This is a genomic window from Kitasatospora sp. NBC_01302 (assembly GCF_035976515.1).
Taxonomy (GTDB): domain Bacteria; phylum Actinomycetota; class Actinomycetes; order Streptomycetales; family Streptomycetaceae; genus Kitasatospora.
Genome location: NZ_CP108404.1, coordinates 7,995,633 through 8,222,622, shown reverse-complemented (window position 1 = coordinate 8,222,622; position 226,990 = coordinate 7,995,633). Strand labels below are relative to the sequence as shown.

The window sequence follows — 226,990 nt, the reverse complement described above, 5'->3', positions numbered from 1 at the left end:
GACCGGCATGGCCTGGTACGCGGCCGAGTACCGCACCATCCTGACGCTGCTCCGCTCGGTCCACGACGAGGGTCAGCTGCGCCGGATCTGGAGCCTGGCGTACGCCAGCTACCTCTACACCTACCAGCAGGGCTGGTCGCAGGACGAGATCGAGATCCTGCGGATCGCTCTCGGCGCACCCGCCACCGTGAGCCCGGTCCGCGAGGTCCTCGAGGGGCGGCTCGGCCTGGCCCGCGCCTACGCCCAGACCGGCCGCTTCGCCCAGGCCGACGAGCTGCTGATCCCGCTCCTGGCCGAGGTACCCGCCCTTCCGGCGACACCGCGGGCCACCGTCCTGCGCAGCGCCGGCTGGGTGCGGGGCCGTCAGGGACGCCACCGGGAAGCCCTGGAGTATGCCCAGCAGGCGCTGGCCGTCTACCGGGTCCTGGGCAGCGACAACCACATCGCCCGGGAACTCAACGCCGTCGGCTGGTACCACGCGCTGCTCGGCGAGTACGAGCAGGCCATCCAGAGCTGCGAGCAGGCCCTGCCACTCCTCCAGGCGACCGCCAACCACCGCGCCGAGGCCGCCACCTGGGACAGCATCGGCTACGCGCACCACCACCTCGGCCACTTCCCGCGGGCCGTCGAATGCTTCGAGCACGCACTCGACGGCTACCGCGAGGCGAGCGACCAGGTGAACGAGGCCGAAGTACTCGACCATCTCGCCGACACCCGGCTCGCCCTCGGCGACCCGGCCGGCGCCCGAGCCGCCTGGCAGCGCGCCGCGGACCTGCTGACCGGCCTCGGCCACCCCGAAGCCACCACCCTGCGGGCCAAGGCGGCGGCGCACGGTCCCGGCGGACGCTAACCTACGTGGTGCCCGGTGACGGGCGATTGCTGGGCGAACGAGCTCCGACGAGCACCGTGTGACAGCGTCCGGAGAGCGGGTGCGGACCGCTTCCGGGAAGGTGGCTGACCCGGAGGACGAGGATGCAGCGCGAGACGCAGGGGTCGGCCCTGCTCGGGCGGCAGCGGGAGACAGATCTGCTGGAGGCGGCCATCGAGCGGGCCGCCGACGGCGGGGGCGGCTCGGCCGTCCTGTTGCGCGGCGAGGCCGGCATCGGCAAGAGCGCTCTGCTGGAGTGGGCCGGGCACCGGGCGCGCGAGCACGGCTTCGCCGTGCTGCGGGCGGTCGGCGCCGAAGCGGAGACGGAGTTCGCCTTCGGCGCCCTGCACCAGGCCCTCTGGCCGCTGCTGCAACGTTCCACAGCCCTGACCTCCCACCAGCGGGACGCGCTGGAGAGCGCTTTCGGCGGCCGCGCCGGAACCCCGCCGAGCGGATTCGCCGTCGGGGCCGCCTCGCTCGCGCTGCTCGCCGAGGCCGCGCGCACCAGCCCGCTGCTGCTCGTCCTGGACGATCTGCACTGGATCGACTCGTCGAGCGCAACCGTGTTCGCCTTCCTCCGACGGCGCTGCGCGGAGCTGCCGCTGGTGATCATCGGCGCGAGTCGTCCGGAGGGTGCGGCGGCAGAGGCGTGGCCGACGGAGCCTGTCGAGCTACAGGCACTGTCCCGCCCGGACGCGGCGGCACTGTTGCTGCACCGCTTCCCGGAGCTGGCCACCACGGCAGCGGAGCGGCTCCTCGACGAGGCGGCGGGCAACCCGCTGGCACTCGTGGAACTGCCGCGCCAGCTGCCCGGTGAGCAGCAGCGGGGCATCGTCCCGCTGCCCGATCGGCTTCCGCTGGGGCGGCGGTTGGAGCGGATGTTCGCCGAACGACTGGAATCACTGACTCCCGCCGCCAGTCGCCTCCTCCTTCTGGCGGCGCTCGCCACGGGCACCGACGGCGGCAGCGGGGCATGGCTGTGCGAAGCGGTCGGCGATGGGGCGGAGGAGGCCCTGGACAGGATCGAGGCCGACGGCCTCGCCCGGCTGGACCCGGCCGGACGGCTGGTCTTCCGGCACCCGCTGGTTCGCACAGCCGTGATCTCGTGCGCGTCGGAGTCCGCGCGGCGTGAGGCCCACCGCGTGCTGGCCGGGTTCCTCGCACCGGACGACGCCCGTCGCCTGGTCCATGAGGCATCGGCTGCGCTGCTGCTGGACGAGGCGCTCGCGGGCCGCTTGCAGGAGGCCGGCAGCCGGCTCGCCCGGCGTGGCGGCGACGCGGAAGGAGCGCTCCTGCTCGACCGGGCCGCCGCGCTCAGCGCCGACCCCGCCGAGCGGGCCCGCAGGCTCACCTGGGCCGCCGTGATGGCGGCCCGCGGCGGCCAACTGCGCCACACCGCGGCCTTGGTGGAGGAGCTGAAGAGCTCCCCGGTGCCGCCGGACATCACCCCGCTGTTCGCGTACGCGGTGGTGTACGTCGACCAGAGCCACCGGATCGGCTTCGAGTCCTCGGCCACGCTGCTGCCGGCGGCCCTCGACGCCCTGACAGCGCCCGGCGCCCCGTCCTTCGGCGGACTGGCCGAGCAGGTCTACTTCAAACTCCTGCTCGCCGCCACCTACACCGACGACCCCCGTGCGTGGGCGGCCCTGGAGCGGCACCGGGAGCGCACGTCCGACGCCGGTCGGCTCTGCTACCGGGCCTGGACCGATCCGGCCGCCGGCCTGGCCGAGGAGCTGCGCGCCGTGGTCGACGGGATGAACGAGGAGCAGGAGGCGGGAGCTGCCTGGCTCCTGCTGTGGACCACCTCGGCGATCGACAGTGCCGACGACGACCTGTGGCGACGCTTCACCGGGCTGCACGGCTATGCCACCCAGGGCTCGGTGGCGAAGGCCAAGTGCCATCAGGACTTCCTCCGCGGCCGCTGGGACCTGGCATCCGTCTGCCTGCGGGAGGCCGAGACCGCGGAGGACCTCGGCTACCACTGCAACGCGCTGGTCTTCCGCCACTACTACGCCCACTTCCTGGCCGGCCGCGGCGACGAGGCGCGGTTCCGCGAGATAGAGCGGCTCATCAGGCCGGTGGCCGCGCAGGCCCGGATGCGGTTCGTGCTGGAGCGGCTGACCCATCTGCGGGGCCTGATCGCCCTGGCCCACGGGCACCACGAGCAGGCATACGCGCACTTCGCCGACATCACACCACCCGGCCGTCCGCCCAAGGGCCTTCCCTGGCTCCACACCCTGGTCTTCGACCTGGCCGAGGCCGCCGTGCACACGGGTCGGTGCCGGGAGGCTCGGGCGCACGTCGCCGCCGTACGGGCCGAAGGGTCCGCGGAGATATCCGGCCGCCACGCCTTCCTGCTGGCCGCGGCCGCCGCCCTGACCGCGGACGAGGACGAGGCCGATGCCGCCTACCGCGCGGCGTACGCCGTGCCGGGCGCCGAGCGGTGGGTCTTCGAACTCGCGCGCCTGCGGCTGGCCCACGGCTCGTGGCTCCGCCGCCGGCATCGCGCCGAAGCCCGGGACCTCCTGCGTGCGGCGCACCACGCCTTCCGCGGGCTCCAGGCCGACCCCTGGGCGCAGCGCGCCGAGGAGGAACTGCGGGCCGCGGGAAACCCGGTGGCCCCGGCACCGCGCAGTTCGCCCGCGGAGCTGACCGCCCAGGAGCTGCGCATCGCCAGGCTCGCCGCCACCGGCCTGAGCAACAAGGAGATCGGCCAAGCCCTCCGCCTGTCGCCGCGCACCGTCGCGGCGCACCTCTACAAGATCTTCCCCAAGCTCGGCATCACCTCGCGGGCTGCTGTCGCCCATGCCCTCGACGCCTGCTGAAACCGAAGGCGGCCGGCGATTCCTGTCCTGCCCGTGCACTGCGTCCGGTCCGACAGCGCACACCGCCCTCATCCTGCCGACCGACAGTCAGATGACTTAGAGCGCCGGACGACCCGCAGACCAGGCTGACTCCGCAGGGGTACAGCCGAGAGGGGCAGTCAGGTGAGCTTGCTGGTAACGACCGATGCGGTCCCGGATGCGGAAAAGGCGGGGTTCTGGGGAGCGGCGGTGTCGCGGACGCTGGTACCGGTGGAGGTGGTGCCGCTGGCCGACCGGCCGTTCGAGGGCCGCCTGGTGTCGCACCGGCTGGGATACCTGCGGGTGTCCACGCTGGAAGCGGACGCGACCCGGGTGAGCCGCAGCGCCTCGTTGATCGCACGGTCCCCGCAGGCCGAGGCGCAGGTCGGGGTGGCGGTACAGGTGTCCGGCCGCGCCGTACTGGCGCAGGAAGGGCGCCGGGCACCGGTACCGGCGGGCAGTCTCGTGCTGTACGACACCACTCGGCCGTACGCCTTCGACTACCCGGAGCGCTTCAGCACCCACCTGCTCCAAGTACCGCGCAGGCTGCTGGGGGTGGCGGAGCAGGACATCCGGCAGGTGGCGGGGACGGCCGTCACCTCCGCCGAGGGGCTCGGAGCCGTCCTGCTGCCCTTCCTCGACACCCTCGCCGCCTGCGCGCACTCCTACCCGGCCTCCGTCGGCGATCGGCTGGCCGGCAGCGTCACCGACCTGCTCGGCACGCTCGTCGCCCAGCTCACCGGGGCGGCCACCGACCCGCACACCCGGGACGGCCATCTCGTCCAACGGGTACAGGAGCACATCGACCACCACCTGGGCGACCCGGAACTCTCACCGGAGACCATCGCCGGCGCCCATCACATCTCGGTGCGCTACCTGCACCGCCTCTTCGAAGGCGAGAGCACCACGGTGAGCCGGCTCATCCAGCAACGCCGCTTGGAGGCCTGCGCCCGCGACCTGGCCCGGCGCAGCCGCACCGCACCGACGGTGTCAGCGGTCGCCCAGCGCTGGGGGTTCGTCAACCCGGCCCACTTCAGCCGCGCCTTCCGCGCCGCCTACGGGGTGCCCCCGCGGGCGTGGCGCGCGCTCCGAACAGCCGAAGGAGCTGACGACCCGCCGGCCCGATGGTCCAGGCCTCCACCCATCCAGGTCAACTCACCCGTCCGCCTGATCCGACCGTGCCAGCAGGATCCCTACACCCGGATGTGTCCAGCACGCTCCCCCAGCTGGTGCGGCATCTGCCAGCCCTCCGCCAGGCGCGAGGGGCGCAGGTTCGCTCCGCCGCCGAAGAACTCGCAGAACTTCATGATGAGCGGGTCCCAGCCCACCGGATCCACGTACTGCGTGCCCGGGATCACCAACTCCTCCTCGACGTGGGCGCGCAGGACCTCCACCTGGAACGCGGAGACGTTGGGCCCGACCTCGCCGAAGGGGTGCACGGCCACGACGCGGCACTCCAGTTGGATCGGGCACTGCGCCACCCGTGGCGCCCGTACCAGCTCGGCCGCCTGCTCGGTCAGGCCTGCCAGTGCGAACTTGTCGCGCACGTGGCGGTAGCCCTGCTGCACCCGGTACTCCTCCACCACCGGGTTCCCCGTGGTGAGCGCGATCCGGTCGACCGCGTCGACCATCGAAGCGGACGGCAGGTTGAGCACGCACTCGCGCTCGCGCAGCAGATTCGCCACCGTCTGGCTCCCGTTGCCCATCCCGATCATGCCGGACTGCCCCAGCCAGAACGCGGACGAGATCGGCGCGAGGTTCGCCGACCCGTCCTCGTTGCGGGTACCGACCAGCACCACGGGAGTCCCGAAGTACAGCACCTTCAGTCCTGGGACCACATGCATGTCTCTTGCCTTCCACCGGAGATGATCCAACGACCCCACTCTCCGCGAACCGCCACCCCCGGCGCTGGCGGCAATCGGACACCGCGTTCCCCGCTCTGGGCCGCTCTGGGGCACGAAAGACCCCGGGCCCGGTGCGCCGTGGCGCGCCGGGCCCGGGGTGGGGGTGGGGCGGGTCAGGAGAGGTCGCCGTGGGGGTGGGGCGGGCGCGGGGGCCAGGGGCGGCGGCCGCGGGGGTGGCGGGTGAGGGTGTAGCCGCCGACGCCGGCCAGGGAGGCGAGGGCGGCGCCGCCCAGGGTCCAGAACCAGCGGGTGTTCCAGCCGGAGAAGAGGCCGGAGTACCAGTGGCTCTTCGGCGCGGTCGGTGCCGCGACCAGGGCGCCGCCGGGCGTGGCGGCGGCGGTGGCCGCCGGGGTCGGGCTCGGGGCGTTCGTGGCGCCCGGGGCGGCGGTCGCACCGGGGTTGACCGGGGGCACCAGCGGTGCCTTCAGGTCGCCGCCCTCCGGCTGGGCGTCGTCCGCCCCGCCTTCCGAGCCGACCTGGAGGTTCACCTGGGCGGCCAGCCCGAGGTCCGGCTGCTGCACGTCGGAGACGGAGAGCCGGACGTAGTAGGTGCCGGGCAGCGGGTCACCGGACCAGGGCTCGGCCCAGGAGCGGATCTGCCGCAGCGTGCAACTCATCGAGACCGAGCCGGTGTTCTGGTCAGCGGTGCCGTTCTGCGGTCCGGCGGTGCAGGCCTGGCGACGGCGCAGGCCGTCGAAGAGGTCCACCGTCCAGGTCTGCGAGCCGTGCCGCTGGGCGGACGGCGGCAGGGTGACGTCGACCTTGACGGTGTCGGTCTGGCCGGCCGAGGCGGCGAACGCCCAGTACAGGTAGTCGCCGGTGGAGGCGGTGACCTGGGCCGACTGGCCCGCGGCCAGCGTGGTGGCGGTCAGGAAGGAGGTGCCGGAGCTGGTCACCGCCGCCGCACCGCCCGCCGAGGAGGACGGCTGCGCCGAGGGCGAGGCCGCCCGGGCCGCGGGCGCGCCGAGTGCCAGGGCGGCGACAGCGGCCACCGCGGTACCCCGCGCAACGACCCGAGCAGCGGACAGGGTGGTCAAGTAGGTGCCACGCATCGTCAGTTCTCCCGCCAGACAGAGATCCGCCACCGGGCGATCCAGCCCCAGAGCAGGCCGGTGACCAGCCCCGCCCCGGTGAGCACCAGCAGCATGATCCAGCCGCGGCCCAGGCCCAGTGCCGGGCCGGCCGGCGCGGGCGAGGCCTTCACGACGTCCACCGTCAGCTCCAGCGGCAGACCGGGGTCGGTCTGCACGCCGGGCTGCGCGGCGAAGGAGTTGCTCACGGTCAGGCAGACGATCTGACCGGCGCTCGCGTCGGCCGTGCTCCCCGTGCTCCCCGTGGAGCCGCCGGTCGGCGTGGCGGTGGCGCTGGGCGAGTCACCGGCGGACCAGCGCACCCCGGTGGAGGCGACGTCGGTGCGCCCGCTGCCCGCGTCCGAACCGCGCACGAGTTCCTGGCCGGAGGCGTCGCTGGCCTGCAGCAGTACGCCGTAGTCGCGGGCCACCGCGCGGTCGGGGGTGACGCTCACCGAGGCGCGCAGCTCCTGGCCGGGCTTGACCGAGACGCGGTAGTAGCGGTGCTCGGAGAACTTCTCCCGGTCGGCGTAGACGCCGGGGGTGAGCAGCGGGGCGCCGGCGCAGCTGTCGGAGCCCGAGACGTTGGCGGGTGTCGCCCGGTAACTGGTGTCCGACTTCTGGACCAGTTGCTGGACCCGCTGGGTGAGCTGCTGCTGGGTGCGCACGTCGGTGTAGGTGCCGCCGGTGGCGTTGGCGATGCAGAGCAACTGCTGGCGGACCTGGTCGTCGTGGGCCAGGCCCAGCGTGTCCACCACCAGGTGGGTGCCCTGGGCGGCCAGCTGGCGGGCCACGTCGCACGGGTCCGGCGGGGCGCAGTCGTCCTCGCCGTCGGTGATCAGCACCACGCGGCGGGTGGCCTGCCCGGTGCCCAGGTCCTGTGCCGCGCCCTGCAGGGCCAGGCCGATCGGGGTCCAGCCGGTGGGGCGCAGGGTGGCGACGGCGGTCTTGGCCTCGACCTTGTCGGTCCTGCCGACCGGGTAGAGGACCTTGGTGTCCTTGCAGCCGTCCGTCTTGTCGCTCACCGGGTAGGTCGCGCCCAGCGTCCGGATGCCGAACTCGGCCTCGGGCGGCAGCGCGTCGATCACCTCGTCGATGGACTGCTGGGCCACCGAGATCCGGCTCCGGCCCTCGATGTCGGCGGTCCCCATGGAGCCGCTGACGTCGAGGATGAGGTCGACCTTGGGCGCTTCGGTGGTGGTCGGCGCACTGGCGGTGGGCGTCGGGGCGTCGGCCTGGGCGGGCAGGCCGCCGCCCAGGACCGAGAAGGCCACCGTCAGCAGGGCTGCCGACAGGGCGGCCGGACGGGCCGGCCATCGTCGTTTGGTGATCGTCACAGGGCGCATCTTATGGATCATCAGTTTTTAATACGAATCGCCCCCGGTGTCCCGAGATCCCGGGCGGCCACGGTGCCCCACCGGGCCGGTGCGAGCGGTGTTGGCAGCACGGCTAGGGTGTCCGCCATGATGCGCACCCGGCTGTACCGCAACGGCACCCTGAAACTGGAGGGCTTCCCCGCCGAGGAGATCTCCGACTACATAGGGGACCCCGAATCCACGGTCTGGCTGGACGTGCACGACCCGGAGTCCGCCGACTTCGAGACGATCATCGAGGAGTTCGGCCTGCACGCCCTCGCCGTCGAGGACGCCCGCAACGACCACCAGCGCCCCAAGCTCGACCGCTACCGCACGCACCTCTTCCTCTCCGCCTACGCGGTCTGCCTTGACCCCGACACCGCCGCCTTCAGCGTCGGCGAGGTCGCCGCCTTCATCACGCCCAACGCCCTGATCACCATCCGCAAGGGTCGGCACTGCGACATGGACCACGTCGTCGAGCGCTGGGACAACACCCCGGAGCTGGCCGAACACGGCGTGGGCTTCCTGGTGCACGGGCTGCTGGACTACCTGGTCGACAGCCACTTCAAGGCCGTCCAGGTGCTGGACGAGCGGATCGAGAACCTGGAGGACCTGCTCTTCGAGGACAGCCCCGAGCAGATCCAGGAGGTCCAGCGCACCTCCTACGAGCTGCGCAAGAGCCTGGTCAAGCTGCGCCGCGTGGTGCTGCCGATGCGCGAGGTGGTCAACTCCCTGCTGCGGCGCGACGTCCACGTGGTCAACGAGCCGATGATGCCGTACTACCAGGACGTCTACGACCACGTGCTGCGCGCCACCGAGTGGACCGAGTCCCTGCGCGACCTGGTCACCACGGTGATGGAGACCAACCTGACGGTCCAGGGCAACCGGATGAACATGATCATGAAGAAGGTCACCAGCTGGGCCGCGATCATCGCCGTGCCCACCGCCGTCACCGGCTTCTACGGCCAGAACGTCCCCTACCCGGGCTTCGGCACCCAGGCCGGCTTCTGGGCCTCCACCGTCATCATGATCGTGCTCTCGGTGGTGCTCTACGTGACCTTCAAGCGCCGCGACTGGGTCTGACGGCGCAGGGCGACAGCGCAGGGCGACAGCGCGGAAGGACGGCGCCGCTACGCGCGTGGGCCACGACCGCGCGATCGCGCGACCGTGGCCCACGCCGGCCGCCGGACTAGAGCGTACGCTCCAGGCGGTCGGCCATCAGCTTGACGAACCGCGACGGGTCGCTCAGCTCGCCGCCCTCGGCCAGCAGGGCCATGCCGTAGACGAGTTCGGCCGCCTCGGCGAGCGAAGCCTCCTCGGTGCCCTCCGCGCGACCGGCGTGCGCCCGGTTGAGGCCGCTGACCAGCGCGTGCGTCGGGTTGAGTTCGAGGATCCGCTTGCTCTCGGGGATCGGCTGCCCCATCGCGCGGTACATGTTCGCCAGCGCCGGGGCGACGTCGCCCGCGTCCGAGACGATGCAGGCCGGCGAGACGGTCAGGCGCGAGGAGAGGCGCACCTCCTTGACCGTGTCGCCCAGCTGCTGCGACATCCAGGAGAGCAGACCCGCGTACTCCTCCTGCTGCTTGCCGCGCTCGGTCTCGGCCTCCTTCTTCTCCTCCTCGGTGCCGAGGTCGACCTCGCCCTTGGCCACCGAGCGGAACTCCTTGCCGTCGAACGCCGGCACCGCCTCGACCCACACCTCGTCGACCGGGTCGGTGAGCAGCAGCACCTCGATGCCCTTGGCCCGGAACGCCTCCATGTGCGGGGAGTTCTCGATGGCCTGCCGGGACTCGCCGGTGAGGTAGAAGATGTGCTCCTGGCCCTCCTTCATCCGCTCGACGTACTGGGCCAGCGTGGTGGGCTGCTCCTTGCCGTCCTCGCCGTCGGCGGCGTGCGTCGTGGCGAAGGAGGAGACGCCGAGGATCGCGTCGCGGTTGTCGAAGTCGCTGAGCAGGCCCTCCTTGACGACCCGGCCGAACTCCTGCCAGAAGGTGGCGTAGCGCTCCGGGTGGGCGGACATCAGGTCCTTGACCGTGGAGAGCACCTTCTTGGCCAGGCGGCGGTGCATCAGCTGGATCTGCCGGTCCTGCTGCAGGATCTCGCGCGAGACGTTGAGCGACAGGTCCTGCGCGTCCACCACGCCCTTGACGAAGCGCAGGTAGGGCGGCATCAGCGCCTCGCAGTCGTCCATGATGAAGACGCGCTTCACATAGAGCTGGATGCCGCGCTGGTAGCCCTGCATGAACAGGTCCTGCGGCGCGTGCGCCGGGATGAACAGCAGCGCCTGGTACTCGAAGGTGCCCTCGGCCTGGAGCCGGATGACCTCCAGCGGGTCGTTCCAGTCGTGGCTGATGTGCTTGTACAGCTCGTGGTACTCGTCGTCGGTGACCTCGTCGCGCGAACGCGCCCACAGCGCCTTCATCGAGTTCAGCGTCTCGGGCTCGGCCGGGGCCTGCGCCTGGTCGGCCGACGCCTCGCCGTCCTCGCCCTGCGCGTCGGCGGCGGGCGCCGCCGGCTGCTCCACGGCCATCCGGATCGGCCAGGTGATGAAGTCCGAGTAGCGCTTGACGAGTTCCCGGATCTTCCAGGGCGAGGTGTAGTCGTAGAGCTTGTCCTCGGTGTCCTCCGGCTTGAGCCGCAGGGTGACCGAGGTGCCCTGCGGGGCGTCCTCGACGGTCTCGACGGTGTAGGTGCCCTCGCCGGTCGACGACCAGCGGGTGCCCTGGCCCTCGCCCGCGCGCCGGGTCACCAGCGTGACCTCGTCGGCCACCATGAAGCTGGAGTAGAAGCCGACGCCGAACTGCCCGATCAGGCCCTCGGCGGTGGCGGCGTTCTCGGCCTCCTTGAGCTCCTTGAGGAACTTCGCGGTACCGGAGTTGGCGATCGTGCCGATGAGCTGGACCACCTCATCGTGCGACATGCCGATGCCGTTGTCCCGCACGGTCAGCGTCCGGTCCTGCTTGTCGGCCTCGATCTCGATGTGCAGATCGGACACGTCCGCGTCGAGCGAGCCGTCCCGCAGGGCCTCCAGCCGCAGCTTGTCGAGCGCGTCGGAGGAGTTGGAGACGAGTTCACGCAGGAACACGTCCTTGTTCGAGTAGATCGAGTGGATCATCATCTGCAGAAGCTGGCGCGCTTCCACCTGAAACTCGAACGTCTCAGTCGGCATATCCGTTATTCCTTCTCAGGTCACCTGGTGTCGGGATCTGACCTGAGTACTTTAGACGAACGGGTTGTCGGGCAAACCCCTCTTCAGCAGGGAAGACGGGCAGACCGCGAGCCGACCGGGCGCGAAGTCCCGGTCGGCTCACAGCCGGTGATGGACCGCCGGGCGGCGACTACTGCGCGTACAGCCGGCCGGCGAAGCGGCGGGCGAAGCCGTCGCCGGTGTTGGCGGTGACCGTGTAGTCGTAACGGCCCGCCGCGGTGGCGGACAGCGTGCGGGTCACCGAGCCGCCCGCCGCGACGGTCACCTGCGTCGCCGAGCCGGAGCCGGCCAGGTAGGCGGCGTTGGCGTTGACGGTGAAGACGGCGGCGACGGAGCCCGCGTTGGTCAGCGTCAGGGTCAGCGTGGCGCCGTCCCGCCCGTCCACCACGGCCGCCTCGGGGTGCGCCTTGGCACTGTTCGACCAGGTCAGCACATTGCCCTGGAAGCCGCGCAGGTAGCCGTCGGGGCCGTGCAGGTCGATGTCGTAGGGGCCGCCGCCGTAGGTCTTGGCGGAGAAGTAGTCGGAGATCGAGCCGCCGGCCGCGCAGGTGTAGGGCCAGGCGGCGTAGGTCCGGTCGTTGACGGTGTAGGCCGTGAAGGCGCCGCCCAGCGGACCGCCGGAGACGGTCTTGAACCAGATCCGGCCGGTCGAGGTGTCGGTCCAGGAGGTGGTGTCGAAGACGTAGCCGAGCGCCTGCGCGGGCCGGTCGCCGGACTCCTGGCCGGGCAGCGCGCCCGCGCTGGGCACCTTGGGCGCGGGCAGGCTCTCCTCGTTGTTCGCGGCGGTGACCAGCGCGGCGGTGTTCGGCAGGTTGGTGGGAAACGCGACCGGGCTCGCCCCGAAGCTGAACGCGCTGGTCAGGTCGCCGCTCACCGAGCGCCGCCAGGCGGAGATGTTGCTGCAGGTCACACCCGTGACCAGCTCGGCGAAGCGCAGCGGCGAGGTGTGGTCGAAGGTCTGCGAGCAGACCCGTCCGCCGGTGGACCAGGGCGAGATCACCGTCATCGGCACCCGCGGGCCCATGCCGATCGGCAGGCCGCTGATGTACTCGTCGGCGGTGCCGGAGGGCGCGGTGGGCGGGGCGACGTGGTCGAAGAAGCCGTCGTTCTCGTCGAAGTTGTAGAAGACGACGGTGGAGTCCCAGGTGGCCTGGTCGCCCGCGATGGCCGACAGCACGCCGTTGACGAAGTCCGCGCCGTCGGCCGGGCGGTTGGCCGGGTGCTCGCACTGCGCGGTCGGCGCCACCACCCACGAGACGGTCGGGAAGGTGCCGGCCGCGATGTCCGCACTGATCGCCGAGGCGATGTTCGCCACCCGGGCCATGCCGTTGACGTACAGCGGGTCGTTGGTCGCGGCGTTCTTGAACTGGGTGAACCAGGCGAGCGGGTTGTCGTCGTAGTTGTCGGCCTCCTGGTAGACCCGCCAGGAGACGCCGGCGTCCTGCAGCATCTCGGGGTAGGTGGTCCAGGAGTAGCCGGCCTCGCTGTTGTCGGTGACCGGCCCGCCGCCGGTGCCGTTCGGGTCGACCATGCCGGTCCACTGGTAGAGCCGGTTCGGGTTGGTCGGGCCCTGGACCGAGCAGAAGTACTGGTCGCAGATGGTGAAGGCGTCGGCCAGCGCGTAGTGGTACGGCAGGTCGGTGCGGGTGTAGTAGCCCATGGTGTACCCGGTCTTCTCCGGGATCCAGTTGTTGTTCAGACCGCCGTTCCAGGCACCGTGGGTGCCGCTCCACGAGTGGTCGAGGTCCTCCACCTGCTGGGCGTCCGTCAGTGCGGTGTTCAGGTGCCAGGGCAGCAGGATGCTGCCGCCGCCGGCCGAGCCCTTGGTGTTCTGGCTCCAGACGTTGGAGCCCTTCGGGAAACGCAGCAGCGAGGTGTCGGCGTAGCCGCGCACCCCCGACAGGGTGCCGTAGTAGTGGTCGAAGGAGCGGTTCTCCTGCATCAGGATCACGACGTGCTTGACCGAGGAGAGCGAACCGCTCCCGGTGCTCGCGGCCATGGCTCGGCGCACCGACCCTGGGAGCACGCCGAGCGCGCTGCCCGCACCGATGGCGGCGGCTGAACCGAGCAGGGCGCGGCGGGAGATCGGGGACATCCGGGGACCTTTCTTCGCGGTGGAGGACTACCGAGAAAGGTCGTGCAGCGGCAGGGAACTTGGCTGGACAACTTCCCTGTACGGCAGATGAATCGGAGGCGACGAACCACCATGACGATCTTTCATCTTCAGGCCGCGGCAGGCCGGAACGGCCGTTACTCTGTCCCGACACGACCACGAGAAGAGGCCGAGGATGTCGGACACGGACTGGATGAGGCACAAGCCGGAGGATGACGACCGACCGGCCGTCGATCTGCGGATGGAGGTCCCGCATTCGGCCCGGGTCTACGACTACCTCATCGGCGGCAAGACCAACTTCGAGGCGGACCGGGTGGCCGCCCACGCCTCGGTCGAGGCCTGGCCGGCCCTGCCCGTCTCGATGCGGACCACCCGCACCTTCATGCAGCGCGCCGTGCGCCACCTGACCGAGCAGTACGGGGTCCGCCAGTTCCTGGACATCGGCACCGGCATCCCCACCTCGCCCAACGTGCACGAGATCGCCCAGGCCATCGCCCCCGAGACGCGGGTCGCCTACGTCGACAACGACCCGATCGTGCTGACCCACGCGCGGGCCCTGATGTCGAGCACCCCGCAGGGCCGCACCTGCTACCTGGACGCCGACCTGCGCGACGTCGACTCGATCATCGGCTCGGCGCAGCTGCGCGAGGTGCTGGACCTGAGCCGCCCGGTGGCACTGTCACTGATCGCGATCGTGCACTTCGTGCTCGACCGGGACGACCCGCAGGGCATCGTGCGCCGGCTCATGGACCAGCTCGCCCCGGGCAGCTTCCTCGCCCTGACCGTCTTCACCGGCGACACCGACCCGGTGGGCGTGGGCGGGGTCAGCCGCGAGTACAACGCGCGCGGCATCCCGCTCCAGGTCCGGGACAAGGCGGAGGCGACCGCCTTCTTCGACGGCTACGAGCTGCTCGACCCCGGGGTGGCCCTGGTCCACCAGTGGCGGCCGGACCCGGGCGCGGCCCCGGTGCGCGACCAGGACATCGCGATGTACGGCGGCGTGGCCGTCAAACGCGGCTGACGTCAAACGCGGCTGACGTCAAACGCGGCTGACCTGCTCGTCACCGGAGCGCTTCGCCTTCTCACGACGGCGCCGCGCACGCCCGTCCCGGCCCACCCGCTCGCCGCGGATCAGCCGACGCAGCCGGCCGAACCGGGAGAACCGCTCCCGGTCGGCCGCCGAGGCCCGGTCCAGCTCCTCCATCAGGCGCCGCGAGCGGTGGTCCAGGTCCAGCTCGTCGAGGATCCGGTCGACCTCGGCCAGCAGCGAGCCGTGCAGCTGCCAGGCCTTGGGGTGCTCCTGGACGCGCCGCAGCAGCAGCTGGGCGACCCGGTCCCGGCTGGCCCAGGCCGCGGTCAGCTCCTCGGCCAGCCGGTTCTCGGCCTGCTGCGCGTCACTGCTGACCTGCGTGGTCACCAGGACCGCGAAGCTGACCAGGGCGTTGCCGATGTGCTCCAGCAGCTCCTCCAGCTCCACGGCGACCTCGGGCGGGAAGAGGCGTTCGCCCACCTCGCGCCGCTTGGCCAGGTCGGTCAGCGAGCGGGCCAGCACCCGGACCACGACCACGCAGATCTCCAGGGTGTCCAGCCCGGTGCGCAGCACTATCCGCGAGAGCCGGCCCTCGGTGATCCGCGGGTTCAGCCGCAGGCTGTCCTCGGCCTGGCGCAGCGCCGCGTCCACGTCCGCGATCGCCTGGTCGAGCCGGCGGGCCTCGTGCAGCCGCTCGGCGGCGCGCGCGACCGGGATCGGCTCGCCGAGTTCCTCACCGATCCGCAGCAGCAGGTGGCGGGCGCGGCGGGCCAGGTCCTCGATCGACTCGCCGGCCGTGTCCACCCACACCGGCGGGGCGAACACCAGGTTGAAGAGCAGCCCGACCACCGCCCCGACCAGCGTCTCCAGCACCCGGTCCCAGGCCTGGGAGGCCAGCCTGGTCACCCCGAGCACCAGCATCGCGCTGATCGCGACCTCGTTGACGAACTCGTCCACCCGCACGAAACGCCCGATGGTCAGCGCGGCCAGGATGATCAGCCCCAGGCTCCACCAGCTCAGCCCCATCACCGAGCTGAACCCGATGGCGATCACCACGCCCACCACGACCGAGTTCACCCGGCGGACGCCGGTGGTGAGGGTGGCGTACAGGGTGACCTGCACGACGAGCAGGGCGGTGAGCGGCGCGGTCAGCGGTGCCGGCTCGCTGCTCACCTGCAGCGCGACGACATAGGCGAGGGTCGCCGCCACCGTCGCACGCACCGTCTGCACCACCGCCGGATCGCGCAGCCCGCGCCGGACGATCCCTGTCACTTCCTCACTCACACCGGGCATCCCCTCCTTCTTCCACCGGGAAGCGACGCCGACACCGGCGAAAACCGCAGGTGCCACCATTGGGGGGCGCGGGCGGGTGTACCGGGGAGCCCCGGGCGTCACGTCTCGCGCAGCGGCCGGTACTCCTCCTCCGTCACCCCGAAGGTCCAGGCCACCCCGGCACGCGCCGTGCGGATGCGCGGCGGCACCCGCAGCCAGTAGGTCCGGCTGCTGCCATCGGGCTCGGGCGTCGAATTGACCACTTCCACCATCACCACCGGTTCGTCGCCCGGCAGTTGGATCCGCCAGAGCACCCCGGTCCCGTCCCGGTGCAGCGGCTCGGCGCCGGTCTCGGCCAGGTAGCGGTCATAGCCGTAGTGCTCCAGCATCACGCGGCGCAGCTCGGCGTTCTCCTCGGCCTGGATCCGGGCGAGGGTCAGCCCGCCGAGCCCGGCCAGGAAGTCGGCGGGCACCGGCATGCCCCGCCAGACGTGCAGGGCGAAGCCGTCCGGATAGGCGAGCGCGGGGCCGTCCACGCGGTCCAGCCGCCCGGCCTCGTCGCGGTGCAGCTCGGTGGGGCGCTCGGTGAGCAGCACCACCTGGGCGTAGGGCCACCACCAGCCGGCGGCCCGGGCCACCCCGGCCAGCGCGGACAGGGCGCCGTCACGCTCGCCGTCGAGCTGGCCGGCCGCCTCCTGGGCGGCCAGCCAGGCCGCGTCGTGCTGGCCGAGGACCGCGTCGAGCAGCGCGAGCCGGACGGCCGCCACGGCCGCCGGGACCCGCTCGCGCAGCAGCTCGGCGGCGTCGTGCTCCCCCGCCGCGCGCAGCGCCTCGTCCTCGGCCTCCTGCGCGCTGGATCCGTCCAGCAGGTCGGCCACCGCGCCCTTGATCCGTGCGGTCAACGCCTGCGTCTGCGGCCAGAGTTCAGCACCGGTCAGCGACCAGAGCGAGGCCCAGCCCGGACCGCCGAGCCGCTCGTGCGTCCGGGCCCGGCCGCGCTCCCACGGCCGGGTGCGCACCGCCTCCCGCACGCTCTCCCCCGCGCCGCCCGGCTCGGGACGCACGCCGGCCGCCGCGAGCCGCGCCGCGACCGGGGCGAAGAGCACCCCGGCCCGCTCCTCGCCCAGCCGGGCCCGCACCGCCGCGCTGCCGCCGGTGAGCAGCAGGGCGGCCGTGGTGGCCTGGAGCGGAGAGTCGAACCACAGCAGGGCCCGCGGGGCGGCCAGGCCCGCCGCCCGGTAGGCGGCCAGCACCCCCTGCTCGGCCGCCGCCCGGTCGGCCGGCCCGGTAAGGGCGGCCACCTCGCGCCAGCCGGCCGTCAGCACGGCCGGATCGGTCTCGGCGGTGCCCTGCTGAACCGTCGTCATCGCTCTTCTCCCTGGTCGGTCTCCGGCCGGTCACCGGATCGGTATCTGGGCATTCGCCGGACCGGTCTCCGGCCGGTCGCCGTGTCGGCCGCCGGATCGGCGTCCGGCCGGTCACTGGTCGCCGGCCGCTCCGGTCGGGCTGCCGCGGCGTCAGTCCGCCACCACGCGGACGGCCCCCGGCGCGTACTCGCGCTGGCGCACCACCCGGTACCAGCCCCTGGGCAGGGCGATCGCCGCGTGCTCCTCGTGCACCACCCGGCCGCCCTCGGGCAGGTGCAGCCACGCGGCCCCGAACGCCCCCGGCTCGCGCAGCAGCTCGCCCGGGCCGACCACCGCGTGCGCGTGGCCGGTCACCTCGCCGAGCGCGAGCACCAGCCGGCCGCGCGCGTCCCGCTGCTGCTTCGTCAGCCCCGCCCGGCTCACCCGCTCCACCTGCTCCGCCCGCCCGGCCTCGGCCGGTGCCGCGCCCGGGGCCACCGGAACGAGCAGCACATCGCCCTGTCGGTACATGTCACGCCTCCCCGGCCGGCCGTACGGACGCCACTCGCCCGCCGTCGCACCGACCGCACCGACGCTACGGCGGGGGTCCGACAACCGGGCTGTCCTGGGCTGCTGATAGGAATGCCCTCGATCACGACGACGGACGCGCAGGGCCCTGTCCGGCACCCCACCGTCGCCCTGGTACCTCAACCACCCGACAGGAGAAGTGCCTTGTCCACGATCAGCGGCCACCTCACCGCCTTCCACGGCCTGCCCGTCTTCGACCACACCGCGACCCTGTCCGAGGAGTCCGAGGCGGCCGAGCTGCCCGCCGCCGCGGACGCGGCCTGGAAGATCGGGCTCGACTACGACTCCGAGCTGTCCTTCGAGGAGGCCTGGCAGGCCTTCCTGGACAGCGTCGACACCACCGGGGTGCGGGCCGTCGTGATCGGCAACTGGTGGGGCGACGACTACGACCCGCTCACCCGCCCGCTCGCCGCCATCGTGGCCGCCGCCGGTCAACTGCCCGCGCTCCAGGCGCTGTTCATCGGCGACGTGGTCGGCGAGGAGTGCGAGCTGTCCTGGCTGCAGATGACCGACATCACGCCCGTGCTGGAGTCCTTCGCGCAGCTGGAGGAGCTGGTGGTGCGCGGCGCCTCGGCCGGCTACGGCCCCTCGGACCCGCCGCTGTCGCTGCGCCCACTGCGGCACGAACGACTGCGCGCGCTGCGCTTCGAGGCCGGCGGCCTGCCCGGCTCGGTGGTCCGCTCCGTGACCGCCTGCGAGTTCCCCGCCCTGGAGCGGCTCGAACTCTGGCTCGGCGTCGAAGAGTACGGCGGCGACGCGACCATCGCCGACCTCGCACCGCTGCTGGCCGGCGCCGGGCTGCCCGCGCTGCGCCATCTCGGCCTGGAGAACAGCGAGTTGCAGGACGAGATCGCCGCCGCCGTGGCCGGCGCACCGGTGGTCGCCCAACTCGACGGGCTGAGCCTGGCGATGGGCACGCTCACCGACGAAGGTGCCACCGCCCTGCTCGAAGGCCAGCCGCTCACCCACCTGAGCACCCTCGACCTGCACCACCACTTCCTGACGGAGGCGATGGTCGAGCGGCTGCGCACCGAACTGGAGCCGGCCGGGGTGGCCGTCGACCTCTCCGAGCAGGAGACGCCGGACGAGTACAACGGCGAGACCTGGCGCTACACCGCCAACGCCGAGTAACGGAAGCGACCATGGCACCCCCGCACCTGACCGTCCTGGGCGTCCCCGGCCACCGGCGCGTCGAGCTGTTCCGCACCGCCGCCCTGGCCGCCGGCCTGCCCGAGCCCGCCGTGCTGCCCTGGGCGGACGTGCTGCGCGGCGAGTTCCGGCTCACCCCGGGCACGCTGCTGCGCATCGACTCGCCCGGCGAGGACGAGGCCGTCGACCGGCTGCTGCGCGGCCCGGCGCTCGGCCCCGGCTTCGCCGCCACCCGGGTGGAGGGCACCGCGGCCTGGTACCGGGGGTTCACCGCCGCACTGGAGCAGGTGGCACTGGCCGTCCAACGGACGCCCGGCGCCGCCCTGCTGGGCGATCCGGAGGAGATCGCCACGATGTTCGACAAGCGCCGCACGCACCGGCTGCTGGAAGCGCACGGGGTGCCGGTCCCCGCCGCGCTGGACCAGTCGGCGGGGCCCCTGCAGGGTTGGGCGGACCTCAAGGAGCGGCTGGCGGCGGCCGGGCTGCGCCGGGTGTTCGTCAAACCCGCGCACGCCTCCTCGGCCTCCGGGGTGCTCGCCCTGGAGTTCGGCCCGCGCGGGCGGTTGCAGGCCACCACCTCGGCGCAGCTCGCCGACGGCGAGCTGCACAACTCGCTGCGGGTGCGCCGCTACACCGCCGAGCGGGAGATCGCCGCCGTCGTCGACCTGCTGGTCCCCGACGGGCTGCAGGTCGAGCGGTGGATCCCCAAGGCGACCCAGCGGGGCCGGGCGGCGGACCTGCGGGTGGTGGTGGTCGCCGGGCGGGCCACCCACGCCGTGGTCCGCACCAGCGGCAGCCCGATGACCAACCTCCACCTAGGCGGCGCCCGCGGCGACCTGCCGGAGGCCCGCGCGGCGGCCGGCCGCCGCTGGCCGGAGCTGCTAGCGGTCTGCGAGCGCGCCGCCGCCTGCTTCCCGCACGCCCCCATGGTCGGTGTCGACCTGCTGCCCGCCACCGGCTGGCAGCGCCACTTCGTCGGCGAGGTCAACGCCTTCGGCGACCTGCTGCCGCGGCTGACCGGCCTGACCGAGGGGCCCGCCGTGGGGCTCGACACCTACGGCGCCCAGGTCGCCGCGCTGCTCGCCCGCTGACTCCCCTGCCCGTCCTCCCCTTCCATCGAACGTCCCGGCCCCGGAGCTCCCCATGCACCATCAGATACCCGACATGAACGCCGTCCTGCCCGGTCATGACCTGCTCCTGGTCACCCTGGACACCCTGCGCTTCGACGTGGCGCAGGAGTTGGCCGCCGCGGGCCGGATCCCCAATCTCGCCGCCGTGCTGCCCGGTGGCCGGTGGGAACAGCGACACTCCCCCGGCAGCTTCACCTACGCGTCCCACCAGGCCATCCTGGCCGGCTTCCTGCCCACCCCGGCGTCGCCCGACGGCCCGCATCCGCGCCTGTTCGCCGCCCGGTTCGCCGGCTCGGAGACCACCGAGTCGCGCACCTGGGTCTTCGACGCGCCCGACCTGCCCGCCGCACTGGCCGGGGCCGGCTACCGCACGGTCTGCATCGGCGGGGTCGGCTTCTTCAACCGGCAGGGGCCGCTCGGCTCGGTGCTGCCGAACCTGTTCCAGGAGGCCTACTGGGAGCCGGAGTTCGGCGTTCCGTCGGCCACCTCCTTCGAGGCCCAGGTCGCCTGCGCCGAGCGGGTCTGCGCCGAACAGCCCTCCGGGCAGCCGCTCTTCCTCTTCCTCAACGTCTCGGCCCTGCACCAGCCCAACTGGTTCCACCTGCCCGGCGCCACCCGCGAGCACGGCGACAGCCGGGCCAGCCACGCGGCTGCGCTGGAGTACGTCGACCGGCACATCGGGCGGCTGTTCGCGGCGATGAGCCGGCAGCGGCCGTGCTTCGCGATCGTCTGCTCCGACCACGGCACCGCCTACGGCGAGGACGGCTACACCGGCCACCGGATCGGCCACGAGGTGGTCTGGACCGTCCCCTACGCGCACTTCACCCTCCCCGCCGCCCAGGAGGCCACAGCCCGATGACCACACCGCTCACCCTCCTCCCGCCAAGTACTCCTGACGTTCCGTCAGCCGATTCCCCCTACCAGTCCTACGTCTACGCCTACCCGCACAAGACCGCCTACCGGAAGCTGGACCCGCGCCCGGCGCTGCGCGAGCTCTGGGCCGGCGAACCGCAGCACGCGCTCTCGCTCTACCTGCACATCCCGTTCTGCGAGGTGCGCTGCGGCTTCTGCAACCTGTTCACCCGGATCGGCAGCCCGGACGGCCTGACCACCGCCTACCTGGACGCGCTGGACCGGCAGGCCGCCACCGTGCGCGAAGCACTGGACGCCGACGCGAACTTCGCACTGGCCGCCTTCGGCGGCGGCACGCCCACCTATCTCACCGCTGCCGAGCTAGAGCGCCTCTTCGACCTCACCGAGCGGCGGATGGGCGTGGACCTGCGCGCGGTGCCGCTCTCGGTCGAGGCCTCGCCGGACACCGCGACCGCCGACCGCCTCGACGTGCTGGCCGCGCGCGGCACCACCCGGCTCAGCCTGGGCGTGCAGTCGTTCCTGGACGAGGAGGCGAAGTCCGCCGTCCGCCCGCAGAAGCGGGCCGCCGTGGAGGCGGCACTGGAGCGGATCCGCGCGGCGGGCTTCCCGGTGCTGAACATCGACCTGATCTACGGCATCGACGGTCAGACGACGGCCAGTTGGCTGCGCTCGCTGGATGCCGCGCTGGCCTGGCAGCCGGAGGAGCTCTACCTCTACCCCCTCTACGTGCGCCCGCTGACCGGCCTGGGACGGCGCGCCGCCGAGGCCGCCACCTCGGCCGGCTGGGACGCCCAGCGGCTCGCGCTCTACCGGGCCGGCCGCGACCATCTGCTCGCCTACGGCTACCAGCAGGTCTCGATGCGGATGTTCCGCCGACTGGACTCGCCCGACGCGGGCAGCAGCGAGTACAGCTGCCAGACCGACGGCATGGTGGGCCTGGGCTGCGGCGCCCGCTCCTACACCTCGAAGCTGCACTACTCCTTCGACTACGCGGTGGGGGCGAGCGAAGTCCGCGGCATCATCGACGACTTCGTGTCGACCACCGACTTCGCGCACGCCGAGGTAGGCCGGCCCATGACCCTCGCCGAGTCCCGGCGCCGCCATCTGATCCGGTCGCTGCTGCAGGCCCAGGGCATGGAGATCGCCGACTACCGGCGCCGGTTCGGCAGCACTCCGGCCGAGGATTTCGCCGCCGAGCTGGCCGCCCTGGACGGACACGGACACCTTGCCGACGTGCCGGGGTGGTTGCGGCTGACCCCCGAGGGCCTGGCACACTCCGACGCGATCGGCCCCGCGCTCTTCTCGGCCGAGGTGCGCGCCGACATGGCCTCGTACCAGGCGAAGTGATGGGCCGTCAGCCGATTGACCTCGGCCTGCCCCGGCGCCCCGGGGCCGTCGAGCCCCTGGACCTGACCATCCTCTACCGCGGCCCGCTCGCCTCCTGCGACTACGACTGCCCGTACTGCCCGTTCGCCAAGCGGCGCGACACCCCCGAGCAGCTGCGCGCCGACCGGGCGGCCCTGGCGCGCTTCGCCGGCTGGGCAGCCGCGGCCGGGCAGCAGGGCGACACCCTCGCCCTGCTCTTCACCCCCTGGGGCGAGGGCCTGGTGCGCTCCTGGTACCGCGACACGCTCGCCCGGCTGAGCCGGCTGCCGCACATCCGGCGGGTGGCCATCCAGACCAACCTGAGCTGCCGCACCGACTGGCTGGCCGAGGCCGACCTGGACACCCTGGCACTGTGGACCACCTACCACCCGGGGCAGGTCGACCACGACCGCTTCCTGACCAAGTGCCGGGAGCTGACCGCGCGCGGCGTGCGGTACAGCGTGGGCGTGGTCGGCGAGCCCGAACACCTCGCGGCGGCCCGGCGGTTGCGCACCGAGCTGCCGGGCGGGGTCTACCTGTGGATCAACGCCGCCGAGGGCCGCACCTACACCGACGCCGAGGCCGGGCAGTGGACGGAGCTGGACCCGCTGTTCGGCTACAGCCGCGAGCCGCACGCCAGCGCCGGCCTGCCCTGCCGCACCGGCGCCTCGGTGGTCTCGGTGGACGGTGACGGCACGGTGCGGCGCTGCCACTTCGTCCGCGAGGAGCTGGGCAACCTCTACGACGGCTCCTACCGCACCGCGCTGCGGCCCCGCCCCTGCCCGCTGGCGGTCTGCGACTGCCACATCGGCTATGTGCACCTGGAGTCGCTGCCGCTGTACGACGTCTTCGCGGGCGGCGTGCTGGAGCGGATCCCGGCCCGGGAGGAGCATGGTGAATAAGCGCTTGCTTAGCTCTGGACAAGCGGCCCGCGGCGGTGTTGGCTGAGCGGCGAGGAGCTACCCGCGAGTAAGGAGTGCGAGTGCGCGCGATCCAGATCACCGAGTTCGGCGGCCCGGAGGTCCTGCAGGTCGTCGACCTGCCGGATCCCGGGGCACAGCCGGGGCACCTGCTGCTCGACGTCTCGGCGGCCGGGGTGAACTACGCGGACACGCACGCCGTCGAGGACTCCTACCTGTCCCGGAGCACGCTGCCGATGGTGCCCGGCGCCGAGGTGGTGGGGCGCACCGCCGAGGGGCGGCGGGTGGTCGCGCTCGCCGACGGCGGCGGGTACGCGCAGCGGGCGCTGGTGGCGAAGGCGATGGCGCACGACGTGCCCGAGGAGGTCACCGACGGGCAGGCGCTGGCGCTGGTGGTGCAGGGACTCACCGCCTGGCACCTGCTGCGGACCAGTGCCCGGATCGCGCCGGGCGAGTCGGTGGTGGTGCACGCCGCCGCCGGCGGCACCGGGTCGCTGGCCGTCCAGCTCGCCAAGGAGTTCGGTGCGGGGCGGGTGATCGCCACCGCCTCGTCCAAGGAGAAGCGGGAGCTGGCGCTGGAGTTGGGCGCCGACGTGGCGATCGAGGCCCCCTCCGACGGAGCGGGCCTCAAGGAGGCGCTGATCGAGGCGAACGGCGGCGCCAAGGTCGACATCGTCCTCGAAATGACCGGCGGCCCGGTCTTCGACGCCTCGCTCGCCGCGCTCGCCCCGTTCGGCCGACTGGTCAGCTACGGCATGGCCTCGCGGGTGGCGCCCACCCCGGTGACGGCGGCGGCGCTGATGGGCCGCTCCCGGGCGGTGGTCGGCTTCTGGCTGATGCACTGTGTCGGGCGCCCCGGCATGTTCCGCGAGCCGATGGCCGAGCTGTTCGCGATGACCGCCGACGGCCGCCTCAAGCCGCAGGTCGGCGGCGTCTACCCGCTGACCGAGGCAGCCCGCGCCCACACCGACCTGCGGGCCCGCCGCACCTTCGGCAAGCTCCTGCTGGACCCGAGCCGCTAGCCGCTGGCCGCTGCCGTTTCACGGCCCCCGCCCTACTGCCCCCCGCCTCACGGCCCGCCGTCGGCCGCGTACTCGTCGAGGCGGCGGGCCAGGGCGCGGACCAGATCGCGCAGGGCGGCGGGGTGTTCGACGACGAACGGGCGGTCCAGGGCGGCGAGCAGCGGTGGGATCCAGTCCAGCCGCTCGGCCCGCAGCCGGACCCGGACCCAACCGGTGTCCCCGTCACTGCCACTGCCACTGCCACCGTCCCCGTCACCGCCGCCATCAGCGAGCGGCGTCACGGTGGCGAGGCCGGCCGGCAGCCGGGTGCGCAGGTGGGCGAGGTCGGCGCGGACCCGCAGAGACACCTCGTGGGTCCAGGGTGTCCGTGCGAGGCCCTCCAGCACGGTGGCCACCGGGTCGAACCCGGCCGGGACGACGAACGCACCCGGCTGCACGGCCAGAGCGGTGATCCGGTCCAGCCGGAAGGTGCGCACCTCGCCGCTCACCGAGTCGGCGCCGGTCAGGTACCACCGTCCGGCGTGCGCGACCAAGCCGTACGGCCGGACCGTGCGGTCACCGGCCCGCCCCTGCCGATCGGTGTAGCCGATCGCCACCGGCCGCTGATCGCGTGCCGCCTCGGCCAGTTCGAGCAGCACCCGCGCCTCGGGAGCGGTGCGGGTGTCCGGCCGCGCCGTGAAGTCGACCGTCTCCAGCAGCGCGTCCAGCCGCCGCGCCAGGGGCTTGGGCAGGACCCGGCGCAGCTTCGCCGCGGCGCTCTCGCCCGCCGCGGCAGACCCGACCGACGACCCCCGGCCGCCGGCCAGCAGCCCGAGCAGCACGGCCAGCGCCTCCTCGTCGGTGAGCATCAGCGGGGGCATCCGGTAGCCGGCGGCGAGCCGGTAGCCCCCGTGCCGACCGCGCACCGAGTCGACGGGCACGCCGAGGTCCAGCAGGTGGCCGACGTAGCGGCGCACGGTGCGTTCGTCCACGCCCAGGCGCGTGGCCAGGTCGGGGACGGTGCGCAGGCCGCCGCCCTGCAGGATCTCCAGCAGGGCGAGCACCCGGGCGGTCGAGGTGGTCACCCGGGAAAGTCTGCCGCAGATACCGGGCGGATCCTGTCCGGTATTGCTCCTAGCGTGGGGAAGGCGCCGACATCCGGCGTGCGTCCCGCGACAGGAAGCCCGTCATGAACTTCGTCTCGATCCGCATCATCACCCACGACGTCGCCCGCCTGGTCGGGTTCTACGAACAGGTCACCGCCGTCCCGGCGCGCTGGTCGACCCCCGACTTCGCGGAGCTCGTCACGCCGGTCTGCACCCTGGCGATCGCGAGCAACCGCACGGTGGCCCTGTTCGGCGCCGGCTCCGCCGAGCCCGCCGCCAACCGCACGGTGATCACCGAGTTCCGCGTCGCCGACGTCGACGCGCAGTACGAACGCCTGGTGCGCCTGGACTGCGCGTTCGTCCAGCAGCCGACCACGATGCCCTGGGGCAACCGTTCGCTGCTCTTCCGGGACCCCGACGGGAACCTGATCAACTTCTTCACGCCCGTCACCGCCGAGGCCGTGCAGCGCCAGGAGCGACCGGAGCGATAGGGCGCCCGGTGGCTCCGTCAGTCGGACGTGCCACCGGTGTCGGGGACCGGGTCGGGGACCGGGTCGGGGACGGTCTCCAGGACCGCCTCGACATCGACCTCGACGTCGACCAGGTTGCTCACCACCACCCCGCCCCGGTCCACCACGTCGTTCCAACTCACGCCGAAGTCCTGGCGGTTGATCCGGGTGGTGGCCGCGAATCCGGCGCGCCGCCGGGGGCCGAGGTCGCGCCCGCCCTCCCACCACGGGGTGTCCCACTGCCCCAGGTAGGCCACGTCGAAGGTGACCGGACGCGTCACCCCGCGGATGGTGAGCTCGCCCGTGACCTCGAACCCGCTCGCGCTCACCTGGTGGACCCGCGAGCCGACGAAGGTCCAGGTCGGGAAGTGCTCGACGTCGAAGAAGTCGGCGCTGCGCAGATGCGCGTCCCGCTCGGGCGCGCCGGTGTACACCTGGGTGGCGTCGATCGTCGCCTCGATCCGCGCCTGCTCCGGATCGTCCGGGTCGACCTCCAGGAAACCCCGTACGTTCTTCAGCTGACCGCGTACGTAGGTGACCATCATGTGTCTGGCGCGGAACTCCGCACCGGTGTGGCTGGGCTCGAAGAACCAGGTCGTGGTGGCCATGGCAGCTCCCTGAACAGCGGTGCCGGTGTCCCCCTCAGCCAGCCTAGGACGAAGCCGGCGCGCGGTCGTCCGCACGGGCCGCCGCCCACCCGGCAGAGTCCGCGGGAGGGGCCCTGGCCGCCCGCCGGACTGGCAGCACCGCCACGGCCGGGCCAGGCTGGTGGGGACAGGCCAGAGCCGAGGAGGCAGCCATGACCGGCGCATCGATCCCGGGAATCGACCCCACCGCCGTGCCCAGCGGCGACGGCTGCGCGGAGTGCCTGGCCGGTGGCGGCTGGTGGTTCCACCTGCGGCGGTGCGCGGCCTGCGGCCACATCGGCTGCTGCGACTCCTCGCCCGCCCAGCACGCGACGAAGCACGCGCGCCAGGCCGGCCACCCGTTCCTGGCCAGCTTCGAACCCGGGGAGGAGTGGTTCTGGAACCTGGAGACCAACGAGTACTACGAGGGCCCGGCACTCGCCTCCCCCACCGCCCACCCGGCCACCCAGCCGACCCCGGGCCCGGCCGGCAAGGTCCCCGCCAACTGGCAGGAACTCCTGCACTAGAGCTGCACCAGAGCATCACCGGCGCACTGCGCGCGGGTGACGGACTTCGGCCCTCACACCACCAGCGGCCGGTCCGCCGGCGTGATCGGCGCCGGCAGGGCGGTGGCACCGGTCAGGTAGCGGTCCACGGCGGCTGCCGCCGCGCGGCCCTCGGCGATCGCCCAGACGATCAGCGACTGTCCGCGCCCCGCGTCACCGGCCACGAAGACGCCGTCCACCTGGGTGGCGAACCCGTGGTCCCGGGCGAAGGTCCCCTCGGGGGTGAGGTCCAGCGCCAGTTCGCCGAGCAGCGGGCTGTCCGGCTCCGGGCCGCAGAAGCCGAGCGCGATCAGCACCAGGTCGGCCGGGATCGCCTGGTGGGTGCCGGGGCGCGGCCGGCGGTCGGCCGGTTCGGCCTCGGCCAGGTGCAGTGCGGCGACGTGGCCCTGCGGGTCGCCCGACAGGCGCAGCGTGGCGGCGGAGAAGATCCGCGCATCCGCCCCCGCCACCGGCGAGGCTCCGGGCGCGTCGGCCACCGGTGCGTCCCAGGCCTGCCGGGAGCCGTCGCGGGAGCTGTCACGAGGACCGTCGGAGCCGTCGCAGCCGCAGGTCAGGGCCTGGGCCTCCTCGTGCGAGGCGGTCAGCCGGTAGGTCTTGGGGTGGACGGGCCAGGGCTGCTCGGCGGTGCGCCGCTCGCCCGGGCGCGGGTTGATGTCGAGCTGGGTGACCCCGGCGGCGCCCTGGCGCAGCGCGGTGCCCAGGCAGTCGGCGGCGGTGTCGCCGCCGCCGACGATCACGACCCGCTTGTCCCGGGCGCTGATCGCGGGGGCGGCGAAGTCGCCCTCCAACACCCGGTTGGCCAGCGGCAGGTACTCCATCGCCTGGTGGACGCCGCGCAACTCGCGCCCAGGCACCGCCAGTTCGCGCCAGCAGGTAGCACCGACCGCGACCACCAGAGCGTCGTGGCGGGCCCGCAGCTCGGCGGCCGAGAGGTCGGCGCCGACCGTGACGCCGGGGTGGAACTCGGTTCCCTCCAGGCACATTTGGTTCAGCCGCCGGTCCAGCAGTCGCTTCTCCAGCCGGAAGCCGGGGATGCCGTAGCGCAGCAGTCCGCCGATCCGGTCGGCCCGCTCGTACACCGCCACCCGGTGTCCGGCCCGGGTCAGCTGCTGGGCGCAGGCGAGGCCGGCCGGCCCGGAGCCGACGATCGCCACGCTGCGGCCGGAGGGCCCGGGCGGGGCCAGCGGGCGCTCGCAACCCAGCTGCCAGGCCTGCTCGGCGATGGCGGCCTCGATGCTCTTGATGGTGACCGGCTCGGAGTCGATGGCCAGCACGCAGGCGCTCTCGCAGGGCGCCGGACACAGGCGCCCGGTGAACTCCGGGAAGTTGTTGGTCGCGAGCAGCCGTTCCGCCGCGGCCTGCCAGTTGTCGCGGTAGACCAGGTCGCTCCAGTCCGGGATGAGGTTGCCCAGCGGGCAGGCGTCGTGACAGAAGGGGATGCCGCAGTCCATGCAGCGTCCGGCCTGGCGGCCGACGAGCGGCAGCAGGCGCTGACCCGCGTAGACCTCGTTGACCTCGTTCCAGTCGGCGACCCGCTCGGCGGCCGAACGACGGGGCCAGGTCTGGCGCGGGGTGGTCAGGAAGCCCTTCGGATCGGCCATCGGCCGCCTCCGTCACATCCGCCGCATCGGTCGCGCCCGGCATCGGCGCGCGCCCTCGTCTGGCCACTTTATGCCCGTTTCGCCGGATGTAAAAGCGGCAGCAGAACCGCGTGCACCCCCGTCCAGCGGCGCGCTGCACGCGCTGCAGGCGCTTGACGAACGCGGGTGGCGCGATGGCCTTCTCCTCCGCTCTACGCTCCGCCTCGCACGACCGTGGGGCCCGCCGGTGCGACAGCACCGACGGGCCCACCACGTCGTGTCAGCCGACGCGCAGGGTCAGCGCCGCTGTGTGCAATTTGCCCGGCGGTCCCGATCGGTGCTCGCCGCGAGGATACCCCTGCGGGGTTCCGGTATCCCGTCGGGCAAACGCGCGCCGTCGCCGAGGCCTGCCGACGACGGAGCCCGCCGTCAGCGAGCCGCGTGCGCGGGCCGGGCCGCGGTCAGCACCGGCGCCAGCGCCCCGTCACGCAGCCGCCCCACCAGCGGAACGGCGACGCGCCCCAGGAACCAGCTCGCCAGGAAGGCCACCGGCAGGGCGAGCAGCGCCGCGCCGATGACATCGTGCGGGTAGTGGTCGCCGAGGTAGACCCGGGTGAAGCCCTCGAAGAAGGCGAAGCCGGTGGCGATCGCCGCGAGCCGCCGGTCGAGCAGCCACAGGGCCGCGACGGTGGCGAAGGCGGTGGTGCTGTGGCCGCTGGGGAAGGCGTAGTCGGTGCGCACCGGGCAGGAGTCGACGAAGTAGGCGTGCGGCAGCGAGTAGCACGGCCGCACCTCGGCGACCAGCTTCTTGGCCACCTCGGCCACCGCGAAGGCGAAGCCGACCGCGATCGGCGCGGCCAGGGCGAGGGTCATGGTGCGGTCGTCCCGGCGGCGGGCGTTCCACCAGCCCAGCAGCATCAGGACGGCGAACACTGCCAGGCCCGCGTTGGTCCACAGGTCGAGCGGGGTGTTGAGCCACTTGGTGTCGCGCGCGAAGCCGGTGACGGAGGTGAACAGCGAGCCGTCGATACCGGAGCCGTCGAAGGCGAGGTGGGCCGCGGGGTGGACTGTCGTCAAGGTGGGGCTCTCTCCGGGTCGGTGCGGCGCGCCGTCGGATTCGCCGAGCCCGCTGGCCTGGCAGACTCGGCAGCGAGCCTCCTTCTACACTGCCGTAGAAGTACTACAGGACTGTAGACACTATACGAGAAGGTGACCACCGGGTGAACTCCAGGCAAGCGGCGGGGGCTTCGGGCGAGCGAAGACCGGTGGGCGCCCTGGAGGCCGAGGTCCTGGCCCAGCTCCAGTCGGCCGGTGCGCCGCTCACCGCGGGCGAGGTCCTGACCCGCCTCGGCAGCGCCCTGGCGTACTCCACCGTGGTCACCGTGCTGACCAGGATGCGCGACAAGGGGCTGCTCACCCGCACCAAGCAGGGCCGCGCCTACGCCTACGCCCCCGTCACCGACACCCACGGCCTCACCGCCCGCCGGATGCGCCGGGCCATGGAGTCCGACCCCGACCGCAAGGCCGTGCTCAGCCGCTTCGTCGACGACCTGTCACCGGACGACGAGGCACTGCTGCGCCGGCTCCTCGGCGTCGAAGAGCCGCCCGGGCAGTGAGCCCGGCGCCCGGCCCCGCGCGCTGATCCGACACGAACCGCCGGCCAGGGCCTACCGTGGTCCGGTGCCGGCCGGACGCGCTCTCTGACGTGCCGACGTGCCGACGTTCCGACGTGCACCGACGTGCCGACGTACCGAGGAGAGGGCCGCCCATGGAGTTCCTGGTCGACATGGTCACCACCGTCCCCGCGGGGACGTCCGAGGAGACGGTGACCCGGATCCGGGCCGAGGAGTCCGCCCGGTCAGAAGAACTCGCCGCCCAGGGCAGCCTGTTGCGGCTGTGGCGGCCACCGCTCGCCCCCGGCGAGTGGCGCACCTGGGGCCTGTTCAGCGCGCCGGACGAGGAGCGGCTGGAGGAGCTGCTCGCCTCGATGCCGCTGCGGGTGTGGCGCCAGGACACCGTGACGCCGCTCTCCCCGCACCCGAGCGACCCGGCCGCCTCCTACGGGAGCCCCCGATGACCACCACTCCGGCCGCCGAGGCGGTCCTGCGCGGCGTGCTCGACCGCTGGAAGGCAGCCGTCGACGCGCACGAACCGCACCAGGTCGCCGCCCTCTTCACCCCGGACGCGGTCTTCCAGGGCCTGCACCCCTACAGCGTCGGTCCACAGGGCGTCGCCGAGTACTACGCCTCCCAGCCCCTCGGCATGACGGCCGCCTACCGGATCCTGGAGACCAGGCAGCTCACCGAGGACCTCGTACTCGGCTACCTGAGCGTCGACTTCGCCTTCACCGACCGCCCCACCCTGGGCATCTGGCTCAGCGTGCTGGCCCAGCGCGCGGAGGACGGCACCTGGCGCCTGGCCCACTACCAGGTCTCCCGGCTCGACTGAGCCACCCGGCCGCGCCTTCCGGCGCATCACCCCAGCTGCTCCCGCAGGCCGTCCAGGGCCGCGAGCAGGGCGGGCCAGGCGGGGGTGTGCGGGTCGATCAGGGTGAAGTGGCCGGCGCCGGGCAGCTCGACCAGGGTCGGTGCCGGGCCGGCCGCCCGGGCGCGCTCGGCGAAGATCCGGCTCAGCTCGACCGGGACCCGCTCGTCGGCGGCGCCGTGGAGCAGGGTGGTCGGGACGGTGAGCGGGAGCAGCTGCGCGGGGTCGGCGAGGGCGTAGCGGCCGGGCAGTTCGGCCGCCCGGCCGCCCATCATCGCGGTGGTGGCGTCCTCGCCCAGCTTCCATGCGTCGCACTCGGTCAGGCAGGAGCAGGCGGCCAGTGCCAGGACGGCGTCCGGGGTGCGGTCGGTGTGCCACGGGGAGTCGGCGGGCAGGTGCGGGCGGGCGGCGGTCCACAGCGCGAAGTGGCCGCCGGCCGAGTGGCCGACCAGGACGACGGGCAGGCCCGCCCACTCCGGCTGCGCCGGCTCGCCCGCGCCGGTGGCCAGCAGGTCGATGGCGGCGGCGATGTCGTCGAAGATCTCCGGGAACCCGGCGCGCCGGTACTCGGGCACCGCCACCAGGTACCCGGCTGCGGCCAGCGCGGCGGCCAGCGGGGCCGCGTGGGCGCGGTCGATCGCGGGGCGCCAGAAGCCGCCGTGCAGCAGCACCAGCAGGGCGCGGGGCCGGCCGGGCGGGCGGCGCAGGTCGATCACCTGGTCGGGATGCGGGCCGTAGCAGAGGGTCCGGTCGGGCTGTGGCGCGTCGTCGCCGGTCGGCAGCGCGGCGAGCACGGTGGGGTCGACGGACATCGGGTCACCTCCGGGTCGATCACACGGTATCCGGTCGGGCCCGGCCCGAACAGGGGCCGGTCGGAGCGCCCGCCAACCGGTCAGCTGCCGCCCAGCACGCCGGCCCGCAGTGCCGCGAGCAGGCGCAGCACGTCCTCCTCGCCGGCCGCGGTGAAGGTGTGCACGGCGTCCACCACCGCGCGGGCCACGTCGCCCGAGGCGCTGTCGGGGGCGGTGGCGGCCCAGCTCTTGAGCGTCCGGCCGAGCGCCGCGCACATCCGCACGGTCACGTCGGCCTCCTTGCGCTCCATCGCGGCGTCGAACTCCGCCTCGTCCATCCCGCCGTGGATGCCGCAGGCCAGCGAGAGCATGGAATCGAGGACCAGGTCACCGTAGTCGGCGACCAGGACCGGCAGCCGCGTCTCGCCCGGCCCGCACTCCGCCAGCGCCTCCAGGGCGCGGCTGTCCTGCCGCCAGGCGGCCTCCAGGGCGGCCAACGCACGCAGCGTATCGTCCGGTGTCACCCCGTCACCGTACCGCTCCCACGCCGCCCACCGTGCCGCCCACAGATGTTCCTAAGAGCAGCTCTTATGACCAGTCAGCATCCTTTCTCCGCATGACAACCACGATCCCCCGCCGACCGGCCACCCGCACCCGACGCCGGGCCGCGCTGGCGGCGCTCGCCCTGGTGAGCGCCTGCACCCTGACCGGCACCACCTGGTCCACCGCCTACGGCGCGAGTGCCCGGCCCGCGGGCGCGGCACACGGCGACGCCGCGATCCGCCTGCACGGCACCCTGCTGGAGATCCCGGTCAACGGCGGTCTCGCGCAGTTGCGGACCGACACGCTCGCGCTGACCGCGCGCGGCCGTGACGGGCGCACCCTGACGCTCTCGGCCCCCGCGGCGCAGCCGCTGGGGCAGCCCGGCCGGGTCACCGTGCGGGGCGGCAGCGCGAGTTGGACGCTGCCGGAGCACGGCCTGAGCGTCACCGCCGCCGCGGTGCGCGGTCGGCTGCAGGTGACCGTCCACAACGAGCAGGACGGCGCCACCCTGCCCTGGCCGGTCACCGGCACCGATCCGGCCGTCACCCAGCTGCAGCTGCCGAGCGGCGAGGGGCTGGGCCTGCCGGTCGGCGACCCGTTCTGGAACTCCGCCGACACCGGGGTGGCCGGAAAGAGCTACGACCTCGAAGCCGACCTCAGCATGCCGTTGTGGGGCTACACGCTGGGCGGCCAGGGCGTCAGCTACCTGGTCCCGCAGCCGATCGGCACCTCGCTCGGCCTCGCCTCCCAGGACGGCCGGCTGCGCGGCACCGCCGTGCACACCTTCTCCCGGCGCGCGGGCACCCAGGACTACACCGTCACCTTCGCCCTCACCGACCCCTCCCCCGTCGCCCCCGCGCAGGACTACCGCCGCTGGCTGGACGAGCACGGCCAACTGGTCACCCTGCAGAGCAAGATCGCCGCCAACCCGGAGGTCGGCAAGCTGCTCGGCGCCTTCCACGCCTACACCTGGGGCAGCGCCCGCACCGCGCAGGGCGTGCAGCAGATGCAGGCGCTGGGCCTGTCCCGGCTCTGGCTCGGCTACGACGCCGACGACCAGCCGATGGACGCCGCCGCGGTGGCCGCCGCCAAGCAGGCGGGCTATCTGGTCGGCCCCTACGACTCGTTCGCCAACGGGCAGGACCCGAGCACCGCCGACGCGCCCACCTCCGTCTGGCCGACCCCGGTCTACCCGGACTACTGCGTGCACCAGCAGGACGGCTCGGTGCTCGCGGGCTTCCACGACCGCGGCTGCTACCTCAGCTCGCAGGCCTTCGCGCAGCACGGTGACGTCCTCGCCCAGCGCACCGCGCAGATGACCGCCAACGGGTCGAACAGCTACTTCCTGGACGTCGACGCGGCGGGCGAGCTGTACGACGACTACAGCGCCGACCACCCGATGAACCAGCAGCAGGACGAGGCCAACCGGATCGCCCGGATGCGCCAACTGTCCGGCCCGGACAAGCTGGTGCTCGGCTCGGAGGCCGCGCACAGCTGGGCGAGCCCGGTCATCGCCTTCAGCCACGGCTCGCTGACCCCGCCGGCGGACGGGCTGTGGCCGCTGGAGAAGAACAAGGACGTCTGGGGCGGCTACGCACCGGCCGGCGGGCCGGGCATCTTCTTCAAGCCGGCCGACCTGCCGGCCGACCTGGCCAAGGAGATGTTCGACCCCGCCTACCGGATCCCGCTGCTGGAGACCGCGCTGCACGACGTCCAGGTCAACCTGGACCGCTGGGAGCTGTCCTACACCAAGCTCCCCGCCCTGGAGACCACCCGGGCGCTCCAGGCGGTCCTGCAGAACACCCCGCTCAACCTGGTCCTCAACGGCCCGACGCTGAACACCGACGGCAAGCAACTGGCCGCACTGCAGCAGTACTTCGCACCACTGCACGAAGCCGCCGGAACGCAGCCGATGACCGGCTTCCGCTACCTGAGCGCCGACCACCAGGTGCAGCAGACCGCCTTCGGCGACGGCGTGCTCCAGGTCACCGCCAACTTCGGTACCAGCGCGTACGGTTCGGGCGCGGACGCGCTGCCGGGCGGCTGCGTGGACGCCAAGCTCAAGGGCGACCGGCAGCCGCGCCGGCTCTGCCCGACCACGCTGCCGCAGGCACCGCTGAAGTAGCGCGGCGCCGGACGGACGGCAGCGGACGGACGGCGGCGGACGGACGGCGGCGGCCCGAGGGGCCCCCGCGGCAGCGGACTCCGGCGGCACGGGCTCAGCGCACGTCCAGCCGGTACCCCACCCCGTGCACGGTGTGCACCAGGCGCGGCTCGCCCCCCGCCTCCAGCTTGCGGCGCAGGTAACCGATGTACACCGCCAGCGAGTTGGAGGCGGGGCCGAAGTCGGTGCCCCAGACCCGCTCCATGATCGTCTCCCGGGCGAGCACCTGCCCGGGGTGGCGCAGCAACAGCTCCAGCAGGGCGAACTCGGTGCGCGAGAAGGACAGCGGGCGCCCGCGGCGGCTGCCGGTGCGGGCGACGGGGTCCACCGTCAGGTCCTCGCAGCCCCCGCCGTCCCGGCCGTGCCGCCCCTCGCGCTCCCCTGCGTCGGGCGCGGTGCGGCGCAGCACCGCGCGCAGCCGGGCGGTGAGTTCGTCCAGTGCGAACGGCTTGACCAGGTAGTCGTCGGCCCCCGCGTCCAGCCCGTCCACCCGGTCGCTGACCGAGTCCCGCGCGGTGAGCACGATGATCGGCAGCTGGTCCCCGAGCCCGCGCAGCCGGCGGCAGACCGCCAGCCCGTCCAGCACCGGCATCATCACGTCCAGCACCAGCGCGTCCGGCTGCCAGGCGGCGACCTCGGTCAGCGCGGTCAGCCCGTCGGCGGCGCCGCGCACCTGGTAACCCTCGACCGCGAGGCCGGTCTCCACCGCCTCGCGCACCTCGGGATCGTCGTCGACGACCAGCACCCGCAGCCCGCCACTCACACCGTCCACCCTCTCCACCCGGGAACGCGGCCACCGACCGAGCAACCAGCGGACAAGGACGCCGGAAGCAGCACCTCCGGTTCCACCGGGCGGCACTACACGACAGGCACCGCGCGACAGGCGCCACACGGCGAGGTGCCGCGCGACAGGCACCGCACGAAAGCCACCGTGCCCGAAAGGGAAGCGCCGTGCACGAAGTCAAAGTTGTACCGATGCTCACGTGGCCGCCCCCTGCCCGCCCCCTCCTGGTCCCCCGTCAACTGAAGGGTTTTAGTTGTCCAGCCAAGTCCGCTCAGAAATGGCAGATCCATGGGTTCCTCCGAGACCTCCCCCCAGCTCGGCCGTCGCAGGTTCCTCCAGCTCGGCGGCGCGGGTGCCGCCGCGGCCGGCCTGTCGATGTTCCCGCCGGCCATCGCCAAGGCGATGGCGCTGCCCGCCATCTCCCGCACCAGGTCCATCAAGGACGTCCAGCACGTGGTGATCCTGATGCAGGAGAACCGCTCCTTCGACCACTACTTCGGCACCCTGCGCGGCGTGCGCGGCTTCGCCGACCCGCGGCCGGCGCTGCTGCCCAACGGCAAGCCGGTCTTCCACCAGCCGGTCAGCACCATCAGGACCGCCCGCTACCAGGGCCGCAACCTGCCGGCGAGCGAGAGCGAGGTGCTGCCCTGGTACATCGACCCGCGCAGCACCACCGAGCACACCGCGGGCACCGACCACGGCTGGCCCAGCGGCCACCAGGCCTGGAACGAGGGGCGCTGGGACTCCTGGGTCACCCAGAAGCAGGACGTCCTGACGATGGGCCACCTCAAGCGGCAGGACCTGCTCTACCACTACGCGCTGGCCGAGGCGTTCACCATCGGCGACGCCTACCACTGCTCCGTGCACGCCGACACCGCGCCCAACCGGATCTACCTGTGGACCGGCACGATGGACCCGCGCAACGTCTACGGCAAGACCAAGCTCAACGGCCCGGCCACCGGCGAGCGGGACGACACCAACGGCTACACCTGGACCACCTACCCCGAGCTGCTGGAGCAGGCGGGCGTCAGCTGGAAGCTGTACCAGGGCGGCAGCGGGATCCCCGGCCAGCCCACGGACAACTTCACCGACAACTCGCTGATGTTCTTCCACAACTTCCAGCCCGCCGACGGCGCCGATCCCAACAGCCCGCTGGTCCAGAAGGGCGCCAGCGACCACACGCTGGTCGAGTTCGCCCAGGACGTGAAGAACGGCACGCTCCCCCAGGTGACCTGGATCGTCCCGCCGGCCCAGTACTCCGAGCACCCGTCCTCCTCGCCCACGGACGGCGCCTACTACATCAACCTGGTGATGGAGGCGCTGACCGCCGACCCGGAGGTGTGGGGCAGCACCGTGCTGCTGCTCGACTACGACGAGAACGACGGCCTCTTCGACCACGTGCTGCCCCCGGTGCCGCCACTGCACAGCGCGCCCGGCGGCGAGGGCATGGTCTCCGAGAGCCTGGCGGCCAGTCTGCAGGACGAGTTCCTGGACATGACGAGCCGTCCGTGGACCAGCCCGGCCGGCACCGTGGGCCCCACCGGGCTGCAGCCCATCGGCCTCGGCCCGCGGGTGCCGATGATCGCCATCTCGCCCTGGTCGCGCGGTGGTTACGTCTGCTCGGAGACCTTCGACCACACCTCGGTGCTGCGCTTCCTGGAGCAGCGCTTCGGCATCGCCTCGCCGTACATCAGCGACTGGCGCCGGGCCGTCTGCGGCGACCTCACCTCGATGTTCGACTTCAAGGGCAAGGCCGACCCGACCCCGGTGCACTTCCAGGTGCCGGCGCCGATCGCGGGCCAGGGCAAGCCCTACAGCGTGGCGGTGCCGCAGACGATGCCCGCCCAGGAGCCCGGCACCCGCCCGGCCCGCCCGCTGGGCTACCGGGCGCTGGTCAACGAGGGCCCGCGGGAGAGCGGCAAGGTCCAGCTCAAGCTGCGCAACCACGGCAGGATCGGCGCCGCCTTCCAGGTCCAGGACCGGCAGCACCCCACCGCGGCGCCGCGGCGCTACACCGTCGCCGCGCACGACACGCTGCAGGACTTCTGGACGGTGGCCGCCGGCGAGCCCTACCAGCTGGCCGCCCACGGACCCAACGGCAGCCTCTTCGAGTTCCAGGGCCAGGGCGGCGAGGACCTGTCGGTGACGTTCTCGGAGAGCGGCCGGGACGAGGTCCGGGTGCGCATCCGCAACCACGGCAAGGACCGGCGCACGGTACGGGTGGCCAACTCCTACCAGCGCGACGGCAAGGCACAGGTCACCCGGGTGCTGAAGGCGCACGACACCCTGGAGTACAGCTGGCACACCGGCGGCCAGGGCAACTGGTACGACGTGCGGGTGAGCGCGGTGGACGGCGCGCTCTTCGAGCGCCGCTACGCCGGCCACCTGGAGAACGGTGACCACAGCACCAGCGACCCGGGGCCGGCAGCCGGCTGAGCCGGCGGGCCGAGCCGCCACACGGTGTGGGCCCCGATGCGGAGTCCTCTCTCCGGTTCTGCTAGCTTCCTTGAGCCTGCTTATCCGGAGTTGAATCTCCGCTTCCTACCCACCTGGGGCCCACACCTATGGCTCGGACTTCCACGGCGGCCACGGCTCAGACCAAGGCCCGCCCGCACTACAACGTCACCTTCGCCGTGCTGCTCCTCGGGGTCGCGGCCTACTCGCTGCTGCAGTCGCTGATCATCCCGGTGCTCGCGACCCTGATGCAGCACCTGCACACCAGCCAGGACACCGCCACCTGGCTGATGACCGGCTATCTGCTGTCGGCCTCCGTCGCCACGCCGATCCTGGGCCGGATCGGCGACAAGGCCGGCAAGGAGCGGATGCTCGTGGTCACGCTGGTGGCGCTGACCGCGGGCTCCGCGCTGGCCGGCCTGTCGAACTCGATCGGCCTGATGATCGTCGCCCGGGTCATCCAGGGCCTGGGCGGCGGCGTGCTGCCGCTGGCCTTCGGCATCATCCGCGACGAGTTCCCGGCTGCCCGGGTGCGCGGTGCGGTGGGCGTCACCGCCGCGCTCACCGCGGTGGGCGGCGGCCTGGGCCTGCTGCTGGCCGGTCCGATCGTCGACCACCTGGACTACCACTGGCTCTTCTGGTTCCCGATGATCATGACGGCCATCGCCACCGTCGCCACCCTGCTGTTCGTCCCCGAGTCCCCGGTGCGCACCCCCGGGCGGATCAGCTGGGGCGCGGCACTGCTGCTCTCCGTGTGGCTGGTCGCCCTGCTGCTCGCGGTCAGCGAGGGTCCGAGCTGGGGCTGGGGATCGGGCCGGATCCTCGGCCTGTTCGCCGCCGCCGTGGTCTTCGCCGCGCTCTGGATCGTGGTCGAGCTGCGCTCCGAGGCACCGCTGATCGACATGCGGATGATGCGGATACCCGCCGTCTGGACCGCGAACCTGGTCGCGCTGCTGTTCGGCGTCGTGATGTACACCGCGATGACCTTCCTGCCGCAGCTGGTGCAGACCCCCGCCAAGCTGGCCGGCTACGGCTTCAGCGCGAGCATCACCCAGTCGGGCGTCTACATGCTGCCGATGACCATCGGCATGTTCGTGCTCGGCGTGCTGACCGGGCCGCTGGCCGCGCGGTTCGGCTCCAAGCTGGTGCTGGTCGTCGGCGGCACGTTCACCATCCTGCCGTTCGCGCTGCTCTCGCTGGCCCATGACCGGGGCTGGCAGATCTACCTGGCCTCCAGCCTGATGGGCATCGGCATGGGGCTGGCCTTCTCCTCGATGTCCTCGATCGTGGTCGAGGCGGTGCCGCCGGCGCAGACCGGCGTGGCCAGCGGCATGAACGCCAACATCCGCACCATCGGTGGCGCGATCGGCAGCAGCGTGGCGGCCAGTATCCTGGCCTCCGGGGTGACCGCCACCCACCCGTTCCCCCCGGACTCGGGATACACCGGCACGTTCTGGTTCCTCACCGGGGCCGCGGTGCTCGCGGCGGTCGCCGCGCTGCTCATCCCGACCCGGCGCACGGGCACGGCGGACGCCGGGCCGGAGCTCCGGGCCGTACCGAACCAGGCACCCGGACCCGAGGAATCGACCGTCGCATGACCACCAGCCCCCCAGGCGGACCCGCCGCAGCCGGACCCGCACCGGCCGGCACCACACCGACCGGCGCCAAGGCGCTGCGCCGTGACGCGGCGCAGAACCGGGAGCGGCTGCTGCGGGCCGCCTGGGAGGTCTTCGCCGAACTCGGCCCCGACGCCGGGGTCGAGGAGATCGCCCGGCGGGCCGGGGTCGGCATGGGCACCCTCTACCGGCGCTTCCCCACCAAAGACGCGCTGATCACCGCGCTGAACGACGAGTTCCTCGACCACCTGCTCGACAGCACCCGCCAGGTGCTGGCCGAGGAACCGCCCGGCCAGGCCCTGGAGGCCGCGCTGTGGAACATGGGCCGGGCGATGGCCGCACACTGCGGCTGCCTCTCACGCCTGTGGCAGATCGCCCCGCCGGCCGCCGACACCCGCCGCACCGAGCTGTGGGCGGCGGCCGACGCGCTGCTGAAGCAGGCTCAGCAGGCCGGCACCGTCCGCACCGACCTGACCCTGACCGACGTCTACCTCTGCGTGCTGTCGATGCGCAGCCTGATCGAGGACACCGTCGGCCAGGCCCCCGACGCCTGGCGCCGCTACCTCGCCGTGCACCTGGCCGGCTTCCGCCCCGCCGACCAGGCGCTGCCGTACCGGCCCGCGGACGACTCTCTGGTCGCCACCGGTGTGCCGCTGCGCCCGGCGCGCCGCTGAGCCGGCGATCCGCTGAACCGATAGTCCGAACGGTCGCCTTCTGGCGCCACGGGTGGTCTGCCGAGCGCCGCGGGGGATGCTTCGCGCCGGTGACAACCCGTCGGAAGGATCTTCATGTCGGAGTACGTGTTCACAAGGCTGGCCCGGGCGGCGACGGTCTCGGCCCTCGCCCTGACGGCCAGCCTCGGCGCGAGCGGGGTGGCCGGCGCCGCCTCCCCCGAGGACCACCCCATCGAGGTGAGCATCGGCGCCTCGGGCCTGCAGGCGCCGGACAGCGCCAAGGGCGGCCTGGTCAGCTTCCGGGTCAAGACGGACGACCCGAACGGCCGGCAGCTCCAGCTGCTGCGCCCGCACGACGGCGTGACGCCCGAACAGGTCTACCAGGACCTCGCCAAGGCCGTCAGCTCCGCACCGCACACCGCGGCCCAGGGCATCCGGGCCGTGAACCAGGAGGCGGACCTGCTGGGCGGAGCGCTGGTCACCCCGCAGGTGCACGAGCAGTTCACCGAGGAGATCGCACCCGGCCCGGTCTACCTGCTCGACCTCACCGCGCTGCGCGACGACCCGGCGCACCCGGTCGCCAAGCTGCTGACCCTGGCCGGCACCAACGGGCAGAGCGCCAACCAGGCCCGCTTCGACGACGGCATCGTGATCGAGCACGATCAGCGCTTCCAGACCGAGGACGTCGACCACGCCCACCTGGCCTACCTGGTGCACGACGCGTCCGACCAGATCCACGAGATGGAGCTGCGGCCGATCGGCGCGGACACCACCGAGGAGCAGATCGGGCAGTACCTGCGGAACGTGCAGCTCGGCCGCCCGGCCCAGTCGCCGTTCACCGGGCCGGCCACCGGACTCGGCGCCCTGTCCAGCGACCACACCGCCTCGGTGCAGGCGCACGGCCTGCAGCCCGGGCGCTACGTGCTGCTCTGCATGGTGCCCGACGAGCGCACCGGCGTCCCGCACGCGGTGCTGGGGATGCACACGATCGTCACCCTGCAGTGACCTGACCTCCCGGCCAGCGGCCGAACTCCGCTGCCGCAGCGGATGGCTGACTCTCTGTCAAGCCATTGGCGGAGTAAGGACATTGTCCCCCTGACCGGTTGACTGGGCAGGCCGACAGCGATTGGCTGATCCGGTCACCGGCCGCGGGGACGGCCGCTTCGGGAGGGGACCCCATGCTCGGACTGCGTCGTGCCGGAATCCTGACCGCCGCGGGCGCCTGCGGCGCCGCGGCCGTCCTCGTGGCCGGCGGCGCCGCGCCCGCCGTCGCCGCCGCGCCGCCCGCCCCCACCCAGGTCTGCCTGGCGCCCGGGGGCGCCCAGCCCGACCAGCGCGTCGACCCGGACGCACTGAGCGCGGACGGCCGCTACGCGCTGGTCGACTCGCTCGCCGGCAACCTCACGCCCCTGGGCGGCAACGGCAACCAGGGCGTCTTCGTCTGCGACCTGCGCAGCGGGCGGGTCGAGGAGGTCGACCTGAGCAGCTCGGGCGGCCTGCCCGACTCCTACGGGAGCGGCGGGGGGATCAGCGCCGACGGGCGCTACGCCGTCTTCAGCTCGACGGCCGACAACCTGACCCCGGGGGCCACCAAGGGCGTCGCCAACGTCTACCTGCGCGACCTGCGCACCCACCGCACCACGCTGGTCAGTACGGGCGACGGCCGGCTGCCGCAGGTCGGCGACAGCGACCAGCCGACCATCAGCGCGGACGGGCGCTACATCGCCTACCGCTCGACCCGCACCGACCTGGTGCCCGGCGACACCGACAACGCCGTCGACGTCTTCGTCTTCGACCGCCGGACCGGCGGCACCGTGCGGGTCTCGGTGCACAGCGACGGCAGCCAGGCGGGCAACGGCTCGGTCGAACCGTCGATCAGCGCGGACGGCTCCCGGGTGTCGTTCATCTCGCTGGACCCGACCCTGGCCGACCCCGCCGGCGGGGCCCTGGTGCCGCACCGCGCCCGGTTCTACCCGCTCTACGTGCACGACCTGCGCACCGGACGCACCAGCGTGGCCAGCGTGGAGCCCGACGGCAGCACCGCCGCCGTCGGCCAGGGAGCGATCAGCGCCGACGGCCGCTACGCGGTGTTCACCTCGCTCGACAACGACTACCTCGCGCCGAGCCAGGTGATGGTGCGCGACCTGGACCACGGCACCACCACCGTGGTCAGCACGGCCCCGGGCGGCGCCCAGGGCGACCGGAACTCCGCCATGCTCGGGATGAGCGCGGACGACCGCCGGGTCCTCTTCACCTCCACCGCGGACAACCTGCTGCCCGGCGCCGCGCCGGGAAGCTACGGCTACTACCGCTACGACCTGCGCACCCACGCCACCGAGCGCCTGCTGCAGGTCTCCGACTCGTCGGGCCTGCCCGAGGGCCTGCCCGCGGCCACCGACGCCTGCGGGAGCACCCTGCTCTTCGGTGCGGACGGCAGCACGCTGCTGCCGGGCGACACCAACCAGACGCCCGAGGCCTTCACGCTGCGCCTGCCCTAGGACGGGCCCGCGCACTGTCGGGCCGACCGGCGCCCTGTGACCGGCATCACTCCCCCGCCCGTCACATCCGGCGGCGCCACCTCGTCGAGTTGGCATCGGACACGACGAAGGGATCACCACGATGACTCGGCGACTCGCCTGGGCCCAGCTCGAACCGGCCGCCTACCAGGCCATGGTCGAACTCGACAGGTTCTCCGCCACCCGGCTCGACCCCCTGCTCTTCGAGCTCGTGAAGATGCGCGCCAGCTACCTCAACAACTGTGCGTTCTGCCTCGACATGCACGTCCACGACGCCCTCAAGCTGGGCGAGAGCACCCAGCGCCTGGTGGTCGTCGCGGCCTGGCAGGAGGCCCCGCACCTGTTCACCGAGCGCGAGCAGGCCGCCCTCGCGCTCACCGACGCCGTCACCCGGCTCGGCGAGCACGGCGTCCCGGACGAGGTGTGGGCGCGGGCCGCCGAGCAGTACGCGGAGAAGGAGCTGATCCACCTGCTGATGGCGATCGTTACGATCAACGCGTGGAACCGGATCGCCGTCTCCACCCGCGCGGTCGTGGCCCCGCGCGGGTGAGCACCGCCGCACCCGCGGCCCCGCCGGTGCGTGAGGAGAGCTTCCTCGCGCACCGGCCGATGCTGCTGTCCCTCGCCTACCGACTGCTGGGCTCGGTGCACGACGCCGAGGACACCGTGCAGGACGCCTATCTGCGCTGGACCGCGACCGACCGCGCGGACGTCGACAACCCGGCGGCCTTCCTGACCACCACGGTCACCCGTCTCGCCCTGGACCGGTTGCGCTCGGCCGCCGTGCGCCGCGAGAGCTACGTCGGCGCCTGGCTGCCCGAGCCGCTGCCCACCTTCGGCCCGCAGGACCCGGCGGAGACGGCGGCGCTGCGCGACTCGGCCTCGATGGCGGTGCTGGTGCTGCTGGAGAAGCTCAGCCCGGCCGAGCGCGCCGTCTTCGTGCTGCGCGAGGCCTTCGCGCTGCCCTACGACGAGGTCGCCGCGATCCTGGAGCGCCCGGCCGCCTCCTGCCGCCAGCTGCACCGCCGCGCCCTGCTGCACGTGGCCGCCGCCCCGCGCCCGGCACCGCCCCCGGACCCGGCCCGGGGGCGGGAGTTGGTGCTGTCCTTCCTGTCCGCCGCGCAGAGCGGTGACCTGGAGCGGCTGAAGGCGGTGCTGCGCGAGGACGTGGTGCTGACCACCGACGGCGGCGGCAAGGTGAGCGCCGGGTTGCGGCCGGTGCTGGGCGCCGTGAAGTCCGCCCGGGTGTTCGCCGCGGTCTTCGCCCGCCGCTACCAGGGGGCCGACTTCCGCGCCGTCCGGTTCAACCACGCGCCCGCGCTGCTGATCGAGCTCGGACACCGCAGGGTGCTCTACGTCTTCGACGTCGCCGCCGACGGGCTGATCAGCCACGTCTACGGCATCGTCAACCCGGACAAGCTCGCGCATCTGGCCAGCTGATCCCCTGGCGATCCCCCGGCGGTGCGCCACCGGTCAGAACGCGACGGTGCCCGCCCCGATCGCGGACTTCACGAACCCCGGCGCCCCGACGCCGAAGGCCGCGGCCAGCAGGTAGCCGAGGGCCGCCTCCAGCGGGGCGATCTGCGACTCGACGTCCCAGTCCGCACCGGCCACCGCGTCGGGCGACAGGACGAACTCGCCGATCCGGTGGTCGTCGCGGAGCAGCGTGCTGCGGTCGTCCGCGGTCGGGGTGAGCCGGTAGTGCCGGCCGTCGTGGCGGACGTCGACGCGGCGCGAGCGCCGGCTGACGAAGCCGAGGCCGGGGTCGACCGCCACCACCGTGCCGTCGATCTCGAGCTCCAGCAGCGCGGGGGCCCGGGTGCCGATCGGGGAGCGGCGGTCGGAGTCGGTCCCGGGGCTGCGCCGCAGGGCGACCGGCGGGAGCTTCGGGCCGGTCACCGTGATGTGGCCCGCCTCGGGGTCCACGGTCAGTTCGACGATCCCGAAGCGGATGTCGTCGATGCGGCTCTCCTGGCTGACGCGGCTCTCGGGGCTGCCGGCGCGGTGCTCATCGTTCATGCCGCCAGTCTGCCAGCCGCCGGCGGCCGCGATCCGCGCAGGTCAGTGCCACGCAGGTCAGGCCCCGCCACGCAGCGGGGCGCCGACCCCGTGCATGTGGCGGAACGCCTGGCGGTAGGAGTCGACGAGCGAGGTCTCGGTGTAGGCGATGCCCACCGCCGCGCAGTGCGCGCGCACCAGCGGCTGGGCCCGTCGCAGGTGGGGGCGCGGCATGTTGGGGAACAGGTGGTGCTCGATCTGGTAGTTCAGACCGCCGAGGATCCAGTCGGTGAGCAGGCCGCCGCGCACATTGCGCGAGGTGAGCACCTGGCGGCGCAGGTGGCCCCAGCCCGCGTCCTGCCCGTCGGGCATCTCCATCCCCTTGTGGTTGGGGGCGAAGGCCAGGCCGAGGTGCAGGCCGAACAGGGCGTGGTGGAGCAGCGCGAAGGCCAGCGCCCGGCCCGGGGAGAAGACGGTCAGCAGCAGGCCCGCGTAGCCGGCCAGGTGGAGCAGCAGGAGCAGGCCCTCGACGGCGCGCTCGCGCGGTGCCTGGCGCTTGAGGTCCTGCAGGCCCGAGATCTTGAGCGCGATCCCCTCCAGCGTCAGCATGGGCAGGAAGAGCCAGGCCTGGTTGCGGGTCAGCCAGCGGGCCAGGCCCACCCGCTGCTCGGCCTGGCGCTGGGTCCAGACCATGGCGCCGACGCCGACGTCCGGATCCTTGTCGAGGTGGTTGGGATTGGCGTGGTGGCGGTTGTGCTTGTCGTTCCACCACCCGTAGCTCATGCCGAGCAACAGGTTGGCGTGCACCAGGCCGAGCACCCGCCCCGACCGCCGGCCACTGGTGATCTGGGCGTGGCCCGCGTCGTGGCCGAGGAAGGCGGTGCGGGCCCAGACGAGCGAGAGCGGCAGCGCCAGCAGCAGCCCCCACCAGCTGTTCCCGACCAGCAGCAGGCCGGTGAGGGTGGCGGCCAGCGTGAGCGCGTTGACAGCGATGCAGCGCGCGTACCAACCGGTCCGGCGCTCCAGCAGCCCCGCGCCCCGGACCGCCCGCAGCAGCGGCGCGAACTCGCTGCCGGCGCGCGGCGGCGCGGTCGCCGTGGCCGTGGCCGTGGCCGTGGCGCCGCTGAGGGTGGTGCTGATCGGTGGCATGGCGTCTCCCCTGGGTCGTCGACGGGACCCACGGCCCTGCGCTGGATCGCCGGTGAGCCCCCGCCCCCGCAGTGACCTGCGCTGACACCATGAAACGTACGGATCCGCCACCCACCGCGGCCATGCGGCCACCACCCGAAGCCGCAGGGGGGTTACCGCGCTCGCAGGGTGGGGTTAACCACCCCCCGGGAGTGGAGGGAAGGCCCCGCGCACACGACTGCGGCGGCACCGGGGAGACCTCGGTACCGCCGCAGTCGTCACGCTGCTCAGCTCTCGGCCGGGACTTCGGCCTTGGGGAGCAGGGTGTAGGTGGGGTTGGCGATGGTCAGCCGGCCGTCCGTGTTGCCCACCATGCCTTCGGCGCGCAGCCGCACACCGGGGCTGATGCCCGGCACGTCGCGGCGGCCGTAGAAGATCAGGGTGATGCCGCCGGTCTCGTCGTAGAGCCGGCACTCCAGGCGCGGCACGCCCGAGACCGGGGTGAGGTTGACCGAGCGCACCTGGCCCTCGACGCCGGCCCGCTCGCGCCAGACCAGGTCGCGCATGTGGGTGAGGCCGTCGGTGCGCGGCGCGGGCACGGTGGCCGGGTCGGGCGAGGAGCACTCGGCGGGCGCCTGGACGCCCTTGCCGGTGCGCGGTGCGGCGGAGCCCTGGGCCGGCACCGCGGAGCCCTCCCGGGTCACGGTGCCCATGTCGTCGATGGCCTGGCTGACGTCGAACGGCACGATGGTGGCGGCCACGTTGGGCAGGCGGCTGGCCGCGCCGGCGATCCGGTCGCCGACCCGGGCGTGCAGCAGCCGGCCTATGAAGGTGCCGTAGGCGCGGCGCGGGATCACCAGGGTGACCCGGGTGCGGCCGTCGGCGGTGGCCCGGGCCGCCAGTTCGGCGGTGGAGCGGCGCAGCCGGCGGTCCGGGCAGTCGACGATCTCCAGCGGGACGTCCGCGGCCCGGCTCTGCTCCCACTCGGTGCGCAGCCGCTCGGCGTGCCGGTCGTCGACCATGAAGTGCACCGCACGCAGCTCGGTGGGCCGCAGGCTGCGGCCGTGGTGCAGCGCCCGGATCGCGGCCAGGTCGAGCCGGTCGACGAGCACGAAGACCGCGCTGCGGTCGCGGTTGGGCAGGCTGGCGGAGGCCGGTGCGGCGGCCAGCGCGGAGCTCTCGGCGCGGTAGCGGGAGTTGGTGCGGATCAGCGCCCACACGCCGATCGGGAAGATCACCACGACCGTCCAGGCGCCCTCGGTGAACTTGGTGACCGCGAAGATCACCACGACCGCGGCGGAGGCCACCGCCGCGGCGGCGTTGACCGCGACCTTCGCCGTGCGGCCCTTCTCCTGGCGGGTCCAGTGGTACTTCACCAGGCCGCTCGCGGCCATCACGAAGCCGGTGAAGACGCCGATCGCGTAGAGCGAGACCAGCCGGCTGAGGTCGCCGTCGGTGACCAGCAGCAGGATCAGCGACACGCCGGTGAGCACGATGATGCCGTTGGAGAAGGCGAGGCGGTGGCCGCGGATGGTCAGCTGCCGGGGCAGGAAGGAGTCCTCGGCGACGAAGCTGGCCAGGAACGGGAAGCCGTTGAACGAGGTGTTGCCGCCGGTGTAGAGGATCAGCGCGGTGGCCACCTGGACGAAGGCGAACATCACCGAGCCGAAGCCGCTCTGCCCGAACACCAGGTGCGCCTCCTGGGCGAGCACGGTCGGGCTCCCCGAGCTGAACGGCACGGCGTGGGTCTTCCAGGCCAGCACGGAGACGCCGAGCACCAGGGCGCCGAGCGTGGCGCTCATGATCACCAGGGTGCGGCGGGCGTTGTTGCCCTGCGGCTCGCGGAAGGCGCTGACGCCGTTGGAGATGGCCTCCAGACCGGTCAGCGAGGAGCCGCCGTTGGCGAAGGCGCGCGCCAGGACGAACATCGAGGCGAAGGTCATCAGGCTGCCGGAGGAGTGGCCGATGTCGATCACGCCGGGGGCGTGCAGGTCGGCGTCGCTCAGGTGCGGCAGGGTGCCGGTGAACAGCCGGAAGAGGCCGAAGACCACGGTCAGGCCGGTGGCCAGGATGAACAGGTAGGTGGGCAGCGAGAACGCCTTGCCCGCCTCGCGGATGCCGCGCAGGTTGCCGTAGCAGAGCAGGCAGACCACGCCGAGGGTGATGTAGAGCTTCTCGCCGTTGATGTCCGTGTGGAACAGCAGCTGGAGCAGCGAGGCCACCGCGTCGGTGCCGGCCGCCGTCTGCACGGCGACCGTGACGATGTAGTCGATCAGCAGCGCCACCGCGGCGACCTGCGCCACCCGCGGGCCGAAGTTCTCCCGGGCCACCACGTAGGAGCCGCCGGCCCGGGTGTACGTCATGACGACGTCGCGGTAGGAGAGCGTGAGCAGGAGCAGCAGCGCGAGGATGACGCCGGTCACCGGCATCACCAGCGCGAAGCCCAGCACGCCGAAGGTGGGCACCAGCACGGTGAGCATCTGCTCGGTGCCGTAGGCGCTGGAGCTGATGCAGTCCGGGGCCAGCACACCGAGCGCGATCGGCTTCGAGAGCTTCTCGTTGTGCAGCTCCGAGGTCACCAGGGGCGGCCCCAGCAGGACCTTCTTCACCCGGTAGCCAAGGGTCTCGGGCAGGTCGACCTCGGGAGGCAGGACCTCGGGTCCAGCCGCCACGCCGACAGGGCGCTGCGGCGCCGCGGTAGTGACATCGTCAATTTGCACCTGAACTGCTTAGCGCCTTCTTGACGGCCGTGGCGAACTCTGGAGCGCTCTCAGCCCGTTCTTGACGAGTTCTTATCGGGTTCTTGTCGCCTGTGCGGACCGGCACCGCCCTGCGCCCCCTACGGGCGGCGCCGGGGCCACGATGGCGACCTCTTTGATTGCACAGAGTTATGAAGCTTGACTCTCACAATTCCTGAGAGGATGCTCTCAGATTATGGAAGACGGCAGGCCCACGAACCACCTGGGCGACCTCGAGATCACCGATCCGCAGACCATGCGAGCGCTGGCACACCCCGTGCGCCTGGCGATCCTGGAGCGCCTGCAGCGCCACGGCCCGGCGACCGCGACCCAGCTGGCCCCCGAGGTGGGCGCGACCCCGACGGTGACCAGCTGGCACCTGCGCCACCTGGCGGGCTTCGGCCTGGTCCGCGACGCCGAGCCCGGTCCCGACCGCAGGCAGCGGCGCTGGCAGGCGGTGGCGCGCGGCTTCCGCTTCGAGGTGGGCGGAGACGGCGAGGGGACGGCGGCGGCCCGCGCGCTGTCCCGGCAGATGTTCCTGCGCTCCGGCGACCTGCCGAACCGCTGGCTCGCCGAGGTCGAGCCCGGGCTCGACCCCGAGTGGCGCAAGCACGCCGGCCTGGCCAACACCCGCGTGGTGCTCAGCACCGAGGAGCTCGCCGAGCTCTGGGACGGGATCGAGCAGCTGCTCGCGCCGTACGTGATGCGCGAGCCCGCCGACCGGCCGGCGGGCAGTCGCGGGGTGCGGTTGATGCGGTACGCCCTGCCGGAGGCCACGGACGAGCGGGTGCGGGGCACGGACGAGCAGGCGCGGGACGCGGACGAGCAGGTGCGGGGCTCGGACGAGCGGGCGGACGGCGCAGCCGAGCGGGTGCAGGGCACGGACGAGCCCGGTGCGGCCGCGGGCGAGCGGGCGGACGGCGGTGACGCTTCGTGAGCAGCGCCACCCGCCCCGCACCGCCGGAGACCGCCACGGCCCCGTTACCGGCCCCGCTCTGGCACGACCGACGCTTCCGCCGCTTCTGGGCCGGCCAGTCGATCTCGCAATTCGGGGACCGGATATCGGAGTTGGCGCTGCCGCTGATCGCCGTCGGTGCGCTGCACGCCTCGGCCGGACAGGTCGCCGCGCTGACCGCGGTGATCTGGACCCCGAACCTGCTGGCGGTCTTCCTGGGCGCCTGGGTGGACCAGCAGCGCCGCAAACGCCGGCTGCTGGTGCTGGCCGACCTGATCCGCGCGGCGACCCTGGCCACGCTCCCGATCGCCTCCCTGGCAGGTCATGTGACGATGGCTCAGCTCTACGCGGTGGCCGCGCTGACCGGCGCCGCGGGCGTGCTCTTCAACAACGCCTACCCGCCCTTCTTCACCCGTCTGGTGCCGCCCTCCCGCTATCTCGACGCCAACAGCAGGCTCAGCGCGAGCCGTTCCGCCTCCTACGTCGCCGGCCCGGCGATCGGCGGCGCCCTGGTCCAGGCCCTGACCGCCCCGGTCGCCGTCCTCGCCGACGCCCTGTCGTTCCTGGCCTCGGCCGTCCTGCTCGGACGGATCCCGGTCGAGGAGGCGCCCACCGGGGCCGGGCGGACGGATGGGACGGCGGAGCCGTCGATGCTCGCACGCGCCCGGCAGGGACTGCTCTTCATCGCCCGTCATCCCGTGCTGCGCGCCTGTCTCGGCTGCTGTGCGACCGTCAACTTCTTCACTTTCGTGTCGAGCGGGCTGCTGGTGCTGTTCGCCGGCCGCACCCTCGGTCTCCCCGCCGGCACGATCGGGCTGGCCCTCGGAGTCGGCGCCACCGGTGGCCTGCTCGGTGCGGTGCTCGCCCCGCGGCTCTCGCGGCGGCTGGGCGTGGGGCGCGGCGTCGCCCTGGGCGCGGTGCTGTTCCCGGCGCCGATCGCCCTCGCGGCCCTCGCGAGCGGCCCGCCGACGGCTCGGGCCGGCGCACTGGCGGCGGCGGAGTTCCTCTCCGGCGCGGGGTTGATGCTCTTTGACATCAACCTCAACTCCCTGCAGGCCGCCATCATCCCCGACGGCCTGCGCAGCCGCGTCTCGGGCGCCTTCAGCACCGTCAACTACGGCATCCGCCCGCTCGGCGCCCTGCTCGGCGGCCTGTTGGCCACCACCGTCGGCGTCCGGGCGGCGCTGATCGTCGCGGCGGTGGGCGGCAGCCTCTCGCTGTTGTGGGTGCTGGCCTCGCCGATCCCGGGCATCCGGGAGCTGCCCGCACCGGCCCCGGCACGGGAGGTGCAGGGGGCACAGGGGGCACAGGGGGCACAGGAAAGCTGAGGGGCCGCCCGGCGCGGGATCGCCGGAAGCGACGGACGGCCCGGGTCCGACTCGTTCGGCGAGTCGGCCACGGGCCGTCGGATCTCTGTGTGTGGTGCGGCAGTTGGTCTCGGCCGTCAGAAGTTGAATATCTGGCCGGTGGCTCGGATCAGGTCGCACTGGTTGGTGAACGTCTGCTGGTAGGAGAGCGGTTGGCCGTTCCAGAAGCCCTGGGCGGCGGCCGTGACCGGCAGGAAGAGGTCCGGGCACGCCATGTGGGCGACCGGGAGGGCGGCGAAGTCGCCCTGGACGCCGGCCAGTCCGGCACAGGCCGCGGCGGCGTCGGGGTGGTCGCCACCGGTGGTCGGCTGACAGCTGAGCATCACGGTGCGCTCCCACTGGGCCACGTTCTGCCCGTTGGCACCCGTCAGGGTGAGCACCAGGGCATCGGGGGCGGGGGTGGCGACGTCGGGCGATGTCGCCTGGGCGCGAACAGCGGGAGCCGCGGTCGCGGGGGCGGCGGTCGCCGCACCCAGCACGAGGGCGGCGGTGGCCGCGAGGGCGGCGGCGAGGACGTTCTTGGTACGCATGTCGAACTCCCTTGGTCGACTGAACGGACAGTGACCGCAGTATCACCACATGGAGTTGACATGCCCATAATCGATCATGACGAGGCAGCCAGTGCCCGCCTGACCAGATCGACCGAAACTCGTCGCCACAGCCGCCACGGCCGACTCGTCGAGCCCCCTCCGACACCGGCCCCTGCGGTGCGGTCGGCCGCACGCGCACCGTCACCCCCCGAACCAAAGCCACCCCCGAACGGCCGAGACGGCCCCCTTGCGGGGCCGAAATGCGGTGATCAAGGACCGGACATCACGGGTGGCAACGAGACGGAAACCCAGCGTTCACCTCGCGACCGGCGCCACGGCGGTCGCCGGCCCCCTGCCCCGGGACGCCCTCGGGGCTCCCCGGTTGCGTGGCGCGGGCCGGGACGGGTACGCGTGGGACATGGGCATTCTTCGCAGGAACCACCGCCACGGTCCGCACGCCGGCCGCACCGAGGGTGCCGCGGACCGGCTCGCCGAGAGCTCCACGGGCAGCCCCGCGCACAGCCCGACCCACGGCCCCACCAGCGGCCCCACCAGCGCCGGCGACGGCGCCGAGGCCGAGCGGCGGCTCGCCGAACTGACCGCCGAGCTGGCGGAACTGGACACGGCCACCGCGCCGCAGGCTCCCGACCGCACGGCGCGGGCCCGGGTCGCACTGGGCCGGATCAGCCGTTCCCTAGCCGGCCGCACCAGCACCGCCTCCCGCCGGGCCAACGCCGGCCGGCGGTCACTGGCCGGCCACCTGCTCGCCACCGCCCCGCGGATCCCGGTCCGCGACCTGGCCACCCTGCGCCGCCAGTACCCGCGGGCCGACAGCCCCGAGGAACTGGCCGACCGGTTGGCCACCGGCGCCTGCCGTGCCACCACCGCGATCGGGGCGGGCGTCGGCGCGGCAGCCGTGGTGCCGACCGTCGCGGTCACCGCCGAGCTGGCGGCGGAGCTGCTGGCGGTGGCAGCCGTGGAGGTCAAGCTGATCGCCGAACTGCACGAGGCCTACGGGCAGCCGGCCGTCGGCAGCCGCACCGAGCGGGCCACCGCCTACCTCGGCGCCTGGGCCGACCGGCGCGGCATCGACAGCATCCGCCTGTTGCAGCCGAGCGGGCTGCTGGCCATGGGCGCGGGTGCCCGGGTGCGCAGACAGGTCAGCCGCCGGCTGACCCGCGGTTCGCTGCGCAAGCTGCCCTCGCTCACGCCGCTGCTGATCGGCTCCGCGCTCGGCGCGCAGCTGAACCGCCGCGACACCCGACGCCTGGCCGAGCAGGTCCGGGCCGACCTGCGCGGCCGGGCACCACGCGCGCCGGGATACTGGGAGGCCGCCGGCGCACCCTGACCCGACCCGCACGCCGACCGTGCCGCAACCGCGCCCCGGACCGCGTCCCGACCGGTGCGGACGCTGTCCTGGCCCGGCCCTGACCAGCGCGGATACCGGACGGACACGGAGGATATGACAGAGATCACAGCGATCCGTTGAACCCTCTGGGGCGGGCGGCGGAGATCGCCGAGTGCCCGATGGGGCACAACAGTTCCTGATCACAGCCATTCAGCATCGATCAGAGTGCGTAACAAGACATCAACAAGACGAGCAAGCACGGTCTTTTTCCTTCTCCGGCCATGGTTAGACTGCTCGCCCGGTTGGCAACTCCAACCGTTGCGCGTGCGGGTCGGAGCTAAGGGGACTCATGGGGATTCGGCTGCTGGGCCCGGTGGAACTGCGCGCCGAGGACGGCAGGCTCCTGGAGGTGGCCGGCTCCCAGCGGCGGGCGGTTCTGGCCCTGCTCGCGCTGCAGTTGGGCCGTCCGGTGGCAGTCGAGCGCTTCTTCGAACTGCTCTGGGGCGACCACCCGCCCGCCCACGCCCGGGCCGCACTGCAGGGACACATCGCGGCGCTGCGCAAGGTGCTGGTGGACAGCACCTTCACGCTGCACACCCGGACGCCCGGCTACCTGCTGACCGGCGCGCCGGAGCAGGTGGACCTCGGAGGCTTCGACGATCTGGTCGCCCGCGCCGAAGCAGCACCGGCCTCCGGGGACCCCGTCCCCGACACCGAGGCCGCCACGCTGCTCCAGCAGGCGCTGGACCTGTGGCACGGCGCCCCGCTGGCCGACCTGCCCGACACCGAGCTGCGCCGGGCACTGGCCGGGCGGCTCCAGGAGTCCTGGACCCAGGTGCTGATCAGCTGGTCCGAACTGCAGCTGCGCCTCGGCACCGGGGCCGCCGCCGTCCCCGCACTGGAACAGAGCGTGCGCGCGGACGGCCTGCGCGAACCGGTGGCCGCCCTGCTGATCCGCTGCCTCCACCAGGCGGGCCGGACCGCGGACGCGCTGAGCGCCTACCACCAGGCCCGCGAGCGCCTGGACAGCCAGCTGGGCGTCGCCCCCGGCCCCGTGCTCCGGGCCGCCTTCGCCGCCGCCCTGAGCGACGAGGCGCTGCCGGCCCCGGAGAGCCACCGCACCCCCCGCCCGCCGCACCGGCCCGCCACCGAGCAGCCCGTGACGGAGCAGCCCGCCACCGGCGAGCAGCCGACCGTGAGCGGGCCGCCGACCGCGGGCGCCGTCACCGGGCCGCCCATGCCCCGGCGTGACGCCAACGCCCCCGCCGAGGCCGGCCCCGTCGTCGGGCTCCCGGCCGAACCCGCCGCCCCCGGGGCCACACCGCCCACCACCATCAGCAGGCAACTGCCGCGCCAGATCGCCGGGTTCGTCGGGCGCAGCCTGGAGTCGCACTGGCTGGACCGCGAGTGCGGCGCGGACCGGGTCGGCGACGGGCTGGCCGTGGTGGTCGGCCCGGCCGGCGTCGGCAAGAGCGCCACCGTCATCCGCTGGGCCCACAGCGCCGCCGAGGCCTTCCCGGACGGCCAGCTCTTCGTGGACCTGCGCGGCTTCGATCCGGCCGGCCCGGTCGCCCAGAGCGAGGTGCTCGGGCAGTTCCTGATCGCGCTGGGCGTGGCCGAGGGCGACATTCCCGAGGGTGCCGCCGCCCGCGGCGCCCTCTACCGGTCCCGGACCGAGCGGCGCCGGCTGCTCGTGGTGCTCGACAACGCCCGCAGCGCGGCCGACGTGGTGGGCCTGCTGCCGATCGGCCCGGCCTGCGCGACGGTGGTCACCAGCCGCAACTCGCTGGAGGACCTGGTGGTCACCGAGGGCGCCGCGCTGCTGCGGCTGGAGGCACTGCCCGACGACGACGCGCTGGTGCTGCTGGAGCGGGTGCTCACTCCCCTGCGGGTCCAGGCCGAACCGCAGGCCGCGCAGCGCCTGATCGCCCTGTGCGACCGCCTTCCGCTGGCGCTGCGGATCGCCGCCTCCCGGCTGGCCTCCCGGCCGAGCTGGGCGATCGGCGACGTGGTCGCCGAACTCACCGACGAACGCACCCGGTTGAACACCCTGGACACCCAGGGCGCCACCAGCGTGCGGGCCGCACTGACCCTGACCTACCGTCACCTCTCGTCCACCGCAGCCAGATTGGTGACCCTGCTGGCGGCCCACCCGGGGCGCGAGGTGGACGGCTACGCGGCGGCGGCGCTGCTCGGCTGCCAACTGCACGACGCGCGCCGCACCCTGGGCGAGCTGGCCGCCTACCACCTGCTCACCGAGAACATCCCCGGCCGCTACACCCGGCACGACCTGATCCGCCTGTTCAGCATGGAGCTGTACGCGGAGCAGCCGGCCGAGGAGCGCAGGCTCAGCTCCGACCGCCTGCTCGACTACTACCTGACGGCCCTGCGACTGGCCTCCGACCACCTGGACCCGGGCATCGAGAGCTACGGCGAGCGCAGCCACCCGCCGCTGTCGTGTCCGCAGCCGGCCGACGCCCGCGCCGCGCTGGCCTGGTTCCGCCCGGAGGAGCCGACCATCCGCGCCCTGGTCACCGCCGCGAGCACCGACGGCCGCCACGAGCACGCCTGGCGGATGGCCCGCATCTCGGAGAGCCTCTACTACGGGACGGGCCGCCTCACCGACGAGCTGGTCTGCCTGCGCGCGGGCCTGCGGGCCGCCGAACGCACCGGGTCGCCCCAGGCCGTGGCCGTCCTCGAAGGCGCCCTGGCCAACGCACTGTTCGGCGTCTCCTTCCAGGCCGAGGCGCTGGGCCTGGCCGAGCAGGCGGTGGCGCGCACCGTGCCCGCGGACGGGAACACCCATCTGCGCGCGGTCTACTCGCTGGGGCTGATCAGCACCGAGTGCGGCGACCTGACCCGGGGCCGGGAGCTGGCCGACCGCGCGGTCGAGCTGAGCCGCTCCGCCGAGGTCGGCGCGCTACCCGAGCACCAGGGCGCCGCGGAGGGCTACGCCGCCACGATCAAGCTGATGACGGGCGACCCCGTCGCCGCCCTGACCCACGCCCGCGAGGCCCGCCGGCTGCTCACCGACTACCCGGCCGCCACCCTCAACCTGCTGGCCACCCTGAACGAGGCGCAGATCCTGCACCTGCTGGGCGACTCGGCCGCCACCGAACCCCTGTGGGCCACCATCCTGTCCACCACCCGGGAGTCCGGCTTCCTGCACCTGCAGGCCGTGGCGGAGAAGTGGTACGCCTCCTTCCTGGTGGACCTGGGCCGCCTGGACGAGGCCGCCGAGCACCTGCGCATGGCGATCAACCTGCACCAACTGCACGGCCACGTCGCCACCGCACTCACCGAACAGCTGGCCGACATCGAGGCGACCCTGACGCATTGAACCCGGCGCACTGAACGCGACGCACTGAGCCCGGCGCACCGGCCGGAGAGCTCCGCCCAGCAGTTCACCAGCAGGGGTAGTTACATCTGATTGATTAATCTATTGTTACTACATGGACGAGACGACACCCCCCTCGAACGAGGCGGTCGAGACCGGAGCCGCTCTGCGGCTCGTCGTGGGCCGCATCGCGCGCCGTGTGCGGCAGGCCCACACCGTGGGCGACCTCACCCACTCCGAGGTCTCGGTGCTGAACCGGCTGGACCGGGACGGCGCGGACTCCCCCGGCTCGCTCGCCGAGCTGGAGCGGGTGCGCCCGCAGGCCATGGCGACCACGCTGGCCGGGCTGGAGGAGCGCGGCCTGGTGCTGCGCCGTCCCGACGCCGGTGACGGGCGCCGCTCGGTGCTGAGCGTCACCGAGGCGGGCCGGGAGCTGCTGACCGACCGGCGCTCGGAGTCCGTCCAGCTGCTGGCCGGCGCCATCGAGCGGGAGTTCGACCCCGCCGAGCGGCAGGAGCTGCTGCGCCTGCTGCCGCTGCTCGACCGCCTCGCGGAGCGGTTGTGAAGGGCCCCGCCGGCCGCGCGGCCGGAGCCGGGAGCGGGGCCGCGCAGGGCAGCACCGCCAGCGGCGCGGGGCGGGAGGCGGGCGAGCGGTACAAGTGGGTGGCGCTCTCCAACACCACCATGGGCGTGATGATCGCGACCATCGACAGCTCGATCGTGATCATCTCGCTGCCCGCGATCTTCCGCGGCATCGGCCTGGACCCGCTGGCCCCCGCCAACATCGGCTACCTGCTCTGGATGATCCTCGGCTACACGCTGGTCTCCGCCGTGCTGGTGGTCGTGCTCGGCCGGCTCGGCGACATGTTCGGCCGGGTCCGGATGTACAACCTCGGCTTCGCCATCTTCGCCTGCGCCTCGCTCGCCCTCTCGCTCGACCCGTTCCGGGGCGGCCCGGGCGCGCTGTGGCTGATCGGCTTCCGGGTGGTGCAGGCCGTCGGCGGGTCGATGCTGACCGCCAACTCGGCCGCCATCCTCACCGACGCCTTCCCGGCCCGCCAGCGCGGGATGGCGCTGGGCATCAACCAGATCACCGCGCTGGCGGGCATGTTCCTCGGCCTGCTCGTGGGCGGCGTGCTGGCCACCATCGACTGGCGCGCGGTGTTCTGGGTCAGCGTGCCGATCGGCGTGATCGGCACCTTCTGGTCCTACCGCAGCCTGCGCGAGACCGGCACCCGCAGGCCCGGGCGGATCGACTGGGTCGGCAACCTCACCTTCACCGCCGGCGCCGGCACCCTGCTGGCCGCCGTCACCTACGGCATCCAGCCCTACGGCGGCAACTCCACCGGCTGGACCAACCCCTGGGTGATCGGCGGGCTGAGCACCGGCGTGCTGCTGCTCCTCACGTTCTGCGTGGCGGAGACCCGGATCGCCGAACCGATGTTCCAGCTGCGCCTGTTCCGGATCCGCGCCTTCGCCGCCGGGAACCTGGCCGCGCTGCTGATCGCGATCGCCCGCGGCGGCATGCAGTTCATGCTGATCATCTGGCTGCAGGGCATCTGGCTCCCGCTGCACGGCTACGACTTCGAGCGCACCCCGCTGTGGGCGGGCATCTTCATGCTGCCGCTGACCGTCGGGTTCCTGATCGGCGGCCCGGCCTCCGGCTACCTCTCGGACCGCTTCGGCGCGCGCTTCTTCGCCACCACCGGGCTGCTGCTGGTGGCGGCCTCGTTCCTCGGCCTGCTCGCCCTGCCGGTGAACTTCTCCTACCCCGCCTTCGCCGCCCTGCTGCTGCTCAGCGGGCTCGGCCAGGGCATGTTCTCGGCGCCGAACACCTCCGCGATCATGGGCAGCGTGCCGGCCGAGCAGCGCGGGGTGGCCTCCGGCATGCGCTCGACCTTCCAGAACTCCGGGACGGCGCTGTCGATCGGGCTCTTCTTCTCGCTCATGGTGGTGGGCCTGGCCGGCACGCTGCCGCACACGCTGAGCGCCGGCCTGCAGGCCCAGCAGGTCCCCGCGGCCACCGCACAGCAGGTGGCCGCACTGCCGCCGGTGAGCACGCTGTTCGCCACCTTCCTGGGCAACAACCCGGTGGGCCATCTGCTCGGCCCCAGCGGCGTGCTGCACACGCTGCCGGCGCAGAACGCACACGTGCTGACCGGTACGCGGTTCTTCCCCGAGCTGGTCTCCGGGCCGTTCCACCACGGGCTCGTCACGGTCTTCGGGGCGGCGGCGGTGATGGCGCTGATCGGCGCGCTCGCCTCGGCGCTGCGCGGGCGCTCCGGGGGCACCGGGCAGGCCGCGGCGAGCGAGGCCAAGCAGCCTGCGCGATCGTCGGCCTGACGCTGCGTCAGGGCTGACAAGCCCCGGCCGGTCGGCCCTAGGCCGGCCCCGCCGCCAGGATGCCGCTGAGCACGCGGGCGAGGATGTCGTCCGCCGTGTCGTCGGCACCTGGCGGCGCCGGGGCCAGCCGGCCCAACAGCTCGGCCAGGTGCGGGTGTTCGCCCTGCTGCGCCAGGTGCCACAGGTAGCCGGCCTGGCGGCGCCGGGCCTCCTCGCCGCCGCCGAGCTCGTGCTGCACCAGCGCGGTGGTGACGGCGTTGAGCATGGCGAACGCCTCCAGCTTGGTGGCCGCCGCGGCCGGGTGGTCGGCGAGCACCGCGAGGACGTGCTCCAGCAGTGCGGCGCCGTTGGGCCCCAGCGTCGGCCGGGTGGCCACCAGGGCGGGCAGCCAGGGGTGGCGCCGCATGATGGCGCGCGCCTGCCGTCCGACCGCCACGAGGTCGGCGAGCCAGTCACCGCTGGGCGGGGCCAGGGCGTACTCGGCGCCGGTGGCGTCGGTCATCAGGTCGAGCAGGTCGTCACGGGTGGCGAGGTAGCGGTAGAGCGAGGCCGCGCCGGTGCCCAGCTCCCCCGCCAGGCGGCGCATCGAGACGGCGTCCAGGCCCTCCCGGTCCGCCAGCGCGACGGCGGCGGCGGTGATCTCGGCACGGCTGCGCTCGGCGGGCCGGCCGACCGACGCCTGCTCGGGGCGCAGCCAGATGACGTCCTCGGTCCGCCCGGTCGACATCCGTACCTCCGTGCTCAAGCCCTGCTGACCCGTGTTTGCGAACAGTGTACGCGAGGCGTTACCGTTATTCGCGTACACCGTTCGCAAATACGCGTCAGCCGTCCCCGAGGAGCTCCCGATGATGACCCAGCTCGCCCCCGGGGTGACCCGTGTCGCCACCACGAAGCGCGACAACGCCTTCCTCGTCGCCGGCGACGACGGCCTCACCCTGGTCGACGTCGGCTGGGAGAGCGCGGCCGGCGCGCTGCTCGCGGCCGTCGCCGAGCTCGGCCACAAGCCCGGCGACGTCAAGCGCGTGGTCCTCACCCACGCCCACCCCGACCACGTCCAGGGCGCCGCCACACTGCGCCGCCTGACCGGCGCCCAGTTGCTCATCCACCGGGCCGACCAGCCCTGGCTGGCGGCCGGGCGGGTCCCGGCGGCCGGACGCTCCGGCGCGTTCGGGCGCCTGATCGACCGCCTGCCCAAGCTCCACTGGACCCCGACCGATGCGGACGCGACGCTCGACGACGGCGAACTCGTGGAGAACTCCGGCGGTCTGCGCGTCCTCCACACGCCCGGCCACACCCCCGGCCACGTCGTCCTGCTGCACGAGCCCACGCACACCGTGCTGCTCGGCGACGCGGCCTTCAACCGCGGCCGGCCCGCGCTCGGGCCCGCCGCCCTGGCCGCCGACCCCGCCCTGCGCGCGGGCAGCCTGGCGCGGATCCCCGAGGACGTGCGAGCCGTCGGCTTCGCCCACGGCGCCCCGCTCGCCGGGCGCGAGGCCGAGACCTTCCACGCCTTCCTCGCGCGGCAGCGGGCGGTGGTGGCAGGCGACGCGGCCCACTGAGCCCGCAGGTCTGACGCCGCGCCAGGGGCGCCCAGCTACGCCGGCGAACCGGCGGGTAGCCTTCCACTCCGGCCGTCCCCTCCTTGCGGACGGCCCACCGAGCGGAGGCTGCACACCGATGACGTCCGATGAGCGCTGGCTGGTGGTCGGCCTGGGCAACCCGGGGCCGTGGTTCCGCGCCACCCGGCACAACGCCGGCTTCCTGGCCGTCGACCGGCTGGCCGAGCGGCACGGCGCGCGGTTCCGGCTCCGCAAGGGCCGCTGCCGGGTCGCCGAGATCGAGATCGACGGCCGGTGCGTGGTGCTGGCGAAGCCGCAGTGGTTCATCAACCTGTCCGGCAATCCCGTCGCCACGGTCATGCGCGGCTACGGCGTCCCGGTGGAGCGGCTGGTGGTCCTCCAGGACGAGCTGGACTTCCCGTTCGGCGTCATCCGGCTGAAGCGCGGCGGCAGCCCCGGCGGGCACAACGGGCCGCGCTCGGTGAACAAGTCGCTGAACACCAGCGACTACGTCCGGCTGCGCTTCGGCCTCGGCCGCCCGCCGAAAGGGCAGTCGATCGGCTCGTTCGTGATGGGCGCGTTCTCGCCCACCGAGCAGGCCGAGCTGCCCGCGCTGCTGGACCGCTGCGCGGACTCCGTCGAGACCCTCGTCACCCGCGGCCTGAACGCGGCACAGAACGAACTGCACACCGCCAACGCCTGACCGGGCCTGTGCCAGGCTGTCGTCGGTCGACCCGATCGTGGACTGCCAAGAGATCGTGGACTACCAAGGTGGACTAACAAGGTGGACTACCAGGAGGGAGAGAGCTCATGGCGCAGCGCGCACTGATCGCGGCGGTGGGGGGCCAACGGCCGGTGGTGGACGAGGAGTGCTTCGTCGCGCCGATGGCGGTGGTGGTCGGCGAGGTGACGCTGCACCCCGGGGCGAGCGTCTGGTACGGGGCGGTGCTGCGGGCCGACTGCGGGCCGATCGTGGTCGGCGCGGGCAGCAACGTGCAGGACAACTGCTCGGTCCACGTCGACTTCGGGTTCCCGATGATGATCGGCGAGCGGGTCTCGATCGGGCACAACGCCGTGCTGCACGGCTGCACCATCGAGGACGGCAGCCTGGTCGGCATGGGCGCCACCGTGCTCAACGGCGCGGTGATCGGCGCCGGTTCGATCGTCGCGGCGCAGGCCCTGGTGCCGCAGGGCATGCAGGTCCCACCGGGCTCCCTGGTCGCCGGAGTGCCCGCCAAGGTCAAGCGCCCGCTCAGCGACGAGGAGCGCGAGGCGATCAGCGTCAACGCCGTGCTCTACGTCGACCTCGCCAAGGCCCACCGGGCAGCCCTCGCCGAGCAGCAGGACGAAGGCTGAGTCCAGGCCCGCGCCGGGCGGGCGGGCGGCCGGTCGGGCGGGCGGGCGGGCGGTCGAGCGGGCGGGCGGCCGGTCGAGCGGGCGGGCGGCCGGTCGAGCGGGCGGGCGGCCGGTCGAGCGGGCGGGCGGCCGGTCGAGCGGGCGGGCGGTCAGCGGCTGGTGAGCTCCGCGAAGAGCGGCCAGCCGTCGATCTCCCGCGAGGCGCGTGTCGCCAGGTCCGCCAGCGCGCCGCGGGCTGCCGCGGCGTCCAGCAGGCCCCGGACCACGCCCGGCTGGTGCAGGTTGAGCACGGCGCCGGTGTCGCTGCTGCCGACGGCACCCGTCTGCCACAGGGCGTCGGAGAAGAGCCGGCCCGGACCCGCCCGGAAGACGACGCGCAGGGTCCCCCCGGCCGCCTCCCGGTGCAGGGTCAGCACCTCGCCGCCACCACCGCGCCGATGGTGCACCGACCAGCGCCAGGTCACCGCACCGACCACGAGCCGGCGCAGCCGGCGCGGGTTTCCCATGCCCTCTCCCCCTCCCGTCCGATCCGATTCTGTTCGCGCTCTCAGAATGCACTCAGTCTTCCCTCAGGAAAGTCCCTGAGGTTGACTCCAGGTCAGCACGCGCGACCGACCGGGGAGCAGTCGGGCCATGGCGGATGCCGATCAGGTCCGAGTCTGCAGGATGACGGGGAGTGGCATGGTCGATCAAGGGGCAGGCGTCCAGCCGGCACAGGGGCCGGCGACGAACGACCAGGAGCGGGCGACGGACGGCCGCGGGCAGGCGACGGACCGCCGGGAGCGGGCGGCTGACCGCCGGGCGGCCGGGCGCCGGCTCGCCCGGGTGTCGCTGCGCGGGCGGCTGGTGCTGCTGACGGTGGTGGCGATCTCGCTGGCCGTGGTGGTCTGTTCGACGGCGAGCTGGTTCCTCGCCCGCGACCGCATGACCAGTCAGGTCGACGAGACGCTGCGGCAGTCCGTCGGGCCGGTCAGCAAGACCGCGGTGCACCACCTGGCCGGTCTGTGCAGCGGCACCGAGCAGTACGACACCGGGCTCGCCATCCCCACCGTGGTCTTCGCCGACGGCCACGCCTGCCCGCCGGACGGCGGCAAGACGGTCGTCGTGACCCCGGGTGACGTGGCCATCGCCGCCAGCCGGACCTCGGGGGCCCACGCGGACAGCCGGATCCGGACCGGCCGCACCAAGGACGGCACCTCGGTGCGGGTCTACGTGATCAGCATGCCGGTGAACCAGCCCGGCGGCGCCACCCTGCCGATGGCGGTGCTCGTCTCCCAGCCGCTCGCCCCGGTCCAGCAGGCACTGCGCGAACTCGCCCTCTTCCTGGCCGCGTTGGCCGCCGTGGTGATCACCGGCACCGCCCTGGGCGCCCGGTGGATCGCCCGCACCGCGCTGCGGCCGGTGAACCAGCTCACCGAGGCCGTCGAGCAGATCGCCCGCACCCAGGAGCCCGGCACCACCATCACCGTCTTCGGCCACGACGAAATCGCCCGGCTGAGCGGGTCGTTCAACGCGATGAGCACCGCGCTGGCCCACTCCCGGGAGCGCCAGTCGCAGCTGATCGCCGACGCCGGGCACGAGTTGCGCACCCCGCTGACCTCGCTGCGCACCAACGTCGACCTGCTCGTGCGCAGCCAGGAGACCGGCCGGGCACTGCCGGAACCGACCCGCACCCGCATGGTCGCCGCCATGAAGGCACAGCTGGTGGAGCTGTCCACGCTCATCAACGACCTGCTGGAACTCTCCCGCCCCACCCATGCCGCGGGCACCAAGCCACTGGACGTGGTGCCGCTGCACGAGGTCGCGGCGCGCGCCCTGGACCGGGCCCGGCTGCGCGGCCCCGGGCTGACCTTCACCGTGGAGCTCGACCCCTGGTACGTCCGGGCGGACGCGCACACCATGGAGCGGGCCGTGATCAACCTGCTGGACAATGCGGTGAAGTTCAGCCCGCCCGGGGGCGCGATCGAGGTGCGGCTGCGGGCCGGGACACTGACCGTCCGCGACCACGGTCCCGGGATACCGGCCGAGGACCTGCCGCACGTCTTCGACCGCTTCTGGCGCTCCCCCTCGGCACGGCAGATGCCGGGTTCGGGCCTGGGGCTGGCGATCGTGGCGCAGGCGATCCGGGAGGCGGGCGGCGAGGTGTCGCTGGGTCCCGCGGAAGGGGCCACGGCCGGGGCGGGCGACGGGGCGGTCGCGACGATCCGGCTGCCCGGAGCGCCGGCCGCACCCGCCGGACCGGCTGGACCCGCCGCCCGGCCGGACCGGCCGGCCCAGCCGGACCGGCGCTAGCCGAGCTGGACCGGGGCGGGGACGGAGCCGCTCACCGGCTGCTCCGTCGCCCCGGGCGCCGCCGCCTCGTGCGCCGCTGCCCCGGGCGCCACTGCCCGTGCGGTGCGGCGCTCCAGCGCGGCCGAGAGCACCGCCAGCAGCAGGGCGGAGCCGGTCAGCAGCGCGCCGACCCAGTTGGGCGCGGTGTAGCCGAGGCCCGCCGAGATGACCAGCCCGCCGAGCCACGCGGCCAGCGCGTTGCCGAGGTTGAAGGCGCCGATGTTGACGGCGGAGGCCAGCGTCGGGGCCTGCGCGGTCTGGTCCAGCACCCGCTTCTGCAGCGGCGGCACCGTGGCGAAGCCGAACGCGCCGAGCAGCGGCACCGTGATCGCGGCGGCCAGCTGGTGGTGGGCGGTGACCGTGAAGAGGGCCAGCGTCACCGCCAGCGCGCCGAGCGAGACGTAGAGCATCGGCATCAGCGCGCGGTCGGCGTACCGTCCGCCGACCAGGTTGCCAATCACCATGCCCACGCCGAAGAGCGCCAGCAGCCAGCCGACGGCGGACTGCGGGAATCCGGCCGGGCCGGTCATCATCGGCGTGATGTAGGTGATCGCGGCGAACACGCCGCCGAAGCCGAGCACGGTCATCGCCATCGCCAGCGCCACCTGGACGTTGCGGAAGGCCGCCAGCTCGCGCCGCAGCCCGCCGCCACCGGCCGGCCGCGGCAGCTGCGGGACCAGCGCCGCGACTCCGGCCAGGCCCACCAGGCCGATCACCGTGACCACCGCGAAGGTCGCCCGCCAGCCGTAGTGCTGGCCGATCAGGGTGCCGAGCGGCACGCCCACCACGTTGGCCACGGTCAGGCCGGTGAACATCAATGCGATCGCCCCGGCCCGGCGCCGGGGCTCGACCAGGCCGGCCACGACCACCGAGCCGATGCCGAAGAAGGCACCGTGCGCGAGGGAGGCGACGACCCGGCCGACCAGCAGCAGCGTGAAGTTCGGCGCGACGGCGCTCAGCGCGTTGCCCAGCACGAAGACGCCCATCAGCAGCATCAGCATCTGCTTGCGCGGGATCCGGGTGCCCAGCGCGGTCAGCAGCGGGGCGCCCAGCACCACCCCGAGCGCATAGCCGGTGACCAGGAAGCCCGCGGTGGGGATCGAGAGGCCGAAGTCCGCGGCCACCTGGGGCAGCAGCCCCGCCGCGACGAATTCGGTGGTGCCGATGCCGAAGGCGCCGATCGCCAGGGCCAGCAGTGCGAGGGGCATGGGAAGCCACCCTCCATGGTTGTTGCGTTCGAGCATTACAAGCTTCGACAATAATTGCAGACGCCGGATACTTGCAAGCGCGGGCTATTTCGATCTGGAGCTATCCTGGTGCACGGCGTGACATAGGACGGCACGGCATCGCATGGCGCAGCAGGGCAAGGCGTGGCGGGGCATGGCGCGGAGGAGCGGAACGTGAGTGAGCAGGTCGGACAGGGCCTCGCACAGGGCTGGTGTGCGCTCTCCGCCCTGCACAGCCGGATCGAGGCCCACATCGAGCGGGCCCTGCAGGCCGGCCACGAGCTGAGCGTGCGCGAGTATTCCCTGCTGAACGTGCTGAGCGGCCAGCACTCCGGCGAGGGCGGCCACCTGCGGATGAGCCAGGTCGCCGAGTCGGTGCTGCTCAGCCAGAGCGCCACCACCCGCCTGGTCTCCCGGCTGGAGGACCGCGGCCTGCTCTCCCGCTACCTCTGCCCCGACGACCGGCGCGGCATCTACACCGAGGTCACCGACGCGGGCCGGTCCCTGCTCGCCGAAGCCCGTCCGACCAACGACACCGCCCTCGCCGAGGCCCTCACCGACGCCGCCGCCCGCCCCGAACTCGCCCCCCTGGTGGCCGCCGTCCGAGCCCTGCCGGCTCGGACGACCTGAGGACGGGGGCGGGCAACGTGCCGGACGACCACCCGTCGACCGAGCAGGTCCTCACCGGTGGCGGCGTCAACCACGTGGTCCGCAGCGGCTCGACCGTCCGGCGGCCCACCGGCGACTGGACGCCCACCGTCCACGCGCTGCTGGATCACCTGCGGGCGGCCGGCTTCACCGGCTCGCCCCGCGCCCACGGCCTCGACGCCGAGGGCCGGGAGATCCTCGACTTCCTCCCCGGCCAGGTGCCCGGGTACCCGCTGCCGGCCCACGCCCGCTCGGACGCCACCCTGCGGGCCGTGGGCAGGCTGCTGCGCGAGTACCACGACGCGACGGCCGGGTTCGCCCCGCCCGCCGACGCCCGCTGGTACCGGCCGGCGAGCGAGCCGGCCGAGGTGGTCTGCCACGGGGACATCGCCCCGTACAACTGCGTCTTCCGTGACGGCGAGCCGGTGGCGTTCATCGACTTCGACACCGCACACCCCGGCCCCCGGATCCACGACGTCGGCTACGCCGCCTACCGCTTCGTCCCGCTGACCGCCCCGGACAACCCCGACTTCACCCTGTCGGTCGGCGAACAGGCCCGCCGGCTGCGCCTGTTCGCCGATGCCTACCGCCTGGCCGCCGGCGACCGCGCAGCCCTGGTCCGCACCGCCGCCGAGCGCCTGGACCAGCTCGTGCGGCACCTCCACCAGCAGGCCGCCCAGGGCAACGCCGCCTTCGCCGGCCACCTGGCCGCCGGCCACGACTCCCTGTACCGCCGCGACGCGGCGCACCTGCGCCGCCACGCGGCCCGCTTGACGGCGGCGCTCGCCTGAGGCGGCGGGCGGCCCGCCCCGGACCCAGCGGATGCCGGGCCGGTGGGTGACGGCTTAGCCTTTGAGAGGCGTTCCCGCACGGCGGCGACCGCCGTCCGGGCGCGGCCCGAGCGCCCGCGCTCCACCAGGGGCCTGCTGTTCCACCGGAGGCGTCATGTTCCAGATCGTGTGGATCCTCATCATCGGTCTCGTCCTCGGCCTGCTGGCCCGGCTGCTGCTGCGCGGCCCGCAGGCCATCCCGCTCTGGCTCACCGTCGTACTCGGCGCCGTGGGCGCCCTGCTCGGCAACGCCGTGGCCGGCTGGATCGGCGTGCGGCACACCTCCGGGATCGACTGGATCCGGCACCTGCTGCAGATCGGCTTCGCGGTCGTGCTGGTCGGCCTGGTCAGCCCGGCCTGGAGCAGACGCAAGGTGAGCCGCTAGGAGCCTGTCGGGCTGGCCGGAGAAGAATTTCAGAAACCTGCCTGGGCGAAGCCCTGAACGTGCCCTTCACGGCCTTCGGGCCGGGGCTGGCCGGTCCGCCCCGGGCGGGTGCGGGTAAGGGGCCCGGCGAGGTCGGGGCGGCGGCCCGGTCATGGCTCCGGCCACGTCGGGCACCTGCGCCGAGCTGGGCATCTGCGGGTTCCGGTCCTAGCATCTCCCCCTCAGGGAAGGGGATTTGATGGACCGGAACATCCGCACCGTGGACGATGTGCTGAAACTGCTCGACGGGCTGTTCGCGCCGGGGGCCGACCGCTGGACGGGCGGGGCGGCCGACTGGTGGGACCGCTTCTACGCCGACCGCGACCGGGCGGTGCCGTTCTTCGTGGCGAAGCCGGACGAGACGCTGGTCGACTACCTGGAGCGCGGACTGCTCACCCCCGGGCGGGCGCTGGAGCTGGGGTGCGGTCCGGGGCGCAACGCGCTGCACCTGGCCGCGCTGGGGTTCCGGGTGGACGCCGTGGACCTCTCACCGACAGCGATCGCCTGGGCCGAGGAACGCGCCCGCGAGACGCCCGGCGGGGAGCGCGTCCGGTTCGTCCAAGGTGACGCGTTCGCACTGCCCGAGGGCGAGTTGCCCGGCCCGTACGACCTGGTCTACGACTCGGGCTGCTTCCACCACCTGCCGCCGCACCGCCGGATCAGCTACCTCGCGCTGATCGATCGCGTCCTGGCCCCCGGCGGCCGGCTGGCGCTCACCTGCTTTGCGGCGGGGGCGATGGGCTCCGAGCTGCCGGATGCCGCCCTGTACCACGAAGCCGGCCTGCAGGGCGGGCTCGGTTACACCCCGCAGGCGCTGCGCTGGATCTTCGCCGGCCTGACGGAAGTCTCGCTGCGCCGGATGCGCGACGAGCCGGCCGAGTCCGCCTGCTTCGGCGAACCGTTCCTCTGGGCAGCCCTGTTCCGCCGCCCGGTGGAATCGCCGTTCACCGACTGCACGGCGCCCGGCCGCTGAGCTGCCCCTTCGCCGGCGTCGGCGCAGGTCCAGACCTGGGGGCATGCCTGAGCATTGGCAGGAAGTTCACTCAAATGCCTGTCGAAGTCGTTGACTTGATCGACTTTCGGCCAGTAGCTTCCGGCGGACGGAAACGGGCAGAACTGGCACCGGCCGGTCGACGACCGTGACCACAGGGGGTGAGCCGTGAGCGGGAGCACAGGAACGCAGCAGGACGGCGACGGAGCCACCCGGTTCACCGTGCTCGGCCTGCTGGCCATCGCGGACCGGCGGGAGACCGCCGTGCTCCAGCCCTCCAAACCCGCCACCCTGCTGGCCGCGTTGCTGGTCCGCCCGAACGCGGTGGTCTCCGTCGAGTGGCTGCAACGGGCGATCTGGGGCGAGGAGACCCCGGCCACCGCCAAGGCCGCCCTGCACTCCTGCGTGCTGCGCCTGCGCCGGCTGTTCGCCAAGTACGGCATCGCCGGACACGCCATCGAGGCGCTGCCCGGCGGCTACCGGATGGCCGTCGACACCGGCACCCTCGACCTGCTCGAATTTCGCGAGTTACTCCGGCGGGCCGACCAAGCAGCCGATCAGAAAGCCGAGTTGGGCCTGTTACGGGAGGCGCTGGCACTGTGGCAACTACCGGTGCTGGGCAATGTGCCGTCCGACGCGCTGCACCGCGAGGAGGTCCCCCGGCTCACCGAGGAGTGGCTGCGGACCGCCGAACGGGCCTATGACATCGAACTCGCCCTCGGACGATGTCGCGAGGTGCTCGCTGAACTCTGGTCGGCGGCCAGATCGCACCCGGTGCACGAGCGGTTCTGGGAGCAGCTGATCGAGGCGCTCTACCGCACCGGCCGCCGCGCGGACGCACTCGCCGAGTACCGCCGGGTCCGCGACCACCTCCTGGAGGAGCTCGGCGTCGATCCGGGGCCGGCCCTGCGGCGCCTCGAACTCTCCATCCTGCGCGGCGAGTCGGTGACCACTACGACCACCGCCGCGACCACCGCCACGGCCACCGGCGCGGCCACTACCGCGACCACGGCCCGAGCGGGCGCACCTGACGGGCTCCATGGACCGGACGAGCGGGCGCTCTCCGCCCCGGCGACCGCCCGCACCGCGATACCCGCGATACCCGCAGCACCCGCCGCCGCGACCGGCCCGGATCCACAGCCCGGTCCGGCGGACCGGGCAGGCGTCCTGGCCACGCCGAGCGGCCCGGTCAGCGGCGAACTCGTCCTGGCCGGGCTGGTGCAGGCCGGACTGCTGCGCGAAGGCCCGCCCGGCCGCTACCAGGTCCACGACCTCCTCTTGGCCTTCACCCGTGCCGCCACCGGGAGTTGGACCCACGCACCGGCCACCGGACCGCCCGCCGACGGCGTGGGGCGCACCGAGCGCGCCACCGAGCACCCCCGACCCACGCGGCTTCCGGCCGCCCCGCTGCGCAGAACCTGAAGGGTGAGGGACATGGCCCGGTACGAGGAGATCGCCGACACGCGCCCGCGGATCCGGCGCGACGTGCTGTACACCCGCACGCCCACCGGTGTGCTCTTCCACAACGCACACGGCGGCTTCAGCCTCACCACGAAGAACGCCTACCGCTTCGCCTCGCTGCTCGTCCCGCACCTGGACGGCGGGCACAGCGTGGCCGACCTCTGCAGCGGGCTCGGCGACCAGCAGCGCGCCATGATCACCCAGCTGGTGGCCGCACTGTACGGCCGCGGCTTCGCCCGCGACGCCGGCCCGGCCCCGGAGGCGGACGCGGAGGCCGTCTCCCCCGAGGTCGCCGCCCGCTTCGGCGCCCAGCTGGAGTACATCGACCACTACGTGGGCGGCGCCGCCGAGCGGTTCGCCCGCTACCGGCGTACCAGGGTCGCCGTCCTGGGCGACAACGAGCTCGCGCGCTGGTGTGCGCTGAGCCTGATCCGCAACGGCTGCGCGACCCTTGGCCTGCTGCCCGGCGTCCTGGCGGACGAGACCGGTGCGCTGGCCGCCGAGACGGCCGCTCTCGCCGAGGCGGGCTGTGAACTGACGCTCCATCAGATAGCCGACGACAAAGGCCCGGTGGACTGGGATGCGCTCGACGGCTACGACCTCGTCGTGGTCACCGCGGGAGCCCGGCAGACCGCGCGGCTGCTGGAGGCGGGCATCCCCGCGGGGCGGCGGCTGCTGCCGGCCTGGACGATCGGCGACCGCGCGGTGCTCGGGCCGGTGATGGCCGAGGGCCGCCCCGGTTGCTGGGTGTGCGCCGCTCTGCGCCTGGGCGCGGGCGCCGACCCCGCCGACAGCGCCGAGTTGTGGAGCCGCGTGGCGCCGCTCGCGCCGCTCTCGGCCGGGGACCGGCAGCCGAGCGGGCCGCTGGCCGCGATGCTCGGCAACCTGCTCGGCTACGAGGTGTTCCGGCTCACCACCGAGGCGCTGCCGGCCGAGACCGACGGGCAGTTTGTCGTGCAGCACCTGGACTCGCTGGACGTGGCCGCCGAACCACTGCTGCCGCATCCGCGCTGCCCGCGCTGCGCCACGCTCGACGAGCAGGCGGCGGGCCGGCCCGAGGGCCAGTGGCCGAGCACCGGCGAGCTGGACGCGGCGGACCGGCCGCGCACCGAGCCGGCCGACGGTGCGGCCGAGGAGGCCGCGGCCCAGCAGGCGCTGGCCGAACTCGACGCGCGGGCCGTGCTGGTGCGAGCGCACGCCGGGCTCTGCACCGAGTTCGCCGACGACAGCTGGCAGCAGACGCCGCTCAAGGTCGGCACGGTGCGCCTGAACCTGGCCCCCGGAGCGCGCCGGGAGATCTCCGCCTTCGACGTGCACCACGTGGCGGGCGCCCGGCTGCGCGCCCTCTACCGCGCGGCCGAGGTCTACGCGGACCGGGTGATCCCGGCGGCGGACCCGCACGGCCGGGCGGCGACGGAAGACTGCGCGCGCATCGACCCGGCCGGGCTGGCGACCGCCAGCGGCGTGCTGCCGACCGGCGAGCGGCCCTGGCGTCCGGCCCGCTCGCTGCTCACCGGCGAGCGGCTGCTGGTGCCGGCCGCCGCCCTGCGTCCGCTGGCGGCCGACAACGCCGGCCACGTCTTCGAGGCCACCAGCGCGGGCACCGGCGCGGGCGGCACGCTCGCCGGGGCGATCACCCGGGCGCTGCGCTCGGCGCTGGCGTACGACGCGCTGCGGCGGGCGCTGCGCGGCGCCGCCACAGTCCGGACCCTCCCACTGGACCTGCTGGAAGCCGATGTCGAGCTCACCTTCCTGGCCCGCTCGGCCAAGAACCTCGGCCTGGAGCTGGAGCTGCTGCTTCTGGGCGGCGACCCGGGTGAACCGCTGCCGGTGGTGCTGGCCCGGGCCACCGAACCGGGGGCGGAGCGCGGGCGCTGGGCGCTGGGGGGCGCCCTGAGCCTGCGGGAGGCGGTGCTGGCGGCGGCCCGGGACCTGCTCGGCCTGGTCCAGCTCGGACGCGACCTGGGTGCGCCCGGCTCCGGCGACGCCGGAGACCCGCTGGTGCGGGACCTCGATCCGGCCGTGCTGGTCGCCGGTGCCAACGCGACCGGTGCCGGCCCGGGGGCGCCGGCCGACCGGCTCGACTGGGCGCAGGTCCTGGAGCGGCTGCGGGAGGCCGGACGCGACGTGCTGGTCGCACCGGCGGGCGCACCCGATCTGCGGGCCGGCCGGATCGAGGTGGTCAAGGTGCTTCTCACCCACGGGACCCACGGGACTTCGGGTGCGCACTGAGGCCGCCGGGGTCGTCGAGCGACCGCGCGGCGGGGCTGCGGATGCACGGTGCGAGCCGGCGGACGGCTGCTGGGCGCGCACCCGCGAGGCGCTGGCCGAGTTGCTGACGCAAGCCCTCGGCGCACCGCAGAGACCCCCGCGACTGCTGGGCGTGCAGGACGAGTTGGGCATCGCCGAGGCCGCCTCGGACGCCGGACCGGCCGATCCCGTGCACCTGTACGGCCACCACGTGATCGTCGGGCCCGGCCCCTCCCCCGCCGGTTCGCCCTGTCCGCGCTGCCTGGCCCGGCGCTGGCAGGCCGTGCGCTCCGGGCCACTGCGCGAGGCGCTCGAACGCGGCGGCGACACCGTGGCGGTGGGCGCCCCGCCGTGGGCGGTGCCGTTCCTCGCCGACGCGCTGGCCGCGCTGCTGGCGGCCCGCCGCGAGCGGCCCCCGGCCGCTCTGGTACACCTGCTGGATCTGGAGACGCTGCGGGTCAGCGGCTTCCCGCTGCTCCCCGACGCCGAGTGCCCGCACTGCGACCCGCGCACCGAGGACCGCGCCGAGCAGGCCCGGATCACGCTGACCAGCCGGCCGAAGTCGGCACCGGACGACTTCCGGCTGCGCGGGATCGAGGAGTACCGGCTGTCGCTGCCCGCCCTGGTGAACCCGGTGGCCGGGATGCTCGGCCCCTCGGTGATTCCCGACCTGGTGTCGGCCATCACCTCCTCGACCGTCGGCTGCTTCACCATGCGCTCCGGCAGCTACCTGCGCGAGTCGTTCTGGGGCGGCCACACCGCCGCCTACCGCACCAGCACCCAGGTCGGCCTGTTGGAAGGCCTGGAGCGGTTCGCCGGGATGCGCCCGCGCGGCCGGCGCGGCACCGTGCTGGCGGCCCTCGACGAGCTGGGCGAACAGGCGCTCGATCCCAGGGAGTGCGGCCTCTACAGCCCCGAGTTCCACCAACTCAAGCCGGACGTCCTGCCGTTCTCGCCGAGCCGGGCGATCCCCTGGGTCTGGGGCTGGTCGCTGCGCGAGGACCGGGCGGTGCTGGTTCCCGAGGTGCTGACCTACTACCACGCGCCGGGCGGGCTGCGGAACCGCTTCGTCCAGGAGAGCTCCAACGGCTGCGCCTCCGGCGGTTGCCTGGAGGAGGCGGTCTACTTCGGGCTGATGGAGGTGGTGGAGCGCGACGCCTTCCTGCTCAGCTGGTACGGCGGGATCGCACTGCCCGAACTCGATCCGCAGCGGAGCACCCGGGCCGAAACCCGGGCGATGGTGGACCGGTTGGCGATGTACGGCTACCGGGCGCGCTTCTTCGACACCCGGATGGGCTTCCCGATCCCGGTGGTGACCGCGGTCGCCGAACGGATCGACGGCGGGCTCGGCCGGCTCGCCTTCGGGGCGGGCGCGAGCCTCGATCCGGAGGCGGCGCTCTGGGCCGGTCTGTGCGAGATCGCCACCGACGCGGTCAACCTGCGCCGCCGCACGGTGCGCGAGGAGCACCGACTGCGGGCGATGGCCGCCGACTTCGACCAGGTCCGGGTGCTGCACGACCATCCGCTGCTCTACGGGCTGCCCGAGATGGCCCGGCACGCCGACTTCCTGCTCAGATCTGACGGAGCGTCACCACGGGCTTCGTCGCCACCGACTACGTCACCACGGGCTTCGTCGCCACCGACTACGTCACCACCGGCTTCGTCACCACGGGCTTCGTCGCCACCGACTACGTCACCACCGGCTTCGTCACCACGGGCTTCGTCGCCGCTGGCCGACCCCGCTTCGCTGGCCCGCGGTCCGGGCGCGATCCGGCCGGGCGACGACCTGCGGGAGGACCTGGAGCAGTGCGTGGCGGCGGTGACCGGAGCGGGCTTCGACGTCATCGTGGTCGACCAGACCATGCCCGAGCAGCGCGCGTTGGGCCTGTGCACCGCGAGCGTGCTGGTCCCCGGCCTGCTGCCGATCGACTTCGGCTGGCGCCGGCAACGGGCCCTGACCATGCCCCGGCTGCGCACCGCGCCGCTCAGGGCCGGCCTGCGCGACCGAGAGCTGTCGGACGCCGACCTCAACTGGGCACCCCACCCCTTCCCTTGAGCCGACAGCCGACCAGCAGCACGGACCCCGGGCCCCGGGCGCCGACGAAGCAGCGAGAGACGAAGCAGCGAGACCTGAGAGAGGAGTCAGCATGGGCTACGCCCACGAGTACGCCGCCGCGGTGATGCGGCGCGGCCGGGTGCCGATGGAGCCGGCCGACTTCGTGCCCGACTGGGCCGACCGGCCGCGCAAGGGCAAGTACTACCCCGGCGCCGAGCGCCTGCCGCTGCCGGACGGGCCGGCGGCACCGGGCGCCAGCGTCCAGCGCGGCCTGTTCGGGCCGCGCGGGCAGGGCGGGTTCACCCTGCCGCTGCTCGGCGGGATGCTCCGCGACTCCTACGGCCTGACCGGGCGGCGGCTGGCCGTGCAGGCCAACTCGGACCTGGGCTCGCTGCCGTTCGCCACCCACGCCAACTTCTCCCGCGGCACCGCCTCCGGCGGCGGGCTGTACCCGATCGGCATCCACTGGGTCTGCGGGCCCAGCGGCCCGTTCACGCCCGGCGTCTACCACTACGCCACCGGCCACCACGCGATGGAGCGCCTGCTGACCGGCGACGTCTCGGGCGAGGTGCGCGCGGCGCTGGGCCGGGCGCCGAGCCAGGAGGGGGACGGCTGGGAGACCGACCAGTTCCTCGTGCTCGGGGTCAAGTTCTGGCAGAACGCCTTCAAGTACAACAGCTTCTCGTACCACGTGGTCGCCATGGACATCGGTGCGCTGCTGGAGACCTGGCGGATCTGGGCCCGCGCGCACGGCCTGCACATCGGTGCCGCACTCTGGTTCGACGAGCCGAGGCTGACCCGGCTGCTCGGCATGGCGCCCGAGGAGGAGGGCGTCTTCGCCGTCGTTCCGCTGCGCTGGCAGCACGGCCGGCCGGCCGCCGCGGCCCGTGCCGGGGCCGTCCCCGCCGAAGTGCGGGTGCACGCCGTGGACCAGGAACGCTCGCGCACGGTCCTGGACTTCGAGACCGTGCGGCGCGTGCACGCCGCCACCCTGGCGGGTGCGAGCGACCGACCGGCTCCCGGCGTGCTCGCGCAGGGACTGGGCCGTGTCCCACCATTCCCACCGGACGCGGCAGCGGGTAGCGCCGACCTCCGGCTGCCCGCCCCGCAGCCGCTCACCGCCGGGGTGCGCACCGCCCTGCGGGCCCGGCGCAGCAGCTTCGGCCGGTTCACCGCCGAGCCGCCGATGAGCGCGGCCCAGCTGGCCACCGCACTGGCCGCCGCCGCGACCGCCGCCCGCCTGGACACCGATGCGGAGGGCGGCACGCCCCAGGGCCCCGACGGACCGCCGCTGACCCGGCTCTACGTCTTCGTCAATCACGTCACCGGCATCGCGCCGGGCGCCTACGCCTACCTCCCGGGCGGCGACCGTGCCGCGCTGCGACAGGTCGGGAGCGGGGCACCGGGCGCGTTCCTGCAGCGCACCTACTTCCTGGCCAACTACAACCTGGAGCAGGCCGCTGCGGTGATCGCGGTGGCGGCACCGGCCGGCGCCGTGCTGGACGCGGTGGGCGACCGGGGTCTGCGGCTGGTCAACGCGGCCGTCGGCGCCTGCTCCCAGGCGCTCTACACCGCCACCGCCGCGGCCCGGCTGGCCTGCGGCGTGGCGCTGGGCTTCGACTGCGTCTCCTACGCCGAGGAGTTGGGGCTGACGGAGCGCGGCGAGGTGCCGATGCTGATCATGATGGTCGGCCAGGAGCACCGCAGCCCCGCCGACTTCGACCACCGGATCGCCTGATGTGCGGGGGGACGAGTTGACCACCGAAACGCCGGACCCGGCTCCCGAGAGCCTGGGACACCACTTCATGCTGCGGGTCGGCGGACTTCCCGTCGAGACGGTGCACGCCCTGCGCGCACCCGAATCCCTCGACTGGGCCGAGCGGTTGCTGGCCGAGGAGGAGCGACTGGCCGACCTGGGTGCCCGGCTCAGCGAACCGCTCTCCGCGCTGGTGCGGACGGCCGGGGACGCCGGCCGGCGACGCGAACTGCTGGCGGTGCGGCGGCAGGTGTTCAACAACCGGCTGCCCGACCGGCCGGCCGAACTCGGCGCGCTGGCGGCCGAACTGGGCGGCAGCACCGGCGAGCTGCTGGCCCAGTGGCTGCGCGCCCGCCACCACCTGGCGCGGCTCGCCGAGCGCGGCGAACCGCTGCTCGCCGCCGAACTCCTGTCCACTCGTGAAGAGTTGCGCCGGATCGCCGGGAGCGAGGAGCTGCGCCTGGGCCTGCTGCTCGCCTCCCCCTCCCTGGTGGACGGGCTGGACCGCCGGCAACGCGCCGACCCCGCCGCCCCCTTGGACAAGCGCGCCCGCAAGCTGGAACGATCGCTGCTCTCCTACCTGTACCGGACCGCCTGCAAGACCAGCCCGTTCAGCACCTTCACCGCGGTCGCCGCGGGCACCTTCAGCCCCGCCGCGACGGGCACCGCTGCGGAACAGACCGGCACCACTCCCGAGCAGGCGGAGCTGCAACTCGGCCCCGGGCGGACCAGCCACCCCCGACTGAACGTGGTCGTCCTCGCCCGGCTGGCCGAGCTGATCGCCGCCGACCCCGGGCGCCGTCGCGACCTGCCCCTGACGCCCGCCTCCGGCTGGGAGCTGACCGAGGACCGGGTCCGCTACGTGCGCCGCTCGGTCACCGCCGGGGACGCCGCCGCGGCGGTGAGCTTCGACGCCGCCCACGACCGGCTCTTCTTCCTGCGGCTGAGCGGCGTACTGGAGCACCTGCTGGAGTTCTTCGGCGAGCGCCCGCTGATCCGCTTCGGCGAGCTGGCCGCGCTGCTGAGCGCCCGCACCGGCGGCAGCACCGTGGACGCCGAGCGCTACCTGACCGCGCTGCTCGACGTCGGCATGCTCCAACTGCCCGCGCTCGGAACCGATGTGCACGCCGCCGACCCGCTGCGCGCCTTCCAGGCGGCGCTGCACTCGCTGGACCGGCCGTGGGCCGAGGCCGCCGCGGCACGCCTGGCGGGCCCGGCCGCCGCGATCGACCGCTACCCGGCGGCGGACCCGCCGACCCGGCGCGCCCTGCTCACCGAACTGCGCCGGGAACTCACCGCCCTGCAGAGCGAGCTGGCGGGCGGAGAGGCGCCCGCACTCCCCCAGACCCTGCTCTACGAGGACGTGGCGGCGGGCGAGGTGGCCGCGGACCGCGCCGAGTGGCGCGAGCCCGCCGCCCGCCTGCGCGAACTCGCCCGGATCCTGCCCGTCTTCGACCTGGGCCTGGCCCGCCGGCTCACCCTGAAGGGCTTCTTCCTGGCCCGCTTCGGCCACGGCGGCAGCTGCCCGGACCTGCTCCAGCTGGTGCACGACTTCCACGAGGACATCTTCAACCAGTACCTGCAGTTCACCGCGCTCAAGCCGGAGCAGGGCGAGGACGGCGGCTACCTGCCCGAGGAGAACTGGCTGGGCCGCCCCGAGCTCACCGCCCTCGACCGGGCCCGCACCGAACTCTCCCGGCGGATGGCCGAGTTGTTCGCCAAGCTGCCCGACGGCAGCGAGGAGCTGCTGTTGGAGGACGCCGACCTGTCCGCCGTCGCCGCCGAACTCGCACCGCTCGGCGAGGAGTTCGCGCCGCACAGCCACTTCGTCCAGCTGGCCCGCCGCGCACGCGGGCCGCTGGCCGTGCTCAACCACTCGTACGGCGGCCTGGCCTTCCCCTTCACCCGCTTCACCCACTGCTTCGACCAGCCGGACGGCGCCGGCCTGCCCGCCCGACTGCGCGAGGCACTGCTGGCCGCCCAGCCCGAGGGCGCGGTGTTCGCCGAGGTGACCGCGGGATCGGCCACCACCAACCTCAACCTGCACGCCCGGCTGACGGAGTACGAGATCGTCTGCCCCGGGGAGCGCAGCACCGCCCCGGAGGCCGCCCAACTGCGGCTCGACGACCTGTCCGTGGCGCACGACCCGGTCGCCGACCGGCTGCACCTGCGCTCGCGCCGGCTGGGCCGGGAGGTGATCCCGCTCTATCTGGGCTACCTGGTGCCGATGGTGCTGCCCGAGGTGCCGCGCAGCCTGCTGCTCTTCTCGCCCACCTCACGGGTCACCCCGCAGCTGTGGCGCGGGGTGCCCGCCGGCCCGGCCACCGACGGGGTGACCCGGCGCCCCCGGGTGCGGTACGGCAACCTGGTTCTCCAGCGCCTTAGTTGGACGGTGGCAGCACAGGGGCTGCCGGTCGCCCGGACGGGCGGCGGCGAGGCCGGGCGGTTCCTTGCCTGGCAGCGCTGGCGCCGCCGGCTCGGGCTCCCCCTGCAGCTCTTCGTCCAGGTGCATCCACAGGGCGGCGCCGGCCCGCGGCTGGGCTCCGTCAAGCCGCAGTACCTGGACTTCGCCAGCCCGCTCTCGCTGCTCGCCCTGGAGGGCCTGCTCACCGGCGGCCCGGCCGAGCTGGTCCTGACCGAGATGCTGCCCGGCGAACAGGAGCTGCACGTGCGCTCCGCCCGGGGCCGGCACGTCGCCGAACTGGCCCTGGAGATCGTCCCCCGCACCACGGCCGCCGCCACCGGGCAGCGGGAAGGAGAGCCCAGCCATGGCTGACCACCCCGCCGGAGGCGCCCCCGGCGACTGGCAGGCCTTCCACATCTTCTACGCCGCCAGCCCGCGCCCGCTGCTGCTCCAGTGCGTGCGCCCGCTGGTCGAGGAGCTGACCGAACAGGGCCTGCTCGCCGGGTACTTCTTCATCAACTACTGGCTGGAGGGTCCGCACCTGCGGCTGCGGCTGCGCCCTGCCACCCCCGCGGCGGCCGGCGAGGTGACCGAGCGCGCCGAGGCGGCGATCGCAGCCTTCCTGCGCCGCCGCCCCGCCCTCTACGAGGTGAAGGACAGCTTCTTCGCCGAGCTCTACAACACCCTCTTCGAGCTGGAGTACCGCGAGGAGGACCGCGAACGCCTGCTCGGTCCGGACGGGCGGATGCGGCTGCGCGAGAACAACACCTTCAGCGCCGAACCGTACGAGCCGGAGTACGGCAAGTACGGCGGCCCGGCCGGAGTGGCGCTCGCCGAGTGGCACTTCCAGCGCTCCAGCGACCTGGTCATCGAGGCCGCCCGCACCATGAACCTGCACCTGCGCACCGTGGTGCTGGGGCTGGCCGCGCAGCTGATGATGACCATGTCGGCCTGCTTCCTGCCCGACCAGGAGCAGCTGCTGGCCTTCCTGGACCGCTACCACGCCTTCTGGAACGGGGCGTTCGAGGGCACCAACTTCACCGCGCAGCAGGGCTACGACCGCGCCTACGGCAGCACCGGCGAGGCGCTGGCGGACCGGTTCCACACCATCCGCGCGGCCATCGGCGCCGGCGTGCCCGAGCGCCTGCCCACCCTGCTGCGCGACTGGGCGGAGCACTGCCTCCAACTGCGCGCCCGGGCCGCGGCCCTGGCCGAGCGCGGCGAGCTGGTCTTCCGCTCCTGGGACGGCACCCGCGACCTGCCGGTGACCGATCTCGCCCAGGCGCTGCCGATGCTGCTCTCCCCCTACGCCCACATGACCAACAACCGGCTCTCGGTGACCGTGCGCGACGAGGCCTACCTCTCCTACGTGCTGGCCCGCGCGCTGCGCGAACCGCGGGCCGCGGTGAGTTCATGACGGAGCGTCAACTGCTCGACCTGCGACCGCGGATCCGCCCGGAGATCCGGATCAGCCGCCCGCTGCTGCGCGGCACCACGCCGGTGCACCTGCTCAAGGACCCGGTCAGCGGCCGTCGTCTGACGGTCGGCACCAAGGAGCACTTCATCATCAGCCGGCTGGACGGCAGCCGGTCGCTGGCCGAGGTCGGCGAGGAGTACGCGCGGCAGTTCCGGGCGCGGCTCGGCGAGCCGCAGTGGCAGCAGCTGCTGGGCCTGCTGCACAGCCGCGGCCTGCTCGGCACCGCCCCGGCGCCGGGCCCCGAGGCCGCCGGGCGGCCGTCCGAGCCGGCCCGCTCCACCGTGCTGGCGGGCCGGGTGCGGATGGTCGCCGACGCGCCTGCGCTGCTCGACCGGCTGCACGCGGCCACCGGCCTGCTGCGCCGGCGCTGGTTCCTAACCGCCCTGTTCACCCTGGTGGCCGCGCTGCTGACCGGCCTGGCCGCACAGTCCGGCGCGCTGCTGCGGGACACCGGGCAGCTGTTCCACCAGCCGGTGGCGCTGTTCGCCGTCGGCACCCTGCTCTGGGTGAGCCTGGCCCTGCACGAGCTCGGGCACGGCCTGGTCGGCCGGGCGTTCGGCGGCCGGATCACCGAGATCGGCCTGCGCTGGCGGCTGCCGGCGACCTACCTGTACTGCGAGGTGGAGGACGTCCAGTTCTTCGCCCGGCGCCGCCAGCAGATCGCCACCGCCTGCGCCGGCGCGCTGGTCAACCTGGTCTTCCTGCTGCCCTGGTACCTCGCCTGGAACCTGCTGCCCGCGCACGCCCAGGCCCGGCCGTTCATCGGCGGCCTGCTGCTGCTCGGCGCGGTGCTGGCCTTCGCCAACCTGGTCCCGCTGCCGCCGCTGGACGGCTACCAGGCCCTCGGCTACGCCCTGGACTGCCTCCAACTCGCCACCGAGAGCCGCCGGTTCGTCGCCCTGCTGGCCCGCTCGGCGGTGCGCCGCGGTCCGGGGACCAGCGGCTACCCCCGGCGCCTGCGACTGGTCTACGGCGGCTACGCGCTCGGCTGCGCCGCGCTGGCGGCCACCGCGCTCGCCGCGCTGGGGCCACTGGCCCGCCGGCTGCTGCCGGCCGGCTGGGCGCCGGTGGCCGGCCTCGCACCGCTGCTGGTGGTGGCCCTCGCGCTGGCGCTGTGGGCCGGCGGCCTGGTCCTGCGCACCCACCGCAAGCGGCAGGCGACCTGATGCCGGCGGACGAGCAAGCACGACAGCGAGCGACAGCACGACGGCAAGCGACAGCACGACAGCGAGCAGCAGCACCACGGCGAGCAACAGAGAGAGTGACGATGAGTCCAGCCGCAAGCCCCTCGGCCCCCGCCGTCGAACTGGCCGGGGTGACCAAACGGTACGGCAGCGTGCAGGCGCTCGACGGGGTCTCGCTGACCGTGGCGCGCGGCGAGTTCTTCGGTCTGCTCGGCCCCAACGGCGCCGGCAAGACCACCCTGGTGGAGATCGTGGAGGGCCTGCGCACCCCGGACGCGGGCCGGGTGGCGGTGCTCGGCGAGCAGCCCTGGCCGCGCAACACCGCGCTGCTGCGCCGCCTCGGCATCCAGACCCAGAGCTCGGCCTTCTTCACCCGGCTCACCGCGCGCGAGCACCTGGAGACCGTCGCGGCGCTCTACCGCCTGGACCGGGGCGCCGCGCTGCGCGCTCTCGACCTGGTCGACCTGCGGGAGAAGGCCGACAGCCGGGTCCACGAGCTCTCCGGTGGCCAGCGCCAGCGCCTGGCGCTGGCCACCGCGCTGGTCCACGAGCCCGAGCTGATCTTCCTGGACGAGCCGACCGCCGCGCTCGACCCGGCCGCCCGGCGCTCGCTCTGGGAGGTGCTGGGCACGCTGCGCGGAGCCGGTCGGACCATCGTCTGCACCACCCACCACCTGGACGAGGCGCAGGCGCTGTGCGACCGGGTGGCGATCATCGCGCACGGCTCGATCCTGGCCCAGGACACCCCCGGCAACCTGATCCGCTCGCTCGCCGCCCCCACCCGGCTCAGCCTGCCGCTGCACCGGCTGACCGCCGCCGAGGCCGAGCGCCTGCCCGGGGTGGAGCGGGTCGCCGTCGAGGGCGGCGAGCTGGTGATCTGGACCAGGTCGGCCAACCGGGTGCTGGTCGCGCTCGGCGAACTGGTCGACCTGGAGGAGATCCAGACCCGCAGCGCGACCCTGGAGGACGCCTACCTGGAGCTGACCGGATCGGAGCACCGCGCGTGAACGCCTACCTCGCCGTCACCCGGGCCAGCTACCTGGCCTACCTGCGGGACCGCACCTCGGTGATCTTCACCTTCGCCTTCCCGCTGCTCTTCCTGGTCGTCTTCGGGCTGATCTTCCACGGGCAGTCGGTCAACGGCGGCCTGTCGTACATCAACTACATCGCGCCCGGGGTGCTCTCCTGGGGGATCGGCAACGCCGCCCTGTTCGGCGTCGCCTTCACCCTGATGCACTGGCGGCGCGACGACCTGCTGCGCCTGATCTGGCGCACCCCCACCCCGCTGGGCTCGGTGCTCGGCGCCCGCTACCTGGTGGCGGTGGGCACCGGGCTGATCCAGGCGGCCCTGTTCGCGGCCGTCGCGCTGGCCGCCTTCGGCCTGCGCGTCACCGGCCACTGGCCGCTGGCGCTGCCGGTGCTGCTCTTCGGCATCACGGCCTTCGCCGCGCTCGGCCTGGTGGTGGGCACCCTCGCCAGCACGCCGGAGGCGGTGGCCGCGGTCGCCAACTGCGTGATGGTGCCGATGGCGTTCCTGTCCGGCGCGTTCTACCCGATCGACCTGATGCCGAGCTGGCTGCGCACGCTCTCCCGGGCGCTGCCGCTGCGCTACTTCGACGAGGGCGTCACCGACGCCTTCGCCGGGCGCGGCGGGTCGGGCGTCCCGGCGCTGGACTGCCTGGCGCTGCTGGGCTTCGCGCTGCTCTTCGCGCTGGCGGCCGGGCGCTTCTTCCGCTGGAGCAACCAGTCATGACCATCCATCAGCCTCACGACGGCCTGCCCTTCGAGGCGGCCCGCGCCCTGCTGGAGCGCCGGCTGGCCGAGCGGGCCGCGGCCGAGGACCGGCCCGCCCCGCGGGTGGCCGCGCTGGGCGGCGTCGACCTGCTGCGCCCCGAGCCGGGCGAGGCGGCCCGGCACTGGGCCGGCGCCACCGTGCACCTGGGCTCGGGGGCCGTGCTGATCGGGCCCTGGGGCGGCTCGCCCGCGGCACCGAGCGCCTGCGGCTGCTGCCTGGCGATGCGCTGGCAGCGGCTGCGCAGCCGCACCGAGCGGGAGGCGCTGGAGAGCGGATCGGCGCTCACCGTGGTGGACCCCGGCTGGCCGCGGCTGACCGAGCACGCGCTGGACGCCGTCTGGGCGCTCCACCGGCTCACGGACGGCGCACGGCCGCCGGGCACCGGTCCGGACGGCGAGCTGCCGCAGGTCAGCCGGCTCGACCTGGAGACCCTGCGGGTGCAGACGGTGCCGCTGCTGGCCGAACCGCTCTGCCCGGCCTGCGCGGCCACCGGCGCCGGGCAGACCGGGGAGGAGCCGGTGCTGCCGCTGGTCGCGCGTCCCAAGCCTGCGCAGCAGGAGTACCGGCTGCGCCCGGCGGGCGGCTACCCGCTGCCCGCCCTGGCGCTGGCCAACCCGGTCTGCGGCGTGCTCGGCGCGGGCACCTGGTCCGACGTCACCTCGCCGACCACCGCGCCGGTGGCGGGCAGCGTCTTCATGCGCGGCTACGCCGGGCTCACCGACGTCACCTGGAGCGGCCAGGCCAACTCCTTCGCCGCCAGCCGCGACCTCGCCTTCCTGGAGGGCCTGGAGCGGTACGCGGGCACCCATCGCCGCCGCACCGCGCCGCCGCTGACCGAGGCCTACCGCAACCTGGTGGGCGCCGCGCTCGACCCGCGCGACTGCGGGCTCTACGCCGAGCGGACCTACCGGGACGACCCGATGCTCAGCCCCTTCGACCCCGACCGGCCGATCCCCTGGGTCCAGGGCTATTCACTGCGCGACGAGCGCCCGATCCTGGTCCCGGCCCGGCTCTGCTACTACAGCGCCGGGGTGGCCGCCGACAACTTCGTCTTCGAGTGCTCCAACGGCTGCGCGATCGGCAGCTGCCTGGAGGAGGCGATCCTCTTCGGCCTGCTCGAACTCGTCGAGCGGGACGCCTTCCTGCTCGGCTGGTACGGCAACGCCGCGCTGCCCGAGATCGACCTGGACCGGCACCCGGGCGCGACGCTGCGGGCGATGGTGGACCGGGCCGCGCTGCAAGGCTACCGGGTGCGCGCCTTCGACAACCGGGTGGACCTGAGCGTCCCGGTGGTCACCGCACTCGCGGTCCGCGAGGACGGCGGCCCCGGCACGCTGGCGTTCGCGGCCTCGGCCGGGTTCGACCCGGCGGCCACCGTGGAGTCCGCCGTCTGCGAGATCCTCACCTACATCCCGCACCTGCCGGGCCAGGTGAGCGCGCGGCCGGCGGAACTCGCCGCGATGGCCGAGGACTTCGAGCTGGTGCGCCGACTGCCCGACCACGCCGCCCTGTTCGGGCTGCCCGAGATGGCCGAGCACGCCGGGAGCTACCTGCGCCCCAGCGCGCTGCTCGACCCGGAACAGACCTACCAGGGCTGGCTGAAGCAGCGCCCGGACTCCGGTGATCTGCTGGACGACCTGCTGCACTGCCGCGACGAACTGGTCCGGGCCGGCTTCGACGTGATCGCGGTCGACCAGACCACGCCCGAGCAGCGGCGGCTGGGCCTGCGCACCGTCTGCACCCTGGTGCCCGGCCTGCTGCCGATCGACTTCGGCTGGTCGCGCCAGCGCGCCCTGCGGCTGCCCCGGCTGCGCACCGCGCTGCGGCGCGGCGGGCTGCGGGAGCGGGACCTCACCGAGGACGAACTGCGCCTGGTGCCGCACCCGTTCCCATGACGAGCGGGTGCGCGGACGCCGACGGCCCCCCGGCCGCTGCTCGTACCGGGGGGCCGCCGGGGCGGTGGCGCTGGATCAGGCGGTGCAGCTGGTGGTGCTGGTGGTGCTGGAGCAGGTGCTGGTGCTGGAGCAGCTGGTCGACGAGCCGAGCATGACCTCGCTGGTGTCCGAGTAGTCGCTGATCTCGAAGGTCTCCGACTCCAGGTTCAGGATCTCCTCGGCCAGGGAGGCGAGGGAGTTTTTCTGCGGGGCAGCCATGGGGACTCCTTCGTACGGCAGTTGGGACGGGCCGGGATCGCGGTCCCCTCGAACAGGTACCCACCATCCCGCACCACCCTTTCTACGCCGCGCCGCTGGCACCTCCGGCTGCCATCCGCTGGCACTCCACTGACCACCCACCGCCGACCCGTTCACCCCGAGGACAGGAGAGACCTCATGACGACGACCAGCGCCCTCACCCGGGCCGCCGAGCTCTACCTCGAACTGCACCGCGATCCCGAGCTGTCCGGCGCCGAGCAGCGCACCGCCGCCCGGTTCGCCGACTGGCTGACCGGCACCGGCTACCAGGTCGTCCAGGGGGTCGGCGGCCACGGCGTGGTCGCCGCCCTGCGCAACGGCCCCGGCCCGGTGGTGCTGCTGCGCGCCGAACTCGACGCGCTGCCCGTCGAGGAGCGCACCGGCCTGCCGTACGCCAGCACCGCCACCGCCCGCACCGCCGACGGGCGCACGGTCCCGGTGATGCACGCCTGCGGCCATGACGTGCACCTCGCCTGCGCGGCCGGTGCGGCAGCCGCGCTGGCCCGGGCCCGCGACCGGTGGCGCGGCACCGTCCTGGTGGTCGGCCAGCCGGCCGAGGAGACCCTGCGGGGCGCGGCGGCAATGCTGAGCGACGGCCTCTACCAGCGCTTCGAGCCGCCCCAGGTGGTCCTCGCCCAGCACACCGCCCCGCTGCCGGCCGGCCTGGTGGCCCACGCGTTCGGCCCGGTCACGGCGGGCAGCCGGACCCTGCGGCTGGTGATCCACGGCCGGGGCGGCCACGCGGCCGCCCCGCACCTGGCGGTGGACCCGGTGGTCGCGGCAGCCGCCGTGGTGCTGCGGCTGCAGGCCGTCGTGGCGCAGGAGACCAGCCCCGCGGAGCAGGTGGTGGTGACGGTCGGCTCGCTGGAGGCGGGCAGCGGGGGCAACGTGATCCCCGACCGGGCCACCCTGACGGTGACCGTGCGGGGCTTCTCCGAGCAGGTGCTGGACCGGGTCGGCGCGGCCGTGGTCCGGGTGGCGCGCGGCGAGGCGGCGGCCTCCGGCTGCCCGCGCGAGCCCAGCGTCGAGGAGATCTCCCGCTCCGGGGTCAACCTGCCCGACCCCGCTCTGACCGAGGCGGTGCGGGCCGCGCACCAGAACGCCTTCGGCACCGCCCGGGTGGCCCAGTGGCCGCCGGCGCTGGCCACCGAGGACTTCCCGCTCTTCGGCGAGGCCGGCGTCGACCTGCACGGGGTGCGCGGCATCCGGACCGCCTACTGGATGCTCGGCATGGTCGGCGCGCGCCAGTGGGCCCAAGCCCCGGGCAGCGGCCCGGCGGAGAAGATGGCCGCCCTGCCGCCCAACCACTCCCCCGAGTTCCGCCCCAGCGTCCGGCTCACCCTGCAGACCGGCATCACCGCCCTGGTCAGCGCGGCCACCGCCGCGCTGGGGCCGGGCGACTGAGCGGGAGCTGACGCTGCGTCAGCGCGCGGTCGTGCCGGGGTGCGGGCGGCGCAGCAGCCAGGCCCAGAAACCGCGGCGCGCCGGCCGCGCCACGATGTGGCCGCTGCGCACCGACCCGGAGATCTCCACCCGCAGGGTGGTGGGCCCCTGGTCGCCCGGGGCGCGCTTGACCTGGACGGCGCCGCTGGCCACGCTCACCTCGTCGACGTCCACCATCATCCCGGGCCGGGTGATGATGACCAGCGACCCGCTGCGCACCTCGGCCTCGATCCGCAGCACCGGCTGGGTGATCACCGCCTCGGTGAAGTCCAGCTTCACGCTGCCGCTGGCCACCGTGACGTCGAAGGCCCGCGGCACCACCCAGCGGCCGACCCGCTCGGTGTGGCCGCTGTCGCAGTCGATCCGCACCAGGTCCTTGACCTCCGGCGCCGTCGAACCCACCACCACGGGCAGGTCGTCGACCAGCACCGCGAGCTCGCTGCCGGTACGCGCGGTCAGCGCGCGCTCCAGTCGCTCGTCCAGCTCCGCGGCCGTCAGCCGACCGTCCCCGGCAGCGACCCGCAGCAGCTCCGCCACCCGGTCGCGCTCCTCGTACGACACCCGCAGTTCCGGCCGGCGCTGCCCGCCCGGCGACATCTCACCCGTCATGGCAGGTACCTTATGCGCTCGCCTCGGAGGCGGTGTACTACCAGCGGGTAGCCGATCGGCACCCCGGCGCGGCAGCCCCACCCGCGGGCCCCTAGGCTTGGCGCGATCATGCCCCGCCCGCCGGTCGGCAGCAGCCACGTCAGAAGGAGAGTTGATGCACGCTCAGGGCTCGCAGCCCCCGCAGGCCGACGCCGACCGGGACGCCGAGGGCGGGCTGCGCCGCCGGCGCTTCCTCGGCTACGTGGTCGCGGCGCCGACGCTGCTGGTGGCCGCGCCGCTGGAGGAGGCGGTGCTGGCGCCGACGCCGGCCGCCGCGGCCGTCCCCTCGCTGCCCGAGCCGGCCGACATCCTCGACCTCACCGACCTGCTCACCACCGCGGCGCTGCCGACCTCCGGCCTGATCGGCATCCAGCTGAACGCCGACGGCACCGCGACCTTCGCCCTGCCCCGCGCCGAGGTCGGCCAGGGCATCACCACCTCCACCGCGATGCTGATCGCCGAGGAGCTGGACATCCCGCTCTCCCAGGTGCGGATCACCCTCGCCGACGCCCGCCCCGAGCTGCTCTTCAACCAGCTCACCGGGGCCTCGAACACCACCGTCTCCACCTACACCCCGGTCCGGGTGGCCGCGGCGATCGCCCGCCAGCGGCTGCTGGCCGCCGCCGCCGACCGGTTCGGCGTCCCCGCCACGACGCTGACCACGGCCGCCGGCGTGGTCAGCTCGCCGAGCGGGCAGCGCGCCGACTACGGCTCGCTGGCGGTGCAGGCGGCCAGCGAGGTCACCATCCAGGTCGGCGTCCCGCTCAAGCAGCGCTCGGACTTCACGGTGATCGGCACCGATCAGCAGCGGATCGACGCGCTGGACATCGTCACCGGCCGCAAGCAGTTCGCCATGGACCTCGCGGTGCCGGGCGCGCTGCCGACCATGGTCTGCCGGCCGCCGACGGTCAACGGCACCCCGCTCTCGGTGCAGAACCTGGCGGCGGTGAAGGCGATGCCGGGCGTCACCGACGTGGTCGTCGTCCCGACCGGCCTGGCGGTGCGCGCCACGACCTTCGGGCAGTGCATCGACGCGGTCCGCGCCCTGCAGGTGACCTGGGGCCCGGGCACCGAGGACGACTCCTCCGACAGCACCGTGCTCCAGGAGCTCCGAGCGGCCGAACTGCCCTTCGCCGTCCCGCCGGTGAACCTGCTGGCGAAGACCATCGAGGCCGAGTTCACCTTCGCCTTCGCCAGCAACTCGGCACTGGAGCCCAACTGCGCGATCGCCGACGTGCGCCCGGGGCGGGCGGAGGTGTGGGGCTCGCTGAAGTCGCCGATCGTGGCGCAGGGCGCGATCGCCGCCAAGCTGGGGCTGCTGCCGAGCGCCGTCACCGTCCACGTCACCCAGGGCGGCGGCTCCTTCGGCCGCAAGCTGTTCTTCGACGCGGCTCTGGAGGCCGCCGAGATCTCGCAGCTGATGGGCAAGCCGGTGAAGCTGATGTGGCACCGTACCGACGAGTTCCGCCAGGGCCGCACCCACCCGATGTCCGTCTCCCGGGTGCGGGCGGTGCACGCGCTGGGCCAGGTGCTCAGCTTCGAGCAGCGGCACACCTCGGTGGCCACCGACTTCAGCCACGGCCTCGGCGAGATCATCACCGCACTGGTGGCCAAACTGCCGGTCGGCGACATCGGCTTCTCCGAGACCATCTTCGAGCTGAGCCAGGAGACGCCCTACAACTTCGGCCTCACCACCCAGCTGCTCAGCGAAGTGGACAAGGGCTTCAACACCGGCAGCATGCGCGGCATCTACTCCCCCAATGTGCGCTGTGCGCAGGAGTTGATGGTCGATCAGCTGGCCGCCGCGCTGGGGCAGGACCCGTACCAGTTCCGCCGCCAGTCGCTGAAGGACGAGCGGGCCGTCGCGGTGCTCGACCAGGTCGCCCAACTCGGCTCCTGGGGCCGCACGATGGCGCCCGGCACGGCGCAGGGCATCGCGCTGCACCCCGAGTACCACAGCGTCGCCGCCGTCCTGGTCGAGATCGACTGCACGCCGCAGACCACCGGGCGCCGGATCCCGGACGCCTGGACCGGGCCGCGGGTCACCAAGGTGGTCTGCGCGGTGGACGCCGGGATCGCGGTCAACCCGCTGGGGCTCAAGGCGCAGATGATGGGCGGCATCATGGACGGCATCGCGCTCGCCCTCTCCTCCGGCCTGCACCTGGAGAACGGCGTGTTCCAGGAAGGCAGTTGGGACAACTACTTCTACACCAGGCAGTGGAACACCCCGCCGGACCTGGAGATCGTGGTGATGCCGCCGAGCAGCGACACCCCCGGCGGGGCCGGCGAACTGGCGGTCGGCTCGGCGATGGCCGCGGTCGCCTGCGCCTACGCCCGCGCCACCGGGACCATGCCGACCAGCTTCCCGATCAACCACGCGGCACCGCTCGCCTTCGATCCGCTGCCGACCTCGCCGCCCGTCCCGCAGTCCCCCGTCGACGGCCTGACCCGCGCCTACTGAGCCACGCGTACCGTCCCGCGCCTACTAGGAGTTTCGAGAACCGTGCCCCAACACACCTTCATCCTCAACGGCGCGCCGGTCACGGTGGACGTGGAGGACGACGTCCGGCTGCTCTGGGTGCTGCGCGACGTCCTCGGCGTCACCGGCCCCAAGTACGGCTGCGGGCTGGGCGTGTGCCAGGCCTGCACCAGCCACATCAACGGCAAGGCGTTCAACCCGTGCTCGGTGCCGGTCAGCGCGGTGCAGCCGACCGACCGGATCACCACCATCGAGGGCCTGCCCGCCACCGTCGGCAAGGACCTGCACCCCATGCAGGAGGCCTGGCTGGAGTTCGACGTGGCGCAGTGCGGCTACTGCCAGCCCGGACAGATCATGGCCGCCGTGGCCAAGGTCCAGCAGGCCAGGGCGGCCGGCCGCGAGATCGGTGACGCCGACTTCGACGAGATCCGCAACATCTGCCGCTGCGGCACCTACGTGCGGATCCGCGAGGCGATCGCGGCCGGTGCGAAGAACTTCTAGGCCGGGTCCCGGAAGAAAGCCACCATGCCCGCCCGGCCGGCTCCCGGCCCGCGGACATGCCCGCCGGGCCGGCCCGGCGGGCATGTCACGCGAAAACCGCGGTATTCCTAGTACCAGCGCTGATTCTGGTTGTTGTAGTCGGTGCCGTTCACGTAGACGCTGCCCAGGCTGTACGCGCCGGTCCAGTCCAGGAAACCGCCGCTCTGGACGTTCTGCAGCTTGAATCCGGAGCCGGTGTAGATCTCCCGCCAGCGCTCGTAGGAGTTCGTGCCGTCCCGGCCCGAGTTGCAGTTCTCCGTGTACGCCTGGCTCCCGTAGCCCGTCAGGCAGCGCCCGAACCGGTCGACCTCGTTCCAGGTGCCGTCACTGTTCTGGACGTCGTGCCACTCCCAGCCCACGGTGCTGGCGCCCACGGCACCACCACCGGGCTGCGAGCCGAGGAAACAGCACTGATCGTTCGTGCCGTTCTTCCAGGTGATGGTCCCGTCCGCGTGGGCGGCGCCGGTGAAGCCGATCAGCAGGGCGGGAACGGCAGCAGCCGTCGCGAGTGCCTTTACGGCATGCTTCTTGAACATAGTGATTCCCCCTGGAAAAGTCGATTCATTTTGTCGGCTCGAAAAGAATGGGTACACCGTCTTCAAGGTGCACCTTGAGCGAACTTGCCGAACGCTAGCACAGCTCCATATCTGTCAATATCCGACTGTTCGCACATTGACTGGGTTTGCCCCCCGCTCCGCATACCGGACGCGCACCGCCGCCGGACATGCGAAAACCAGCCATTCACACGGCTGGTCTGCGCACACCAAAACACCGGGCGGATCAGCCCACCACGACGGTGACCTTCCAGCGGACCACGACGTGTGAGCAGACGACGCCCGGGGTGGGCACGCAGCGGCGCTCGGCGGTGATCTGGCCGCTGCCGCCGCCCTGCGCGGTGAACGCGGCCCAGGCGCTGCCGTCCGGTGCGGTGCCGCCCGCGGTGCGCTGCAGCACGGCGCTGTCACCGGCGGTCGGCTCGGTCCAGGCCAGGGCGGCCTCGCCCGCGGTGGAGCCGGTGAGCCGGACGTCGATCCGGTCCCCGACCGCCACCCGCACGGTCTGACCGTTGCTGTCATTGGTGAGCACGACCTCGTCGGTCACGCCCTGCGGCGCGGCGTGCAGCGCGCCGGGAACGGCGGCGGGGGCGGCGACCGCGGCGGGGGCGACCGCGCTCAGCGCCAGCGCTGCGCCGAGGGTCACCGCGGCGAGCGGGGTGGTCAGGTACTTCGTGGCGTTCATCGGGCGCTCCGGGTACGGGGAGAGGGGACGGGGCACGGGCAGCACGGACGGCTGCCATCCGTATACCGGCCCCGACCCCGGCCCGGCCCGCCGCGCCCGCCGGTTCACCGGATCGCGTGAACGACCGCGTGAGAGACGAAGCCGACCGGAAGAGCCCGCTCCACCATTGGGTCTAATAGACTCGCCCCTTGGGCCTGCGGACCAGACGTCGGGCTCACAGGTGCGGGGAGGCTTCCGCCGGGCCTGCTGCCTATCCGCGTCCGAGGGAACACGTTGAGCAACGAACAGTCCATCTCCGTCCGTCAGGTCCTGGACGAGGCCGGCCGCCGCCGGACCTTCGCCGTGATCAGTCACCCGGACGCGGGCAAGTCCACCCTCACCGAGGCGCTGGCCCTGCACGCGCGGGCGATCACCTCGGCCGGCGCCGTGCACGCCAAGGGCGGCCGGCGCGGCGTGACCAGTGACTGGATGGAGCTGGAGCGCGAGCGCGGCATCTCGGTGACCTCGGCGGCGCTCCAGTTCGAGCACCGCGGCCACATGATGAACCTGGTCGACACCCCCGGCCACGCCGACTTCTCCGAGGACACCTACCGGGTGCTCTCCGCCGTCGACTGCGCGATCATGCTGGTCGACGCGGCCAAGGGCCTGGAGGAGCAGACCCGCAAGCTGTTCGCGGTCTGCCGCCACCGCGGTGTCCCGGTCATCACCTTCATCAACAAGTGGGACCGCCGCGGTCGCAACGCGCTCACCCTCCTCGAGGACATCGAGACCGTCCTGGGCATCACCCCGGTGCCGGTGGTCTGGCCGGTCGGCGACGCGGGCAACCTGCGCGGCCTGGTCGAGGCCGGCAACACCGACGAGATGCTGCGCTACACCAAGGTGCCGGCCGGCACCCACGCCGCCCTGGAGGAGACGCTCAGCGCCGAGCAGGCGATGGCGGAGGAGGGCGAGGACTGGACGAACGCCCTGGAGGAGCTGGAGCTGGTGCTCTCCTCCGGTCCCGGCTACGACCAGGAGGCCTTCGAGAGCGGCAAGATCAGCCCGGTCTTCTTCGGCGCCGCGCTGACCAACATCGGCGTCAAGCTGCTGCTGGACGCCGTGGTCGACCTGGCCCCGGCGCCGGGCCCGCGCCCGATGGTCAACGGCAGCGCGCGCGAGGTGGCCGAGGACTTCTCCGGCGTGGTCTTCAAGATCCAGGCCAACATGGACCCGGCGCACCGCGACCGGATCGCCTTCGTCCGGGTCTGCTCCGGTGTCTTCGAGCGCGGCATGAACGTCACCCGCGCGGCCAGCGGCCGCTCGCTGACCACCAAGTACGCGCACACCGTCTTCGGCGCCGAGCGCACCGTGGTCGACACCGCCTTCCCCGGTGACGTGGTGGGCCTGATCAACGCGGCCGCGCTGCGCGTCGGCGACACCCTCTACGTCGGCAAGAAGGCGGAGTTCCCGCCGCTGCCGGCCTTCGCTCCCGAGTACTTCGCGGTGGCCCGGCCCAAGGACATCAGCCGCTCCAAGCAGTTCCGCCGCGGCGTCTCGCAGCTGGACGAGGAGGGCGTGGTCCAGGTGCTGGTCTCGGACCGCCGTGGTGACCAGGCGCCGGTGATGGCCGCCGTCGGCCCGATGCAGTTCGACGTGGTGCTGCACCGGATGGAGCACGAGTTCTCCTCGCCCATCACGCTGGACCACCTCAGCTACCGGCTGGCCCGGGTCACCGACCCGGCCGGCGCCGCCGAGGTGGGCAAGTCCCGGCTGACCGACGCCGAGGTGCTCACCCGCCGCTCGGACAACGTGCTGCTCGCGCTGTTCGGCGACAAGTGGCACCTGAACGCCTTCCAGCGGGCCAAGCCGGACGTGCTGCTGGAGCCGCTGATCGCCACCGCGGACTGACCTGCCCGCACAACGCCCTGCCCCGGTCCGGTGAGCGCCCGCCCACCCGGCCGGGGCATCGTCGCACTCGCGTCCACACAATGTCTACAAACTTGTAGACGCTCACCTTGGTGTGCCATCCTGCCGCCCATGACGACCACCCATCCGCACGTCAGCACCCCGGCCGGGGCGGGCCTGCGTGTGATGAACAAGGTGCCAGAGGCGACCGCGACCTTCTGGACCATCAAGGTGCTGACCACGGGCATGGGCGAGACCGCCTCCGACTTCCTGGCCCACCTGCTGAACCCGATCATCGCCGTCGGCATCGGCGGCCTCGGCCTGCTGATCTGCCTGGCGCTGCAGTTCACCGTGCGGCGCTACATCGCCGCGGTGTACTGGGCCGCCGTCGTCATGGTCAGCGTCTTCGGCACCATGGCGGCCGACACCCTGCACGTCGCGCTGCACGTGCCGTACGCCGCCTCGGCACCGGCCTTCCTGATCGCCCTGGTGGCCGTCTTCGCCACCTGGTACCGCACCGAGGGCACGCTCTCCATCCGCAGCATCCGCACCCGGCGGCAGGAGACCTTCTACTGGGCCACCGTGCTGGCCACCTTCGCGCTCGGCACCGCCGTCGGCGACCTGACCGCCACCACCTTCGGCTGGGGCTACCTCACCTCGGGCATCGCCTTCGCCGTGCTGATCGCGCTGCCGGCGCTGGCGCACCGGCTGGTGGGCCTGGGCGCCGTGCCGGCCTTCTGGATCGCCTACGTGCTGACCCGACCGCTGGGCGCCTCGTTCGCGGACTGGATGGCGGTCTCGCACGACCGCGGCGGCCTGGACCTGGGCCTCGGCCCGGTGACGCTGGGCTGGACGGTGGCGATCCTCGCCCTGGTCCCGTTCGTCGCCGGCCGCCGCGGCGAGGCCCGTCGCTGAGCTGCCGAACCCCTCGTGACACCGCGTGCGGTGCGGGCGCCGACCGGGCCCGCACCGCACGCGGTGGCGTTTCAGGAGCGGTGCGGGCGCAGGGTGACGCTGAGGATGGTGCGGTACTCCGCGGGCGCCGCGGCCGCGACGGTGTAGCGGGCCGCCGGATCGGTGCCGTAGACGCTGCCGGTGGTGGGCAGCGGCTTGGGGGTGGAGTAGCCGGCGAAGACCATGGTCAGGCTCCCGTTGTCGTTCTGCACCACGGTCGGGTCGTAGACCCGGCCCGCGTAGTAGCCGGCCACCTCCAGGGCACCGCCGGTGGCCGCCTGCCGGGCCAGCGGGGCGAAGGTGTAGTCGGTGCCGAGCAGCTTCTGCGGCGCGGACCAGTTCTTCCCGTCCTTGGAGGAGGAGTAGAAGATCTGGTTGAACGCGTCGCTGTCGCCGTCCGAGGCGTAGGCACCGGACAGGAAGAGGCCGTAGCTGCCGTCCGGGTTGGTGACCACGGTGCCGCGCGAGCCGATCCAGCGCAGCACGCTGTCGCTGGTGCTGGTCGGGTCGCCCAGGCCGGCGACCTGGCCGAGGTCGGTGAAGTGCAGGCCGTCGGTGGTCCAGGCGGCGCGCACCACGGTGTAGTCCTCGTTGTTGCCGAAGAGCGACTTGGGCTTGTCCTTGCCCTCGCCGATCGCAGCGAGCTGCGCGTAGGGCACGGTCGCCGCGCCGGGGGCCCCGACGCTGCTGCCCTTGGCCACCGCGCCGCTGCCGCCGGTGCAGCCGGTCAGCGCGGTGGGCGCGGTGCCGGTGCAGGTGACCTGGACGATGCCGGCGGCGGTGCCCAGGCTCACGGTGACCGACCCGCCGGCGGGCTTCAACTGCGAGCTGTCGGCGACCGGGATGCTGGCGGCGGGCAGCGTGACGGCGGCCGTGGTGGTGGTCGGCGTGAAGTAGTCGACGATCTTCTCGGTGTACAGCACCGCCACGCTGCCCTTGGGCGCGCCCGGGTAGTGCGGCAGGGTGCTGATGATGCCGTCGGGGGCGATCAGGCCCGAGGTCTGCTGCGCGGTCGCCGGGATCACCGCGTCGGCCTTGACCGCGTCACCGGCGGCGATGCGCACGCCGCCCGGGGTGCGGGTGGTGCAGCCGGTGAAGGCGGTGGCGGTGGCCGCGTTGTCGTTGCAGTCGACCGTGACCCCGTCCACCGAGAAGTGACCCGGCTGCTCGAAGTCCGCGGTGCTGCCGACGTCGATCGTCACACCGTCGCCGCCGGGGCCGGCCGGCACGCTGACGGCCGCCGTGGCGCTGGTGGCGCCGCCCATGCCGACCGGCTCCGCGGCGGGCAGGCCGGCCAGCGGGTCGCCGTCCTTCGGCGTGAGGTGGTGGACGATCAGGTTGGTGCCCAGGGTGTCGCCCGAGGGGCGGGAGAGCGTGTACAGCACCTGGCCGCGGTGGCCGGTGCCGGCGTAGTCCGGCACGTTCAGCACGAAGGCGTGGCCCTGGCCGTCGTCGTTGGTGTTGCCGTCGGGGCACAGCCCGGCGTTCTGCTCCAGCGCCTCGCCGGCGTACTTCCAGGTCTTGCCGTGGTCGGTGGAGGTGGCGGCGACCACCGCCTCGTCACCGTCCTTGGGGCGGTAGTCGAACAGGCCGTCGAGGGTGCGGCCGCCGTCCTGGCTGGTGACGAAGGGGAAGTAGTACGGCTGCATCGGCAGCGTGCTGCCCTGGGGCTGGCGCAGCACCGCGCCGGTCTCGGGGGCCGATCCGCCGCTCGCGCAGTAGCCGGTCAGCGGGCCGGGGCTGCCGGTCACGCCGCTGGCGGCCGGCACCGCGCCGGAGCCGGCCGGGTCGACGGCCAGGTTGGGGTAGCTCACCCCGCCCGCGGTCACCGTGCCGGTGCCGCCGCCGGAGTAGACCGGCAGGCTGTTGCTGTACGAGGTGCCGAGCGTGAGGTCGCCCTGGGCGAGCGTCCAGGGGCCGCCCTTGACCCGGTCGACCGACGGCGCGCCGACGGTGTAGCTCACCGGACCCCGGTGGTGGCCGCCCCACCAGCCGTCGTCCGGGCCGGCGGCCAGGGCGGGGCTGGTGGTGGCGGCGAGTGCGGCAATGGCGGTCGCGCCGACGGTGATGGCCGTCCTGGCCTGGCGACGAGGCATCGGTGTTCCTCCCGGTTGCGCCCGTGCCGGGCCCGGGGGTGGGCAAGCCGTACGAGGTCAGCCGTGATCCTGGCCGCTCGCGGCGCCGGGTGGCAGGGGATGGCGGCAATGTTCACCAGGCGTTCGCCGCAGGGCCCATGACCGGTCGTCGGGCCCACAGCCGACATCCAGCGGGCCCGGAAAATCCGGCTACCCGGCGGCACCTTGATCGGGTAGAACGTCACGATGACCACTCAACCGACCTCCGCCGCACCGGCCTCCCCCGCTCCCGCGCCGCGGGCCCTGACCCCCCGCACCCTGACGGCGGGTGAGCTGCTGCTGCGGCCCCTTGCCGAGGGCGACGAGCCCGCCGTGGCCGAGGCGCTGCGGGATGCGGAGATCCTGCGCTGGGCCGCGGGCCGGGCCGTCACCGGGGCGCCGCAGGCCGAGCGGGGCCGGCGCTGGCTGGAGCCGCGGCTGGCGGGGTGGGCGTCGGGCAACGCGTGGTTCGCCGTCACCGAGGCCGAACAGGGCCTGCTGCTCGGCGCGTTGAGCGTTCGCGAGGTGGACCGGCTGCCCGACCAGGCGGTGGTCACCTACTGGGTGGCACCCTCGGCCCGCGGACGCGGCATCGCCGCCAAGGCGCTGGAGGCGGCGGCCGGTTGGGCGTTCACCGGGGTGGCGCAGGGCGGGCTCGGGCTGCACCGGATCACCCTGGACCACGCGCTGCTCAACACCGCCTCGTGCGCCGTCGCCACCCGCGCCGGGTTCCGCACCGAGGGCACCATGCGGGACTACTACGTGGACACCACCGGCCTGCGGCACGACTCGCACCTGCACGCCCGGCTCGCCACCGACGCGCTCACCCCCGCTGCCTGAGCCGCCACTTGACCCGCTCGACGGCCCCGGCGGTCAGACCCTGGGGCGCAGCCCCTCCAGGACGCGCTCGACCGTGGCGCGGGCGTCGAAGCCGTCGAGCGGCTCGGTGCCGAGCAGGAAGCGGTAGTAGACCGGCGCGTAGAGCTGCTCGACCACCAACCGGGTGGGGACGTCCGCGCGCAACTGCCCGGCCGCCACGGCCCGCTCCAGGCGGGCCTGGCACTGGCGGGTGCGCGGCTCGGTGATGGTCTCGCGCACGGCCGCAGCGACCCGCGGGTCCCCCTGGGCCTCGGCGATCACCCCGCGGTAGACGGCGCCGACGTCGCTGCCGAAGAGCCGCACCACGTTCTCGATCTGACCGGCCAGGTCGGCCACGATGTCGCCGGTGTCGGGGAAGTCGGTGGCGGCGCCCATCCGCTCGTTGATGCTCTCCAGCGCCACCGCGCCCTTGGACGGCCACCAGCGGTAGATGGTCGGCTTGCCGACACCCGCGGCAGCGGCGATGGCCTCGATGGTGAGCTTCGGATAGCCGTTGCGGACGGCCAGTTCGAAGGTCGCGTCGAGGATCGCGCGGTGCGAGCGGGCGCTGCGGCGGGCGGGGCTGGGCTGTGGAGTCATGGCCTCACTCTACCCCCACAACGTGACGATACGTTTCGTTTCAAAAAGCCTTGCAGGACGGCTTGAACTGGTTGTACGTTACGGAACGTTCCGTCACTCGGGGAGTCGCGCCGGAAGCCGCTCCTCCCCCGTCGCCTGGAGGGTCGACCACCATGTCCGCCACCGCCACCACCTCGCGCTACGACCGCGGCCTCGCCCTGCTCCAGGAGGTCAGCGGCACCCCCGTGCCCGGCGTGCTCAGCAGCCTTGCCGACATCGCCCCCGACCTGGCCCGCTACACCATCGAGTTCGGCTACGGCGACATCTACCACCGCGCCGGACTGACCATCCGGCAGCGGCAGTTGATCAACATCGCCGCTCTCACGGCGCTCGGCACCGCCGCCCCGCAGCTGCGCTTCCACATCGACGGCGCGCTCAACGTCGGCGTCACGCACCGCGAGATCGTCGAGACGATCATCCACATGCTGGTCTACGCGGGCCTGCCCGCCGCGCTCAACGGCCTGACCGTCGCCCGCCAGGCCTTCGCCGACCGGCCCGACCCCGAGCAGGCCGGACTCGGCGACCCCGCACAGAGCCGGATCCGCCCGACGGAGACCTCCGAGCGCTACCAGCGCGGCCTCGCGGCCCTCAAGGAGATCGACGGCCACGCGGGCGAGCAGGTGGTGGCCGCCCTTGAGCACATCGCACCCGATCTGGGCCGCTACACCGTCGAGTTCTGCTTCGGCGACATCTACAGCCGCAGCGGACTCAGCCTCAAGGAGCGCGAGTTGGCGTCGGTGGCGGCCTGCACCGCGCTCGGCACCGCGGCCCCGCAGCTGCGCGTCCACCTGCACGGGCTGCTCAACGTCGGGGGCAGCCGGGAGGAGGCGGTCGAGACGATCACGCAGCTGGCCGGCTACGCGGGCTTCCCGGCCGCGCTCAACGGCATCACCGCGGCCCGCGAGGTCTTCACCGAGCGCGACGCCGACCCGCGGACCGCCGGGCGCTGACGGATCACCCGGCCCCGGCAGCCCGGCCTCAACGCCGTTGGCGCCGACGGCCGATGGCGGTGCCGACGACGGCCACGGCCAGGCCGATCAGTGCGGCCGAGACATGGCCGATGGCGACGAAGTCCGGCAGCCGCCCGTACCAGTCGGCCGAGCTGAGCGGATACAGCACCGCAGCCGCCGCCCACCACGGCCGGGCCCAGCGCGGCAGCAGCACGGTGGCCGCACCGACGGCGGCGATCGACACGTAACTGACGCCGTAGTCCAGGGTGTGCCGCACCTCCTGCGGATACGTCCCGTTGCGCGTCGCCACGGTGATGACGGCCGTGGTGACCAGGGTGGCGCCCACGTGGCCCGCCAGCACCGTGCCGACCGCACGCAGCGAGCCGAACCGGCGCTCCAGCAGGGCCAGGCAGCCGGCCAGGCCGACGCCGATGATCAGCAGGTAGTCCAGCCAGCTGCCGTCGTCGACCACCAGCATGCTGCCGAGCAGCGAACCCACCGGGTGCCGGCCCATGTTGTCCACATTGGTGCTGATCGCGAGCAGCACCTTGTCGGCGGTCGCGGCCGACAGCAGCTGCTTGACCACCAGCGTGTCCACCAGGAGCAGGACGAGGTAGCCGAAGGTCGCCGGACTGCGGCGCGGACAGCCGGTCAAGGCACGCCCGAGCCGCTGCGGAAAGCCGGCCAGGGCGCGCCCGAGCCGATCCGGGCGGCCGGCGGGCCGCCCGTCGGTGGCGTTGCTCATGCGGGACCCTCGGCGGGGAAGAGGACCGGGCTGATCAGGTGCCGGGTGCGCCCGGGCGTCGGCCCGTTCGCCATCCGGGACACGATCGCCCGGCGCACGTCGTCGATCAGTTCGGCGCGTTCGTCCTCGCTGAGCCAGATCGCATGCTGGCGGTAGCCCACCTGGTCGGTGCCGGGGTCGGCTCCCTCGCGGTCCAGGTAGGCGTTGAACTCGGCCAGCAGCGCGGCCATCGCCGCCGCGAACGCGCGGCGGTGCAGGTTCGGCGAGGCCGCAGCGGCGTCCGCGTCGATCACCGCCCGCGCCCGTTGCAGCCGGTAGCACCGCTCGACGGCGCCGCGCACCCGCTGCTCGCTCGCCACGTCGAGCAGCCCGCCCTCGGCGAGCAGACCCACGTGCCGGTACACGGTCGCCTTCGACACATCCGGCAGCAGGGCGCAGAGCTGAGAGGTGGTCAGCGCCCGTCCGCCCGACATGGCGTGCACGATGCGCAGCCGCACGGGGTGCAGCAGCAGGTCGACGGTGTCCATGGACAAAAGGTCTCACATCCCATACCTTTCTCAAAGTTGAGAATATGTCGTCGGACCGCCGAGGGAGCGCACCCGTGCCACACCGGTCACCCGCCGGACTGAACACCAACGCCTTCCCGAACACCCCGCCGCGGGGACGCCACTTCACGGCCGGGGGCCGGCAGCTGCTGCTGCACCGCTCCGGCAGCGGCGGCCCCACCGTGGTCTTCCTCGCCGGATCCGGGGCCGTGAGCCTCGACTACCTCAACCTGCACGACCGGGTCGCCGAGTCGAGCGGCGGCGGGCTTCGCCGCTGCCCGGCATCCCGCTGATCGTGCTGACCGCGATGGCCCTCCACCCCACCCAGGTCCACCTCTGGTCCGCGGAGACCGCCCGCGAGATCAACGAGGGCAAGCGCCTCCTGCACACCGAACCGGCCGCCGAGCCGGACGCCGGGACCGCTCAACCCGCCGCGAGCGCCCGCTCGGTGATGTTGCGCGCCATCCCGCCGAACACCGTCGCGTGGAAGGGCGCCACCGCCCACCAGTACGCGTGTCCGGCCAGGCCGTGCGGCTGGAACAGGGCCCGCTGGCGGTAGCAGGCGCCGCCGCGGCCGTCCGCGCGGACCGACAGCTCCAGCCAGGCCAGCCCCGGCAGGCGCATCTCGGCGCGCAGGCGCAGCAGCCGGCCCGGCTCGATCTCCTCCACCCGCCAGAAGTCGAGCGAGTCGCCGATCCGCAGCCGCGCCGGATCGCGGCGGCCCCGGCGCAGCCCCACCCCGCCCGCCAGCCGGTCCAGCCAGCCGCGCACCGCCCAGGCGAGCGGGAAGGAGTACCAGCCGTTCTCCCCGCCGATCCCCTCCACCACCCGCCACACGGCCTCCGGCGTGGCGGCCACGTCCCGCTCCTTGACGTCCTGGTAGAGGCTGCCGCCGCTCCACTGCGGATCGGTGGGCAGCGGGTCGCTGGGCGCACCGGGCAGCGAGGCGGAGGACCAGCGGGTGCTGACCTCCGCGTCGCGGGTGCGCCGCAGGGCGAGCCGGACGGCCTCGTCGAAGCCGATCAGTCCGGCGCCCGCGGCCCGCGACCCGCCGGCCGAGAGCGCGGGCGGGTCCGGCAGGTAACGGGCGATGTCGTGCTCGCCGCAGACCACCTCGTGGCGCAGCGAGGCCACCAGCGGCCGGGCGATGGAGCCGGGCACCGGTGTGACCAGCCCGACCCAGTGGCTGGACAGCCGGGGCGTGAGCACCGGCACCGGGACGATCAGCCGGTGCGGCAGTCCGGCCACCCGGGCGTAGCGCCGCATCATCTGACGGTACGTCAGGATCTCGGGGCCACCGATGTCGAAGGTCCGGTTGAGCCCGGGCGGCAGGGTCGCGGCGCCGATCAGGTAGCGCAGCACGTCGCGGACGGCGATCGGCTGGATCCGCACGCCCACCCAGTTGGGAGTGACCATCACGGGCAGGCGCTCGGTGAGGTAGCGGAGCATCTCGAAGGAGGCCGAGCCGGAGCCGAGGATCACGGCGGCGCGCAGTTCGATCGTCGGGACGCCGCTCTCGCGCAGGACGCGCCCCACCTCGGCGCGCGAGCGCAGGTGCGCGGAGAGCCGGTCGTCGGGCACCCCGGCCGGGATCAGCCCGCCGAGGTAGACGATCCGCCGCACCCCCGCCCGGGCCGCCGCGGCGCCGAAGTTGCGGGCCGCCGCGCGGTCGCGCTCCTCGAAGCCGGCTCCGGTGCCGAGCGCGTGCACCAGGTAGTAGGCGACCTCGACACCGTCGAAGGCGTCGGTCAGCGACTCGGCCCTGGTGACGTCCCCGCGGACGATCTCGACCCGCTCGCGCCACGGGTGGTCGCGCAGCCGCCCGGGGTCGCGGACCAGGCAGCGGACCGGGTAGCCGGCGGCCAGCAGCTCGGGCACCAGCCGGCCGCCGAGGTAGCCGGTGGCCCCGGTCACCAGACAGCGCGGTGCGGTGGGCGGCGGCTGCTCGGACATCACGGCTCCTCTCGACGCCCCGGTCGGGCCGCGACGGCGGCCTCCCCTCCACCGTACGAGCCGCGCGGCCCGTCGGCCCGGCACACCCCCCGGCGCGGCGCGGCCCCGAGCAGCCGGAGCCGCCGCGGCGCAGCGCGGCGCCAGGGCTGCCCGACGCGTCCGGGCCGGGCACCGCCCCACGGTGCCCGGCCCGGACCGGTCGTCAGTCCCGCGCGCTCAGCGGGCCGGCCAGGTGGGCAGGACCGGCCGCTTGAAGGCATAGGCCGTCACGCCGGCGAACGAGGCGTACCAGGCCAGCACCGCGGTGAGCAGGCCCAGCCAGCCGCCGGCCTTGGTGACGCTCTCGTACGGCCCGAAGGCACCGGCCGTGAGCAGCGCGAAGGTGATGGTCAGCGAGACGAAGACGGCCAGCACGGCCCCGTTGACCCGCAGCGCCGCCACCGTCATATAGGCGGTGAAGATCGTCCAGCCGAGCAGGAAGAGCCCGACCCCTTGGTGCGTATGCGGATTGCTGTCGAGCCCCGGCAGGACGTCCTTCGCCAGGAAGTAGTAGGAGAGCCAGAACGCGCCGAAGGAGCTGAACGCGGTGGCACCGAAGGTGTTCCCCTTGCGGAACTCCCACATCCCGGCCAGCAGCTGGGCCAGGCCGCCGTAGGCGAGGGCGAGCGGCAGCACCACGGCGCCCACCTTCGCGTCCAGCAGGTTGGCGTTGAAGCAGCTCAGGACGAAGGTCGTCATGGCGAAGCCGGCCAGACCCAGCGGGGCGGGGTCGGCGATCTCGGCTGGGGCGGGGGACGCGGCGGACTGCTCGGTTGCCACGGGCGTCTTCCTTTCGGAGCATGGGACGAATGCGCGACAGGACAAGTATGTTGACGTGAATAGACGTTTTGAAACAACCGGCGCGCGGGGTTTTTCTGAGTCCGATGAACCGTTACCTGAAGATCTGGTCATCGTGTTACTCAAGAGGCCCATGTGACAGGCGAGAAAAGGATTAACCGCTCTTCCGTCGGCGCCTCCGTGCGTAATCAATCGAACAGGAAGGGCGCATGGGAACATCTGCACGCATCTGCCGGCTCACCCGAAACGCCCGCCACCCACCGGGCGCCGCCTCCACCGAGCCGTCTCCCACTGTTGGCATCCCGTTCGGGCACAGGCCTACGCAGGTCACGCTACCTGCGAGTAGCATCCGCTCGCGGTCGCCGCCCGGAGGCTGCCGCACCGTCAGGAGGGGTTCTCATGTCACCGTTCAGTCGACGCCGGTTCATCAGCGGTGCCGGTGCCGCCACCGCCGGAGCCGCGCTCTCGCTGGCCGGCGGAGCCTTCGCCTCGGCAGCCGAGGTGGACCGCGCACTGGCGAGCACCGCGGCCCGTGCCGTCACCGTGGCCGGCACCACCCTGGAGCAGGTGGCCACGCCCGACGGCAGCACCGGCTACCGGCGCCTGCAGGCCGGCCCCGGCTGGCCGCTGGCCGTGCGCGCCGACCTCGCCGCCGCCCAGAGCGGGCGCGACGACCGGAGAACTCCGCTGGCCAGCTTCGTCCAGTTCACCGACCTGCACCTGGCGGACACCGAGTCCCCGATGCGGTTCGAGTACCTGGCCCGTTGGAACGACGCCGCCTACCGGCCGCAGGAGGCGCTCACCGTGCGCGGCGCCTCCTCGCTGGTCGAGCGGGTCAACTCGCTCGGCACGGGCCCGTACACCGGCCTGCCGTTCAGCCTGGTGATGGCCACCGGTGACAACACGGACAACCACGAGCAGATCGAACTCGACTGGTACCTCTCGGTCATGAGCGGCGGCCAGGTGACCCCCAACAGCGGTGACCCGACCCGCTACGAAGGCGTGCAGAACTCCGGCAGCAGCATCTACTGGAACCCCGAACTCTCCTACCGGGACTCCTACAAGACGGCCGGCTTCCCCGAGGTCCCCGGCTTCCTCGGTGCGGCGGGCCGGCCGTTCTCGGCACCCGGCCTGAAGGTCCCGTGGTACACCACGGTAGGCAACCACGACGACAGCATCGAGGGCACGCTGCCCGACCTCGGCCTGCTCAACTCCCTCTACACCGGCGACCGCAAGATCGAGGGCTGCAACGACGCGGACGCCGCCAAGCTGGCCGGCCTGCTCCAGCACGACCCGGCCCAGGCCGTCCTGCTGCTGGGCCGCCTGCTGACGGACGCCGACGCGGTGCGCGAGATCACCCCGGACAGCCGTCGGAAGCCCTTCAGCACCAAGGAGTTCGCGCAGGCGCACCTCAACCCCGCCTACACCGGCGCCGGTCCGGTCGGCCACGGCTTCACCGCGGCAGCCGCCGCCAGCGGCAACCTCTACTACACCTGCCGGATCGCCGACGGCGTGGTCGGCATCAGCCTGGACACCACCAACGCCGCCGGCTTCGCCGACGGCTCCATCGGCACCGCGCAGTTGAGCTGGCTCGAGCAGCAGCTGCAGGCGCACAGCGACCACTGGTACAACACCGACGGCAGCACGGTGCGCGGCGGCCACGGCAACGACCTGGTCGTGGTCTTCAGCCACCACACCAGCACCACCATGGGCAACCTGCTGCCCGACCCCCGCCACCTCTTCGAGAAGCGGCACAACGGCGACGAGCTGGTCGCGCTGCTCCAGCGCTACCCGAACGTGGTGGCCTGGGTGAACGGCCACAGCCACGAGAACCGGATCACCGCCCACGGCCACGCCGTGCCCGAGCGCGCGTTCTGGGAGGTCAACACCGCCTCGCACATCGACTACCCGCAGCAGGCCCGGATCATCGAGCTCACCGACAACGGCGACGGCACCATCTCGCTCTTCACCACGCTGATCGAGTCGGCCGCCCGCTACGACACCGACTTCTCGGACACCTCCGACGAGGGCCTCGCCGCGCTCTACCGCGAGCTGGCCTTCAACGACCCCTACGCCACGCCCTCGGTCAAGCTCGGCACCTCGCTGGACCACAACACCGAGCTGCTGCTGGCCAAGCCGGGCCACTGATCCCGCGCGCCCGCCGCCGAGCGCGCGGTGCGGCACCCGCCCGGGGTACCGCACCGCCTAGGCTCACTCCATGACCGACGACCCCACCGCCGCTCCCGCTCCCGCCCACGAGGGCCTGCCCACGGCCGAGTTCGCCTTCCCCGGACCGCTGCGCGACCAGCTCGTCGCCGCGATCCTCGACGGCTCCAAGACCTCCACCACCGGCCTGGTCGCCGACTTCGAGCACGAGAACGAGGCGCTGCCGCAGGTCGGCGAGCGCTCCGTGGTGATCGACTCCGCCGCGCGCCCGGTCGCCGTCATCGAGCTGACGGAGGTGCGCGTGGTGCCGCTGCGCGAGGTGGACCTGGCGCACGCGCTGGACGAGGGCGAGGGCTGCCGCACGGTGGCCGAATGGCGGGCGGTCCACGAGGAGTTCTGGCACGGCGCGGAGGTCCGCGAGGCGCTCGGTGACCCGCACTTCACCGTGGCCGACGACACCCTGGTGGTGCTCCAGCGCTTCCGCCTGCTCACCCGGCTGCCCGCGTCCTGCTAGGCCGTGTCTCACAATTCCCGCCAGGCGCGGGCCTGTCCTGGAAGCTGTTCGAGGACAGGACCGCGAGCAAGGTGTCGAGGGCGGCCGGGTAGGCGCGTTCGGACGGGGCGGCGAAGCCGACCAGCAGGCCCTGCGGGCGGCCGGTGGGGTCGTGGTGGAGTTCGGTGAGGCCGCGCAGGGCGAGGCCGTGATCGGCGCACCCGGCCAGCAGCCGGCGCTCGGTGGGGCCCTCGGGCGGCAGGGTGAGCAGCGTGTGCAGGCCGGCCGGGACACCGTGGGCGTCGAGGCCGGGGACGGCGGCGATCCGATCGAGCAGCAGCCGGCGGCGACGGCGGTAGCGCAGGCGGGCGGCGCGGATGTGGCGGTCGTAGGCGTGCGTGGTGATCAGCTCGGCGAGGACGAGCTGGCCCAGGGTCTCGGTGTACAGGTCGGCGTCCTGCTTGGCCCGCACCACCGGTCGCACCAGGTGCTGCGGCAGCGCCATCCAGGCCAGGCGCAGCGCGGGGCCGAGCGTCTTGGAGGCGGTGCCGCAGTAGACGGTCCGGTCGGGAGCGATGCCCTGGAGGGCGCCGACGGGTTGGCGGTCGTAGCGGTACTCGCCGTCGTAGTCGTCCTCGACGATCAGGCCGCCCGTGGCGCGTGCCCACCCGCGCAGTGTCCGGCGGCGGCCGGGATGCAGCGGGACGCCGGTCGGGTACTGGTGCGAGGGGGTGAGGAACACGGCACCGGTGTCCCGGGTCAGGGCCTCCACCCGCGCGCCGAGGGCGTCGACGGGCAGGGCGACGGTGGTGAGCCCGGCGCGCTGGACCACCGCGCGGAAGACGTTGTGCCCCGGGTCCTCCACGGCTGCCCGGCCGGTGCCGGCCGCGGCCAGCACGCCGCTGAGCAGGCCCAGGCCCTGGTAGTAGCCGGAGGTGATCACGATGCGGTCCGGGGTCGTGAGCACGCCCCGGGTACGCCCCAGGTAGTCGGCGAGCGCGCTGCGCAGCTCGATCCGGCCCTGCGGGTCCCCGGCGCCGAAGACCTCGGGGCGGGCGCGGTCCAGGACCCTGCGCGTGGCGGCGAGCCAGGCCCGGGAGGGGAAGGCGCTGACGTCGGGGAGCCCGGGGCGCAGGTCGTGGCGGGGAGCCGGCGGCGCGGGTGCGGGGCGGGCGGGGACCGGGGCGGGCTGCGGCACCTCGGCCACGGTGGTGCCCGATCCCGGCCGGGTGGTCAGGTGCCCCTCCTCGACCAGTTGGTCGTAGGCGGCGGTGACCGTGCCGCGCGAGAGTCCGAGGTCCCGGGCCAGCCCGCGGGTGGACGGCAGGAGCGTTCCGGCCGGCAGGCGTCCCTCCCGGATCGCCGCCCGGAGCGCGGCTTCCAGGCCGGCGCGCCGCCCGCCCGTGGCGTCGAGGTCGATGTGCAGGTCGACCCGGGAACCGGACCAATCATTCGGCATGCGACTGGATCTTATTCCTGGTCCGGTGGGCCCCTAGGTTCGAGGTCGAAACCGCAACGGAAGGGACCCCGGCCGTGATCGTGATCGCCCACCTCAGCGACCTCCACATCGACAGCGGGCAGCGCAGCACCGAGCGCGCCAAGGCCGTCATGGACCACCTCGAAGGCCTCCCCTACGACCTGGACGCGGTCCTGGTCACCGGGGACATCGCCGACCACGCGCTGCCCGCCGAGTACGAGCGGGCCCGCCGGCTGCTCACCTCCCGGCACCCGGTCATGGTCTGCCCCGGCAACCACGACGAGCGCACCGCCTTCCGGCAGCACCTGCTCGGCCTGCCGGGTTCGACGGCACCGGTCAACCAGGTCCGCCACACCGCCGGCGCCGTCATCGCGCTGTGCGACTCCTCGGTGCCGGGCAAGGACGAGGGTCACCTGGAGGACGGGACGCTGGCCTGGCTGGAGTCCGTCCTGGCCCAGGCCCCGCCCGGGGTGCCCGTCCTGGTCGGCTTCCACCACCCGCCGGCCGCGCTGAACACCCCCTTCGTCGACGGCATCCGCCAGTTCGGCGCGGAACGGCTCGGCGCACTGGTGGAGCGCCACCCCGACCTCACGGCCTTCCTGTGCGGACACGCCCACACCCCCGCGGCCACCACCTTCGCCGGTCGCCCGCTGCTGGTGGCACCGGGCGTGGTGTCCACCCTCCGGCTCCCCTGGGAGCACCGGGCCCACGCCGAGGACCACGTCCACCTCGACCAGCCGCCCGCGCTCGCCTTCCACGTCCTGGACGACGGGGGACGGCTGACCACCCATTACCGATGGATCGACGCCTGACCGGCTCGCGGTGGAAAACCGGATGCCCCGGGGCACTGCGCTCTGGCAGCCTCACCGGGAGACCGCCGAACGGCACCGTCCTGTGCAGGGAGAGACCGATGTACGAACCGCCCGCGAGCCTGGCCCCCCTCTTCCAGCACGGCCGGCTGACGACGATCCCGCGCAAGGCGGCCCGCCGCGACGCGCTGCTCGACCACCTCGCCGGCACCTTCTTCGACCCGTCGCGCGAGTACAGCGAGCCCGAGGTCAACGAGGCGCTGCGCACCGTGCACGACGACTGCTCGGCGCTGCGCCGCTACCTGGTGGAGAGCGGCCGGCTCACCCGCACCCGGGACGGCCGCAGCTACCGGCGCCCGGCCGCCGGCGGGTGAGCGTGGGGCAGGACGGTACCCGCACCGTCCTGCCGCACGCTCATGACGCCCGGCCGCGCACCCGGCGCCTCACTGCTCCGCCGGCCACGGGCTCCCGGCGGCCACCTGCGCGCGCAGGGTGCGCAGCGCCCGCGCGGCACCGATCCCGACCGCCCCGCGGACCAGCCCGTCCCGCACGCAGGCGGCGGCGAACTTCCGTTCCGCCAGGCTGCCGTCGACCACCGCGAAGCTGTCGGCGCCGGCCGGCCTGCCGAAGGCCTGCACCCGCAGGCCGTACTGGTCGGTCCACAGGTACGGGACCGGCTCGTACGGCCGGCGGTCACCGTCGGGGCCCGCCAGCAGGTTGTGGACGGCGGCAACGGCCTGTTCGGTGGCGTTGGTGCGCTGCTCGACCCGCCGGCGCCGGCCGCTGCCCGGATCGGGCCAGGCGGCGGCGTCGCCGGCCGCCCAGACGCCGGGACCGGCGGCGCAGTACGCGTCGCAGGCCACACCGTCCTCCAGCGGCACGCCGCTGCCCGCCAGCCAGCCGGTCTCCGGTTCCGAGCCGATCGCCATCAGCACGACGTCGGCCGCCAGTTCGCAGCCGTCGGCCAGGCGCACCCCGGTGGCCCGGTCCTGCTGCCGGGTGACCTGCTCGGCGACCCCCTGGCGGATCCGCACCCCGTGTTCGCGGTGCAGATCGGCCAGCAGCGCGGCCGTCTCGGTGCCCAGCACGCCGGCCAGCGGCGTGGCGGTGGAGACCAGCCAGGTCACCTCCGCGCCGAGGCCGACCGCGGTGGCCGCCGCCTCGGCCCCGAGCAGTCCGCCGCCGACCACCAGCAGCCGTACCCCCGGCCGCAGTTCCTCGCGCAGCGCGAGCGCGTCGGCGAGGGTGCGCAGCACGTGGGCGCCGGCCAGCGGCCCAGTGGCGCCGGGCAGGCGCCGCGCCCTGACCCCGGTGGCCAGGATGACGGCCTCGGCGCGCACCCGCCCGCCGTCCGCCAGGTGCACGGTGCGCTCGTGCCGGTCCAGGCGTTCGGCACGTGCCCCGAGGCGCAGGTCGAGGTCGAGCTCGCTCAGTGCCTCCGGGCCGCGCAGTGCCAGCCGGTCCGGCTGCCAGGCGCCGCTCAGCAGGTGCTTGGAGAGCGGCGGGCGGTCGTAGGGCGCCTCGGGCTCGGCGCCGATCAGGGTGAGGCGGCCGTCGTAGCCGGCCCGGCGCAGCTCCTCGGCGGCGTGCAGCCCCGCCGCGCCGGCGCCGACCACGGCCACCTCGCGCAGTGCGGTCACACCAGTTCCAGGCGGATCGCGGCGGCGGGGCAGACACCGGCGGCCTCGCGGACGGCCTGGTGGAGTTCGGCCGGCGGCTCGGCGTCGAGCAGGACGACGATGCCGTCCTCGTCCCGCTGGTCGAAGACCTCCGGCGCCGCGAGCACGCAGTGTCCGGCTCCGCAGCACTTGTCCTGGTCGATGTGGACGCGCATGGCTTTCCCTTCGGAACGTGACGTTGTTCGTAACTTGACTGTTTCGGCTGGTACTTGATGATGCTACTGAGGCGGCCCCGGGAAGATCCAGAGCTGTTGACGGCCCGTCACCAGGCGAGCGGCAGCTCGTGCAGGCCGTAGACGAGCATCTCGTGGCGGAACCGCAGCTCCTCGAAGGGCACCGCCAGCCGCAGTTCGGGCAGCCGGCGCAGGATGCTGGTGAGCGCGACCTGCAGCTCCAGCCGGGCCAGCGGCTGGCCCAGGCACTGGTGGACGCCGAAGCCGAACGCCACGTGCCGGCGGGCGTCGCGGGTCAGGTCCAGGTCGTCGCCCGCCGGGAACTCCTGCTCGTCCCGGTTCGCCGTGTTCAGCAGCAGGAGCACGCCCTCGCCGGCCCGCATCTCGACGCCGCCGAGCGTCAGGTCCTCGGCGACCACCCGGCTCAGCCCGGAGTGCACGATGGTCAGGTAGCGCAGCAGCTCCTCGATCGCGTGCGGGGCCTGCTCCGGGTGGTCGCGCAGCAGGGCCAGCTGCTCGGGGTTGCGCAGCAGGGCCAGCACCGAGAGCGCGGTCATGTTCGCCGTGGTCTCGTGCCCGGCGATCAGCAACAGGCGTGCGGTGGTGGCGATCTCGTCGACCGTCAGCTCGCCGCGGGCGAGCAGGCGGCTGAGGATGCCGTCGTCGGGCGCGGTGCGCTTGGTCTCGGTGAGCTTGGTCAGGTAGTCGGCCAGCTCGTCCTGGGCGGTGCGCACCAGCCCGGGGTCCGAGTCGCGGCGCAGCAGGATCCGGCTGCGCTGCTGGAAGAAGTCGTGGTCCTCGTAGGGGACGCCGAGCAGCAGGCAGATGACCAGGGACGGCAGCGGCAGCGCGAACTCGGCCACCAGGTCGGCGGTCGACTGGTCGGCGGTCATCCGGTCGAGCAGGTCGTCGGTGATCCGCTGGATCTCGGGACGGAGCGTCTCGACCTTCTTGATCATGAAGTCGCCGGTGAGCATCCGGCGCAGCCGGGAGTGCTCCGGGTCGTCCATCCGGATCAGGGTGGGCCGGCCGGTGCTCAGTTCCTTCGCGCCGGCGCTGAGGAACGGGAAGCCGGGGCGGGTGGCGTCGGCGCTGAAGCGGGTGTCGCCGAGCGCCGTCCTGATGTCCTCGTGGCGGGTGACCAGCCAGGGGGTGGAGCCGTCCCAGAGCGAGATGCGGCTGATCGGCTCCTCGCGGTGGGCCTGCTGGTAGGCGGGCGGCGGGGCGAAGGGACAGGCTCCCCGGGGTTCGGGGGCGGTGAGGTGGGGGGTGGAGGCGGCGGTGGCCATCGTGGGCTCCCTTCTCGGAGCGGATAACGCCCAGGACAGTTACATGCCCTAAGCAACTAACCCACCGTCACGCTAACTCGCGGTCCGTGGTGGCGAAAGAGCCATTCGAGTGCGACCGGAATCTGTCCGAAAACCGGTCAAGAGCTAGGCTGGTTCGGACCGTACGAACCGCATCTGGGGGAAGCATGAGCACGCTCACCGACCGACCGAACAGCGCCGTGATCGTCATCGACGTGCAGAACGGCGTCGTGGACCAGGCGCACGACCGCGACCGCGTCATCGGCAACATCGCCGCACTGGTCGACAAGGCCCGCGCGGCCGGTGTCGACGTCGTCTGGGTCCAGCACACCAGCGACGAGCTGCCGACGGGCAGTGAGACCTGGCAGTACGTGCCCGAGCTGGTGCGACTCGACACCGAGGCGCTGGTGCAGAAGGCCTACGGCGACTCCTTCGAGGAGACCGACCTGGAGGCGGTGCTCGCTGCCCGCGGCATCGGCCGGCTCTTCGTCTCGGGGGCGCAGACCGACGCGTGCATCCGCTCGACGCTGCACGGCGCGATCACCCGCGGCTACGACGCGACGCTGGTCGGCGACGCCCACACCACCGAGGACCTGACGCGGTTCGGCGCACCCTCCCCCGACCAGGTCATCGCCCACACCAACCTGTACTGGCAGTACCACGCGGCCCCCGGCCGGACCGCGGGCACCGTCAACACCGCCGACGTCGACTTCACCGCCGGCTCCCCCGCCTGAGCCCCCACGCCGGGCCGGAACCCGGCCAGTGGCGACCGGGCACGGGGCGGGCTCGCTAAAGTTCCCCCATGCCGGACGCGACAGACAATCAGGCCGCCACCTCGGAACTGGAGGCGGTGCTGGCCTCGATGGCCTACCTGCTGACCCGTTCGCAGACGCACGAGCACCAGACCGCGCGGGCCGGCATCACCGCCGCCCGCTCGGACATCTACCTGCTGCGCGCGCTCGCCGAGGCCACCGAGGCCAGCCGGGTGGGTGACCTGGCCGCCTGGATGATGGTCGAGCCCTCCCACGTCACCCGCCAGATCGACCGGCTGCAGGCCCAGCGGCTGGTGGAGCGCACACCCGACGCGCTCGACCGCCGGGCCCGCCAGGTGGCCCTCACGGACGAGGGGCAGGACATGCTCGACCGTCTGAAACAGGCCAACATCACCAGCCTGGTGAACGCACTCGACGGCATCCCCGCGCCGGACGTGGCCACCACGGTGACCGTGCTGCGGCACCTGGTGGAGCGCTACGCACGCAAGTGGCGCAGCGAACTGCTGCCCGGGACGGCGCCCCCCGACGCCGCCGAGCCCGGCGCCTGAGCGCCGGTGAGGTGCGGTGGCCGCCCCGGCACGATGCCGGGCGGCCACGCTGCCGGGGATCGGGATCAGCCGCGCTGCGGCGGCACGTGGTGGCGGTGACCGGGCTCCTGGCGCGGGAACTGCTGGGCGGCACCAGGCAGCGTCGGCTTCGGGTTGGTGGCCACCTCCTGCTCGGCCAGCGCGAGCTGGGCGGCGGTGCCGGGCAGCTTGGGCGCCCGCGAGGTGCCGGTACGGAACTGGAAGGCGGAGGTGAGGTCGCCGAAGGTCTGCCGCCGCCAGTCGGTGACGTTGGCCGCGGTGACCCCGGTGAACCGCTCCAGGAACTGCAGCACCGAGGTGTGGTCGAAGGCCTCCGAGGCGACCCAGCCGCCCACCGTCCACGGCGAGACGATGATGCACGGGACCCGGAAACCGCCGCCGATCGGCAGCCCCTGGATGAACTCGCCCTCGGTGTCCGGGTCGTCCGGCACCGGCGGGGCCACATGGTCGAACAGGCCGTCGTTCTCGTCGTAGTTGAGGATGAAGACGGTCTTCGCCCAGAGCTCCGGGTTGCTGGCGATCGCCTCGATCTTCGAGGCGACGAAGTCGGCGCCGGCGGCGGGCAGGTAGTCCGGGTGCTCGGACTGGTAGCTGGTCGGCAGGATCCAGGAGACCGCCGGCAGCCGGCCGTTGCGGGCGTCGTCCTCGAAGGTCCCGGTCGGCTGCGCCGTCATGCCCTTGTCGTACAGCGGGTCGCCCGGCTTGGCGTTCTGGAAGCTGGCGAACAGCGAGAGCACGTCGGTGCCGTAGTTGTCGGCCTCCTGGTAGACCTTCCAGCTCACCCCCGCCGCCTCCAGTTGCTCGGCGTAGGTGGTCCAGGTCAGCGGCGTGGGCGCGGAGTTCTGGATGATCGGGCCGCCGCCGGTGCCGTCCGGGTCGATCGAACCCGTCATCCAGTACAGGCGGTTGGGCCAGGTCGGGCCCTGCACCGAGCAGAAGTAGTGGTCGCAGATGGTGAAGGACTCCGCCAGCGCGAACTGGAACGGGATGTCGTCGCGGGTGTAATAGCCCATCACGTAGGGCCCGTTGACGCCGTCCGCGGCCCGGTGGGCCGGCAGCCACTGGTCCATCCTGCCGCCGTTCCAGGCCTGGTGCTGCACCGCCCAGGCGTGGCTGGTGGACGGGATCGCCTGGGCACTGGTGGTGCGGGTGTCCAGGTGGAACGGCAGCAGGTAGCCGTCCGGGTTGACGCTGTCCGGCTGGTAGAAGACCGAGCGGCCGTTGTCCAGGCGCAGCGCGTTCCGGTCGTTGAAGCCGCGGACACCGGACAGGGTGCCGAAGTAGTGGTCGAACGAACGGTTCTCCTGCATCAGCAGGACCACGTGCTCCACGTCGCGCAGTGAGCCGCGCCGGGGCACCCCGGCCGCCACCGCCTGCTGCACACTCGGCGGCAGCAGCGTCATCGCCGCCGCGCCCCCGGCCACACCGGCCGCCGCACCGAGCAGCCTGCGTCGGGTCAATCCGGACATGGGGTTCCTGCCTCTCCGTCAGTTCCTCGCTGTGCCACGGAAGATGGTTCGACCGGTCCGGGACGACTCTGCCGCACATGTCAGGCGTTGCGTCGCCGGCATACGGTGAACAGGCTGCGAACGTCCGGTGCCCGGCCGGACAGGAACGGTACGGAGTGTTCCGGACAGCGTGCTCCGGGGAGAGTGCTCCGGACAGCGTCTTCCGGACAGCACGACGGTGGGCCGCGGGGCCCGGGCGTTCCTCGTGAAACGCCCGGGCCCACGCGGCCCACCGTCGGCCGGGTCAGCCCCTCACTCTCAGTGACCTACTCCCGGCCTCCTGTTCTCAGTGCGCCATGCGACGCGGCCCGTGGTGGCTCCCCCGCTCCACCAGACTGCGGGCCACCAGGAGCAGGATCGCCAGCACCGTCACACCCCAGAACACGGAGAAGAGCGCCAGCAGCCACGGGGTGGTCACCTGCGCGCCGACCAGGCCCAGTCCCATCGAGAAACCCACCAGGATCCAGACCGTCATCGGGCGCATCTCGTACAGCCCGTGCAGCAGATCACGTATCGGATGCACCACGGCCGAGGATCCCGACGCCCTCGGCGACTCACCAGTGCCCGCTGCCACCGCAACCACCTCCGTGCCTGTTGGAACCAGGCCGCCGGCCGGACGGCCTCGTTCCATCGTGCCTCCGGCCGCACCGAACCGCCGCTCCGGCCGTCCGCCGCCTCCCGCTTCCCGCCCCTCGCCTCCCGTCCCTCGCCTCCCGCCTCCCGCCTCCCGCCAGCCATCAGTCCCCGAGCACGGCCAGCTCGAGCCGGGCCAGCCGCGCCGGGTCCGCGATCACCTCGTAGGCCGCGATCCGCTCCCCCACGACCGTGACGGCGAGGGCGAGCACCAGCCGGCCGCCCGGCGCGACCACCACGCCCACCGCCCCGTCGACCAGGGCCGGCGCGGCCCACCGGGCCCGGCGCCCGAAGACCAGCGTCTCGGCGGCCACCGCCCGCGCCCCGCGCGACTGCAGCGCCACTCCCGCCGGCAGGGCGGCCGGGTCCGCCCGGCGCACCACATCGGGGGCCAGCACCGCGAGCAGCCCCGCCAGGTCGCCGCCGCGCGAGGCGGCCAGGAACGCCTCGACCACCCGCCGGTGCCCGGCCAGCTCCCCGGCGGGCCGCACGGGCACGCCGTGCACCCGGTGGCGCGCCCGGCTGGCCAGCTTCTTGGTGGCGACCGGGGTGCGCTCCACGATCGGCGCGATCTGCTCGAACGGGACGGCGAACATGTCGTGCAGCACGAAGGCGACCCGCTCGGCCGGGCCCAGCCGGTCCAGCACCACGAGCAGGGCGCGGCCCACCGACTCCACCAGCAGCGCCTCCTGCTCCGGGTCCGCGGCCTGCCCGGCACCGTCCTCCCAGGGCTGGTCCGGCGGCTGCTGCCCGACCAGCTCCTCGCGGCGCGCCACGCGCGAGCGCAGCAGGTCCAGGCAGATCCGCGAGACCACCGTCCGCAGCCAGGCAGGCAGGTTCTCCACCTGGGACCCGTCCACCCGGCCCAGCCGCAGCCAGGCCTCCTGGACGGCGTCCTCCGCCTCGCTCGCCGACCCCAGCAGCCGGTGGGCGACCGCACGCAGCCGGTCGCGCTGCTCCTCGAACCGCCTGGCCAGCTCCTCGTGCTCGCCGTACCCGCCACGCGTGCCGTGCATCGGTCACCTTTCCTCGGCCCACTCCGTCTACCCGTATGACGTGCGCTATCGCGCCGAAGTGACAGGAGAGAGCCATGAACCACACCCCGTCCCTGCTGCACCTGGACGCAACCGCCGGCCCCAACGGCCCCTCGGTCAGCCGACAGCTGACCTCGTTGTTCGCGGACACCTGGCGCGAGCAGCACGGCACGGCCGGCTACCGCTACCGCGACCTGGCCGCGGACCCCGTGCCGCTGCTGGGCCCCGGCTTCGTCACCCTCGGCCGGCGCCTGGCCGAGCAGGGCACCGTGCCGCCGGCCGAGGTGGCGGCGCAGGCCCAGGACGCCTCGGAGCAGCAGGAGTGGGCCCTGACCCTGCCGCTCGTCGAGGAGGTGCTGGCCGCGGACACCCTGCTGCTCGGCGTCCCGATGTACAACTTCACGGTGCCCGCCGCCCTCAAGGCCTGGATCGAACGGATCTCCTTCCCCGGCGCCTACACCGCCCCCCGGACCGGCGAACACCTGCTGCGCGACACCCGCGTGGTCATCGCCACCGCCCGCGGCGGCGGCTACGGCCCCGGCACCCCCCGCGAGCCCTTCGACCACCAGGCGCCCTACCTGCGGATGTACTTCGGCGACCTCGGCATCCGCGAGGAGAACCTGTACTTCGTCCACGCCGAACTCACCCGCGCCGCAGCCATGCCCGACCTCGCCCGGTTCACCGACCTCGCGACAGACTCCCTGACCGCCGCCCGCGACCAACTCCTGTCCCTCGCCACCGCCACCGCCACCCCACGCCGGCCGGCGACAGCGCTCGCCTGACCGACCGGCACGACCCGCACGAGGCCCTATGGCGTCGGCCGTCCTTCGCCAGGATCTGCTCCGCTCCTATCCAGGCGAAGGCCGGCCACCCTCCGGCTGGACATCCAGGGTCAGTCCCCGATGGCCAGCTTCACGCCGAAGCCAATGATGACCGTGCCGGTGAGCCGGTCGAGGACCCGCTGCGCCACCGGCCGCCTCAACCAGCTGCGGAGCACATGGGCGAAGGCCACCAGGACTGACGACCAGATCAGCCCCTCTGCGACGTGCACGCAGGTCAGGGCCACGCCCATGGCCAGGTGCGGCGCGCCGGCCGGGATGAACTGCGGCAGGACGGCGACGTAGAACACGCCCATCTTGGGGTTGAGCACGTTTGTCAGTGCCCCGCGCCGCCAGCCCGACAGCAGCCCGGCAGCCGGGCCCGCCGGCTTCTCCTCGGCGGGGTCGGGCTCGACCGCGCCATGGCGTCGGCGCAGGCTGTTCCACAGCATCAGCGCGCCCATCCACAGCAGGTACGCGGCACCGGCCAGGCGTACGGCGTCGTAGGCGGTGCGCGAGGCCGCGAGCAGGGCCGTGACGCCGAGGGAACTCAAGGTTCCCCAAGCCAGGGTTCCCGTCTGGATACCGAGCACGACTCCCCATGCCTCACGGCGTCGCCCCAGCGCGGCTGTGCGGAGGATCAGCGCGGTATCGAGACCGGGAGTCAGGGTCAGCAGACCCACGACCACGGCGAAGGACCAGAAAGTTGTCACGGTTCCCATGTGCGGTCAGCGTAGATCAACGGATGCGGGGGTTACGAGGGCGGGTGTCCCAGCGGTAGCCGAACCAGGCCCCCGGTGAGCAGCGACCTGCCGTGGCCGTCACTCAACTACGAGCATTACGAGGCGAGTTCATCCAGGTCACGGGACTCGTACTGGCGCACTCTCCGCCGCACGGAGACCTGGCGAGGCAGCCGTCGGCGGCAGGCGAGCGCAGCGAAGCAGGCGTGGTGGCCGCGTCCCGGTCGGTTGCGTCCCGCTGTGCCTGCGCCGGGCGGAGCGTGCGCAGTGTCATGATCGCCATCACGTTCGGTGACTGATCCACGACACGAGGTGCGTGCAATGCGACGTCGGGCCACCGCCCTGCTGGCAGCGGCGCTGCTGGGCTGCTGCCTCCCCCCGGCGGCCGGCGCCGCGCCGCCGGCCGCCGCAGTCACCGCCGGGCCCGCAGCCGTCGTGCCCTTCGACGCCGCGCCCGCCCAGGCGAGTCTGCGACGCCTGCTGCCCGGCCGGGCCGACCGGTTCCGGCTGGTGCCCGTGGCCAGGGGAACCGCGGGCGACTCCTTCGCGGTCAGCGGCGGCGGCCCGGAGCCCGTCGAGGTCCGGGGTACCTCGGGGGCGACCCTGCTGAGCGGCGTCGGGTGGTACCTGGAACAGGTCGCCAAGGTGGACCTCGGCTGGCCCGGTGACAGTCTCGGCCGGCTGCCCGCCACGCTGCCCGCCGTGGGCGGCACCGTCAGCCGGGCGGCGACGGTGCCGCACCGGTACGCGCTCAATGACACCGACGCCGGCTATTCGGGCCCGTATCGCGACTTCGCCGCCTACCAGCACGAGATCGACCTGCTGGCCCTGCACGGGGTCAACGAGGTGTTCGTGCAGACCGGCGCGGAGTGGGCCTACCACCGGGCGCTGCAGCAGTTCGGTTACGGCGAGGAGGAGTTGCGCGCCTGGATCCCGGCGCCCGCGCACCAGAGCTGGTGGCTGTTGCAGAACATGGCGGCCTTCGGCGGTCCGGAGTCGGCCCGGCTGCTCGACGCCCGAGCCGCGCTTGGCCGCGAAATCGCGGACCAGTTGCGGGCGTTGGGCATGACGCCGGTGCTGCCCGGTTTCTTCGGCACCGTGCCGCCGGGCTTCGCCGAGCGCAATCCGGGGGCGCGGGTGGTACCGCAGGGCTCGTGGGTGGGGTTCGCGCGCGCCGACTGGCTCGACCCGACCGGCCCGGTCTTCGACCGGCTCGCCGCGGCCTACTACCGCGCCCAGCGCGAGCGGTTCGGCGACAGCACGATGTACAAGATGGACCTGCTGCACGAGGGCGGCGTGCTCGGCCCGGTCGACGCGAGCCGGGCCGCCGGCGCGGTGCAGGACGCCCTGCGGGCGGCGCACCCGGGCGCGACCTGGGTGATCCTCGGCTGGCAGGACAACCCGAGTGCCGCCCTGCTGGACGGCGTCGACCGGAGCGGTCTGCTGATCCTGGACGGTCTGGCCGACCGCTACCCGCAGGGGCAGCTCGACCGCGACCGGCAGTGGCGCGGCACACCGTACGCCTTCGGAACGATCGACAACTTCGGCGGCCACACCAGCATCGGCGCCAACACCGCCGCCTGGGTGAGCCGGTTCCAGCAGCAGCTGACCGCTGCCGGCAGCGCCCTGCGCGGCATCGCCTACCTGCCCGAGGCCACCGGCGGCGATCCGGCCGCCTTCGAGCTCTTCACCGAACTGGCCTGGCAGCAGGGGCCGATCGACCAGCGCGCCTGGTTCGCCGACTACGCCGCCCGGCGCTACGGCGGTCCGGATCCGCATGCCGCGGCGGCCTGGGAGCTGCTGCGCCAGGGTCCGTACAGCATGCCCGCCGACGGTTGGAGCGAGCCGCAGGACGGCCTGTTCGCCGCCCGCCCGAGCCTGACGGCCGCCACCGCCGCGACCTGGAGCCCCACCGCGATGCGCTACCCCGCCGACTCGGTGCGCGCGGCGCTGGACCAGCTGCTCCAGGTCGCGCCCGCCCAACAGGGCTGCGACGCCTACCGGTTCGACCTGGTGAACGTCGCCCGCCAGGCGCTCGGCAACCAGGCCAGGGAGCTGCTGCCGCGGATCGCCGCGGCGTACGCGACCGGGGACCGGGCCGCCTTCGGGGCGCTGACCGGGCGGTGGCACGACGACGAGCTCCTGCTGGACCGACTCCTCGCCAGTGATGCCCGCTTCCTGCTCGGGCGCTGGCTGGCCGAGGCCCGCTCCTGGGGCGCCGACGCCAGCGAGCGCGGGCAACTGGAGTACGACGCCCGGTCGATCCTCACCACCTGGGGCGACCACGGCCCGAGCGAGGACGGCCAGTTGCACGACTACGCCAACCGCGAGTGGTCCGGACTGCTCACGGGCCTCTACGCGCAGCGCTGGAGCGCCTACTTCGCCTCCCTGGACGCCGCGTTGGCGAACGGCGGCGAGCCGGCAGCGCTCGACTGGTACGCGCTCGACGACGCCTGGGCGCACCGGAGCACGGACGACGCCACCGCCACCGCCACCATCGGCACCGGCACCGGCACCGGCACCACCGAGCCGACCGAGCCGACCGCCACCGAGCCGACCGGCGACCCGGTCGCGCTCGCCCGGACGGTGGCCGCGACTCTGGCCGACTCCGCCGCAGCGGAGCGGATCAGCCGTCCCGGCGCGACCCCGGCTCCGGGCGCGGTGCCGCGGCCTGGCGCAGCAGGCCGTGGGCCCAGCGCTCGTTGAGCCCGGCCAGGAAACCGATGCCGCCCCAGTAGAACCACGCCTTGATCAGCGCGTCGTGCCCGGCCGCCGAGAGCGGTCCGGGGGCGCACAGGTCGACCGGGGCGGCGGGCGGGGTCAGGATGCTGAGGATGCCGCCGTTGATCAGCAGGAAGAGCGAGGTGGCCAGGAACCAGCCCACCACCACCCGGTACCAGCCCTCCTGACGCAGCGTCCGGGACCACTGCACCGGATCGGCCAGCAGATCGCCGTGCCCGGGCCGGCGCCGGCTCAGGTGGGCGGAGTCGCGCAGCCGGATGATCACGCTGAAGACGGCGCCCATCGCCCCGCCCGCGAAGCAGACCAGCGCGTGCAGCAGCGCCTGCTGCTCGGGGCAGCCGAGGGTGGCGCCGAAGAGCCGGGGCGCCCACCGGCCGAGGAGCAGCACCACCAGCAGCACCACCGGGCTGATCATGAACCCGCAGGCCACCCCGGTGTTCAGGCCCCGCGCCCCGGCGATCGCGCTGTCGACCGCGAGACGGGCGTCGGCCGAGGCCGCCGCCGCGTCCAGCCGGTCGGTGCCCGCCCCGCCGGCGACGGCGGCCAGCGCGCGCAGCAGGTCCTCGGCGACGGCCTCGCGGGTGCGGCGCTCGAAGGCGCGCTGCGCGGCGACGTAGAGCTGCTCGACGCTGAGCATCAACGCGGGTTCGGTGTACCGCAGTTCCTGGAGCCGTTCGGGCTCGATCCCGGGTGCCTGGTCGAGCGCCCGCACCTCCTGGTCGGCCGCGCCGAGCAACCACTCACGAAACCCCCGCCACATCCGCGGGCCCTCCCCCGTACGCGTCCGCCCCAACTCCCCCACCACCAGAGCCTACCGGCTGACCGAGGCCGGTCTCAGGGGTTCGGCTCAGCAGTCCGGTTCAGGGTTCCGGTTCAGCGGTCCGGCAAAGCGAATCGGCTCAGCGGTCAGGCTCAGACGGGCACTTCGGGGACGGCCTCGCTCGGGCGCGCCTGGGCGAGCAGGGCGGCCAGTCCGTCGATGAGGCGTTCCAGGCCGAAGGCGAAGCGCTCGTCCATGTTCGGGGTGGTGAGGTCGTCGGCGAGGGCGACCAGGTTGGGGAAGGTCTCCTCGGGCAGGCCGCGCAACTGTGCGCTGACGGCGGTGGCGACCTCGGCGCGACTGGTGCCCATGGCCTCGGAGGCGGAGATCGGGGTCTGCTCCTGGAGGACGAAGCCCTGGACGTAGGCGCCCAGCAGGTAGGTGCAGAGCGCCGCGTCGGCATCGGCGAAGCCGGCGGCCCGCAGCCGGTCCAGCTGGTCCTCCATCAGGCCCAGCAGGTGCGGCCCCAGGGCGAAGCGGCCGGCCACGACCTTGGCGGCGTCGCGCCGGGAGAGCAGCAGCCGGCGGTGGCGCAGGCAGTACTCGCGCAGCTGCTCGCGCCAGTCGCCCTGGCGCAGCGGCGGCTCGGCGTCGGCCATCAGCGCGTCGGTGAGCAGGTCGAGCAGCTCCTCCTTGTTGCGGACGTGCCAGTAGAGGGAGGCCGCCTTGACCCCCAGCTCGGTGGCGACCTTGCGCATGGACAGCCCGTTGATGCCCTCGCGCTCCAGGACGCACAGGGCCGCCTGGGCCAGCGCATCCCGGGTCAGCCCCGGCTGCGGGGGGTGTTCGTCTGTTCTTTCGCCCGCCACCAGCAACCTCCGTCGGAAAAGGTTCTTGCAATCTAACACCGTTAGGGGCATTCTGGCCCACAGCAACGCCCCGTCTAACACTGTTAGGGATGCCATGATGGACCCGGCTGCCCGGCGTAAGAAGCTCGCCCTTGGCACGCTGTGCATCACCATGTTCATGTCGATGCTCGACAACGTCATCGTCAACAACGCGTTGCCCCGCATCGGGGAGCAACTGCACACCGGCGTCAGCGGCCTGCAATGGGTGGTCGAGGGCTACAGCCTCATCTACGCCGGCCTGCTGCTCACCGGCGGTTCGCTCGGCGACCGCTACGGCCGTACCCGGGTCTTCAAGATCGGCCTGGCCCTGTTCACGCTCGGCTCGGCGGCGGCCGCGCTCTCCAACTCGATCGGCCTGCTGGTCGCGGCCCGGATGCTGCAGGGCGTCGGCGCCGCGCTCCTCGCGCCGGGCAGCCTGTCGATCCTGCGGCACGTCTTCACCGACGACACCGAGCGGGCCAAGGCGATCGGCACCTGGTCCGCCTTCTCCTCGCTGGGCCTGGCCGTCGGCCCGGTCCTCGGCGGGCCGATGGTCCAGCACCTCGGCTGGGCCAGCGTCTTCTGGATCAACGTGCCGATCGGCGTGCTGGGCCTGGTGATGGCCTCCCGGGTCCTGCCCGAGCTCGCGACCTGGGCCAAGCGCCTGGACCTGCCCGGTCAGGCCCTCTCCGCGGTGGGGCTCGGCGCCCTGGTCTACACGCTGGTCGAAGGCCCGGCCCGCGGCTGGACCGACGGCGTCGTGCTGGGCTGCGCGGCCGGCGCGGTGGTGGCCCTGACGGCCTTCGTCGTGGTCGAGCTGCGCACCACCGACCCGATGCTCGACCTGCACTTCTTCAAGGACCGGGTGCTCACCGGCGCGGTGGTCAGTGGCTTCATGATCAGCTTCGGCGTCTTCGGCACCTCGTTCTTCCTGCCGCTGCTCATGCAGGGCATCATGGGCTGGACCCCGTCGAGCGCTGGGCTGGCGGGCCTGCCGATGACCGCGATGCTGATCGTCGCCGCACCGCTGTCGGGCCGGATGACGGCCCGCAAGGGCCCCCGGATCCCCATCGTGGCCGGGCTCGCGCTGTGCGCGGTGGCGCTCGGCGGCCTGTCGCTCTACGACGGCCACGCCCACTACGTCGCGTACCTGTGGGTGCTGTTCGTGCTGGGCTTCGGGATGGGCATGACCTTCACACCGGTCTCCATCGCGGTCATGATGCGCGTCCCCCCGACCAAGGCGGGCATGGCCTCCGCGACCGTCAACACGCTGCGCGAACTCGGCGGCGTGGTCGGCGTCGCAGTGCTGGGCGCCATCCTCACCAGCCGCCTCAGCGCGGTGCTGGCCGCACCGCTGGGCCGGCTCGGGGTGCCCTCCGGTGCCCGGCACGACATCGCCAACGCGGTCACCAACTCCGGTGCGGGCCAGGCCTCCGCCCTGCCGCCGGCGATCCACACGGTGGTCGACAACGGATTCGTGGAGGCACTCCACCTCTCGCTGCGCTGCGGCGCCGCCGGGCTGGCGGTCGCGACCCTGGTGGTCGCGTACCTGCTGCGCCCGGCGCCGTTCCCCGCCGCGCCCCCGGCCGCCGAGCCGACGCAACAGGACGCCCCGGCGCACACCTGACGTCGACTCGGCTCCGCGCCGCGGTCGTTGCCGACTCGGACCGGCAACGGCCGCGGCGCCCCCTTGCTCCGGGCAGGCCGTCAGGGCGCTACGCCGTGGGCTGCTGCCCGTCGTTGAGGAAGAGCACCGCACCACGGGTGCGGGCGCGCCAGACGGCGGCGAACCAGGGCCGCTGCTCGGGCTGGAGACAGGGCTGCCACTGCTCGAACTCGCGCCAGGCGAAGTCGTCGTGCTCGGCGCTCAGTTCGACGGCCGGGACCGCCGTCTCGCCCGCGCCCACGGTTCCGCCGTCGAAGCAGAAGTCCACCACCGCGGGCCAACCATCCGCCGGTGCACGGTAGTCGACGGCGAGCAGCGGCAACGTGCCCGGCAGCAGGAGGCCCGTCTCCTCGTACGTCTCGCGGACCGCCGTCACGTTGGGCTGCTCGCCCGCGTCGGCCAGGCCGCCCGGGATCTGCCACCACGCCGGATGCCCCGGGTAGGCGTGGGCCTGATGGAGCATCAGGATCCGGCCGGCCGGATCGGTGAGCAGCACCCCGGCGGACACCACGTGCCGGGGCAGGGTGGCGGCGAACTCCTCGGGCCGTATGGCCATGGTCGTCATACTCGCTCCTCTCCTCCTGGCCGGAGCCGGCAATGCCGTCCGGCGCCGGTCCGAGCGCGCTCGTGTTGATCAACGAACGGGCGGCCGGACGGGCACGGTGCCAGGCCGAACGATCGGCACGACCGGCCACGACCGGCCGCACCCGGCTCAACCGGCGGCGGCCGGCGGTGCGAAGCAGAGGCTCGCCATCGGGGCGCGGGTGGTCCAGCCGAGGGTGGTGTAGAGCGCCCGGCCCGCCGAGCTGGCGACCAGGACGCCGGTCTCAGCACCGGCCTGGTGGGCGGCGTGCTGGAGGGTGCGCATCACCACGGCGCCCAGCCCCCTGCGCCGATGGGCGGGCGCGGTCTCGATCTGGTCCGGCACGCCGACCCGGCCCGCCACGGCGAGTTGGCCGCGGGCGGCGAGCTGCCCGTCGGTGGTGCGGATCAGCACCCGGACGACATCCCCGCGCGTCCAGCTGGTGCGGACGTAGCCGGCCGGCAACCGGACCCGCTCGGCGCCGAGCGGACAGCTCATCAGGAAGGCCGGGGCGTCCAGCCGCCAGTCCGGGGTGACCCAGGGCCGGACGGTGTCGTCGTCGGCGAAGAGCTTGAGCCAGGTGCCGGGGGCACTGGTCACGGCCACGAGCTCGCCGACCTGGGCCGCGGTCGGCTCCGGCAGCACGTGCCGCGCGACGTGCCCGGTCAGCCCGACGTCGATGGTCCAGCCCCAGGGCTCGACGGCCGGATCCGAGGCGCCGCGCGAGACCACCCAGCCGTCGATCCACATCCGCACGAGCCCACTGACGCCGACGGCCGTCATGCTTCCCCCAGAGAGTAATAGGCAAAGTGCCCCTGGGCATCTTACCTGGTACCGCTCGGCACCCCCCGGAGCGTCCGCACCCGGTTGCGCAGCCGATCCCCCAGGAGCCTGGCCAGTTGCCGGTACTGCGCGCTCGCCGGCGAACCGTGCCAGAGGACGAAGTCGTCCCGACGGTGCGTGCCCGGGCGGTCGGCGACCTCGTGCGCGGCGTCCCGGATCGCCGACAACTGGGCCATGGTGAACGCCAGCGGCGGCTCGTCGGGCTGGTACCGGCAGCCGGTCGGGTAGTCCCGGCCCGGTCGCCGGGTCATCTCGATGTGGCAGCCGAGCACCCGGGTCACCGGCCGCTGCCGGCCGAACTCGACGAGCCGGTCGAGGCTGGCGAGGAACGCGGGGAAGTCCTGCACGTACAGCCGCCCCGGGTAGACCGTGTCACCGGTGAGCAGGAACCCGCTCCACGGGTCGTAGACCGCGATCGAGGACGGATGGTGCCCCGGACAGCCGGTGACCTCCAACACCCGTCCGCCCAGGTCGAATTCGACCACCTGCTCGGGCCAGGCGGAGAAGCCGAAGAAGGCCCGCACCTCGTCGGCCCCGGTACCCGCCACGGTGGTGTGCGGCCGGTCCGCGAACTGCGGATCACCGGCCGTGTGGTCGCCGTGGGCGTGCGTGTGGGCGACCACCAACGCGTAGTCCGCGCGCGGATTTTCGGCCAGCCAGTCGGCCAACAGGGCGTCCACCGTGCCGCGCAGCGGGAACCTGGCGGCATCGGCGGTCGCCCCGGTGTCGAGCAGCAGCGCCCGTTCGTTGCCCAGGAAGAGGTAGAGGAACGGCGCCTCGTAGTGCACGGCCTTGTTCTGCCGGAGCAGATAGGTGTGCCGGTCGTGGGCGTGGACCTGGATCGGCGGGTCGGTGTTGCGACGCACGGAGGGCGAGCCGTGGATCCACGCCGGTTCCGGGGCCCCTGCGACCGGAGCGCCGCGGGTGAAGTCGAGCCACGAGGAAGCCATCGGCCCAGGCTACCGAGCGTCCCGCTACTTGTCGCCGCCAAGAGGTTTGCGATACAAAGTTCTTGCCGAGCTCAGCCGGGCTCAACGGGGGAGGGCCAGATGAACGGGCAACAGGACGACCCGGCAAGCGGTCGGACGACCGATCAGCCGACCGATCAACTGCTGGACGTCAACCAGGCGCTCTCCCTGATCGCCGCGGAACACGAGCACGTCCGGCGCCGGGTGCGCAACAACCCCGTGCTGCTCTTCACGGTGTGGGGCGGCGCCTGGCTGGTCGGCTTCGGCACCACCTACCTGGCCTACGGCCCCGACCGGGTGCTCCCCGGCTGGCTCGGTGCCGCAGTACCCACCGTGCTGATCGTCACCGCACTGATCTGGTCGATCGGCTACTCGCTGCGCACCGGCCGCGGGGTCAGCGGCCCCTCGCGCACCGTGGCCGCCCTCTACGGGTGGAGCTGGTCCCTGGGGTTCGGCTGCCTGTCGCTGGTCAACACGGCGCTGATCCGCCGCGGCCTGAGCTCCGACACCGCGGCGATGCTCTGGTCCTCCTCCTCGCTGCTGCTCACCGGAGTGCTCTACCTGGCCGGGGGCATGATCGACCAGGACAGGGTCCGCTACAGCCTGGGGGCGTGGACCATGCTGTGCGCGGCGGGCGCGGTGCTCGCCGGCGTCCCGGGCAACTTCCTGGTCCAGTCGCTGGCCGGCGGGGGCGGCTTCCTCGCGCTGGCCGGGTACCACGGGTACCAGCGGGCCGCGGCGCGGCGGTCGCGGCCGTGATCCCCGAGCTGGATCCGGTCATCCACGCCCAGGCCCGCCTGCGCGTCACGGTCGCGCTGGCCGCGCTCGCGCCCGACGACCGGATCACCTTCCCGCGGCTGCAACAACTCCTGGCCATGACCGCGGGCAACCTCTCCACCCACCTGCGCAAGCTCGAAGACGCCGGATACGTCGAGATCACCAAGACCCACGCCCGCCGCACCCCGGTCACCCAGGTCGCCCTGACCGCCACCGGTCGCACGGCCTTCGAGACCTACACCGCGACGCTGCGCTCGCTGCTCGGCCCCTGAGCCGGCCGGCGCCGCCGATCCGCGGACCGGCGGCGAGCACGCCGCCCACCAGCCTTCCATCCCTCGCCTGGAGCGCCAGTCATGAGCAGCACCGCCAGCGGATCCCCGCTCCCCCACCCGGCCGGTCCCGCCCCGAGCGGCACCCGGGCCGGCGGTCTCAACCGCGCCGAACTGCGCGGCCGCGCCATCGGCAGCAGCGTCCTCGCCTTCTTCGCCTTCGGCTGGACCGTCTGCGGCACCTCCGACCTGCACTCCTCCCCCCTCACCGCCGCGCTGCTCACCGTCGCGGCCCTCGCCTCGCTCGCCGTGTTCGGGTTCGCCGTCCAGGCCGGCCGGCAGGCGGCGCACACTCCCGCGGGCGGGGACCGGGCCCGCGGAAAGGCCGCCGGGCGCCGGTTCGGACTGATCGTCACCGCCGAGTGGATCGGGATCTTCGCCGCCGTCCGCGCCCTGGACGCCACCGGTCACCCGCACCTGATCGCCGCCGTGATCGCGCTCGGGGTCGGCATCCACTTCTTCCCGCTGGCCCGCCTGTTCAGCGTCCCGGTCTACGACGTCACCGGCGCCGTGCTGTGCCTGATCGCCCTGGCCACCCTGCTGCTGGCGCCGCTGACCGGCTCCGACGTGCTGTGGACCCTGCTGCCCGGCCTCGGCAGCGCGCTCGGGCTCTACGCCACCTGCGCCCACGTGCTGCGCGGCGTGCTCCGCTGACCACCGCTCAGCGGGCCGGTCGGCGGTGGGCCGCGCACGCGGAACGGACCGTGCTCCACGGGGGTGGGCACAGTCCGTTCCGCGTATCCGGCCCCAGCCAGGGACCGGAACCGGAGAGGCCCTAGCCTCGCTTGTCGGCGCCGGCCTTCTCCGCCGCCGCCGCGTCGCCGTCCGCGTTCCCGGCGTCGGCCTGGTCGGCCCCGGCCTTCTCCGCGGCCGGCTTCCCGGCATCCGCCGGCTTGCCGTCCGTCGCGGTGTTCTCGGCCGACGCCGCCTGCGCGGGGACCGTCTCGGGGTCCGCCGCCGGGGCCTCCTGGCCGGCCGCCTCGAACGCGGCCACGTGCGTGCGCACCTCCTTGAGGGTCAGGTCCAGCAGATTGGCCGTGATGTCCAGGCCGCCGAAGGCCTCCACCGCCCCGGCCACGGCCCGGCTCAGCCCGGCCTGGGCCAGGGCCATCTGCTCCAGGGAGTGGTTGTAGGCGTCCAGGGCGGCGAGCTGGAGCCGGTGACGTTCTTGTACCTCGTTGCGCCGACGGAGCGCTTCCGTCTGTGGTTCTGCGATGCTCATACCCCCATAATCTCAGCCCGCCGAGCCGTGCCGCAGCCAAAGGCCGCCACCCCTGAAACCAGGTCACCTGAAGCCAGGTCATCTGGTACGGGGTCAGCTCCCTCCCCGTACGCACCGGGCACCGGGCGCCCGGGTCAGCGGCGCTCGACCCTCGCCCAGGCGCGGCGCGCCGCGGCCAGATCCGCCTCGGCGTGGTCGCGCTGGGCGCCGTACAGCACGCCGTAGCCGAAGGTGTCCCGGCCCAGCCGCCGGGCCTCGGCCGCGACGAGCAGGATCGTCTGCTCCGCGACCACCGCGTCCTGGTAGCGCCCCAGCGGCTGCTGGATCGCCTTCAGGTCGTCCGCCAGCCGCCGTCCACGAGCCCCGAGCGCGGGATAGAGGCACTCGGCGGCGTACCGGGCCCGCTTGGCCGCCTTGCGGGCCTGGTGCACGGCCTCGTCCCGCCGGTCGCCGGGCGACTGGGCGAAGGCGGTGCGCAGCCGGCGTCCGGTGCGCCGGCACTCGCGGCGCAGCGTCCGCCGGGCCACCGAACGCCCGGTCGCCGCTTGCTCGCGCAACGGGGGCCGCTCGGCGAAGCGCTCCAGGCTGTCCAGCAGGCGGCGGTAACGCGGGCCGTCCAGCACCGCGAGCACCTCCGTGTGCGCCTGACGGTAGCGGTGGCTGAACCAGCGTTCCAGCAGGGCGCGCAGCTCCTGGTCGTCCGCCGGCGCGGTCAACTCGGCGGCCTGAGCTGCCAGTCGGGCACCGGTGACCTCTGCGTCCCGGGCCCGGCCGAGCAGGCCGCCGAGCCAGCGCAGCTCTTCGCCCAGCCGGTCGGTGCGCCGCCTGCGCAGCAGTCCGCGGTGGGCGGTCAGGGCGCTGCGCAGCCGCCGCTGGCTGATCCGCATCTGGTGCACGGCATCCGGCTCGTCGAGCCGGACGGCCAGATCGAGGGCGACCAGCCGCTCGGTGTGCCGGCGCAGGTACGCCGCCAGCGCCGCGGCGGTCGCCCCACCGCCACCGCCGCCACCGCCCTCGCCCTCGCCACCGCTCTCCGCCCGCAACAGCCGGGCGAGTTCGGCGAGCCCGGCGCGTTCGGCACCCCCAGCGCCCCCAGCCCCCTCAGCGCCCTCGGCACCGGTCGCGGCGGGCCGCAGGCCCTGCCCGCGCAACACCCGCGCGACCGCCGCCCGCAGCTCGTCGCCCCCGGCCACCAGCGTGAGCCCGGTCCGGGCCCAGGTCCGCCTGCCCCCGGCCAGCCGCCCCTTGGGCAGGGCCTTGGCCGACACCCGCTCCCCGAGCAGTTCGGCCAGCGTGCGGCCACGGCGGTCGAGCAGCAGCACCCGGCTGCGGACGGTCCGCAGCCGGGCCACCGCGACCAGCTCCCGCCCCCGGGTGCGGGCCCGCACCAGCACCGCCAGCCGGGCGGGCACGGCGCCCGGCGCGCCCGCGTCCAGCGGCACCGTGATCTCCCGGGGCTCGCCGTCCGCGCCCGGCACCGTCAGCCGCCACCCCGGCTCGCCGCCGCTGGTGCGACAGCGCAGCGTGCCGCCCCGGCGCAGCAGGCGCAGGTCGGCGGTGTCGTAGTAGACGTCGACCAGGTGCTGCGGCGGCGCGGCCTCGACGGCGGCGACGCCGGGCAGCTCGCGCGGCCTCAGCCGGCGACCGGCCGCGCCCTCGAAGAAGGACTGGTCCTCTCGGTGCACAGTGGCCATACGCCTACGATGCGCCTGCCGACCGCCGGACCGCATCACCCCGGGCCACCCGTCACGTTCGGTAGCCGCCACCGTTGCTCCGGGGGCGACCGAACGGGCGGACGGCCGCTGGTGCACCATGATCATGCAGCGAGAACCGACCAGGCGGGGGAGAGACGTGGCGGCCACGCAGACCGGCGGACTGATCATCTTCTTGAACGGAACGTCGAGTTCCGGCAAGTCGAGCATCGCGAAGGAACTGCTCACGGTCCTGGACGAAACGTTCTTCCACTTCCCCGTGGACGCCTTCCACGCGATGCGCGCCCGCAAGGAGTGGACCCCCGACGAGCTGAGCACCGTCCTCCGGCACACCTGGACGGGCTTCCACCGCGCGGTGGCCGGGATGGCCGCGGGGGGCAACAACGTCGTGGTGGACCACCTCCTCAGCGAGCCCTGGCGGCTCGACGACTGTCTCGACGTCTTCGATCCCGCGAATGTCGTCCTGGTCGGCGTGCACTGCCCGCTGGAGGAGCTGGAACGCCGCGAGCGGGCCCGCGGCGACCGGCCGTCCGGGCTGGCCGCCCGCCAGATCGGCCCGGTCCACGCCCACGGCAGCTACGACGTCGAGTGCGACACCAGGATCAGCAGCCCCCGCGACTGCGCCGAGCAGATCAAGGCCTTCCTGCCGCACCGCCCCACCCCCACCACCTTCGAACGGCTGCGCTCGGCCCGGCTCCAGGCACGCTGAGATCGGGCGGGTCCACCGGCCGGATCCGGTCACGGGGCTGCAGGCCCGCTGGTAGCTTCGTGCCGTGAGCGAGCAACTGCCCGGCGGCGCCGTCGAGCTGACGGCCGAGGAGATCGATGCCCTGGACGCCAGGTGGGCATCCTGCTGGAGCCCGAGCGAGGTCGCCCGGCGGCTGGCCGGGATCGGCACGCCCTGGTACGTGGCCGGGGGCTGGGCGCTGGACCTGTTCCACGGCAGGCAGACCCGCGCGCACGGCGACACCGAGATCGGGATTCCGGCCGCGGGCTTCGCCGAGGTCCGGGAGCGGTTCCCCGGTCACGTCTTCGACGCGGTGGGCAGCGGCCGGATCTGGGCGGGCGCCCCGCCACAGGCGCTGGCCGCCGTCCATCAGACCTGGCTGCGCGATCCGGCCACCGGCGACTACCTGCTCGACGTGTTCCGCGAGCCCCACGACGGCGACACCTGGATCTGCCGACGCGACGAGACGATCCGGCTCCCCTACCGCGACGTCATCCGCCGCACCCCGGACGGCGTCCCGTACCTGGCCCCCGAGCTGGTCCTGCTGTTCAAGGCCAAGGGCGACCGCCCGCAGGACCAGGCGGACTTCGAGGCGGCCGTCCCACAGCTGACCCCGGCCCAGCGCGCGACCCTGGCCGACCTGCTCGCCCGCGTGCACCCGGGCCACCGCTGGCTCGCGCAGCTGTAGGGTCCTGGGTCGGGCGGCCTACTCCTCGCCCAGCAGCTCGGCCCGGCGGGCCAGCGCCCAGCTGCGCTCCGCCTCGATGTCCGGGACGAACTCCCGCTCCAGGAAGGTCGACCAGGGCTCCACCCCGAGCGGGCCCAGCCTGGCGATCCGCTCGGTCTCCCAACGCTGCAGCCGGACCAGCGCGTCCAGCACCTCGGCCGGGTCGACCCCGCCGTAGGCGGCGCAGAGCAGGCGCAGCCGACGGGCCAGCGGCGCGCCGTCCGGGCCGTAGCCGGCCCTGCGCTGGCGCTCGGGCGAGCGCAGCGGCACGCTGTACCAGGCGAGTTGGGCCAGGTCGTCGATCGGCTCACCGGGGACGGCGAGGTCCCAGTCGATGACGCCGACCAGCCCGTCCGGCGTCCAGACCGAGTTCCAGGTGCCGAGATCGCCATGACGCATGATCAGACCCGGTCGCCACGGCACGTCGCCGCCGACCCACAGCGCCTGCGGCGAGGGGCAGAAGTCGCGGACGGCCTCGTGGTAGTCGCGCAGCCAGCGGCCCAGCGCGACCACGCCCTCGTCGGCGAGCAGCGCCGGCGGCCACGGCGAGCCGCCGACCTCACCGTGCAGCAGCGAGAGCACCTCCTCGCCCTCCTGCGGGCCCCCGCCCAGCACCCGGGGCGCGCCGGTGAAGCCGACCCGTTCCAGGTGCCGCAGCAGTTCCCCCACCGCGGCGCTCCAGGAACGCCACGGCCGCCGGATGGACTCCCCCTCGCGTCGCACCAGCGACAACCCGCCCTGGACCGACTCGCCATCTTCGATCATGGGCGCAGCCTAGTGCGGTCCCTCCGCCGCCCCCACCGGTTTTCCGGCCCGCGCACGGCCGCCGATAGGGTGATCCCATGATCGAACTGGTGATCTTCGACTGTGACGGTGTCCTCATCGACAGCGAGCGGCTGGCGGTCCGGGTGGACGCGGTGGTGCTCGCCGCACTGGGCTGGCCGATGAGCGAGGAGGAGATCGTCGAGCGCTTCGTCGGCCGCTCGCACTCCTCGATGACCGCCGACATCGAGGCACACCTGGGCCGGACCCTGCCGCCCGACTGGGACGCGGAGTTCAAGCCGCTCTACGACGAGGCCTTCGCGCGCGAGCTGACGCCGGTGACCGGCATCGTCGAGGCACTGGACGCCATCGACCTGCCCACCTGCGTGGCCTCCAGCAGCAGCCACGCCCGCCTGCGCCGCACCCTGGGCCTGACCGGCCTCCACGAGCGCTTCGCCGGCCGGATCTTCAGCGCCGAGGAGGTGACCCACGGCAAGCCCGCCCCCGACCTCTTCCTCCACGCGGCCCGCCGGATGGGCGTGGACCCGAGCGCCTGCGTCGTGGTCGAGGACAGCCGCTTCGGCCTCGCCGCCGCCCGCGCCGCCGGCATGCGCTCCTTCGGCTACTGCGGCGGCCTGAGCCGCGCGGACCGCCTGGCCGGGCCGGGCACCGTGGTCTTCGACGACATGCGCAAACTCCCGGAGTTGCTGACCGCGGCGACGCAGGCGCTGGGGTAGCACCCGCCGCGCGTCAGGCAGCCGGGCGCGCCAGGTCGGCGCGGCTGGCGAGGGTGCGGATGGCGGCGGCATAGGCGGGCCAGCTGTCGGGGGGCAGGAAGTGGCCGACGGTGGGGAAGGCGGTCAGGCGGGCGCCGGGGATGGCGGCGGCGAGGGCGCGGGCTGCCGCGACCCGGACCAGGGGGTCGAGGCCGCCGTGCAGGATCAGGGCGGGGGCGGTGATGTCGGCGAGCCGGCCGCCGTGCCAGGTGGCGCCGATCTGGCGGCTCTGCGCCTTCGGGTCACGGAAGCTGACCACCCCGTGGGCCGCCTCCCGGGCGGCCAGCTCGCGGAAGACGGCCGCCTGCTCGGGCCCGAAGGCCTGGCCGGCCGGAGCCATGGTGCGGCCGATCAGCTCGGCGAAGGCGAGGTCGGCGTCCGGCCCCTCGGGGAGGCGCAGCCGGGCGAACCGGGCCACCGTGCCCAGGCGCAGGTAGCGCAGCACGGCGAGGCCGCTGACGTCGCTGGGCACCGCGGAGGAGGAGGTGAGGCTGCGGACCCGGTCGGGGTGGCGGATCGCGATCCGCTGGGCCAGCAGGCCGCCCATCGAGTGGCCGAACAGGTGGGCACTGGACCAGCCGACGGCGTCCAGCACCGCGATCGCGTCGTCCGCCAGGTCCTCGCCGGTGTAGGCCGGCGCCCGCCGCCGCAGCAGGGCGCCGATCGGGCGCCTGCCCGACCCGTCGGCCCGGTCGGGCAGATGCGTGGACTGGCCCGCGTCGCGCTGGTCGTAGGCCACCACGTGGAAGCCCTGGCCCAGCAGCTCGTCCACCAGGCCCTGCGGCCACCAGAAGCGCGAGGCCGCCAGGCCCATCACCAGCAGCAGCGGGTCGCCACCCGCGCCGCCGAGGTCCTGGTAGGCGATCTCGATGTCACCGTGGCGCGTGAAGCAGGTCATGGCTCGTCCCCTTTCGCAAGCGGCATCCGCAGGCACCATGCGCAAACCGCATTCGCATACGGTGTTCGCAAACAGCATTCGCGAACACTGTATGCGAAAGTGAGGGCGCCGGCCACCACCCGGGACAGGAGAGCCGAAGCCGAAGGGACGCCCTACCGCGCCAGCGGCTCGTCCGACGAGTCGGCGTCCACCGGGCCGAACCGCGCCGCGTAGTCGCACAGCGCCGCGCGGTGGGACTGACCGGTCTTGGTCAGCAGGCTCGCGACGTGCTTCTCCACCGTCCGCGGCGAGATGTACAGCCGCCCGGCGATCTCCTGGTTGCCCAGGCGCGGCCCGAGCAGCAGCAGCACCTCGTACTCACGGGCCGTCAGGCCCTGGCGGCGCAGCTCCGGCGGTACCCGGTCGGAGCCCGAGCGGCGCTGCGGGACGGTCGCGCCGGCGCGGCGCAGCAGGTCGCGGCAGGCGCTGGCGACGGCGGGGACGCCCGCGCCGTGGAAGTACTCCTCCGCCGTGCGCAGCCAGGGCACCGGATCGCCCCAGCCGTCGGCCAGCGCGGCCTCCGCGACCAGCCGCAGGCCCAGGTGGCGGGCCATCAGGAAGGGCGCGGAGGCCTCGCGGGCCTGGGCGACCGCCCGCTCGGCCTCCTCGGTCCGGCCCGCCCGGCCCTGGTGCACGGCGTAGGCCAGCCGCTCGAACTGCCGGTTCCAGAGCAGCCCGGCGCCCGGGTCGAGGCGCACCAGCTCGTGCTCGGCCTCGGTGGCCCGCCCGGTCAGCGCCCGCAGCAGCGGGCGCAGTCCGTAGCGGCCGTTGAAGTAGAAGACGGTCGGGTTCTCGTCCTCCCAGGCGCGGGCGTTGTCCAGCTCGGTCAGCGCCTGCTCGCGGTCCTCCTCCAGCAGCGAGCACATCGCGCGGCAGTTGCCGAAGACCAGCGGCATCTTGAGCGAGCGGTCGCCGTCCCAGCGGTGGAACTCGGCCAGTTGCTGCTCCATCTCGCGGCGCCGGCCCTGGTGCGCGGCCAGGGCGGCCCGGGTGAGCAGCAGGTACTGGTGGTTGTCGACGTGGCCCAGCCGGGCGGTGGCCTCGGCACAGCGGTCGGTCAGCGCCCGGGCGGTGGCGTACTCGCCGCGGAAGACGGCCTGGCTGGCCATGGTGGCCTCGGCGGTGTGCCCGAGCACGATCGCGCCGAGCTCGACCGCCGCGCGGTGGGCGCGGGCCAGTTGCTCGCTGGTGCCGTTGCGCATGAACTCGTTGGCACCCAGCCGCAGCAGCGCGTCCAGCCGCCAGGTGGTCAGGCCGTGCCGGGTGGCCAGCGCGAGCAGCCGCTCCAGGCAGGCGTCCGCGCGGTCGAAGCCGTGCCGTCGCTCCAGCAGCGCGAGGAACTGCAGGGCCTGGCAGGCCACTTCCGGCAGCCCGGCCCGTTCGGCGTCGTCGGCCGCGCGGCGGGCCAGCCGTTCGGCCTGGCTGGTCCGGTGCTCCCCGGCCTCCCCGGCTGCCGCACCCGCACCCGCCGTCCCGACAGCGCTGCCCGTCCCGTCAGCAGCACTCACACCACCCGCACCACCCGCCCTGCTCGCCTCACCGAAGCCGGCGAGGACCAGGTTGGCCTCCACCACGTCCAGCGCCGGGGTGATCGAGCCGCTGTCGAACCGGCCGAGCAGGCGCCGCACCAGCGCAACCCGGGCGGCGGCCTCCTCGTGGCGCAGCGCCGAGACCGCGCCCCAGGCGAGGCGGGTGTGCAGCGCGGCGGCACGGGCGTCGTCCAGCGCGCCGGGGCCGGTCAGCGGAAGGGTGTCGGCCAGTTCCAGGGCCCGGTCCAGGCGGCCGGTCTCCACCAGGGTGTAGATCAGGGCCTCCAGGACCGTGCCGGCCTCGTCGCTCGGCCCGGAACCGGAGATCAGCGCGTGGGCGTGCTCCAGCAGCGAGACCGCCGAGGTCACCGCGCCGTCGCGGAGCGCTGCCTGGCCGGCCTGGGCGAAGAGCAGGGCGGCGCCGCGGGTGTCACCGGCGGTCAGTCGCAGTACGGCGACCTGCTGGCACCAGTCGCCGGGCAGGCCGGGGTAGGCCTGCTCCACCGCGGCGGCGGCGCGCACCGCGATGTCGGCGCGCTCGCCCGGCAGCAGGTCGGCCAGCAGGGCCTCGGTGGTCAGGGCGTGCCGGAACTCGTACCAGTCGGCCACCGGACCGCTGGGCGAGATCAGCTGGGCGTCGATGCCGGCCCGCAGGTGGACCAGCAGGCTGCGGTCGTCCAGGCCGGTCACCAGTTTGAGCACCGGCAGGGCGAAGCGCCGGCCCAGCACGGCCGCGGAGTGCAGCAGTTCGCGGCCGACCGGGCTGAGCCGGCCCACCCGCTGGGCCACGCTGTGCACCACGGTGGCCGGCACGTCGATGGACAGGTCGCCGCTGACCCGCCAGCCGTCCGCGCCACCGAGCAGCACATTGGCCGCCACCATGCCGCTGAGCAGCTCCTCGACCACGAAGGGATTGCCCTCGGAGTCCTGGACCAGCTTGTCGGTCAGCGGCTGCGGGAGCTGTCCCGCCCCGGCGCCCAGGCAGGACTCGGCCACCAGCCGCACCTGGTCGGGCGTCAGCGCTCGCAGCTCGGCCAGCACGGCGCTGCGCCGCCGGCCGGCCGCGCGGGCCAGGTCGTCGGCCGCCCCGGCCCCCGGGCGCAGCGTGACCAGCAGGAAGACCGGCAGTCCGGCGAGGTTGTCGACCAGGTACTCGATCACCGAGAGGGTCTCGGCGTCCGCGTCGTGCAGGTCCTCGATCACCAGCAGGCAGCCCGGTTCCTGGCCCGAGCTCGGATCGCGGCCGACCGCGGCGAGCAGGCGCAGCACCGCCTCGGCCGTCTCGACCAGCGAGGTGGTCCCGTCCGGCGGGTTGGCGCCGCGCCACTCGGGCACCAGGCCGCCCAGCGCCGAGCGGTAGGGGGCCAGTTCGGGGTCCTGCGGCGGGCCGCCGATCCGGAACAGGGAGAGCAGGGCCTCGGCGATCGGGCGGAACGGCATGGCGGCACCGGTGGCACTGCTGCGCCCGCGCAGCACCGCCAGACCGCTCGCCACCGCGCGGAACGCACTCTCGGAGGCGAGCCGCGACTTGCCTATTCCCGCGTCGCCGAGCAGGAAGACGGCGCGGCCCGCCCCCTGCCGGGCGGCCTGCAGGGAGGCTTCGACGAGCGCGAGTTCCTCGTCCCGCCCGACCAGCACGGGCGATGTGGTCAGCATGGCCGGAGGCTATCGCCCGCCTCTGTCATCCGCCATGGTGGGTGTCCCGGCCACCCCGACAGCTGAGGTGGAGAGTGCACCTCAGCTGCCGGGTGGCGGATGCTCAGCAGGGGACGGTCGCCGACAGAACGGTCAGCAGGGACTGGAGACGCTGGTTCCGTTCGGCATCAGGGTGGTGCTGCCACGGCCGAGCGCCGCCGAAGCGGTCAGGCCCGCCAGCACGGCGGCCCGCCGGCCGGTACCGGGGCGGTCCTCCAAGGTGATCTCGCCGGCCGGGTGGACGTGGGCGGCGCCCGTCCGGGCATCCGGGTCCTTCCAGTACCGGACCAGTTCTTCGACGTTCATGGCTTTCCTTCCCGTGGGCAGCCGCGCGGCGGGGTCGAGCCGCGCTGGTGGCCGTACGACGTGGTGGTGGTGACGCACGGCCGGTTCAGGTGTGGTGGCGGTCGGGTAGGCGGACGGGGGGACAACGGGACAACGGCCGCACCGGTGGTGACGGTTCACCGCGAAGGTGCGCGGCGGCCGGGCGCGGCAGCGGGTTCACCGTGGTGGTGACTGGAGCAGGAGCACCGAGGGTATCCGGGTGCCGAAGCCGAGGCGAAGCAGCCCGTGGCCGATTCCGGCCAGTCCGTTGAGCAGCCCGGGGCTGCTGACCCGGTTGGGCGTGCCGCACTGCGGACCGAGCCGGTCCAGCGAGGTCAGCAGCGCCCCGGCCCGGGCGACGGCGGGACCGGCCATGGTGCGGCCGTCCGGTCCCGCCGTCAGCAGCAGTTCGAGCGAGCCCAGTTCGCCGTGGCACAGGCTGTGGTTGGGCAGCGGTCCCTGGTCCGCGAGCGCGGCGACGGTGCGCTCGACGAAGGCGGCCAGGCCCGGCGGCGGGGCGACGGCCCGGCTGTCGGCCACGGCCAGGGCAAGGCCCGCCACACCGCCGCACCAGCCGGCGACCGCCGGTCCCCCCGGCTCCTCGCCCCGGTCCCGGGTGCCCGCGCCACGCCCCGGTGCCGACGGGCCGGTGTGCGGGCGCCCCGCGGGTGCCCGGCCGGACGGCGGGTGCGAGGTCCGGCCGGCCGCCGCGTGGCCGGCCACCGAGTGGGCCGCGATCGCCCGCTCCAACTGCCGCTGGCCCAGCTCCGCGTACTCCTGGCCGCCGCCGGCCGCCGCGAACCGCAGCAGCGACCAGCCCACGCCGGCCCGGCCGCTCGCGAAGCCGCTCGGGGCGCAGCCGGCGGCCGGCAGCCCGGCCAGCTGCCAGGCGCAGCGCTCCGCGGTGTCGAGCGCCAGCCCCACCCCGCTGGTGCGGTGCACCGCGACCATCGCCGCCAGGCAGCCCGCCAGCCCGGTCAGCACGCCGTACTCGTCGCCGTGCCAGGCCCCCTCCCCCGTGTGCTCCCGGCACTCCCCGGGCCGGCCGCCGAGGTCGGCGGCAACGGCCGCCACCGAACGGGCCGTCAGCAGCACCGCCTGCTCGGTCCAGCCGGCGATCTCGGGGTCGTCCAGCAGACCGGACAGCTGGCTGAGGGCGTAGGAGATGCCGCCCAGCCCCTCGAAGCCGCCGCAGCCGACCGCCGCCAGCTGCTCCGGGTCGGCGGCCAGCGCGGCCAGCACCTCGGGCACCGGGCGCAGCGCCCGCCGGGCGACGGCGGCGTACCGCTCGATCCCGGTCAGGTCGGCGAGCTGGGCCAGGAAGAGCGCCGTGCCGCAGTAGCCGTTGGCCAGGCCCGCGCCCTGCGGCATCACCGCCCAGTGCCGGTCCTCGATCGGCTCCAGCGTCAGCCAGTTGACCCGGCTGCCGTCGTCGTGCGCCCCGGTCAGGATCTGGTCGGCGATGCCGCACGCGGCGGCCAGCAGCCGCTCGGGGTCGGGGACGGTGCCCTCCTGGCGGCCGGTCAGCGGCGTGCCCACCTGGTGGGCGTCGCCCTCCCAGCGGGTGGCGAGCGAGGCGCGGATGATCCACTCCTGGTCGTAGCGGTCGGTCCGGCTCATCGCGTGCAGCTGGTCGGTCACCCGGTCCAGGCCGCTCTCGGCGAACGCGGCGGCGGTGGTGGCCCCGCCGATCGCGGGCCGCGCCGCGGTGGGGCGGCAGGTCAGCAGCGGGATGTCGCCCGCCCACAGCTCGGCCAGCTCGGCGCCGACCAGCGGCCAGCGGGCCTGGTCCCCGGCCGACTCCCGCCACAGCAGGTCGAGCAGCCGGTCCCGGTCCAGCGCGTCGCGCAGCACGTCGGGGTGGGTCGACTCGTCGAGCAGGGTGGCGTAGCGCTGGGTGTCGCGGACCACCACCCGGGTGCGGTCCTCGGCGAAGCGCGCCAGCAGGCCGCCGGGGCCGGTCAGTTCGCCGCGGTGGGCGCTGATCGTCTCGTAGCCGGCCCGGAACCCGGCCAGCAGCGGCTCGGTGAAGGTGCCGGGGTCGGCGTCGGTACCGTTCCAGCTGGGCCGGTTGTCGGCGCCGCGGAACACCGACGGGGCCCGGACCAGCAGCATCTCGTCGGTGCCGGGCGCCTGCCAGCCCACCGCGTCGCCGGGCAGCGGGCGGCCCTTGTCGCCGCCGAGCCCGGAGACGTCCAGCGAGCCGCGTTCGCCCACCCGCAGGTGCGGCAGCAGCGCGATCCGGTAGACCGAGCGGTGCAGGGCGTGCAGCGCCGGGTCGCCGCCGGTGGCGCCGGGCGGGGTCAGCGCGGGGTGGAAGAGCGTCTCCAGGTCGACCAGCACCGGCTGGTCCGCGCAGGCGATCAGGTTCTCGTAGTGGACGTCGGTGCCGCCCAGCGCGTGCAGCAGCGCGAGCAGCGCGCCGGTGCGGTAGTAGAAGCTGTCCAGTTGGGCGGCCCAGGTGCACGGCGCGGCGGCGGCGTACTCCAGCCAGCCGTAGCCGGGCCGCTCCAGCAGCCGCAGCACCCGCAGATCGACGTTGGGCAGCCGGGTGTTGAGCCAGCGCAGCGCGGAGTTGAAGTGCCCGTGCACGGCCTGCGGCCGGGGCTTGTAGACCAGTCGGTCGCCGGAGGCGAAGCGCAGCAGCGCCACCGCCCGGCCCCCGTCGTGGCTGTCGCCGGCGCTCAGGTCGATCTCGGTCAGCGCACCGGGGTTGCGACCGCCGAGCAGGGTGGCCACCAGCTCGGCGCGGTCGGCCCGGAACCGCTCCAGCAGCTCGCGCCAGGCCGCGACGGCGTGTCCGGCGCGCTGCGCCAGCAGGCGGGCCAGCACCGGGTACTCGGTGAGCAGTGCGGCCAGCCCGGCACGCTCGCCGGTGCGGTGCACGAAGTCGGCGAAGCGGCGCTCCGGGGTCTCGCCGACCAGGCGCTCGCTGACCCGCAGCACGTTGAGCTCCAGCACCAGGGTGCGCCGGGCCAGGTGGACCAGCCGGCTGCTCAGCTGGCCGCGGAAGCAGTCCCCCAGGGCCCGCAGATCGGCGACCGACGCGAGGCCCGCCGCGCGGGCGGCGGCGAGCAGCTGATCGGTGGCATCCTCGGTGAAGGGGGCGAGGATCGCGCTGAAACCCTCGTCCCAGGTGAACGCGCGGCCGCCGGCGGGCAGTCGGGGCGGGGCCGCGGCGAGCACCCGTTCCACCGTCTCGGCCCAGTCGGGGCGCTCCAGACGGGCGGCCAGGGTCTCGGGGGCCTCGGCGAGCAGGGTGCGAAGTCCCTCCTCGTCGAGGCCCACCTCGCCCAGCCGGGCGGCGAACAGGCCCGGTTGGGCGAAGTCCGCACGCCACCGGCTCAGCCGCCGGTTCGCCCGTTCCGCCGGGTCGGGCGACCCGCCGTGCTGCCCGGACGGCGGCCCGCAGCGCAGCCGTTCGGTGAGAGCCACACCCCGCACCCACCAGGGTGTCTCCTGTTGCGCCGTGCTGTCGGCCGTCCCCGCCTCGGTCATGCCACCGAGCATGCCATTGCACCGGTGGGGCGACATGGGGGGTCGGCCCCCATATTTGCGGCGGCCCTGATGGCGACGGGCCGACTGCGGCGGGCTGGCTGCGGAGAGCCTGCTCGCGGTGGGCCTGCTCGCGACGTGCCAGCTCGCGACGTGCCTGATGGCGGCGGCCGCCGGCGGGGCGCGGCACCCGGCCGGGTGGGGATGGCACATTCCGCTGATTTTGCCCGGTGACACGAGCATGATGAGTGCGGGCACCCGTCTGCCAGTCGCGGACCGAACGTTCGGTGGGTGCCCCGCAGTTGTCGGACGGTCCGCTTCCGAAAGGGGCTCCCTCCCATGAACGCCAGCACGTCGCAGCAGGTCGCCGACCCCGTGGCCGGCCCCGCGCCCGATCCCGCGCCGCCCTCGGCCCCGCGGCCGGGCCCGGCCGTTCGCCGGGTCGCGGTGGTGGGTGCCGGCGCGGCGGGCACGCTGACCGCCGCGCAGCTGCTCCTCGGCGCGACCGAGCGCCAACTTCCGCTGGAGGTCTGGCTGATCGATCCCGCCGAGACCACCGGCCCCGGCGTCGCCTACGGCACCGAGGACCTGCGCCACCTGTTGAACGTCCCCGCCTGCGGGATGAGCGCCTTCCCCGACGACCCCGACCACTTCCTGCGCTGGCTGGCCGCCTGGGAGCCCTGTCCGGCTTCGGCCGACGGCTACCAGCCGTACGACTTCCTGCCCCGGCACACCTACGGCCGCTACCTCACCCACGTGCTGCACCAGGCCCTCGCGGCGGCCGGCGGCTACGGCCGGCTGCACCACGTGCGCCGGCGGGTGGTGGACGCCGCCGCGCTGCCGGAGGGCGTCGAGCTGACGCTGGCCGACGGGGAGCGGGTGAGCGTGCAGGCCGCCGTGCTGGCGCTCGGCCTGCGCCCGCCGGGCCGGCACTGGGCACCGGCGGCGCTGCGCGAACACCCCGCCTTCGTCGCCGATCCCTGGGCACCGGGGGCGCTCGCGGCGGTGCCGGCGGACGGCGAGGTACTGCTGGTCGGCACCGGGCTGACCATGGCCGACACCGCCGTCTCCCTGGCCCGCCCCGGCCGGGTGGTGCACGCGGTGTCCCGCCACGGTCTGGCCCCGCACGGCCACCATGCCACCCCCGCACCGGCGTTGAGCGCTCCGGACGGCCTCGCGACGGCGGCCGGCCTGACCGGGCTGCGCCGCGTGATCCGCCACCACCTGGCCCGCGCCCGCCGCGACCACGGCGACTGGCGCCCCGGCATCGACGGCCTGCGCCCGCACACCAGCGCCCTGTGGCAGCGCCTGTCCGAGGCCGACCGCCGCCGGTTCCTGCGCGAGGACCTGCGCCAGTGGGAGGTGCACCGCCACCGCCTGGCCCCCGCCACCGCCGCCGCCCTCGCGGAGCTGCTCGACCAGGGCCGGCTGACCATCGCCGCCGCCGAGGTCGCGGACGCCGAACCCGCCGAGGGAGGGGCGGTGCGGGTGCGGTTGAGCGACGGACGGCAGCTCACGGCCCGCGCCGTGGTCAACTGCACCGGCGCACCGGCCGAGTTGACCAGCAGTGACGATGCGCTGCACCGCGCCCTGTTCCAGCGCGGCCTGGCCACCGAGGGGCCCATCGGCCTGGGGCTGGCCACCGCGGCGGACGGGCGGCTGCGACCGGCCGCGCCGCAGGCACCGGCGCCGCTGTGGACGCTGGGGCTGCTGCGCCGGGGCGAGTTGCTGGAGTCCACCGCGATGCCGGAGATCCGCGGCCAGGCCGCCGAGGTGGCCGACGCCGTGCTGACCACGCTGACCGCCGCCGAGCCGCCGGCGTCGCTGGCCCCGGCCACGCGCTGAACCCGGCCACGCGCTGAACCGGGCCGCACGCTGAGCCGGGCTGCGTGCTGAACCGGGCCGCTCGCTGAGCCCCGCCGCGCGTGGAGTCCTGCTCAGCCCGCCACGGCCACCAGCCGGTAGCCGTGGCCCCGGACGGTCTCGATCAGGCAGTGCGCGCCCGCCTCGTCCAGCTTGCGGCGCAGCGCGGCGACGTAGACCTCGACGATGTTGACGTCACCGCGGAAGGCGCTGTCCCAGACGCTGTCCAGGATCTCGGTCTTGGACAGCGCCTGGCCCGGGCGCCGGATCAGGCACTCCAGGACGCCGAACTCCTTGGGCGTCAGCCGCAGCACCTCCCCGTTCACCGTGCAGGCGCGGGCGGCCGGGTCGACCCGCAGACCGCCCACCTCCAGCACGGCCGGGCGGGCGCCGGCGCCGCGCCGCAGCAGCGCCCGCAGCCGGGCGGTCAGCACCACGTAGGAGAACGGCTTGCTGAGGAAGTCGTCGGCCCCGCAGTCCAGCGCCTCCGCCTCGTCGTACTCGCCGTTCTTCGCGGTGAGCATCAGGATCGGCACCGGGTTCTCGTCCCGGCGCAGCTCCTGGCAGATCCGGAAGCCGTTCATCCCGGGCAGCATCAGGTCGAGCACGATCGCCGCGTACTGCCCGCCGCGGGCCTGTTCGAGCCCGCTCAGACCGTCGCCGACGACGTCCACCACATAGCCCTCGGCTCGCAGTCCCCGGCTGAGCGACTGCGCGAGCCGTTCCTCGTCCTCGACCATCAGTAGGCGCACGGCCTCAGCATAGGCGAGCGGTGCAGCGGCCCCGGAGCCCGCCCGAGAGCGCCCGGGGCGGTGGGCCCGGCGGTCGCCGGAAGCCGGCGGTCAGCGGAAGCCGGCAGTCAGTGGAAGAAGGTCGCGATCGCGAAGACGACCAGGATGGCCGCGATGCCGATCAGCAGGCCGACCCCGCTCGGCACCCGACCGCCGCGCCCACCGCGCCCGCCGGAGCCCCACCGGCTCACCGGCACCAGGGGCTGCGAGACGTCCCCGTCGTGGTGCCGGTGATGGTGTCCGCCCCCGTGGTGGTGCCCGCCGTGGTGGTGCCCACCGCCGAAATGTCCCCCGTGGTGTCCGCCGCCGAAGTCGCCACCACCGCTGTGACCGTCCATCAGAACCTCCGTAGCAAAGGCATCTTGCCCCCAGAGTCGCACCGCCGGGGCCCGGGAAGCCTCAAGGGAAGCTCTGAGCCGCGGCTCCGCAGCGCCGCCGCCCCCGGACCGGGCAGCTCCGGACCAGGCAACCCCAGGACCGCGCGGCGCCGCCCCCCTTTCTTGACCGTACGTTCTTGATTGATCTACGCTCCCGACATGGCCAGGACCAAGGAGTTCGATCCCGCCGCCGCGCTGCAGTCCGCCCTGGAGCTGTTCTGGGAGCGCGGCTACGAGGCCACCTCGATGGCCGACCTGGTGGAGCGCCTCGGGGTCGGCCGGGCGAGCCTGTACGCCACCTTCGGCAGCAAGCACGACCTCTACCTCGCGGCGCTCGACCGGTACGAGGAGCTGGTCGGCCCACGCCTGCTGGCCGAGCTCTCGCAGCCGGGCCCGGCACTGCCGGCGGTGCGCGCGCTGCTGCGGCGCTTCGCCCTGGAGGCGGTCGGCGAGCAGCGCGAACGCGGCTGCTTCGTCGTCAACACGGCGGCCGAACTCGCCTCCCACGACAGCGAGTCGGCGCGCCGGGTGCTGGCCAGCTGGGACCAGCTGGAGACCCTGCTGGCCTCGGCGCTGACCCGGGCCAGGGCCCAGGGCGAGCTGGGGGCGGGCAAGGATCCGCGAGCCCTGGCAAGGCTGCTGCTGGTCCTGTTGCAGGGCGTGCGGGTGATCGGCAAGGCCACCGGCGACGACGGCCGGATCAGGGACGCGATCGCCCAGGCGGAGTCGCTGCTCGGCTGAGCCCGGCGGTTCGCGCCTGCCCGCCCCGGCGCATGCACTCATTCAGGAACGATCATTCCAGATAGCTCATCCCGTCAGACCCACAGAAACGGAACCACCACCATGAGCACGACCAGCACCGCCCGCTTCACCGGCCGGACCGTCCTCGTCACCGGTGGCGGTTCCGGCCTCGGCCGGGCCATCGCGCTCGCCTTCGCCGCCGAGGGCGCCAAGGTCGCCGTCGCCGGCCGCACCGCGCACAGCCTGGACGAGACGGTCGGGCTGATCGAGGCCGCGGGCGGCCGGGGCCTGGCGGTGGTGGCCGACACCACGCGTCCCGCCGAGGTCGAGGCGCTGGTGCGGCGGACGGTCGAGACGTTCGGCGGACTCGACGTGGCCGTCAACAACGCCGGGATCCTGCGCGGCGTCGGCCCGGTGGCCGAGGTCGCGCACGCGGACTGGCAGGAGCTGCTGGAGACCAACGTCACCGGCGTCTGGCTGGCCATGAAGCACGAGATCGCCCACATGAAGGCGCACGGCGGCGGCGCGATCGTCAACATCGCCTCCAACCTCGGCGCCCACCGGCGGATCCCCAACGTGGTCGCCTACGCGACCAGCAAGGCCGCCGTCTCGGCGCTGACCAGGGGCGCCGCGCTCGACCACATCGGCGACGGCGTGCGGATCAACGCCGTCAGCCCCGGTGCGTCCGCCACCAGCATGTCGCTGCGCCCGGGCGAGAGCGAGGCGCAGCGGGCGGACCGGATGAAGGCCGAGACGCCGCTGGGCCGGGTCGCGCAGGTGGCCGAGGTGGCGGCGGCCGTCCTCTACCTGGCCTCGGACGCGGCCGGTGCGGTCGTCGGCACCGACCTGGTGATCGACAGCGGCTCGGCGGCCTGACCGGTCCCTGCGGTGCGGCGCCTCACTCCTTGACCGCCCCCGAACTGCCGCCCCGCACGAAGTGGCGCTGGAAGACGAAGAAGACGACCGCCACCGGAATGGTGGCCAGCAGCGCGGCGGTCAGCTTGAGCGGGTACTGGGTGCCCGACCCCAGGCCGCCGGAGACGAACTGCACCAGGCCGGTGGTCAGGGTGGCGTGGCCGGCCGACTGGGTGGTGACCACGAAGTGGGTGAACTCGTTCCAGGAGCCCTGGAACGACAGGACGGTGAGGGTGATCAGCGCGGGCCTGGCCATCGGCAGGATCACCGACCAGTAGGTGCGCCAGACGCCCGCACCGTCCACCCGGGCGGCCTCCTCGATCTCGCGCGGGACCGACTCGAAGAACTGCTTCATGATGAAGACGCCGACCGCGTCCACCAGCAGCGGCACGATCATCGCGGTGTAGCTGTCGTAGATCCCGAGGTACTGCACCACCAGGAACTTGGGGATCATCAGCACCACGCCCGGCACGGCCATCACCGAGATCAGCGCCACCGTCAGCAGGCCCCGGCCCGGGAAGCGCAGCCGGGCCAGCGCGTAGCCGGCCAGCGAGTCGAGGAACACCCGCCCGAGCGTGACCACCGTGGTGACCAGCACCGAGTTGCCCAGCCAGGTGGTGAACGGGACGGCGTCCGAGCCGCCACCGCCGAACAGCTGCTTGTAGCTGGCCAGCGTGAACGGGTGCGGGATCAGGCTCAGCGGCGCGGAGGCGGCCTGCGGGTCGGTCTTGAAGGTGGTGGCCAGCTGGAGCACGAAGGGCAGCAGGAAGACCAGCGCCAGCAGCGACAGCAGGAGTGTGCCGAGCAGCGGCGGCGTGCCGGAGCGGGTGCGCCGGGGCGGGCCGGCCGGTGTGCCCCGCCGGTCGGTCGGCGCGCTCATCGGCCTGCCCTCCGGACCCGGCTCCTGCCGGTGCCGCGCCCGTCGCGTTCGCGCAGCACCAGGCGTTGCAGCCCGGTCATCAGCAGGATGATCGCCAGCAGCACGAAGGAGATCGCCGCGCCCGTGCCGTACTGCGCGTCCTTGAAGCTCACGCTGTAGGAGAGGTAGGCCGGGGTCAGCGTGGTGTTGGCGGGTGCGCCCTGGCTCATCACGTACACCTGGTCGAAGACCTGCCAAGTCCCGATCAGGCCAAGGGTGACGACCAGGAAGAGGACCGGTCGCAGGGCCGGCACGATGACATGGCGCAGCACCTGGCGCCGGTTGGCGCCGTCCAGCCTGGCCGACTCCAACTGCGCCTCGGGGATGTCCTGCAGGGCCGCGAGGAACATCAGCATGAAGGTGCCCGAGGTGGTCCAGACGACCAGGAAGATGATGGTGCACATCGCGATCGACGGCCCGGAGAGCCAGTCCCACCAGGAGAGTCCGAGCATGCCGTGGTCGGCCAGCGCGGCGGGCGGGGCGGCCGGGTCGACCACGCCGAGGCCGCCGAGCACCACCCAGACCAGGCCGCGCGCGTCGGTGAACCAGTTCGGCCCCTTGATGCCGACCCACTTGAGCAGGCTGTTGACCGCACCGCTGCTCTGGAAGAGGAAGAGGAACACGGTGGAGACCGCGATCGAGCTGGTCACCGACGGGAAGTAGAACGCGGTGCGGAACAGGCCCTTGCCGCGCAGCCGCCGCTGGTTGACGGCCAGCGCCAGCAGGAGGGCGAGGCCGGTCTGCAGCGGGACGACCAGCAGCACGTAGTAGAGGTTGTTGCGCAGCGAGGTCATGAAGAGCGTGCGGGTCAGGCCGTCGTGCGTGAAAAGGTCCTGGTAGTTGCGCAGGCCCACGAAGTCGGCGGCGCCGGAGAACGGGTTGGACTGGCCGTCCCAGTTCAACAGGCTGACCCAGAGCGCCATCACGACGGGCAGCACCAGGAAGAGTCCGAGGATCACCACCATCGGGCTGACGAAGAGCCAGCCCCACGGGCCCTGGCCGCGGGTGGCGGCAGGCGCTCTCACCGGACGCTTCCGCTCAGCGCGCTCTCGCCGTTCTTCTGCAGGTCGGCCAGCAGCTTGGCTGGGTCGCTGGTCGCCAACTGCGCGAGCGAGGAGTTGAACTGGGCCATCACCTGGCGCATATTGGGCGCGTTCACCGGGAGTTGGGCGTAGGAGGTGCCGTCGGCCCAGGCGGTGGACTTCGGGTCCTGCTGCTTGAAGGTGGTCAGCAGCGTCTGCTTGGAGGGCATCACGCCGACCGTCCTGGCAAAGGTCAACTGGTTGCTGTCGCTGGTGAGTTCGTTGATCAGTGCGACCGCCGCCGCCTGGTGCCGGCTCTTGGCGGCCACGCCCCAGCAGTCGGTGAAGTCCATCGTGCCCTTGCCGGCCGGCCCCTCGGGCAGCGGGACGAGCGTGTACGGGGTGTTCGGGTAGTCCTTGGCCATCGCGCCGGCCAGCCAGTTGCCCTCGATGGTCATCGCGGCCCTGCCCTTGCCGAAGGCCTCGCCGCCCCAGCCCGCGTCCAGGTCCTTGGGGAACTTCAGCACCCCGTCGGTCAGCAACTTCTTGACGTAGCCCAGGGCCTGGACATTGCTCTGGTCGCTCGCCGTCATCTTGGTCTGGTCGGCGTTGGTCAGCCAGCCGCCCGCCTGCTTGAAGAAGCCGCCGAGCTCGTTGTAGTCGGCGTTCACCGACAGGCCCGTGACACCGTTGCCGGTGAGCTTGCCGGCAACCGCCGCCAACTGGTCCCAGGTCTTGGGGTAGTCGGCGTCGGTCAGCCCGGCCTTGTGCCACAGGTCGGTGTTGATCGCCAGCGCGAGCGTCGACTGGTCCTTGGGCGCGCAGTAGAGCTTGCCGCCGTAGCTGAACGCGCCGAGCAGGGTGGGGCTGAAGGAGTCGCGTTCCTTGAGCTGGTCGCCGTAGGCGTAGAGGGCACCGCGCTCGGCGTAGGTGGAGAACTGGTCGGAGGAGACGTAGAAGACGTCGGGCGGGTTGTCACCGGCGAAGGCCTGGCCCAGCTGCTGGTCCATGTTCTGCGCGACGTCCACCGTGACACCGTTGCCGGTCGACTTCGCCCAGGCAGCGGTGGCCGCCTTCACCGCGTCGGTCTCCGCGGCGCCGGAGGTGGCGATCAGCACGGTGAGCTGCTGTTTGCCCGAACTCTGCTGACTGGCAGCGGTCTTGCCGAAGCCCGAGGAGCAGGCCGTGGCGAGCATGGTGAGCGTCAGTCCGCCGACCGCGAGGGGAAGAAGGGCTATGCGGCGCATGGTCGTCCTCCGAGCGTCAGATCCGGTGGTGCGAGGGATGGGGGCGGTGCTCCGGACGGGCCCGCGGGGAAGGTCTAGCGGAGGATGCCACCCGGCCGGGCACCCGGCCGTGAGCTCTGCCGCACGATCAGACGGGGTGCCAGGAGCAGTTGCTCGCTCTCCCGTCCAGGGTCGGCCAGCCGGGCCAGCAGCAGCCGCACGCAGTCCTGGGCGACCTGCTCCAGTGGCTGCTCCACCGAGCTGAGGGCCGGGTCGAGCAGGGCCGCGATCGGCGAGTCGTCGAACCCGGTGACGGCCACGTCCTGCCCGGGACGCAACCCCCGTTCGCGCAGCACGTCGTAGCAGCCGAGCGCCAGCGTGTCGCTGAGCGCCACGATCGCGGTCACCTCGCGCTCCAGCAGCACCCGGGCAGCGCGGCGGGCGTCCTCGGCGGAGTTCACCGCGGCGGCCCGCAGCCCGGTGAGCGACAGGCCGCGCCGCTCCAGCGCCCGGCGCCAGCCCTCGGCCCGGTCCTCGCCCGCGTCGCTGTCCTGCGGCCAGCCGAGCAGGCCGATCAACTCGTGCCCGGCGGCTGCCAGATGCTCGGCGGCGGCCTCGGTGCCCGCCGCACCGTCCACGTCCACCCAGTCGCCGAAGCCCTCCTTGCCCCAGGAGCGGCCGAAGGCGACGAACGGCACGCCGTTGTCGTGCAGCCAGCGGTGCCGGGGGTCGGCAGTGCGGGTGCGGTCCAGCACGAACGCGTCCACCGCCTGCTCGCGCAGGAGTTGGTCGTAGCGCTCGATCTCCTGCTCGGCATCGGCGGCCGGGAAGACCAGCAGCCGGTGGCCCACCGCGTCGGCCGCCTCGGTCAGCGCGTGCAGGAAGCGGTCGTGCACCGCGTTGGAGCGGCCCGCGATGCTGGGCTCCAACGCGTAGCCCAGGGTGCGCGACTCGCGGCGGCGCAGCGAGCGGGCGGCGGCGTGCGGCCGGTAGCCCAGCTCGTCGATCGCCGCCCGGACCCGGGCGAGGGTCTCGGGGCGCAGCAGCTCGGGGCTGTTGATCGCGTTCGAGACCGTCTGCCGGCCGACCTGCGCGTGGGCCGCGACCTCGGCCATGGTCGCGGGACGGGACCGGGGTTGCGGCGCGGTCCGTGACCGGGAGGCCGACGGGGACTGGGAAACCCCGTGCGAGGGAACGTCTTTGTCCATCTCCTGCGCCATCCGATGTTTCGGGTACGGTGTTGGTCGGATCGATTGGATCGTTCCAACTCTCCGATCGACGCTGACTGTACACGCCGCTCCCGGGAAATCAAGAAGGTCGAGGTCCTCAGAAGATGACGCACGACAGCTCTCGCCCCACCCCGCCGGCCGCTGAGCACCTCACCGCCCAATCCTCCTCCGCTGCCACGTCGCAGACGGAAGGTCAGCCGTTCGTCCACGACGCCAGGATCGTCCTGTGGGCGCCCTCCTTCGTGGCCTCGCGGTCCGACGGCGACCTCGAGTCGGCCGTCGACGGCTTCTACCACGGTGACCGGCGCTACCTGCGCTCGCTGCACGTCACGGTCGACGGGGTGCGGCTCGCGGCGACCAACGCGGTGACCGAGGCGGCCGATCGCGCCCTCTTCGAGGCAGTGCTGCGCCAGGTCGGGCAGAGCACGGCCGACCCCGCCGTCACGCTGCGCCGGGAGCGCTCGGTGGCGCCGGCCCGCTTCACCGAGCTGATCGAGGTGACCAACCACGGCTCCCAGCAGGTGGCGTGCACGCTGCGGGTCTCCGCGCGGGCGGACTTCGCCGCGATGGACGCCGTCAAGGCGGGCGCGCGACCCGCCACGGTCCCGGCCGCCTGCGAGGGGTCGGGGCTGGCCTGGACGGCGGGCGGCGACCGGCTCACCCTGACCGCTGGCGATGCCACCGCCGACGGCGCCACGAGCGACGACGCGACCATCGGTGCCGACGGCGACGAGGGCACCCTGCTCTTCCCGCTCTCCCTGGCCCCCGGCCAGACCTGGCGCCGGGTGCTCACCGCCCGTGCCGAGAGCGGCACCCCCACCCCCTTCGCCCCCGTCGCGGCCACCGAGCGCCCCTGGGACACGCTCGAAGTCAGCTGCGCCGACGCCGACTTCGCCCGCCTGCTGAGCCAGTCCGAGCAGGACCTGAGCCGCCTGCTGCTGGCCGACCCCGAGGCCCCCGGCGACCTGTTCGCAGCGGCCGGCGCCCCCTGGTTCCTCACCCTGTTCGGCCGCGACTCGCTGTGGACGGCCCGGATGCTGCTCCCCCTCGGCACCGGCCTCGCCGCGGGCACCCTGCGCACCCTGGCCCGCCGCCAGGGCCGGGCCACCGTCGCCGCCACCGAGGAGCAGCCCGGCAAGATCCTGCACGAAGTCCGCGCCGAGCAGCAGGCGTTGGCAGGCGGCACCCGGCTGCCCCCGCGCTACTTCGGCACCATCGACGCCACCCCGCTGTGGATCTCGCTGCTGCACGACGCCTGGCGCTGGGGCCTGCCGGACGCCGAGGTCGCCGCACTGCTGCCGAACCTCGAAGCCGCCCTCAGCTGGCTGACGGAGTACGGCGATCCGGACGGCGACGGCCTGCTGGAGTACATCGACGCCACCGGCACCGGCCTGGCCAACCAGGGCTGGAAGGACTCCGGCGACTCGATCCGCTTCCGCGACGGCTCCCAGGCCAAGGCCCCCATCGCACTCTGCGAGGTCCAGGCCTACGCCCACCAGGCGGCACTCGCCGGCGCCGACCTGCTGGACGCCTTCGGCCGCCCCGGCGCCCCCCGCTACCGCGACTGGGCCGCCCACCTCCAGCAGGCGTTCCGCCGCAGCTTCTGGGTGGCCGACGAGCACGGCCGCTACCCCGCCATCGCACTCGACGCCGACAAGCGCCCGGTGGACTCGGTCACTTCGGGCATGGGCCACCTGCTGGGCACCGGCCTGCTCGACGCCGCCGAGAGCCGCCTGGTCGCCGACCGCCTGCTGCACCCGGGGCTGGCGGACGGCTACGGCCTGCGCACCTACGCCACCGGGAACGGCGGCTACAACCCGCTCGGCTACCACGTCGGCAGCATCTGGCCGCACGACACCGCGATCGCCGTGCACGGCCTGGCCCGGGCCGGCTTCCCCGACCACGCCCGCCGACTGGCCGAGCCCCTGATCGCCGCCGCACCCGCCTTCGACTCCCGACTGCCCGAACTCTTCGCCGGCACCCCCCGCCACGCCTCCCGCCGCCCCGCCCCCTACCCCGCCTCCTGCCGCCCCCAGGGCTGGTCGGCAGCCGCCGCCGTCGCCCTCCTCCAAGCCCTGCTCGGCCTGGAGGCGGACGTCCCCGCCGGGCGCCTCACCCTCCGCCCCGCCACCGGCACCACCCTGCTCCCCCTCACCGTCACAGGCCTGCGGGTGGCCGGCGCACCCCTCACCGTCCACGCCACCCCCGACGGCACAGTGCGGGCCGACACCCCGGCAGCGGTGACGGTGGACGTGCAGCGGGCAGCACCGGTCCGCGCAAGCTGACCGGCCCCCACGCTTGGCAACCGCGGCCCGGCGGCGCAGGGCGGCCGGTCATGGAAGCAAGGGGGTTGCCATGCATGACTGCTCCTCAGTGCGACGGGATGTCTTCGACCCTGCCATCACGTAGCGGGCGCTGGCGGCGGTCCACTCCGTCAGCGCCCGACGGAACCGGTCCAGACTCAGCGCGAAACGACTTGTCGCTGCGTCGAGGTCGTCATCCCGGACCGCCGTGTACAGCCACCAGAACCGGCACTCCTCGGCGTCCAGAAGCACCCGTACCCGCTCCTGCGCCTCAGAGCGGGACAGTCCTTGACCAACCATCAGGGCGCTCGTCGCAGTGAAGCTGTCCGCCATGTCGGCAGCGAGGTCGTTGGTCAGGAACCCGACCGTGGAGAAGCTGCGGAGGAGTGACTGCACCAGGGCATCATCCCAGTCGGGAGTGATGCACTGCTCGGCCAGCTCGCACCACATCGCGGCGAGCAGCATCGCACCGTCCGCAGGCCGGAGCGTCAGGTACTCGCGCAGCGTCGGGGTCCGCACCGGCTGTACGAAGTCGGTCAGCTTGGCGGAGGCCGCGTGCACCCAGCCTTCCAAGTGGGCGACGTAGCGTTGCCACCAGCCGGTCGGCATCAGCTCCCGGGTAGTCCCGAGCAGCTCCGCCAGCGCGTGCACCGTGGGATGGTCGACCGGCGAGGGCCGTGCACTCCCACCGGCAACCAGCAGGAGGGAGAGGGTAAACTCGCCCACGGTCTGGGGCGATTCGCCGACCAACTCGCTGTCGAACACGTCATCCACCGCCCAGGTCCACAGCGCCCACCTCGTCGCCAGGTCCAACTCCGCGCCACTCGCGGTCGGCCACGCGGCGAGGCAGAGGTCCACGTAGCCGTGCGCCAGGTAGCCGGCGGGGTCCGGGTGCAGGCGGTACTGGGTGAGGAACGTCGCGGCACTGATGTAGAGGTCGGCGTGCCTACGGTCGGTGATGGTCACCGGTGCACCCCACCGGCATGGTCGGCACGCGTGACCACGGCCGGGGCCAGCGGCCCGTCTGCATCGCCGCAGATGACGCATGCCCGCTCGTGCAACTGGTCATAGGCCAGAGCGCGCGTCGCGACCGGTCGCGACATCTCCATGGCGACCTTCGCCTTCACCTGAGTGATCGTCATATTGCCTTGCTTTCAGCTGGACCAGCACCCCATTTCGGGCTACAGGAGTAGTCTCGACGCAGACACACTCCGTGACGATGAACAGAGTGTCCGCACCTGTCCGCATCTCTGCGGACACTGCGGACCCTGCGGGGGCACCGATGGCCGAGACCTTCGCCGAAGCGCTGCGGCGCCTGCGTGGAACCCGATCCGTGCGCGACGTTGCACGGATCGCCGCCTGCGGGAAGACAGTCGTGAGCGACCTGGAGACGGGGCGCCGACAGCCCACGACTTCGATGGCACAGGCATTGGACGCTGCGCTCGACGCCGGCGGCCTGCTGATCTCACTCGCTGCCGGTCCTCCTGGCATGCCGGGCGCTGCCCGCGCCGCCCGGGTTCAAGCCGGCTTCGCCGAGCTACTCGCCGCCGACGACATCACGACAGTCAGCCTTGAGGAGTGGGAGTTCACCATCGCACGGCACGGCCGAGCCACCAGATACCGGCCCGAAGGCGAGCTACTGGACGATCTCCTGACCGCCTTCGTGGACCTTCGAGCGCTCCTCGCGCACCGCCATCCGCCGCAGATCCGTCGGCGCCTGCTCGCCGCGTGTGCGTCCCTGTCCGGCCTGCTCGCGCTCACCCTGCTCCGACTCGGCGACCCCGGCGCCCGGGACTGGTGGCGAACGGGTCGCGCCGCAGCCACCCAGGCCGAGGACCGGCAGGTGCTCGCCTGGATCTACGCCCAGGAGTCCTACCAGCTCTACTACAGCAGTGATTTCGCAGGAGCAATCGAGCTTGCGGTCCGGGCTCAGCAGTTGGCCGGTGGCCTGCCCTGTGTCGCTGATGCGTTGGCCGCACCACTGGAGGCACGCGTGCACGCGCGCGCCGGCCGCCATGACGAGACCGATGACGCGCTGCGCCGGGCCGAGCGAGCACTCTCCCGGCTCGCCCCCGAGGATCAGCAGTCAAGTGCCCTCGGCTACGACGCTGCCCAACTCGCCTTCCACAGTGGCAGTGCATGGACACTGTTGCACGACACGGCACGGGCCTGGGAACAGCAGCAGCGCGCGCTGGAGCTGTATCCGGTGGAGCAGCGACTCGACCGGGTGCTGGTAGCACTCGACCGCGCCCAATGCCTCTCTCACGACGGACGACCTGCCGAAGGGGCAAGCCTGGCCGTCGAGACGATCGAGGCCGTGCCCGTGGAGCACCGGTCCGCTCTGCTGCTCTACCGCGCCCGGGATCTTGCGGATAGCGTGCCGACGACCGACCGACGACTGCCGGAGGTGCGGGCGCTGCGCGATCTGCTGGCGCTCCCCTCCGCCGAATGAGAGGCAGCCCATGGGACTCGACATCGCACAGGCGACCGCCGCCGACGCCGAGGTGATCGCCACCATCCTCGGCGAAGTGGAGGAGTACTACGGTGGTGAGCTCATCGCTCCTCCGGTCGCCGACGTGGCAGCCGCACTCTTCGGAGGGCAGCCCGCCGCCCGGGTACTGCTCGCACGCCAGGGCGACCAGGTCGTCGGACTCGCCGCAGTCTGCCGACTGTGGCCGGCAGCCGGCGCGGACACCAGCCTGTACCTCAAGGAACTCTTCGTCCGCTCGGCGGCACGTCGCCGAGGAGTGGCCAGGGCGCTGATGACAGCCGTGCGCGATGAGGCCCGCGCCGCGGGCTGTGCGCGCGTCGAGTGGACCGCCGACCGTGATAATCCGCCCGCGCTGGAGCTGTACGCCGCGCTGGGCGTCGAGCCGGAACAGAGCAAGGTGTTCTACCGCACGACCGTTGGCTCCGCCCCGGTGGAGGCGGACAGGCCCGCTGAGTAGCTCCCCTGTCGCGCCGCCGGGTGAGCAGGCCGGCTCAGTCGGGAGCGGCGCCCCGGAGCTTGGGGGCGCTGCCGGTGGGTGACAATTCCGGGTATGCCCGAGCCGACCACTCCTGCCGTCCCCCGCACCTGGCCGCGCGTCCAACTGGCCGACCAGCCACCCGGGGTGACCGCCCTGTCCTTGCCCTTGCTCGGCACCAGCTGGGTCCGGCGCGGCCTGCGGTACTGGTGGCGCCGGGGCTGGGCGCTGGCGCTCTTCGCCGTGGTGCCCGCGTTCCAGGTCGGCCTCTGGCGGGGCCTCCTGGAGGACGACCACCGGGGTGGGCACCTCGACGGCTCCGCATGGCTGCTCGTGGCGTTCGGTGTGCTGGGCACGTTCGAGGGTGTGCGAATGTACCTGTTCAAGGAGGGAATCCCGTTCTTCCGGCTGTGGGCCGACCCGCGTCCGGCCGTCCGCGTCCCCTACAGACTGGCGGTGGCGGCCTACCTGCTGGTGGTGGCCGCCATGACGCCCGGGATCTATCTCTCCCTCATGATCGAGTGGCTGCACCCCGTCATCCCCTTCGAGCGTGCCGCCCGCGCTGACCTGGACGCCCAGCTCCGAGCGTGACCGGCGCAACCGCGCCGTACCGCGCACCGGCCCGCCATCACGCGGCCAGGCGCCCCACCCGGCCCAGCGACGCGCCCACCAACGGGTGACCGGCGCGCCCGCGTGGTCCGGGCGTTGCTAGAACGGGACGGCCCTGTCCGGCGCCGAGGGGGAGGATCCCGATGACCCTGAGCACGCTGCTGCCGATCACGAGCAGCACCGGCCGCACCGCATGACCACGCTGGCCACCGCCGTGCTGCGGCTGAACGCCAGGCCGATCGACTACGCGCTGCTCGCCGTCTACTTCGCGGTGGTGCTCGGTATCGGCGCGCTGGCCCGGCGATCGGTCGCCTCCAGCCTCGACTTCTTCCTCTCCGGGCGTTCGCTGCCCGCCTGGGTGACGGGGCTGGCGTTCATCTCCGCCAACCTGGGCGCGGTCGAGATCTTCGGGATGACCGCCAACGGCGCCCAGTTCGGCATCCCGACCGTGCACTACTACTGGATCGGCGCGGTGCCGGCGATGGTGGTGCTCGGCCTGGTGATGATGCCGTTCTACTACGGTTCGCAAGTGCGCAGCGTGCCCGAGTTCCTGCTGCGCCGCTTCGGCTCGTTCGCCCACCTGGTGAACGGGCTCAGCTTCGCGATCGCGCAGGTGCTGATCGCCGGGGTCAACCTCTACGCGCTGGCAACCGTGGTCAACCTGCTGCTGGGCTGGCCGATCTGGGTGTCCATCATCATCGCCGCGGTGATCGTGCTCGCCTACACCACGCTGGGCGGGCTGTCCGCCGCGGTCTACAACGAGGTGATGCAGTTCTTCGTGATCGTGGCGATGCTGGTGCCGCTCACCCTGGTCGGGCTGCACAAGGTGGGCGGCTGGCACGGGCTGACCGACCGGATCAAGGCGGCGAACAGCGACTCCGCCGCCCAGTTGCACGCCTGGCCGGGCAGCAACCTGACCGGGATCTCCAACGCCACGCTCTCCGTGATCGGCATCGTCTTCGGCCTCGGCTTCGTGCTCTCCTTCGGCTACTGGACCACCAACTTCGCCGAGGTGCAGCGGGCGTTGGCCGCGCGCGACATGTCCGCCGCCCGCCGCACCCCGCTGATCGGCGCCTATCCGAAGGCGCTGCTCGCCCTGGTGATCGTGATCCCCGGGATGCTCGCGGCCGTGCTCTCCCCCGAGTTGGCGCGGTACAAGGCGAGCGGCGGCACGCTCGACAACGGGGTCACCTACAACAACGCGATCGAGCTGCTGATCCGCGACCTGCTGCCGTCCGGGATGCTGGGTGTGGCGATCACCGGACTGCTGGCCGCGTTCATGGCGGGGATGGCGGCGAACGTCAGCTCGTTCAACACGGTCTTCACGTACGACCTCTGGCAGGCCTACGTGGTGAAGGACCGGCCGGACGCGTACTACCTGCGGGTGGGGCGCACGGTGACCGTGCTGGGCTGCGCCTTCGCGATCGGTACGGCCTTCATCGCCCGTGGCTACAACAACATCATGGACTACCTGCAGACGCTCTTCTCCTTCTTCAACGCCCCGCTCTTCGCCACCTTCGTGCTCGGCATGTTCTGGAAGCGGACCACCCCGGTGGCCGGCGGGGTCGGCCTGATCGTGGGCACCGCCTCGGCGCTGACGATCGACCAGCTGAACCGGCACCACGTGCTGCACATGTCGGGGCAGGGGCCGAGCTTCGTGGCGGCGAGCGCCGCCTTCGTCATGGACATCCTGGTGAGCGTGGCCGTCACACTGGTCACCACACCCAAGCCGGACAGCGAACTGGTCGGCCTGGTCTGGGCGTTGACACCGCGCGACGAGCTGAAGAAGCGGACCTCGCCGCAGGACGCGGGCTGGTACCGCAGCCCGGCCCTCCTCGGCGCCGGCGCCCTGCTGCTCGCCACCGTTCTCAACATCATCTTCTGGTGACACCCGAGCTTCCACCAAGGGGCAGCACGCGATGACTTCGCCCGACGGCCACGATCACGGCCATGGCCACGGCCTCCCGCCACAGGCCACCACCACCGGCAGCACCGGCAGGGCGGGCCTGCTCGACCTGCGCTGGATCCTCGCGGCGCTCTTCACCTGCTACGGCGCGGTGCTGACCGTGCTGGGCGCCGCGTTCACCTCCGCGGCGGACCGGGCGCTGGCGGGCGGGGTGAACGTCAACCTCTGGGTGGGCATCGGCATGCTGGTGATGGCCGCGGCCTTCGCCGGCTGGGCCCGCTGGCGCCCGATCAGCCTGCCGGAGCCGGACCTGCGACCGGGGCCCGGCGACGAAGCGGAACCCGGCCATGCACCAAACTGATTCGCTCAACGAACTATCAGCTCGGTCCCAGCACACCCCCAGGATCGACCGGCCCCGAACCACCAAAACCGCTGCCGGGACCCCACCGCCTGCCGTACGCTGACCGTGTGGGAAAGGCCGCGAGCGAGCAGAGCGAGCACGTGAATGAACGACTGGGAGTCGTCACCGCACTGGTGCGTTCCTCCTTCCTGGTGAACTCGGCCTACGCCGAGTCGAGCCGGGCCTATGGGCTGACGCCGCAGCAGGGGCAACTGCTCTGCGTGCTGATGGCGCATCCGTACGGCATGAGCGAGTTGGGCACGGTGCTCGGGCTGGCGAAGTCGAGCCTCACCGGCCTGGTGGACCGCACCGCCCAGCGTGGCCTGGTCCAGCGGGTGCCCGACCCACGGGACGGCCGCGCCGTCTGGGTCGCGCTCACTCCGGCGGGCGGCAGACTCGCCGAGGAGTTCTACGCCGAGACCTGCCGCCGGGTCGACCAGCTGCCGACCAGTCTCGGCGAGGACGAACGGGCCCTGCTCGCCGACCTGCTCAGCCGCGTCCTGCGGGACAACCAGGTGCCGGTGGTCTTCATGGACCTGGACGAGGGCCGCACCACGGCCGCTCCCCCGCGGCAGAAGTCCGCCCGCTCCTTGCAAAAACTTTAATCAGCACGGAACGCGCCGGTGACAACCCCCTGATAGCCCCGAAGAACCGGCATCGACGACGCCAGACAGCCTGTACTACGGTACAAAAATGATCACGATCATCGAGGAACTCGACCGCTCCGGCGCCCGACTCGCCACCGGCCTCGCCGCCCTGACCGATGCCGAGGTGCGCGGGCCGTCCGCGCTGCCGGGGTGGAGCCGGGGCCACGTGATCAGCCACCTGTCCCGCAGTATCGACGCCTACCGCTGGATGCTGGCGGTGGCACACACCGGAACCGAGCCCGGTCCGCGTCCCGGCAGCGCCGAACTCGCCCACGCCACCGAGGCCGGCGCCGGGCGCCCGGCCGCCGAGCTGGCCGCGGAACTGCGCGAGCAGCTCGCCCGGCTGACCGCCGACGCCGCCGCGCTGCCGGCCGACCGGTGGGAGGTGCTGGTCAGCGCACTGGCCGGCTGGCGGCACCCGGCCTGGTACACCCTCAACCGCTGCTGGCGCGAACTCGAGACCCACCACGTCGACCTGGACCTCGGCTACCGGCCCGCCGACTGGCCCGCCGCGTACGTGGCCTGGGCACTGGACGACACCGCCACCGCGCTCGCCGCCCGCGCCTTCCCGCTCGCCCGGATCGAGGCCACGGACCTGGACCGCTCCTGGAACATCGCCGCAGTCGGCCCCACCGCGACCGGCCCGGGCCACACCCTGCTCGGCTGGCTCAGCGGTCGCGCCACCCCTGACGCCGCAGCGCTCGGCGTCGACGGCGCCCCGCTGCCCGCCCCGCCCGCCTGGCCACTGCCCGCGGTCACCTGGAGCTAGAGCCGGACAGGCCCTGAGCCCCGGCCCGGGGCTGAAGCCGCCACGACGGGCACGGCGCGGCGCCGCCCCGGGAAACCCCGGGACGGCGCCGGCCCCGCCACGCGCCGCTCAGAGCCGGAAGAGCCCCGGGTCGGCCACCACGACGTCCAGCAGCACCGGGCCGTCCACCGTGAACGCCGACTTCAGCGCCTCGCGCAGCTGCTCCGGCGTCTCGATCCGCTCCGAGGGGACCCCGAAGCCGCGCGCCAGCGCCGCCATGTCCAGGTCCGGCAGGTCCCAGCCCACCCGCCAGGACTCCTGCTCCTGCAGGTAGTACTTCAGCGACAGGTAGCCGGAGTTGTTCGGGATGATGTAGGTCACCGGCAGCCGGTGCTGCGCCGCCGTCCAGAGCGCGTGCAGCGTGTACTGCGCCGATCCCTCGCCCATCACCGCGACCGCGCGCCGCTCGGGACGGGCCAGCGCGTAGCCCACCGCGCCCGCGAACGGGAAGCCGAGCGCGCCCGAGGCGGTGGCGAAGTAGCCGTTGTCCGCGCCCAGCGGGATCTGCTCGTGGAAGTCCGCGCGGGCGATCGGCAGCTCTTCGAAGAGCACCGCGTCCTCGGGGAGTTCCTGCGCCACCAGGTGGAACAGGTAGGCCTGGGTGAGCGGTTCGGAGGGCTGCGGCACCGGGATCGGCTCGCGGGTGGGCGGCAGCGCGACCTTGGGCCGCTCCTGCACCAGCGGGATCAGGCCGGTGACCGCCGGGCCGGGGGGCAGCACGTAGCTGGTGCCGGCCATCGACCAGGCCGCCGCCTCCGGGTTGTCGGTCAGGTGGTAGAACTCGGTGCCCGCCGGCAGCCGGGGCTGGTCCGAGAGGTCCGGCCCGGCGGGCTCGGTGGAGAACAGGTCCGCACAGGTGAAGAGCGTGAAGGTGGGCGAACCGAGCACCACCACCACGTCGTGCTGCTCCAGCTTGGCGGAGATCAGCTCGGGGATCGGCGGCAGCACACCGCCGAAGAGCGGGTGGTTCTCCGGGAAGCTGGAGCGCGGCCAGACCGGCGCGCCCCAGACCCGCGCGTTGAGCTTCTCGGCCAGCGCGATCAGGTCGCCCCGGGCGCCCTGCGCGTCGATCGTCGGGCCCGCCACCAGGCCGGGCCGCTCGGCGCGGTTCAGCACGTCCGCCAGCTCGCGCAGCGCGGCCGGGTCGGGCACCACGGCGCTCCTGACCACCTTGGGCAGCGGGTCGGGCGAGGCCGGGCGCACCCAGTCGTCCTCCGGCACCGCGACGAAGACCGGGCCCTGGGGCGCCTGGTTGGCGATGTGGAACGCCTTGACCAGCAGCGCCGGAACGTCCTGCGGGCGGGCCGGCTCACCGGCCCACTTGATGTACGGCTGCGGCAGCTGGGTGGCGTGCCGCGCGTTGAGGAAGGGCTCGCCGGCCACCATCTTGCGGGCCTGCTGGCCGCCCAGGATCACCATCGGCGTGTGGGCGGTGGCCGCCGTGTAGACCGACCCCATCGCGTTGCCCAGCCCCGGCCCGCCGTTGATGATCACCAGCGAGGCCTGCCCGGTGGCCTGGGCGTAGCCGTCCGCCATACCGACGACGGACGCCTCCTGCAGGCCCATCACGAACCGGAAGTCGTCCGGCCAGTCCTCGAAGAGCTTCATCTCCGTGTGGCTCGGGTTGCTGAAGATCGTCGTCAGCCCCAGCTGCCGGAGTATCTCCAGCGTTGCCTCGCGTACGGTGCGGAAGTCATGCGCGTTCTCACTCACCGGTTGTCCACTTCCTTCCAGCCCAGGCCTCGGCGGCCTGCCGATCCGACATCAGTCCTCGACCAGCTCGTAGTGCCCCGACGACACCGTGGACGGATCGACCACGGCCAGGAACTCCTGTGTCTGGGGCGCCTTCAGGAACTCGTTGATGGTCGCCTCGGCCTCCGCGACGCTGTTCCAGCGCACCACCACCAGCCACTCGCCGGTGGCCGACTTCGAGGTCCAACGGGCTGAGAAGCCCGGGCGCTTGGCCATGTACTCGCGCTCCACCGTCTGGTTGCGTCCCAGGAAGTCCTCGTCCGAGACGCCCTCGCGCAGGTGGAACCTGATCGTCTCCAGCACGCTCATGTCATCCACTCCCCATGCCAGTTGATCCTGTCGTCCGTCATCGCCCGGGCCCCGGGGGCACTGCTCGCCCCCGGGACCGGACCGCTATGGGCCTACCAGCCCTCGCGCCGCACCTGGTCCACCAGCAGCGGCACGTTGAAGACCGCGGAGCCGGTGCCCTGCCGGGCGTCGCCCTCGCGCAGCGAACCGGTGGCCACGGCCGCGAAGCCGATCTCCTCGACCAGGCGGGCGACCAGCGCGTTCGCCTCCGCGTCGTCACCGGCCACGAAGAAGGCGGTGCGCTCGGCCCGCGGAGCGCCGGGCCTGGCCCGCTCCAGCATCGTGCGGTAGTAGAGCGTGTTCAGCGACTTCACCAGTCGGGTGCCGGGCAGGTGACCGGCGATCAGCTCACTCGAGGTCACCGAGCCCGAGGCCAGTTCGCCGATCCGCCCGTCCCGCGCGGGGGTGTAGTTCGTGGTGTCCACCGCGATCCTGCCCGCCAGCTCGGCGGCGGGCAGGTCCTGGTAGCGGCCGAACGGAATCGCCAGCACCACCACGGGGTCACCGAAGGCGATGGCCTGCGGGATGCTGGCGGCGGTCGCCAACGGACCGAGCTCACTGACGAGTTGCTCCAGCGACTCGGGGCCCCGCGAGTTCGCGATCGCCACCTTGTGGCCCGCGTCCACCAGCAGCCGGCCGACCGCCGAGCCGATCATCCCGCTGCCCAGAATGCCGATGTCCATCAAGGCGACCTTTCGAAGAGTGCACGGCCTGACGAAGCGTCAGTTCTCGTGGGCGTACTCGTAGCTGTCGTTGTGGCCGTGCGCGTCGGTGGTGAAGTTGGTCACCGCCCGCTCGGCCGCGTGGATGTTCACCATCCGGGCCGGGCCCGGGCCCAGGTTGTAGAAGGTGTGCGGGACCTCCGCCTCCACCACCACGATGGAGTCCGGGGTCCCGTCGATCGTCTCGTCGCCGGCCTGGATTCTGACCCGGCCCTCGACGATCACGAACACCTCGTCGTACGGGTGGGTGTGCCGGTCCGGACCCACCTCACCGCTCACGTCCACGATGAACGCCGAGACGGTGGTCCCCGCCGCGACCCCCTGGAAGATGTGCGCGGCGGTCTCCCCGTTGATCACGATGCTGGGCAGGCCGGCCTTCGATATGACCTTCATGGACATCCCCTCTCTCAAACGGGCGGCACCGCCGAGCGGCGGTGCCGCGTCAGTCCGCTACGGGTTGCTTCAGGGGTCAGTCGGCCTGGAGCACCGCGGAGTCGGCGGCCAACCCGGCCGCGCCCTCGTCCGCCGCCGCGACCGTCACACCGGACGAGGACCCGGCGAGCGGCTCCGCGGCGGGCGGGGTCAGGAACCGCGAGGCCCAGGTGACCGGCAGACCGACCGCGCAGATGATCGCGCCGGTCACCACCACGGCGCCCGCGCCGTGGCCGCCCTCGGCCCAGCCGCCGACGGCCGCGCCCACCGCGATACCGGCGTTGACCGCCGAGGCGCCCAGGGTCGCCGCCAGGCCGCCACCAGGGCCGGCCAGACCGATCACCCGCAGCTGGAAGGCCGGCGTCAGGCCGAAGCCGACCAGGCCCCACAGGGCCAGCACGATGATCACCGGGATGGGACTGGCACCGACCAGCTTGAGCAGCACCAGCGCCACCACCAGGCCGACGTTGCAGACCAGCAGCGTGTTGGAGGCATTGCGGTCGGCGAACCGGCCACCGACAATGGCACCCACCGCACTTGCGACGCCGAAGGCGAGCACGAAGCCACTGACCGCACCACCGGAGACCTTGGTCACGTCCTGCAGGAAGCTCGAAATGTAGGTGAAGGCCGCGAACTCGCCGCCCAGCAGCAGCAGACCGACCAACAGCATCCCCAACACCCTTGGGGCGAAGGCGAATTTCGCCTGCGCTCGAAGGCCCGAATCGGTGGCCGCCGACACCGGGGGCACCAGCATCACCACCGCCACCAGGGCGATCGCCGCCAGGATCACGATCCCCACGAACGCCGCCTGCCAGCTGATGGACTGTCCGATCAGGGTGCCCAGCGGCACACCCACCACGGTCGAGACCGCGATGCCGCCGAAGACCATCGCCACCGCCTGGCCGCGCCGCTCCGGCGGCACCAGGCTGGAGGCGACCATCGAGGCCACCCCGACGAAGAGCCCGTGCACCGACCCGGTGAGCACCCGGGCCGCCACGAGCATGCCGAAGTTGACCGCACTCAGCGCCAGCACGTTCCCGACGATGAAGGCGGCCAGGGTGATCCCGAGCAGGACCCGGCGGCCGAGCCGCACGGTCAGCACCGTCAGCAGCGGACCGCCGATGCAGATGCCCAGCGCGTACGCGGTCACCAGCAGGCCGGCCGTACCGACCGAGACCTTCAGATCCTTCGCCACCAGGTCCAGGATCCCGACGATCACCAGTTCGGCCGTACCGACCACGAAAGCGCCAAGCCCGAGTGCTCCCAGCGCAAGGTTGCCACGGGTCCCGTCCCGTCCCGATTGCACGGTCGTACTCATATGCACCAGCCTTAGTTGCCGAAGAGGAAGCAGGCCAGCTGGAGCGAAGCAAGTCACAAGCCCGGTACGGAAATTCCCTGGCACTCCACTGACCACGAACCACGCTAGCGACTGGTGAGGCCCTGATCAGAGCCCCGAGCGGGCGGGCGGGGCACTGTCCGCAGTCCCTCCCGGGACTGCGTCAGGTTTGCCGCATAAGTACGGGGACGTCCTGCTTTTCCTGGTTCGTGACCAGGTTCCCGATTCGTCGGCAGGCTCCCGTTTCGCGGCCGGGCTCCCGTGGCGCGAGCGGCCGGCTCAGCCGAGGGTGAAGGCCAGCGAGCGCACCCGGTGGTCGAAGCTGGAGGGGATCAACTCCGGCGCTGCGACCGAGCGGACCTCCGGCAGCCGGGTGAACAGCTCCCGGTACAGCGCCTTCATCTCCTGCCGGGCCAGGTGGGCGCCGAGGCAGTAGTGCGGCCCACCGCCCCCGAAGGCCAGGTGCGGGTTGGGGTCGCGGGTGATGTCGAAGGCGTCGGGGTCGGCGAAGACCGCCTCGTCGCGCCCGGCCGAGCCGTAGAAGAGCACCACCTTCTCGCCCCGGGCCAGCCTGGTGCCGTTCAGCTCCTGGTCGACGGCCACGGTCCGGCGGAACTGGATGATCGGCGTGGCGTGCCGCAGGATCTCCTCCACCGCGCCGTCCAGGTGCCGCTCCGGGTCGGCCAGCAGCAGGGCTCGCTGCTCGGGGTGGGTGCTGAGCAGGTGCAGCCCGTGGGCGAGCGCATTGCGGGTGGTCTCCACCCCCGCGACGAGCAACAGCGAGAAGAACGCGCCCAGTTCACGGCCGGTCAAGCCGCGGCCGTCCAGGTCGGCGCCGACCAGCGCGGAGATCAGGTCCTCGGTGGGGTTCCGACGCCGCTCCCGGCCCACCTCGGCCACCACCCGCTGCAGCCGCGCCAGCGCCCGCAGCCCCTGCCCGGGAACCCGGATCCGCTCCCGCAGCGGCCGTCGCACCCCGGTGTGCTCGGTGGCCTGGTCGATCTGACGCAGGATCAGCGGCCAGTGCTCCTCGGGGATGCCCATCATGCGGCAGATGACCTGGAACGGCAGCTGGGCGGCGACGGCCGGGACGAAGTCGGTGGGCCGCTCGGCGATCACCTCGTCGACGATCCGGGTGGCGATCGCGCCGATCTCCGCCTCCACCCGGCCGAGCAGCCGCGGGGTGAAGGCGCGCGCGACGATCCGGCGCAGCTGTGCGTGCTGCGGGTCGTCCAGATTGACCATCGAGTCGCCGAAGAGCAGCCGCACCCAGCGGGCCGGCTCCGGCGTGGTGACGCCGGGCGCGCTGCGGAACGCCTCGGGGCGGCGGCTGGCCGCGACCACGTCGGCGTGCCGCACCAGCGCGTGGAAGCCGCGCTCACGGCGCAGCAGACCGCCCGGCCGCTCGACGAACCAGACCGGCCCGCCGAGCGAGCGCAGCCGGCGGAAGGCGGCGGCCTGCTGCTCGGCGGGCAGCCGCCAGAAGGCCGGGTCCGCGAGGTCGAAGGCCGCGTCCGCCACGGGCGGCAGCGCCTGCGTGCGCAGTTGGTCCGACACTCGACCGCTCCTCAGCCCGTTCCGCAGACCTGACGCACCGTCAAACGCCGCCGCGCCCGGTCGGGAAACTGGCACGCCCCCGGACTCACCCGCACGAGCGATGCCCGGGGGCAGGCTTGTCAGCCGGTGGCCAGCGCCTGCAGGCGGCTGTAGGCGCCGTTGAAGGTGTCCTGGTCGCCCGGGAAGGTGCCGGAGTCCGCGTACTGCCAGAAGGTCTGGTACGCCCAGCCGTTCGGCAGCGTGCCGGGTGAGCTGGAGTAACGCGCGATCCAGAGCGGGTTGGTGGCGCCGAAGCCGCCGTAGTTGCCGGTGCAGGAACTCCACCAGTCGGTTGTGGTGTAAATGGTGGGATACCGGCCGGTCAGGCTGTCGACGGTGTTGCTGAAGTCCCGGATCCAGCTCACCATGGCGCTCTGGCCGAGGCCGTAGCAGCTGGCGCCGTAGGGGTTGTACTCGATGTCCAGCGCGGGCGGCAGGGTCAGGCCGTCGGCGGACCAGCCGCCGCCGTGGCCGACGAACCAACTGGCCTGCGCCGAACCGCTGGAGGCGTTCGGCAGCGCGAAGTGGTAGGCGCCGCGGATCAGTCCGGCCTGGTACGAGCCGTCGTACTGCTGGGCGAAGTACGGATTGGTGTAGCCAGTGCCCTCGGTGGCCTTGACGTAGGCGAAGCCTGCGCCGTTGGCGGCGGCCGTGCTCCAGTCGACGGTGCCCTGGTAGCTGGCGACGTCCATGCCGCCGGTCTGGGTGACCAGCGGTCGCGCACCGCCGGTGCCCACAGCCTCGTGGGCCGCGATGGTGGAGCCGGCGTGGTCCTGGTCCGGGTGGCTGGGCTGGAAGCCGCGCCCGGCGGTGTCGGCCTGCGCCGGGGCGGCGAGGCCGAGGCCGGCGGCGACCAGCAGGGCGGCGAGCACGGACCCGAGACGGGCGGATCTGGGCAGGCGGGAGTAGCGGGCAGTGCGGGACATGGTCGCTCCTGATGGGCTGGTGGGAGAGGTGCCACAGTTGCGAGAACGCGAGTGCCGCTGCAGCCATACCAATGATTGGCATGGCTGCGCCCGGCGAGCGTAGCGGCCAATCCGTGCGCCCCGCTAGACAACTGAGGCCACCTCAGCAGGAAGAAGCCCACCAGGACCCGCGTAGACCCGATCCCGCCACCGGGCGTTCATCCGCACCCGGGCCGGAGGCCACCCTCACTCCCGCAGCCGCCGCGCGACCTCACCCAGCGCCTCGGCCACCGCCACCAGCTGCTCCCGGTCCAGCACGTCGATCAGCGCCGCCCGCACCGCGGCCACGTGCCCGGGCGCCGCCGCCCGCAGCGCCTCATGGCCCTCCTCGGTCAGGAACGCGACCACCCCGCGCACGTCGCTGGCACAGGAGCGCCGCCGGACCAGCCCCGCCTTCTCCAGCTGGGCGACCTGGTAGGTCAGCCCGCTCTTGGAGGTGATCAGGCGCTCGGCCAGCTCGGTCATCCGCAGCGCCCCCTCGGGCATGGCGGAGAGGTGGACCAGGATCTCGTACTGGGTGTGCGACAGCCCGGCCTCGTCCTTCAACTGCTGCTCCAGCCGGCGCGCCACCAGATTGCTCGCCGCGAGGAATCCTCGCCACGCCGCCATCTCCTGCTCGTCCAGCCACCGGGTCTCTGCCATGGGAAGAGCCTAGCGCTGTTGTTCAAATTTGAAGATCGGTGTACTGTCGACCTCAGCTTCAAATTTGAACAACTTTTCCGACCATCCCGGAACATCCCCGGACCCGACCGGAGACCCCATGACCAGCGCCGTCCCGTCCGCCGTTCCGCCGCAGCTGCCGCCCGCCCGGGTGCGCACCAGGGTGCGGGTGCCGCTGCACTTCGGCGACGGCTTCCAGGTCGACGCCGAGATGACGACCTTCCACGGGCTCGCCGACGGCCAGGAACACCTCGCACTCGGTCTCGGCACCCCGCACGCGACCGGCACCCCGCTGGTCCGGCTGCACTCCGAGTGCCTGACCGGTGACGTCTTCGGCTCCGCGCGCTGCGACTGCGGCCCGCAGCTGCGCGAGTCCGTCGAGCGGATCGCCGAGCAGGGCGGCTACCTGCTCTACCTGCGCCAGGAGGGCCGCGGCATCGGGCTGTACAACAAGCTCGACGCCTACGCCCTGCAGCAGGACGGCGGACTCGACACCTACGCCGCCAACGCCGCCCTCGGCCTGCCGGAGGACGCCCGCGACTACACCGCGGCCGCCCAGATGCTGCACACCCTGCAGGCACCGAGGATCGAACTGTTGAGCAACAACCCCGCCAAGGCCGCCCAGCTCGGTGCGCTCGGGGTGACCGTCACCCGCCGGGTGCCGACCGGCGTCCACGCCTCCCCCAGCAACCTGCACTACCTGCGCACCAAGGCGCAGGGCACGGCAGTGACCCTCGGCCACGGCATCCGCCTCCAGCCGCAGGGCAGTTGAGCCCCCCAGCCGCCCCTGACCGACAGCCCCCACCCGTCGAAAGGCAGGAACCCACCATGCCCGTCCGCCGTCTCAACCACGCGGTGCTCTACATCCGCGACGTGGCCCGCTCCGTCGCCTTCTACACCGAGGTGCTCGGCTTCAAGGTGGACGTCGAGATCCCTGGACGCGCCGCCTTCCTCAGTGCCAAGGAGACCCTGAACGACCACGACCTCGGCCTGTTCGCCATCGGCGCCGAGGCCCCGGGCCCGCAGCCGGGCCGGGTCGGGCTCTACCACCTGGCCTGGGAGGTCGGCACGCTCGGCGAGCTGGCCGAGACCGGGCAGCTGCTGCGCGAGCGCGGCGCCCTGGTCGGCGCGACCGACCATCTGGTCTCCAAGTCCTTCTACGCCAAGGACCCCGACGGCAACGAGTTCGAGGTGATGTGGCGGGTGCCGCGCGCGGACTGGCCGACCGGCGACGAGCACGGCATGCGTGCGCTGGACCTGCAGGCCGCCATCGACCGCTGGGGCGCCGACCTGGCCACCGGCGCCGCCGCCGGCTCCGCGACCTGAGCCGCCTGAGCCACGTGAGTCACCTGAGCCACCGCACGCGCCGGTCCTGAAGCGGACGGGCCGGAGCCCGGCGGCGCGGCGGCAGGCTCGCCGGCCGGTGCCGCCCGCTCACCCCGGCGGCACCGGCCCCCGCTGACAGACCGGGCACCAGAAGGCCACCCGCTCGTTCGGCGCGGTGCCCTGCGTCGCGCCGCGCACCGGGGTGCCGCAGCGGCGGCAGGGCCGGCCCGTGCGGCGGTAGACCCAGTGGTTGCGGTCGGGCCTCGTCTCGCCGGTCGTCGGGTGCCCCGGGCGCAGCCGGTTGGCCCGGAGCAGCCGGTGGGCCAACGCGACCAGCCGCTCGGGCGCGGGCAGCTCGCCGAACGGGGTCCACGGCGTGACCCCGGCCAGGAAGCACAGCTCGTTGGCGTAGACATTGCCGATCCCGGCCAGGTTGCGCTGGTCGAGCAGCGCCTCGCCGGTGGGCCGCCCGGGCGCGGCGGCCAGGCGGCGCAGCGCCTCCTCGGCCCCGCCCGCCGGCCAGTCGGGGCCCAGCAGGTCCGGGCCGAGGTGGCCGACCGCCTGTGCCTCGTCGGCCGTCCGCAGCAGTTGCACCACCGGCAGCCGGTAGCCGACGGCGGTCTGCTCGGTGGTCCCGAGGACGGCCCGGATCTGGTGCCCAGGCCCGCCCGTCCAGCGCTCCCCCGCCCGGTAGACCTGCCAGCGGCCGTCCATCCGCAGATGGGTGTGCAGGGTCAGGCCGCCCTCCAGCCGGGCGAGCAGGTGCTTGCCGCGCGGTGCCACCTCCAGGACCTGGAGCCCCGTCAACGCGGCGGTGGCGTGCGCGGGGACCCGCAGCTCGGCGGTGGTCAGGCGCTGCCCGGCCAGCGCCCGGTGCAACTGGGCGGCGGTGCGGAAGACGGTGTCACCCTCGGGCATGCCTCCAGCATCCCCCATGCCGCGCCTCCCTCTCTCGCAGCACGGTCCGTGACTAGGCTCGTCCGCACGTGGGTAGGCGTGCCCGCGTCACGCGTCGGCGGGCCGCCGTGCCCACGCGCCGGCGCGTCCGGAGATCCAGCCCGAGATCCAGCCAAGGAGACCAGCGATGGCGATCGCGACCGTGAACCCGGCGACCGGACAGACCCTGCGGACCTTCGAGCCCTACCCGGCCGCCGCCGTCGAGCAGCGCCTGGCACGGGCCGAGGCGACCTTCGCCGAGTACCGGTTGACCGACTTCGCGCACCGGGCGCGACTGATGCACCGGGCCGCCGAGCTGCTCGACGCCGATCAGGAGACCATTGCCGCGCTGATGACCGCCGAGATGGGCAAGCCGCTGGCCGCCGCCCGCGCCGAGGCCGCCAAGTGCGCGAAGGCGATGCGCTGGTACGCCGACCGGGCGCCGGGCCTGCTGGCGGACGAGCACCCGGCGCCCGAGGACGTGACGGACTCCGGCGCCGCCCGGGCCTGGGTGCGCTACCGCCCGCTCGGGGTGGTGCTGGCCGTGATGCCCTGGAACTTCCCGCTCTGGCAGGTGATCCGGTTCGCCGCGCCCGCGCTGATGGCGGGCAACGTCGGGCTGCTCAAGCACGCCTCCAACGTCCCGCAGACCGCGCTCTACCTGGAGGACCTGTTCCGCGGCGCCGGCTTCCCCGAGGGCTGCTTCCAGACGCTGCTGATCGACTCGCGCGCGGTCGAAGGCGTGCTGCGCGACCCCCGGGTGGCCGCGGCCACCCTGACCGGCAGCGAGGGCGCCGGGCGCTCGGTGGCCTCGGTGGCGGGCGACGAGGTGAAGAAGACCGTGCTGGAGCTGGGCGGCAGCGACCCCTTCGTGGTCATGCCCTCGGCGGACGTCGCGGCAGCGGCTGCCAAGGCGGTCACCGCCCGGGTGCAGAACAACGGGCAGTCCTGCATCGCGGCCAAGCGGTTCATCGTGCACACCGCCGTCTACGAGGAGTTCACGGCCGCCTTCAGCGCGCGGATGGCTGCGCTGCGGGTCGGCGACCCGATGGCGGAGGCGACCGAGGTCGGGCCGCTGGCCACCCGGCAGGGCCGCGACGAACTGGCCGAGCTGGTCGAGGACGCGCTGGCGCAGGGGGCGCGGGTGGAGGCCCAGGCGAAGGTGCCGGCGGAGCTGGGCGAGGGGTGGTACTACCCGCCGACCGTGCTCAGCGGCATCACCGAGCGGATGCGGATCCACCACGAGGAGGCGTTCGGCCCGGTCGCCACGCTCTACCGGGCCGAGGACCTGGCGGAGGCCGTGCGCCTGGCCAACGACACGCCCTTCGGGCTCAGCTCCAACGTCTGGACCACCGACCCCGCCGAGCAGGAGCGCTTCGTGCGCGACATCCAGGCCGGCGGGGTCTTCTTCAACGGCATGACCGCCTCGCACCCGGCGCTGCCGTTCGGCGGTGTGCGGCGCTCCGGCTACGGACGCGAGCTGTCCGGGCACGGGATCCGGGAGTTCTGCAACACGACCACGGTGTGGGTCGCCGCCGAGGCGTAGCGTCCCTCGTACGACCGAGGGCGTCGGGTGGTGGTCAGTCCTCGCCGAGGACCGCGTACCACTCGACGTCGCCGCGGTCGTACGGGTCGGTGGCCTCCACTTCCTCGACGACCGCCCGCTGTGCCAGCTGCTCCGCCCGGGCGCTCGGGTCTGCCGGGCTGGTGGGCTCGCGTTCCATGCTGCTCCTCCGCTCGATGATCTTCGGGATATTGAGCCGAGCGGTACCCGAACTGATCGCAAGCAAACGACACGCCGGGGCGGTTCACTCGGACGGACGCGATCGTAGGCCCGCAGCTCGCGCCGACGATGGAGGAATGGTGGAGCAGACGGCATCCTCAGAACCCGCGCAGCCCGAGCCGATGCCGACCGAGCCGCCGCAGGACGAGCCGGCCGGTGGCGAGAGCGCCTGTCTGCTGGCGCTGCTCTGCACCGACTGCGGCGCGCTCGCGGACCGGCCGCCGCCGACCGCCTGTTGGCGGTGCGGCACCGTCATCGAACGGCAGTGAGCACCGCGGTGAGCCTCCCGGGCGGCACTAGGCCGTGTCTCACAATGCGCGCCTGGCGGGAATTGTGAGACACGGCCTAGCGGGCCGGTGACGGGCCGATCAGCGAGAACCGGCCGCCCTGCGGGTCACGCAGGTGCCCCACCCGGCCGTACGGGGTCTCCAGCACCTCGCCCAGCACGTCGGCGCCGAGCCGCTCGGCCACCAGCACCCGCTCGTCCGCGTCGTCGACCGCGAAGTACACGTTCCAACTCGGCCTGGCCTCCGGGTCGGTGGCCACCGCGAGCGCGGCCACGCTGCGCCCGGCCGTGCGTAGCACCACCCGGTCGTTCTCCCAGCGGACCGCGAGTTGCTCGGGGTCGCGGCCGTCCCAGGTGAAGACCTCGCCGTAGAAGAGCGCGGCGGCGAAGGCGTCGGTGGTGCGCAGCTCGATCCATACCGGCGCACCGGGGATCATGCTCAGCACCCGGCCGGTGTCGGGGCCGCCCTCCCAGACGCCGAACGGGGCACCCGCCGGGTCGGAGGAGATCGCCATCCGCCCCGCGTCGAAACCCAGCGGGCCCACGGCGACCGTGCCGCCGCGGGCCCTGATCCGCTCGGCGACCACGTCGGCGTCCTCGGTCCCGAAGAAGGTGGTCCAGGCGACCGGCAGTTGGAGGGCGCCCAGGGTGCCGAGGCCGGCCACCGCGACGCCGTCCACCATCGCGGTCACGTAGGGGCCCCAGCGGTCGGGCCTGCTGCGGAACGACCAGCCGAGCAGCTCACCGTAGAAGGCCTGCGCGGCGTCCAGGTCGGTGGCCGTCAGGCTCACCCAGCTCGGCAGCGCGGGCGCACACCGCACCGACGCCCCCCTTGCCGCCGTTTCGGTCGCCGCTGGCTCGGTCATCGCTGCGCCTCCTCGCTGTCCCGACCGTGCCGGCCCGGCCGGTCTGGGTCCGACCGTACCCGCACCACGCGCGCCAGGCACGGACCTTGGATCCGGCGCGGCAGCGCACCACACGGCCGCCGCCCCGGCGTCGGGGGCCTGCGGGCCGGCCTACGGGCGCGTCATCCGCAGCACGTCCAGGGCCTGGTCGAGCTGCTCCTCGGTGAGCAGGCCGCGCTCCACGTAGCCCCGCTCCAGCACCACCTGACGGATCGTCTTGGACTCGGCGAGCGACTGCTTGGCCACCTTGGCGGCCTCCTCGTAGCCGATGTAGCGGTTGAGCGGGGTGACCACCGAGGGCGAGGACTCGGCGTACCGGCGGGCCCGCTCGACATTGGCGGTGATGCCGGCCACGGTGCGGTCGGCCAGCAGCCGGGCGGCACTGGACAGCAGCGCGATCGACTCCAGCAGGTTGCGGGCGATCACCGGCAGCATCACGTTGAGCTCGAAGGCGCCGCTGGCGCCGGCCATCGCCACCGTGGCGTCGTTGCCGACCACCTGGGCGGCGACCATCGCCACCACCTCGGGGATCACCGGGTTGACCTTGCCCGGCATGATCGAGGAACCCGGCTGGAGGTCGGGCAGGTTGATCTCGGCCAGCCCGGTGCGCGGCCCCGAGGACATCCAGCGCAGGTCGTTGACGATCTTGGTCAGCCCGACCGCGATGGTCCGCAGCTGCCCGCTGAGCTCGACCAGGGCGTCCCGGGCGCCCTGCGCCTCGAAGTGGTTGCGGGCCTCGGTCAGCGGCAGACCGGTCGTGCGCGCCAGCTCGGCGATGACGGCGGCGGCGAAGCCGGGCGGGGTGTTGATGCCGGTGCCCACCGCGGTACCGCCCAGCGGCAGCTCGGCGACCCGGGGCAGGGTGGCGCGCAGCCGCTCCTGGCCGTAGCGGACCTGGGCCGCGTAGCCGCCGAACTCCTGACCCAGGGTCACCGGGGTGGCGTCCATCAGGTGGGTGCGCCCGGCCTTGACCACCGTCTCGAACTCCGCCGCCTTGGCCTCCAGCGCACCGGCCAGGTGGCCCAGCGCCGGCAGCAGCTCGTCGCTGACGGCGGCGGTGGCGGCGATGTGGATCGAGGACGGGAACACGTCGTTGGACGACTGGCTGGCGTTCACCTGGTCGTTCGGGTGCACCGGGCTGCCCAGGCGCTCACCCGCCAGGGTGGCCAGCACCTCGTTGGTGTTCATGTTGGAGGAGGTGCCCGAGCCGGTCTGGAAGACGTCGATCGGGAACTGCGCGTCCCACCGGCCCTCGGCCACCTCGGCGGCGGCCTGCACGATCGCCTCGGCCACCGGCGCCGCCACGATCCCCAGCTCGGCGTTGACCTTGGCGGCGGCAGCCTTGATCCGGGCCAGCGCGGCGATGTGGGCGCGGCCCAGGCGCTGGCCGGAGACCGGGAAGTTCTCCACCGCGCGCTGGGTCTGCGCCTGCCACTTGGCCCGGGCCGGGACCTTGACCTCCCCCATCGAGTCGTGCTCGATCCGGTACTCGGCGGCCTCGCCGCCCTGGCCGCCGTCCGGCGCAGTGGCATCGCTTCCGATCTGCTGTGCGCTCATCGCACTCCCACCTCCATCGGGTTCCACGATGCACAGCTCTCCCGGACGGCGCGGTATTTCCGGTCGGCCCCGATTCACCCCTGGGAGTGAGGCGGCTCGCCCCGGTAGGTGCCGAAGGACCAGCGGTTGCCCTCCGGGTCCTGGACCGCGAAGTCGCGCGAGCCGTAGTCGGTGACGTGCAGCGGGCTGACGACGTCCGCGCCGGCGGCGACGGCCCGTGCGTGCAGCGCGTCCGGGTCGTCGGTCACCACGTAGGCGCTGAACGAACCCGGTGCCCCCTGGCAGGGTGCGCCCTCGCGGACCGAGCCGAGCATCACACCGCCGCCCAGCGGCCAGGCCAGCTCGGCGTGCTCGACCACCTCGCCCTCGCCGTAGACGAAGACCTCCTCGAAGCCGAACGCCTCGGTCAGGAAGCGGATCAGGCCCCGCGCGTCACCGGCCCGAAGGGTGGGCCAGACCTGCGGGGCGGGGGCGCCGGGCGCGGGCGGCGCGATGCCGGGCGCCGGCGGGGTGGCCGCGGGGGCGGCAGCGCCCGCGGTGTCAGCGGTGCGCGCGGTGTCGGACGTGTCGGACGTGTCGGTGCGATCGGCCATGGTGACCGGACCTCCTCGGTTGCGGGCCCCCGGTCATCCCGGGGTGGCTCCAGCCTGCACCGGCCGCCCCGGCCCCGCCTTGGACGTTTCGGAACCCAGCGCGGCCCGCTCCTCGGCCACCCGCTTCGCCGCCGTCCCCGTCTCCTCGGCCACCCAGCGGCTCGGCGCGCAGCCGGCCAGCGCGCGGAACTCGCGGGCCAGGTGCGCCTGGTCGAAGTAGCCGCAGTGGGCCGCCAGGGCGGCCAGGCCCAGACCGTCACCCGCACGCGGCTGCCCCGCACGGGCGCTGAGCAGGCGCCGGGCGCGGTCGAACCGGATTACCCGGGCCGCCGCCTTGGGGGTGAGGCCGATCTCGGTACGGAACCGGTCCGCCAGGTGGCGCCCGCTCCAGCCGATCCGGTCCGCCAACGCGGCGGCCGACGGCTGCCCGCCGCCCGCCAGCAGCAGCTGCCAGGCCTGCACCACCTCGGGCGCGGGCTCGACCGCCCGCTGATCCGACCGCTGCCCCAGGCGCCCGCCCAGCCACTGGTCGACGGCGGCGAACCGACCCGGCCAGTCGGTCGCGGACAGCAGGCGCTCCCGGCCCTCCGCCGCCCAGCCGCCCAGCACCTCCTCCGCCGTGAAGTCCAGCTCCGCCAGCTCGCCCGCCGGCAGCCCGAGCAGGACCCGCGCGCCCAGCGGACTGAGGGCGATCTGCACGCCGGACTGCCGCCCGGCATGGGTGATCAGCGCCGGGCCGGTGTGCAGCCCGCCGAGCAGCGTGCGATAGCTGCCGGGCGGCTGGCGCGGGTCCGGGTGGGCGGCCAGCGTGAGCGGCTCGTCCAGGGTGAGGATCAGCGTCAGGTACGGCGAGGGCAGGCCGCGGTGCACCATCGGCGCGACGCCGCGCTGGCGGTAGCCCGAGTACCAGGCCACATAAGGGCGCAACGCCGGCGCCGGGCGGGCCCGGAGCGCCTCGTCCACCGGGACGGGTGCCGGCTCCGGCAGGGGCATCGCGGCGCTGGTCACCCGTCCATTCTCCCGCGCGCAGGCCCGTCGGGGCGCCCGCACGGCAGTCGTCACGACAGCCGTCACGACGAGGCGTCGCGACAGGCGGCACGACAGGCGTCCGGCCATCGTCACGACAGGCGTGCGACGGCACCGCGAGCGGGGCTTCCCGCGGCGGCGAAGAGTCAAACTACCCTCATTCGAGCCCGGCTCGGCCGTGTTCCTGAACACACCCGGGCTGGTGCGCCGCGACATTGACAGTACTCGAACGATCGGGCAAGAATCCGGGCACCCGGCGGCGCTCCCCCCAGTGGCCGACCCCGGGAGTGACGGCCAGGACCGCCCGTGCGGCCGGTGCCGTCCACTGCTCACCGCTCGCCGTCCTGGCCAAGCGCTGAGTGCCCTCGCTGACCCGTTCCCGCGGCTCCGCCGCGCCATGGCCGGCGCCGCTCCGCCCTGCTTCACACCGCCTTGCCCTGCCTTGCCGTGCTCTGCCTTGCCCTACCCCGTCCTGCCCTGCCCCGTCCTGCCCTGCCCTGCCCTGCCGACCTTGCTAGGGAGCCCCCGATGCCTGGCCACAGACGTCCCTCGCGGCTTGCCAGAGCCGTCCTGCGCCGCCGCACGGCGGCCCTCGCCGCCGTGGGTGCACTGGCCGTGCTGGCCGCGGTCGGCGCGTGCGGCGGCTCCACGCAGCACTCCGTCGCCGTCGCACCGCCGCCCGCAGCGGGGGCGGTGGTCCCCGCGGTGGGCACCCGGCTCTCCGCGGACCAGCTCCCCGCCGACGCCGCCGAGCACTGGCAGCCGCTGGCCGCGCCGCGCACCCAGCAGGTGACCAGTGCCGTCCGGCTCAACGAGTGCGCCTCGGTCAGCGGCGCCCTCGCCTGGCAGCAGCAGGCGTACGTCAGCAGCTACCGGACGCCGGCCGAGCAGGACCTGTTCAGCTTCCAGGACGGCCCATCCGCCCGCTCCGCCTACCAGAACCTGCTGACCCAGATGGGTAGTTGCCAGTCCCAGTCACGCGCCCTGCAGACCAAGGAGCTCGGCTCCAGCGACGCGCTGGTGACCCGGACCGCCACGACCGGCCAGGGCACCGCCTGGTCGCGCCAGTGGACCGGTGTGGAGGGGATCTCCGCCGCCGGTCCGCAGACGGACCACCTCTACGCCGTCCAGCAGGGCAGCACCCTGGCCGTCGTCCACTTCGACGAATGGGCCGGCACCCACGCCGCCCCCTACAGCACCCGGGCCGACGGCGACCTGCTCACCTCGGTCGCCCTCAAGCTCGGCTGAGCCACACCCCGTTCTCCCCCCTCTCCCCAGCCCTCTCCCCTCTCCCTGGAGACAGCCATGCCTTCGCACCGCCTCACTCGCTGGTCCGCCGGGCTCCTCGGCGCCGGCGCCGCCTCGCTCCTGCTCGTCACCCCCGCGCACGCCGCCTCGTCGGTCGACGGCAGCATCTCGCGCGACGAGGTCATCCAGCGGGCCCAGAGCTGGGTGAGTGAGGGAGTGCCCTACAACCAGGGCGCCAACTACTCCGACAGCAACGGCAGTTACCGCGAGGACTGCTCCGGCTACGTGTCGATGGCCTGGCACCTGTCGGACAGCCTGGTCACCCAGACCCTGCCCAGCGTGTCCACCCAGATCAGCAGCTCCGACCTGCAGCCCGGCGACGCGCTCGACTACACCGACGAGCACGTCATCCTCTTCGGCAACTGGATCGACCAGTCCGCGGGGACCTTCAACTACTACTCGGAGCAGAACTCGCGGGTCCTCACCAACGAGTACCAGGGCGACCTCAACGCCAGCTCGCTGGCGGGCTGGCCGACCAGCTACTACACCCCGCTGCGCTACAACCAGATCACCGGAACGGCCACCACCACGCCCACCCCGGCCCCCGCGCCCACTCCGGCTCCGGCTCCGGCCCCCGCCCCCGCTCCGACCACCGGCGGCACCGGCGGCACCGGCGGCACCGGCCAGCAGCCGTCCCACCACGGCCACGGCTGGTCCTGGTCGCGCTGGTGGTGAACTCCCCCGGCACGGTGAGCTGACCAGACGGCCCCCGGACGCTCTCGGCGTCCGGGGGCCGTCAGCGGCAACACCCTCCTCACTGCAGGATGTTGACCGCGCGGGCGACCACCAGCAGCACGGTCAGCAGCGAGACCGCCGACTGCAGCATCATCAGCAGCTTGGCCCAGAGCGAGAGCGGCATGGTGTCGGTCGGGCTGAAGGCGGTGGCGTTGGTGTAGGCCACGTAGAGGTAGTCCAGGAAGCCCGGCTCCCACTCCTCGGGCGCCAGCCCCTGCTGCTGCATCTGCGGGAAGAGGAAGTCCGGATAGTCGGCGGTGCCGCGGGCCCGGGCGGCCGGTCCGCCGCGGTCCCACTCCCAGTACCAGAGCGCGAAGGCGATCACGTTGGTCGCCCAGACCGCACCGCCGGTCCCGAGCAGCGGCAGCGCGCTGGAGGCGCCGCTGCCGTGCACCAGGTCGCGCACCAGCTTCACCGCCGCCCACCCGTTGGCCAGGCTGATCGCCGCGACCAGCGCCAGGCTCAGCGCACGCAGCGCCCGGCTGCTGGTGCCCAGGCGCGGGTGCGGATTGAGCACCACCAGCGCGACCAGCAGGCCGAGTTCCAGGGCCGGCAGCATCCAGCGCGGGTGGATGCTGAGCCGGTCGGGCATCGCCAGCTGCAGCGCGACCGCGATGAGGATCACCGCGGTCACCGTCCAGCGCTGCTCCGCCTCGGTCTCGGTGCGCCAGACCGGCTTGGCCGCGGCCGACGGCTCCGCCGCGCCGCCGCCCCCGCCGGGCCCACCGCGCCCGGCGGGCTCGGTGAGGAGCCGCTCGATCCGGTCGAGCCGGTGGTGCAGCAGCTCGGTCGGCTCGTGCGCGACCGCACCGGGCTCGGAGGCTCCCGGCTCCGGCGCGGACGGGAGCGGGCCGCCGGGCGGGGCGCCGTCGTTCGGCGGCGGATCACTGGGGTGCTGGTCTGCGCTCATGGCGGCCATTCTGCTGGGTGCGCCGCCGGGTGCGCCGCGGCGGACCCCAGGGCCTGTCCGGCGGACCTCGCCGGAGCCTCAGCGCAGCAGCCGGTCCAGGAACGGGTTGCCGAAGACCCGGTCGGGGTCGTAGCGGTCGAGCACCGCCACCGCCTCGTCCCAGCCCGGGCCGCCGCCCGCCCGGTAGCTGTCCGGGATCACCCGGTCCAGCACGTCCGGGTCGGCCCAGGCGGCATCCGCGGTGTAGGCCCAGCCCTTGGACCACTCGACGCGCAGCGCCGCCCGGGTGCCGTCGAAGGCGGCCAGCAGGAGCTGTTCGAGGTCGCGTCCGAACTGGTACATCCCCGGGGTGCCGGGCAGGGTCAGCACGTCGAACCAGACCGCGACGTCCCACTCGGGGTGGTCCGGGCGGGCCCGGATCGCGGAGAGCAACGGCGGCCGGGCCCCCGGGACGCCGCTGGCCGCCGGGTCCTCCAGGCCGGTGACCCGGATCTCCACGGCACCGTTGACCGGGAACTGCCCGCGCGCCTGGTACTGGGTCAGCAGGCGCTGGTAGCCGCTGGTGACCTGGTTGACCACCCACTGCACGTCCGCCCGGCGGGCCAGCACCGCGTAGCCGTTGGCGGCCATCCGCAGGGTGGTGGGGCGCACGTACTGCAGCAGCGTCCGGGAGGGGCCCCACAGGTCGGAGCGCAGGCCGCCGGCCAGCAGGTGGGTGACCACGTCCAGGCTGAGCAGGTCCTCCAGCAGGGTGCCGGAGAGCAGGACGTCGGTGAGGTCGCCGGTCAGACCGATCGCGGCGATCAGGTACTGCAGCTGGCCGAAGGTCGGCGCCAGCGCCCAGGAGCCGCTGACCAGTCTGCCGGCCAGGTCGGCCACCGGCGTCGGGATGTTGTCGGAGAACGGGTAGTTGTAGGGCTGGCTGACGGCGCGGGACGAGAAGGGCCGCTCGGGGGCGACGCTCCAGGACTTGAGCCAGGGGAATTCGGTGAAGGCGAACCAGATCGCCTCCACCCGGCCGCTCTGCTCCAGGAAGTCGGCCAGGCTGCGGCCGTTGCCGCCGCCCGGCGCGGCGAAGAGCTCGCTCGCGGGGACGTCGATCCGGCTGAGGCAGCGCATGTTCCGGTCGGCGCCGGCCCGCAGCACGGCCTCGGTGACGAAGGACCGGCCGAGGTTGACCAGGAAGGCGGCGGTGTCGGCCTCGGCCCGGTCGAAGGTGCGCAGCACGTACCGGTCGGCGCCCTGGTCCCAGACCACAGCGGTGAGTTGGGTGACCAGGTTGCTGATCGAACCGAACCCGTGGCCGGGCCCGCTGCTCTCGCCCGCGACCGGGACCGCGGTGCCGTGCCCGCCGATCGCGAGCACCCCGCCCAGGGTGATGTCCCCCGGGGCCGGGCAGTGGGTGACCCCGAGGCCGCGCCCGGCCAGGTGGGCCAGCAGGGTCTCCATGTCCGTGCCCGCCTGGGCCCGCACCGCGGGCGCGGCCGCGGTGCCGGCGGCGCTGATCGCGGTCAGGTGGCGGGTGGTGTCCACCAGCAGCACCGCGGTGGCGGCCGGGGTGCCGTTGGCCACGGTGAGCGGGGCCCAGGTGTGCCGGTGTCCCTGGGCGCGCAGCCGCCAGCCCTGGGCGTGGGCCCAGTTGGCCAGGGTGACCACGTCCTCGGGGGTGTGCGGGGTGCAGGTCCACAGCTGGTCGGCGTGGATCTCGCCGGCCCAGTTCTCGTAGGTCTGCCGGTAGAGCTCGATGCCGGCGGGGAACGCGGGCGGCACCGGCACTGCGGGTGTCCCGGCGGGAGCGGCCTCGGCATCGTCGGGGGTGATGATGCCGCGCAGCAGCCAGGCCGCGGAGCCCAGCGCGGCGGAGCCGGCCAGCAGGCGGCGCCGGGTCAGGCCGGCGGGTCCGCGGCCGGGAGCACGGTCGTCGGCTGCGTCAGGTGCGTCGGATGCGCCGGGTGCGTCAGGTGCGTCAGGTGCCATGGGAGCCCTCCCCTGTCGGTTCGATGAGCAGGGCCGACCCTAGGAGAAAACGGAGCGCACCCGTCCGAACGCCTCTGGCCAATCACTAGTTCGAGTGAACCCATCGCCTCCGGGAACTTTCCGGGCACCCGCCCTGCCTGTCGCTCAGGACAGCGGTGCGGGCGCGGCGGGCAGCGCGATCTCGAAGCAGCAGCCGCCCTGGACGTTGCGCACCGAGGCCCGCCCCGCGTGCGCCTCCACGATGCCGCGCACGATCGCCAGCCCGAGCCCCGCGCCGGTGTCCCCATGGTGCTGCACCGCACCGCCCTCGGCCGCCGCCCCGCGCACCTGGCGCGGGGTACGGGCGCTGCCGCCGCGCCAGCCGGTCTCGAAGACCCGGGCCAGGTCCGCCTCCGGGATACCGCCGCACCCGTCGGTCACCGAGAGCACCACCTCGCCCTCCCGTTGCCGGGCGGCCACCGCCACCACGCCCTCGGCCGGGGTCGAGCGGATCGCGTTGACCAGCAGGTTGCCGAGCACCCGGGTGATCTCCCGTCCGTCCACCTGCACCGGGGCCGGCTCGATCCGCTCCCCGCGCAGCTGCACACCGCGCTCGTGGGCCAGCGGGTAGGCGCCCGCTATCGCGTCGCCGACCAGGTCGTAGGCCGAGACCCGGGCCAGCGACAGGGTCAGCGCACCGGCCTGGATCCGGGACAGCTCGAAGAGGTCGTCCACCATGCCGGTCAGCCGGTCCACCTCGGTGCGGATCTGCCGGTGGTAGCGGGTCGGCTCCTCGGCCACGCCGTCCTCCAGTGCCTCGGCCATCGCCCGCAGGCCGGCCAGCGGGGTGCGCAGGTCGTGCGAGATCCAGGCGATCAGCTCGCGCCGGGAGGCCTCCAGTGCCTGCTCGCGCTGCCGGGACTCGGCCAGACGCGCGCTGGTGGCGGCCAACTCGGCACTCAGATCGGCCAGTTCGGAGCCGAGCGGCTCGGCGGGGGCGGTGAATCCGGCGGCACTGCCCACCGTGCGGGCGGCCAGCGCCAGGGCCCGGCTGCCGGCCACCACCTGGCGTCCCAGCAGCGCGGCGGTCACCAGCGAGACCACCGCGGCCATGCAGGTCACGGTGATGACCACACCGAGGTCGTGGTGCGAGAGGAACATCGCCTGGGCCACCGCCAGGGTGCCGGCGGTCATCGCCAGCACGGTGACCACGGCGACGGCGAAGAGCGAGAGCGCCACCGAGCGGCGGCGCAGCAGCCGCACCGCCGGCCAGCCCAGCAGTCCGGCCACGCCCGCCCCGAGCGCGGCGAACAGGGCGATCAGCAGCAGGTCCTTCACGCCGCACCGCCCTCGGCCGCACCGGCCGCCACCGGGTCGAACCGGTAGCCGACGCCCCACACCGTGCTGATCAGCGCCGGTGCCGCAGGGTCGTCCTCGACCTTCTCGCGCAGCCGGCGCACGTGCACCGTGACGGTGGACAGGTCGCCGAACTCCCACCCCCAGACCCGGTGCATCAGCTCCTCGCGCCCGAACGCCGTCCCCGGGTGCCGGACGAAGAACGTCAGCAGGTCGAACTCGCGCTGGGTGAGTGCCAGTTCGCACTCCCCGCGAAAGGCCCGGCGGGCCTGCTGGTCGAGCCGCAGGTCGCCGGCCCGCAGCGGCTCCCGGCTCGCCGCCCCGAGCGGGACGGCCTGCCGGCGCAGCACGGCCTGCACCCGCAGCACCAGTTCGCGCGGGCTGAACGGCTTGGTGACGTAGTCGTCGGCCCCCAGCTCCAGGCCCAGGATCCGCTCGGACTCCTCGCCCCGTGCGGTGAGCATCACCACCGCCGGCCGGTCGGCGCCGTCCGCGCGCAGCCGGCGGCAGACCTCCAGGCCGTCGAGCTCGGGCAGCATCAGGTCGAGCACCACCAGCTCGGGACGGAACAGCGCGGCCTGGGCCAGCGCGGCGCGCCCGTCGGCGGCCCGCACGACCGTGCAGCCGGCCCGCCGCAGATAGCCGGTGACCACCTCGGCGACGGTCGGGTCGTCGTCGACCACCAGGATCCGGGGCGAGGGGGCCGATGCGGCGGGCGGGGGCGTCACTGTCACCCCACCGAGGATAGGGACCGCCCGGCCGCCGCGGCTCGCGCCCGCCGCCGCCGTACGACTTCCGTAACATCCGCCGCCTCACCCCTGGGGCGGCCCACCGCGCGCGCCGCCGCCCGATGCGCCACGGTGGAAGGAAACCTGCCCCAGCTCACCGCCGAGCCCGACCACGCCCCTGGAGGCCGTGATGTCCGAGCACATCTACCGCGTGACCGAAATCGTCGGCTCCTCGCACGAGGGGACCGACGCCGCGATCCGCAACGCGCTGACCCGCGCGTCACAGACCCTGCGCAACATCGACTGGTTCGAGGTGGTGCAGGTACGCGGTCACGTCGCGGAGGACCGGATCCAGCACTACCAGGTCACCGTCAAGATCGGCTTCCGGCTGGAGGAGCCCGCCGCCTGACCCCGGACGACGTGCAGGGTGCCGGCGAGCGATCCGCTCGCCGGCACCCTGCACGTCGGGGGCTTGCGCCGGTCAGTGGTGCACGGTGGGCCGCAGCACCTGCTTGAAGGCGGGCACGTGCCAGCGCCCGGCCACGTCCTCCTCGGGTTCCCGCTCGCCGCTGTGGCGCTGCTGCCAGTACGGGTTGTCGTGCGGCAGGTGGCCGCTGACCCTGCCGTACATGCCGAAGGTCGCGATCACGAAGCCGAAGACGAAGCTGAACAGCACGTTGGCCATCCGGAAGGCCAGGTGGTTCCAGCTGCTGTCGAGCGCCATCAGCCCGACGAAGCCGGCGATGACGAAGATCGCGCCGACGATCATGTTGAGCCAGGAGGCGAAGTTGCCGCCGACCACGGCACCGATCATCAGGATCGCGCCGAACACGATCGAGAGCACACCGAGCGCGCCGTTGCTGGACATGCCGGCGACGTTCGTGCCGTGGGTGGAGAGGTAACCGGGGTCACCGGCCAACCCGAAGCAGCCCCAGATCAACAGGAGCAGACCGCAGAGGCCCGCACCGTAGCGGTAGACCTGGGCGAGCCGGTGGTCGGTGGGGAGTTCGTCCTTCAGTCTCATGGCAACCTCCACGTGGGAGCGGAGCGGACGAGAGGGCCCGTCGTGCACGACCGGTCCGTTGTGCACTACCGGTCCACGGTACGCCCACCGGGGCCACCCCCGCCCGTCCGCACTCCGGAGCCCGGCCGCACCCCCGACACCCGACGCAGCACGGGCCCTTCCTGGCATGCTTCGGCCAATTCCGCTCCGCAGCAGCGCCATCGGCACCAGGTAGGCGTAGCGTCACCAACTGCACACGGAACGACGCGGCGCACCACCCTGCCCGTCCTCGTACCCGGCAGAGCGCCGCCTGGCTCCCGCTCCGGCCGCCGCAGCCCGGCCGCCGGGGTCCGACGACTGGAGGGCACTGCATATGTGCGGCATAGCCGGCTGGGTGGCATTCGACCAGGACCTGACGGAGCAGCGCGAGGTGCTGGCGGCGATGACCGGGACGATGGCCTGCCGCGGCCCCGACGCGGGCGGGGTGCAGCTGACCGCGCACGCCGCGCTCGGCCACCGCCGGCTCGCGGTGATCGACATCGAGGGCGGCGCGCAGCCGATGACGGTGGAGCGGGAGGGGCGGCTGCTGGCCTCCCTCACCTACAGCGGCGAGGTCTACAACCACGTGGAACTGCGCGCCGAGCTGGAGTCGCACGGCCACCGGTTCCGCACCCGCAGCGACACCGAGGTGGTGCTGCAGGCCTACCTGCGCTGGGGGCCCGGCTTCGTCGAGCGGCTCAACGGCATGTTCGCCTTCGCGCTCTGGGACGCCCGCACCGAGGAGCTGCTGCTGGTCCGCGACCGGATGGGCGTCAAGCCGCTCTACTACTACCGCACCGACGACGGCGTGCTGTTCGGCTCCGAGCCGAAGGCGATCCTGGCCCACCCGTGGGTGGAACCGGTGGTCGGCCTGGACGGGCTGCGCGAGGTGCTCGCCATGGTCAAGACGCCGGGGCAGGCGATCTACCGGGGCATGGCCGAGGTGCGCCCCGGCCACGTCCTGCGGATCCGCCGCGAGGGCCTGAGCGACCGTCAGTACTGGGCGCTGGAGGCCCAGGAGCACACCGACGACCTGCCCACCACCATCGCCACCGTGCGCGACCTGCTGGACGACATCGTGCGCCGCCAGCTGATCTCGGACGTGCCGCTCTGCTCGCTGCTCTCCGGCGGCCTGGACTCCAGCACCATCACGGCGCTGGCCGCGCGCGGCCTGGCGGACACCGGTGCGGGGCCGGTGCGCTCGTTCTCGGTGGACTTCACGGGGCAGGCGGAGAACTTCCTGCCGGACGACCTGCGGGCCACCCCCGACACCCCCTTCGCGCACCTGCTGGCCCGGCACGTGCAGGCCGACCACAGTGACATCGTGCTGGACGCCGCCGCGCTGATCGACCCCGTGCACCGGGCCGCGGTGCTGCGCGCGAGCGACCTGCCGACCGGCTTCGGCGACATGGACACCTCGCTCTACCTGCTCTTCCGGGCGATCCGCCGGCACTCCACGGTGGCGCTGTCCGGTGAGTCCGCGGACGAGGTGTTCGGCGGCTACCCGTGGTTCCACGAGCGGGAGGCGGTGTACGGCGACACCTTCCCCTGGCACGCGGCCGGGGTGGCCCGCCGGCTCGGCGGGCGCGGCACCGCCGCGCGCGAGAGCCTGCTCGACCCGGACCTGATCGCCCGGCTGGACCTGGCGGCCTACGTGGCCGACAGCTACGCGACCGCGCTCGCCGAGGTGCCGCACCTGCCCGCGGCCGATCCGCACGAGCGACGGATGCGCGAGGTCTGCCACCTGCACCTGACCCGGTTCGTACGGATCCTGCTGGACCGCAAGGACCGGATGAGCATGGCCAGCGGCCTGGAGGTGCGGGTGCCGTTCTGCGACCACCGCCTGGTGAGCTAAGTCTTCAACACCCCGTGGGCGATGAAGACCTTCGACGGCCGGGAGAAGAGCCTGCTGCGGGCGGCCGCCCGGGACGTGCTGCCGAAGGAGATCGTGGACCGGGTGAAGAGCCCCTACCCGAGCACCCAGGACCCGAACTACCCGCTGGCGCTGCGGGCGGCGCTGACCGAGCTGGCCGGTGACCCCAAGGCGCCGGGACAGGCGCTGGCCGATCCGGCGGCGGTGGCGGCGGCGCTCTCCCCGGAGCGCGATCCGCAGGCGGCCCGGCCGGCCACCGAGGTACTGCTGACGCTGGACGGGTGGCTGCGCGCCTACCCGGTCTCGCTGCGGCTGTGAGCCGGTGCGCCCCCGCTCAGCGGGGGTACTCGTCCTCGTCGACCGGGACGGGACGGCGCTGCTCGACGGCGTCGCCCTCGTCGGCGGCGGCGTTCAGCGGCAGCTCGGCGGGCGAGGGCAGCTCCTCGTCGGTCTCGGACTCCGGGTCCTCCGGGTCCAGCGACTCGACGGCGAATTCGGCGGCGTTGTCGGTCATGACCTCACCCCTTGCTGCTGCGGGGCGCCGGCGGCCCCTGCTGTCTCCAACACTTACCCGACCGGCGGCCTCCCACTCGGCACCCGCCGCACGGGTCGGCGTGTTGCGGGACCGGCCCCCCGAGCCGGTCCCGCACCTTCCTCGGCCCGCCTCCGGCGAGGTCGGCCGAGGCGCCGGGTGACCGGGAGCGGCGCCGGTCACCCGGCGCTGCTCCCGAGCGGCTACCGGATCCAGGTGGTGTCACGACCGTGCAAGGCGAGCCCCGCGGCGGTGGAGCGATCGGTGGACGGCGTGGCGGAGGACGGCTGGGTGGCCATCGGCGGTTCCTTCCCTGGTACGGCGGGCGTACGCCCGCGCAGACCGGCTGGGCTGGTGCCCTCCCCTGTCAGGCACCAGCCCGGCCGGGCTCGGTTGTCCTGAGCCTGCCGGAGGCCGCTCACGGCCGGGTAATATCCGGATAATGGACCATCAACAAGGGACCCTCGACGGCCGTGCGCCCGTTCCGGCACAGCCGGGATCCCGCCTGCGGTTCGGCCTGCTGGGGCCGCTGATGATCCAGGACGCGGCGGGCAGCGCGCTGCCGCTCAGCTCCCCCAAGGCCCGGGCGCTGCTGGCGATGCTGCTGCTGGAGCCGAACCAGGCCGTCTCCCGCGACCGGCTGACGGCCGCGCTGTGGGGCGAACACCCGCCGGCCACCGCGCCCACCTCGCTCAACAACCACGTGGTCCAGCTGCGCCGGCTGCTCGGCACCGGCGGCCAGGGCAGGCTGCGCACCGTTGCCCCCGGCTACCTGCTCCAGGTCGACTGCGAGGAGCTGGACAGCGAGCTGTTCACCGCCCACCTGGAGGCGGCCAGGGCCGCCCACCAAGGCGGTGACTGGCAGAGCGTCAGCTACCGCGCCGGTGCCGCGCTCGCGCTGTGGCGCGGCGCTCCGCTGACCGACCTGCCGAATCTGGCCGAGGAGGTCCTCCCCTATACCCAGCGGCTCCAGGAGCTGCGGCTCCAGGGGCTGGAGTGGTTCATGGACGCCGAGTTGGAACTCGGCCACCCGCACGGGCTGATCCCGGAGCTGAACCGGCTGACCGCCGGCCACCCGCTGCGCGAGTCCTTCCACCGTCAGCTGATGCTGGCGCTGCACCGCACCGACCAGCGCGCCGAGGCCCTGGCGGTGTACCGGCGGCTGCGCCGCACCCTGATCGAGGAGCTGGGCATCGAGCCGGGGCCCAGTGTGCGGGCCGCGCACCAGGAGGTGCTGCGGGCCGAGACCGGCGCACAGCACCGCGTGCACCGGCCGCCGGCCCCGGGCGGCACGGCGCCGGGCGGCGAGGCCGCCGCGGCGGACACTCCCGACGCACCGCCGACGGTGGCCGCCGGCGCGGGCCTGCCGCGCGACGTGGCCGGCTTCACCGGGCGCGCCGAGGAGCTGGAGCGGCTGCTCGACGCCTGCCGGGCGGGCAACGCGGACGGCCAGGTGGTCGGCATCCACGCGGTGGACGGCATGCCGGGGGTGGGCAAGAGCGCGCTGGCGATCCACGCCGCGCACCGGCTGGCCGCCGACTTCCCCGACGGGCAGATCTTCCTGCCGCTGCACGCCCACACCCCCGGCACCCCCGCCGTGGAGCCCGCCGACGCGCTCGCCGCGCTGCTGCTCACCATCGGCGTCTCGCCCCAGCAGATCCCGCCGGCCCTGGACGCCCGGGCCAACCTGTGGCGCAGCCGGCTGGCCGGGCGGCGGATGCTGCTGCTGCTGGACGACGCCCGCAGCAGCGAGCAGATCCGCCCGCTGATGCCCGGCACCCCGGGCAGCCTGGTGCTGGTCACCAGCCGGCGCCGGCTGCCCGCGCTCGGCGACGCGGTGCCGGTGACCCTGAACGTGCTCTCACCGCGGGAGGCCGCCGCGCTCTTCACCGCCACCGCGGGGCGGGCCGACCTGGCCCCGGACCAGCCGGCGGTGATCGAGCTGGTCCGGCTCTGCGGCTACCTGCCGCTGGCCATCCACCTGACCGCCGCCCGGCTGCGCCACCGCCCCGCCTGGTCGGTGGACGACCTGGTGCCGGACCTGGCCGCGGCGGCCGGGCGACTGGGCGCGCTGAGCGCCGAGGACGTCTCGGTGGCCGCCGCCTTCGACCTCTCCTACCGCGACCTGACGCACCGCCAGCGTCGGCTCTTCCGCCGGCTCGGCCTCTACCCGGGCGACGACTTCGACGCCCGGGCCGCCGCCGCGCTCGACGACAGCGATCCGCCCACCACCCGCCGCCTGCTGGAGGAGCTGGAGGACCACCACCTGGTGGACGAGCCGGTGCGCGGCCGGTACCGGATGCACGACCTGATCCGCGAGCACGCCAGGGCGCTGAGCGCCGAGGACGACGCGGCGGTGCGGCACGCCGCGGTGGCCCGGCTGCTGGACTCCTACCTGGCGATCGCCACCGCGGCCGCGCGGCACCCGGCGGTCCGCCACCTGGCCGGCCCCGGCGGCGTCGAGCCGGCCACCGAGGAGGAGGCCCGCGCCTGGCTGCGCAACGAGCGCGGCAACCTGGGGGCCGCGGTCGAGTACGCGGCGGCCCACGGCCACCCGCAGCACGCGGTGCAGCTGCCGGCCGCGCTGCACGACTTCCTGCGCTCGCAGGGCCAGTGGAGCCAGGCCCGGGTGCTGCACCGGATCGCGCTGGAGGCCGCGCGGCGCACCGGCGACCGGCTCGGCGAGGCCGCGGCCCTGACCCACCTGGGCACCTTCCAGCGGCTGACCGGCGAGCACGAGGCGGGCGCCGAGCACCTGCGCCAGGCGCTGGAGCTGTACCGGGCGCTCGGTGCGCCGAGCGGGCAGGCCGCCGCCCTGATCCAGCTGGGCGCGATGGAGCGCACCTTCGGCGACAACCTCCGCGCCCGGGAGTACTTCGCCCAGGCGCTGGCGCTGGCCCAGGGGGTGGGCGACCGGCCCGGTGAGGCGGAGGCGCTCAGCCAGCTGGGCATCCTGGGCCGGATCACCGGCGGGTACGCCGAGGCCACCGAGCAGGCGAGCCGGGCACTGGCGCTCTTCCGCGAGCTGGGCAACCGCACCGGGCAGACCGCCGCGCTCAGCGAGCTGAGCCTGATCCAGCAGCTGACCGGCGACCTGGCCGCCGCCGAGGACAGCCTGCGCGAGGCGCTGGAGCTGTGCCGGGCCCGCGACGACCGGCCCGGTGAGGCCTACGCGCTGGCCAGCCTGGGCTCGCTGCAGCAGCTGACCGGCCGTTACCAGGAGGCCGAGCGGACCCACCGGCAGGCGCTGACCCTCTACCAGGGCCTGGGCAACCGGATCGGGCACGCCAACGCGCTGATGGCGCTGGGCGCGGTGCGGCTGGTGACCGGCCAGTACCAGGCGGCCGAGCAGGACCTCCAGCGGGCCAGCCTGATGTACCACGAGCTGGACGAGGCACGCGGGCGGATGAACACCATCGCCTACCTCGGCGTCCTGCAGCAGGCCACCGGCCGGCACGAGGCGGCCGCGGTGAACCTGCGCCGGGCGCTCGGGCTCTACCAGGACCAGGGCGACCTGCTGGGCGAGTCCCGGGTGCTCGCCTACCTGGGCGACGCGCTGCTCTCCACCGGCGACCCGGTGGCCGCGGCCCAGCACCTGCGCCGGGCGCTGGCGCTGTGCCAGGAGCGCGGCGACCAGGCCGGCCAGGCGGAGGTGCACAACCTGCTCGGCCGCCTGCTGACCTGGACCGGCGAGGACGACCAGGCACAGGGCGAGTTCGCCACCGCGCTGCCGCTGGCACGCAGCGCCGGCTCCCCGCTGGAGGAGACCCGCGCGCTGACCGGCCTGGGCAGCGGCGACCTGCGGGCCGGGCGGACCACCGAGGGGCTGGCCCGGCTCTGCCAGGCGCTGACGCTGGCCCGCCGCCTGGGCGTGCCGGAGGCGGCCGGGATCGAGGCGGCCCTGGCCGACAGCCGCCCGGCCAGCGCGGCGGCCAGCTGACCGGCTAACGAGAGCGGCCCTGCGAGCCGCGACGCCCCCTCAGCCCGCTGGCGCAGCAGCGCTTGCGGGCCCTGCGGTGGCTGGCAGGCTGGAGGTCCGGTCGGCGGCGAGGAGAACGCGGTGAGCTACGCCCACTGGTCGATGCGAGTGGTGGCCTTCCTGATCGACGTCCTGGCCTGCGGGGCGCCGAACATCATCGCCGGGGTGTTCGACCCCGGCCATGCCGGCCTCCAGATCGGGCTCGGTGTGCTCTCGCTGCTGCTGTTCGCCTACGACCGCTGGTACCTGGCCGGGCGCACCGGCCAGAGCTGGGGCAAGCGCCTGATGGACCTGCGGCTGATCCGGCTGGACGGCACCGAGCCGGTCGGCGTGCTGCGCGCCTTCCTGCGCGACCTGGCGCACCTGCTGGACTCGATCCCCTGCTACCTGGGCTGGTTCTGGCCGCTCTGGGACCGCCGGCGCCAGACCTTCGCCGACAAGCTCGCCGCCACCGGGGTCCTCGCCGCCGAGGAGTAGGCCCGGCCGGCGGCACCAGGATCAGCCCAGCATCCTGACGCTGATCCCGGGCGTCCAGTCGACGTACTCCACCTCGCTGCCGTCCGCGTGCCGGACGAAGAGGTAGCGGCCGGTGACGCTGGTCAGCTCGAAGGCGCCGTGGCTCGCCAGGGTGGCCCGCACCGCCGCCAGGTCGTCCACCATCACGGCAGCCGCGACAGCCGGGCCCGGCGCGGGCCCGGGGCCCGTGCCGGGCCCGGCGCGGGCCCGGCACGGGCCGACCGTGACCCGGCGGCGAACTCTCGGCGAACATCCGATGGCGCCGTGCTTGGGCCGCCTGGACCATGGCAGGCCGCGGGTGCCGGGGGCGGTGCGGGGGCGCATAAGGTGCGGGCTAATCGCACGCTGATCGAACGGAGTCCCCCACGTGTCCAGCCTCTGGCCCGCCGGCCCGCGCCGCGTCCTGGTCGTCGGCATCGACGGCGTCCGCCTCGACCTGCTGCCGGAGCTGCACACCCCGCACCTGGACGCGGTCGCGGCGGCCGGGTTCCTGGCCCCCGTCGAGGTCGACGAGGCCACGCCCACGATGTCCGGGCCGTGCTGGGCGACCATCGCCACCGGCGTCACGGTGGCCAAGCACGGCGTGTTCGGCAACCACCTCGGCGGCAACCGGCTGGACGTCTTCCCGGACTTCACCACCCGGCTGGCCGCCGTGCACCGGCGCCGGACCTTCGCGGTGGGCGGCTGGGAGCCGCTCTTCCTGGCCCGCCAGGGCGGTCCGCTGTTCGCCGCCCCGGGCCGGCTCGCCTACATCGCCCCGCTGGCCGACACCCCCGAGGACTGGGAGGTCTGCGACGAGCGGGCCACCGCCGAGGCCGTCACCGTGCTGACCGGCGACGACGACCCGCAGGCGAGCTTCGTCTACCTGGGCGCGGTGGACGAGACCGCGCACTTCCTGGGCTGCGGCGAGGAGTACCGGCGCTCGATCGAGACCGCCGACGCCCGGCTCGGCCGGCTGCTGGCCGCGCTGCGGGCCCGGCCCGGCCACGCCGAGGAGGAGTGGACCGTGATCGTGGTTACCGACCACGGCCACGTCGAGCAGGGCGGCCACGGCGGGCGCAGCACGCTGGAGCGCACCGCCTGGGTGGCCGCCTGCGGTCCGGGCCTGGCGCCCGGCGGTGAGGTGCTGCCGGTGCGCCACGTGGACGTGGCCGCGCACGTCTACGCGGCGCTCTCGATCGTCCCCGACCCGCACTGGACGCTGGACGGCCGGCCGTTCACCCCGGTCGGCGTTCCGCAGCCGGCCGCCGCCTCCTCCTGAGGGCGTGGCTCAGAGCGCCTTGACCAGCCGCTCGAAGGCGAGGTCGGGGCGCTTGGGCACCCCGAAGCGCTCCTCGCCGTAGGGGAACGGCGAGAGTTCGCCGGTGCGGGTGTAGCCCCGCCGCTCGTACCAGGCGATCAGGTCGGCGCGCTGCACGATCACCGTCATCTCCAGCTCGCCCGCACCCCACTCCTCGCGCGCGAACCGCTCGGCCTCGGCCAGCACCGCCCGGCCCACGCCGCCGCCCTGCCGGGCCGGGCGGACCGAGAACATGCCGAAGTAGGCGCCGCCCGGCCGGCGCTCGACCGTGCAGCAGGCGAGCAGCTCGCCGTCGCCGGAGCGCTCGGCCAGCAGCACCCGGGTGCCGGGGCGGGCCAGCGTCTCGGCGACCGCCGCCTCGTCGGTGCGCCGCCCGTCCAGCAGGTCCGCCTCGGTGGTCCAGCCGGACCGGCTGGCCTCGCCCCGGTAGGCGGACTCCACCAGCTCGACCAGCGCGGAGATGTCGCGCTCGGTCGCGGTGCGGAAGACCAGCTCGGCAGCAGTGGACACATCTACTCCAAACGGCAGAGGGGCGTCCTGGCATGGTGCCACGACGACACCCCGGACGGGCCAGTGGAGCACCTGGTTCGGTCGACCAGGGGTGAGGATGAGACGGTCCGTGTCCCTCCGGTCACCTGGAGCGCTGAACGTATGCACGCACGCGTCTTCGCCATCGTCACCGCGTTCCTGCTCGGGGCGCTGGGCCTCGGCGCCCTGGCCGTGACGGACTGGGTGCCCGGCGCCGCCACGGCCGGCGGCCGGGTCGCGCCCGCGGTGGCCGGTGCGGTGGTGGCCGGCGGGGCGGGCGCCTCGGCCTCCCCCACCGGCGACCCGGCCGTGTGGACCCGCAGCACACTGCGCAACAAGCTGATGACCGAGATGGCCGCCACCGATCCTGGCGTGGCACTGGCCGACCTGGACAAGATCACCAAGGCGAAGCCCTACACCGTCCGGTTCTGCCACCCGATCGCGCACGAGCTGGGCCACACGGCCGTCAAGCGGTACAACTACGACTTCGCCAAGGTGCTCTCGTTCCCGCACGACACCTGCGCCTCCGGATACCTGCACGGCGCGGTCGAGGAGATGCTGGCGGCCTCCAGCGATCCGGGCACCGACCTGCTCAAGCTCTGCCAGCCGCAGATGAGCGGGCCGTGCGTGCACGGCACCGGCCACGGCACGATGTTCGTGACCAAGCAGAACGTGGCCGCCGCCCGCGACCTGTGCAGCAAGTACGCCTCGCAGAGCCGGATCATCACCTGCTCCGAGGGCCTGTTCATGCAGCTCTTCGGCCCCGACGAGGAGGACGAGAACGCCAAGGCCAACCTGCCCGCCGACAAGCTGGCCAGTGAGCCGCTCTACCCCTGCCCCGAGCAGCCGGCGCTCTTCCAGTCGGCCTGCTACTTCTACGCGCCGACCTACTTCCTCTCCTCGCACGACTACCCCGACCACCCCGAGGTCTACGCCCAAGCGCTCAAGTGGTGCCTGAACGCGCAGGCCACCGGCGGGGCCGGCGACTGCAGCCGGGGCGTCGGCTCGCGGACCATGAAGTACAACCTGGACCGCGAGGACTGGGTCGGCCAGCAGTGCGCGAGCGCGGCCGACGCCTGGCAGCGCAAGTCCTGCGTGGACGGCATGGTCAGCTACTACACGGTCAACTACACCGACGCCGGGGCGGCGGGCCGGCTCTGCGCCAAGCTGACCAACGAGGAGATCGCCCGGGACTGCCGCTCCTCGGCCCGGCTCTCCGGCTCGCTGGACTGAGCCCCGGCTCCCTCTCCCTGCGGCCCCCCGAGCCAGCTGCCCGGGGGGCCGCCGTAGCATCGGCACCATGTCCGAGCTGCCCTTTCGCGAAGCCGCCCGCGCCACCGCCGACCTGGTCGCCGACTACCTGGCCGCGGTGCCGCAGGGCCCGGTCTGGCAGCCGATGGACCCCGCCGCCCGGGCCCGCCTGCTGGACGCCCCGCTGCCGCGCACCGGGCGCCCGCTGGAGGAGCTGCTGGCGGCCGTCGCCACCGAGGTGATGCCGGCGCCGATGGGCAACGGGCATCCACGCTTCTTCGGCTGGGTCAACTCCGCGCCGGCCCCGGCCGGGGTGCTGGCCGCCCTGGCGGCCGCCGCGATGAACCCGAGCTCGGCCGGGGGCGACCACGCGGACGTGCACCTGGAGCGCGCGGTGGTGCGCTGGACAGCCGAGCTGGTGGGCTTCCCGCACACCCCCGGCGCCGGTCTGCTCACCTCCGGCACCTCGATGGCCACCATCGTCTGCCTGGCCGCCGCGCGCGGCCGGGCCGCCGCCAGGATCGGCCACGACGTGCGGGCCGAGGGACTGTCCGGCCTGCCGCCGCTGGTCGGCTACGTCAGCGGCGAGACCCACTCCTGCGTGCGCAAGGCCGCCGAGCTGCTGGGACTGGGCAGCCGACAGCTGCGGGTGGTGGCCTCGGACGCCGAGGGCCGGCTGGACGTGACGGCGCTGCGCACGGCCGTGGCGGAGGACCGGGCCGCCGGGCGGCTGCCGTTCCTGGTGGCGGCCTCCTGCGGAACGGTCAACACCGGCGCCGTCGACCGCTTCGAGCCGATCGCCGACCTCTGCGCGGAGCAGGACCTGTGGCTGCACATCGACGGCGCGTACGGGGCCTTCGGGGTGCTCGACCCGGCGATCGCGCACCGCTTCGCCGGAATGGACCGGGCCGACTCGCTCGCCCTGGACCCGCACAAGTGGCTGGGCGTGCCGGTGGACTGCGGCTGCGCGCTGGTGCGCGACGCCGGCCAGCTGCGCGAGACCTTCAGCCTGGTGCCCTCCTACCTGCGCGACGAGGAGGCCGGCGGGCTCGGCTGGTTCTCCGAGTACGGCACCGAGCAGACCCGACCGTTCCGCTCGCTCAAGGTCTGGGCCACCATCGCGCACCGCGGCCGGGACGGTCTGGCCGCCGACATCGCGCACTGCACCCGGCTGGCCCGCCGGCTGGGCGAGCTCATCGAGGCGGACCCGGGCCTGGAGCTGCTCGCGCCGGTGGAGACCTCGATCGTGGCCTTCCGGGCCCGTCCCGCCGGCCTGTCGCCGAGCGGGCTGAACGCGCTCAACCAGGCGCTGCCGCTCGCGGTGCAGCGCGGCGGGCGGGCCTTCGTCACCGGCACCGTGCTGGGCGGCCGGGAGGCGCTGCGCGCGTGCCTGCTGAACGCCACGACGACGGAGGCGGACCTCGCGGTGCTGCTGGACGAAGTCCGCACGGCGGTGGGCGAGCTGACGGGTCAACAGCTGTCGGATTCGGCGACGAGCTGACGATATGACGGCCGGATGTGACAAGAACCCGTCGCGAAACGGCCCACTACCCGGCGGTAACCGGGCGGTTGTCGGAGCGACCCGGTAGACATTTACCGCGCGGTCATAACAGATTCGTGATCGCGAAACACCAGCCCGTCATGGTGGGGAACATGACTCAATCGCCGATTCCTGCCCAGCCCGACCAGACCGCCGCGGTGCGGCTCTCGCGACGCCGGCGCCGCCGGGCCGGTGCCGAGCGCTGGCGCCGCCAGACCGTGGAGCTCGCGGCGGTCTTCGTCGCGGTGGCCACCGCCGACCTGGTCGCCAACGTGGTGGTGCACGGCCACGACGGCCCGGTGCTGCTGGCCGCCTCGGCCGTGGCACTGCTGGCCACGGCCGTGTTCCACAGCTGGTGGGCACAGCGCCATCCGCACGGGCCACCGGGCCCGGGGTCGCCCGGTACCGACCCGCTCGCCGCCCCGTCGCCCGACGCGGGCGCGCCGGACGAGCGGGCGGCGGGGGCGACCACGCTGTGGCGGCTGCGCACCACCGTCTCGGAGGCGCCGGGCACCCTGGCCACCCTCTGCGCGGCGCTGGCCGAGCTGCGGATCAGCATCATCTCGCTGCAGACCCACCCGCTGCCGGAGGCGACCGTGGACGAGTTCCTGCTGCGCGCCCCGCGCTCGCTGCCGCGCCCGGTGCTGACCGAGGCGGTGGCCCGCGCCGGCGGCCGGGAGATCTGGACCGAGCCGGCCGACGCCCACGACCTGGTGGACCTGCCGACCCAGATGCTGGCGCTGGCCACCAGGACGGCGCTGGACACCGCCGAGCTGCCGGTCGCGCTGCGCCAGCTGTTCGGGCAGATCACCATCCGGCAGACCCCGGCCAAGGGCGGCGAACCGGCCGCGCCGAGCCTGGCGGGCCCGCTGATGCGGCTGGCCACGCCCAGCGGCGGACTGATCGAGCTCTCCCGCCCGCACCTGCCGTTCACGCCCACCGAGTTCGCCAGGGCCAAGGCGCTGGTCGAACTGGACACCCGGCTCGGCCCCCGGGTGCCCAAGGTCGAGGACCACCTCAGCCCCTCGGCCGGCCCCGAGCTGACGGTGCGTCGCGCCACCCCCGACGACAAGGCCGCGGCCCTCGCCCTGCACCGGCGCTGCTCGCCGGCCACCCTGCGCCAGCGGTACCACGGCCCGGTGAGCGACGCCGACCGCTACCTCAACCACCTGCTCGACCCGCGGCACGGCCAGATGCTGACCGTGCAGGCCCCGGACGGCAGCCTGGTGGCGCTCGCCCACCTGATGTGGGACGACGACAGCGCGGAGCTGGCCGTGCTGGTGGAGGACCAGTGGCAGCGCCGCGGCCTGGGCCTGGACCTGCTGCGCCGGATGGCGGCGCTGGCCGCCGAGGCCGGGGTGGCCACCGTCTACGCGGTCGCCCAGGCCGGCAACACCGCGCTGATCGGCGCGATGCAGCGGCTCGCACTCCCGCTCGACTACCAGGTCTCGGAGGGCACCCTGGTGATCACCGCCCACCTGGCGGGGGCGGCGCAGCGGCTGCCGAGCCCGTGGCCCGCGGCGCCGGGCGGGCACTGACCAGCCGGAACCGGCCCTCCGCCGGGCCCGGCGGAGGAACCGCGGGAGCGTTCCAGGAGGGGCGCGAGGTCCCACCGGGCTGGCGGGGGCGGCGTTTACGCCGGTCGAGGGCCCGTCAGGAGCCGGACCTCGCACGTCTTGATGGGCCCCGTGGCTGGGTCCGCTCCCGGGGAGCCGTTAGGCTGACTCCGTCCCCACCGCCCTGGGGCCCGTACGAGGTCAGAGGGGGGTCGTCAGCCAAGAGGAGGAACCCCTGAGCATGTCAGGCACCGGATCGGAGGCCGCGGCCACCGGCGCGCGCGACTCCTCACTGCCCGCCCGCTCCAAGTTCGCCGTCACCGCGGGCAAGATGGCGGGCGCCGTCTCCCGCGCGGCCGGCCGCGGCAGCGGTTCGGTGATCGGCGGCAAGGTCGCCCTCAAGCTGGACCCTGACCTGCTGGCCCGGCTCGCGGACCACCTGGACGTGGTACTGGTCTCCGCCACCAACGGCAAGACCACCACGACCCGGCTGATCGCCGAGGCGCTGCGCGCCGCGGGCCCGGTGGTCTCCAACGCGCTGGGCGCCAACATGCCCGCCGGCATCACCGCCGCGCTGGCCGGCGGCTCCGACGCCCGCTACGGCGTGATCGAGGTCGACGAGAAGTACCTGGCGGGCGTCGCCAGGGACACCAGCCCCAAGGCCATAGCGCTGCTGAACCTCTCGCGCGACCAGCTGGACCGCGCCGCGGAGACCCGCATGCTGGCCGAGAAGTGGCGCGAGGGCCTGCAGGGCACCGAGGCCGTGATCATCGCCAACGCGGACGACCCGCTGGTGACCTGGGCCGCCTCCTCCTGCCAGCGGGTGGTCTGGGTGGCCGCCGGTCAGGCCTGGAAGGAGGACGCCTGGTCCTGCCCGTCCTGCGGTGGCGTGATGCAGCGCCCCGGCGACGACTGGTACTGCCAGGAGTGCGGCTTCCGCCGCCCGCAGCCGCACTGGGCGCTGCAGGGCAGCCACGTGATCGACCCGAACGGTGCCGCCTGGCCGATCCAGCTGCAGCTGCCCGGACGCGCGAACCTGGCCAACGCCACCAGCTCGGCGGCGGTGGCCGCGGTCTTCGGCGTCCCGCCGCAGACCGCGCTGGAGCGGATGCAGTCGGTGGCCGCCGTGGCGGGCCGCTACGACGTGGTCAACTACCAGGGCCGCGACGTGCGCCTGCTGCTCGCCAAGAACCCGGCGGGCTGGCTGGAGACCTTCTCGCTGATCGACGGCCCGCCCGCGCCGGTGATCCTCTCGGTGAACGCGATGGACGCGGACGGCACCGACACCTCCTGGCTGTGGGACGTGGACTACGAGCGGCTGCACGGCCACCCGGTCTTCGTGATGGGCCAGCGCCGGCTCGACCTCGCCGTCCGCCTGGAGGTGGCCGGCCTGCAGTTCCACGTGGTGGAGTCGCTCGAGGAGGCGGTCCGGATGGCGCCGCCCGGCCGGATCGAGGCGATCGCCAACTACACGGCGTTCCAGCAGCTGCGCAAGGTGGTGGCCGGCTCGTGAGCACCCCGCCGCAGTACCCCGGACAGCAGCCCTACCCCGGGCAGCCGCAGCACCCGGGCCAGCCGCAGCACCCCGGCTACCCGGGACAGCCCGGACCGGGGCAGGCACCGCAGCCCGGCTACCCGCCGGTGCAGCCGCAGCACCCCGGGCAGCCGCAGCACCCGGGCCAGCCGCAGCACCCCGGCTACCCGGGACAGCCCGGACCGGGGCAGGCACCGCAGCCCGGCTACCCGGGGCAGGGGCAGCAGCCCGCGCCCGGCTACCCGCCGGCCGGCCCGCCGCAGCACCCGGGGCAGCCGCAGCACCCCGGGTACCCGCAGCCCGGTGGCCACCAGCAGGCCGGTCACCAGCCGCCGCCCGGGTACCCCGCCCAGCAGCAGCCGGGCCGGCCCGCGCCGCAGGCCGGGCAGCCGACCGGACAGCCGCAGCACCCCGGGCAGCCCGGGCAGCAGCGGCCCGACCAGCAGCACCATGGAAGGCCTTCGAGGATGAGCGACAGCAGCCTGCGGCTGGTCTGGGTCTACCCGGACCTGCTCAGCACCTACGGCGACCGCGGCAACGCGCTCGTCGTCGAGCGCCGGGCCCGCCAGCGCGGGCTGAACGTCGAGCGCATCGACGTCCGCTCCGACCAGCCGATCCCGACCAGCGGGGACATCTACCTGCTGGGCGGCGGCGAGGACCGCCCGCAGCGGCTCGCGGCCGAGCGGCTGCGCCAGGACTCGGGGCTGCCGCGCGCGGTGGACAACGGTGCGATCGTCTTCGCGGTCTGCGCGGGCTACCAGATCATCGGCCACGAGTTCATCAACGACCTGGGCCAGCGCGAGCCGGGTCTGGGCCTGCTGGACATCTGGTCCACCCGTGGCGAGGGCGCCCGCAGCGTCGGCGACGTGCTCGCCGAGCCGGACCAGCGGCTGGGCCTGCCCACCCTGACCGGATTCGAGAACCACCAGGGCGTCACGCACCTGGGCCAGGGCGTCAGCCCGCTCGCCCAGGTCACCGCCGGCGGTGGCAACGGCGACGGGAACGGCACCGAGGGCGCCTGGCGGGACACCGTCTTCGGCACCTACCTGCACGGTCCCGTGATGGCCCGCAACCCCGCGGTCGCGGACATGCTGATCAAGCTGGCGCTGGACGTCAACGCCCTCCCGCCGGCCGACACCACCTGGTACGACGCGCTGCGGGCCGAGCGGATCGCCGCCGCCCGCCAGCCCGCCTGACCACCGCCGCGCAGCACCGGTCCTCGCCCCACTGACGACGAGTCAGCGGGGCGGGGCCTCTCGCAGGAGAGGCCCCAGGTGAACGTTTCCGGGCCGCCGGGTGTCCAGCATCCGGCGAACCGAGCTTCCGCGTCGCGAAATTGCGACAATAAGCATTGTCGGATGCAACCCTCCTCGGCAGCCGGCTGCACACCTGCGCGGGCGCGCCGACGACGCCGCCCCCGTGCCTGCTCCCGCCCGGCCGGAGGTGGGGGCCGCTATGATCAGTTTCAGGGCATAATGTCCGATTCTGACCCCGCCCTTTCCACAAGGTGGTAGTCCGGCCGCCCGGTTCTTCCCCCAGCCTCGCGGCTGGGGGGTGCCCCCAGGAGTTGCGAAAGACATGCGTATTGGTGTGCTGACCAGCGGCGGCGACTGCCCCGGCCTGAACGCGGTGATCCGCTCCGTGGTCCACCGGGGGGTGGTCGACCACGGCGACGAGATCATCGGCTTCCAGGACGGGTGGCGCGGCCTCCTCGAAGGCGTCCACCGCCCGCTGACGCTGGACTCGGTCGGCGGCATCCTCGCCCAGGGCGGCACGATCCTGGGGTCCTCCCGGGTCCAGCCCAGTCATCTGCGCGACGGCGTGGAGCGGGCCAAGCGCTACTGCGCGGACCTCGGGATCGACGCGGTGATCCCGATCGGCGGTGAGGGCACGCTCAAGGCGGCCAAGCTGATGAGCGACGCCGGGCTGCCGGTGATCGGCGTCCCGAAGACCATCGACAACGACATCGCCTGCACCGACGTCACCTTCGGCTTCGACACCGCCGTCTCGGTGGCCACCGAGGCGCTGGACCGGCTGAAGACCACCGCCGAGTCGCACCAACGCGTGATGGTGGTCGAGGTGATGGGCCGGCACACCGGCTGGATCGCGCTCAACGCGGGCATGGCGGCCGGCGCGCACGCCATCGTGGTGCCGGAGCGCCCGTTCCACATCGACAAGCTCACCGAGGTGGTGCGCGAACGCTTCGAGCGGGGCAAGAAGTTCGCCATCGTGGTCTGCGCCGAGGGCGCCAAGCCCGAGCCCGGCACCATGCACTGGGAAGAGGGCAGCAAGGACATCTACGGCCACGAGCGCTTCACCGGCATCGCCACCCAGCTCTCCGGCGAGCTGGAGCACCGGCTGGGCAAGGAGGCCCGACCGGTGATCCTCGGCCACACCCAGCGCGGCGGCACCCCCACCGCGTACGACCGGGTGCTCGCCACCCGGTTCGGCTGGCACGCGGTGGAGGCCGCGCACAAGGGCGCCTTCGGCCACATCACCGCGCTGCACGGCACCCAGATCAACCTGGTGCCGCTGGCCGAGGCGGTCGCGGACCTGAAGACCGTGCCGGCCGAGCGCTACGTCGAGGCCGAGATGGTCATCTGACGAGCCATCGGCTCTGTGCACCACCCCCGTTGATGCCCCGCCCACCCGGCGGGGCATCAACGTTTCGCGGCTTTCGCCCGATTACGGTGGCCGGATGGAGATCATCGCCTACGGCGTGCAGGCCGACGAGCAACCGCTGCTGCGGGCGGCCTTCGACGACCGGCACGAACTGCGCACCCTGGCCGTCTTCCTCGACCACGACACCGCGCCGCTGGCCGCCGGCTACCCCGTGGTGTGCAGCAGCGTCAACGCCGAGCGGGCCGGCTCGCCGGGGTCGGGCTGGACTTCCCGCAGGTGCTGGTGACCTCCCACCAGGCGTACTTCACGCACACCGCGGTCGGCCAGATCATCGAGGCCACCCTGCGCAACGTGGACGACTTCGCGGCGGGGCGGACCAACGAGAACACGCTCGTCCCACGGCCCTGGCGAGGCAGTGTCCGGTACGGCGCGGTGTCCGGTACGGCGAGGGAACACGTGAGGGAGAGGAGCTCCGGTGCCGGCGAACGAGGGTGAGCGTCCCGAGGCCCGGCCGTCCGAGCTGCGGGTCGACGCACGGCGCAACCAGCAGCGGATCCTGCTCGCGGCGGCGCGGCTGCTGGCCGACGACCCCGCGGCGAGCATCCAGCGGATCGCCGACGAGGCCCGGGTGGCCCGCCCCACGGTGTACCGGCGCTACCCGACCCGGGAGGCCCTGGTGGAGGCGATCCAGAGCGAGGCCGTCGCCGAGTTCGGCCGCTCGATGGAGCAGGCGACCCTGCGGCTCGGCGACGCCGCCGAGGCCATCGGGCTGCTGGTCCACTCGCTGGCCGAGATCGGCGCCAAGTACCCGATCCTGTTCCAGGACGCCGACACCGCGCACCGGGCGGCCGGGCACCCGGGTGCGCAGGCCTCCGCCGGATCAGCGGCGGGAGCCGGACCCGGGCGCCCCGACACCACCGCCATCGTCGAGCAGTTCAACGCCCTGATCCTGCGCGGCCGGCGCGAGGGCACGGTGCGCGCCGACCTCGCCCCGGAGATCCTGCGGCACTCGCTGCTGGGTGCCCTCGCCGCTGGCCTGAAGCTGACCCGCACCAGTCCGCCCGGCACCCGGCTGACCGCCGCGCAGGTCGGCGCCCAGGTCGCCGCCATGCTCGTGGAGGGCCTGCGCCCGCGGGGGCGGTGAGAAGGTCCGAACCAGGGGGCGGTCGCAGTCCGCGGGCGGGGCGCCCGTAGGGTGGACCCGACGAAAATACGGACGAACCGGACCTGAGGCGGCGCCAGCCGTCCGCGGGGCACGAAGGAAAGCGGGACCGCCGATGGACGGTATGACAGGGATGCACCACCACATGGAGCTCGGGCCGTTCTCGCTCCACGCGGTGCTCACCTGGTCCCCGGACTGGCCGTTCCTGCTCGGCAGCCTGCTGGCGTTCGGCCTGTACCTGACCGGGGTGGTCCGGCTGCTGCGGCGCGGCGACCGGTGGCCGATCGGGCGGCTGGTGGCCTTCACCTTCGGCGTGCTGACCATCGTCGCGATCACCTGCTCTGGGCTGAACGACTACGGCATGGTGCTGTTCAGCGCACACATGATCCAGCACATGGTGCTCAGCATGCTGTCGCCGATCCTGCTGCTGCTCGGCGCGCCGATCACGCTCGCGCTGCGCTCGCTGCGCCCGGCGGGCAAGGGGCGACCGCGCGGGGCGCGCGAGCTGCTGGTGGCGCTGCTGCACAGCCGGTACGTCCGGGTGATCTCGCACCCGGCCTTCACCATCCCGCTCTTCATCGCGAGCCTGTACGGGCTCTACTTCACCCCGCTGTTCGACACCCTGATGCAGTCGCGGATCGGGCATCTGGGGATGATGGTCCACTTCCTCGGGGTCGGCCTGCTCTTCTTCTGGCCGATCATGGGCGTGGACCCGGGCCCGCACCGGCCCGGCCATGTGATGCGGATCATCGAGCTGTTCATGGGGATGCCGTTCCACGCCTTCTTCGGCGTCGCCGTGATGATGGCCACCACCCCGCTGGTGACCACCTTCAGCGCGGGCATGGCACCGCCCGGCACCGACCTGATGGCGGACCAGAAGCTGGCCGGCGGGATCACCTGGGCCTTCGGCGAGATCCCCACCGCCGTGGTGCTGATCGCGCTGGTGTTCCAGTGGGCCAAGTCCGAGCAGCGCCAGGCCACCCGCAAGGACCGGGCCGCCGAGCGGGACGGCGACGCCGAGCTGGTGGCCTACAACGCCTACCTGGCCTCGCTCGACAAGCGCGGCAACCGGCCGGCCCAGGCGGGCTGACCGCCCCCCACCAGGACCCGGGAGCCCCGTCCGCCGCCGTGGCGGACGGGGCTCCGTGCTCCCCCGGGCCCGCTGCCGCGCTTGGTGGCACGCTGGAAGGGGCTTGGGCAGGTGGTGATCGCAGATGACGGTCTTCTACGGCAGCAGGCAGCACGGGCGGACCTTCCGGGACCGGGCCGAGGCCGGGCGGCTGCTCGGCGAGCGGGTGCGGGCCTGGGGGGCGGACGACCCGATCGTGGTCGGGCTGCCCCGGGGCGGGGTGCCGGTCGCCCACCAGGTGGCCAAGGCACTCGGCGCGCCGCTCGACATCCTGGTGGTCCGCAAGATCGGCGCGCCCGGACAGCCGGAACTGGCGCTGGGCGCGGTCGGCGAGGGCGGCATCCGGCTCTTCAACCACGACATCGTCGCGGCGCTGGGGATCGGCCCCGCCCGCCTGGAGCAGCTGGCCGGGGCGACCGCCGCCGAGGTCGCCGAGCGCACCGAGCGGCTGCGCGGGCCGCTGCCGCCGCTGGACCCGGCCGGGCGGGCGGTCGTGGTGGTGGACGACGGGATCGCCACCGGCGCCACGGTGCGCGCCGCGCTCGCGGTGCTGCGCCGCCGGGAGGTGAGCGAGCTGCTGCTGGCCGTGCCGGTGACCGCGCCCGAGGCCTTGCGACTGCTCGGGCCGCTGGTGGACGACCTGGTCTGCCTGACCGCGCCGCCCTCGTTCCAGGCGGTCGGCCAGTACTACCTCGACTTCGACCAGACCAGCGACGAGGAGGTGCGCCGGCTGCTGGAGCAGGCCGCCGGTGACGCTGGGTAGCGACACCGGTGAGGCCAGCGGTTGTGGAGCGCCCGCACCGGTGTTTGAGTCTAGACGGCCGCGGTAGGCGGCCCTACGCGCGGGCCACAGGGCCACGCGCGGTTCGCGCGGGTACCGCGGAGCGCTGGTAACCGCGCACGGCAAGGAGGTCGTTTTCCATGTCCGAGTCAGCGGTCCCACCCACCACGAACAACGCGGGCGTCCCGGTCGAGAGCGACGCCGACTCCCTCACCGCGGGCCCGGTGGGCCCGATCCTGCTGCACGACCACTACCTGATCGAGAAGATGGCCCAGTTCAACCGCGAACGGGTGCCCGAGCGGGTGGTGCACGCCAAGGGCGGCGGCGCCTACGGCGTCTTCCAGGTGACCAACGACGTCAGCCGGTACACCAAGGCCGACCTGTTCCAGCCCGGCAAGAAGACCGAGCTGCTGATCCGGTTCTCCACCGTCGCCGGTGAACTCGGGACCCCCGACACCTGGCGCGACCCGCGCGGCTTCGCGGTGAAGTTCTACACCGAACAGGGGAACTACGACCTGGTCGGGAACAACACGCCGATCTTCTTCGTCCGCGACCCGATGAAGTTCCAGGACTTCATCCGCTCGCAGAAGCGCCGCCCGGACACCCACCTGCGCGACAACGACATGCAGTGGGACTTCTGGACGCTGAGCCCCGAGTCCGCACACATGGTCACCTGGCTGATGGGCGACCGGGGCATCCCGAAGACCTGGCGGAACATGAACGGCTACGGCTCGCACACCTTCCTGTGGGCCAACGCGGGCGGCGAGAAGTTCTGGATCAAGTACCACTTCAAGACCGACCAGGGCGTCGACTTCCTCACCCAGGAGGACGCCGACCTGCTGGCCGGGAAGGACCCGGACGCGCACCTGCGCGACCTGTACGGCGCGATCGAGCGCGGTGAGTTCCCGTCCTGGACGCTGCACGTCCAGGTGATGCCGTTCGACGAGGCGTGGAACTACCGCTTCAACCCCTTCGACCTGACCAAGGTGTGGCCGCACGGCGACTACCCGCTGATCGAGGTCGGGCGGATGACGCTCAACCGCAACCCGGAGAACTACCACGTCCACATCGAGCAGGCCGCGTTCGAGCCGTCCAACCTGGTGCCGGGCATCGGCGTCTCGCCGGACAAGATGCTGCTCGGGCGGATCTTCTCCTACCCCGACACCCACCGGTACCGGATCGGCCCGAACTACGCGCAGCTGCCGCCGAACCGGGCGCACGTGCCGGTGCACTCCTACGCCAAGGACGGGCCGATGCGCTTCGACGCCTCGCGCGCCGAGACGCCGTACGCGCCCAACTCCTACGGCGGGCCGGCCGCGGACCCCTCGATCTGGGGCGATCCGCTGGGCTGGGAGGTGGCCGGCAAGATGATCCGGGAGGCGTACCCGCCGCACGCGGAGGACGACGACTGGGGCCAGGCGGGCACCATGGTGCGCCACGTGCTGGACGACGCGGCGCGTGAGCGGCTGGTGTCGAACGTGGCCGGGCACCTGCTGAACGGGGTCTCGGAGCCGGTGCTGGAGCGGGCGTTCCAGTACTGGCGGCACATCGACAAGTCGATCGGCGACCGGATCGCGGCGGCGGTGCGCAGGTAGCGACGGCGCCCGGTGGCGCCCGTCCCGGCCGGCCGGTCGGGGCGGGCGCCGCTGCGCTGCCCGGGCTCCACCGCCGGTTCGCCGGTTCGGCGGCTTTCCTGGGCCGGCGGGCAATCCGCGGGGCGCGCGGCTCCGAAGTGGGGGCGTGAGGGGAATCGCATCCGGAAAGGTGGCGGGGTGAACAGGGTCGTCCAGCTCTCCAACCCGCAGCGCCGGGGGCCGGATCTGCCGGAGCTGGTGGCCAGGGTCGCCTTCGGTGACCAGGACGCCTTCGGGCGCCTGTACGACGCGGTGGCCGGGCCGGTGTTCGGGCTGGTCCGGCAGGTGCTGCGGGATCCGGCGCAGTCGGAGGAGGTGACGCAGGAGGTGATGCTGGAGGTCTGGCGCACCGCCGCGCGCTACCGGCCGGAGCGCGGCGAGGTGATGCCCTGGGTGCTGACCATGGCGCACCGGCGCGCGGTGGACCGGGTGCGCTCGGCGCAGGCGGCCAGCGACCGCGAGCAGCGGGTGGCCGCCCGGTCGCACACCCCGGTCTTCGACGAGGTCGCCGAACAGGTGGAGGGCCGGCTGGAGCGCGAGCAGGTGCGGCGCTGCCTGCGGTCGCTGACCGAGCTGCAGCGCGAGTCGGTCACCCTGGCCTACTACCGCGGCTACTCCTACCGGGAGGTGGCCGACATGCTCGGCGCGCCGCTGGGCACCATCAAGACCCGGATGCGCGACGGGCTGATCCGGCTGCGGGACTGCCTGGGGGTGGAGTCATGACGATCGCGGCGGACCTGCACACGCTGACCGGTGCCTACGCGGCCCACGCGCTGGACGAGGCAGAGCGCGATGCCTTCGAGCGGCACCTGGCCCAGTGCGAGCCGTGCGCGCTGGAGGTGCGGGAGTTCCGCACCACGCTGGCCCGGTTCGGCCTGGCCGAGGCCGTCCCGCCGCCGCCGGAGCTGCGGGCGCGGGTGCTGGCGGCCACCGCCGCCGTCCGCCAGTTGGCGCCGCTGACCTCGGCGCCCGGTGCGGGATCGGCCCGGCGCGGCCGGCTGGCGCGGCAGTGGGCCAAGCTCGCCCTCGCGGCCTCGCTGGCCGGGACGGCGGCACTGGGCGGCATCGCGTTCCAGCAGCACCAGGACGCGCGGCAGGCCGCGGTGCGGGCGGATGCGCTGCAGGAGCAGCAGGCCCGGCTGGCCGGGCTGCTCACCGCGCCGGATGCGCGCACCGCGACCGCGCACACGGGCTCCGGCGCGGGCACCGTGGTGTGGTCGCAGCAGCTGGACCAGGCGGGCTTCCTCGCCCAGGGGCTGCCGGCGCTGGTGCACGGCACGACCTACGAACTGTGGTTCGACGACGCCGGAACCATGCGCCCGGCGGGCCTGCTGGCGGCCTCCTCCGGCTCGCTGCTGCTCAGTGGGCCGGTCGGGCACGCGGCGGGGGTCGGCGTGACGGTCGAGCCGGCCGGCGGGTCGGCGCACCCCAGCGGGCAGCCGGTGCTGTTGTTGGCGTTCGGCTGACGCGACTCCCGTTCGGCTGCCGCCGCCGGTCACCCTCCCCCGATCGCGGGCCGGGTCCCTCCCCTCGCCGGGACGCGGCCCGTTCCGCTGTGCCGGGCTGTTTTCGGGCGCCTCGCTCTTCTCGGGCGCCGCGCTGTCCTCGGGCGCCGGACTGTCCTCGGGCGCTGCGCGGTCCTCGGCCGCCGCGCTGTTCTCGGCCGCCGGACCGGCGTCGGGTGCTGGACCGGCGGTCGGCTGCCGGGGCGGCCGCGGGTGCCCCGTTCGGAGCAATCCGTCCGGTGCGCCGCTCCGAAGAGAAGGTGAGCGCCGCCAGGGCGGGTCCGGGTCGTCGGACCGGCCCGCGCGAGGAGTGAAGGAGCACCCGTGACCGTGTCCGCAGCAGCGTGGGAGGCACCGGCGGAGCCCGTCCGCCGACCGGCCGGCGGGCCTCGCCGGGTGGCCGTGGTGGGCTCGGGCGTGGCCGGTCTGACCGCCGCCTTCCGGCTGCAGCGCGCGGGGGTGGCCGTGGACCTGTTCGAGGGCGAGGACCGGCTCGGCGGCCATGCCCACACCCAACGGGCGGTCGGGGCCGACGGCCGGGCGGTCGCCCTGGACACCGGGTTCCTGGTGCACAACGAGCGCACCTACCCGCACCTGGTCGCCCTCTTCGGTGAGCTCGGCGTGGCGACCAGGCCCAGCGACATGAGCATGTCGGTGCGGTGCGAGGGGTGCGGGCTGGAGTACGCGGGCGCGCGCGGAGCGGCGGGCCTGCTCGCCCGGCCGAGCGCCCTGCTGCGCGGGCGCTACCTGTGGCTGCTCGGCGAGGTGCCGCGGTTCCACCGCCGGGCCCGGCGGCTGCTGGCGGATCCCAGGTCCGGCGATCCGACGCTGCGCGAGTTCCTGGCGGCCGGCGGCTTCTCCCGCTACTTCGCCGGCCACTTCGTCAACCCGCTGGTCGCCGCGGTGTGGTCGTGCGCGCCGGATCTGGCCGGGGACTACCCGGCCCGCTACCTCTTCGCCTTCCTGCACAACCACGGCCTGCTGAGCGTGACCGGCTCGCCGCCCTGGCGGACCGTGGTGGGCGGCTCACGGACCTACGTGGAGCGGATCGCCGAGCGGCTGAGCGCCGTCCACCGTGGGGCGCCGGTGCGGTCGGTGCGGCGGCACGCCGACGCGGTGGCGCTGACCACCGCGGACGGCCGGCGGCACCAGGCCGACGGCGTGGTGATCGCCACCCACGCGGACCAGGCGCTGCGCCTGCTGGCCGACCCCGGCCGCGCCGAGCGCGAGGTCCTGGGCGCCTTCCGCTACTCGCGCAACCCGACCGTGCTGCACCGCGACACCTCCCAACTGCCCAGCGCCCCAAGGGCCCGGGCCTCCTGGAACTACCGGATGGCGCACTGTGCGGACGGCGCCGAGCAGGTGCGGGTCAGCTACCACCTCAACCGGCTGCTCGGGCTGGACACCGCCGAGGACTACCTGGTCACCCTGAACGAGGACCCGCGGCACCCCGTCCCGGCCGAGCACGTCGTCTCCCGCACCGTCTACGAGCACCCGATCTACACCCGGCAGAGCGTGGCCGCCCAGCGCCGGCTGCCCGAACTGACCACCGGGCGCACCGCGTTCGCGGGCGCCTACCACGGCTGGGGCTTCCACGAGGACGGCTGCCGGGCCGGCCTGGCGGCCGCGCACGCACTGCTCGGGGTGAGCGCGCCATGACGCCGGAACCGGCTCGGCCCGGACTCGCCCCGCCCGAACCCGTCCAGGCCGAACCTGCCTGGCCCGAATTCACCCAGCCCACAAGCGCGTTGCCCGGCCCCTGGGGTGCGGCGCTCTACGACTGCCGGACCACCCATGTGCGGCGCAGCCCGCTGCGGCACGCGTTCCGGTACCGGACCTACCTGTGGCTGGTGGACCTGGACCGGCTGCCGCCGGTGCCGTGGCCGCTGCGCCCGCTGGCCCGCTTCCGCGCCACGGACCACCCGGGCCCGGCCGGGCTGACACTGCGTCAGAACCTGGACCGGTACCTGGCCGCGCAGGGCGTCGAGCCGCCCGACGGGCGGGTCCTGATGCTGGCCCAGGCGCGCTCGCTCGGCCACGTCTTCAATCCGCTCACCGTCTACTGGTGCCACGATCGCGCGGGCCGCCCGGTCTGCACGGTCGCCGAGGTCCACAACACCTACGGCTGCCACCACCGCTACCTGCTGCGCCCCGACGAGCACGGATTCGCCCGCGCCGCCAAGGAGTTCTACGTCTCGCCGTTCTTCGCGGTGGACGGCCGCTACCTGATGGCGCTGCCCGAGCCCGGCAGCCGACTCGCGCTGACCATCCACCTGGAACAGGCGGGCGTGCGGGTGTTCACCGCAACGCTGCGCGGCACCCGGCTGCCGGCGAGCACGACCGGGCTGCTGCGGGAGGCGGTCCGGCATCCGTTCTCGACCCTGGCCGTCAGCGTGCGCATCCGGCTGCAGGGCGTCCGGCTGTGGCTGCGCGGCCTGCCCGTCCACCCCCGTCCACCGCGGCCCTCCTCGCAGAAAGCCCCAGCACCGTGACTCTGCCCGCCGATCTGCCCGCTCACCTGTCCGTCGAACCGCCGGCGGGTCCACCGGCCCCGCCGGTCGACCCGCCGGTCGACCCGCTGCGCTGGCCCGACGTGGCCCGGCAGCCCAACGCCCCGGCCCGTGCGGCGGTGGCCCGGCGGCTGCTGGGCCGGATCGCCGGACAGCGCGGGCTGCGCGTCGAACTGCCCGACGGGCGGGCGCTGGTACCCGCTCCGGCCGGCGCGCCGGTGCTGCGGCTGCGCCGGCCGCAGGCCTTCTTCCACCGGATCGGCGCCGGGGGGCTGATCGGCTTCGGCGAGTCCTACCAGGCCGGCGACTGGGACTCCCCCGACCTCGTCGCACTGCTCGCCACGCTGGCCGCCGACCCCGAGGCCCTGGTGCCCACCGGCACGCACTGGCTGCGCCGCCTGTGCCTACGGCGGACGCCCGCCGCCGAGTTGAGCACCGCCGAGAACGCGCGCGGCAACATCCGCCGCCACTACGACCTGTCCAACGAGCTGTTCGCGCTCTTCCTCGACCCCACGATGACCTACTCCGCGGCGGTCTTCCCCACCGACCGCGCGCACGCGCCGCTCGCCGGCCCGGCGAACCTGGCCGAGGCCCAGCGGCGCAAGATCGACCGGCTGCTCGACCTGGCCCACGTCGGCCCCGGCAGCCGGGTGCTGGAGATCGGCACCGGCTGGGGCGAACTCGCCCTGCGCGCCGCGGCGCGCGGCGCACGGGTGGTCAGCCTGACCCTGTCCGAGGAGCAGTTGCTGCTGGCCCGCCACCGGATCCGGGCCGCCGGGCAGGCGGACCGCGCCGAGGTGCGGCTGTGCGACTACCGTGCGGCCGAGGGTGAGTTCGACGCGGTGGTCAGCGTGGAGATGATCGAGGCGGTCGGCCGGCCGTTCTGGCCCGCGTACCTGCGCACCATCGACCGGGTACTGGGGCCCGGCGGGCGGGTGGCGCTGCAGGCGATCACCATGCCGCACCAGCGGATGCTGGCCAGCAGCGGCACCTACACCTGGATCCTCAAGTACGTCTTCCCCGGCGGTCAGATCCCCTCCGTCCAGGCCATCGAGGAGACCGCGGCCCGCGCCACCCGGCTGCGCGTCACGGCCCGCTGCGGCTACGGGGCGCACTACGCCGAGACCCTGCGGCTGTGGCGCGAGCGCTTCACCGAGCGGGCCGCCGAGGTGGCCGAACTCGGCTTCGACCAGGCCTTCCGGCGCATGTGGGAGTTCTATCTGGCCTACTCCGAGGCCGGGTTCCGCACCGGCTACCTCGACGTCCAGCAATTCCTGCTCACCCGGGAGGGGTTGGCCCGATGACCGCCACCGACACCATGGCCCTGCCGCTGGAGGGGCGGTGAACGCCGCCGCCTTCGGGGTGTGCCTGGCCGCCACGCTGGGCACGGCGCTCGTGGTGATGCTGCTCGCGTTCGCGGTCGGGGTGCGCTCGGGCCGGCACCGGGGTGTCGACGTCGCCTGGGGGCTCGGGTTCACCGCCGTCGCGCTGACCGGCTACGGCCTGTCGGCGGGGTACGGCGATCCGGGCCGGCGGCTGCTGGCCACCGTCCTGGTGACGGTGTGGGGGCTGCGGCTGGCCGGGCACATCTGGTGGCGCTCGCGCGGCCGGGCCGAGGACCCGCGCTACGCCCGGATGCTGGCCCGGGCGCCGGCAGGACACCGCACCGGCTACGCGCTGCGCCGGGTCTACCTGGCGCAGGCCGCGCTCCTCTGGTTCGTCTCGCTGCCGGTGCAGGCGGCGCAGTTCCTGCCCGGACCGCTCGGGCCACTGCGCTGGGCGGCGCTGGGCCTGTGGGCGGTCGGCCTCTCCTTCGAGGCGGTCGGCGACCGGCAGTTGGCCCGGTTCCGGGCCGACCCGGCCAACCACGGCCGGGTCCTGGACCGCGGTCTGTGGCGCTACACCCGCCACCCCAACTACTTCGGCGACGCCTGCCTGTGGTGGGGCCTGTTCCTGCTGGCCGCCGACGCGCCGATCGGCTGGGCCTTCGTGGCCAGCCCGCTGCTGATGACCTACCTGCTGGCCTTCGGCAGCGGCAAACCGCTGCTGGAGCGCCAACTCGGTTCCACCAAGGCCGGCTGGGACGCCTATGTGACGCGCACCAGCGGCTTCCTGCCGCGCCGGCCACGGCGCTGAGCGCCACCCGTCCGGTGCTGTCCGGCGGCAGACGCAGGCCGCTGGGCCCGGGGCGGGTCGGAGGTCGATGCTGACCACATTGTCGGGAGAACCCGGCGCGGCGGGCCCGGGCACGCCCGACCTGGCCGCGTCCGGCCCGACGCGGCCGGGCAGGAAGGCGAGCGTGAGCTGCCCAAGAAACGCAACGCTGGCCCAACCGGGCCGCCCTGGTGCTGGAGGCGACGAGCAAGGGCCGGCCCGCGGGCGGCACCCCGCCGGACACCGGCAGCGTGCGCGGCGACCTGCTCGCCCTGCTCCATCGACTCGCCCGGCGCTTCGACGGCGTGGACGGCGAAGTACTGCGCGGGCTGCTGGGCGAGACGCCCCGCGACCCCGAACTCGCCGCGCTGGCCTGGCAGCAGCTGGAGGAGATCGCCCCGCAGTCCGGCCTGACCACGGTGCTGGAGCGCGCGGCCGAACGCGGCGAGGTGGACCCGCGCCGGCTGACCCGCCGCGCCCTGCGACTGCCGCTGGACCTGCTGCGCAACGAGGTGCTGGTCAACGGAACGCCGGTGCCCGGGGCGGTGATCGACGAGATCGTCGACGAGGTCGTGCTGCCCCTGGTGTGCCGCCCGGACGGGCCCTGACCGTCGGGCAGCGGCGGTCAGGCGGCGTGGGACCCTTCGGCCACCGTCGGGATCGGGGTCTGGTTGAACGCGTAGTAGACCGCCAGCAGGCCGTGGACGGCCAGCGCCAGCGGGGCCGAGACGAAGGCGAGCGCCACGGTCAGCGGATAGATCACCAGGCCCAGGCTGAAGCGGGCCCGCGTCGCACGGGCCGCCACCCGGTCGACCCGGTCGTCGAAGCAGTGGCCGTCACGGGTGACGTGGAACCAGAACAGCACGAAGGCGACGGCGTGCGCGGCCATCGTGGCCCCGTAGACCGCGACCGCCAGGTGGGCGGAGGGCGCGGTGCGCAGGTTCTCCGCGACCAGTGCGGTGGGGAAGGGGAGCGCGGCAACCACCAGCAACAGCAGCAGGTTGAGGAAGACCAGGGTGCGGTCGACCCGCGCGATGTAGCTGAACACGGTGTGATGGTTGACCCACATCACCCCGATCACCAGGAAGCTGACCACGTAGGCGCAGTACGAGGGCCACTCGGCACCGAGCGCGTGCCACAACGCGTGCCCGGTGCGCGCCTGCGGCACCTGGATCTCCAGGACCAGCAGGGTGATCGCGATGGCGAACACCCCGTCGCTGAACGCCTCCACCCGCCCCGAGTCGGTCATGCCCGCAACCGCCTGCCCGCTCGCCATCCGCCGAGGATCGCAGCCCGCGCTCCCCGGCGGCTCGGGCACACGCTGGACGCCCGGCGCGCCGTCCCACGTTCGGGCGAGCGGAGCGATCACCGAAAGCGATCACCCGCAGCACGCCTCACTCGCCCATGAGCAGCCGTTCCAGGGCCGCGCGGGCGCGGGCGTCCGACTTGGCGCGGGCGGTCACGGCCGCCGCGAGTTCGCGGGCCCACTCGTCCAGCGGGACCGGGCGCCGGGAGAGCACCACGCCGCGGACCACCCGGCACACCTCGCCGGCCGGGCGGCCCTGGGCCACGGTGAGGATCAGCCGCTGGTCCTCCATGGAGACCTCGACCCGCTCGATCCGGCCGGGGCGTCCGGACATCCGGTCGCCCATGCTGCGCTTGCGCTCGACCACCACCGCGTCGGCCGGCAGTGCGTCCGCGAGCGCACCGGTGAGCACCTGGGTGTACACCTCCAGGTCGGCCGCGTCCCGGCGCAGGGCGGCGGCGAGCAGGTCGATCGAACCCGCGCCCTCCGCGGCCGGTTCGATCTCGCCGTGGTCGGTCATGTCGCTCCTCGATGCGATCACGTGATGGTTGTTCAGACAGTGCTGGGGCCGGACAGGCCCCAGAGCTGGCAGCCTACGGGTCAGCCGTCCAGGCTCAGCACCATGGTCGGCCGCTCGATCTCGTGGTCGGGGCGCAGCGGGCGCACCGCGGTGCCGATCGCGAAGAACTCGGTGGTGTGCCCGCCCCAGCGGTGGTTGTGGGCGTTCAGCTGGACGCCGACGATGCCCTCCGCCTGCAGCTCCTCCGCCTCCGCCTGCATGCGGGCCATCGCCAGCTCGCGCGCGTCGTAGAGCGCCTGGGTGTACTGCTCGATCTCCACGTTCTTGCCGATGTTGGAGAAGACCGAGCCGAGCTTCTGGTGCGCGATGTGGTAGACGCAGGTGCCCATGGTCATGCCGAGCGGCGCGTAGCCGGCCCGGATCAGCGTCCAGAAGTCCTGGCCCGAGAGGTCGGAGGTGAACGGCTGGCCCTTGTTGTTGCGCCAGCTGCCGCTGCCGGGCGCGGGGTGGTCCGCCTTGACGGCGGTGCCGATCGCGATGAACTCGGCGACGTCGGTGCCGAACTCGCGGGCCTCCACGGTCAGCCGGACCCCGACGATGCCGTCGGCGCCCAGCGCTGCGGCCTCGGCCTCCATCCGGGTCATCGCCAGCTCGCGCGCGTGGTACATCGCCTGGCTGAGCGTCTCCAGCTCCTGGTTCTTGCCCCAGCGCCCGAGCTGGATCCCGACGTGGTAGATCGAGCTGCCCAGGACCAGGCCGATCGGCTGGAACCCGGCCTCACGGACCAGCAGGAACTCGTTGACCGAGAGGTCACTGGTGAAGATGGAGCCGGGCTTGCCGGGCTCCAGCTCGGCCAGCCGTCGCATCGCGTCGGCGGGCACACCCTGCGCGGTGGGATCGAAGGTGCTCATGTGGGTCGTTCTCCCCTGAGTGTCGTGAGGGCTGAGAGCTGCGTGCTGGGTGGTGGGTGGTGCCGTGCAGGGCCTGCTGCCGTGCGAGGCGTGCGAGGCGTGCGGAGGGTCAGCCGCGGGCGCCGGGACGCGCGGCCTGGGCCAGGCGCCTGCGCAGCCGGTCACCGCCGCTGTTGAGCGGCAGGACCGTCAGGGTGCGCGGCGCGGACGGCTTGGCGGCGAAGCGGGCGATCGCGGTGCCGATGAGGGTGCTCTCCGCGATGTGGTCGGTCTGCTCGCTGTTCTGGGAGCTGCCCATGCAGCGCTCCTCCCAGACCCTGAGGTCGCCGTCGGCCAGGATCACCCCGTCGCCGCCCTGCCCCGCCCCCTGGCGGTGCAGCTGCGTGCGGGCGTCGGCCCGGACCAGGTGGACCAGGGCGGTCCAGCCCTCCATCTCCTGGTTGTTCCAGGAGTACCGCTGCTGCCCGGTCCGGAAGTCGTCGTGGCGCACCCCGATCGACATCCCGACCAGCAGCTCCACCGGCACCCAGCCGGCGGTGATCAGCTTGGCGAAGCCCTGCCCGTCCAGGTGCGAGGTGAACGGGCGGCGCGGGCGCACCGGGCCGGTGGCCCGCACGGCGGTGCCGATCACCTTGAACTCCAGGCAGTCCGGCGCCGCCGGGAAGGGCGCCATGGTCAGCTGCGCCGCCACCACCCCGTCGCCGCCCAGGGCCGTGCACTCCGCGGTCATCCGGCCCAGCGCGGCGCCCCGCGCCGAGTCCATCACCCGCACCAGCGCCTCGGAGGGCCCGCCGTTGCCGGACAGGATGACGCCGGCCGGTCCGTACACGCTGCGCGCCCAGCCCCGGCCGACGTAGCCGCAGGCGTGGTAGCCCCAGTACTGGCCGCTGCGGCCGACGTGGTAGACCGCCGATCCCATCACCTGGCCGACCGGCTCGAACCCGACCGACCTGATCGCGGCGAACTCGCCGGTCGACAGCGCCGACGACCACGTGCCGCCGGCCCGTTCCCTGGCGACCCGCGCCGCGGCGGTGGGCGGCAGACCCGACCCGCTCCACGACTCCGTCATGCGTTCACACCCGTTCTGTCCAGCCGGTCCGGCCGTTGCGGTCGGAGGCCCCCGGCGAGGTCCGACAAGGCACCTTATGCGGAACTCCGGACCGGACCACAGAGAGGTCGCCCGAGTCGATTCCGAACGGGTGAGCGGTCAGCCACACGGGCGGGTGGCGGGACGGGCGGGCCGGCGGTCTCCGCCTGATCCCCCTCTTCGTCAACGGGGCGGTCCGGCCCGGCGGTTCAGCCCGCAGGCGACTGGACAGAACGGTCGATCAGATGATCATCTACACCTCGATCACACATTCAGATCACTTCTTCGACCGTGCTGACCCGCAGGTCACTCGGCACGTTTTAACGGGAGCTTGACAGTGCAGCATGCAATCCGTCGACGCATCGCCGGCGCGGCCCTGATCATGGGCCTGGTCGGCGCCGGGGCCCCCGCCCTGGCCGGGCCCGCCTTCGCCGACGCGCCCGCCACGGGCACCACCGCCACGGCCCCCGCCGCACTGCCCTCGTTCAGCGACCTGCTGCGCGGCATCACGGTCGACTACGCCGAGGCCCACTGGAACTGGACGGCCTGGAACGACAGCACCCCGGTCGCCTTCGGCGCCGACCAGGACAACTACCAGTGCGCGGAGTTCGTCGCCCGCTCCCTCGCGGCGGCCGGCCTGGTCCCGGGCCTGGGCCCGGACGACCCGCAGGACGACTACTTCCACTACACCGCGCCGAACGGCAAGACCTACGACCTGCTGCTGATCACCGACCTGCCGCAGTACCACAACCTGTACGACTACCTGATGGACAGCGGCATGGGCACCGACGTGGGCGACCACCCCGAGCTGGCCCGCCCGGGCGACGTCGTGGTCACCTACGCCGGCCCGAACGGCGCCAAGACCCACACCGGCCTGGTCGCGACCGCCGCCGACGGCACCACGGAGGCCACCGTGGACGCGCACAACCGTGCCCGCAACCACTACGGCTACCACTTCTACGCGCCGTCGCACCTGATCCGGATCGAGCCGCTCGGGCTGCTGACCGGCTTCGGCGCCACCGCCGACCCGAGCCTCAACGCCGCCGCGGCCGCGCCGCGGTCCCTGATGGTGGCCCCGAAGGCCGCGCCCAAGGCCGCGCCGAAGTCCACTGCCCCGCTGCTCACCCGCCACGACCCGGCGGGCCCGCAGGTCTGATCCAGCTCCTCGTGGCCCGGTACGCCCCGGTGCGCCCGCTCCGTTCGACGGAGCCGGCGCACCGGGGCGTGCCGGTCAGTCTGGGCGCCCGCGTCAGTCGTCCCGGCGGGCGAGCAGGCGGTAGGCGTTGGACAGGCCCGCCCGGCCGGCGAAGCGGGCGATCAGCCGGTCCAGCACCGTCGCTCCCAGCAGCACCGGCGCGCCCGCGACGAAGAGCGCCCCGCGCAGCGCCCGCCACAGCCGTCCCGGCGGGTCGCCCGGCGCCCACGGCAGGTCCTCGCGCGGCGCGAGGGCGTCCAGCAGCAGCCAGCAGGCGGCCAGCAGGTCGACCGGATCGTGCGGCTCACCGTGCTGCTCCAGCACCACGCTGAAGCCCAACTCGCCGAGCCGGCCGCGCAGATTGGCCGCCGGCATCAGGTGCAGGTGCTGCGGCTGCAGCCAGGGCAGCCACCAGCGCCCCAACAGCCGGGCGAGGCGGGAGCCCGGGTCGGGGACCTCGATCAGCAGCAGCCCGCCGGGGCGCAGCGCCTGGCGGGCGGCGGTCAGCTCCCGGTTCGGCTCGGTGCTGTGCTCCAGGTAGTGGAACATGCTCACCACGTCGTACTGCCCGGCCAGCCGGGGCGCGAGTTCGGGGAACGAGCCGCGCAGGCCGCGGTCGAGCCGGCCGTGCCGCTCGGCCAGCTCGACGCCCTCGCTGAGGTCCAGACCGTCGAACGAGGTCTGCGGGAAGAGCTCGCGGGCGCTCGCACAGAAGTGGCCGTGCCCGGTACCGACGTCCAGCCAGCGGCCCGGCGCCTCGGCGAACGGGACCACCGAGCGCGCGCGGCCGCGGTAGACCGCGCTGCGGGTGCCGAAGACGCCGCCGAGGCGCTCCTCCCCCAGGCCGTCGTAGAAGTCGCGGTAGTAGAACTCCAGCCCCGGACCGGTCAGTCGGGGGTTCTGGAAGACGTGCGCGCAGTCCTGGCACTCGTCCAGGGTGAACGTCCCGGGCTTGTGCTGGAGCAGGTCGCTGGTGCGCAGCCGCAGGCGCAGGCGCGCGGAGCCGCACCACGGGCAGTCGGTGCGGCGCGGTTCGAAGAACCGGTCGGTGCCGTCGGCCAGGTCGGCGAGGTAGCCGGGCCGCAGGGCGGCGACCCGGCGGGTGCGGACGGGGCCGCGGGTGGTCGTCTCCCGGTCGGCCGCGCCGGTTTCGGTGGTGGTCAACGCGCACTCCCCTGGGTCAGCTCTTCTGGGTCAGCTCTTCGAGGTGGCTCGCCGCACGGGCAGCGCCGCCCGCCGTCCGGAAGGAGACGCCCACCCGCCGGGCCCCGGCCTGGTGGGCGGGGTCGTCCAGCAGCGCGTCCAGTGCCTGACCGAGGCGGTCCGCGCTGGTCCGCCCGAACCGCACCCGCAGACCGGCGCCGGCGGCCACCACCTGGGCGGCCACCACCGGCTGGTCGTCCCGGATCGGGGCGACGACCAGCGGCACGCCGTGCCACAGCGCCTCGCAGACCGTGTTGTGGCCGGCGTGGCAGATCACCGCGCTGGCCCGTTCGAGCAGGTGCAGCTGCGGGACGCTCGGCAGCACCAGGACGTCCGGGTCGGCGCCCGGGGCGGTGAATGGGGCGGTGAGCGGGTCGGCGCCCGGGGCGGTGAGCGGGTCAGCGCCTGGGGCGGTGCCCCGGACGGCGCCCGGAGTGCCCTCGGAGGTGCCCCCGGAGGGCCCCAGCACGCCGCCGGGGTCGGCCAGTACCGCCTGCACCCGCGATGCCCGCGCCCGCAGCGCCTGCTGGCAGACGGTCAGAAAGCCCTTGCCCGCATCACCGTTGGCGGTGCCGAGGGTGACCAGCACCAGGGCGCGCGCCGGGTCCAGCCACTCCCACGGGAACGGCGGTTCGGCCGGGCGGCTCGCCAGCGCCGGGCCGACGAAGCGGATCGGCCCGGTCGGCTCGGCGACCGGCCCGGCCAGCTCGGGGGTGGTGAAGGCGAGGATCAGGTGCGGCGAGAAGCGCGGGTCGGCGCGGCCCGCCGGATCGCCGATGCTCTTGCGCAGCTCGGCGAGCAGGCCGGCGATCCAGCCCTCCACCAGCGGCATGCCCTCCAGCGCACCGGTGAACTCCGCCGAGGTGGTCGCGGAGGTGGCCCAGGGCAGGCCCAGCTGCTCGGCGACCAGCGCCCCGGCCACCGCCTGCTGGTCCACCACCAGGACGTCGGGGGCGAAGCGCTCCACCGCCGCGTGCACGCCGGGGGCCATCGCCTCGGCGAGCGGGACCAGGAAGTCGGCCCAGAGGAACCTCAGCGCCGCCGGTCCGCGCAGCTCCGGTGGCCGCCGCACCGTCCCGCCCGAGCCCGGCCCCGCGCTGGGGACGGCACACGGGAAGACCTCGGCATCTGGGCCCGCGAGGTGGCCGATCAGCTCCGGCACGCCCGCCCAGGCGACCGCGTGCCCGCGCGCGGCCAGCTCGGCGGCGACACCGACGGCCGGGTTCACATGGCCGACCAGCGGCGGGACGACGAACAGGAACCGGGCCCCGGTCACCGCGGGCTCCGTCCGGCGTGTGCGGGCAGCACCTCGCCGACCAGCACCGTCCCGCGCGCACCAGGACCGCGCGAGCCGCCGCCGCGCGGGGTGGCGGGTCCGTGCGGGGTGGCGTGCGGGGTCGCGGGGCCGTGCGGGGTGGCGTGCGGGGTCGCGGGGCCGTGCGGGGGTGGGTGCGGGGTTGCGTGCGGCGTGGCGGGGCTGTGCGGGGTGGCGGGGCTCTGCGGGGCGGCGGACCGCACGCCCGGTCCGCGCAGCTCGGCGCCCTGGTCGTGCAGCCAGCCGAGGGCGAGTTCCCGCACCACATCCGGTGCCTCGACCAGGACGGAGTGCTCCTGCCCGGGGACGAAGACGCTGCGGCAGTCGGCCAGCAGCGCGTCCAGCTGCGCCGCCTGGGGAGCCAGGTCCGACTCGGTGCCGTAGACCGTCAGCACCGGGCAGCGGATCGCGCGCAGCTGGGCCCCGGTGGGCAGCCGGCTGACCGGGATGTCCCGGGCCAGCGAGGTGGCGGCCAGCAGCCGGCCGGCCGAGCGGGCCAGCCGCGCGGTGTGCGCGCCGCGCTGCCGGGCGACCCAGGCCAGCGTCTCCTCCTCGGCCAGGTGGTGCTCGGCCTGCCGCAGGATCCCGTCCAGCTTGACGGCCCAGGCCGGGGAGGCCGGTTCGGACTCGATGGCCAGGATGCCGGCGACCTGCTCCGGCCGTCTGGCGGCGAAGCCGAAGGCCACCGTGCCGCCGAAGGAGTTGCCGAGCAGCTGGACCGGGGCGGTCGGCGCCAGCCGGTCGAGCAGCAGCTCCAGGTCGTCGACGAAGTGCTCCAGGCGGTAGTCGGTCGGCGGCCGTGCGGTGCGGCCGTGGCCGCGCTGGTCGTACATCACCACCTCCACCCCGGCGGCGGCGAGCGCGGGGGCCAGGGTGAAGTAGTAGCTGGCGAGGCTGTCGGTGAGCAGCCCGTGCAGCAGCACGGCGGTCGCCGCGGGCGGGCGGCCGTCCTGCGGCCCGAGCCGCTGCACGTGGCAGCGCAGCCCGTCGAGTTCGAGGAAGGCCATGTCAGCCCCGCTCCGCGGAGTGCAGCCGCTCCACCACGTGGCGGACCAGTCGGCCGACCGTCAGGCCGATGATCTCGTCCAGCTCCATGCCCGCGAGGAACTCGGCGAAGTTGATCCGGTCGCCCCAGCGCTCCTGGAGCTGCCCGGCCAGGGTGACCAGGTCGATGCTCTCCAGTTCGAGGTCCTCGGTGAACCGGGACTCCATGGTGACCTCGGCATCGTCCAGGCCGAACTCCGCCAGCACGGTGGCCAGCATCGCGGTGATCTCGGTGAGGACCTCCTGCTCGGTGGCGGTGGGCGGGTGCAGGTGCGCGGTCGGCTCGCTGATGGTCACTTCGCCGTCGTCCTCTCGGTGCTCTGGTCGCTCGGGTTGCTGACGTGGTTCGGGTGGTCGTCGTCGTTCGGGTTGCTGCCGCTCGGGGCGGCGGTGTTCGGGCTGCCGGTGTTCGGGTCGGCGGCGTTCGGGTCGGCGGTGTCGGCCTCTCCGGTGGTCCAGGCCACGACGTACGCGCGCTCCGGCAGGTCGGGCGGACTGCTCAGTCCGGCGCAGCACACCTGGTGGGCCCGGGACGGGTCCGCCGCTCCCGGGCCGGCGACCACCACCGTCAGGGCGGACGGTTCGGCGGCCGTCACCATGAAGTCGTGGGGCCGGCCCCGCAGGCCGGTGCCCTCGCTCTTGGCCGCCGCCTCCTTCGCGGCCCAGAACCGGGTGAACCAGAGCGCCTCGGAACCGCCGTACGCCCGCCGGCAGTTCGCCAGCAGGACCAGTTCCCCCGGGCCGAGCGCGACCGGCAGGGTCCCGGCCGGACGCTCCACGATCTCCTCCAGGTCGATGCCGACCCCGGTAGCGGCGCCCGGGCGGGACGGCCGGACCAGGGCCACCGCCACCTCGGCCCGGTGCGCGATCGACACCTCCAGCTCCGGGAGCACCCGGCCGTGCACGCCGAACACCCGTGGCCGGCCCGAGGGTTCGTTGCGGACTCCGATCTCGGCCGGGAACACCCCGGCCTCGCCCTGTGTCCGGAGCCACTGCCGCACCGCGTCCTTCAGCGCGATCCGGCCCAGCAACCAGGCCCGGCGGGCACGCGGGGACTGCTGCTCGTACTGCGCCCGTTCGGCGGCACCCAGGTGGTTGCGCATGATCAGGTCGCGCGAGGCGAGATCGGGCCAGCGCTCGTGCAGCAGGACCCAACCACCGGGCTGTGGCACCGAGATGGTGTGGCGCTCGACGAAGTGTTCGACGGGCCGGGTGTCCGGGTGGCTGTCGAAGCGGCGGTCCTGCCAGCCGCGCGCCTCGGCCCACACCGCGCCGTCGACGAGCAGTTGCGCATCGGCTTCGAGCGTGGTGTCGGTCAGGGCGGTGATCCGGATGTGGCAGTGAAGTTCGGTCCCCGGTGGCACCGGCGGCCCGTAGAAGCGCAACTGCCGGATGCCGACCGGGAAGACGACGCTGCGCTCGGTGCGGGTCGCCATGATCCAGTAGCCGAGCAGCTGGCCGACGTTGTCCAGCAGCGCACCGGGCGCGGCCGGGGCGGTGATCACGCCACGGACGTGCGTCGCGCCGAGGGCGGTCAGCTCGGTCAGCCCCTGGAACGCCGGACCGTGGAACATCCACCGCTCGGCGTAGAGCCCGGCGGCCGTCAGCTCCGGCCGCCGCTCCGCCGACGGGTCCGGCGACCAGGGAGCGGGTGGCTTTCCATGACGCTCCGTCAGTTCGACCACACCGCGGGCGAATCCGCCGAAGTCAGCGACCAGCCGACCGGGCTCCGTCTCCCGGAGGCCGATCTCGACGTCCAGCGGTGTCGCGGCCGGCACCCACTGCCCGAACCGCAGATCACTGACCCCGCAGGCCAGTTGGCCGGGGTTGGCCCGTTCGGCGGCGTCCATCAAGTGCTGCACGATGGTGGTGGCCGGCACGACCGGCCAGCGGTCCACCGGGTCGGGCCAGCCCGCGCGCTGGCGGAAGAAGCAGTGGTCGAGCAGGTAGGGCATGGCGTCCAGCGAGATGTGCAGTCCGCTGCCGGGGGGCGCGGGACGGGCGGCAGCGGGGGCATCGGCAGGTGCGCCCGCGCGGGTTCGCGGATGGGGGTACTGCGGCGGCGCCGTGCGCATGGCCGACGGCCGGGCCGCGCCGATCAGTTCGGTCGCCGCCCGCTCGGTGTCGCGCAGCAGAGCGTCCAGTTCGGCGGCGAGCGGGAACCGGTCGGCGAGCGAGGCGAGGCCGGGTGCGACCGGCGCGGTCGGCGTGCTGGTGGGCGTGCTGGTGGGCGCGGGCGGCTGCGGCAGGGATGCCGCCACGGCCTCGGCCAGGTCCGCGCGGAGCGTGGCGAGCGCGGCCGGGTCCAGCGAGACGAGCGCGCCGCCGAGGTCCAACGGGACGGCGGGGTGCGGACGTTCCGGCCGGGACTGGGCGACGGCGGCGGGGCGCAGGGCGGTCGGGTCCAGGTCGGCGCCGTCCACCCAGAGCGCGGCGGCCACCCGGCGCAGCTGCGCCAGCCCGTCGCGCTGCGGGGAGTTCGCCGCGATCGCCAGATGCTCCCGGTCCCCCAGCGTGTCGCCCACCAGCGAGGCCAGTTGCCCGGTGCCGACCTGGACGAACGCCCGGAACCCCGCCGCGTACAGGGCCTCCACCAGCGGCCGGAACCGCACCGGCTCCAGCAGGTGCCGGATGAACAGCGCGCGCACCGCCGCCTCGTCCTGCGGGAACGGCGCGGCGGTCGTCCCGGACCAGAGCGGCACGGCCGGCCGGTGCAGCTCGAAGCGCTCGGCCGCCTGCCGGATCGGCCCCAGGTAGGGGGCCAGCATCGGGGTGTGGAAGCCGGACTGGAACGGCAGCAGCTGGCCGAGCACACCCTGGGCGCGGAACCACTGCACCAGCTCCGTGACCGGCCGGCGCGGACCGCAGACGATCGACTGCTGCGGCGCGTTGTCGTGGGAGAGGACGACTTCGGACATCCCCTCGACCGTGGCCAGCGCGTCGAGCACGCGGTCGGCGGCGGCGCCGAGCGCGGCGAAGGCCAGCCCCGGGACGCGCAGCGCATCCGGGTCGAAGGACTCCAGGAAGGCGTCCACCGAGGCGCCCGCGTACACGCCGCTGGCGATCATGGCGGTCCACTCGCCGACGCTGTGTCCGGCCATGGCATCCGGGTGCACGCCCATCCGGCGCAGCGCCGTCTCCAGCAGCCGCCCGACGGCGACCACACCCACGCCGTGCCGTCCGATGTCGCCCACCCGGGCGGCCTGGGGATCCTGCGCCGTCCCGGGGTCGGCCGAGGCCGACGGGCGCGGCAGGCCGAGGTGGTCGGCGACATCGTCCACCCGAGGGGCGAACTCGCTCTCCAGCCCCGGGAAGAGGAAGGCGATCCGGCCGGCGGCGGGGTCGGCCCGGTCCGCGCCCAGCAGCGGGCGCGGCGCGAACCACACGTCGCTGCGCCCGCGCCAGGCCCGGCCGCGGGCCACCGCCCGGCGCGCCAGCGCCAGCCGCTTCGCGGTCGGGTCGGCGATCGCCACCCGGCAGGGCGGCGCGGCGGTGGCGGGCGCGGCAGTGGCGAGCGCGCCGATGCTGTCCGCCGCGGCGGCGGACAGCAGGTCGCGGTCGTCGGCGGCCAGCAGCTCGGCCAGTTGCTCGGGGCTGTCGGCGGCCAGCCGGAGTACGCGCTCGGGCTCGGTGACGGTGGCGGTCGCGGTCGCGGTCGCGGTGGACGTCGCGGTCGCGGTGGACGTCGCGGTCGCGGTTGCGGTTGCGGTCGCGGTTGCGGTCCGAGTCGCGGTTGCGGTTGCGGTCGCTCCCGGCCGCCGTGCCGGTGCCCGGGAGTCGGGCGCCTCTTCGAGCAGCACGTGGGCGTTGATGCCGCCGAACCCGAAGGCGTTCACGCCCGCCCGGCGCGGCGCCCCGCCGGGGTCCGTCTCCCAGGGCCGGGCGGCGTCGATGGTGCGGAACCGGGTGGCGGCCAGCGCCGGGTGCGGCTCCTCGCAGTGCAGCGTGGGCAGCAGCACACCGTGGTGCACGGCCAGCGCCGCCTTGACCAGCCCGGCCACACCCGCGGCCGGCATGGTGTGGCCGATCATCGACTTCACCGAGCCCAGCACCGGGGCCGCCTCTTCGCCGGTCGACGGCCCGAACACCGCGGCCAGGGTGGCGAGTTCGGCCGCATCACCAGCCGGGGTCGCGGTGCCGTGAGCCTCCAGCAGGCCGAGCGCGCCGGGCGCCGCCGGGTCCAGCCCGGCCGTCCGCCAGGCGGCCCGCACCGCTCGGCTCTGGCCGCCCGGGTCGGGATTGGCCAACCCCGCCGTGCGGCCGTCGCTGGCCACCCCGGTGCCACGGATCACGGCATACACCCGGTCGCCGTCACGCTGCGCGTCGGCGAGGCGCTTGAGCACCACCACGCCGGTGCCCTCGCCGACCAACAGGCCGTCCGCTCCCCGGTGGAACGGGCGGATCCGCTGGCTCGGCGAGAGCGCCCGCAGTTGCGCGAACACGCTCCACAGGGTGACGTCGTGGCAGTGGTGCACCCCGCCGGCGAGCACCACGTCGCAGCGCCCGGTCGCCAGCTCGCCCACCGCCTGGTCGACGGCGACCAGCGAGGAGGCGCAGGCGGCGTCCACCGTGTAGGCCGGGCCGCGCAGGTCCAGCCGGTTGGCCAGCCGCGAGGCGGCCAGGTTGGGCACCAGGCCGATCGCCGACTCCGGCCGGTCCTCGCCGAGCTGCTCGGCGAACGCCGCCTTCACGGTCGCGAGCTGATGTGACGTCAGATCAGGGACCAGCTCACCCAGAGTGCGCACCAGCTGCTGGGCGCCGCGCACCCGCTGGTCCAGCCGGACCAGCCCCGGCGTCAGGTAGCCGCCCCGGCCCAGCACCACGCCCACCCGGTCGCGGTCCGGCAGCCGCTCGACGCCACCCGCGTCGGCGAGGGCCGCGGCGGCCACCTGGAGCGCGATCAGCTGGTCGGGCTCGGTGCCGGGCACCGAGTTCGGCATCAGTCCGAACCGGGTCGGCTGCACCTGCGCCAGGCCGTCCACGAAGCCGCCGCGTCGGCAGTAGAGCCGGTCCGGCACGGCCGGTCCGCCGCCGGCCGCCGCCGGGTCGTAGTAGTCCGCGTCCCAGCGGCCCGCCGGGACCTCGGTGATCGCATCCACGCCGGTGCGCAGGTTCTCCCAGTAGGCCGCCAGGTCCGGGGCGCCGGGCAGCAGCACCGCCATACCCACGATGGCCACCGGTGCCTGACGGCTCGTCAGACCGTGCTCGTCCGCTCGATCCGCCACCGGCGCGGTCACCAGCCCGAGGCGGTGTAGACGACGGAGCGCACCGACGGCTCGCCCCAGGCCAGTTCGCGCAGCAGCGCGAGCGTGCCGGCGGTCGGGTCGATGAGCCGGACCCCGCGCCGGGCGTACTCCCGGGCCAACTCGGCGGAGACCATGCCACCGTGGGTCTCGGAGGGCGCCCACGGCCCCCAGTGCACCGTCAGCGCCCGGCGCCCGGTGCGCACCGACCAGCGGGCGCCCAGCTCCTCCAGCGCGTCGTTGGCCGCGGCGTAGTCGGCCTGGCCGCGGTTGCCCAGCGCGGCGGCGATGCTGCCGAACAGGACGGTGAAGCGGGGACCGGCGGGCAGTTCGGCCAGCGCGTCGAGCAGCGCCCTGGCTCCGTCGGCCTTGGTCGCGAAGACCCGCCGGAAGGACTCCGGGTCCTTCTCGGCCAACACCTTGTCCTCGATCACACCGGCCGCGTAGACGACGCCGTCCAGCCGGCCGTACTCGGCGTACGCCTCCTTGACCGCCTGCCGCAGCGCCGCAGGATCGGCCGCGTCCACCGTCCGGTAGCGGGCCGGCGAGCCGAGCGCCGCCAGCTCGTCGAGCGTCGCGGCGACCTCGCGCCCGGCCAGCAGCCGGGCCGCCGTCGCGTCGACCTCGGGCAGCGGCACACCGTGCCGGGCGAGCACCGCACGCAGCGCGGACCGGTCGCGCGCAGCGGCCGTCAGCGGGTCCTCGGGGCCCTCGGGCTGCGGGGTGCGGCCGAGCAGCTCCAGGCGGCAGCGGCTCGCCGCGGCGAGGGCCGCCGCGAACCGCGCGGTGATCCCGCGCGCCCCGCCGACCAGCAGCACCACGGCGTCCTGGTCGAGCCCGAGCGCGGCCGCCTCGGCCACCCCGTCACCGGCGGGCCCCGCCCCCGTGCTGCCCAGCAGCCCGAGGCCGCGTTCGACCAGCGCCAGGCCGTGCCGTCCGGCCGCGCCGCGCAGCACCACGGGCTCACGGTCGGCGGCCAGCAGCTCGCCGAGCAGCGCATCGGCGGCGCGTGTCGGGTCGGCACCGTTGGTCCGGTCGGCGGCGCGTGTCGGGTCGACGGCGGCCGTCGGGTCGCTCGGGTGCGGCGCGTCCAGTTCGACCAGGCGGGCGGTGGTGTCCGGGTACTCGCGGGCCAGGGTGCGGAACAGGCCGCGCAGACCGTCCGCCCGGCCGGCCGCCTCCTCCTTCGCGCCGTCGGTGGTGCCTCCCGTGATCCGGGCGGCGAGCAGCTGGCGCGGCGAGCAGGCCAGAGCGGCCTGCAGCGCCGGGACGCAGCCCGGCAGCACCGGTGCGCCGTGCTCGGCGAGCGGGTCGAGCAGCAGCACGCCGTCCACCGGGCCGTCGGCGGGCGTGAGTTCATGCGTCGCGGCCAGGGCGAGCGCCTGCGCACCCGCTGCGGTGAGCCGCGCGGCCAACGCCTCGGCGAGGCCGTGGCCGTCGCTCCCCAGCAGGGCGAAGCGCCGGCCGGCCAGTGCCTCGGGCGCGGCGAAGGCCGCGGCGAGCGGGACGGGCGCGAACTCCAGGCGCGCGGGCTCGGCACCGGTGACGGGCTCCTCCGGCGCTTGGGGCACCGCCGGCTCCGTCGCGGGCAGGGGCGCAGACACGGGCGTGGATGCGGGCGTTGACTCGCGCGTCGGCGTCGACTCGGGCCTGGCCGTTGACTCGGGCTTGGGCCCGCCGAGCCGGGCGGCCAGCCAGGCGGTGATGGCGGCGGTGGTGCGGGCCCGGGAGAGCTCCTCCACCTGCTCGTCGGCCAGGCCGCCGAGCTGGTCCGCGCCGCCGAGGCGGCGGGCGAGTTGGCCGATGATCTCGGTGCGCTTGATCGAGTCGATGCTGAGGTCGGCTTCGAGGTCCAGCTCGGGTTCGATCATGTCGGCCGGGTAGCCGGTGCGCTCGCTGATCACCTCCACCACCACGCGCTGCAGCTCCTCCTCGCCGAGCTCCGTTGCCGGCGCTGGTGCTTCGGCGACGGCCGGCAGAGCCGCGCGCAGCGCGGGTACCGCTGCCGGCACTCCGGCCGGTAGTGCCGCCGTGAGCGCCGCCGTGGCCGCCGCCGGGGCGGACGCCACCGCCGGGGGCGCCACCGGTGCCGGCAGCTCGCCCGTCCCACCGAGGTAGGTCATCAGCACGTCGCGCTGCGCGGCGATCAACTCCCGGCTGCTGCGCAGGAACTCCGCGATCAGCGCATCGCCGTTCGTCTCTGGTCTGTGCGTCGTCATCAGCGCCTCCGGTACGGGTCGGGCCGGTGCGAGCGCACCGGGCAGCAGTTCTCCGGCAGCGGTGCGCACCAGCTGCCCGTCCACCGTCCAGCCGGGCCTGCGCGCAGCCCGCGCCCGGCCCGCGTCCACCGCATCGCGCCCGCGCAGCAGCCGGTCGGTGCGCACCGGCACGCCCGCGACGGCCAGTTCGGCCAGCGCGTCGAGGAATCCGGGCAGGCCGCGGCGGCGCCCCTCGACCGGCAC

Annotated in this window: 202 protein-coding genes and 4 pseudogenes (2 of these 206 only partly in view); 113 read left to right on the top strand and 93 right to left on the bottom strand. The window is 73.7% G+C overall.

The annotated features are described in order from the left end of the window. The 3 genes and pseudogenes from OG294_RS35850 to OG294_RS35840 form a co-directional block, all read left to right on the top strand. Nucleotides 1-850: the final stretch of an AfsR/SARP family transcriptional regulator gene (locus tag OG294_RS35850; RefSeq protein WP_327070736.1), read on the top strand. 1,958 nt of this gene lie to the left of the window's left edge; only the last 850 of its 2,808 coding nucleotides appear in the window; its start codon lies off the left edge, out of view; its stop codon occupies nt 848-850. Between the two features lie 122 nt (nt 851-972). Continuing rightward, on the top strand, nt 973-3,693 hold the full coding sequence (locus OG294_RS35845; protein ID WP_327070735.1) for a BREX system ATP-binding domain-containing protein: 2,721 nt from the start codon (nt 973-975) through the stop codon (nt 3,691-3,693). A gap of 162 nt (nt 3,694-3,855) precedes the next feature. Beyond that, nucleotides 3,856-4,821 (top strand): annotated as a pseudogene (locus OG294_RS35840) (helix-turn-helix domain-containing protein); the annotation flags it as partial. An 83-nt stretch (nt 4,822-4,904) separates the two neighbouring features. Here OG294_RS35840 and OG294_RS35835 read toward each other — a convergent pair. The 3 genes from OG294_RS35835 to OG294_RS35825 all read right to left on the bottom strand — a co-directional run bounded on the left by OG294_RS35835 (nt 4,905) and on the right by OG294_RS35825 (nt 8,031). Further along, entirely contained in the window at nt 4,905-5,555 is a 651-nt protein-coding gene (locus OG294_RS35835; RefSeq protein ID WP_327070734.1) for a flavin reductase family protein, read from the bottom strand. 173 nt (nt 5,556-5,728) lie between these two features. After that, complete coding sequence (locus OG294_RS35830; protein WP_327070733.1) at nt 5,729-6,667, bottom strand: peptidase; 939 nt, start codon at nt 6,665-6,667, stop codon at nt 5,729-5,731. 2 nt (nt 6,668-6,669) lie between these two features. Further along, nucleotides 6,670-8,031 (bottom strand): VWA domain-containing protein, encoded by a 1,362-nt coding sequence (locus OG294_RS35825; RefSeq protein ID WP_442789283.1) that lies wholly within the window; start codon nt 8,029-8,031, stop codon nt 6,670-6,672. A 117-nt stretch (nt 8,032-8,148) separates the two neighbouring features. On the opposite strand from OG294_RS35825, the gene OG294_RS35820 reads away from it, so the two are divergent. After that, nucleotides 8,149-9,123: a magnesium transporter CorA family protein gene (locus tag OG294_RS35820; RefSeq protein WP_327070731.1), complete on the top strand. Its 975-nt coding sequence runs from the start codon at nt 8,149-8,151 to the stop codon at nt 9,121-9,123. A gap of 106 nt (nt 9,124-9,229) precedes the next feature. Here OG294_RS35820 and htpG read toward each other — a convergent pair whose 3' ends face one another. Further along, a complete protein-coding gene (htpG, locus tag OG294_RS35815; RefSeq protein WP_327070730.1) occupies nt 9,230-11,209 on the bottom strand; it encodes a molecular chaperone HtpG in 1,980 nt (659 codons plus the stop codon). 169 nt (nt 11,210-11,378) lie between these two features. Next, nucleotides 11,379-13,343 (bottom strand): phosphocholine-specific phospholipase C, encoded by a 1,965-nt coding sequence (locus tag OG294_RS35810; protein ID WP_327070729.1) that lies wholly within the window; start codon nt 13,341-13,343, stop codon nt 11,379-11,381. Nucleotides 13,344-13,554: 211 nt separating this feature from the next. Here OG294_RS35810 and OG294_RS35805 point away from each other — a divergent pair, with 211 nt between their 5' ends. Further along, nucleotides 13,555-14,382, top strand: a complete 828-nt coding sequence (locus tag OG294_RS35805) for an SAM-dependent methyltransferase (protein WP_327070728.1) — start codon at nt 13,555-13,557, stop codon at nt 14,380-14,382. Between the two features lie 18 nt (nt 14,383-14,400). Here the strand turns inward: OG294_RS35805 and OG294_RS35800 are convergent, their stop codons facing one another. The 3 genes from OG294_RS35800 to OG294_RS35790 all read right to left on the bottom strand — a co-directional run bounded on the left by OG294_RS35800 (nt 14,401) and on the right by OG294_RS35790 (nt 17,540). Beyond that, nucleotides 14,401-15,684, bottom strand: a complete 1,284-nt coding sequence (locus OG294_RS35800) for an FUSC family protein (protein ID WP_327070727.1) — start codon at nt 15,682-15,684, stop codon at nt 14,401-14,403. Between the two features lie 98 nt (nt 15,685-15,782). After that, nucleotides 15,783-17,030, bottom strand: a complete 1,248-nt coding sequence (locus OG294_RS35795; protein WP_327070726.1) for a DUF6745 domain-containing protein — start codon at nt 17,028-17,030, stop codon at nt 15,783-15,785. A 150-nt stretch (nt 17,031-17,180) separates the two neighbouring features. Then, entirely contained in the window at nt 17,181-17,540 is a 360-nt protein-coding gene (locus tag OG294_RS35790; RefSeq protein WP_327070725.1) for a hypothetical protein, read from the bottom strand. Between the two features lie 201 nt (nt 17,541-17,741). Between OG294_RS35790 and OG294_RS35785 the strand changes: the two genes are divergently transcribed. The 6 genes from OG294_RS35785 to OG294_RS35760 all read left to right on the top strand — a co-directional run bounded on the left by OG294_RS35785 (nt 17,742) and on the right by OG294_RS35760 (nt 24,056). Next, nucleotides 17,742-18,728 (top strand): STM4015 family protein, encoded by a 987-nt coding sequence (locus OG294_RS35785; protein ID WP_327070724.1) that lies wholly within the window; start codon nt 17,742-17,744, stop codon nt 18,726-18,728. 11 nt (nt 18,729-18,739) lie between these two features. Beyond that, nucleotides 18,740-19,837, top strand: coding sequence for an STM4014 family protein (locus OG294_RS35780; protein ID WP_327070723.1), 1,098 nt, complete (start codon nt 18,740-18,742; stop codon nt 19,835-19,837). A gap of 52 nt (nt 19,838-19,889) precedes the next feature. Further along, the gene (locus OG294_RS35775) at nt 19,890-20,735 is read left to right on the top strand and encodes an STM4013/SEN3800 family hydrolase (protein WP_442789282.1); all 846 of its coding nucleotides are present in this window, start codon (nt 19,890-19,892) and stop codon (nt 20,733-20,735) included. Beyond that, the gene (locus OG294_RS35770) at nt 20,732-22,096 is read left to right on the top strand and encodes an STM4012 family radical SAM protein (RefSeq protein ID WP_327070722.1); all 1,365 of its coding nucleotides are present in this window, start codon (nt 20,732-20,734) and stop codon (nt 22,094-22,096) included. Before OG294_RS35775 ends, OG294_RS35770 begins: the two co-directional genes overlap by 4 nt. Nucleotides 22,097-22,152: 56 nt before the next feature. Beyond that, a complete protein-coding gene (locus OG294_RS35765) occupies nt 22,153-23,016 on the top strand; it encodes an STM4011 family radical SAM protein (protein ID WP_327071791.1) in 864 nt (287 codons plus the stop codon). A gap of 80 nt (nt 23,017-23,096) precedes the next feature. Continuing rightward, nucleotides 23,097-24,056 carry a quinone oxidoreductase family protein gene (locus OG294_RS35760; RefSeq protein ID WP_327070721.1) on the top strand — a complete coding sequence of 320 codons (960 nt, stop codon included), beginning with the start codon at nt 23,097-23,099 and terminating at the stop codon, nt 24,054-24,056. A 47-nt stretch (nt 24,057-24,103) separates the two neighbouring features. Here OG294_RS35760 and OG294_RS35755 read toward each other — a convergent pair whose 3' ends face one another. Next, entirely contained in the window at nt 24,104-25,120 is a 1,017-nt protein-coding gene (locus tag OG294_RS35755) for a helix-turn-helix transcriptional regulator (protein ID WP_327070720.1), read from the bottom strand. 104 nt (nt 25,121-25,224) lie between these two features. Here OG294_RS35755 and OG294_RS35750 point away from each other — a divergent pair, with 104 nt between their 5' ends. Beyond that, nucleotides 25,225-25,632: a VOC family protein gene (locus OG294_RS35750; RefSeq protein ID WP_327070719.1), complete on the top strand. Its 408-nt coding sequence runs from the start codon at nt 25,225-25,227 to the stop codon at nt 25,630-25,632. A 17-nt stretch (nt 25,633-25,649) separates the two neighbouring features. On the opposite strand, the gene OG294_RS35745 is transcribed toward OG294_RS35750, so the two are convergent. Beyond that, nucleotides 25,650-26,258, bottom strand: a complete 609-nt coding sequence (locus OG294_RS35745; protein ID WP_327070718.1) for a YceI family protein — start codon at nt 26,256-26,258, stop codon at nt 25,650-25,652. Between the two features lie 191 nt (nt 26,259-26,449). Here OG294_RS35745 and OG294_RS35740 point away from each other — a divergent pair, with 191 nt between their 5' ends. Continuing rightward, nucleotides 26,450-26,803, top strand: a complete 354-nt coding sequence (locus tag OG294_RS35740) for a UBP-type zinc finger domain-containing protein (protein WP_327070717.1) — start codon at nt 26,450-26,452, stop codon at nt 26,801-26,803. A gap of 53 nt (nt 26,804-26,856) precedes the next feature. Here the strand turns inward: OG294_RS35740 and OG294_RS35735 are convergent, their stop codons facing one another. Both OG294_RS35735 and OG294_RS35730 read right to left on the bottom strand, forming a co-directional pair. After that, nucleotides 26,857-28,443, bottom strand: a complete 1,587-nt coding sequence (locus OG294_RS35735; protein ID WP_327070716.1) for a glutamate synthase subunit beta — start codon at nt 28,441-28,443, stop codon at nt 26,857-26,859. Nucleotides 28,444-28,851: 408 nt separating this feature from the next. Beyond that, nucleotides 28,852-29,499: a phosphatase PAP2 family protein gene (locus tag OG294_RS35730; protein WP_327070715.1), complete on the bottom strand. Its 648-nt coding sequence runs from the start codon at nt 29,497-29,499 to the stop codon at nt 28,852-28,854. A 143-nt stretch (nt 29,500-29,642) separates the two neighbouring features. On the opposite strand from OG294_RS35730, the gene OG294_RS35725 reads away from it, so the two are divergent. The 3 genes from OG294_RS35725 (at nt 29,643) to OG294_RS35715 (ending at nt 30,870) form a co-directional block, all read left to right on the top strand. Next, the gene (locus OG294_RS35725; RefSeq protein WP_327070714.1) at nt 29,643-30,038 is read left to right on the top strand and encodes a BlaI/MecI/CopY family transcriptional regulator; all 396 of its coding nucleotides are present in this window, start codon (nt 29,643-29,645) and stop codon (nt 30,036-30,038) included. A gap of 152 nt (nt 30,039-30,190) precedes the next feature. Next, nucleotides 30,191-30,499 (top strand): muconolactone Delta-isomerase family protein, encoded by a 309-nt coding sequence (locus OG294_RS35720; RefSeq protein ID WP_327070713.1) that lies wholly within the window; start codon nt 30,191-30,193, stop codon nt 30,497-30,499. Then, nucleotides 30,496-30,870 (top strand): YybH family protein, encoded by a 375-nt coding sequence (locus OG294_RS35715; protein WP_327070712.1) that lies wholly within the window; start codon nt 30,496-30,498, stop codon nt 30,868-30,870. The genes OG294_RS35720 and OG294_RS35715 overlap by 4 nt, the downstream gene beginning before the upstream one ends. A gap of 26 nt (nt 30,871-30,896) precedes the next feature. Here OG294_RS35715 and OG294_RS35710 read toward each other — a convergent pair whose 3' ends face one another. Together OG294_RS35710 and OG294_RS35705 are read right to left on the bottom strand one after the other, a co-directional pair. After that, nucleotides 30,897-31,718 (bottom strand): alpha/beta hydrolase, encoded by an 822-nt coding sequence (locus tag OG294_RS35710; RefSeq protein WP_327070711.1) that lies wholly within the window; start codon nt 31,716-31,718, stop codon nt 30,897-30,899. A gap of 80 nt (nt 31,719-31,798) precedes the next feature. Then, the gene (locus OG294_RS35705) at nt 31,799-32,221 is read right to left on the bottom strand and encodes a hypothetical protein (protein WP_327070710.1); all 423 of its coding nucleotides are present in this window, start codon (nt 32,219-32,221) and stop codon (nt 31,799-31,801) included. A gap of 92 nt (nt 32,222-32,313) precedes the next feature. On the opposite strand from OG294_RS35705, the gene OG294_RS35700 reads away from it, so the two are divergent. Continuing rightward, nucleotides 32,314-34,365: a glycoside hydrolase gene (locus OG294_RS35700; protein ID WP_327070709.1), complete on the top strand. Its 2,052-nt coding sequence runs from the start codon at nt 32,314-32,316 to the stop codon at nt 34,363-34,365. 94 nt (nt 34,366-34,459) lie between these two features. Here the strand turns inward: OG294_RS35700 and OG294_RS35695 are convergent, their stop codons facing one another. Next, on the bottom strand, nt 34,460-35,176 hold the full coding sequence (locus tag OG294_RS35695; protein WP_442789281.1) for a response regulator transcription factor: 717 nt from the start codon (nt 35,174-35,176) through the stop codon (nt 34,460-34,462). Between the two features lie 300 nt (nt 35,177-35,476). Here OG294_RS35695 and OG294_RS35690 point away from each other — a divergent pair, with 300 nt between their 5' ends. The 7 genes from OG294_RS35690 (at nt 35,477) to sigJ (ending at nt 43,888) form a co-directional block, all read left to right on the top strand. Beyond that, complete coding sequence (locus tag OG294_RS35690) at nt 35,477-37,624, top strand: phosphocholine-specific phospholipase C (protein WP_327070708.1); 2,148 nt, start codon at nt 35,477-35,479, stop codon at nt 37,622-37,624. A gap of 128 nt (nt 37,625-37,752) precedes the next feature. Further along, the gene (locus tag OG294_RS35685) at nt 37,753-39,240 is read left to right on the top strand and encodes an MFS transporter (RefSeq protein WP_327070707.1); all 1,488 of its coding nucleotides are present in this window, start codon (nt 37,753-37,755) and stop codon (nt 39,238-39,240) included. Then, nucleotides 39,237-39,932 carry a TetR/AcrR family transcriptional regulator gene (locus OG294_RS35680; protein WP_327070706.1) on the top strand — a complete coding sequence of 232 codons (696 nt, stop codon included), beginning with the start codon at nt 39,237-39,239 and terminating at the stop codon, nt 39,930-39,932. Before OG294_RS35685 ends, OG294_RS35680 begins: the two co-directional genes overlap by 4 nt. Nucleotides 39,933-40,046: 114 nt before the next feature. After that, nucleotides 40,047-40,937, top strand: a complete 891-nt coding sequence (locus OG294_RS35675) for a hypothetical protein (protein WP_327070705.1) — start codon at nt 40,047-40,049, stop codon at nt 40,935-40,937. A gap of 173 nt (nt 40,938-41,110) precedes the next feature. Beyond that, entirely contained in the window at nt 41,111-42,430 is a 1,320-nt protein-coding gene (locus tag OG294_RS35670) for a TolB family protein (RefSeq protein WP_327070704.1), read from the top strand. A gap of 121 nt (nt 42,431-42,551) precedes the next feature. Continuing rightward, nucleotides 42,552-42,998, top strand: coding sequence for a carboxymuconolactone decarboxylase family protein (locus OG294_RS35665; protein ID WP_327070703.1), 447 nt, complete (start codon nt 42,552-42,554; stop codon nt 42,996-42,998). Continuing rightward, complete coding sequence (sigJ, locus tag OG294_RS35660; RefSeq protein WP_327070702.1) at nt 42,947-43,888, top strand: RNA polymerase sigma factor SigJ; 942 nt, start codon at nt 42,947-42,949, stop codon at nt 43,886-43,888. The genes OG294_RS35665 and sigJ overlap by 52 nt, the downstream gene beginning before the upstream one ends. Before the next feature lie 33 nt (nt 43,889-43,921). Here the strand turns inward: sigJ and OG294_RS35655 are convergent, their stop codons facing one another. The 3 genes from OG294_RS35655 to OG294_RS35645 all read right to left on the bottom strand — a co-directional run bounded on the left by OG294_RS35655 (nt 43,922) and on the right by OG294_RS35645 (nt 48,207). Beyond that, nucleotides 43,922-44,467, bottom strand: a complete 546-nt coding sequence (locus OG294_RS35655; RefSeq protein WP_327070701.1) for a hypothetical protein — start codon at nt 44,465-44,467, stop codon at nt 43,922-43,924. 57 nt (nt 44,468-44,524) lie between these two features. After that, nucleotides 44,525-45,595 carry a fatty acid desaturase family protein gene (locus OG294_RS35650; protein WP_327070700.1) on the bottom strand — a complete coding sequence of 357 codons (1,071 nt, stop codon included), beginning with the start codon at nt 45,593-45,595 and terminating at the stop codon, nt 44,525-44,527. A 266-nt stretch (nt 45,596-45,861) separates the two neighbouring features. Beyond that, the gene (locus OG294_RS35645; RefSeq protein ID WP_442789383.1) at nt 45,862-48,207 is read right to left on the bottom strand and encodes an amino acid permease; all 2,346 of its coding nucleotides are present in this window, start codon (nt 48,205-48,207) and stop codon (nt 45,862-45,864) included. A 301-nt stretch (nt 48,208-48,508) separates the two neighbouring features. Between OG294_RS35645 and OG294_RS35640 the strand changes: the two genes are divergently transcribed. Both OG294_RS35640 and OG294_RS35635 read left to right on the top strand, forming a co-directional pair. Further along, on the top strand, nt 48,509-49,249 hold the full coding sequence (locus tag OG294_RS35640) for an ArsR/SmtB family transcription factor (RefSeq protein ID WP_327070699.1): 741 nt from the start codon (nt 48,509-48,511) through the stop codon (nt 49,247-49,249). Further along, complete coding sequence (locus OG294_RS35635; protein WP_327070698.1) at nt 49,246-50,595, top strand: MFS transporter; 1,350 nt, start codon at nt 49,246-49,248, stop codon at nt 50,593-50,595. The genes OG294_RS35640 and OG294_RS35635 overlap by 4 nt, the downstream gene beginning before the upstream one ends. Nucleotides 50,596-50,711: 116 nt before the next feature. Here OG294_RS35635 and OG294_RS35630 read toward each other — a convergent pair whose 3' ends face one another. After that, nucleotides 50,712-51,164: an SSI family serine proteinase inhibitor gene (locus tag OG294_RS35630; RefSeq protein ID WP_327070697.1), complete on the bottom strand. Its 453-nt coding sequence runs from the start codon at nt 51,162-51,164 to the stop codon at nt 50,712-50,714. A gap of 418 nt (nt 51,165-51,582) precedes the next feature. Between OG294_RS35630 and OG294_RS35625 the strand changes: the two genes are divergently transcribed. The 4 genes from OG294_RS35625 to OG294_RS35610 all read left to right on the top strand — a co-directional run bounded on the left by OG294_RS35625 (nt 51,583) and on the right by OG294_RS35610 (nt 58,192). Further along, nucleotides 51,583-52,512, top strand: coding sequence for a hypothetical protein (locus OG294_RS35625; RefSeq protein WP_327070696.1), 930 nt, complete (start codon nt 51,583-51,585; stop codon nt 52,510-52,512). Between the two features lie 349 nt (nt 52,513-52,861). Beyond that, the gene (locus tag OG294_RS35620; RefSeq protein WP_327070695.1) at nt 52,862-55,852 is read left to right on the top strand and encodes an AfsR/SARP family transcriptional regulator; all 2,991 of its coding nucleotides are present in this window, start codon (nt 52,862-52,864) and stop codon (nt 55,850-55,852) included. A 112-nt stretch (nt 55,853-55,964) separates the two neighbouring features. Continuing rightward, nucleotides 55,965-56,414, top strand: coding sequence for a MarR family winged helix-turn-helix transcriptional regulator (locus OG294_RS35615; protein WP_327070694.1), 450 nt, complete (start codon nt 55,965-55,967; stop codon nt 56,412-56,414). 119 nt (nt 56,415-56,533) lie between these two features. Further along, on the top strand, nt 56,534-58,192 hold the full coding sequence (locus OG294_RS35610; RefSeq protein ID WP_327071789.1) for an MFS transporter: 1,659 nt from the start codon (nt 56,534-56,536) through the stop codon (nt 58,190-58,192). A gap of 37 nt (nt 58,193-58,229) precedes the next feature. On the opposite strand, the gene OG294_RS35605 is transcribed toward OG294_RS35610, so the two are convergent. After that, nucleotides 58,230-58,919, bottom strand: coding sequence for a TetR/AcrR family transcriptional regulator (locus OG294_RS35605; RefSeq protein ID WP_327070693.1), 690 nt, complete (start codon nt 58,917-58,919; stop codon nt 58,230-58,232). A gap of 118 nt (nt 58,920-59,037) precedes the next feature. On the opposite strand from OG294_RS35605, the gene OG294_RS35600 reads away from it, so the two are divergent. The 3 genes from OG294_RS35600 (at nt 59,038) to OG294_RS35590 (ending at nt 61,107) form a co-directional block, all read left to right on the top strand. After that, a complete protein-coding gene (locus OG294_RS35600) occupies nt 59,038-59,751 on the top strand; it encodes an MBL fold metallo-hydrolase (RefSeq protein WP_327070692.1) in 714 nt (237 codons plus the stop codon). A gap of 118 nt (nt 59,752-59,869) precedes the next feature. Next, the gene (gene pth, locus OG294_RS35595) at nt 59,870-60,454 is read left to right on the top strand and encodes an aminoacyl-tRNA hydrolase (protein ID WP_327070691.1); all 585 of its coding nucleotides are present in this window, start codon (nt 59,870-59,872) and stop codon (nt 60,452-60,454) included. 107 nt (nt 60,455-60,561) lie between these two features. Next, on the top strand, nt 60,562-61,107 hold the full coding sequence (locus OG294_RS35590; protein ID WP_327070690.1) for a gamma carbonic anhydrase family protein: 546 nt from the start codon (nt 60,562-60,564) through the stop codon (nt 61,105-61,107). A 149-nt stretch (nt 61,108-61,256) separates the two neighbouring features. Here OG294_RS35590 and OG294_RS35585 read toward each other — a convergent pair whose 3' ends face one another. Next, nucleotides 61,257-61,613, bottom strand: a complete 357-nt coding sequence (locus OG294_RS35585) for a hypothetical protein (RefSeq protein WP_327070689.1) — start codon at nt 61,611-61,613, stop codon at nt 61,257-61,259. 175 nt (nt 61,614-61,788) lie between these two features. Between OG294_RS35585 and OG294_RS35580 the strand changes: the two genes are divergently transcribed. After that, on the top strand, nt 61,789-63,399 hold the full coding sequence (locus tag OG294_RS35580) for a sensor histidine kinase (RefSeq protein WP_327070688.1): 1,611 nt from the start codon (nt 61,789-61,791) through the stop codon (nt 63,397-63,399). Here OG294_RS35580 and OG294_RS35575 read toward each other — a convergent pair. Next, nucleotides 63,396-64,646, bottom strand: a complete 1,251-nt coding sequence (locus OG294_RS35575) for an MFS transporter (RefSeq protein ID WP_327070687.1) — start codon at nt 64,644-64,646, stop codon at nt 63,396-63,398. The two genes, OG294_RS35580 and OG294_RS35575, sit on opposite strands and share 4 nt — an antisense overlap. Nucleotides 64,647-64,838: 192 nt before the next feature. Between OG294_RS35575 and OG294_RS35570 the strand changes: the two genes are divergently transcribed. The 14 genes from OG294_RS35570 (at nt 64,839) to OG294_RS35505 (ending at nt 83,835) form a co-directional block, all read left to right on the top strand. Continuing rightward, nucleotides 64,839-65,294, top strand: a complete 456-nt coding sequence (locus tag OG294_RS35570) for a MarR family winged helix-turn-helix transcriptional regulator (protein ID WP_327070686.1) — start codon at nt 64,839-64,841, stop codon at nt 65,292-65,294. Nucleotides 65,295-65,311: 17 nt separating this feature from the next. Then, a complete protein-coding gene (locus OG294_RS35565; protein WP_327070685.1) occupies nt 65,312-66,103 on the top strand; it encodes a phosphotransferase enzyme family protein in 792 nt (263 codons plus the stop codon). A 154-nt stretch (nt 66,104-66,257) separates the two neighbouring features. Further along, nucleotides 66,258-66,527: a GlsB/YeaQ/YmgE family stress response membrane protein gene (locus OG294_RS35560; protein WP_327070684.1), complete on the top strand. Its 270-nt coding sequence runs from the start codon at nt 66,258-66,260 to the stop codon at nt 66,525-66,527. Nucleotides 66,528-66,765: 238 nt separating this feature from the next. Beyond that, nucleotides 66,766-67,539: a class I SAM-dependent methyltransferase gene (locus tag OG294_RS35555; RefSeq protein ID WP_327070683.1), complete on the top strand. Its 774-nt coding sequence runs from the start codon at nt 66,766-66,768 to the stop codon at nt 67,537-67,539. Between the two features lie 186 nt (nt 67,540-67,725). Then, nucleotides 67,726-68,979: an AfsR/SARP family transcriptional regulator gene (locus OG294_RS35550; protein WP_327070682.1), complete on the top strand. Its 1,254-nt coding sequence runs from the start codon at nt 67,726-67,728 to the stop codon at nt 68,977-68,979. A 12-nt stretch (nt 68,980-68,991) separates the two neighbouring features. Continuing rightward, nucleotides 68,992-71,250 (top strand): TOMM precursor leader peptide-binding protein, encoded by a 2,259-nt coding sequence (locus OG294_RS35545; RefSeq protein WP_327070681.1) that lies wholly within the window; start codon nt 68,992-68,994, stop codon nt 71,248-71,250. Then, nucleotides 71,240-73,324: a TOMM precursor leader peptide-binding protein gene (locus OG294_RS35540; protein ID WP_442789280.1), complete on the top strand. Its 2,085-nt coding sequence runs from the start codon at nt 71,240-71,242 to the stop codon at nt 73,322-73,324. The genes OG294_RS35545 and OG294_RS35540 overlap by 11 nt, the downstream gene beginning before the upstream one ends. 91 nt (nt 73,325-73,415) lie before the next feature. Next, complete coding sequence (locus OG294_RS35535; RefSeq protein WP_327070680.1) at nt 73,416-75,062, top strand: nitroreductase family protein; 1,647 nt, start codon at nt 73,416-73,418, stop codon at nt 75,060-75,062. A gap of 67 nt (nt 75,063-75,129) precedes the next feature. Then, complete coding sequence (locus OG294_RS35530) at nt 75,130-77,856, top strand: lantibiotic dehydratase (RefSeq protein WP_442789382.1); 2,727 nt, start codon at nt 75,130-75,132, stop codon at nt 77,854-77,856. Continuing rightward, complete coding sequence (locus OG294_RS35525; protein ID WP_327070678.1) at nt 77,849-78,901, top strand: lantibiotic dehydratase C-terminal domain-containing protein; 1,053 nt, start codon at nt 77,849-77,851, stop codon at nt 78,899-78,901. The genes OG294_RS35530 and OG294_RS35525 overlap by 8 nt, the downstream gene beginning before the upstream one ends. Then, a complete protein-coding gene (locus OG294_RS35520; protein WP_327070677.1) occupies nt 78,898-80,127 on the top strand; it encodes a M50 family metallopeptidase in 1,230 nt (409 codons plus the stop codon). Before OG294_RS35525 ends, OG294_RS35520 begins: the two co-directional genes overlap by 4 nt. Nucleotides 80,128-80,228: 101 nt before the next feature. Continuing rightward, nucleotides 80,229-81,152, top strand: coding sequence for an ABC transporter ATP-binding protein (locus OG294_RS35515; protein ID WP_327070676.1), 924 nt, complete (start codon nt 80,229-80,231; stop codon nt 81,150-81,152). Then, nucleotides 81,149-81,898 (top strand): ABC transporter permease, encoded by a 750-nt coding sequence (locus OG294_RS35510; protein ID WP_327070675.1) that lies wholly within the window; start codon nt 81,149-81,151, stop codon nt 81,896-81,898. Before OG294_RS35515 ends, OG294_RS35510 begins: the two co-directional genes overlap by 4 nt. Next, nucleotides 81,895-83,835 (top strand): TOMM precursor leader peptide-binding protein, encoded by a 1,941-nt coding sequence (locus OG294_RS35505; RefSeq protein WP_327070674.1) that lies wholly within the window; start codon nt 81,895-81,897, stop codon nt 83,833-83,835. Before OG294_RS35510 ends, OG294_RS35505 begins: the two co-directional genes overlap by 4 nt. 75 nt (nt 83,836-83,910) lie before the next feature. On the opposite strand, the gene OG294_RS35500 is transcribed toward OG294_RS35505, so the two are convergent. Further along, complete coding sequence (locus tag OG294_RS35500) at nt 83,911-84,093, bottom strand: thiazolylpeptide-type bacteriocin (RefSeq protein ID WP_327070673.1); 183 nt, start codon at nt 84,091-84,093, stop codon at nt 83,911-83,913. A 177-nt stretch (nt 84,094-84,270) separates the two neighbouring features. Between OG294_RS35500 and OG294_RS35495 the strand changes: the two genes are divergently transcribed. Beyond that, the gene (locus OG294_RS35495; protein WP_327070672.1) at nt 84,271-85,536 is read left to right on the top strand and encodes an amidohydrolase; all 1,266 of its coding nucleotides are present in this window, start codon (nt 84,271-84,273) and stop codon (nt 85,534-85,536) included. An 18-nt stretch (nt 85,537-85,554) separates the two neighbouring features. On the opposite strand, the gene OG294_RS35490 is transcribed toward OG294_RS35495, so the two are convergent. Beyond that, the gene (locus OG294_RS35490) at nt 85,555-86,184 is read right to left on the bottom strand and encodes a DUF1707 SHOCT-like domain-containing protein (protein ID WP_327070671.1); all 630 of its coding nucleotides are present in this window, start codon (nt 86,182-86,184) and stop codon (nt 85,555-85,557) included. Between the two features lie 154 nt (nt 86,185-86,338). On the opposite strand from OG294_RS35490, the gene OG294_RS35485 reads away from it, so the two are divergent. Further along, on the top strand, nt 86,339-88,684 hold the full coding sequence (locus tag OG294_RS35485) for a molybdopterin cofactor-binding domain-containing protein (protein ID WP_327070670.1): 2,346 nt from the start codon (nt 86,339-86,341) through the stop codon (nt 88,682-88,684). 42 nt (nt 88,685-88,726) lie between these two features. Continuing rightward, the gene (locus tag OG294_RS35480; RefSeq protein ID WP_327070669.1) at nt 88,727-89,203 is read left to right on the top strand and encodes a (2Fe-2S)-binding protein; all 477 of its coding nucleotides are present in this window, start codon (nt 88,727-88,729) and stop codon (nt 89,201-89,203) included. Nucleotides 89,204-89,310: 107 nt separating this feature from the next. On the opposite strand, the gene OG294_RS35475 is transcribed toward OG294_RS35480, so the two are convergent. Both OG294_RS35475 and OG294_RS35470 read right to left on the bottom strand, forming a co-directional pair. Further along, nucleotides 89,311-89,778 carry a hypothetical protein gene (locus OG294_RS35475; protein WP_327070668.1) on the bottom strand — a complete coding sequence of 156 codons (468 nt, stop codon included), beginning with the start codon at nt 89,776-89,778 and terminating at the stop codon, nt 89,311-89,313. Nucleotides 89,779-90,022: 244 nt separating this feature from the next. Further along, on the bottom strand, nt 90,023-90,481 hold the full coding sequence (locus tag OG294_RS35470) for a hypothetical protein (RefSeq protein WP_327070667.1): 459 nt from the start codon (nt 90,479-90,481) through the stop codon (nt 90,023-90,025). Between the two features lie 273 nt (nt 90,482-90,754). Here OG294_RS35470 and OG294_RS35465 point away from each other — a divergent pair, with 273 nt between their 5' ends. After that, entirely contained in the window at nt 90,755-92,368 is a 1,614-nt protein-coding gene (locus tag OG294_RS35465; RefSeq protein WP_327070666.1) for a peptide chain release factor 3, read from the top strand. Between the two features lie 129 nt (nt 92,369-92,497). Then, nucleotides 92,498-93,280: a COG4705 family protein gene (locus tag OG294_RS35460; RefSeq protein ID WP_327070665.1), complete on the top strand. Its 783-nt coding sequence runs from the start codon at nt 92,498-92,500 to the stop codon at nt 93,278-93,280. 71 nt (nt 93,281-93,351) lie between these two features. Here the strand turns inward: OG294_RS35460 and OG294_RS35455 are convergent, their stop codons facing one another. After that, nucleotides 93,352-95,415 carry a hypothetical protein gene (locus OG294_RS35455; RefSeq protein WP_327070664.1) on the bottom strand — a complete coding sequence of 688 codons (2,064 nt, stop codon included), beginning with the start codon at nt 95,413-95,415 and terminating at the stop codon, nt 93,352-93,354. A 225-nt stretch (nt 95,416-95,640) separates the two neighbouring features. Between OG294_RS35455 and OG294_RS35450 the strand changes: the two genes are divergently transcribed. Beyond that, complete coding sequence (locus OG294_RS35450) at nt 95,641-96,273, top strand: GNAT family N-acetyltransferase (RefSeq protein WP_327070663.1); 633 nt, start codon at nt 95,641-95,643, stop codon at nt 96,271-96,273. Nucleotides 96,274-96,306: 33 nt separating this feature from the next. On the opposite strand, the gene OG294_RS35445 is transcribed toward OG294_RS35450, so the two are convergent. Then, entirely contained in the window at nt 96,307-96,891 is a 585-nt protein-coding gene (locus OG294_RS35445) for a TetR/AcrR family transcriptional regulator (RefSeq protein ID WP_327070662.1), read from the bottom strand. 152 nt (nt 96,892-97,043) lie between these two features. On the opposite strand from OG294_RS35445, the gene OG294_RS35440 reads away from it, so the two are divergent. After that, nucleotides 97,044-97,880, top strand: coding sequence for a carboxymuconolactone decarboxylase family protein (locus OG294_RS35440; RefSeq protein ID WP_327070661.1), 837 nt, complete (start codon nt 97,044-97,046; stop codon nt 97,878-97,880). Between the two features lie 28 nt (nt 97,881-97,908). Here OG294_RS35440 and OG294_RS35435 read toward each other — a convergent pair whose 3' ends face one another. Both OG294_RS35435 and OG294_RS35430 read right to left on the bottom strand, forming a co-directional pair. After that, nucleotides 97,909-98,625, bottom strand: coding sequence for a rhomboid-like protein (locus OG294_RS35435; protein ID WP_327070660.1), 717 nt, complete (start codon nt 98,623-98,625; stop codon nt 97,909-97,911). Further along, complete coding sequence (locus OG294_RS35430) at nt 98,622-99,152, bottom strand: helix-turn-helix domain-containing protein (protein ID WP_327070659.1); 531 nt, start codon at nt 99,150-99,152, stop codon at nt 98,622-98,624. Before OG294_RS35430 ends, OG294_RS35435 begins: the two co-directional genes overlap by 4 nt. A 74-nt stretch (nt 99,153-99,226) precedes the next feature. Between OG294_RS35430 and OG294_RS35425 the strand changes: the two genes are divergently transcribed. Next, entirely contained in the window at nt 99,227-99,463 is a 237-nt protein-coding gene (locus OG294_RS35425) for a hypothetical protein (protein WP_327070658.1), read from the top strand. A gap of 130 nt (nt 99,464-99,593) precedes the next feature. Here the strand turns inward: OG294_RS35425 and OG294_RS35420 are convergent, their stop codons facing one another. Together OG294_RS35420 and OG294_RS35415 are read right to left on the bottom strand one after the other, a co-directional pair. Next, a complete protein-coding gene (locus tag OG294_RS35420) occupies nt 99,594-101,123 on the bottom strand; it encodes an SDR family oxidoreductase (protein WP_327070657.1) in 1,530 nt (509 codons plus the stop codon). Nucleotides 101,124-101,339: 216 nt separating this feature from the next. Next, complete coding sequence (locus tag OG294_RS35415) at nt 101,340-101,942, bottom strand: acetate uptake transporter (RefSeq protein WP_327070656.1); 603 nt, start codon at nt 101,940-101,942, stop codon at nt 101,340-101,342. A gap of 417 nt (nt 101,943-102,359) precedes the next feature. On the opposite strand from OG294_RS35415, the gene OG294_RS35410 reads away from it, so the two are divergent. Then, nucleotides 102,360-104,108: a TIGR03767 family metallophosphoesterase gene (locus tag OG294_RS35410; protein ID WP_327070655.1), complete on the top strand. Its 1,749-nt coding sequence runs from the start codon at nt 102,360-102,362 to the stop codon at nt 104,106-104,108. Between the two features lie 70 nt (nt 104,109-104,178). Then, complete coding sequence (locus OG294_RS35405) at nt 104,179-104,640, top strand: ASCH domain-containing protein (RefSeq protein ID WP_327070654.1); 462 nt, start codon at nt 104,179-104,181, stop codon at nt 104,638-104,640. Here the strand turns inward: OG294_RS35405 and pdxR are convergent. Then, on the bottom strand, nt 104,615-106,078 hold the full coding sequence (gene pdxR, locus OG294_RS35400) for a MocR-like pyridoxine biosynthesis transcription factor PdxR (RefSeq protein WP_327070653.1): 1,464 nt from the start codon (nt 106,076-106,078) through the stop codon (nt 104,615-104,617). The two genes, OG294_RS35405 and pdxR, sit on opposite strands and share 26 nt — an antisense overlap. 74 nt (nt 106,079-106,152) lie before the next feature. Here pdxR and OG294_RS35395 point away from each other — a divergent pair, with 74 nt between their 5' ends. Together OG294_RS35395 and OG294_RS35390 are read left to right on the top strand one after the other, a co-directional pair. Then, a complete protein-coding gene (locus tag OG294_RS35395; RefSeq protein WP_327070652.1) occupies nt 106,153-106,908 on the top strand; it encodes a metallophosphoesterase in 756 nt (251 codons plus the stop codon). A 98-nt stretch (nt 106,909-107,006) separates the two neighbouring features. After that, nucleotides 107,007-107,279 (top strand): DUF2087 domain-containing protein, encoded by a 273-nt coding sequence (locus tag OG294_RS35390; RefSeq protein WP_327070651.1) that lies wholly within the window; start codon nt 107,007-107,009, stop codon nt 107,277-107,279. A gap of 69 nt (nt 107,280-107,348) precedes the next feature. Here the strand turns inward: OG294_RS35390 and OG294_RS35385 are convergent, their stop codons facing one another. The 3 genes from OG294_RS35385 to OG294_RS35375 form a co-directional block, all read right to left on the bottom strand. Beyond that, nucleotides 107,349-108,545 (bottom strand): NAD(P)/FAD-dependent oxidoreductase, encoded by a 1,197-nt coding sequence (locus OG294_RS35385; RefSeq protein WP_327070650.1) that lies wholly within the window; start codon nt 108,543-108,545, stop codon nt 107,349-107,351. Further along, entirely contained in the window at nt 108,542-108,739 is a 198-nt protein-coding gene (locus OG294_RS35380) for a ferredoxin (RefSeq protein ID WP_327070649.1), read from the bottom strand. Before OG294_RS35380 ends, OG294_RS35385 begins: the two co-directional genes overlap by 4 nt. A gap of 107 nt (nt 108,740-108,846) precedes the next feature. After that, nucleotides 108,847-110,046, bottom strand: coding sequence for a cytochrome P450 (locus OG294_RS35375; protein WP_327070648.1), 1,200 nt, complete (start codon nt 110,044-110,046; stop codon nt 108,847-108,849). Between the two features lie 185 nt (nt 110,047-110,231). On the opposite strand from OG294_RS35375, the gene OG294_RS35370 reads away from it, so the two are divergent. Both OG294_RS35370 and OG294_RS35365 read left to right on the top strand, forming a co-directional pair. Continuing rightward, entirely contained in the window at nt 110,232-110,798 is a 567-nt protein-coding gene (locus OG294_RS35370; protein WP_327070647.1) for an isochorismatase family protein, read from the top strand. Between the two features lie 68 nt (nt 110,799-110,866). After that, entirely contained in the window at nt 110,867-111,385 is a 519-nt protein-coding gene (locus tag OG294_RS35365) for a MarR family winged helix-turn-helix transcriptional regulator (protein WP_327070646.1), read from the top strand. 65 nt (nt 111,386-111,450) lie between these two features. Here OG294_RS35365 and OG294_RS35360 read toward each other — a convergent pair whose 3' ends face one another. From OG294_RS35360 to OG294_RS35350, 3 genes are all read right to left on the bottom strand, one after another. Beyond that, nucleotides 111,451-112,893 (bottom strand): alkaline phosphatase family protein, encoded by a 1,443-nt coding sequence (locus tag OG294_RS35360; RefSeq protein WP_327070645.1) that lies wholly within the window; start codon nt 112,891-112,893, stop codon nt 111,451-111,453. Between the two features lie 325 nt (nt 112,894-113,218). Then, complete coding sequence (locus OG294_RS35355) at nt 113,219-113,458, bottom strand: hypothetical protein (RefSeq protein ID WP_327070644.1); 240 nt, start codon at nt 113,456-113,458, stop codon at nt 113,219-113,221. 211 nt (nt 113,459-113,669) lie between these two features. Then, the gene (locus OG294_RS35350; RefSeq protein ID WP_327070643.1) at nt 113,670-114,581 is read right to left on the bottom strand and encodes a sigma-70 family RNA polymerase sigma factor; all 912 of its coding nucleotides are present in this window, start codon (nt 114,579-114,581) and stop codon (nt 113,670-113,672) included. A 74-nt stretch (nt 114,582-114,655) separates the two neighbouring features. Between OG294_RS35350 and OG294_RS35345 the strand changes: the two genes are divergently transcribed. Further along, nucleotides 114,656-115,381, top strand: coding sequence for an FMN-dependent NADH-azoreductase (locus OG294_RS35345; protein WP_327070642.1), 726 nt, complete (start codon nt 114,656-114,658; stop codon nt 115,379-115,381). Between the two features lie 110 nt (nt 115,382-115,491). Here OG294_RS35345 and OG294_RS35340 read toward each other — a convergent pair whose 3' ends face one another. Next, nucleotides 115,492-116,139 (bottom strand): LysE family translocator, encoded by a 648-nt coding sequence (locus OG294_RS35340; protein WP_327070641.1) that lies wholly within the window; start codon nt 116,137-116,139, stop codon nt 115,492-115,494. Between the two features lie 339 nt (nt 116,140-116,478). Between OG294_RS35340 and OG294_RS35335 the strand changes: the two genes are divergently transcribed. Then, entirely contained in the window at nt 116,479-118,863 is a 2,385-nt protein-coding gene (locus OG294_RS35335; protein WP_327070640.1) for an alpha-N-acetylglucosaminidase, read from the top strand. On the opposite strand, the gene OG294_RS35330 is transcribed toward OG294_RS35335, so the two are convergent. Together OG294_RS35330 and OG294_RS35325 are read right to left on the bottom strand one after the other, a co-directional pair. Then, nucleotides 118,784-119,659, bottom strand: a complete 876-nt coding sequence (locus OG294_RS35330) for a hypothetical protein (RefSeq protein WP_327070639.1) — start codon at nt 119,657-119,659, stop codon at nt 118,784-118,786. The two genes, OG294_RS35335 and OG294_RS35330, sit on opposite strands and share 80 nt — an antisense overlap. Before the next feature lie 152 nt (nt 119,660-119,811). After that, nucleotides 119,812-120,528: a TetR/AcrR family transcriptional regulator gene (locus OG294_RS35325; RefSeq protein WP_327070638.1), complete on the bottom strand. Its 717-nt coding sequence runs from the start codon at nt 120,526-120,528 to the stop codon at nt 119,812-119,814. A gap of 97 nt (nt 120,529-120,625) precedes the next feature. Here OG294_RS35325 and OG294_RS35320 point away from each other — a divergent pair, with 97 nt between their 5' ends. Next, nucleotides 120,626-122,173 carry an MFS transporter gene (locus tag OG294_RS35320; RefSeq protein ID WP_327070637.1) on the top strand — a complete coding sequence of 516 codons (1,548 nt, stop codon included), beginning with the start codon at nt 120,626-120,628 and terminating at the stop codon, nt 122,171-122,173. 88 nt (nt 122,174-122,261) lie between these two features. Here OG294_RS35320 and OG294_RS35315 read toward each other — a convergent pair whose 3' ends face one another. The 3 genes from OG294_RS35315 to OG294_RS35305 form a co-directional block, all read right to left on the bottom strand. After that, nucleotides 122,262-122,777, bottom strand: a complete 516-nt coding sequence (locus OG294_RS35315) for an NUDIX hydrolase (RefSeq protein WP_327070636.1) — start codon at nt 122,775-122,777, stop codon at nt 122,262-122,264. A gap of 147 nt (nt 122,778-122,924) precedes the next feature. After that, nucleotides 122,925-123,578 carry a GNAT family N-acetyltransferase gene (locus tag OG294_RS35310; RefSeq protein WP_327070635.1) on the bottom strand — a complete coding sequence of 218 codons (654 nt, stop codon included), beginning with the start codon at nt 123,576-123,578 and terminating at the stop codon, nt 122,925-122,927. Nucleotides 123,579-123,619: 41 nt separating this feature from the next. Then, complete coding sequence (locus tag OG294_RS35305; RefSeq protein ID WP_327070634.1) at nt 123,620-124,588, bottom strand: MBL fold metallo-hydrolase; 969 nt, start codon at nt 124,586-124,588, stop codon at nt 123,620-123,622. Nucleotides 124,589-124,687: 99 nt separating this feature from the next. Here OG294_RS35305 and OG294_RS35300 point away from each other — a divergent pair, with 99 nt between their 5' ends. From OG294_RS35300 to OG294_RS35290, 3 genes are all read left to right on the top strand, one after another. Next, nucleotides 124,688-125,365, top strand: a complete 678-nt coding sequence (locus OG294_RS35300) for a hypothetical protein (protein WP_327070633.1) — start codon at nt 124,688-124,690, stop codon at nt 125,363-125,365. Next, nucleotides 125,362-125,655 (top strand): transcriptional regulator, encoded by a 294-nt coding sequence (locus OG294_RS35295; protein ID WP_327070632.1) that lies wholly within the window; start codon nt 125,362-125,364, stop codon nt 125,653-125,655. The genes OG294_RS35300 and OG294_RS35295 overlap by 4 nt, the downstream gene beginning before the upstream one ends. 81 nt (nt 125,656-125,736) lie before the next feature. Continuing rightward, nucleotides 125,737-126,366, top strand: coding sequence for a hypothetical protein (locus OG294_RS35290; RefSeq protein ID WP_327070631.1), 630 nt, complete (start codon nt 125,737-125,739; stop codon nt 126,364-126,366). A gap of 121 nt (nt 126,367-126,487) precedes the next feature. Here the strand turns inward: OG294_RS35290 and OG294_RS35285 are convergent, their stop codons facing one another. Continuing rightward, a complete protein-coding gene (locus OG294_RS35285; RefSeq protein ID WP_327070630.1) occupies nt 126,488-126,934 on the bottom strand; it encodes a hypothetical protein in 447 nt (148 codons plus the stop codon). Nucleotides 126,935-127,068: 134 nt separating this feature from the next. After that, nucleotides 127,069-128,628, bottom strand: a complete 1,560-nt coding sequence (locus OG294_RS35280; RefSeq protein WP_327070629.1) for a CYTH and CHAD domain-containing protein — start codon at nt 128,626-128,628, stop codon at nt 127,069-127,071. Between the two features lie 157 nt (nt 128,629-128,785). Here OG294_RS35280 and OG294_RS35275 point away from each other — a divergent pair, with 157 nt between their 5' ends. Next, nucleotides 128,786-129,355: a chloramphenicol phosphotransferase CPT family protein gene (locus OG294_RS35275; RefSeq protein WP_327070628.1), complete on the top strand. Its 570-nt coding sequence runs from the start codon at nt 128,786-128,788 to the stop codon at nt 129,353-129,355. 64 nt (nt 129,356-129,419) lie between these two features. Further along, nucleotides 129,420-130,061 carry a nucleotidyltransferase domain-containing protein gene (locus OG294_RS35270; protein WP_327070627.1) on the top strand — a complete coding sequence of 214 codons (642 nt, stop codon included), beginning with the start codon at nt 129,420-129,422 and terminating at the stop codon, nt 130,059-130,061. 18 nt (nt 130,062-130,079) lie between these two features. Here OG294_RS35270 and OG294_RS35265 read toward each other — a convergent pair whose 3' ends face one another. Next, nucleotides 130,080-130,865 (bottom strand): phosphotransferase, encoded by a 786-nt coding sequence (locus tag OG294_RS35265; RefSeq protein WP_327070626.1) that lies wholly within the window; start codon nt 130,863-130,865, stop codon nt 130,080-130,082. Nucleotides 130,866-130,942: 77 nt separating this feature from the next. Between OG294_RS35265 and OG294_RS35260 the strand changes: the two genes are divergently transcribed. Continuing rightward, the gene (locus tag OG294_RS35260) at nt 130,943-131,599 is read left to right on the top strand and encodes an HAD family hydrolase (RefSeq protein WP_327070625.1); all 657 of its coding nucleotides are present in this window, start codon (nt 130,943-130,945) and stop codon (nt 131,597-131,599) included. Nucleotides 131,600-131,612: 13 nt separating this feature from the next. Here OG294_RS35260 and OG294_RS35255 read toward each other — a convergent pair whose 3' ends face one another. From OG294_RS35255 to OG294_RS35240, 4 genes are all read right to left on the bottom strand, one after another. Beyond that, entirely contained in the window at nt 131,613-132,536 is a 924-nt protein-coding gene (locus OG294_RS35255) for an alpha/beta fold hydrolase (RefSeq protein WP_327070624.1), read from the bottom strand. 152 nt (nt 132,537-132,688) lie between these two features. After that, nucleotides 132,689-135,760, bottom strand: coding sequence for a helix-turn-helix transcriptional regulator (locus OG294_RS35250; RefSeq protein ID WP_327070623.1), 3,072 nt, complete (start codon nt 135,758-135,760; stop codon nt 132,689-132,691). Between the two features lie 132 nt (nt 135,761-135,892). Beyond that, on the bottom strand, nt 135,893-136,105 hold the full coding sequence (locus OG294_RS35245) for a hypothetical protein (RefSeq protein WP_327070622.1): 213 nt from the start codon (nt 136,103-136,105) through the stop codon (nt 135,893-135,895). Between the two features lie 195 nt (nt 136,106-136,300). Then, the gene (locus tag OG294_RS35240; protein WP_327070621.1) at nt 136,301-139,621 is read right to left on the bottom strand and encodes a type 2 lanthipeptide synthetase LanM family protein; all 3,321 of its coding nucleotides are present in this window, start codon (nt 139,619-139,621) and stop codon (nt 136,301-136,303) included. 336 nt (nt 139,622-139,957) lie between these two features. Here OG294_RS35240 and OG294_RS35235 point away from each other — a divergent pair, with 336 nt between their 5' ends. Then, nucleotides 139,958-141,463 carry an FAD/NAD(P)-binding protein gene (locus OG294_RS35235; RefSeq protein ID WP_327070620.1) on the top strand — a complete coding sequence of 502 codons (1,506 nt, stop codon included), beginning with the start codon at nt 139,958-139,960 and terminating at the stop codon, nt 141,461-141,463. Nucleotides 141,464-141,555: 92 nt separating this feature from the next. On the opposite strand, the gene OG294_RS35230 is transcribed toward OG294_RS35235, so the two are convergent. Both OG294_RS35230 and OG294_RS35225 read right to left on the bottom strand, forming a co-directional pair. Beyond that, a complete protein-coding gene (locus OG294_RS35230; protein WP_327070619.1) occupies nt 141,556-142,233 on the bottom strand; it encodes a response regulator transcription factor in 678 nt (225 codons plus the stop codon). 107 nt (nt 142,234-142,340) lie between these two features. Beyond that, nucleotides 142,341-142,610, bottom strand: coding sequence for a hypothetical protein (locus OG294_RS35225; protein ID WP_327070618.1), 270 nt, complete (start codon nt 142,608-142,610; stop codon nt 142,341-142,343). A 198-nt stretch (nt 142,611-142,808) separates the two neighbouring features. Between OG294_RS35225 and OG294_RS35220 the strand changes: the two genes are divergently transcribed. Beyond that, nucleotides 142,809-143,390, top strand: coding sequence for a TetR/AcrR family transcriptional regulator (locus OG294_RS35220; RefSeq protein ID WP_327070617.1), 582 nt, complete (start codon nt 142,809-142,811; stop codon nt 143,388-143,390). 102 nt (nt 143,391-143,492) lie between these two features. Then, the gene (locus tag OG294_RS35215) at nt 143,493-144,266 is read left to right on the top strand and encodes an SDR family NAD(P)-dependent oxidoreductase (RefSeq protein ID WP_327070616.1); all 774 of its coding nucleotides are present in this window, start codon (nt 143,493-143,495) and stop codon (nt 144,264-144,266) included. Nucleotides 144,267-144,288: 22 nt separating this feature from the next. Here OG294_RS35215 and OG294_RS35210 read toward each other — a convergent pair whose 3' ends face one another. From OG294_RS35210 to OG294_RS35195, 4 genes are all read right to left on the bottom strand, one after another. Continuing rightward, nucleotides 144,289-145,185: a carbohydrate ABC transporter permease gene (locus OG294_RS35210; protein ID WP_327070615.1), complete on the bottom strand. Its 897-nt coding sequence runs from the start codon at nt 145,183-145,185 to the stop codon at nt 144,289-144,291. Then, nucleotides 145,182-146,249, bottom strand: coding sequence for a carbohydrate ABC transporter permease (locus OG294_RS35205; RefSeq protein ID WP_327070614.1), 1,068 nt, complete (start codon nt 146,247-146,249; stop codon nt 145,182-145,184). The genes OG294_RS35210 and OG294_RS35205 overlap by 4 nt, the downstream gene beginning before the upstream one ends. Then, on the bottom strand, nt 146,246-147,493 hold the full coding sequence (locus tag OG294_RS35200; RefSeq protein ID WP_327070613.1) for a sugar ABC transporter substrate-binding protein: 1,248 nt from the start codon (nt 147,491-147,493) through the stop codon (nt 146,246-146,248). The genes OG294_RS35205 and OG294_RS35200 overlap by 4 nt, the downstream gene beginning before the upstream one ends. Nucleotides 147,494-147,567: 74 nt before the next feature. Then, nucleotides 147,568-148,587, bottom strand: coding sequence for a LacI family DNA-binding transcriptional regulator (locus OG294_RS35195; protein WP_327070612.1), 1,020 nt, complete (start codon nt 148,585-148,587; stop codon nt 147,568-147,570). Between the two features lie 218 nt (nt 148,588-148,805). On the opposite strand from OG294_RS35195, the gene OG294_RS35190 reads away from it, so the two are divergent. Then, entirely contained in the window at nt 148,806-150,986 is a 2,181-nt protein-coding gene (locus tag OG294_RS35190; RefSeq protein WP_327070611.1) for an amylo-alpha-1,6-glucosidase, read from the top strand. A 48-nt stretch (nt 150,987-151,034) separates the two neighbouring features. Here OG294_RS35190 and OG294_RS35185 read toward each other — a convergent pair whose 3' ends face one another. Together OG294_RS35185 and OG294_RS35180 are read right to left on the bottom strand one after the other, a co-directional pair. Next, nucleotides 151,035-151,970 (bottom strand): terpene synthase family protein, encoded by a 936-nt coding sequence (locus OG294_RS35185; protein ID WP_327070610.1) that lies wholly within the window; start codon nt 151,968-151,970, stop codon nt 151,035-151,037. After that, nucleotides 151,967-152,146: a hypothetical protein gene (locus OG294_RS35180; RefSeq protein WP_327070609.1), complete on the bottom strand. Its 180-nt coding sequence runs from the start codon at nt 152,144-152,146 to the stop codon at nt 151,967-151,969. The genes OG294_RS35185 and OG294_RS35180 overlap by 4 nt, the downstream gene beginning before the upstream one ends. A gap of 140 nt (nt 152,147-152,286) precedes the next feature. Between OG294_RS35180 and OG294_RS35175 the strand changes: the two genes are divergently transcribed. The 7 genes from OG294_RS35175 to OG294_RS35145 all read left to right on the top strand — a co-directional run bounded on the left by OG294_RS35175 (nt 152,287) and on the right by OG294_RS35145 (nt 158,301). Continuing rightward, nucleotides 152,287-153,456, top strand: a complete 1,170-nt coding sequence (locus tag OG294_RS35175; protein WP_327070608.1) for a helix-turn-helix domain-containing protein — start codon at nt 152,287-152,289, stop codon at nt 153,454-153,456. A gap of 10 nt (nt 153,457-153,466) precedes the next feature. Continuing rightward, nucleotides 153,467-153,952: a GNAT family N-acetyltransferase gene (locus OG294_RS35170; RefSeq protein ID WP_327070607.1), complete on the top strand. Its 486-nt coding sequence runs from the start codon at nt 153,467-153,469 to the stop codon at nt 153,950-153,952. Nucleotides 153,953-154,045: 93 nt separating this feature from the next. Beyond that, nucleotides 154,046-154,561 (top strand): hypothetical protein, encoded by a 516-nt coding sequence (locus OG294_RS35165; protein WP_327070606.1) that lies wholly within the window; start codon nt 154,046-154,048, stop codon nt 154,559-154,561. A gap of 211 nt (nt 154,562-154,772) precedes the next feature. Further along, the gene (locus OG294_RS35160) at nt 154,773-156,467 is read left to right on the top strand and encodes a sodium:solute symporter family protein (RefSeq protein WP_327070605.1); all 1,695 of its coding nucleotides are present in this window, start codon (nt 154,773-154,775) and stop codon (nt 156,465-156,467) included. A 31-nt stretch (nt 156,468-156,498) separates the two neighbouring features. Further along, nucleotides 156,499-156,846, top strand: a complete 348-nt coding sequence (locus OG294_RS35155; RefSeq protein ID WP_327070604.1) for a hypothetical protein — start codon at nt 156,499-156,501, stop codon at nt 156,844-156,846. Nucleotides 156,847-156,998: 152 nt separating this feature from the next. After that, on the top strand, nt 156,999-157,490 hold the full coding sequence (locus OG294_RS35150) for a MarR family winged helix-turn-helix transcriptional regulator (protein WP_327071787.1): 492 nt from the start codon (nt 156,999-157,001) through the stop codon (nt 157,488-157,490). An 88-nt stretch (nt 157,491-157,578) separates the two neighbouring features. After that, nucleotides 157,579-158,301, top strand: coding sequence for a maleylpyruvate isomerase family mycothiol-dependent enzyme (locus OG294_RS35145; protein WP_327070603.1), 723 nt, complete (start codon nt 157,579-157,581; stop codon nt 158,299-158,301). A 108-nt stretch (nt 158,302-158,409) separates the two neighbouring features. Here the strand turns inward: OG294_RS35145 and mdlC are convergent, their stop codons facing one another. The 8 genes from mdlC to OG294_RS35105 form a co-directional block, all read right to left on the bottom strand. Further along, on the bottom strand, nt 158,410-160,053 hold the full coding sequence (gene mdlC, locus OG294_RS35140) for a benzoylformate decarboxylase (RefSeq protein WP_327070602.1): 1,644 nt from the start codon (nt 160,051-160,053) through the stop codon (nt 158,410-158,412). A 51-nt stretch (nt 160,054-160,104) separates the two neighbouring features. Next, nucleotides 160,105-160,401, bottom strand: a complete 297-nt coding sequence (locus OG294_RS35135; protein ID WP_327070601.1) for a hypothetical protein — start codon at nt 160,399-160,401, stop codon at nt 160,105-160,107. Nucleotides 160,402-160,493: 92 nt separating this feature from the next. Beyond that, entirely contained in the window at nt 160,494-161,123 is a 630-nt protein-coding gene (locus OG294_RS35130) for an NADPH-dependent F420 reductase (protein WP_327070600.1), read from the bottom strand. A gap of 39 nt (nt 161,124-161,162) precedes the next feature. Then, on the bottom strand, nt 161,163-161,555 hold the full coding sequence (locus tag OG294_RS35125; protein ID WP_327070599.1) for a cupin domain-containing protein: 393 nt from the start codon (nt 161,553-161,555) through the stop codon (nt 161,163-161,165). A gap of 76 nt (nt 161,556-161,631) precedes the next feature. Then, nucleotides 161,632-162,912, bottom strand: coding sequence for an MFS transporter (locus OG294_RS35120; RefSeq protein WP_327070598.1), 1,281 nt, complete (start codon nt 162,910-162,912; stop codon nt 161,632-161,634). A 297-nt stretch (nt 162,913-163,209) separates the two neighbouring features. Then, complete coding sequence (locus tag OG294_RS35115) at nt 163,210-164,487, bottom strand: cytochrome P450 (protein WP_327070597.1); 1,278 nt, start codon at nt 164,485-164,487, stop codon at nt 163,210-163,212. 119 nt (nt 164,488-164,606) lie between these two features. Next, on the bottom strand, nt 164,607-165,452 hold the full coding sequence (locus tag OG294_RS35110; RefSeq protein ID WP_327070596.1) for a lysozyme: 846 nt from the start codon (nt 165,450-165,452) through the stop codon (nt 164,607-164,609). A gap of 225 nt (nt 165,453-165,677) precedes the next feature. Next, nucleotides 165,678-166,133: a MarR family winged helix-turn-helix transcriptional regulator gene (locus tag OG294_RS35105; RefSeq protein ID WP_327070595.1), complete on the bottom strand. Its 456-nt coding sequence runs from the start codon at nt 166,131-166,133 to the stop codon at nt 165,678-165,680. Nucleotides 166,134-166,251: 118 nt separating this feature from the next. On the opposite strand from OG294_RS35105, the gene OG294_RS35100 reads away from it, so the two are divergent. Both OG294_RS35100 and OG294_RS35095 read left to right on the top strand, forming a co-directional pair. Next, entirely contained in the window at nt 166,252-166,923 is a 672-nt protein-coding gene (locus OG294_RS35100) for a GTP cyclohydrolase II (RefSeq protein WP_327070594.1), read from the top strand. A 56-nt stretch (nt 166,924-166,979) separates the two neighbouring features. Then, nucleotides 166,980-167,477: a VOC family protein gene (locus OG294_RS35095; RefSeq protein ID WP_327070593.1), complete on the top strand. Its 498-nt coding sequence runs from the start codon at nt 166,980-166,982 to the stop codon at nt 167,475-167,477. A 108-nt stretch (nt 167,478-167,585) separates the two neighbouring features. Here the strand turns inward: OG294_RS35095 and OG294_RS35090 are convergent, their stop codons facing one another. Beyond that, the gene (locus tag OG294_RS35090; RefSeq protein WP_327071786.1) at nt 167,586-168,395 is read right to left on the bottom strand and encodes a DNA-formamidopyrimidine glycosylase family protein; all 810 of its coding nucleotides are present in this window, start codon (nt 168,393-168,395) and stop codon (nt 167,586-167,588) included. 166 nt (nt 168,396-168,561) lie between these two features. Between OG294_RS35090 and OG294_RS35085 the strand changes: the two genes are divergently transcribed. Next, nucleotides 168,562-169,959: an NADP-dependent succinic semialdehyde dehydrogenase gene (locus OG294_RS35085; protein WP_327070592.1), complete on the top strand. Its 1,398-nt coding sequence runs from the start codon at nt 168,562-168,564 to the stop codon at nt 169,957-169,959. Between the two features lie 34 nt (nt 169,960-169,993). On the opposite strand, the gene OG294_RS35080 is transcribed toward OG294_RS35085, so the two are convergent. Then, nucleotides 169,994-170,137 carry a hypothetical protein gene (locus OG294_RS35080; RefSeq protein ID WP_327070591.1) on the bottom strand — a complete coding sequence of 48 codons (144 nt, stop codon included), beginning with the start codon at nt 170,135-170,137 and terminating at the stop codon, nt 169,994-169,996. Nucleotides 170,138-170,273: 136 nt separating this feature from the next. Between OG294_RS35080 and OG294_RS35075 the strand changes: the two genes are divergently transcribed. Continuing rightward, a complete protein-coding gene (locus OG294_RS35075; RefSeq protein WP_327070590.1) occupies nt 170,274-170,465 on the top strand; it encodes a hypothetical protein in 192 nt (63 codons plus the stop codon). A 76-nt stretch (nt 170,466-170,541) separates the two neighbouring features. On the opposite strand, the gene OG294_RS35070 is transcribed toward OG294_RS35075, so the two are convergent. The 4 genes from OG294_RS35070 to OG294_RS35055 form a co-directional block, all read right to left on the bottom strand. Then, entirely contained in the window at nt 170,542-171,348 is an 807-nt protein-coding gene (locus OG294_RS35070; protein ID WP_327070589.1) for a VOC family protein, read from the bottom strand. A 150-nt stretch (nt 171,349-171,498) separates the two neighbouring features. Continuing rightward, nucleotides 171,499-172,944, bottom strand: a complete 1,446-nt coding sequence (locus OG294_RS35065) for a class II fumarate hydratase (RefSeq protein WP_327070588.1) — start codon at nt 172,942-172,944, stop codon at nt 171,499-171,501. A 74-nt stretch (nt 172,945-173,018) separates the two neighbouring features. Then, a complete protein-coding gene (locus tag OG294_RS35060) occupies nt 173,019-173,537 on the bottom strand; it encodes a VOC family protein (protein WP_327070587.1) in 519 nt (172 codons plus the stop codon). A gap of 33 nt (nt 173,538-173,570) precedes the next feature. Then, nucleotides 173,571-174,545: an AraC family transcriptional regulator gene (locus OG294_RS35055; protein ID WP_327070586.1), complete on the bottom strand. Its 975-nt coding sequence runs from the start codon at nt 174,543-174,545 to the stop codon at nt 173,571-173,573. A gap of 546 nt (nt 174,546-175,091) precedes the next feature. Here OG294_RS35055 and OG294_RS35050 point away from each other — a divergent pair. Then, nucleotides 175,092-175,811: a hypothetical protein gene (locus tag OG294_RS35050; RefSeq protein ID WP_327070585.1), complete on the top strand. Its 720-nt coding sequence runs from the start codon at nt 175,092-175,094 to the stop codon at nt 175,809-175,811. A gap of 57 nt (nt 175,812-175,868) precedes the next feature. Next, complete coding sequence (locus OG294_RS35045; RefSeq protein WP_327070584.1) at nt 175,869-176,546, top strand: hypothetical protein; 678 nt, start codon at nt 175,869-175,871, stop codon at nt 176,544-176,546. A gap of 79 nt (nt 176,547-176,625) precedes the next feature. Here OG294_RS35045 and OG294_RS35040 read toward each other — a convergent pair whose 3' ends face one another. The 4 genes from OG294_RS35040 to OG294_RS35025 all read right to left on the bottom strand — a co-directional run bounded on the left by OG294_RS35040 (nt 176,626) and on the right by OG294_RS35025 (nt 181,562). Then, entirely contained in the window at nt 176,626-177,516 is an 891-nt protein-coding gene (locus OG294_RS35040; protein ID WP_327070583.1) for a hypothetical protein, read from the bottom strand. Between the two features lie 78 nt (nt 177,517-177,594). Then, nucleotides 177,595-179,493 carry a cholesterol oxidase substrate-binding domain-containing protein gene (locus OG294_RS35035; RefSeq protein WP_327070582.1) on the bottom strand — a complete coding sequence of 633 codons (1,899 nt, stop codon included), beginning with the start codon at nt 179,491-179,493 and terminating at the stop codon, nt 177,595-177,597. 144 nt (nt 179,494-179,637) lie between these two features. Then, the gene (locus OG294_RS35030) at nt 179,638-180,810 is read right to left on the bottom strand and encodes a sensor histidine kinase (protein WP_327070581.1); all 1,173 of its coding nucleotides are present in this window, start codon (nt 180,808-180,810) and stop codon (nt 179,638-179,640) included. Beyond that, entirely contained in the window at nt 180,807-181,562 is a 756-nt protein-coding gene (locus OG294_RS35025) for a response regulator transcription factor (RefSeq protein WP_327070580.1), read from the bottom strand. The genes OG294_RS35030 and OG294_RS35025 overlap by 4 nt, the downstream gene beginning before the upstream one ends. A 184-nt stretch (nt 181,563-181,746) precedes the next feature. Between OG294_RS35025 and OG294_RS35020 the strand changes: the two genes are divergently transcribed. After that, entirely contained in the window at nt 181,747-181,965 is a 219-nt protein-coding gene (locus OG294_RS35020) for a dodecin (protein WP_327070579.1), read from the top strand. A gap of 72 nt (nt 181,966-182,037) precedes the next feature. Here OG294_RS35020 and OG294_RS35015 read toward each other — a convergent pair whose 3' ends face one another. Then, nucleotides 182,038-182,580 (bottom strand): DUF4383 domain-containing protein, encoded by a 543-nt coding sequence (locus OG294_RS35015; protein ID WP_327070578.1) that lies wholly within the window; start codon nt 182,578-182,580, stop codon nt 182,038-182,040. A gap of 352 nt (nt 182,581-182,932) precedes the next feature. Between OG294_RS35015 and asnB the strand changes: the two are divergent. After that, nucleotides 182,933-184,789 (top strand): annotated as a pseudogene (gene asnB, locus OG294_RS35010) (asparagine synthase (glutamine-hydrolyzing)). Between the two features lie 16 nt (nt 184,790-184,805). On the opposite strand, the gene OG294_RS35005 reads toward asnB, so the two are convergent. Continuing rightward, nucleotides 184,806-184,985 carry a hypothetical protein gene (locus OG294_RS35005; protein WP_327070577.1) on the bottom strand — a complete coding sequence of 60 codons (180 nt, stop codon included), beginning with the start codon at nt 184,983-184,985 and terminating at the stop codon, nt 184,806-184,808. Nucleotides 184,986-185,445: 460 nt separating this feature from the next. Here OG294_RS35005 and OG294_RS35000 point away from each other — a divergent pair, with 460 nt between their 5' ends. Then, nucleotides 185,446-188,943, top strand: a complete 3,498-nt coding sequence (locus tag OG294_RS35000) for an AfsR/SARP family transcriptional regulator (protein ID WP_327070576.1) — start codon at nt 185,446-185,448, stop codon at nt 188,941-188,943. A gap of 120 nt (nt 188,944-189,063) precedes the next feature. Continuing rightward, complete coding sequence (locus tag OG294_RS34995) at nt 189,064-189,459, top strand: RDD family protein (protein ID WP_327070575.1); 396 nt, start codon at nt 189,064-189,066, stop codon at nt 189,457-189,459. 21 nt (nt 189,460-189,480) lie between these two features. Here the strand turns inward: OG294_RS34995 and OG294_RS34990 are convergent, their stop codons facing one another. Continuing rightward, on the bottom strand, nt 189,481-189,642 hold the full coding sequence (locus OG294_RS34990; RefSeq protein WP_327070574.1) for a hypothetical protein: 162 nt from the start codon (nt 189,640-189,642) through the stop codon (nt 189,481-189,483). Nucleotides 189,643-189,865: 223 nt separating this feature from the next. On the opposite strand from OG294_RS34990, the gene OG294_RS34985 reads away from it, so the two are divergent. Then, nucleotides 189,866-190,759 carry an alkaline phosphatase family protein gene (locus OG294_RS34985; RefSeq protein ID WP_327070573.1) on the top strand — a complete coding sequence of 298 codons (894 nt, stop codon included), beginning with the start codon at nt 189,866-189,868 and terminating at the stop codon, nt 190,757-190,759. Between the two features lie 9 nt (nt 190,760-190,768). Here the strand turns inward: OG294_RS34985 and OG294_RS34980 are convergent, their stop codons facing one another. Further along, on the bottom strand, nt 190,769-191,308 hold the full coding sequence (locus OG294_RS34980) for a GNAT family N-acetyltransferase (RefSeq protein ID WP_327070572.1): 540 nt from the start codon (nt 191,306-191,308) through the stop codon (nt 190,769-190,771). 141 nt (nt 191,309-191,449) lie between these two features. Here OG294_RS34980 and OG294_RS34975 point away from each other — a divergent pair, with 141 nt between their 5' ends. The 4 genes from OG294_RS34975 (at nt 191,450) to OG294_RS34960 (ending at nt 197,186) form a co-directional block, all read left to right on the top strand. Next, nucleotides 191,450-192,559, top strand: a complete 1,110-nt coding sequence (locus tag OG294_RS34975; protein WP_327070571.1) for a hypothetical protein — start codon at nt 191,450-191,452, stop codon at nt 192,557-192,559. 67 nt (nt 192,560-192,626) lie between these two features. After that, nucleotides 192,627-194,078: a pyridoxal phosphate-dependent decarboxylase family protein gene (locus OG294_RS34970; protein ID WP_327070570.1), complete on the top strand. Its 1,452-nt coding sequence runs from the start codon at nt 192,627-192,629 to the stop codon at nt 194,076-194,078. A gap of 152 nt (nt 194,079-194,230) precedes the next feature. Then, nucleotides 194,231-195,655, top strand: a complete 1,425-nt coding sequence (locus OG294_RS34965) for a GNAT family N-acetyltransferase (RefSeq protein WP_327070569.1) — start codon at nt 194,231-194,233, stop codon at nt 195,653-195,655. Between the two features lie 259 nt (nt 195,656-195,914). Continuing rightward, nucleotides 195,915-197,186 carry a MurT ligase domain-containing protein gene (locus tag OG294_RS34960; protein WP_327070568.1) on the top strand — a complete coding sequence of 424 codons (1,272 nt, stop codon included), beginning with the start codon at nt 195,915-195,917 and terminating at the stop codon, nt 197,184-197,186. On the opposite strand, the gene OG294_RS34955 is transcribed toward OG294_RS34960, so the two are convergent. Continuing rightward, on the bottom strand, nt 197,141-197,659 hold the full coding sequence (locus OG294_RS34955; RefSeq protein ID WP_327070567.1) for a hypothetical protein: 519 nt from the start codon (nt 197,657-197,659) through the stop codon (nt 197,141-197,143). The two genes, OG294_RS34960 and OG294_RS34955, sit on opposite strands and share 46 nt — an antisense overlap. 15 nt (nt 197,660-197,674) lie before the next feature. On the opposite strand from OG294_RS34955, the gene OG294_RS34950 reads away from it, so the two are divergent. The 15 genes and pseudogenes from OG294_RS34950 to OG294_RS34880 all read left to right on the top strand — a co-directional run bounded on the left by OG294_RS34950 (nt 197,675) and on the right by OG294_RS34880 (nt 211,312). Next, nucleotides 197,675-198,403 carry a type 1 glutamine amidotransferase gene (locus tag OG294_RS34950; RefSeq protein ID WP_327070566.1) on the top strand — a complete coding sequence of 243 codons (729 nt, stop codon included), beginning with the start codon at nt 197,675-197,677 and terminating at the stop codon, nt 198,401-198,403. 382 nt (nt 198,404-198,785) lie between these two features. Then, nucleotides 198,786-199,811, top strand: coding sequence for a 6-phosphofructokinase (locus tag OG294_RS34945; protein ID WP_327070565.1), 1,026 nt, complete (start codon nt 198,786-198,788; stop codon nt 199,809-199,811). Nucleotides 199,812-199,905: 94 nt separating this feature from the next. Beyond that, nucleotides 199,906-200,067, top strand: a pseudogene (locus OG294_RS34940) (2-hydroxyacid dehydrogenase); the annotation flags it as partial. Beyond that, nucleotides 200,064-200,231 (top strand): annotated as a pseudogene (locus OG294_RS34935) (2-hydroxyacid dehydrogenase); the annotation flags it as partial. The pseudogenes OG294_RS34940 and OG294_RS34935, both read left to right, overlap by 4 nt. A gap of 73 nt (nt 200,232-200,304) precedes the next feature. Then, entirely contained in the window at nt 200,305-200,973 is a 669-nt protein-coding gene (locus OG294_RS34930; RefSeq protein WP_327070563.1) for a TetR/AcrR family transcriptional regulator, read from the top strand. A gap of 142 nt (nt 200,974-201,115) precedes the next feature. Further along, nucleotides 201,116-202,081, top strand: coding sequence for a cytochrome c oxidase assembly protein (locus OG294_RS34925; protein WP_442789381.1), 966 nt, complete (start codon nt 201,116-201,118; stop codon nt 202,079-202,081). 124 nt (nt 202,082-202,205) lie between these two features. Continuing rightward, a complete protein-coding gene (locus OG294_RS34920) occupies nt 202,206-202,883 on the top strand; it encodes a phosphoribosyltransferase (protein WP_327070561.1) in 678 nt (225 codons plus the stop codon). 158 nt (nt 202,884-203,041) lie between these two features. Continuing rightward, complete coding sequence (locus OG294_RS34915; protein WP_327070560.1) at nt 203,042-204,496, top strand: catalase; 1,455 nt, start codon at nt 203,042-203,044, stop codon at nt 204,494-204,496. Nucleotides 204,497-204,673: 177 nt separating this feature from the next. Beyond that, entirely contained in the window at nt 204,674-205,258 is a 585-nt protein-coding gene (locus tag OG294_RS34910; protein ID WP_327070559.1) for a sigma-70 family RNA polymerase sigma factor, read from the top strand. Beyond that, entirely contained in the window at nt 205,255-206,001 is a 747-nt protein-coding gene (locus OG294_RS34905; protein ID WP_327070558.1) for an anti-sigma factor, read from the top strand. The genes OG294_RS34910 and OG294_RS34905 overlap by 4 nt, the downstream gene beginning before the upstream one ends. A gap of 369 nt (nt 206,002-206,370) precedes the next feature. Further along, a complete protein-coding gene (locus OG294_RS34900; RefSeq protein WP_327070557.1) occupies nt 206,371-207,699 on the top strand; it encodes an NAD(P)/FAD-dependent oxidoreductase in 1,329 nt (442 codons plus the stop codon). Then, the gene (locus OG294_RS34895; protein ID WP_327070556.1) at nt 207,696-208,532 is read left to right on the top strand and encodes a DUF1365 domain-containing protein; all 837 of its coding nucleotides are present in this window, start codon (nt 207,696-207,698) and stop codon (nt 208,530-208,532) included. The genes OG294_RS34900 and OG294_RS34895 overlap by 4 nt, the downstream gene beginning before the upstream one ends. 26 nt (nt 208,533-208,558) lie before the next feature. Further along, nucleotides 208,559-209,854 (top strand): cyclopropane-fatty-acyl-phospholipid synthase family protein, encoded by a 1,296-nt coding sequence (locus tag OG294_RS34890; protein ID WP_327071785.1) that lies wholly within the window; start codon nt 208,559-208,561, stop codon nt 209,852-209,854. Nucleotides 209,855-209,951: 97 nt separating this feature from the next. Next, a complete protein-coding gene (locus tag OG294_RS34885) occupies nt 209,952-210,686 on the top strand; it encodes a DUF1295 domain-containing protein (RefSeq protein WP_327071784.1) in 735 nt (244 codons plus the stop codon). A gap of 209 nt (nt 210,687-210,895) precedes the next feature. Continuing rightward, nucleotides 210,896-211,312: a TetR-like C-terminal domain-containing protein gene (locus tag OG294_RS34880; RefSeq protein WP_327070555.1), complete on the top strand. Its 417-nt coding sequence runs from the start codon at nt 210,896-210,898 to the stop codon at nt 211,310-211,312. A 17-nt stretch (nt 211,313-211,329) separates the two neighbouring features. On the opposite strand, the gene OG294_RS34875 is transcribed toward OG294_RS34880, so the two are convergent. The 4 genes from OG294_RS34875 to OG294_RS34860 form a co-directional block, all read right to left on the bottom strand. Further along, nucleotides 211,330-211,980, bottom strand: a complete 651-nt coding sequence (locus tag OG294_RS34875; protein ID WP_327070554.1) for a TMEM175 family protein — start codon at nt 211,978-211,980, stop codon at nt 211,330-211,332. Between the two features lie 118 nt (nt 211,981-212,098). Then, complete coding sequence (locus OG294_RS34870) at nt 212,099-212,530, bottom strand: hypothetical protein (protein ID WP_327070553.1); 432 nt, start codon at nt 212,528-212,530, stop codon at nt 212,099-212,101. 80 nt (nt 212,531-212,610) lie between these two features. Then, the gene (locus OG294_RS34865) at nt 212,611-213,441 is read right to left on the bottom strand and encodes a heavy metal-binding domain-containing protein (RefSeq protein WP_327070552.1); all 831 of its coding nucleotides are present in this window, start codon (nt 213,439-213,441) and stop codon (nt 212,611-212,613) included. A 109-nt stretch (nt 213,442-213,550) separates the two neighbouring features. Continuing rightward, on the bottom strand, nt 213,551-214,510 hold the full coding sequence (locus tag OG294_RS34860; protein ID WP_327070551.1) for a heavy metal-binding domain-containing protein: 960 nt from the start codon (nt 214,508-214,510) through the stop codon (nt 213,551-213,553). A 355-nt stretch (nt 214,511-214,865) separates the two neighbouring features. Between OG294_RS34860 and OG294_RS34855 the strand changes: the two genes are divergently transcribed. Continuing rightward, complete coding sequence (locus OG294_RS34855) at nt 214,866-215,684, top strand: amidase domain-containing protein (protein WP_327070550.1); 819 nt, start codon at nt 214,866-214,868, stop codon at nt 215,682-215,684. 93 nt (nt 215,685-215,777) lie between these two features. On the opposite strand, the gene OG294_RS34850 is transcribed toward OG294_RS34855, so the two are convergent. From OG294_RS34850 to OG294_RS34825, 6 genes are all read right to left on the bottom strand, one after another. Next, complete coding sequence (locus OG294_RS34850) at nt 215,778-216,887, bottom strand: class I SAM-dependent methyltransferase (protein ID WP_442789279.1); 1,110 nt, start codon at nt 216,885-216,887, stop codon at nt 215,778-215,780. A 16-nt stretch (nt 216,888-216,903) separates the two neighbouring features. Next, complete coding sequence (locus tag OG294_RS34845; protein ID WP_327070549.1) at nt 216,904-218,202, bottom strand: glycosyltransferase; 1,299 nt, start codon at nt 218,200-218,202, stop codon at nt 216,904-216,906. After that, on the bottom strand, nt 218,199-219,248 hold the full coding sequence (locus OG294_RS34840; protein ID WP_327070548.1) for an alpha/beta fold hydrolase: 1,050 nt from the start codon (nt 219,246-219,248) through the stop codon (nt 218,199-218,201). Before OG294_RS34840 ends, OG294_RS34845 begins: the two co-directional genes overlap by 4 nt. Nucleotide 219,249: 1 nt before the next feature. Beyond that, nucleotides 219,250-219,504: an acyl carrier protein gene (locus OG294_RS34835; protein ID WP_327071782.1), complete on the bottom strand. Its 255-nt coding sequence runs from the start codon at nt 219,502-219,504 to the stop codon at nt 219,250-219,252. A gap of 74 nt (nt 219,505-219,578) precedes the next feature. Further along, the gene (locus tag OG294_RS34830) at nt 219,579-224,447 is read right to left on the bottom strand and encodes a polyketide synthase (RefSeq protein WP_327071781.1); all 4,869 of its coding nucleotides are present in this window, start codon (nt 224,445-224,447) and stop codon (nt 219,579-219,581) included. 71 nt (nt 224,448-224,518) lie between these two features. Continuing rightward, a protein-coding gene (locus tag OG294_RS34825) for an SDR family NAD(P)-dependent oxidoreductase (protein WP_327070547.1) crosses the window boundary here: on the bottom strand, nt 224,519-226,990 show its 3' portion. The gene runs 4,530 nt beyond the window's last position; only the last 2,472 of its 7,002 coding nucleotides appear in the window; its start codon lies off the right edge, out of view — the gene reads right to left on this strand; the stop codon is at nt 224,519-224,521.

Bases quoted from the DNA above. Each gene is read 5' to 3' on its own strand.
- OG294_RS35305 (WP_327070634.1), bottom strand. From the start codon at position 124,588: ATGGCTTCCTCGTGGCTCGACTTCACCCGCGGCGCTCCGGTCGCAGGG.
- OG294_RS35580 (WP_327070688.1), top strand. From the start codon at position 61,789: ATGGTCGATCAAGGGGCAGGCGTCCAGCCGGCACAGGGGCCGGCGACG.
- OG294_RS35060 (WP_327070587.1), bottom strand. From the start codon at position 173,537: ATGGCCGATCGCACCGACACGTCCGACACGTCCGACACCGCGCGCACC.
- OG294_RS35775 (WP_442789282.1), top strand. From the start codon at position 19,890: ATGCACCATCAGATACCCGACATGAACGCCGTCCTGCCCGGTCATGAC.
- OG294_RS35075 (WP_327070590.1), top strand. From the start codon at position 170,274: ATGGTGGAGCAGACGGCATCCTCAGAACCCGCGCAGCCCGAGCCGATG.
- htpG (WP_327070730.1), bottom strand. From the start codon at position 11,209: ATGCCGACTGAGACGTTCGAGTTTCAGGTGGAAGCGCGCCAGCTTCTG.
- OG294_RS34865 (WP_327070552.1), bottom strand. From the start codon at position 213,441: ATGAGCACCTTCGATCCCACCGCGCAGGGTGTGCCCGCCGACGCGATG.
- OG294_RS35250 (WP_327070623.1), bottom strand. From the start codon at position 135,760: ATGCTGACCACATCGCCCGTGCTGGTCGGGCGGGACGAGGAACTCGCG.
- OG294_RS35195 (WP_327070612.1), bottom strand. From the start codon at position 148,587: ATGGCCGAGGTCGCGGCCCACGCGCAGGTCGGCCGGCAGACGGTCTCG.
- OG294_RS35000 (WP_327070576.1), top strand. From the start codon at position 185,446: ATGGACCATCAACAAGGGACCCTCGACGGCCGTGCGCCCGTTCCGGCA.
- OG294_RS35035 (WP_327070582.1), bottom strand. From the start codon at position 179,493: ATGGCACCTGACGCACCTGACGCACCCGGCGCATCCGACGCACCTGAC.
- OG294_RS35050 (WP_327070585.1), top strand. From the start codon at position 175,092: ATGCCTGGCCACAGACGTCCCTCGCGGCTTGCCAGAGCCGTCCTGCGC.
- OG294_RS34990 (WP_327070574.1), bottom strand. From the start codon at position 189,642: ATGGTGGACGACCTGGCGGCGGTGCGGGCCACCCTGGCGAGCCACGGC.
- OG294_RS35600 (WP_327070692.1), top strand. From the start codon at position 59,038: ATGATGACCCAGCTCGCCCCCGGGGTGACCCGTGTCGCCACCACGAAG.
- OG294_RS35175 (WP_327070608.1), top strand. From the start codon at position 152,287: ATGGCCGAGACCTTCGCCGAAGCGCTGCGGCGCCTGCGTGGAACCCGA.
- OG294_RS35265 (WP_327070626.1), bottom strand. From the start codon at position 130,865: ATGATCGAAGATGGCGAGTCGGTCCAGGGCGGGTTGTCGCTGGTGCGA.
- OG294_RS34965 (WP_327070569.1), top strand. From the start codon at position 194,231: ATGACTCAATCGCCGATTCCTGCCCAGCCCGACCAGACCGCCGCGGTG.
- OG294_RS34895 (WP_327070556.1), top strand. From the start codon at position 207,696: ATGACGCCGGAACCGGCTCGGCCCGGACTCGCCCCGCCCGAACCCGTC.
- OG294_RS35260 (WP_327070625.1), top strand. From the start codon at position 130,943: ATGATCGAACTGGTGATCTTCGACTGTGACGGTGTCCTCATCGACAGC.
- OG294_RS35350 (WP_327070643.1), bottom strand. From the start codon at position 114,581: ATGCACGGCACGCGTGGCGGGTACGGCGAGCACGAGGAGCTGGCCAGG.
- OG294_RS35490 (WP_327070671.1), bottom strand. From the start codon at position 86,184: ATGACGGGTGAGATGTCGCCGGGCGGGCAGCGCCGGCCGGAACTGCGG.
- OG294_RS35085 (WP_327070592.1), top strand. From the start codon at position 168,562: ATGGCGATCGCGACCGTGAACCCGGCGACCGGACAGACCCTGCGGACC.
- OG294_RS35525 (WP_327070678.1), top strand. From the start codon at position 77,849: ATGGCTGACCACCCCGCCGGAGGCGCCCCCGGCGACTGGCAGGCCTTC.
- OG294_RS35455 (WP_327070664.1), bottom strand. From the start codon at position 95,415: ATGCCTCGTCGCCAGGCCAGGACGGCCATCACCGTCGGCGCGACCGCC.
- OG294_RS35845 (WP_327070735.1), top strand. From the start codon at position 973: ATGCAGCGCGAGACGCAGGGGTCGGCCCTGCTCGGGCGGCAGCGGGAG.
- OG294_RS35435 (WP_327070660.1), bottom strand. From the start codon at position 98,625: ATGAGCAACGCCACCGACGGGCGGCCCGCCGGCCGCCCGGATCGGCTC.
- OG294_RS35105 (WP_327070595.1), bottom strand. From the start codon at position 166,133: ATGGCAGAGACCCGGTGGCTGGACGAGCAGGAGATGGCGGCGTGGCGA.
- OG294_RS35070 (WP_327070589.1), bottom strand. From the start codon at position 171,348: ATGACCGAGCCAGCGGCGACCGAAACGGCGGCAAGGGGGGCGTCGGTG.
- OG294_RS35255 (WP_327070624.1), bottom strand. From the start codon at position 132,536: ATGACCTGCTTCACGCGCCACGGTGACATCGAGATCGCCTACCAGGAC.
- OG294_RS35615 (WP_327070694.1), top strand. From the start codon at position 55,965: ATGGACGAGACGACACCCCCCTCGAACGAGGCGGTCGAGACCGGAGCC.
- OG294_RS35485 (WP_327070670.1), top strand. From the start codon at position 86,339: ATGCACGCTCAGGGCTCGCAGCCCCCGCAGGCCGACGCCGACCGGGAC.
- OG294_RS35420 (WP_327070657.1), bottom strand. From the start codon at position 101,123: ATGTCCGAGCAGCCGCCGCCCACCGCACCGCGCTGTCTGGTGACCGGG.
- OG294_RS34835 (WP_327071782.1), bottom strand. From the start codon at position 219,504: ATGCTGGCCACCGTGCTGGCGGAGTTCGGCCTGGACGATGCCGAGGTC.
- OG294_RS35715 (WP_327070712.1), top strand. From the start codon at position 30,496: ATGACCACCACTCCGGCCGCCGAGGCGGTCCTGCGCGGCGTGCTCGAC.
- OG294_RS35805 (WP_327070728.1), top strand. From the start codon at position 13,555: ATGAGGCACAAGCCGGAGGATGACGACCGACCGGCCGTCGATCTGCGG.
- OG294_RS35210 (WP_327070615.1), bottom strand. From the start codon at position 145,185: ATGAGCGCGCCGACCGACCGGCGGGGCACACCGGCCGGCCCGCCCCGG.
- OG294_RS34870 (WP_327070553.1), bottom strand. From the start codon at position 212,530: ATGACCGACCACGGCGAGATCGAACCGGCCGCGGAGGGCGCGGGTTCG.
- OG294_RS35285 (WP_327070630.1), bottom strand. From the start codon at position 126,934: ATGAGCATCGCAGAACCACAGACGGAAGCGCTCCGTCGGCGCAACGAG.
- OG294_RS35650 (WP_327070700.1), bottom strand. From the start codon at position 45,595: ATGCCACCGATCAGCACCACCCTCAGCGGCGCCACGGCCACGGCCACG.
- OG294_RS35675 (WP_327070705.1), top strand. From the start codon at position 40,047: ATGTCGGAGTACGTGTTCACAAGGCTGGCCCGGGCGGCGACGGTCTCG.
- OG294_RS35145 (WP_327070603.1), top strand. From the start codon at position 157,579: ATGATCACGATCATCGAGGAACTCGACCGCTCCGGCGCCCGACTCGCC.
- OG294_RS35440 (WP_327070661.1), top strand. From the start codon at position 97,044: ATGTCCGCCACCGCCACCACCTCGCGCTACGACCGCGGCCTCGCCCTG.
- OG294_RS34915 (WP_327070560.1), top strand. From the start codon at position 203,042: ATGTCCGAGTCAGCGGTCCCACCCACCACGAACAACGCGGGCGTCCCG.
- OG294_RS35130 (WP_327070600.1), bottom strand. From the start codon at position 161,123: ATGGACATCGGCATTCTGGGCAGCGGGATGATCGGCTCGGCGGTCGGC.
- OG294_RS35410 (WP_327070655.1), top strand. From the start codon at position 102,360: ATGTCACCGTTCAGTCGACGCCGGTTCATCAGCGGTGCCGGTGCCGCC.
- OG294_RS35780 (WP_327070723.1), top strand. From the start codon at position 18,740: ATGGCACCCCCGCACCTGACCGTCCTGGGCGTCCCCGGCCACCGGCGC.
- OG294_RS35530 (WP_442789382.1), top strand. From the start codon at position 75,130: ATGCTGCGGGTCGGCGGACTTCCCGTCGAGACGGTGCACGCCCTGCGC.
- pdxR (WP_327070653.1), bottom strand. From the start codon at position 106,078: ATGCCGAATGATTGGTCCGGTTCCCGGGTCGACCTGCACATCGACCTC.
- OG294_RS34875 (WP_327070554.1), bottom strand. From the start codon at position 211,980: ATGGCGAGCGGGCAGGCGGTTGCGGGCATGACCGACTCGGGGCGGGTG.
- OG294_RS35125 (WP_327070599.1), bottom strand. From the start codon at position 161,555: ATGAAGGTCATATCGAAGGCCGGCCTGCCCAGCATCGTGATCAACGGG.
- OG294_RS35560 (WP_327070684.1), top strand. From the start codon at position 66,258: ATGTTCCAGATCGTGTGGATCCTCATCATCGGTCTCGTCCTCGGCCTG.
- OG294_RS35770 (WP_327070722.1), top strand. From the start codon at position 20,732: ATGACCACACCGCTCACCCTCCTCCCGCCAAGTACTCCTGACGTTCCG.
- OG294_RS35640 (WP_327070699.1), top strand. From the start codon at position 48,509: ATGGAAGACGGCAGGCCCACGAACCACCTGGGCGACCTCGAGATCACC.
- OG294_RS35110 (WP_327070596.1), bottom strand. From the start codon at position 165,452: ATGTCCCGCACTGCCCGCTACTCCCGCCTGCCCAGATCCGCCCGTCTC.
- OG294_RS35535 (WP_327070680.1), top strand. From the start codon at position 73,416: ATGGGCTACGCCCACGAGTACGCCGCCGCGGTGATGCGGCGCGGCCGG.
- OG294_RS35700 (WP_327070709.1), top strand. From the start codon at position 32,314: ATGACAACCACGATCCCCCGCCGACCGGCCACCCGCACCCGACGCCGG.
- OG294_RS35655 (WP_327070701.1), bottom strand. From the start codon at position 44,467: ATGAACGATGAGCACCGCGCCGGCAGCCCCGAGAGCCGCGTCAGCCAG.
- OG294_RS35665 (WP_327070703.1), top strand. From the start codon at position 42,552: ATGACTCGGCGACTCGCCTGGGCCCAGCTCGAACCGGCCGCCTACCAG.
- OG294_RS35460 (WP_327070665.1), top strand. From the start codon at position 92,498: ATGACGACCACCCATCCGCACGTCAGCACCCCGGCCGGGGCGGGCCTG.
- OG294_RS35585 (WP_327070689.1), bottom strand. From the start codon at position 61,613: ATGGGAAACCCGCGCCGGCTGCGCCGGCTCGTGGTCGGTGCGGTGACC.
- OG294_RS35100 (WP_327070594.1), top strand. From the start codon at position 166,252: ATGACCAGCGCCGTCCCGTCCGCCGTTCCGCCGCAGCTGCCGCCCGCC.
- OG294_RS35545 (WP_327070681.1), top strand. From the start codon at position 68,992: ATGGCCCGGTACGAGGAGATCGCCGACACGCGCCCGCGGATCCGGCGC.
- OG294_RS35360 (WP_327070645.1), bottom strand. From the start codon at position 112,893: ATGTCCGGATTGACCCGACGCAGGCTGCTCGGTGCGGCGGCCGGTGTG.
- OG294_RS35520 (WP_327070677.1), top strand. From the start codon at position 78,898: ATGACGGAGCGTCAACTGCTCGACCTGCGACCGCGGATCCGCCCGGAG.
- OG294_RS35375 (WP_327070648.1), bottom strand. From the start codon at position 110,046: ATGGCCACCGCCGCCTCCACCCCCCACCTCACCGCCCCCGAACCCCGG.
- OG294_RS34960 (WP_327070568.1), top strand. From the start codon at position 195,915: ATGTCAGGCACCGGATCGGAGGCCGCGGCCACCGGCGCGCGCGACTCC.
- OG294_RS35345 (WP_327070642.1), top strand. From the start codon at position 114,656: ATGAACCACACCCCGTCCCTGCTGCACCTGGACGCAACCGCCGGCCCC.
- OG294_RS35310 (WP_327070635.1), bottom strand. From the start codon at position 123,578: ATGACGGCCGTCGGCGTCAGTGGGCTCGTGCGGATGTGGATCGACGGC.
- OG294_RS35225 (WP_327070618.1), bottom strand. From the start codon at position 142,610: ATGGACGGTCACAGCGGTGGTGGCGACTTCGGCGGCGGACACCACGGG.
- OG294_RS35315 (WP_327070636.1), bottom strand. From the start codon at position 122,777: ATGACGACCATGGCCATACGGCCCGAGGAGTTCGCCGCCACCCTGCCC.
- OG294_RS34950 (WP_327070566.1), top strand. From the start codon at position 197,675: ATGAGCGACAGCAGCCTGCGGCTGGTCTGGGTCTACCCGGACCTGCTC.
- OG294_RS34945 (WP_327070565.1), top strand. From the start codon at position 198,786: ATGCGTATTGGTGTGCTGACCAGCGGCGGCGACTGCCCCGGCCTGAAC.
- OG294_RS35020 (WP_327070579.1), top strand. From the start codon at position 181,747: ATGTCCGAGCACATCTACCGCGTGACCGAAATCGTCGGCTCCTCGCAC.
- OG294_RS35830 (WP_327070733.1), bottom strand. From the start codon at position 6,667: ATGCGTGGCACCTACTTGACCACCCTGTCCGCTGCTCGGGTCGTTGCG.
- OG294_RS35135 (WP_327070601.1), bottom strand. From the start codon at position 160,401: ATGAGCGTGCTGGAGACGATCAGGTTCCACCTGCGCGAGGGCGTCTCG.
- OG294_RS35430 (WP_327070659.1), bottom strand. From the start codon at position 99,152: ATGGACACCGTCGACCTGCTGCTGCACCCCGTGCGGCTGCGCATCGTG.
- OG294_RS35015 (WP_327070578.1), bottom strand. From the start codon at position 182,580: ATGAGACTGAAGGACGAACTCCCCACCGACCACCGGCTCGCCCAGGTC.
- OG294_RS35500 (WP_327070673.1), bottom strand. From the start codon at position 84,093: ATGGCTGCCCCGCAGAAAAACTCCCTCGCCTCCCTGGCCGAGGAGATC.
- OG294_RS35800 (WP_327070727.1), bottom strand. From the start codon at position 15,684: ATGCCCGGTGTGAGTGAGGAAGTGACAGGGATCGTCCGGCGCGGGCTG.
- OG294_RS35240 (WP_327070621.1), bottom strand. From the start codon at position 139,621: ATGACCGAGGCGGGGACGGCCGACAGCACGGCGCAACAGGAGACACCC.
- OG294_RS35320 (WP_327070637.1), top strand. From the start codon at position 120,626: ATGGACCCGGCTGCCCGGCGTAAGAAGCTCGCCCTTGGCACGCTGTGC.
- OG294_RS35685 (WP_327070707.1), top strand. From the start codon at position 37,753: ATGGCTCGGACTTCCACGGCGGCCACGGCTCAGACCAAGGCCCGCCCG.
- OG294_RS35160 (WP_327070605.1), top strand. From the start codon at position 154,773: ATGACCACGCTGGCCACCGCCGTGCTGCGGCTGAACGCCAGGCCGATC.
- OG294_RS35245 (WP_327070622.1), bottom strand. From the start codon at position 136,105: ATGAACGTCGAAGAACTGGTCCGGTACTGGAAGGACCCGGATGCCCGG.
- OG294_RS35625 (WP_327070696.1), top strand. From the start codon at position 51,583: ATGGGCATTCTTCGCAGGAACCACCGCCACGGTCCGCACGCCGGCCGC.
- OG294_RS35165 (WP_327070606.1), top strand. From the start codon at position 154,046: ATGCCCGAGCCGACCACTCCTGCCGTCCCCCGCACCTGGCCGCGCGTC.
- OG294_RS35215 (WP_327070616.1), top strand. From the start codon at position 143,493: ATGAGCACGACCAGCACCGCCCGCTTCACCGGCCGGACCGTCCTCGTC.
- OG294_RS35340 (WP_327070641.1), bottom strand. From the start codon at position 116,139: ATGGGAACCGTGACAACTTTCTGGTCCTTCGCCGTGGTCGTGGGTCTG.
- OG294_RS35740 (WP_327070717.1), top strand. From the start codon at position 26,450: ATGACCGGCGCATCGATCCCGGGAATCGACCCCACCGCCGTGCCCAGC.
- OG294_RS35445 (WP_327070662.1), bottom strand. From the start codon at position 96,891: ATGACTCCACAGCCCAGCCCCGCCCGCCGCAGCGCCCGCTCGCACCGC.
- OG294_RS35040 (WP_327070583.1), bottom strand. From the start codon at position 177,516: ATGAGCGCAGACCAGCACCCCAGTGATCCGCCGCCGAACGACGGCGCC.
- OG294_RS35290 (WP_327070631.1), top strand. From the start codon at position 125,737: ATGAGCAGCACCGCCAGCGGATCCCCGCTCCCCCACCCGGCCGGTCCC.
- OG294_RS35200 (WP_327070613.1), bottom strand. From the start codon at position 147,493: ATGCGCCGCATAGCCCTTCTTCCCCTCGCGGTCGGCGGACTGACGCTC.
- OG294_RS35095 (WP_327070593.1), top strand. From the start codon at position 166,980: ATGCCCGTCCGCCGTCTCAACCACGCGGTGCTCTACATCCGCGACGTG.
- OG294_RS35825 (WP_442789283.1), bottom strand. From the start codon at position 8,031: ATGCGCCCTGTGACGATCACCAAACGACGATGGCCGGCCCGTCCGGCC.
- OG294_RS35735 (WP_327070716.1), bottom strand. From the start codon at position 28,443: ATGGCCGATCCGAAGGGCTTCCTGACCACCCCGCGCCAGACCTGGCCC.
- OG294_RS35475 (WP_327070668.1), bottom strand. From the start codon at position 89,778: ATGTTCAAGAAGCATGCCGTAAAGGCACTCGCGACGGCTGCTGCCGTT.
- OG294_RS35590 (WP_327070690.1), top strand. From the start codon at position 60,562: ATGGCGCAGCGCGCACTGATCGCGGCGGTGGGGGGCCAACGGCCGGTG.
- OG294_RS35330 (WP_327070639.1), bottom strand. From the start codon at position 119,659: ATGTGGCGGGGGTTTCGTGAGTGGTTGCTCGGCGCGGCCGACCAGGAG.
- OG294_RS35300 (WP_327070633.1), top strand. From the start codon at position 124,688: ATGAACGGGCAACAGGACGACCCGGCAAGCGGTCGGACGACCGATCAG.
- OG294_RS35810 (WP_327070729.1), bottom strand. From the start codon at position 13,343: ATGTCCCCGATCTCCCGCCGCGCCCTGCTCGGTTCAGCCGCCGCCATC.
- OG294_RS35450 (WP_327070663.1), top strand. From the start codon at position 95,641: ATGACCACTCAACCGACCTCCGCCGCACCGGCCTCCCCCGCTCCCGCG.
- OG294_RS35505 (WP_327070674.1), top strand. From the start codon at position 81,895: ATGACCATCCATCAGCCTCACGACGGCCTGCCCTTCGAGGCGGCCCGC.
- OG294_RS35090 (WP_327071786.1), bottom strand. From the start codon at position 168,395: ATGCCCGAGGGTGACACCGTCTTCCGCACCGCCGCCCAGTTGCACCGG.
- OG294_RS34975 (WP_327070571.1), top strand. From the start codon at position 191,450: ATGCACGCACGCGTCTTCGCCATCGTCACCGCGTTCCTGCTCGGGGCG.
- OG294_RS35005 (WP_327070577.1), bottom strand. From the start codon at position 184,985: ATGACCGACAACGCCGCCGAATTCGCCGTCGAGTCGCTGGACCCGGAG.
- OG294_RS35680 (WP_327070706.1), top strand. From the start codon at position 39,237: ATGACCACCAGCCCCCCAGGCGGACCCGCCGCAGCCGGACCCGCACCG.
- OG294_RS34840 (WP_327070548.1), bottom strand. From the start codon at position 219,248: ATGGCCTTCCTCGAACTCGACGGGCTGCGCTGCCACGTGCAGCGGCTC.
- OG294_RS35790 (WP_327070725.1), bottom strand. From the start codon at position 17,540: ATGTACCGACAGGGCGATGTGCTGCTCGTTCCGGTGGCCCCGGGCGCG.
- OG294_RS34920 (WP_327070561.1), top strand. From the start codon at position 202,206: ATGACGGTCTTCTACGGCAGCAGGCAGCACGGGCGGACCTTCCGGGAC.
- OG294_RS35220 (WP_327070617.1), top strand. From the start codon at position 142,809: ATGGCCAGGACCAAGGAGTTCGATCCCGCCGCCGCGCTGCAGTCCGCC.
- OG294_RS35670 (WP_327070704.1), top strand. From the start codon at position 41,111: ATGCTCGGACTGCGTCGTGCCGGAATCCTGACCGCCGCGGGCGCCTGC.
- OG294_RS35750 (WP_327070719.1), top strand. From the start codon at position 25,225: ATGAACTTCGTCTCGATCCGCATCATCACCCACGACGTCGCCCGCCTG.
- OG294_RS35470 (WP_327070667.1), bottom strand. From the start codon at position 90,481: ATGAACGCCACGAAGTACCTGACCACCCCGCTCGCCGCGGTGACCCTC.
- OG294_RS35080 (WP_327070591.1), bottom strand. From the start codon at position 170,137: ATGGAACGCGAGCCCACCAGCCCGGCAGACCCGAGCGCCCGGGCGGAG.
- OG294_RS35280 (WP_327070629.1), bottom strand. From the start codon at position 128,628: ATGGCCACTGTGCACCGAGAGGACCAGTCCTTCTTCGAGGGCGCGGCC.
- OG294_RS35820 (WP_327070731.1), top strand. From the start codon at position 8,149: ATGATGCGCACCCGGCTGTACCGCAACGGCACCCTGAAACTGGAGGGC.
- OG294_RS35180 (WP_327070609.1), bottom strand. From the start codon at position 152,146: ATGACGATCACTCAGGTGAAGGCGAAGGTCGCCATGGAGATGTCGCGA.
- OG294_RS35555 (WP_327070683.1), top strand. From the start codon at position 66,766: ATGGACCGGAACATCCGCACCGTGGACGATGTGCTGAAACTGCTCGAC.
- OG294_RS35745 (WP_327070718.1), bottom strand. From the start codon at position 26,258: ATGGCCACCACGACCTGGTTCTTCGAGCCCAGCCACACCGGTGCGGAG.
- OG294_RS35495 (WP_327070672.1), top strand. From the start codon at position 84,271: ATGACGACGACCAGCGCCCTCACCCGGGCCGCCGAGCTCTACCTCGAA.
- OG294_RS35170 (WP_327070607.1), top strand. From the start codon at position 153,467: ATGGGACTCGACATCGCACAGGCGACCGCCGCCGACGCCGAGGTGATC.
- OG294_RS34955 (WP_327070567.1), bottom strand. From the start codon at position 197,659: ATGGTGCTGCTGGTCGGGCCGCTGCTGCCCGGGCTGCCCGGGGTGCTG.
- OG294_RS34905 (WP_327070558.1), top strand. From the start codon at position 205,255: ATGACGATCGCGGCGGACCTGCACACGCTGACCGGTGCCTACGCGGCC.
- OG294_RS35155 (WP_327070604.1), top strand. From the start codon at position 156,499: ATGACTTCGCCCGACGGCCACGATCACGGCCATGGCCACGGCCTCCCG.
- OG294_RS35620 (WP_327070695.1), top strand. From the start codon at position 52,862: ATGGGGATTCGGCTGCTGGGCCCGGTGGAACTGCGCGCCGAGGACGGC.
- OG294_RS35605 (WP_327070693.1), bottom strand. From the start codon at position 58,919: ATGTCGACCGGGCGGACCGAGGACGTCATCTGGCTGCGCCCCGAGCAG.
- OG294_RS35690 (WP_327070708.1), top strand. From the start codon at position 35,477: ATGGGTTCCTCCGAGACCTCCCCCCAGCTCGGCCGTCGCAGGTTCCTC.
- OG294_RS35190 (WP_327070611.1), top strand. From the start codon at position 148,806: ATGACGCACGACAGCTCTCGCCCCACCCCGCCGGCCGCTGAGCACCTC.
- OG294_RS35365 (WP_327070646.1), top strand. From the start codon at position 110,867: ATGCCGGACGCGACAGACAATCAGGCCGCCACCTCGGAACTGGAGGCG.
- OG294_RS35710 (WP_327070711.1), bottom strand. From the start codon at position 31,718: ATGTCCGTCGACCCCACCGTGCTCGCCGCGCTGCCGACCGGCGACGAC.
- OG294_RS34830 (WP_327071781.1), bottom strand. From the start codon at position 224,447: ATGGCGGTGCTGCTGCCCGGCGCCCCGGACCTGGCGGCCTACTGGGAG.
- OG294_RS35795 (WP_327070726.1), bottom strand. From the start codon at position 17,030: ATGACGACGGTTCAGCAGGGCACCGCCGAGACCGATCCGGCCGTGCTG.
- OG294_RS35515 (WP_327070676.1), top strand. From the start codon at position 80,229: ATGAGTCCAGCCGCAAGCCCCTCGGCCCCCGCCGTCGAACTGGCCGGG.
- OG294_RS35235 (WP_327070620.1), top strand. From the start codon at position 139,958: ATGAACGCCAGCACGTCGCAGCAGGTCGCCGACCCCGTGGCCGGCCCC.
- OG294_RS34885 (WP_327071784.1), top strand. From the start codon at position 209,952: ATGCTGCTCGCGTTCGCGGTCGGGGTGCGCTCGGGCCGGCACCGGGGT.
- OG294_RS35835 (WP_327070734.1), bottom strand. From the start codon at position 5,555: ATGCATGTGGTCCCAGGACTGAAGGTGCTGTACTTCGGGACTCCCGTG.
- OG294_RS35120 (WP_327070598.1), bottom strand. From the start codon at position 162,912: ATGAGTACGACCGTGCAATCGGGACGGGACGGGACCCGTGGCAACCTT.
- OG294_RS34860 (WP_327070551.1), bottom strand. From the start codon at position 214,510: ATGACGGAGTCGTGGAGCGGGTCGGGTCTGCCGCCCACCGCCGCGGCG.
- pth (WP_327070691.1), top strand. From the start codon at position 59,870: ATGACGTCCGATGAGCGCTGGCTGGTGGTCGGCCTGGGCAACCCGGGG.
- OG294_RS35335 (WP_327070640.1), top strand. From the start codon at position 116,479: ATGCGACGTCGGGCCACCGCCCTGCTGGCAGCGGCGCTGCTGGGCTGC.
- OG294_RS35630 (WP_327070697.1), bottom strand. From the start codon at position 51,164: ATGCGTACCAAGAACGTCCTCGCCGCCGCCCTCGCGGCCACCGCCGCC.
- OG294_RS35380 (WP_327070649.1), bottom strand. From the start codon at position 108,739: ATGCGCGTCCACATCGACCAGGACAAGTGCTGCGGAGCCGGACACTGC.
- OG294_RS35065 (WP_327070588.1), bottom strand. From the start codon at position 172,944: ATGAGCGCACAGCAGATCGGAAGCGATGCCACTGCGCCGGACGGCGGC.
- OG294_RS35405 (WP_327070654.1), top strand. From the start codon at position 104,179: ATGACCGACGACCCCACCGCCGCTCCCGCTCCCGCCCACGAGGGCCTG.
- OG294_RS35390 (WP_327070651.1), top strand. From the start codon at position 107,007: ATGTACGAACCGCCCGCGAGCCTGGCCCCCCTCTTCCAGCACGGCCGG.
- OG294_RS35575 (WP_327070687.1), bottom strand. From the start codon at position 64,646: ATGCCCCTCGCACTGCTGGCCCTGGCGATCGGCGCCTTCGGCATCGGC.
- OG294_RS34970 (WP_327070570.1), top strand. From the start codon at position 192,627: ATGTCCGAGCTGCCCTTTCGCGAAGCCGCCCGCGCCACCGCCGACCTG.
- OG294_RS34925 (WP_442789381.1), top strand. From the start codon at position 201,116: ATGACAGGGATGCACCACCACATGGAGCTCGGGCCGTTCTCGCTCCAC.
- OG294_RS35610 (WP_327071789.1), top strand. From the start codon at position 56,534: ATGGGCGTGATGATCGCGACCATCGACAGCTCGATCGTGATCATCTCG.
- OG294_RS35720 (WP_327070713.1), top strand. From the start codon at position 30,191: ATGGAGTTCCTGGTCGACATGGTCACCACCGTCCCCGCGGGGACGTCC.
- OG294_RS35045 (WP_327070584.1), top strand. From the start codon at position 175,869: ATGCCTTCGCACCGCCTCACTCGCTGGTCCGCCGGGCTCCTCGGCGCC.
- OG294_RS35370 (WP_327070647.1), top strand. From the start codon at position 110,232: ATGAGCACGCTCACCGACCGACCGAACAGCGCCGTGATCGTCATCGAC.